The sequence below is a fragment of the Sedimentitalea sp. XS_ASV28 genome (assembly GCF_041224545.1).
GTDB lineage: Bacteria > Pseudomonadota > Alphaproteobacteria > Rhodobacterales > Rhodobacteraceae > Sedimentitalea.
The window spans coordinates 56,333-224,413 of sequence record NZ_JBGFGP010000150.1 but is presented as its reverse complement, the minus strand read 5'-3'; the positions used below and the strand labels follow the sequence as shown (position 1 = coordinate 224,413).

The following is a 168,081-nucleotide window of genomic DNA, read 5'->3' as shown; positions in this document are numbered from 1 at the left end:
CTGCATCGGGGTCACCTGTTCGAGACCACGGTGGCCCGCTGTATCGAAGAGGGCCTGGTCAGCGGGCAAAGGATGGCCATCGACGCCAGCCTGATCGAGGCCGATGCCAACAAACAGAACTCGACGCCGAAGGAAGAGTGGGATGCGAAGCAGATCGATCCTGCCGACGCGCCCCGAGCCGTTCGCGAGTATCTGGACACTTTGGACGAGGCAGCGTTAGGTGCAGCCGAAGTTCACGTCCCATTCCGACCCGGCCAGCCAGTGGACTGCTGCACGTAAAGGTCCGGCATTCTTCAGCTATTCCGACAACTATCTGATCGACACGGACCATGGCGTAATTGTGGATGTTGAAGCTACCAGATCGATCCGGCAGGCCGAGGTTGGCTCGACCAAGACCATGCTCAAGCGCGTGAAGGCCAGGTTCGACCTCCATCCCGAGCGCCTGATCGCAGACACGGCCTATGGCACGGCCCCGATGCTGGGCTGGTTGGTCGACCAACAGATTGCTCCCCACATCCCGGTCTTGGACAAGTCTGGGCGCAGCGACGGCACTTGGACCCGCGCCGACTTCGAATGGGATGCGAAAAAACCAGTACATCTGCCCTGAAGGGCATGAGCTGAAGCAATTCCGCAGGAACTGTTCTGATCCGAACCGTGGGCCAACCGGCAAGGGCGTCGCCAAATACCGGTGTCTGAAGCATACTTGTCAGTCCTGCCCATCAAAGGCGCGCTGCTGCCCGAACATGGACTTCCGATCCATCACCCGCGAGGAACATGAAGATGCCCGGCAGGTCGCCCGCGAGATCGCCAAAACCGAGCAATACGTCATCTCGATGAAGCTGCGGAAGAAGGTTGAGATGCTCTTCGCCCACCTCAAACGGATCCTTGGCCTGAACGGGCTCCGATTACGCGGCCCATGCGGGGCAAATGACGAATTCCTCCTCGCTGCAACCGCCCAGAACCTCCGCAAGCTGGCCAAGATCCTTCCTGCACCGCAGCAACCGTGAAAAGCCTGACAGGAAAAGCGCTCACGCCATGTTCAGCCGTCGATATTCTGCACTCGCGAACGGGTGTTTTTCCACGGAATCCGCGGGTATCGATAACCAGCGCATCTGCCATTTTGCTCCATGATCTGCCCTCCGGGTGCCGCCGCATCCTTGGCTCGATGTACCTGCCGCAAGAGCGCCCGGCTCAAAACCTGAGATGCGAGCGCTTCCCCCGGGTGATGGTTTGTGATTTTTACTGTTCGGGAAGATGGAATATATCCGCACCATTGCCAGAGGCGTTTCGGGTGCGATGGAGCCTTGTAATCCGCCGAACCGGAACCGTTCGTGCCGCATCGCAGCGCACCCCAGGAGGAAAGGCGAATTCTCCATGGATCCGCGCGATGCAACTGGCCTACGAGTACATCCCGACGCGATTGGCCGGTTCCCGCTCGAGTTTGGTTTGGTGTACCGATAACGGATGAAGATCAAGGAAGCCCCCCGGTGGGGCGCCTCCCTGACGCAGACCCGGCGCGATCGGGCCGTGCCTCGCAAACAGAGTGATGACTGGATCGAACACCGTCTGCCGGCGGTCTCGCCCCGACCAGATCGCATTGCCTTCATCGACAAAACTTCCGTCATAACCAGCTGATCTGATGTATGGACTGATCGAAATGAGGGGCACCATGGATGGCGGAGGGTCAACCGCTCAGGTCAAGCCGGTTCTGATACAGGAACTGGGGTCAAGGTAGGGTCATTCGTCGGAAAACGATTCGCTGAACGCTCGTCTTTCCCTCAAACTCCCGCCGTCTTTCAGCCCCGACCTGAACCCGATTGAGATCGCGGTTTCAAAACTCAAGGCGCACCTACGAGGGATCGGAGTTCGAACATTCACCGATATGTTCGGCGCTCTCATGGAGATCTGCGCCCCCCACACTCAGGATGATTGCTGGACCTACGTCAAGGCCGCCGCATATGTCTCGGTACAAAGATCGGATGCTTTGACCTTTCCACTTCATCTTTGGCAAAATACTCCGGGGGAGACGCCCGCAGGGCGGCGGGGGCAGCGCCCCCATCATAATGAAATCACGCGCCCCAATCTGCGGCCTGCATCTCGCGCAAGCGGCTGGCCGTGCGCTCGAACTCGAAGGTTCCTTCGCCTTCGACATAGAGCATTTCGGGCTGATCCGCAGCAGACGCAATCAGGCGCACCTTTGCCTCATAAAGTGCGTCTATCAGGGTTACGAACCGTTTCGCTTCATTGAAGTTCTGCCGCGACAGGCGGGGGATATCCTCGAGTATCAGGACGCGTGTCGCCTCTGCGAGCGCCAGGTAATCCGCCGGGCCAAGCGCTACGCCGCACAGATCGTAAAAACTTGCGCGGGCGATGCCGTTCCGGAAGGCCGGGATCACGACATCCCGTTTGTTGACGACCAGGGTCAGGGGATCCGCCGGTCCCCCGGCGAGGTCTTCCCAGACCGATTGGATATCAGCCCGCGCCTCTGGACCGATCGGGGTGAAATAGACCTGCGCTCCCTCCAACCGGTGTTGCCGGTAATCCGTCTCGCTGGCCAATTCATGGATGACAAGCTTGGATTTGATCAGATCGATGAACGGCAGGAACAACTGCCGGTTCAGGCCGTCCTTGTAAAGATCGTCGGGAATTCGATTGGACGTGGTGACGATCACGATACCAGCATCGAACAGCTTTTCGAACAAGCGCCCCACGATCATGGCATCGGTGATGTCGGTGATCTGCATTTCGTCAAAGGCCAGCACCCGAAGTGACTGGATGACATCGGCCGCGGCAGGTTCCAGGGCATCGCGCGCACCCGCTTTCCGCGCCTTGTGCATCGCGGTGTGGATTTCCTGCATGAAGGCATGAAAATGCACGCGGCGCACGGGTATGTCATCCAGCGCCTCGACAAAGAGGTCCATGAGCATCGACTTGCCGCGACCGACTCCTCCCCACAGGTAAAGCCCTTTGACAGGTTCGGGGGCCTTGCGAAAAAGACCGCGCCTGACAGGCGTCGCGAGGGCCTTGGCGATGCGTTCGAACTCGGGAAGGACGGCCTCTTGCACCGCGTCGCGCCGCAGGCTGCCATCCGCGACGCGCGCGGCATAGATGTCGGAAACACGGCTCATGGCATACGCATAACGCGCCGAACCGGTGTTGGAAAGCGGTGGGTTCGGCGCGATGCATCAACGATTTTGATGCGAGAGGCAAAATATCCTGAATTGCGAATACGGGCGTTTTCTCTAGTTTACAGAACCGCACTTCAGGAGCCCGACGATGTATCAGAAACCGCCATTGTTCACGCCCGTTCTTCTGGTCGGCTGTGCCATCATCCTCGTCAGCTTTGCGATTCGGGGCTCGTATGGCGTGTTCCAGATTCCCATCGCCGAGGAATTCGGCTGGCCCCGGGCCGAGTTTTCGATGGCGATCGCAATTCAGAATCTGGCGTGGGGTATTGGTCAGCCGATTTTCGGCGCCCTGGCGGAAAAGATCGGCGACCGCAAAGCGATCATTGCCGGCGCGTTGATTTATGCCCTCGGGCTGGTCCTGTCTGCACAATCGGTCACCCCGCTTGAACATCAAGCCTATTCATGGCTCGTGGGATTTGGCATTGCCGGTACCGGGTTCGGCGTCATCCTCGCAGTGGTGGCCCGCGCCGCGAGCGACGAAAACCGCTCGATGTCCCTCGCCATCGTGACCGCGGCAGGCAGCGGCGGTCAGATTGTCGGTCCGCCGCTTGTCGAGTGGCTGCTCGGATTTCTTCTCTGGCAGCAGGTTTTCGTGATCTTTGCAATCGCGATTGCCGCGACGATCCTGACCTTGCCGTTCATGCGTGCTCCGGCACGTCAGGACGGTATTGTCGCCGGCGAGGGCATGGGCCAGGTGGTGGGCCAGGCGCTGCGGGATCCCACGTTCCTGATGATCTTCATGGGTTTTTTCAGCTGCGGCTATCAGCTCGGCTTTATCACGGCGCACTTTCCGGCCTTTGTCACCGAACTCTGCGGCCCGATCCTGCCCGGTGGCGTTCTGCACGGCATCGGCATCACCACCACGTCCGCGCTCGGCGCGATCGCGATTTCGCTGATCGGGGTTGCGAATGTCGCGGGGACACTGATTGCCGGCTGGGCCGGCAACCGCTTTTCAAAGAAATACCTGCTCGCGGCGATCTATACGGCGCGAACCGTGATTGCCGCCGCGTTTATCCTGATGCCGATCACGCCGCTGTCCGTGGTCCTCTTTTCGGTCGGCATGGGCTCGCTCTGGCTGGCGACGGTGCCCCTGACCTCCGGTCTTGTCGGCCAGATTTACGGGCTACGCTACATGGGCACGCTCTATGGCATCATATTCTTCAGCCACCAGCTTGGCAGCTTTCTCGGCGTCTGGCTCGGTGGGCGCATGTACGATATCTATGGAGATTACACCCTGGTCTGGTGGATCGGCATCGCGGTCGGCGCCTTCAGCGCATTGGTCCATCTTCCGATACGCGAACGCCCGGTAACGCTTGCCGCAGCCTAGCTTCACTCTTGTACCTCACCGGGCGCACGGCTATGCCCGATCTCAGCTAGTTTTCCGGAGGCCCGCCATGCTCAAGAGAAAGTTTGACAAGACCAACCTGCCCAGTCGTCACGTGACCGAGGGTCCCGAGCGCGCGCCGCACCGATCCTACATGTATGCGATGGGCGTCAGCGACGAGGAAATCCATCAGCCGCTGATCGGCGTTGCGACCTGCTGGAACGAGGCAGCGCCCTGTAATATCTCGCTCAACCGGCAGGCACAGGCGGTCAAGCTGGGCGTCAAGGCCGCCTCCGGCACACCGCGCGAATTCACCACGATCACCGTGACCGATGGCATTGCCATGGGCCATGAAGGCATGCGCAGTTCGCTGGCCAGCCGCGAGGCGATTGCCGACACGGTCGAACTCACCATGCGCGGGCATTGTTATGATGCGCTTGTCGGGCTGGCGGGATGCGACAAATCCCTTCCCGGCATGATGATGGCGATGGTCCGGCTCAACACTCCGTCGGTGTTCATCTACGGCGGGTCGATCCTTCCGGGCAAGGCTCCGCAGGTCAACGAAATTCCGGAAGATTTCCGCACCCGCGACCTGACGGTTCAGGACATGTTCGAAGCGGTCGGCCGCCATCAGAACGGCACCATGTCCGATGCCGCGCTCGACATGCTCGAACGCGTTGCCTGCCCGTCTGCCGGTGCCTGCGGGGGCCAGTTCACCGCCAACACCATGGCCTGTGTCTCCGAGGCCATCGGTCTTGCCCTGATGAACAGTTCGGGGATGCCGGCACCTTACGAATCCCGCGATCAATACGCCGAGGCATCGGGACAGGCGGTGATGAACCTGCTTGAAAAGAACATCCGCGCCCGCGATGTGGTCACCCGGCAGTCTCTGGAAAACGCCGCACGCGTGGTGGCCTGCACCGGCGGTTCGACGAATGCGGGGCTGCACCTGCCCGCAATCGCGCACGAGGCCGGCATCGATTTCTTCCTGCAGGATGTCTGCGACATCTTCCGCGAGACGCCCTATTTTGTCGATCTCAAGCCTGGCGGACAATATGTCGCCAAGGATCTCTATGACGCCGGCGGCATTCCTGTCGTGATGAAAGAGTTGCGCAAGGCCGGGCTTATCCACGAAGACTGCATGACCGCCACCGGCAAAACGATCGGCGAGGAACTCGACAAGATCGACCGCGAGGCCGATGGCCGCGTGATCTATCCCATCGAGAATCCGCTGACCAAAACCGGCGGCGTTGTCGGTCTCAAAGGCAACCTCGCGCCCGAAGGCGCCATCGTCAAGGTTGCGGGCATCCCGTCAAACCATCAGCGCTTTGTCGGCCCGGCGCGTGTTTTTGAATGCGAAGAAGACGCGTTCGAAGCGGTCAAGGCCCGTGGCTATGAAGAGGGCGAAGTCATCGTGATCCGCAACGAAGGGCCTTCGGGCGGTCCCGGAATGCGTGAGATGCTGGCCACCACGGCGGCACTTTCGGGTCAGGGTATGGGCAAGAAAGTCGCGCTGATCACCGACGGGCGTTTCTCGGGCGCAACCCGCGGCTTCTGCGTGGGCCATGTCGGCCCCGAAGCCGCTCAGGGCGGCCCGATTGCCCTGATCCAGACCGGCGATATCATCACCATCGATGCGCCAAATGGCGAAATCAGCGTCGACCTGACCGACGAAGAGTTGCAGGCCCGCAAGGCTGACTGGAAAGGGCCGCGCGAAACCATCTACGCTTCGGGTGCGCTCTGGAAATACGCCCAGCTGGTCGGTGCGACCTACAAGGGCGCGGTCACGCATCCCGGCGGAGACCAGGAAAAGCACGTCTACATGGATCTTTGACCCGCTGGCCCGGACGGAACGGAACCGTCCGGGCCAGCCTTCGACCTTGATCGTGCAGAGCCGACGAATCAGATAGGATGCGCAAGTGTCAGGGACGGCACCGGGCGCTGCATCACGTCATCAGCACGAGAGCGACATGCGGCACCATTGCCGGTTTATCCCCTTGCAACGAATTCGTTAAATATGCGCCAAGGAGGCCGACTTGGCAAAAGAACGAGCGATGCGCAAAATGATGAACCGGCTGCATAACGCGCGCGTCCGTCGCCGCTGGCGGCGCATTGCGAATACTGCAGACAAAACCGAGCCTGCGGAATTGCGCCAGCAACGCGCCGAAGCACGCCGGCTGGCCGTCATTCTCGATCGCCTGATGCATGTGGCCGATGGACGGCTTGCCGTGCCAAAACTCGGGTCGTGCTCTTTCCCCCGGCCACACGGCACCGACTGGGCCTGGCGTCCGGAGGTCTGGTGCGGTCCTCTGCCCTATCCCGGCCTGAGCTCAGTGACCAGCGAAGCCGCGCTCGGTGGCGAGGTTCAGGTGTTTCACGATTGCTCGGCGTCGGAACTGACCCTGCGCCAGTTGCGCAACAAACGGGCTCAGGATCTGGCCCCGTTCGGTTTGCGGATGGACGTGTTCCGATTTGACGGCTCGTTTCTTTCGCTGGCGATCGACCTGCCGACGGCGGCAGCGGAAAACCTGCAGCGCGATCACATCCTGCGCATCGAGAGCATTCTCGAAATCGAGTCCCCGCTGGACATCTACGCCCGCCTCAATATCGAGCACGGTCCCAACACCGAACAGATCAGTCGCAAACTGCCCTCGCATAACACGACGGCGCGCGTCGACTTCGATCTCGCCCACACCCGGATCAACGAGAAGCGGATCAACAAGATCTGGCTTGACCTGATTTTTGAAACGCCCGAGATGAATCAGGTCATCCTGCGTGACCTGACCTTTGCGCGCCATCGCCGTGCCGCGCTGTAACTGGAAACTTCTGCAATGAGTGATCTGATCCTGACCAAGATCCGCCTATTGAACGGCCAATGGGAAGGGCGCGTCTCTGCCCCGGCCCGCAGAGCGAAACCAAGGATCGAAGTGCGTCACCTCGATCAGCTCTTGGAGGATGTGAAACTGACCAGGGGCGCGGGCACCGGGCAATGGGATCTCTTGGTCCCGCTACCCAAATGGGCGCTGAGCGATGGTGTCCAGACATTCATGGTCATGGATGCCGAAAGCAATGAAAAACTCGGGGAATTCACACTTGTCGCCGGGGACATCGCCGCCGACAATCTGCGGGCCGAGGTCGATCTTCTGCGCGCAGAACTCGACGTACTCAAACGCGCATTCCGTCGCCATTGCCGTGAAACCGACCACACCGACCGGGGGTGAGCGCCGCACAGGCAGGTAAAAGATGGCCGGACCTCTCCGTCAACGCGGCGCTGCAATTGCGCCGAATTCCCTGATGACGGGGCACTTGATTGATCAAATCGCAACGTAGTCCGGATTGTATTCAAGACCACCGCTGGATCGGCCCGTTTGCGGCGGTGTCACTGCTCCGGCGATCAGCGGGACCAGTCCGTAGGCCGGGACAAGATCGGAACCGCAGGGCAGCTTTTTCCATGCGGTCTCACTCGATGCGCGTTTTCATGGGGTCGCCAAAGTCCGACAGGACAAATGTGGCACCTCCCAACAGCGCGAAGCAGAGATTTCCGTTTTCTTGCCCGCGTCATTCCCCTAAGACGCCGCCATGACCGAGCCAACCAAACCTTCTTCAGCCAATCACCGGTCGCTGGGCCGCAAGACCATCCGCGCGTCGTCGCAGCCGCGTGAGCTGATCACTCCGACTCCTGATCTCAAGGGGGTCTGGAAAGCCAGGGTCATCACCCTGTTCCCCACCGCCTTCCCCGGCGTTCTGGGTGAAAGCCTGACCGGCAAGGCGTTGCAGGAAGGACTTTGGCAGCTGGAAACGATCGACCTGCGCGGCTTTGGCATCGGCAAGCACCGCAACGTCGATGACACCCCGGCAGGCGGTGGCGCGGGCATGGTGTTGCGCGCCGATGTAGTCGGCCCGGCAATCGAGGCCGCGCAGAGCCATGCGACCGGAAACTGTCCGCTGATCTACCTGTCACCACGCGGTCGCCCGATGACGCAGGAATTGATGAAATCGCTCGCATCCGCGGATGGGGTCACCTTGTTGTGCGGTCGCTTCGAGGGCGTCGATGAACGGGTTCTCGAGGAATATGGCGTGCAGGAAGTCAGCCTCGGTGACTTTGTGATGACCGGGGGCGAAATCGCGGCACAGGCGCTGATCGATGCGACGGTCCGGCTATTGCCGGGGGTGTTGGGCAACGATGCCTCGACCGAAGAAGAGAGCTTTTCCGAAGGCCTGCTCGAACACCCGCAATACACCCGCCCCGCGACCTGGAAAGACCGCACGATCCCGGCGGTCCTGACCGCAGGAGATCACGCCAAGACCGCGCGGTGGCGGCGCGACATGTCCGAACGGATCACGAAACAGCGACGCCCTGACCTGTGGGCACGCTATCGGCAAGACACCGGCTCGGAAAGCTGACGAAAACCGTTCAGCGCGGGGTTGGCGCGCGCTGCAATCAATCCAGCCTCGCGCCAGAAGACCCCCCTTGATCACCCCGGTCAAACCTCCTATACCGCGCGAATTCCCGGTGGCGAAAGCGACTCGGGGCCTTTTTGCTGTTCGTCCGCCTGTTTTCTTCGACCTGCGCGGGGCTGGCAACAAGAAAGTGACCAAGGAATGACGACCTGATCTCTGGCGGGCACTGCGGTGGACCCGGTGAAGACCAAGAGCTCTGAGGACGCGCAAATCTTCGTGGATAAACCGCGAGCAATTAGGAGAGATGCGATGGATCTTATCGCACAGCTTGAGGCGGAACAGATTGCCGCCCTGGGAAAGGACATTCCCGATTTTAAAGCCGGAGACACCATCCGTGTCGGCTATAAAGTGACCGAAGGGTCGCGCACCCGTGTGCAGAACTACGAAGGCGTCTGCATTTCGCGCAAGGGCGGTAACGGTATCGCCGGCGCGTTCACCGTGCGCAAGATTTCCTTTGGTGAAGGCGTGGAACGTGTTTTCCCGCTGCACTCGACCAATATCGAAAGCATCACCGTGGTGCGCCGTGGCCGTGTTCGCCGCGCCAAGCTTTACTACCTGCGCTCGCGTCGCGGCAAATCCGCCCGTATCGCGGAAGATTCGAACTACAAGCCCAAGTCGGGCGCTCAGGCCTGAGGAGCGGACACATGAAAAAAGATATCCATCCCGACTACCACCTCATCGACGTCAAACTGACCGATGGGACCGTGATCCAGATGAAATCGACCTGGGGCAAGGAAGGCGACTCGCTGGCACTTGATATTGATCCCAGTGTGCACCCCGCATGGACCGGTGGCGGCACCCGCCTGATGGACACCGGCGGTCGCGTGTCCAAGTTCAAGAAAAAATACGAAGGTCTCGGTTTCTGATCGAACCGATCGATCCTGTTCGATGCAACGCCGCGGCCCTCGCCGCGGCGTTTTGCGTTTGGTGTCGTCGGGTTTCGTCACGACGGTGACGATTTGGCAAGGCTTTGCTGCCACCCTGCAGTGAAATCTGATACAGCACCGGAAACGCCATGTCCGTTCAGCTCCATATGCACGCGGATCAACCCTCTCTGGATGTCCGCAAGATCCTGACCCGCGCGGAAGGTGCGAGGCGCGCGGGCGACATCACCGGAGCGGCACGCGATTATGGCACCGTCCTGTCGCGGTTTCCGGGCAACCTGCGCGCGCGCAAGGCGCTTGCGGCGATCGGTTCGTCCGCCGCGTCGCTCCTTGCCGAAAAGGCCCGGCATTGCCAGCACATGCGCCAGTTTCACGAGGCGGCACAGCACTGGACCGATGCGGTCGCGCTCCGCCCCGGTCATGCAGGATTGGGCCTGTCACTGTGCCGCTGCCTGCTCGACATGGGGCGCGGCAACGCGGCGCTGGAGGCGGTGAATGCAGTGTTGCGATATCATCCGGATGACCCCGTGGCGCTGGACACCAAGGGGTGCATTCTGCGCGAACTCGGGCGGCTGGATGCGGCGCAAGACTGCCACATCGCGGCGATGCAACAGGATGGTGACCGGGCCGGACCGCTCAACCACCTTGGACTCATCGCACTGGCCAATGGCGACATGAAGCAGGCCGCCGATTATTTCGCCCGGGCCATCGCCCTCAGCCCGGATATCGCTTCGCTTCACCAGAACCTCGCCGGGTGCAAGACCTTCACCTCGGGCGATCCACATATTCGCCAGATGCAAGAGCTGCTGACACGCCACCGCAAGGACGATCCCGACGTCGCAGCCTTGCATTTCGCCCTGTTCAAGGCGCTGGATGATACCGGTGACAAGGATACCGCCTTTGCTCACTTGCTGCACGGCAACCGATTGTGCAAGGCCGCATCCGGTTTCGACATCACACGCGAGGCGCAGCGGTTCGCGTGGTACAAATCCCTGTTGGCCGAACCGCCCGACGCCCTGCCCCCCGACTATACCGACGCGCCGCGCCCGATCTTTGTCGTCGGCCTGCCCCGCTCCGGCACCACGCTGGTTGAACGCATACTCGGGCAAACGGATGACGCACAACCCGCCGGGGAGTTGTCGGTCGTGTCAAACGCCATCGTGCCGCTGCTGCGCAGGTTACAGGACGAAAACCGCCCGGCCCCGAGCCGCGACGACCTGCTTGAACTGCGCGCGCGGATCATCGACGGGATGGGGCGGCACTCGGACGGGTCGGCGGTGCTGATCGACAAGATGCCACTGAACTTCCGCTGGGCCGGGCTGATCTGCGCCGCGCTGCCCGAGGCGCGGATCGTCTCTTTGACACGCGCGCCCATGCCCGTGGCGTGGTCGCTGTTCCGTCACCTGTTCGCGTCGCCGGGGAATGGCTTTGCCTATGACATGGCCGACATCGCCGCCTACACGCTGCTGCACCGTGACATGATGCGCTTCTGGTCCGAGCGGTTCACCAGCCAGGTTTTCGATCTGGCCTATGCCGACCTGATCAGCAACACGGAACACACGGTCCGAAATCTGTTGAACGCCTGCGACCTTGGCTGGACCGATGCCTGCCTTGAACCGCAAACCGCAAAGACGCCGGTCCTGACCGCCAGCACAGCGCAGGTACGGCAGGGAATTTACCGCGACAGCGATCAGGGATGGCGCCGATACGAAGCGCATCTGTCGCCACTGGTCACCGCATTCGAGGCTGCCGGACTCACCTGACGCAGCCGCGGTTCGCCGACCATCGAAACTGCTGCGACAGGACCGGAAAACTCGCCGTGGGCGCTTTCCATCGTCCCACCCGCAACATATAGAGTGCCCAGCAAATTCTAAGCCGCGCCAAGCGGCAGCGGAAGGATCGGGCATGGCACATATCATCGTTGTCGGGAACGAAAAGGGCGGAGCCGGCAAGTCGACGGTTTCGATGCATGTTGCAACCGCCCTCGCACGGCTGGGCCACCGGGTCAGCGCGCTTGACCTCGACCTCAGACAGCGTTCGATGGGCCGATACGTCGAAAATCGCCGCGACTTTACCACGAAATCCGGCCTCGATCTTCCCGGACCGTCCTGCCATGATCTGCCTCAGGTCGACGCCGACACTCTGGACCCCGGGGAAAACGTCTATGATCAGCGCCTGTCCGTGGCTGTTGCCGAGCTCGAAACCGACAGCGATTTCATTCTGATCGACTGCCCCGGCTCGCATACAAGGCTAAGCCAGGTCGCCCACTCGCTTGCCGACACGCTGATCACCCCGCTGAATGACAGCTTCGTGGATTTCGATCTGCTCGCACGGATCGATTCGGAGGGCGAAAAAATACTCGGCCCCTCGGTCTATTCGGAAATGGTGTGGAAGTCGCGACAACTGCGCGCCCAGGCTGGATTGCAGCCGATCGACTGGATCGTGATGCGCAACCGCGTCGGCACGCAGCGCATGGTCAACAAGGAAAAGATGGAGCGCGCGCTGCGCCTCCTCGCCGCGCGCATCGGATTTCGGATCGCACCCGGATTCAGCGAGCGTGTGGTCTTTCGCGAGTTGTTCCCGCGCGGGCTGACCCTGCTCGACCTCAAGGATATCGGGGTGAAACAGCTGAACATTTCCAATGTCGCGGCCCGGCAGGAGCTTCGTGACATGATGAAAGCGCTCAATCTGCCCGGCGTGACACCCGACATCTGAGCGCCATTCGCCTGCGGGAATGCATGATTGTAAAATTTTGCGTTGTTAGTTACAAAATCAACTATTACCCCTGCCTCTGACAAACGGAGGAACCGCGATGAATCGTCCGACCAAGACCCATTCCATGATCCAGGCCGCCACCCCCACGGCGACCAGCCCCGGCTACATGCCCGGCTTCGGCAACGACTTTGAAACCGAGGCATTGCCCGGCGCCCTGCCCGAAGGCCGCAACAGCCCGCAGAAATGCAATTACGGTCTGTACGGCGAACAGCTGAGCGGCACCGCCTTTACCGCGCCCAGCCACCAGAACGAGCGGACGTGGTGCTATCGCATTCGCCCGTCGGTCAAGCATTCGGCGCGCTATCAAAAGATCGACCTGCCTTACTGGCGCTCGGCCCCGGATATTGACCCGGATGTCATTTCCCTGGGTCAATATCGCTGGGATCCGGTGCCCCATTCCGATCAGGAACTGACCTGGCTCACCGGAATGCGGACCATGACCACCGCCGGCGATGTGAACACCCAGGTCGGCATGGCCAGCCATATCTACCTGGTCACCGCCTCGATGCAGGATGCCTATTTCTACTCCGCCGACAGCGAACTGCTGGTGGTGCCCCAGGAAGGCCGGCTTCGGTTTTGCACGGAACTGGGGATCATCGATCTCGAACCGCGTGAAATCGCGATCATTCCGCGCGGGCTGCTGTATCGCGTCGAACTGCTGGACGGCCCGGCGCGTGGCTTCGTCTGCGAGAATTACGGCCAGAAGTTCGAACTTCCGGGGCGCGGTCCGATCGGCGCCAACTGCATGGCGAACCGCCGCGATTTCAAGACCCCCGTCGCCGCCTTCGAAGACCGCGACGCCCCCAGTACAGTCACCATCAAATGGTGTGGTCAGTTTCACGAAACCCGCATCGGCCACAGCCCGCTCGACGTGGTGGCATGGCACGGCAATTACGCACCGGTCAAATACGACCTGAGCACATACTGCCCCATCGGTGCGATCCTGTTCGACCACCCGGATCCGTCGATTTTCACGGTGCTGACCGCTCCCAGCGGCGTACCCGGAACCGCGAATATCGATTTCGTGCTGTTCCGCGAACGCTGGATGACGATGGAAGATACCTTCCGTCCGCCGTGGTATCACAAGAACATCATGTCTGAGCTGATGGGAAATATCTACGGTCAGTACGACGCCAAACCCCAGGGGTTCGTGCCCGGCGGCATGAGCCTCCACAACATGATGCTGCCTCATGGCCCGGACAAGAATGCCTTTGAAGGCGCAAGCAACGCCGATCTCGGCCCGGAGAAGCTCGACAACACCATGTCGTTCATGTTCGAAACCCGCTTCCCGCAGCATCTCACGGCGTTTGCCGCCAAGGAAGCGCCGCTGCAGGACGATTATATCGATTGCTGGGACGACATCGAAAAGAAATTCGACGGAACCCCCGGAACCAAGTAAGCCGGAGTGGACAGATCCCACATCCGTGACACGACGACAAAGGAAGACACATGCCCCTGATCAAAAGCTGGGTAGAGAGCGCCAACGCAGCTGACCATCCGTTTCCCCTGAACAATCTGCCCTACGGTGTCTTTTCCACCGCCGACACCGACCCGCGATGTGGCGTCGCCATCGGAGACATGATCCTCGACATGCAGGCTGCCGAGGAAAGCGGCCTGATCACCCTTGCGGACGTGGCGCTCTTTGAGATGCCGTTCTGGAACGACCTGATGGAAGAAGGTCCGGCAGTATGGGCCGCTCTGCGCGACCGTCTGACCGCGTTGCTCTCGGATGGCGCCGCCGACCGCGACAGGGTTGAGCCGCTGCTCGTGCCGATAGATCAGGCCACGCTTCATCTTCCCTTCATGGTCAGCGAATACACCGACTTCTATGCCGGGCGGAATCACGCCTTCAACGTCGGAACCATGTTCCGCGGCCCAGAAAACGCCCTGCCGCCGAACTGGCTGCACATCCCGATCGGTTACAACGGGCGCGCGTCCTCCGTGGTGGTGTCCGGAACCGGTATCCGCCGCCCCTGGGGTCAGTTGAAATCGCCGGATCACGATCTTCCGGCCTTCCTGCCCTGTCGGCGCTTCGATCTCGAGCTGGAAATGGGCGCCATCGTCGGCGTCGCCAGCGACGGGCCGATCACCGTCAAGGAAGCGGACGACGCGATCTTTGGCTACGTGCTCCTGAACGACTGGTCCGCACGTGACATCCAGGCCTGGGAATACCAACCGCTCGGACCGTTCCAGGCCAAGGCAACCGCCACCTCGATCAGCCCGTGGATCGTGACCAAACCGGCGCTCGAACCCTTCCGCGCCGACACGCCCGCGCGCGAATTCGAGTTGCTGGACCACCTCAGGGATTGCGGCCCGATGCTCTATGACATCGATCTTACGGTGACGCTCGCCCCGGAAGGCAAACCCGCCTCCACCATCGCGCGCACCAACTACAAGGAAATGTACTACTCCTCGGCCCAGCAACTGGCGCATCATACCACATCCGGCTGTCCGATGAATGTCGGCGACCTGCTCGGCTCGGGCACCATTTCAGGCCCGACCAAATCCGAGCGCGGCAGCCTGCTGGAACTCAGCTGGGGCGGTAAGGAACCCTTGCAACTGGATACCGGCGACGAGCGCAGCTTCCTGCTCGACGGTGACACGCTCACCCTGTCGGGCCATGCGCAGGGCGACGGCTATCGCATCGGCTTTGGCGATTGCTCGGGCAAGGTTCTGCCGGCGCTCGAAGAACCTTACGCGCGCTGACATTTCATCTTTGTCGAAAATACTCCCGCCGGAGGCTTCCCACCCTGCCACCGGCACAGACCTCAAAAGGACATCATACATGGCCAAGGCATTCGCATCCCAGGGCGATATGAGCGAAAAGGAAATCAGCTTTACCGAAGTTGGTGAAGGTCTCTGGGCCTTCACCGCCGAGGGCGACCCCAATAGCGGCGTCATCATCGGCGATGACAGCGTGATGATCGTCGAGGCCCAGGCAACTCCGCGTCTGGCCAACAAGGTGATCGAGAAGGTGCGCAAGATTACCGACAAGCCCATCAGCCACGTGGCGCTGACCCATTATCACGCGGTTCGCGTGCTCGGTGCCTCGGCCTTCGGCGCCTCGCAGATCCTGATGTCGGACATCGCGCGCGCCATGGTTGTCGAACGCGGCCAGGAAGACTGGGACAGTGAGTTCCAGCGTTTCCCGCGCCTGTTCGAAGGCCACGAATCGATCCCGGGCCTGACCTGGCCGACCACCACCTTCAGCGACAGCATGACCGTGTATCTCGGCAACCGCCGGGTGGATCTCATGCATCTGGGCCGCGCGCATACCGCCGGTGATATCGTCATCCACGTGCCCGATCAGAATGTCATGTTCACCGGCGACATCGTCGAATATCACAGCGCCTGCTATTGCGGCGACGGTCATTTCTCCGATTGGGGCGACACGCTGGACGCCATCAAATGGTTCGATGTCGATGCCATCGCCCCAGGGCGCGGCGACGCGCTGATCGGTCCCGACATGGTGAATGCCGCGATCGAAATCACCCGTGATTTCGTGGAAAGCACCTATCGCCCCGCCGCCCGGGTCGCCGCGCGCGGCGGTTCCCTGAAAGAGGCATGGGACGCGGTGCGCGCGGAATGTGATCCGAAATTCGCCGATTACGCGATCTACGAACACTGCCTGCCCTTCAACGTCGCCCGCGCCTATGACGAAGCCCGCGGCATCGACACCCCCCGCATCTGGACCGCGCAGCGCGATCTGGAAATGTGGGATGCGCTGCAAGGCTGAACCGGAACCTGCGATGGTTTGCCGAACGGAGATCCGCGCCGGCGAACCGTCGTCCGTGACCAGGCCGGATGCCGCGATCACGGCACAGGCTGCCCACGGACGGCCCATCGGAATGGAGGATACTGATGGCTTATGATTATACCCCTTTCCCCTATGTCGCGCCTCCGGGGCTGACGGGGACCGAACCACGCCATGCGGTGGCGATTGTCGGCGCCGGCCCCATTGGTCTGGCGATGGCCGTCGATCTCGCCCAACGCGGGATCAGATCGGTGGTGCTGGATGACAACAATGTGGTGTCGATCGGCAGCCGTGCGATCTGCTGGTCCAAGCGCACGCTGGAAATTTTCGATCGCCTGGGCATCGGCCAGCGCATGCTGGAAAAAGGTGTCACCTGGAAGGTGGGCCGGCAGTTCTACGGCGACAGGGAGGTCTACAATTTCGACCTGCTGCCGGAAGACGGGCACAAATATCCGGCTTTCATCAATCTCCAGCAATATTACGTCGAAGAATATCTCGTGGATCGCGCGGGTGAGTTCCCCGAGTTGATAGACCTGCGTTTCAAGAACAAGGTCGTCGGCCATCAGGACAAGGGCGATTTCGTCGCCTTGCAGATCGAAACGCCCGACGGTGAATACCAGATCGAAGCCGACTATCTGATCGCCTGTGACGGGGCCGGTTCGGCAACCCGGCAACGGATGGGCCTTGAATTCAGCGGCCAGACCTTCGAAGAGCAGTTCCTGATCGCGGATATCGAAATGGAGCAAAGCCCCTTTGGTGATGAGGACGTACCCGAACGCTGGTTCTGGTTCGATCCCCCGTTCCATCCGGGCAAATCCGCGCTGCTGCACATGCAGCCCGACAACATCTATCGCATCGATCTGCAGCTGGACGCAGACGCCGACGGCAAGGCCGAAGCCGCCGAGGACAAGGTCGTCCCGCGGATCAAGGCAATCGTGGGCGACAAGCCGTTCAAGCTCGATTGGGTCAGCGTATACAAGTTCCGCTGCATCAAGCTCGATCAGATGGTGCATAACCGGGTGATCTTTGTCGGTGACAGCGCCCATGTGGTCAGCCCGTTTGGCGCGCGTGGCGGAAATGGCGGCATTCAGGATGTCGACAATCTTGGCTGGAAGCTGGCCGCCGTGCTGACCGACAATGCCCCGGCCTCGCTGATCCGCACCTACCACCAGGAGCGCAGCCACGGCGCGGCGGAGAACATCAAGAATTCGTCGCGGTCGACAAATTTCATGACGCCGAAAACCCCGATTGAGGCGTTGTTCCGGGCCGAAGCGCTGACATTGGCGCAGGATCAACCTTTTGCCCAGAAACTGCTCAACTCGGGGCGGCTCTCGGTCCCATGCTCGCTCGAAGGCATGGATCTGCAAACCCCCGGCACCGCTCAGGTCGCGCCGGGTCGGGCGTTGATTGACGCACCGCTGGAGAGCGAAACCGGAACCAGCTGGCTGCTGAACGAAGTTCAGGGGCAATTCACGCTCGTCGGTTTTGGCGATGTGGTTCTGCCCAACCTGCCATCGGTGCGCAGGATCGGCATCAACCAGAGGGCGGATTACCCCTGTTTCACGGCGACCAATGGTCATGCGATCCGGCGTTACGGGTCGGGCAAGGCCTATCTTTTCCGCCCGGACGGTCACGTTTGCGCGGTATTCGACCCGCCGACGGAGCAATCGGTTCTCGCCGCCCGCGCACGGGCCCTGGGTGCCGAACTCGAGGAGAGCGCAGCATGAGCATTGCACCCGACAGGCTGAGCCCGGATCAGGATGATTTCTACAATACCCTGATTCAGGCCCATGAGGGGCTGAGCGAGGCCCAGAGTCACGCGATGAACGCCCGCCTGATCCTGCTGATGGCAAACCGGATCGGAGATCTGGCGGTATTGACCGACCTCATCGAGACCGCAAGAAGCTATGCCGATGACTGACGTCGTCCTGTATGATTATTGGCGCTCATCGGCCAGCTACCGGGTACGGATTGCCCTGAACCTTGCCGGGATCGCGTTTGACAGCGTAACCGTCGATCTCGTGAAAGGCGAACAGCGGTCGGCCGAGCATCTCGCCCGCAATCCGCAGGGTCTTGTTCCGGCACTTGAAATCGATGGTCTGCTGCTGACCCAATCGCTCGCGATCATCGAATATCTTGACGAAACCCGCAGGCTGAACCTGCTGCCTGCGGATCCGGCCCTGCGCGCCCGTGTTCGCGCCCTGTCGCATGCTATTGCGATCGACATCCACCCGATCTGCAACCTGTCCGTGGCGAAACACGCGCGGGACATCTCGGGGCAGGACGATGCGATGGAGCGATGGATGCAGCATTTCATCCGCCCCGGCATGCAGGCCTTTGAAACCCTGTTGGGCGGGTTCGAGCAATCGCCCTATTGCTGCGGAGAAACCCCGGGACTGGCCGATCTCTGCCTGATGCCACAGGTCTACAACGCCCGCCGCTGGGGCGTCGGGATCGACGACCTGCCCCGCGTCACGGCTGTCGAGGCCGCATGCGCGGCACACCCCGCCTTTGCCGCGGCCTTTCCCGATGCGTGCAAACCCTCCTGAGATCGGTCAAGGCACACAATCATCGCATCACGTGAAAAAGGCCGCCCAAATCGGGCGGCCCGCCGAAAGGATAAAGAGCCAGCGGGAACACCGCCCCGCCAGCTTAGAGTTACTGCGCCATTCCGCTCAATTGCTTTTCCAGAGTGCTCTGGATCTGATCGACCGAGAAGCTCGCCGCTTTTTGTGACGGCGGATATTCCTCGAAGGTCGAGAAGAACCGCGCAACCTCGGCCTGTGCCGGCACCATCAGGTAAGAGTGGTCGATCAACCAATCGTAATAGGTGTTCGACGTCCGGTCTGCCCGTTCATAAGGGTCCGATTGCAGGTCGAACAGTTTCGGCACCCGCAGCTTCGTGAAGGGCTCGGCCCAGACGCTCATTGTGCCCTTGGCACGTTGCTCCTGAAACACGAACTTCCAGTTTTCATAGCGCAGCGCGACAAGGGCACTGTCGTCATTGAAATAAAAGAACTCCTTGCGCGCGGTGTCATCGGCCTCACCGGTCAGGTAGGGCAGTTGGTTGTACCCATCCAGATGAATCTTGTACTCCTTGCCGTCGATGGTGGTGCCGTCCAGCAGACGCTGCTTGATGTCCGTATCGCCTGCGGCGGCCATCAGTGTCGGGAACCAGTCGAGCCCCGAGAACATGCCGTTCCTGACCGTGCCCGCCTCGAACCTGGCGGGCCACCGGATCAGCGCGGGCACCCGGAACGCACCCTCCCAGTTGGTGTTCTTTTCGCTGCGGAACGGCGTCGTACCGGCATCCGGCCACGAGTTCTGGTGCGGGCCGTTATCGGTCGAATACATCACGATCGTGTTGTCTGCGATGCCCATCTCGTCCACCGCATCAAGGATTTGGCCGACGATACCGTCATGTTCGACCATGCCATCCGCATATTCGGTCAGTGCGGTCAGACCGGGATCGCTGCGGTTCTCCTGCTTGACATGCGTGCGGAAGTGCATGCGCGTGGTGTTCATCCAGACGAAGAACGGCTTGCCTTGCTCGACCTGCCGCCGCATGAAGTCGATGGCTGCGGCCGAGGTTTCCTCATCCACGGTTTCCATGCGCTTCTTGGTCAGCGGCCCGGTATCTTCTATGGCACCGTCAGCCGACGACTTGATCACACCGCGCGGTCCGAAATTCTTGCGAAACTCCGGGTCGGCCGGGTAATTGAAATTCTCCGGCTCTTCCTCGGCGTTCAGATGGTAGAGATTGCCGAAAAACTCGTCAAAACCATGCGCCGTCGGCAGGAACTCGTCCTTGTCGCCCAGGTGGTTCTTGCCGAACTGACCGGTCGCATAGCCCAGATCCTTGAGTGCGGATGCGAGCGTCACATCGTCGTCACGTATGCCGATATCGGCGCCGGGCAGTCCAACCTTGCTGAGACCGGTGCGCAAGGTCGACTGGCCGGTGATAAAGGTCGACCGCCCTGCGGTGCAGCTTTGCTCGGCGTAGTAGTCGGTGAACATGATGCCTTCGTCGGCGATCCGGTCGATATTGGGCGTCTCGTAGCCCATCAGCCCAAAGCTGTAGGCCGAAATATTGGTTTGCCCGATATCATCCCCCCAGATCACGAGGATGTTGGGCTTTTGCTCCTGCTCCTGCGCCCCTGCAGGCGCGCCAAGTGCAGCAGAAAGCGCGACGGTACAGGCAAGCGCGGCGACCCGCCCCAGCCGACCTGACCCGCATCGCGGAACAAACGTTTCTGATAACATGCGTGAATTCCCCCGTGGTTTCATTTCTTTGGTCAAAGCCCATGTCGGGGCTTCTTTTTCCTGAGAACGACGAAAGCGCATTTCTGGCAGTGTTGGCTGGCTGGATTCTTTCCACTCCGCATCGCGACTACGGGTGAACAGAGTGCAACCTGACGCTATTTTACCTTTCGCCAAGTCCCTTGAACGTTGTGACACGAACCACGGTTGCAGGAATTGATCATTTGATCCAATTCTGGCAAAAAATTTTTATGACAATTGACCTTGAAGCAGCGGATCACCTCTTCAAATGCCGGGGATGGTTGTCGGATTGCCCGGCTACCCTGCGGCGCAGGCTTCTGGCCTGCGGTGGGCTGCGGCGTTTCAAAACAGATGACACGCTCTATCGCTTCGGTGACATGTCAGACGGGATTTACGGCATCATCGAGGGTCGGATCACGGTTTCGATTCCGACGGACAGCGGAACCATTTACGATTGCTATGCAGGCGGCCCCGGCTTCTGGATCGGTGATCTGGCCTCATTCTCCAAGGCCAACCGTCTGGTAACGCTGACCGCCGATACAAATGTCGACTGCTGGTTCCTGCCTCAGGCCCGGATCAATGAACTGATCCGCACGAATCCGGAATTCATCAGCCTGTTCTACGCGCTCACGCATCGAAACATGGCCGTCCTGATGCGATTGATGGCGATCCTCACCATACCTGACAAATCGCGCCGGCTCGCCGCATGGTTGCTGTTTTCCAATGACAATCTGCCGACAGCAGGCGGGTGGATCAATGCGTCACAGGAAGAGATCGGCATGAAAAATGTCATGTCGCTGCCGACGGTGCGCCGCCTGCTGCGACGGCTTGAAGACAAGGACCTGATCGAACTGGGATATGGCAAGGTACGCGTGACAGACTGGAACGGGTTGCTTGCATTCAGTCGTTCGTGACCCGTCGGCGGCTTGTTTCGAAAGGCGAGATGCCGGATAAGCGAATTGAAGCCATGGCAGGGCCAATCATGCACATTACACCTTTGATCACGATTGCGGCCTTGTCGATTGCTGTCACCACCGATGCAGCCACGGCGCAGCAGGCCGACAAGTATCCTGCCTATATCGGCAGCGATACCTGCTCGGAATGTCACGAGAAAGAGGCCGACGCCTGGCAAGGGTCGCATCATCAACTGGCATGGACAAGACCAGACGGCGATCATCTGCTGGGCGCGTTTGATGGTGAAACGATCTCGTCCGCCGGGTTGCAGGCACGGTTCCTGAGCCTGCCCACCGGTCCCGCAATCGAGACCGCCGGCCCGGATGGAAAAATGACAACCTTTCCCGTCGCCGGGGTTGTGGGGATCGAGCCGCTGCAACAATATCTGCTCGAAACCGAACCCGGACGGCAACAATCCTTTGATCTCGTTTGGGATCGCGACCGCAAGCTCTGGTATCACCTTTACCCGGATCAGGACCTGCGCCCCGATGATGGGTTGCACTGGACCGGTCCTTACAAGAACTGGAACGCACGCTGCGCGGAATGCCATGCGACCGGTTTCGAAAAGAACTATGAGACCCGCACAAGAACCTATGCCAGCACCCAGTCCGAAATCGGCGTGGGCTGCGAAGCCTGCCACGGCCCCGGCGCGGCGCACCGCGACTGGGCCCTGGCGAATGGTCGCTATGATGCAACGCAATGGCCCCGGCTGTCCGAAACCGGACTGACCATGGATTTCAACGCCGGTGCGGAAGCACAGATTCAGCAATGCGCCGGCTGTCATTCCCGGCGCGAGGCCTTTGCCGCCGGCAGCCCGCTGCCAGGAACACCGTTTCACGACTCGTATCGCCTCTCGACACTCAGGCCCGGACAATATCATCCCGATGGCCAGATCCTCGACGAGGTGTATGTCTATGGCTCTTTCCTGCAATCGCGCATGTATGCCAAGGGCGTCGCCTGCACCGATTGCCACAATCCTCACACGGCCGGACGGGTCGCCGAGGGCAACGCCGTCTGCACGCAATGCCACTCGCCCGCAGGGAATGACCGGTTTCCATCGCTTCGCCGCGCGCAGTATGACGACCCCACCCACCATTTTCACGAAGCCGGCAGCGAAGGCGCGCAGTGCAAGACCTGCCACATGATCGAACGCGTCTACATGGGGATTGACGGGCGACGGGATCATTCGTTCCGCGTGCCGCGCCCGGATCTCAGCTCTGAAACCGGCGCGCCCAATGCCTGCACCGACTGCCACAGCGACAAGTCGGCGGAATGGGCCGCCGAGGCCGTCACGCGATGGTATCCGGACAGCACTCGGCGCGGTCCGCATTTCTCGCAGGTGATCGCTCCGGCCCGCCGAAACCCGGCCCGGCAGGTCGAGGGCCTGATCGGCATTGTCGAGCACGAGGAATTGCCGGGTATCGTGCGCGCAAGCGCACTGGATTTGCTGGCGCAGGCGTCCTCGCCTGAAATCGCGGCACGCATGGTGCCGGCCCTGTCCGACCCCGATCCGCTGGTACGTGCCGCCGCCGTTTCGGTACAACGCGGTGCGGAACAGACGGATATTCTGGCGCGGATTGTCGGCCTGCTCAGCGACCCGGCCAAAACCGTGCGTATAGCAGCCGCCAGAGAGTTTCTGTCCCTGCGCATCGCGCGCATGCCGGACAGTTACACAAAAGCCCTGAACGGCGCGATGACCGAGTGGCAGCGCGCGCTGCTGGCCAACGCCGATTTCCCCGAGGCCCAGATCGTCATGGCGGGGATCGGGTTGACAACGCGCAATATGTCAGCCGCGCTCGGCGCCTTTGGCGAGGCGGTGGACATGGACCCGCAGCTTGTCCAGGCCTGGACAATGATGGTGCGCATTCACGCCGCGCTCGGCGATCGCGAAGCGGCACTGGACACCGTGAATCGGGCGGTCGCCGCCAATCCCGGTGATGTGTCACTGGGCCTGATGCGCGCCGACCTTGGCGGCTAGGGCAATCGGCTCAACCTCGCCAGCGGCGTCAGCGCAAACCATCCTCGCCCCTGACGTCTTCGACGGCCAATCCGCCCATGCGGTGATGGATGCGCGGGCCCCGCGCCATGGCCAGCGCGAACAACAGTTCGGCGGCACGCGGTCCGTCCGGCACACCGACCTCCATTCCGTCGAAATGGCTGCGCACATACGCCGCGTTGATATGACCGAGCGGAATGTCGATCCGGGTGCCGACCCCGCCCATCTTCATCGACGAGGGCACGATTGCCCGCGCCTCGCCCAAACGCTCGCGCATCGCATAGCCGCCGGGCACGTGCCATAACGCCGTGTGCTCCAGCTCACCGCCCTCTCCCGCAAGCGACGCCTTGCCATAAGCGTCGATCCCCTCGATCCCGCCCATCGCCTCGATCAGCCGGTCGGTCATTTGCAGGCCCAGCGGTTTCAAATCCTCCATTGCCGATTGCAGGTCGGCCGCATATTCCCCCGCGAACGGGTTGCGGACCAGGGCAACGATGGCCGCACGCCGCCGCGGCAGCGCCGGCGCAGGCCCGCCATCATGATGGATATCCTCGACAAAAAGCATCGTCTTGCGCAGGGCAAAGTCAGGCATACAATCTATCCCTTTCCGGTTGTGTGAGATATTCCGTCGCGCCCACCACCCGTTCATGCGGTCCGAGTTGCAGATGGGCGGAAATGATATGACCCCGCAACAGGCAGTCTTCAGCCAGTCGGGCACCGGCAGTGAGCGCGGTCAACATGTCGTCATCCGACAGCGGGCCGACGTCCACGGTCACCAGCCGCTCTCCCAGATCGCTGTCAGGCGCAATATCGCAGGCCCGCACCCGCCGGATCGCCGCATGTGTGGGCAGGTCCACGGCATTGGCGATCAGGGTTGCGGCGACATCCGCCTGTGCAGCCGTTCCGGCGAGCACGGTGACGCTGTCCGCGATGCCCAGCGAATGACTGCGACCCCGCCAACCCGATGTGGCAACGCCGCGAACGTGGCTGTCGGCACAGAGCGTCAGCCGTGGTGCCGAAGCGGTGGCAATGACCGAGGTCAGGCATTCACCCGGCGCGAGGTAAAGCGCAACATCGCCCCCGTTATTGACATAGGCCCGGCGCAACGGACCGGCAGCGCATAGCGCAGCCAGCATCTCGTCGGCAACGGCTCCGGCAACGGCGGCCATGGGCGTGACAAATTCCGGCAGATGCACCGACACCGCGTCCTGCATCGCCCGTGCGATCCGGCCGCGCGCGACCTCGGCGTGACCAGCAGGGCGGCGCAGGATGTCGAGTTCGGATGCAAGTTCGGACAGAAGCGTATCGAACCGCCTGGCGGCCCCGTGCAGCGCCGCCTCGCGCGCCTGCCCCACCGCGTCGACGATGAGGTCGACCGGGCCATGATGGAAATGCCATCGGTGCCCATCCGTCAGTACCGATATCTGTGGTCCCTGCATTTCAGCTCCGTTTCCGCGCCACGGCCCGCGAATCCGCACCGTATGCGCCGCCGGTTTCCAGGACATCGTCAAGGGTCCGAACCGCCCCGTCATGCCCGCCCAACGCGCGATAATCGTCGCGCCGCAGGGTAAATTCCAGCGGGGCCACAATCGCGGGCGTCGGCACGTAGCCAAAGGCATCATCGGGCATCTGGGTCACATCCGCCATCAGGGTAATGCCGCCGCCGGGCCAGACATAGGCCCGGGCGCCACCAACCGTCACCCGTGTCTTGAGCGCCTGGACCGAACGGGTCAGCTGCACCGGGTTTTTCGTCACGCCCGAACGCAACGATCCGCCAGCCCCGCCCATGAACATCACCGTGCACATCGCGGGTTCGCAATTCTCGGCGATGAGATCGACCGAGGGTTTCAACGCGTCAGGCAGGTCGGCGGGCTGTGGCACGAGCGCGTCATCCAGCACGTAATACCCCCATTGCTCGCCCGTGGTCGACACCATCAGCAGCGTCAGACCGGGGCGTGCGCCCTTTCTCGGATTCCAGTCGCCCAGGATGGTCAGCGGATCGGTGATGTCGGTGCCGCCCCATCCCAGCCCCGGTTCGGCGACCTGGAAATAACGTCCGGGGGTCGAACGCCGTCCCTTGATCCGAATGCCCGTGTCCGGCCAGCCCAGAACCTTGCCCGCCTGATGTTCACTGACGACACCGGTGATGTGATCGTCGACAACAACGACCTCGTCGACCAGCCCCTGCCACTGGACGGCGAACATCCCGATCGTCGCCGACCCGCAGCCGACGCGCATCCGCTCTTCCCGGTGACCGTCGACAACCGGGGCCTGCCCGGCCTGCACGACGACCTTCGCGCCGCCATCGACCTCGAGCGTGACCGCTTCGCGATTGCACAGCCGCATCAGCGTATCGCAGGTCACGCGACCTTCGGGCTTGCTGCCACCGGTCAGGTGATCGACACCGCCCAGGCTCATCATCTGGCTGCCATATTCACTTGTGATCATCAGGCCAACCGCTTCGCCTTGCGCCCGCACCACTGCGCCCTCGCGACCGATATGCCGGTCGGTGTCGATCTTTACCTTGACACCGCAATAGGAAAAGATCGCTTCGGTCACCACGGTTACAAAGTCCACACCGTCGATTTCGCGGCTGACGATGAACGGCGCGGGCTTGTAGTCGGGATAGGTCGTGCCCGACCCCACCGCAGTCACAAAAAGATCGTCCCCGGCCACCAGCCCGCCATCCCAGTCGGATTTGAGAAACGGCCGGATTTCGCCGCCCTGTTCGATCCGCCGGTCCAGAACCGTCAGCGGATCACAGCGGATGATTCGCCCGTCCCGGTTGGCATAGCGGTCGCAGGCCCCGATCTTGCCCTCCGCGATATAACACATCACCGGGCAGGCATCGCAACGTATCTTGTCCGCCGGCGTGGTCCGTTGCCTATCCATCGGCCCGCCCCCCCTGCGCGGCCCGGATCGCCGCCAGAACCCGATGCGGCAGTGCCGGCAACCGGGTGATCCGCGCGCCGCTCGCGTCCCGGATCGCGTTCAGGATCGCCGGGGCGGTCGGGATCAGAACATGTTCTCCCAATCCCTTGGCCCCCATCGGTCCCTCCGGATCGGGTTTCTCGATCAGGATCGACCGTATTTCCGGCATATCGCCGGTTGTCGGGATCAGGTAATCATGCAGGTTCTCGGTGCGCCCCGGAAGGTACTCCTCCATCAGCGCCATGCCGAGCCCCTGTGCTATGCCGCCTTCGATCTGACCCTCGGCCAGCAGCGGGTTGATGACCTTGCCGAGATCATGCGCGGCCGTGATCCGCTGCACCCGGACGGTGCCGAGTGTCATGTCGACATCCAGTTCGACAAGCTGGGCCCCGTAGCCATAGACCGCATAGGGGCGCCCCTGCCCGTTTTCATCCAGCGACAGTGTCGGCGGGTCATAGCTCTGCTCGGCCATGATCACGTAGCCACGGGAATTCACCGAAAGGTCCGACAAGGCGATGCTGCGTCGCTCTTCGCCGTCTGTCACATGCAACATCGTGCCCTCAAGAACGATCCGCGCACCATCGCCCATGTTGCTGCGCGCCAGGATGTCCGCTCGCAGCGCCGCGCCGGCCAACATCGCCGCCTTGCCGGTAATAACCGTCTGGCGCGAGGCCGAGGTCTTGCCGCAATCCGGTGTCATCGCGGTATCCGGGCCGATCAGGTCGATCTGCGCCACCGGCAGACCGATGGCATCGGCGCAGATTTGGGCGATCACCGTATTCGACCCCTGCCCGATATCGGTTGCCCCCTGATGCAGGACGAGCCGACCGTCAGGCGTGAGCCCGACACGAATGGTCGAAGGGTTCGGCAGCGCGGTATTGCCACAGCCATACCAACAGGCGGCGACGCCGATTCCGCGTCTGACATGACCTTCGCGCGCATTCATCGCGGCTGCGACCCTCTGCGCCTCGCTCCACGGATCGCGCAGCGCGTCAAGACAGTCGACAATCCCGACCCCGTACAGTTCCTGCCCGCAGACCGACCGGTCCCCGTCCCGCAGGGCATTGAGCCGCCGGAACGCCAGCCGGTCCATTCCGAGATCGTTTGCCAGGTCGTCAAACAGCGTTTCCTGCACAATTGCGGCCTGCGGCACCCCAAAGCCGCGAAACGCACCGGCGACGGGACCATTGGTATGAACGGCGCGCGCTTCGCTGTGATAATGCGGAATGCGGTAAGGACCCGAGGCATGCACCGGCACGCGCACCGCGACCGTCGGCCCCCAGCTGGCATAGGCACCGGTATCGAAATCTCCGTCGAACTGCATCCCGGTGACGCGCCCTTGCCCGTCTGCCGCGATCCGCGCGGTCATTCGCGCCGGGTGACGTTTGGTGGTCGAGCGCATGCTTTCGCTGCGTGAATAGACCATGCGCGCCGCACGTCCGGTCTTGAGCGCGACAAGCCCGATCAAAGGTTGCAGCGACAGATCGAGCTTGGATCCGAACCCGCCACCGGTTGCCGACGGGATGATCCGCACCTGCTCGGGCGGGAGCCCGAGAACGCGCGCGGTATCGTCACGGTCCATGACCGGCGCCTGCGTACAGGCCCGGATGACCAGGCTCCCGTCATCCATCCAGGCGACACCGGCCTCGGGTTCGATATAGGCGTGTTCCACATGGGTGGTCCGGAATTCGGCCGTCGCAACATGCGCCGCCCCGGCAATCGCAGCCGCCGGATCCCCACACCGGACCTTGCCGGTGATCAGGATGTTGTCGCTTCGCTCGGGATGTATCGAACCCGCCCCCGCCTGCCGCGCCGTGTCCGGTGTGGCCAGGTCATTCTCCGGCTGCCATGTCACGGGAAAGCTGCCAAGGTCGAGCATTTCCATCTGGTCCGGCATGCCCGCGACGAGGGCCACGGCCTCGCCCCGCATCCGGACATGACGCTCCGCGAGGGCCGGTTGATCCGCAAAGCTCGGGATCACGCCAAACCGGTTTTCGCCGGGGATGTCAGCGGCGGTGAAAACCAGCAGGTCGCCAGCCTGAGCCGCGACCCATTCCGCGATGTCGCCAAAATGAAACCGCGCGGCGGCATGGGGCGAGCGGACCGCCCGCACCAGCAACGCATCTTCCGGACAATGATCGGCACCGAACATCTCGGATCCGGCGACTTTGGCGGCCCCGTCGAGCCGGGACATGCGGGCACCCACCGCGGCACCGACATCGGGCATATCGGGCAACGCCTGCGCGGCGGAGAGATCGACATCCATCACGGCGGCAATGATCTTGGAATAGCCGGTACACCGGCACAGCACCCCGCCAAGCGCCGCTTCGGCCTGGAGGCGGGTCGGCTTGGGCGTTTCGCGCAACAGCGCGGTCGCCGCCATCAGCATACCCGGCGTGCATATGCCGCACTGCGCCGCGCCGTGGCGCTGAAACGCCTGCTGCAAGCCGAGCAGTATTCCGTCGCGCGACAAGCCTTCGACAGTTTCGATACGCCGGCCCCGCGCCTGCGCCACCGGAGTGAGGCAGGCGCAGACAGCAGACCCGTCCAGAAGCACCGTGCAGGCACCGCAATCACCCGCGTCACAGCCAACCTTGGTGCCGGTCAGTCCAAGCTCACCACGCAAGGCCTCGGACAATCGTCGCCCCGGCGCACAGCCGAGCGTGACCGGCGTGCCGTTGACCGTCATCTGCGGGGCGACATGGTCTTTCATGGCGTCCCCACCGTCCCGGCCAGCGCACGATTGATGAGTTCGGCAGCCGCCCCGCTTCGATAGGATGCGTCCGCACGGATGTCGGAGATCGGGGACAGGCACGCCGCCACTTGCGCGGCGCTGACGCCATCGGCAAGTTCCTGCACCGGGCGTCCGATCAAATCACGTTCCAGATCGCGCAGACGAACGGCCACGGCACTGCAGGAGCCGACAGCAAGCGCGAGATCGCTGATCGTATCATCGGCCACCGCCACCCTGACGGCAACCATCGTGATCGAAATGACCAGGTATTTTCGCGCACCGAGTTTGAGAAACCTGCTGTTCCCGTGACCGGCCCGCGCGGGAACATGAACCGCCGTCAGCAATTCGTCCGGGCGGCGGCGGGTCTGCCGTACATCGACGAGAAACTCCGCAAGCGGCAGACGCCGCGTGCCCCCCGTGCCGATCAGTTCCACTTCGGCATCCAGCGCCAGCAATGGCGGCACACCATCCGCCGCAGGCGAAGCGTTGCAGAGATTTCCCGCCACCGTCCCGGCATTCTGGATCTGTCGCGAACCAACTTCGACTGCGGCCTGTTTCAGCATGTCAAAGGCGGTGGGTAGCGAAGCGACACGCAAATCCGACCATGTCGTTGTCGCGCCGATACGCCAGCCGTCATCTGTCTGCGCGATGCCGCGCAAACCATTTATCGCGGTAATGTCAAGGATCGGACCCGTCAATTCCGGATACTCGGTCGCCGGGAACAGGTCGGTGCAACCGGCCGCAACCACCGCGCCCGTCTCGGCCAGCACGCCGAGCGCATCGGTCAGTGTGTCGGGCCGATAATAGCTGGACACGAGAAATCCTTGGTGTTTGGGACCGTAATCTTGTTAGTGTACGAACAGATTTTGCGGTACGCCCCGTGACCTGTCAATAAAAACTCAAAAGCAAGCCAAGAGAGAACGCGGGAATGTCACAACAGCCAACCGATGACGCGGACTACGTGCTTGACCGACAAGTCGGCTTCATCATGCGGCAAGCCAATCAACGGCACCTCTCGATCTTTGCCCGTCATATCCCCGAGCTGACTCCGATGCAGTTCGCCGCCCTTGCACAGCTTTGTGCATTGGGCCCGGTGTCGCAGAATGCCCTCGGGCGGGCGACCGCGATGGATGCGGCGACGATCAAGGGCGTGATCGACCGGCTGCGTCTCAAGGGCTACATCGCCTCTGCCGCCGATCCCGACGACCTGCGGCGGGTCCTGCTGACGGCAACCGGCGAAGGCCGGGCGGCCTTTGACGCGCTGGTACCCCTGGCCCAGGGGATAACCGCCGAAACGCTGGACCCGCTGGACCCGGCCGAACGCGCCGAGTTCCTGCGCCTGCTGTCCAAGCTGCGCTGATCCTCAGACTCCGAGATGCCGCTCGAGTATCGCGTGATCCTGGCGCAGGGTCGCCGCGTCGAGCGTTTCGAGATTCTGGCCGTTCTCGATAAAGCACACCCGGTCGGCAACCGACAGGACCGCATCGACACGCTGCTCCACCAGCAGGACCGCGACACCGCGATCCCGCATCACCGTGATGACCTCGCGGATCGCCTCGATCATCGACGGCTGTAGGCCTTCGGTCGGCTCATCCAGCAAAAGCACCTTGGGTTGCAGGCACAGCGCGCGGGCGGTGGCGAGCATCTGCTGCTCGCCACCCGACAGGGTTTCGGCGCGCTGGTGCAGGCGTTCGCGCAAGCGCGGAAACAGCGTCAGCACATCCTCCAGCACCTCGGGTCCGGAGTCGCGCGCCATCAGGCCGATCTCGAGATTCTGCGCCACGCTCAATTCGGTGAACAGCCGCCGGCCCTGCGGGATATAGCCGATCCCGGCCCTGGGAACATGATGCGCCGGCAATGCACCGATGCTCTGCCCGTCAAGACGGATGTCCCCCGACAGCAACGGCAACAGGCCCATGATCGCCTTCATTGTCGTGGTCTTGCCAGCGCCATTACGCCCCAACAGGCACAGGATCTCGCCCGCGCGGACCGAGAAGCTCAGATCACGCAGGATTTGCGCCGCACCGTAGGCCACGTTGATTCCTGATACTTCGAGCATCAACCGGTCCCCAGATAGGCCGCCTGCACCGCCCGGTCGGCGCGGATTTCACCGGGCGTGCCTTCGGCAAGAACCTGACCGAAATTCAGCACCGTGATCTGGTCGGCCGTCTCCATCACCACCGCCATGTTGTGTTCGATCAACAGGATCGTGGACGTGGCCGAGAGATCGCGCACCAGCGTCTTGAACGCCTCGATCTCGCTGTCCGCAAGCCCCTGTGTCGGTTCATCCAGGATGAGCAGGCGGGGCTGCTGCACGACCCCCATGGCGATTTCAAGCAGCCTTTGATGCCCATAGGAGAGTTCGCTGGCATTCTGCCCGGGCGGTTCGTGAAGGCCGACACGTTCCAGTGCATCGGCCACCGCGATATCCACATCCGCGCCGCGCAGGCTCCGCCGGGCCGCCAGCGCCACATTCTCGGCAATCGTGAGATTGGCAAAGACCGAGGTGATCTGAAACGTGTAGGCGATGCCCAGGTTGATACGCTTGTGCGCGGGCAGGTCCGAAATATCGCGATCGTCGAAACGAACCGTGCCCGCGGTCGGTTCGACCCGGCCACAGAGCATGCCGACAAAGGTGGTCTTGCCGGCCCCGTTGGGTCCGATCAGCGCGCGAACCTGCCCCCGGGGCAAATCGAAATCCACGTTCTCGACCGCATGCAGGCCGGCGAATTGCTTGGTGAGCCCACGGGTCGCCAACAGGGTCATGGCAGGCCCCGCCAGAACCGTTTGCGAATTCCACCCACCAGCCCCTGCGGCGCAAACAGCGTCAGCGCCACCAGCACCACCCCGGCAATCAGCATATAAGCCGTGGTGACACCGCTTGAGAGGTCGATCAGGTAGAACATGAACAGTGTCCCGATGAATGGCCCCAACACGGTGCCCGCCCCGCCCAGAAGCACCCAGAGCAGCGGAAAGATCGAATATTGCACCGAGGCAAAGCTGGCCCCGACATATCCGAACAACAGGCCATACACCGCCCCCGCCATCGCCGAAAGCGTACCCGAAAGCACCACGGCCCCCAGTTTGTGCGCGAACACGTCATAGCCCAGCATCCGCGCCCGCTCTTCGTTCTCGCGGATCGCCACAAGCACCTTGCCGAACGGTGCCCGAACCAGCCACAGCGTCAGCAGCAGGCAAAGCGCAAAGAGCGCAAATGCGGCAAAATAGCGATTGGTCGGATCGGAGAGGTCCAGCCCCCAGAGGATACGCTCTGCCTGTTGAATGACGAAGCCTTCGTCGCCGCGCGTGTATTCCCCGAAATAGAGCAGCGTGAGATACCCTGCCTGCGCGAACATCAGGGTGACGATCATGAAACCGACCCCAACCGTGCGCAGGGCCAGCAGGCCCGCAATCGTGGAAATCGCCACCCCTGCCGCAAGACCGCAGAGCAGGGCCGGCGCCGGCGACAGGCCGAGATGGCGGATCGCAAGCCCCATGCCATACATCCCGGCAGCAAAGAACAGGGCGTGACCAAGGCTGAGCAGCCCGGTGTATCCAAAGAGAATGTTGAAGCCGATCGCATAGCTGGCCAACACCATGATCCGCGCCAGATTGCCGTGGTGATAGGCCGGGAGCAGGAATTGCAGCACGAAAAGCAGGACCAGCAATCCGGCATGCAGGATCAGCGTCTTGGTCCTGTCACTCATGCGCGGCGCACCCCGAACAGGCCCTGTGGCCGGAAAACCAGAACCAGAGCCACCAGCAGCGTCGCGAGAATTTTTGCAAGGGTTGGGGAGAAGAAGACCGAGATGATGCCGTCGGACAGGCCGATCAGGATCGCGGCGACCACGGTGCCCGGCAGGCTGCCCAGACCGCCGATGATGACCACGATGAACGACAGCAAGAGCGGATCGCCCCCCATCAGGTAATGCGCCTGCTGGATCGGCACGATCAGCACCGCCGCCAGCGCCGCCAGCCCGGCGCCGAGGCCGAAGACCAGCGCGTAGACCCGTTCGACCGGGATACCGAAGGCCAGCGCCATGTCGCGGTCAAGCTGTGTCGCGCGCATGATCAGTCCGATCCTGCTGCGCGCCATCAGCAGCCAGACCCCGATCAGGACCAGCGCCGCCGCAGCGATCACGCCGAGCTTGTAGGTGGTTGTCGACAGCCCCCAGGGCCAGTAGATCCGGGGCTTGCCCTCGACGAACTCGAACCACGGTATCGCCAGCCGCGTGTTGAACGGGGGTTCGACCGGACGGGCATCCGGGCCATAGGTCATCAAGGTAACCTGCTGGATTATGTAGAGTATCCCGATGGTTGCAACGATCGTGCGTTCCGGGTCATAGGAAATCCGCTTGAGGATCGTCATGTCTGCGAGCGCCGCCAAGCCGCCCACAAGCAAGGGCACGACGAGCAGCGCCACCGCGAACCCGAGCGAGGGGTGGCCCGCGACCTGGCTGCTGATCCACCAGGCCAGCACCGCGCCCAGCATAAAGAACTCGCCATGCGCAACGTTGACCACGCGCATGACGCCGAATACCAGCGAAAGCCCGACCGCCGTCAGGGCGAGCACTGCGGCTGTCACTGCGCCTTCCAGCGAAGCAAGCAAGAGATAGGGACCGATTTCCATTGCCGCGCACGATTGCCCAGGAACGCGGATTGGGCAAGGGCAAGCAGCGATCCGTTGTTGGAAAAACCCACATCCTGTTGTGTACTGGTCGCTGTCCGGGCATCAGACCGGTCGGGCCGTCACAGGGGAGGATTGTTCGCATGGCGAGGGTTTTGGGTTGGATCGCATTGCTGGTACTTGCCGGGCTGGCCCCCGCGTCGGCGCAATCGCCGGAAGAGATCGTGCGATGGATGTACACGTCGCTTTCTGCGCCCCCCGATGGCACGGCCAGGGGGCTGGCCTACCTGACCGCGCCCGAGCGGCGGCGCGACTACCTCTCGCGCGATCTCGTTCAACTCTACGACACCAACGATGTGAACAGCGATCACGGCAACAACCTTGCAACCGGCTGTTTCGAACCGGGGTTCGAGATTCCAGGCAACGATTATGACGCGGCCGAGATCGCGCGGAGCCTGAACGTCACCGCAGAGGGCGACACCACGCGCCAGCGGGTCACGGCGCAGTTCACGAGTTTTGGAAAGCCCGCCCTTATCTATTTCGATTTCGTCGTCGAAGACGGATTCTGGCGCATCGAAAACATGGGATATCCCGGTTGGGACATTTCGGATATCGATTGTGCCCCCCGATCGACGACCGGGGCCAGCGGCGCGGCGGGCGGAGGCGGAGCCAGCTATTGCTATCGCCGCGATGCAGATGATTTTCGCGTCTATGTCGATGCGGGCGGGGTCGCGGACTTTCGGCTCGAAAGCTGGCAAGCCAACGGTCATTCCTGCTTCGTTCAGGGCAAGGCCCAGCCGAACGCAAGCGGCTGGACCTACCGCGATCAGAGCGGCGGACAACCCTGCCAACTCGCGCTCGGCATCACGCCCGAGGGCGGCATCCGTCTGAGCGACGCCGACCACGCCTGCAAGATGACAAGTTGCGGACAGCGTGCTGTGCTGGACGGTCTGACATTCACGAGAGCGGAGCAGGTCGATTGCACGACCCTGCCACCGCCGGCGCAATACTGAGCGCGTTCAGAAGCTCTGCTGCGTGTAATCGACCTCGTCGGGATAGAGCGTATCCTCGATCGACGTGGTGTGTTGCAGCACCATTTTCCCGTCGATCACCTTGCTGATATACTGATGGCCGAACACCTGGTGGGTCTTGCCATTGAAGAGCTTGGCCCCCTGCGGATGCGCGTTTGACGCCGGAATTTCGGTCATCGCCTCCACCGCCTCGATCAGCTTGGCCCGATCCGCGGTCCCGGTATAACCGGCGGCTTCCATACCCGCCTTGACGGTATACAGCGTTTCCCAGCACCCGAACATGTGCGCATAGGTCGAGATGTCCTTTGGATCGCTGACCGATGCACCGTTTGCATCGACGCCCACGGCAGCACGGTAATGCTGGTCGAACTCGGTCTGCTCGGCCTGCGCATAGCGCGGCATGCCCTCCCAGAAATATGTGCCTTCAAGGAACTCAAGACCGGGGCTCGACAGGTCCACCGCCTCCAGCGAGTCGATAAAGCCGAACATTTCGGGGCGGCTCGGGCCAAAGAACTCGCCCATTTCCTTGACGAAGGTCAGAACGGCGGGTCCGACCATCACGTGATAAATCACTTCGGTCTCGCGGGGGATCTTCGGGAAATACTTGGTAAAGCTGGTTTCGGTGGGCGGGATCGCGATCTGCGCCACCACTTCGCCCCCCTGCGCCGCAAGCGCCTCGGTGAAATAGTCACGGTGGTCGTGGCCGAAGGCAAAATCCGGGTAGATCATGGTGACCTTCTTGCCGAGATTTGACGACACGAACGGCGCCATCGCCAGAACCTGGCTCTTTACATCGGTGATACCGGGCTGCACCGTCCAGCGGTTGAGCATCCCGCTCGCGACGTGGTGGCCTTCGGAGACCACGAAATAGGGCAGTTTCAACTCTCCCGCGCGCGGGGCCGACCCGATCACCACATGGGAAAACAGCGTCCCGAAGCCGATATCGCAATTGTGCTGGGTCGCGAATTTCTCGACCACTTCCGCGCCCCGCTTGGGATCGGTCCCGTCATCTTCGGCGACGATCTCGACCATGCGGCCATTGATTCCCCCTGCCTCGTTGATCAGCTTGACGGCGGCATTGGTGGTGCGGTCATACCAGCGCCCGTAGGCGGCGCCGATCCCGGTGCGGTGTACCTGGAAACCGATGCGGATCGGCTCGGATGTCTGTGCCTGCGCATAGCGCGCCCAGAGCGGCAGGCTGCCCGCCGCCGCCCCGGCAGCAAGCGTTTTCAGCGCGCCGCGGCGTGTCGTGCCGGTGGTTTTGGTGTCTTTGGTCATGGCAAATGTCCCCTGTAAAACGGTTTTGGCCTATTCCCGTCCTTGCAGTCTTCAATGTTTTCAGGGCGGCGGCAATGGTTATAGTCCGCGCGGCGCCGCAAGCAACCACAGGCCGAACAACGTATAGAGCACCATGAAGCCGGCCAGGGGCAATTGGCTCAGCATCGCCCGGCGGGCACTTCCGTGATGATTGAGCGCGATGAGATGCGCCATCAGGATGGCCAACACATGTCCGGCCACGACCGCCGCCGCCTGGCACAACCAGATCAGCCGCACGCTGTCCTGCGTGTTGAAAAAGCCGGTCGTGACATAAAATGTTGCCATGCCCAGCAGGCTGTCGCCCCGCGCCAGCGGATCGTTCAGCGCGGCAAGCGCGTATTGCCCGTTGACCAACAGGCTCGTGAGATAGTGACCGACATGATATCCGAGCGCAATCGGCAGGATGGACGGCGCATAAATGCAAAACGCTTGTCGCCAGGACATATCGGCGCCGGCGAGCGCGAGGCCCATCCGAACGGAAAGACCATAGGCGACGATCAGAGCAAGGTTGGCAACGATCAGACCAGCGGTGTTCTGAGCGACGACTGCGGTACGACCGGGAAATTCGAGCGGGTTGATCCCCATCAGGTCAAGCCACCAGAATGTCTCGTTCAGCCCGTCAAAGCTGCCACATCCCAGAATCACCAGCATGAATATCGCCGCGCCGAAACCTGGCGCGCGCCGGCGCATCGCCTGCCACCCGAACAGGCCGGTGGCAAACCAGCGTCCTCTGCGACCGAACAGCCCCACCGCCGCATAACAGCGCATCAGCATCGCGATGCCCTCGCCACGCAATGCCCAGCGCGGCCCGAAGAGCAGCAGCGCCACGTAGGTGAACAGCCAGTACCCCCCGACATAGCGGGCCAGCCGTGCCGGATCGGACGGCGCGGGATCGGCCAGCAACACGATCACGAAGCCGAGATAGGTCAGGATCGCACCGGAATACCCGAGTTGCACGGGCAAGCGCAGGGCCGGCCCGCGCCACAACGCCCACCGGCTCAGAGCAACCGGCCCGTGCCACGGATCGATCCAGCGCCAGAGGTCGCCGAACAGCCCCTGCACCGTGACCAGCGCAATCCACCACACCGTCCAGATCATCAGCGGCAACGGATTGGTCAACGGATCACGCGGGCCGCTCAATCCCAGCCAGACCAGCGCGCAAAGGATCAGGAAAGAGGCAGAGCTGGTCAACAGGCGCGCCGCCGGTGCCCGACGCCGGCGCCACAGGTCGAATGGCCTAAACAGCCCGCGCAGCACCGGGGCGGGCAGCACGGTCAACAACACGACGGTCATCACGACACAGGCCACGCCCGCAGAAATATAGATGTCTGTTGGAAGCAGCAGCACGAAACCCTGTTCGGCGGCATGTGCGCCGGCCTGCGTCGCGCAAAGCAGCGGCCAGAGGATCGCGTTTGCCAGTCGGGAACATCGACGTCTATATTGCAAAATGCTCATGTACTGCGATGATACCCGGAGGAGGTCTGGATGAAAGCTGCAAAACCCCTTGTTGCAATTGCCATTCTGATCGCTGTTGCCGGGGCTGCCTACGCGCTGATTTCACGGGCAGTGCAGACCGACATCCTGCTTTCCGATGTTATTGCCACCCCGATCGAAGAGGCGAAGGGCAGTGTTGCTGTATTCATGACCATCCGCAATTCCGGAGGGCCCGACCGGCTGGTATCGGCGCGCTCCATCGTGGCGCAGCGATCCCGGCTCGATCATGCGGTGGCGGATGCCGGATTGCCGATCCCGGCGGACAGCACCCCGTCGCTGGCACCGGATGGCGCGTTCATCCTGATGGACGGCATGGGCGGCGATCTGCAGGAAGGGCGCATGATTCCCGTTACCCTGCGTTTCGAAAATGCCGGGGAGTTTCGCACACAGGCCCGGTTGGCGCCGCCGCGAAGCCGGGGAGATGTCGGCGATTTCGGTCTTTACGGGATTGGCGACATCTGCCGGGTGGAAGAGGGCGAACCGCTCCCGCAGGTCGGGATCGCGGTTGAGCCGGATGGCGATGGCTGGCGCGTGCGCGTGCAGGCGGATGATTTCACCTTTGCACCCGATCTCGTGGACGAGGCGCATGTGCCGGGCACCGGTCATGGCCATCTTTATCTGGGCGGGCTGAAGCTCCAGCGACTTTATGAACCCGAAGCGCGGATCGGCGCCCTGCCCCCGGGCAAGCACCAGGTCCGCGTGACGCTGAGTACCAACGATCACCGCGCCTACGTGGTGGATGACCTGCCAGTATCCGCCACCGCCGAGATCATCGTGCGTTGACAACAAGGGCCGCTTGCGGACACCATTTGTACACAAACAATCTCGGGAGCCGAAAACCGGATGGCGGGCAAATCTTCGGGCGCGGTTGTGGGGGTGGATGTCGGCGGCACCTTCACCGATCTTGTGGAACTGGACCAGTCGAGCGGTCAGGTGCGGCTCGCCAAGGTCCCGAGCACGCTCGACAACCAGGCCTATGGCGTGCTTGCGGCACTGGACAAGGCCGGGTGTGAACTTGCCGCTCTCGACCTGATCGTGCACGGCACGACAACGACGACGAACGCGGTTCTGGAACGCAAGCTGGCCAGGACCGGTCTGATCACCACACGGGGGTTTCGCGACGTACTCGAACTGGGCCGGCGCACCCGCCCCAACGCCTATGGAATGACCGGCACCTTCACACCGCTGATTCCGCGCAACCTGCGGCTTGAGGTGCCCGAACGAATGGACGCGGCGGGCCAGGTCGTGACGCCGCTTGACGAAGAGGCTGTGGGCAACTCCGCAAGGGCGCTGATCGAGGCCGGATGCGAATCCGTGGTGATCCACTTTTTGCACGCCTACGCCAACCCCGCGCATGAACGCCGCGCCGCCGAGATTGTCGCGGAAATATGGCCCAACGACCACATCACCATGGGCCATGCCCTGTTGTCCGAAAGCCGCGAATTCGAGCGGGGCGTCACGGCCGCCGCCAATGCCGCCGTGCAGCCCTTGCTCGACCGCTATATCCGCCGGTTGGTCCGGGAATTGCAGGGGGGAGGGTATGCCGGCGATGTGCTGGTGATGAACGGCAATGGCGGCATGGTCAGCTCCGCGCAGGTGGCAAGAGAAGCTGCCAAGACCGTGATGTCCGGACCCGCGTCCGGCGTGATGGCCGCAGCCTATACCGGGCGCAAGGCCGGGATCGGCAACCTGATCACCTATGACATGGGCGGCACGTCGACCGACGTGGCCCTGATTCGCGATGCCGAGCCTTCGGTCAGCAACGAGATCGAAATCGAATACGCTATGCCCATCCACGTGCCGATGGTCGATGTGCGCACCGTCGGCGCGGGCGGCGGATCGATCGCACGGGTGAATGCTGCCGGTTTGCTCGAAGTCGGCCCCGACAGCGCCGGGGCGGAACCGGGGCCGATCTGCTACGGGCGCGGCGGCGCCGAGCCGACAATCTCGGATGCCAACCTGCTTCTGGGGCGGCTCGATCCTGCGGGGCTGAACGCGGTGACGGGTGCTGTGTCACTGGAACATGTGCGCGAGGTGTTCGCGGGCAAGCTGGGCGATCCGCTGGGGCTGAGCGCCGAGAACGCGGCAGCGGCAGTGATCGAGATCGCCAACATGAAAATGGCTGGCGCGATCCGCATGGTTTCGATCTCGCTCGGTGCAGACCCGCGCGATTTCGCCCTGTTTGCCTTTGGCGGTGCGGGTCCGCTGCACGCCACGGCGCTGGCGCGAGAGTTGCACATTCCCCGCGTGCTGGTGCCCAGCCGGCCGGGGATCACCAATGCCATCGGCTGCGTGGTGGCCGATCTGCGGCACGATTTCGTCAACACCGTCAATACGCCGCTCGATGCCCTGCAAGCAGGACAACTGGCCCGGGTTTTCGCCGACCAGAGCAGACAGGGAGAGGCGCTGATCGCACGGGAATCCGTCGAAATTCGGGATGTGCGGCATTTGTACAGCGTCGACATGCAATTTGTTGGCCAGACCCATTTGCTGCGCGTGCCGCTGGAACGACCGGACGTGACGCCCGGGGAATTGCAGGCATTGTTCGAAGCCGCCTATTTCCGCCGGTTCCGGGTCGAACTTGATGATATCCGGGCGAACCTGGTGAATGCCAACTGCTCGGTGATCGGCACGCGCGCGGAACTGGATCTCGGCTCTCTGATCGACCCGGCGGGTCGCAAGGCAACGCTGCAAGAGGCACGAACCGGGCAACGCCCGGTCCATGTGAACGGAGCATGGCATGACACCCCGATCTACTGGCGCGATCACCTGCCGCTGGATTTTACCCTGCCGGGCCCGGCCATCGTGCAGCAGATGGACACGACCCTGTTGATCGAACCCGGCGACACCGCCAGCGGCGATCGCGACGGCAATATCCTCGTGCAGATCGGAGCCTGTGCATGACCATTGATCCGATCACCCTGTCCGTCATTCAGGCAGGCCTGCAACAGGTCTGTGACGAGATGGACCTGACCTTTTCCCGCGCCGCGTTTTCGCCGGTGATCGCCGAAGCGAACGACCGAAGCGATGGCATCTATGCCGCCGATGACGGCGCGCTGATCGCGCAGGGGGCAGGCGGGTTGCCGGTGTTCGTGGGCACGATGCAGGAAAGCACGCGCATCCTGATCGAAATGATCCGGGATGGGCGGGCGGCAGAGCCCCGGCCCGATGACATCTATATCGTCAACGATCCCTATCTGGGCGGTACGCATCTGATGGACGTGCGTTTTGCCCGCCCCTTCTATCGCAAGGGCGAGATCTTCTGCTGGCTGTCCAACACCGGACATTGGCCCGACACCGGCGGCGCGGTCCCCGGCGGCTTTTCCGCCAGCGCAACCGCTGTCGAGCAGGAAGGGCTGCGGCTGCCGCCGGTCCGCCTGTTCAAGCAGGGAAAGCTCGATCCCGAAATCATGGCGATCATCGCCTCCAACATCCGGGTGGCCGATCAGCGGATCGGCGATGTCAAGGCGCAGGCGGCGGCGCTGCTGGTCGGAGAAGACCGGTTGAACGCGCTGCTGGATCGCTATGGCGACGACACGGTGGCCGAGGCCATCGCCGAACTGCGCGACCGGGCGTCGACCCAGATGCGCGCCTGTATCGATCAAATCCCGGCCGGAGCGTATCGGGCCACCGCATGGATCGACAGCGACGGCGTGGTCAACGAACCGCTGGCGATCCGGCTGAGCGTGATACGCGATGACGCCGGCCTGACCTTTGATTTCGCAGGCAGCAGCCCGCCTTGCGCCGGGCCGATGAACTCGGTTCGGGCCACCACGCTCAGCGCGGTCTATCTCGCCATGCGCCACATATTTCCCGAAGTCCCGATGAGCGCCGGCGCGTTTCAGCCGCTGCATGTCACTGGCATAGACGGCACGTTTCTCGATGCGCACTATCCGCGCCCGGTATCGGGCTGTGCCGCCGAGGTCAGCCAGCGCATCGCCGAGGCGGTGTTCACCGCTCTGGTCGAGGCGCTGCCCGAACGCGTCACCGCCGCGCCCGCTGGCACCAGCGGCAATTTCGCGCTCGGCGGACAGGATCCCGACAAGGGGCGCGGATTCGTAATGTACCAGATTTCCGGCGGCGGTTATGGCGGCAATGCGGATCATGACGGGCTGAGCAACGGGTGTTCGACGATCGGCATCTCCAAGGCGCCACCGATCGAGATCATGGAACAGGCGTTTCCGGTGCTCTATCACCACTATGCGCTGCACGAGGGGTCCGGTGGGGCCGGGCTGCATCGCGGCGGATTCGGGCTGGACTACATGGTCGAACTGCGGCGCGGCGTTGCCACGGCCAGCTTCGTGATGGACCACGGGCGTTTCGGCCCGCAGGGCGTGCGCGGCGGCGGCGATGGTGGTGTGAACAAGGTAACGGTCTGGCAATCCGGACAACCCTATTCGCCCGCGCACCTGTCCAAGGAACAGGACATTCCGATGTCTCCGGGCGACCGTGTGCATGTGCGCACGCCGGGGGGTGGCGGCTATGGCGACCCCTTTGCCCGCCCGCCCGAAGCCGTGCGGCTCGACGTGGAACTTGGGCGCTATACACCGGATCAGGCCCGCATGCTGTTCGGTGTCGTGCTCCACGGCTCTCCCCCAGAGGTCGACCCGGCCGCCACCGCCACCTGCCGCGCAAATCGGTAATCGGGCGTGAATCCGCTGGACAACCGGCACGCCACCTGCCGAAACTCGGACGGCAATCAACAGGGAGCCGAGGCCGACATGACACGTGAAATGCCGCTGACCGCGACCCATTGGGGCGTCTATCGCGCCGAGGTATCGAAGGGGCGCATCGTCGCCCTGCACGACTTTGAGCAGGACCCCGATCCATCTGACATCGGTCATGGCATCGTCGACACCCTGACCGCACCCAGTCGCATCACCGCCCCGATGGTGCGCGAAAGCTGGCTTGATCACGGGCCGGGTGCACGCACTGACCGGCGCGGCAAGGACGCGTTTGTTGAAGTCAGCTGGGACGAGGTCACACGGCTGGTTGCCGAGGAAATCGCCCGCGTGCGCGATACCCACGGCGCCCAGGCGATCTTTGCCGGGTCCTATGGCTGGGCCAGCGCCGGCCGCTTTCATCACGCGCAAAGCCAGATGAAGCGTTTCCTGAACTGTGCCGGTGGGTTTACGCGGTCGCTGTTCACCTATTCATTCGCAGCCGCAGAGGCGATGATACCGCATGTTCTGGGCAGCTATCGCGCATTCATGAACACCACGACCGGCTGGCGCTCGGTCGCCGATGCGGGAGAACTGGTGGTCGCGTTCGGCGGCATTCCGGTCAAGAACGCGCAGATCGACAGCGGCGGGCTGGGCGCCCACGTCCAGCGCGAGGGGCTGCGCGCGGCGATTGCGGCCGGTGTCGACTTTGTGAACATCAGCCCGCTGTCCACCGACATGATCCCCGAACTGAAGGCGCGGTGGATGGCCCCGCGTCCGAACAGCGACGTGGCGATCATGCTGGGACTGGCCCATACGCTCTATACCGAGAGCCTGCATGATCCGGATTTCATGGAGCGCTATTGCGTCGGCTTCGATCGCTTCCTGCCCTACCTGACCGGCCAGATCGATGGCCAACCCAAGAGTGCCGACTGGGCCGCAGAGATCAGCGAACTGGCGGCCGAAGACATCCGCGCCCTGGCCAGACGCATGGCGAAACAGCGTACGATGATCTCGGTCAGCTGGTCGCTGACCCGCGCCGATCACGGGGAACAGCCGTTCTGGATGGGTATCACCCTGGCCGCGATGCTGGGGCAGATCGGGCTGCCCGGCGGCGGCATCACTTTTGGCTATGCCGCCAGCAACAGCATCGGCGGAGACTATCGACAGATGCCCGGCGCGTCGGTGCCGCAGGGGCAGAACCCGGTGGACCGCTATATTCCCGTGGCCCGGATCAGCGACATGCTGGAAAACCCCGGCGGGCGGTTTCATTTCAATGGCCGCGCCCTGCGATATCCCGATATCCGGATGATCTGGTGGGCCGGCGGCAATCCCTATCACCACCATCAGGATCTGAACCGGCTGGCGCGGGCGTGGGAAAAACCCGAAACGGTGATCGTAAATGACTGGTGCTGGACCGCCACCGCGCGGCGTGCCGATATCGTCTTGCCCACCACGACGCATCTGGAGCGCAACGACCTGATGATGTCGCTGCGAGATCCTTATGTGATCGCCATGAAAAAAGCCGCAGCGCCGCCCGAGGGCGTGCGCAATGACCACGATATCTTTCGCGCCCTTGCCGCGCGCATGGGGTTTGAAGAGGAATTCTCCGGCGGCATGGACGAGGGCGAATGGCTGCGCTGGCTCTACGACAAGACGCGCCAGAACGCGGATGCGGATGGGCTTGGCCTGCCCGACTGGCAAGAGTTGCAGGACCGGGGCTGGCATCGCACCCCACCGCCTGAAACCGCCACCGTGATGCTGCAGGCGTTTCGCGAAGACCCCGAGGCGCACGCGCTGGACACGCCGTCCGGCAAGATCGAGGTGTTCTGCCGCACCGTGGCGGATTTCGGGTATTCCGATTGCCCCGGACATCCGGCGTGGATGGAACCCTATGAGTGGTTGGGCAAGCCGGGAAAGTATCCCCTACACCTCATTTCGAACCAGCCGTCGAAAAAACTGCACTCGCAACTGGATCAGGGATCGGTCAGCCGGGGTGGCAAGATCGATGGGCGCGAGCCGGTGCTGCTCAACCCCGCCGATGCAGCAGAGCGGGGCATTGACGAGGGCGATCTTCTGCGCCTGTTCAATGATCGTGGGGCCTGTCTGGGCGTGGCGCAAGTGTCCGACAGCATCCGCCCCGGTGTCGTGCAGATCAGCACCGGGGCCTGGTGGGATCCGGACGAAAACGGCACCTGTCGCCACGGCAATCCCAATGTGCTGACACGGGATATCGGCACCTCGGCCCTCGGCCAGGGACCGACCGCACATAGCTGCCTGATTGAGGTCGAACGCTTTGAAGGGACGCCACCGCCGGTTCGGGCGTTCGAACCGCCAGAAATCCGGTGGCGCGACGCTCGGAACCCTTCGGTGTAACCTGTATCGTCCTATAGCAACCTCGCGACCTCGTCCCATTGCGGCATCGACGCGGCCGCGCCGGCGCGCGTGACCGAAAGGCCAGCGGTTGCGCACCCGATCCGGACGGCCTGCACCGGTGTTTCGCCGCGCGACAGGGCAGCCGCGAAGCCGCCATTGAACGCATCCCCTGCCCCGGTGGTTTCCACCACCTTGCCCGCCCGCACCGCCGGAACCATGCCATAGCCGTGCAGATAGGCGCCCTGCTCGCCCATCGTGATGATCGGTGTCCCGACCCCCAGTTCACACAGGCGCATGGCCGCCCGCGCGGCATGCTCGGGCGCTGTGACTGCGATGCCGGTCAGAGCCTCGGTCTCGGTTTCATTCGGCGTCAGATAATCGCAAAGCGCCAGCATCCCGTCGGGCAGCGGCGCGGCGGGGGCCGGGTTCAGGATCGTGGTCACACCGGCCTCCCGCGCGATTTGCAAGCCCCGCACCGCCGCGTCCATCGGCTGTTCAAGCTGTGTGACAAAGACGCTTGCGCCCCGGATCAGATCGGCCTGCGCCTCCATGTCCGCCGCTGTGATCCGGGCACCCGCACCCGGTGTCACGATGATCGCATTGTCGCCCGTGTCCTCCTGCACGAAAATGAACGCTGCCCCCGTGTAACTGTCGGCGGATCGTTCGGCATGGGCGATCACACCGGCATCGTCCCACAACGCCTGCGCCATCTTGGCGAAATCATCCTGCCCCAGGCGGGTGACGAAATGTGTCTCTCCGCCCGCGCGGGCACAGGCGACCGCCTGGTTCGACCCCTTGCCGCCGGGGCCGAGCGCAAAGGAATTGCCCAGCAGGGTCTCTCCCATGCGCGGCATCCTGTCCGCCCGGAACCCGGCATCCGCGACGAAAACCCCCAAGATGACCACTTTTCCCATGTCCCGCCCCTCTTGCATCGATGGACCGCAGTTGGTCGGCCCTTCAGGGGCATGTCAAGCTGCGATAAACCTGTTGACTCTGCCCCGCTCGCGTCTATAAGCGCGGCTTCATTGGTGTTGGTGGCCCCTGCAAGGGGATGCCTGTCAGGAGCAATCCAGAGGACAACGCCCTTCATAGTGGCCCGCTCGGGCCTCGCTTTCGGAAGGAGATCAGCCGTGACCAAACGCACGTCTGCCAAGTACAAACTCGATCGCCGCATGGGCGAAAACATTTGGGGCCGCCCCAAATCCCCCGTCAACCGCCGTGAATACGGCCCCGGCCAGCACGGTCAGCGCCGCAAGGGCAAGCTGTCCGATTTCGGTATCCAGCTGCGCGCCAAGCAGAAGCTCAAGGGCTATTACGGCGACCTGACCGAGAAACAGTTCCGCCGCATCTATTCCGAAGCCGAGCGTGTCAAGGGCGACACTGGTGAAAACCTGATCGGCCTGCTGGAACGCCGCCTGGACGCGGTCGTGTATCGCGCCAAGTTCGTTCCGACCATCTTTGCCGCACGCCAGTTCGTGAACCACGGCCACGTCAAGGTGAACGGCCAGAAGGTCAACATCCCCTCCTACCGCGTCAAGGAAGGCGACGTGATCGAGGTTCGTGACCGTTCCAAGCAGATGACGACGCTGCTCGAAGCCGTCGGCCTGCCCGAACGTGACGTTCCCGACTATATCGATGCGGATCACTCGAAGATGACCGCCACTTTCGTGCGCACCCCGCAACTGGGCGATGTGCCGTATCCGGTCATGATGGAACCGAACCTGGTCGTCGAATTCTACGCCAAGAACTGACGCAGCCAGAATACCGAAACAAGGGGTTGTGCCGAATCGGCGCGGCCCCTTTCTTGTTCCCGCCACCGCCCGCAACAGATGGAACCCGTGATGAGCACCTCCCACCCAGTTTATGGCCGCATCGACGGCCCCATCGTCATCATCGGCTTCGGGTCGATCGGCAAAGGCACCCTGCCCCTGATCCAGCGGCATTTCGACTTTGACGCGGACAAGCTGGTTGTGATCGACCCCAATCCGGAAACGCACCTGTTCCTGTCCCAGCACAATGTCCGGCACGAGCAGATCGCCATCACCCCCGGCAACTACAAGGACGTGCTTGGCCGTCTGTTTCCCGATGGCACCGGCTTTTGCGTCAATCTCAGCGTCGATACCTCGTCACTGGATTTGATGAAATTCTGCCGCGAGCTTGGGGTTCTCTATATCGATACCGTGGTCGAACCCTGGGCGGGCTATTATTTCGAAACGCAGGACAATGCCGAGCGCACCAACTATGCGCTGCGCCAGAAGGTGCGCGATGAAAAAGCCGCCAATCCCGGCGGCACCACCGCGGTCAGCTGCTGCGGCGCGAATCCCGGCATGGTCAGCTGGTTCGTCAAGGACGCGTTGCTGACACTGGCAAGGGATACCGGCCGCGACGTCACCGTCCCCACTGACAAGCCCGGATGGGCCGCCCTGATGCAAGAGCTTGGCGTCAAGGGCGTCCATATCGCCGAACGTGACACCCAGGCGCGCCGCCAACCCCGCCCGCGCGGTACATTCGTCAACACCTGGTCGGTCGAAGGATTTATTGCCGAGGGGTTTCAGCCGGCCGAGCTTGGCTGGGGCACGCATGAAACCTGGTTTCCGGAAAACGCCCATCGCCCGACCACCGGCTGCATGGCAGGCATATGGCTCGACCGGCCCGGCGCGATCACCCGTGTGCACACCTGGTGCCCCACCCCCGGACCACAATTCGGGTTCCTTGTCACGCATAACGAGGCGATTTCGATCTCCGACTACTACACCGTCGGCGATCCCGCCGCGCCAGAGTATCGCCCGACCTGCCACTATGCCTATCATCCCTCCGATGACGCAGTTCTGTCGCTGCACGAAATGTTCGGTTCGGGCCGTCAGCAGACCCGGTTCGAGATCCTCGACGTCGACGAAATCGTCGAAGGCATCGACGAGCTTGGCGTATTGCTCTACGGCCACGAAAAGAATGCCTTGTGGTACGGCTCGCGCCTGTCGAACGCGGAAACCCGCAACCTGGCTCCGTTCCAGAATGCCACCGGCTTGCAGGTGACCAGCGCGGTGCTCGCCGGGATGGTCTGGGCGCTGGAGAATCCACAGGCCGGAATCGTCGAAACCGACGAGATGGACCACGCCCGGTGCCTGGAAGTGCAACGCCCCTATCTTGGCCCGGTCGAGGCACATTACACCGACTGGACACCGCTTCAGGATCGCTGGGAGCATTTCCCCGAGGATATCGACGACTCCGATCCTTGGCAGTTCCGCAACGTGCTTGCCACCTGAACGATCTCTGCAAGCCGCCCCTTCGCCGGGTCGTGTGGGGCGGCAAAAGACACTGTCAAAGCGGCAGCGGACGGTTCTCGGCGATGGCCTCCATCGCGAAATACGAGGTGACGCTGTCCAGCTCGACGCCCTCGATCAGCCGCTGATAGACCCGATCATAGCTGGCCATGTCCTCGGTGACGACCTTCAGCTGATAGTCGTAATCCCCGCCAATCCGGTGAAAATCCACAACCTCGGGAATGGTCAGCACGTGTCGCCGGAAGGCGCGCAGCCAATCGGTCGAATGATGCCGAGTACGCAGCATGACAAAGACCACGAGACTCAGCCCGAGCCTGCGTCGGTCGATACGCGCACTTGAGCCGCCCAGCACACCGCGATCCGTCAGCGCCCTGAGCCTCCGCCAACAGGCATTTTGTGAAATCCCCACCCGATCGGCCAGCTCACGCTGTGATAACGAGGCGTCCTTTTGAAGTTCGCGCAGGATGTTCCTGTCTATGTGATCTATATTTTCAGGCATATTGGATTATATGACCCAAAAACTCCGCAAAATCCAGATAGAATGGTAAGGATTATTGATCTCTGGCCCATCATGATGGTCTTGCAACAAGAGGCCTGTTTCATGTCACTGACCGACTTTCGAAAAACCATCCAATCCGCCACTCGCGATGACAGCCTGCGAAAGAGCGTGATTGGTGAAAACGTCCGCATCCCAGGATTGAACGGAGACGTGCCGCTGGTCTACGCGGATTACGTCGCCTCGGGGCGGGCGTTGCAGCAGGTCGAGACCTATATCGCGACCGAGGTTCTTCCCTACTACGCCAACAGCCATACCGAGGCCTCGTATTGCGGGGCGTTCATGACACGGCTGCGCGCGGATGCCCGCGCCGAAATCGCGCGGCAGGTCGGTGCCGGACCGGACGATGCTGTGATCTTTGCCGGGTCCGGAGCGACGGCGGGCCTCAATCGTCTGGTCGGCCTGCTTGGGCTTGAGCAGGCCAGCAATCCCGTGGTCTTCATCGGCCCGTATGAACATCACTCCAACATCCTGCCCTGGCGGGAGAGCAAGGCGGAGATCGTGGAAATCCCCGAATCGCCGGAGGGTGGCCCGGATCTGGACTATCTTGAGCAGGCGCTGACGCGCCACGCCGGCAGCGATTTGAAGATCGGCAGTTTTTCCGCGGCCTCGAACGTCACCGGCATCGTGACCGAAACCGGCCCGGTGACGCGAATGCTGAAGCAACACGGCGCCCTTGCGATCTGGGATTACGCCGGGGCCGGTCCCTACCTGCCGATCGACATGGCCGAGGACGACTCCTGCCGCAAGGATGCCATTGTGGTGTCGCCACACAAGTTTCCGGGCGGTCCCGGAGCCTCGGGTATTCTGGTGGTGAATACCGGCGCTGTGCGCCGCAAGACCCCGTGCTGGCCCGGCGGCGGCACGGTCAGTTTTGTTTCGCCCTGGCGGCACGATTACTCGACCAATCTCGCGGTGCGCGAAGAGGCGGGAACGCCGAACGTGATCGGCGACATTCGGGCGGCGCTGGCCTTCATCGTCAAGGACGCGGTCGGAGCAGCAACCATTGCCGAGCGCGAAGCGCGGTTCAACCAGATGGCACTGACCGCGTGGGGCGACAACCCGCACCTGACCCTGCTGGGAACCGACAAGGCGCATCGGCTGCCGATCTTTTCCTTCATGGTGCGCGATGCAAAAGGCGCGGCGGTGCATCAGCAGCTGTTCACCCGCATGCTGAGCGATGTCTATGGCATTCAGGCGCGCGGCGGCTGCGCCTGCGCCGGGCCTTATGCGCACCGCCTGCTGGGTATAGACGAGGCCGCGTCCCGTGCGCTGCACTCAGATCTGCGCGCCGGCAAGGAACTGCGCAAGCCGGGCTGGGTGCGCCTGAACTTCAGCTATCTGATGGATGACGCCACGGTGCGCTATATCATCGACAGCGTTTCCGAACTCAGTCGCACCACCGAAAAATACACGGATCACTACCGGGTGGATCCTGCAACTGCGCGGTTCCGGCACGACATGATCGCGGCCTGATCTTTGCGGGTTTTCTCTGCGCCGCTCTGACGCTATGAGGGGACAGTTTTCTGGGAGCCCCGACATGAGCCTGATCACGCCGCAACCCGGTATCTTGGACATCGCCTTGTACCAGGGCGGGGCCTCGCACGTGGCGGGCATCAGCAATGTCATCAAGCTGTCGAGCAACGAAAACCCGCTCGGACCCAGTCCGAAGGCAGTGGAAGCGGTGCAAAACAGCGCCGCACAAATTCACCGCTATCCCCCGACGGACCACGCCGCGTTGCGCCAGGCCATCGGTGAGGTGCATGATCTTGACCCGGATCAGATCATCTGCGGCGTTGGCAGCGACGAGATCATCACATTTCTCTGCCAGGCCTTTGCCGGTCCCGGCGACGAGGTCGTGCATACCGAGCACGGCTTTGCCATGTACCGGATCAGCGCCCTGGCGGCGGGGGCCACGCCGGTCGAGGTGCGCGAACGCGATCGTGTCACGGATGTCGACTCGATCCTCGCCGGGTGCACCGAGCGCACGCGACTGGTGTTCATCGCCAATCCGAACAACCCGACCGGCACGATGATCGGCGCCGCCGAGGTCGCGCGTCTGGCGGATGGATTGCCGCCGCAGGCCATCCTCGTGCTCGACGGTGCCTATGCCGAATTCGTGGACGGGTTCGACGGCGGCGCCGCGCTGGTTGCCGGGCGCGACAACGTGATGATGACCCGCACATTTTCCAAGCTCTACGGTCTCGGCGGTCTGCGCGTCGGTTGGGGCTATGGGCCGCAGGCCATCATCGACGTGCTCAACCGCGTGCGCGGGCCGTTCAACCTGTCGGGCACCGCGCTCGCCGCCGCAGAAGCCGCGATCCGTGATACCGCATATGTCGAACACTGCCGCGCCCAGAACGCCAGGTGGCGCGTCTGGCTGGCCGAAGCGCTGGCCGAGATCGGCGTTCCGTCCGACACCTCCTGCGCGAATTTCATCCTCGCCCGCTTTGCCGACCAGGCCGAGGCCGAGGCCTGTGACGCATATCTGCAATCGCAGGGCCTGATCGTGCGGCGCGTCGCCGGCTACAAGCTGCCGCAATGCCTGCGGATCACGGTCGGCGACGAGATCGCCTGCCGGCGTGTCGTGGCCGCTGTCGCCGAGTTCAAAGGCGGCGCGAGATGAACGGAATCGTTTACGAACGCGTGGCCCTCATCGGGTTGGGTCTTATTGCCTCTTCAATGTTCTGGGCCATCAAGCGTGCGGGCCTCGCAACCGAGGTGACCGGCTATGCCCGCACCCAGGAAACCCGCGACACCGCACGGCGGATCGGCCTGTGCGACCGGGTTTGCGATGACATTGCCGACGCGGTCAGGGATGCAGACCTGATCGTTCTGGCGGCTCCGGTCGGCGCGATGGGCGACATTGCCCGCCAGATCGCACCGCATCTGAAACCCGGTGCCACGGTAAGCGATGTCGGTTCGGTCAAGCGCGCGGTCATCGACGCTGTTGCGCCGCACCTTCCGGACAATGTGCATTTCGTTCCCGGTCACCCGCTGGCCGGGACCGAGCATTCGGGGCCGGAAAGCGGCTTTGCCGAGTTGTTCGACGATCGCTGGTGCCTGATCGTACCGGTGGACGGGTCAGACGAGGCGGCGATTGCACGGCTGCGCGATCTCTGGCTCGGTATCGGTGCCCATGTGGAAATCATGGAACCCGATCACCACGACCTCGTGCTGGCGGTAACCAGCCACGCGCCGCACCTGATCGCTTATACGATGGTGGGCGTCGCGGACGACCTGCGCCGCGTGACCGACAGCGAGGTCATCAAGTATTCCGCGGCGGGTTTTCGTGACTTTACCCGCATAGCGGCGAGCGATCCGACAATGTGGCGCGACGTGTTTCTGAACAACAAGGATGCAACGCTCGAAATCCTCGGGCGGTTCACCGAGGAACTGTTCGCGTTGCAACGTGCAATCCGCACCGGGGACGGCGATCACCTGTACGATTATTTCACCCATACCCGAGCCATCCGCCGGGGGATCATCGAGGCGGGGCAGGATACGGATGCTCCGGATTTCGGTCGAAAGAAGAAACCGAAATGATGTGGCCGCGCGCGATTGTGATCCTCGCCCTTGCGTTCTGGGCGGTCCCGCTCGCTGCTGTGGCCCCTGATTCATCTCTGCGCCCGCAACCTCGTCCGGACACCGGCACAGCCGCCGCCGCGACCACGCTTGTGACGGTGGCGCGGATGCGACCCAATGTGCGCCCGGTATCCGAACAAATCCTCGATGCCGCGGCACGGTCGGAGCAGCTTGCGCTCTTCTCTCCCGACATCTCGGCCCGCCCCTGGCCGCGCCCGCCGTCGATCGAGAACAAGGCAATGGCCAAGCGCAAGATGCGCCGCAAGGGCGCGGTCTGTGGCGATCTCAAGATTCAGGGCGAGACGGTCGGCCATGTTCCCGGCCGCATCAAGGCCTGCGGCATCAGGGACGCGGTGCGCGTAAACACGGTGGCGGGCGTGCGGCTGAACCCGCCCGCGCTGATGAACTGCAAGACCGCTTCGGCACTGCGCGAATGGACCGAACTGGGGTTGAAACCCGCGTTTCGCCAGCGCGGACCAGTCGTTGAAATGAAGGTGGCCGCCCACTATGCCTGCCGGACCCGCAACAACAAGCGCGGCGGGCGGGTCTCGGAACATGGCAAGGGCAACGCCATCGACCTGTCGGCCTTTACCATGATGGATGGCGAGGTGATCACAGTCCTCAAGGGGTGGGGCCAGGGAACAACCCTCAAACCCCTGCGCAAGGCGTATACGCGCGCCTGCGGCACCTTTGGCACGACACTCGGCCCGGCATCGGACAGCTATCACCGCGACCATTTCCATTTCGACACCGCCAGCTATCGCAGCGGACCCTACTGCCGCTAGCGCAGATAGAGATACGGGGCCGGGCCCAGAGGAAACGGCCCGAGCGTGACCATCCCGTCGCGCAGGCCCAGCGTGACATCCAGCGTGTCGGGATTGCCGCTCATGTTTGCGAGCATATTCAGAACACGCTCCGCCGGACCAATGGCATAGTCCGGAACCGCGCCCGAGCCCTCTACCGCCGCCAGCATGTCGCGCCAGTTCTCGGCCTTGACCGAGAGTTCACCGGTGGGCAGGCCAGTGGCGTCAACGGTGACCTGACCGGCGGCAAAGAGCGCCAGTGCCCCCCATTTCGCCTGCGCCAGCCTGAGGTCGATTTCTACCGGCTGCGGGCGGCGATTCTCAAGGGCACGACGATCCCACGGACGATCAAAGCGCACCGTCATGTCGAGTTCGAGGCTCTCGAAACTCTCGGGCAGCGTCGTGTTGGAACGCAGCATCCGACGCAGGGCCGCCCCGGGTACAAATTGCGGTGCGTCTATGTTGAACTGATAGGTCTCGGCCTGGTCCGTACCCTGCATCGCCAGCACCAGCCCGTCTGCGGCCATGGCCTCGCCGGTGGCGTCCTCGACGCGCCATGGCCCCGAGGTCAATGCCATCCGCTCGACAACAAGATCCCGCCCGGGCTTGAGATGTAGATCGGCGCTCATGCCATCCGCGCGCAAACTGATCGTCTGATCGAAATACGAGAGCAACTGCGCCGTTTCCGGAAAGATCAGCGTCTGCCGCCCCGGCCAGATCGCCGGGCTGTCCATGTTCAGCCAATCGGCCTGCCACGCCGCTCCGGTCGCGGGATCGGCCAGCGCCGGATTGACCAGCGTGGTGATGTGCCGCAAGGGATAGCCCGATGTATAGATCTCGGCGTAATCGGCCTGCCAGCCGCGCCCGGCCTGTTCAGAGAACCATGTGCTCACGCCCTGACGCAGCATATAGCCGGCCCCGTACCAGTAGGCGGACCAGACAAGGCCAAGAACCACCAGAATATTCAGCAACCTGCGCATGACCTGCCCCTTTTACCCGGCACCGCTTTGTTGTTTATAGAGCGAAATCGGCAAGGACCAGCAAGATGACGATGTGGGTATTCGGATATGGCTCATTGTTGTGGAACCCCGGCTTTCCGGTGGCCCGCAGCGTGATCGCGACTTTGGACGACTATGCCCGGTCGTTCTGCATGCGCTCGATCCACCATCGCGGAACCGAGGCCGACCCCGGTCTGGTGCTTGCGCTCGACGAAGTGCCCGGTGCCCATTGCCGGGGCATGGCGCTTGCCGTCGAACAGGGGCAAGAGGCGCACACCCTCGATTACCTGCGCGAGCGCGAACTGATCTCGTCGGCCTATATTGAAAAGGACCTTGCAATCACGCTGGCAGATGGACAGACCGTCACTGCCGTCACCTATGTGATTGACCCGCATCACGTTCAGTATTGCGGCGGTCTGCCGCTGGAAGACCAGGCCCGGATCATCGCGCGCGCCGTGGGCGGGCGAGGTCCGAATACGGAATACCTGTTCAACACCACCTCGCATCTGGCGGAAATCGGACTGCATGACCCCGATCTGGAATGGCTGGCACAGCGTGTACGTGCGCTTGCCGCATAAACGCTTGGCGCAGCCCCCAATTCTTCTATAGTCTCGCGGGGGAGCAGATAAGTGTCAGGACCGGGGCGTATGGCCGAACCAGACCGCAAACCCAGGCCGCAATTCAGCCAGCCTGTGCGACAGATTTTGATGATGCTGACCGCGCTCGGGCTGTCGGGGTTCGGCGTGTTCGTCGCCCTGCCACGCGTGTTGCCGGTATTTGAGGCCAATCCCTATCTGAACGGCTTTATCCTGATCGTGTTTGTCGTCGGCGTCGTCGCCACATTCTACCAGGTGCTGCAACTGATCGGTTCGGTGCGCTGGATCGAACGCTTTGCCTCGGGGCATATGGACACCGCCATCAGACCGCCGCAATTGCTGGCGCCGCTCGCGTCGCTTTTGCGGGCACGCGGCGCGCGGATGCAACTCAGCGCATCCTCCACCCGGTCGATCCTCGACTCGGTCGCCACCCGCATCGACGAAGAGCGGGACATCACCCGCTATATCGTCAACCTGCTGATCTTTCTCGGGCTGCTCGGCACCTTTTACGGGCTGGCCACCACGGTGCCCGCGGTGGTCGAAACCATCCGCAGCCTGGCCCCGCAAGAGGGCGAACAGGGGCTGGACGTGTTCAACCGGCTGATGACCGGGCTTGAAAAGCAGTTGGGCGGCATGGGGGTCGCCTTTGCCAGTTCGCTGCTTGGCCTCGCCGGATCCCTGATCGTCGGCCTGCTGGAACTCTTCGCCGGGCATGGGCAGAACCGGTTCTATCGCGAACTCGAAGAATGGCTGTCCTCAATCACCCGGGTCGGATTTTCGTCGGGCGACGACCCCGGCAGCGAGAGCGGTGCCGTTCCCGGGGTGCTGGGTCATATGGCCGAGCAGATGGACGGTCTGCATCAGCTCATGGAACGCGCCGAAGCGAGCCGCGCCGAGGTCGATCAGAAACTCGCCATGCTGCTTGAGAGCATGGTGCACCAGGAACGATCCGACCGCATGGCCACAGCACTTGATCGTCTGGTAGCCGGGCAGGAAGCCCTGCACGACACCCTGCGCGAGCAGGCCGCAGACGGGATCGACGCCGAAAGCCGGATGCGCCTGCGTTCGATCGACGTGCAGATGTTGCGTATCCTCGAAGAAATCTCGGCCGGCCGCCAGGAAAGCCTCGCCGCACTGCGCAAAGATATCGAACTGCTGGCCAAGGCGCTGGACCGTCCCCGCGGCGGCGGGCGCAAACCCAGATCGGACAGCGAAAGCGACGGGGTCTAGCCCATGGCCCTCTCGCGTCGCTCCTCCAACCGGTTCCAGGCCTCGATCTGGCCGGGATTCGTGGATGCGATGACCGGGCTGCTGCTGGTTCTGATGTTTCTTCTGACCATTTTCATGGTGGTGCAATATGTGCTGCGCGAAACCATTTCCGGTCAGGAAAGCGAACTCGATGTGCTGTCCGCGGAAGTCAGCGCACTTGCCGACGCCCTGGGGCTGGAAGAACGGCGTTCGGACGAGCTGACGGCACAGGTTGGCGCTCTGAGCGCCACCTTGACGCAAACCGAGGCGTTCCTCGCGCAAGCGCGGCAACAAATTGCCAACCAGACCTCGACCATCGCCACGCTGACGTCGCAGAGCGATCGTCAGGCCGCCGCTCTGGAACAGGCACAAACGCAGATCACCGAATTCGAGGCGCAGGTGGCAACCCTGCTCGCCGACCAGGCGCGGGCGCAACGGAAGATCTCGGACCTCGAAACCGTGCAAACCGACCTGTCATCCGAGCGCGACGCGCTGACCGTCGCGCTGGCCCAGAGCCGCAGCGAGATCGACGCCCAGTCGGAAGCCGCCCGGCTCGCAGCGGCGCGGCGCGAAGCTCTGGAAGCGATGATCGCCGATCTGAAACGGGACAAGGCGCAGGGGCGCGAGCAGATCGCGGCACTGCAGCAGCAATTGTCCGACGAAGAAGCCGCCCGTCTCGCCGATGCCGCCGCTGCCGAAGCGCTGCGCAAACGCCTGCAAAACGCCGATGCCGAACTCACCGCGATGACCCTGTCGCTCGAAACCCAGCGGCAGGAGGCCGAGAACACGCTGACGCTGCTGGCGGCCGCCGAAGCCGCACGCGACAGGTTGGATACAGAATTGACACAAGCGCTGGCCGCCATCGCCGCCGCACGGACAGAAGCGGGCAAACGTGATGAACTGGTGGACCGCCTGACCAACGTGCTGAACCAGATGGAAGTGAGCCAGGCCGAGAACAGCCGGTCGCTGGCCGCGCTCGAAAGCGATCTTGCCCGGGTACGCGGGGAAAGCGCAACGGTCGAAGCCGAATTGCGCGAGCAGCTCGCGTCGGCACAGGCCCTCGCCGCCAATACCCGCGATGCGCTTGAGACCGAACTCGCCCGGCAACGGGCACAATCGGTGCAGAGCCAGTCGGACTACGAAGCGGAACTGGCGCGGATTCAGCGGGAAAGCACCGAGGCGCGGCGCGGATTGGAAACCCGCCTCGCTGCTCTGCAAGAGGAACACGACAGGACGCAAGCCTTGTTGAGCGCGCAACTGACCGACGCCAAAGCCGCGCGTGACGATTTACAGGCCGAGCTTGACCGGACACGCGCCGAACTTGATGCCACGCGGCAATCCGCGTCCACGACCGCACAGGATCGTGCCGACGTCGAAGCGCGCCTGCTCAAGGCGCTGGAAGCGCTGGAACGGGCGCAGGTTGCCGCCACCGATCAGGAAGTCCTGCAGGCCCGGCTCGCCGCCGCGCTCGCCGCCCAGCAACAGGCGGAGACCACTGCCTCGGAACGCGACGGGCTTCTCGCGCAGGTGCAAAAAACCCTATCGGAAGAGCGCGAGATCTCAGCCCGCGCGCAGCGCCAGACTGCATTGCTCAACCAGCAGATTGCCGCGTTGCGAACACAGCTGGGCGGGCTCCAGGCCTTGCTGGATGATTACGAAGAGCGTGATGCCGCAGCCAAGGTGCAACTTGAAAACCTCGGAGCCGATCTGAATGCCGCGCTGGCCCGCGCGGCGTCGGAGGAACGCCGTCGTCGGCTGCTCGAAGAATCCGAACGCAAAAGGCTGGAAGAAGAAGCCCGCGCCTTGCAGGCCAAGAGCCGGGAGTTGGAAGCACAGGCGCAGGACCTGCAGCGGTATCGGTCGGAGTTTTTCGGTCGGCTGCGCGATCTGCTGGGCAACCAGGATGGGGTGCGCATTGCAGGCGACAGGTTCGTCTTTTCCTCGGAAGTGCTGTTTCCGCCCGGCGGTGCCGAGCTGTCGCTCGAAGGCCAGGCCGAGATTGCCAAGGTTGCGCGCATCCTGCGCAGCATCGCAACGGAAATTCCCCCCGAACTGGACTGGGTGATCCGTGTAGACGGCCATACGGACGATGTGCCGCTGATCGGCAACGGACGTTATCGCGACAATTGGGAACTCAGCCAGGCGCGCGCCCTGTCGGTGGTGCGATACATGGTCGATTTCCTCGGCATTGCACCAGACCGCCTGTCCGCGAACGGCTTTGGGCAGTACCAGCCGGTAAATCCCGAGAACACGCCCGACGCACGGGCGCAAAACCGGCGGATCGAGTTGAAACTGACCGAAAAGTGACCCGGTTCAGCTTGACGTCACGTCGATCCACTTCGGTATCGTCACGCGTTGGAATTGCCGTACCGGCACAAGTTCCGCCAGGTCAGAACGCAATGAAACAGCGGGGCCAGACGAAAATCGCCCACCACAACGGTGGCGGCGGGCGACAGCGATATAACGGACATGGCTGCCCGCATCAGTCGGCGGTCAGCAATGGTGGCTTGTCGCCCGGAAGGCGGGGCTTGTCCGGGCCGTCGATCCGCAGTTCAAGCTTACCGTCCTTCATGCCGACCTTGACAACACCGCCCTTGGCAAGCTTGCCGAACAGCAGCTCTTCTGCCAGTGGCTTCTTGATGTGCTCCTGAATGACACGCGCCAGCGGGCGTGCGCCCATCTTGTCATCATAGCCCTTGTCCGCCAGCCATTCCGCAGCTGGTCTGGTCAGTTCGATGGTCACGTTGCGGTCCATCAATTGCGCTTCCAGCTGCAGGACGAACTTCTCGACCACTTGCAGGATCACCGATTTCGGCAGCGGTGCAAACGAGATCACCGCGTCCAGACGGTTGCGGAATTCGGGTGTGAAGGTGCGCTCGATGGCGGCCGTATCCTCGCCTTCGCGACGGTCGCGACCGAAGCCGATGGCCGCCTGTGCCTGTTCTGCGGCACCTGCATTCGAGGTCATGATCAGCACCACGTTGCGGAAACTGACGGTGCGCCCGTTGTGGTCGGTCAGTTCACCGTGATCCATCACCTGCAACAGGATGTTGTAGACATCCGGATGGGCCTTTTCGATCTCGTCCAGCAGCAACACGCAATGCGGATGCTGATCCACCCCGTCGGTGAGCATACCGCCCTGATCGAAACCGACATAACCCGGAGGCGCACCGATCAGCCGGCTGACCGCGTGCTTCTCCATGTATTCCGACATGTCAAACCGCAGCAGTTCCACGCCAAGCGCATCCGCCAGTTGCTTTGCGACCTCGGTCTTGCCCACGCCGGTCGGCCCGGCAAAGAGATAGTTGCCGATCGGCTTCTCGGGCTCGCGCAAGCCGGCCCGGGCCAGCTTGATTGCGCTGGCCAGCGCCTCGATGGCGCTGTCCTGGCCAAACACCACCCGCTTGAGCGACGCCTCCAGATCCTTGAGTACCTCGGCGTCGTCCTTGCTGACGTTTTTCGGCGGAATGCGCGCGATCTTGGCGACCACCGCCTCGACATCCTTGGTTCCGATGGTCTTGCGCCGCTTGGCCGCAACCACCAGATGCTGCGCGGCACCGGCCTCGTCGATCACGTCGATGGCGCTGTCCGGCAGCTTGCGGTCGTTGATATAGCGCGCGGCCAGTTCCACTGCGGTCTTGATCGAGTCCGCAGTGTATTTCACCCCGTGATGCTCTTCGAAATACGGTTTCAATCCGCGCAGGATCTTGACCGAATCCTCGACCGAAGGCTCGTTCACGTCGATCTTCTGGAACCGGCGTGAGAGGGCGCGGTCCTTTTCGAAATGCTGACGGAATTCCTTGTAGGTCGTCGACCCCATGGTGCGCAGTTTGCCGCCCTGCAATGCAGGCTTGAGCAGGTTGGACGCGTCCATCGCGCCGCCTGACGTGGCCCCTGCACCGATCACGGTATGGATCTCGTCGATGAACAGCACCGCGTCCGGATGATCCTCGAGTTCGGTCACGACCGCCTTGAGCCGTTCTTCGAAATCGCCACGATAGCGGGTTCCGGCCAGCAGCGCCCCCATGTCGAGCGAATAGATGGTCGTCTCGGACAGCACTTCGGGCGTTTCGCCTGCCACGATCTTGCGTGCCAGACCCTCGGCAATCGCGGTCTTGCCGACACCCGGATCCCCGACGAGCAGCGGATTGTTCTTGCGCCGCCGGCACAGCACCTGGATACAGCGCTCAACCTCGTCATCGCGCCCGATCAGAGGATCGATATCGCCCTCGCGCGACTTGGCATTCAAATCGACACAATACTTGGCGAGCGCGCTTTCCTTCTTGTCGCCCTCGGTCACGCCCTGCGGTTCTTCCTCCGCCTCGGGCGCACCGCTCACCGGGCGGGATTCGCCGAAGGCCGGATCCTTGGCAACGCCATGAGCAATGAAATTGACGGCATCATAGCGCGTCATTTCCTGTTCCTGCAGGAAGTAGGCCGCATTGCTTTCGCGTTCGGCGAAAATCGCGACCAAAACGTTGGCGCCGGTCACCTCGGTGCGGCCCGACGATTGGACGTGGATCGCTGCACGCTGGATAACGCGCTGAAATGCGGCCGTCGGCACCGCCTCTGATCCATCGACGCTGGTGACAAGGTTCGACAGGTCTTCGTCGATGAACTCGACCAGCGTGCTGCGCAAATCCTCGAGATCAACGCTGCATGCCTGCATCACGCGGGTCGCATCGGGTTCGTCCAGCAGCGCCAGAAGCAGGTGTTCCAGCGTTGCAAATTCGTGCCGCCGTTCATTTGCCAGCGCAAGCGCGGCATGAATGGCCTGTTCTAATGTGCTCGAGAATGAAGGCACGCGCGCGCTCCTTTTATCTGGGTCGGACGGACAGCTGGCGATGCAGATCCGGTATCCAACCATGTCCTCATAGTGTTAGAGTTTGGTTGATCAGGCCCCGGCTTCAAGGCTTTTCTCACTTTTTTTACATAATTGCCCGGACAGCGTTTTCAAAGCGTGCACAATAGATGCATCAGAAACTGTCTTTTCGCCTGCGTATCTCTGCAAAAACCTCGACAGGGTCACCGCCCGGCATGCCGACGACCTGCTGCACCTTTGCGTCAGTCGCGCGAAGGAACGGGTTGGTCGCCAGTTCAAGCGACAACAACGATGGCACGGTCGGTTCGGACCGGGCACGGCTTTCGGCGATATCCCTGACCCGCGCGGCCAGGTCCGCATTGTCCGGGTCGACGGTCAGCGCAAAGGCGCCGTTGGCCTGTGTGTATTCGTGCCCCGAATAGACCACCGTGTCCGCAGGCAGCGCCGCGAGCTTGCCAAGCGACGCCCACATCTGCGCCGGGGTGCCCTCGAACAGCCTGCCGCATCCGAGCGCCATCAGGCTGTCGGCCGTGAACACGGCGCTGCTCTCGGGAAAGTGAAAGGCGATGTGACCGACGGTGTGGCCCGATACATCCAGAACCTGCCCGGTTTCGCTTCCGATCCGGACCTCATCCCCTTCGGCCAGCGCGACATCCAGTTTTGGCAAGCGATGCGCATCGGCCGCCGCGCCCAGGACCCTCGCGGGGTGGCTGGCCAGGATCTCGTCCAGTCCCTGCACGTGATCCGCATGATGATGCGTCAGGAAAACCTGGTCCAATGTCCAGCCCCGTTCGGCAAGGACCGCAAGCACAGGCGCGGCCTCGGGCACATCGACCAGCGCGGTTTCACCGCTGGCGGCATCATGGGCGACAAAGGCGTAATTGTCGGTCAGACAGGGGATCGTCAGTATCTCAAGAGGCATGGTCATTCGCCTTTTCATTGTTAGACTGAGCCCAGCTTGGCCCATCGGACGGACGCCCGCAATGCATCTTGATGTGCAGGATCTTCGCAACTTCTATTACCGCAGCACGCTGGGGCGTGCGGCGCAATCCTCGATCCGGGGACGCATGCTGAAACTGTGGCCGGAAGCCAAGGGGCAGACCGTTGCCGGATTCGGCTTTGCGGTGCCGTTGCTGCGGCCCTATCTCGCGGATGCGCGGCGCGTGATTGCGCTGATGCCCGCCCCGCAGGGCGCCATGCCGTGGCCCGCCGGAATGCCCAACGTGTCTGTACTGGCCGAGGAAACGCTGTGGCCGATCGAGACCGGGCATGTGGACAAGCTGGTCGTGATGCACGGGCTGGAAACCTCGGAACACCCGACGCGCCTTCTTGAGGAATGCTGGCGCGTTCTGGGCCCTGGCGGCAAGGCGCTTTTCATCGTCCCGAACCGCGCAGGTCTGTGGTCGCGCAGTGATCGTACCCCGTTCGGATTTGGCCGTCCCTACACGCTCAGCCAGTTGGAAACGCAACTCAAGCGTCACCATTTCCTGCCCGAAGGCTACGCGGCCGCGCTGTATCAACCTCCGTCCGCCAGACGTTTCTGGCTGAAATCGGCACCGCTGTTCGAGAAATACGGCAGCCATGTGCCCCGCGCCTTTCCCGGCGGAGCCTTCATGGTCGAAGCCACCAAACGTGTGCAACCCCCGACAGGCACCATTGTCCGCAATATTGCCAAGAGTCCGATCAAGGCGCTCGAAGGGCTGGCCAAACCCGCCAATGCAATGGTTTTGCCGAAACCCGATCCGCGATAGGTGTTAGCGCCGATCATTCAAGATCTCGCGCTCAGGAATCGCGCAAGCGGGCCAAATACCTGCATTTTTTACCCCCCTATTTCCGCGCAAACCGTCGCAGTCGGGCTAAAACCCTGCAATCACGCGATTTTTCGCAAGCGCTTGAATCGCTATAGTATGTTGCGGGCGAGAGTACGCTCTGCTACATCCTCGCTGATTTTGACGCCTTGCGGGCCGCAAGGTAGCTTCACGCCCCCGGAGATCGCGGAATTCTGCGGCAAACCGGGGCCAAATATCGGAAGGGTGGACGTGTCCGAACCAGCTTCGATTTCCGCAGGCATAGCCGCGCGCTATGCCACGGCGATCTTTGAGATCGCACAAGAGAACAAGAATCTCGACAGTCTCGAAACCAGTATCAACGATCTGGCAGCCGCTCTGGGTGAAAGCTCCGACCTGCGCGACCTGATCCACTCGCCTCTTGTGTCGCGCAGCGATCAGGAAGCAGCCATCACGGCAATTGCCGACAAGATGGGTCTGACCGAGGTGCTTGCCAAGTCGCTGGCGCTGATGGCTCAGAAACGGCGCCTGTTCGTCGTCCCGCAACTGATCCGCGCCCTGCGCGAACAGATCGCCGAAGAGCGGGGTGAAGTGACCGCAGACGTTATAAGTGCCAAGGCCCTCACCAAGGCACAATCCGAAAAGCTCGCCGCGACGCTCAAGGAGCGCGTCGGCAAGACCGTCACCATCAATTCCACCGTCGATGACTCGCTCATCGGCGGTCTTATCGTAAAAGTGGGTTCGAAGATGATCGACACGTCGATCCGCTCCAAGCTCAACTCCCTTCAGAATGCAATGAAAGAGGTCGGATAAATGGGTATCCAAGCAGCAGAGATTTCTGCGATCCTGAAAGACCAGATCAAGAATTTTGGTCAGGAAGCCGAGGTGGCCGAGGTCGGCCGCGTGCTGAGCGTCGGTGACGGGATCGCCCGTGTTTACGGCCTCGACAACGTGCAGGCCGGCGAAATGGTCGAGTTCCCCGGCGGCATTCAGGGCATGGCTCTGAACCTCGAGAACGACAACGTCGGCGTCGTGATCTTCGGGTCCGACCGCGACATCACCGAGGGCGATATCGTCAAGCGGACCAATTCGATCGTTGACGTTCCCATCGGTGACGAACTGCTGGGTCGTGTTGTTGACGGCCTCGGCAACCCGCTGGATGGCAAAGGTCCGATCAAGACCAGCCAGCGCGGCATCGCCGACGTCAAGGCGCCGGGCATCATCCCGCGCAAATCGGTGCACGAGCCGATGGCGACCGGTCTGAAATCGGTTGACGCGATGATCCCGATCGGCCGCGGCCAGCGCGAGCTGATCATCGGCGACCGCCAGACCGGCAAGACCGCCGTCGCACTTGACGCGATGCTCAACCAGAAGGTCTATAACGACGCGGCCGGCGATGACGAGAGCAAGAAGCTCTATTGTGTATATGTCGCTGTTGGCCAGAAGCGTTCGACCGTTGCCCAGCTGGTGAAAAAGCTGGAAGAGAACGGCGCAATGGACTACTCGATCGTGGTTGCCGCGACCGCGTCCGAGCCTGCTCCGCTGCAATTCCTCGCTCCCTATGCCGCGACCGCGATGGCCGAGCACTTCCGCGACAATGGCCGTCACGCCCTGATCATCTACGATGACCTTTCCAAACAGGCGGTGGCCTATCGTCAGATGTCGCTGCTGCTGCGTCGTCCGCCCGGACGCGAAGCCTATCCCGGCGACGTTTTCTATCTGCACTCCCGCCTGCTCGAGCGTTCGGCCAAGCTGAACGAAGACTTCGGCGCCGGTTCGCTGACCGCTCTGCCGGTGATCGAAACCCAGGGTGGCGACGTTTCGGCATTTATCCCGACAAACGTGATCTCGATCACCGACGGCCAGATCTTCCTGGAAACCGAACTGTTCTACCAGGGCATCCGCCCGGCGGTGAATACCGGCCTGTCGGTGTCGCGCGTCGGCTCGTCGGCCCAGACCAACGCGATGAAATCGGTCGCCGGCCCGGTGAAACTGGAACTGGCACAATATCGCGAGATGGCGGCCTTTGCACAGTTCGGCTCGGATCTCGATGCCGCGACCCAGCAGTTGCTGAACCGTGGTGCGCGCCTGACCGAACTGATGAAACAGCCGCAATATTCGCCGTTGACCAACGCGGAAATCGTTTGCGTGATCTATGCCGGCACCAAGGGCTATCTCGACAAGCACCCGGTTGCCGATGTTGGCCGCTTTGAGGCCGGTCTGCTGGCGCATCTGCGCAGCAAGCACGCGGATCTGCTGAAGTTCATCACCGAGGAAGATCCCAAGATCAAAGGGGACGCCGAAGAGAAAGTGAAGGCAGCTCTCGACGAATTCGCCGCCGATTTCGCGTAAGGGGGCTGTCAGATGCCAAGCCTCAAGGACTTAAAAAACAGGATCGAGAGTGTCAAAAGCACTCGCAAGATCACCAAGGCCATGCAAATGGTCGCCGCGGCGAAACTTCGCCGCGCGCAGGAGAGTGCCGAACAGGCACGTCCCTACACGGAACGCTTCAATGCGGTGATGGGACAGCTCGCAGCATCGGCGGGCGGATCTGATTCCGCCCCCAGGCTGCTCAGCGGTACGGGCAGCGATCAGGTTCACCTGCTGGTCGTGATGACGGCCGAACGCGGCTTGTGCGGCGGCTTCAACGGCAACATCGCCAAACGGGCCCGCGCCAGGGCACAGGAGCTTCTGCAGGCCGGCAAGACCGTCAAGATCCTGACCGTCGGAAAAAAGGGCCGGGATCAGCTGAAGCGTGATCTCGCGGACAAATTCGTCGGCCATGTCGACCTGAGCGACGTCAAGCGCGTCGCCTATTCCGATGCCCAGGGGATCGCCAAGGACATCCTGAGCCGGTTTGATGCCGGCGACTTCGATGTCGCGACGATCTTCTACTCCCAGTTCGTGAACGTGGTCAGCCAGGTTCCCACGGCACAGCAGATCATTCCTGCCGATTTCGACGCGCCCGAAGGCGACTCGGGCGGCACGCTCTATGACTACGAGCCGGACGAAGAGGCCATTCTGGCCGATCTTCTGCCGCGCGGCGTGGCCACGCAGATATTTGCTGCCCTGCTGGAAAACGGTGCCGGCGAACAAGGTGCGCGGATGTCTGCAATGGACAACGCAACGCGGAACGCGGGCGAGATGATCGACAAACTGACCATCCAGTTCAACCGGTCGCGTCAGGCGGTGATCACAAACGAGCTTATCGAAATCATTTCGGGCGCGGAAGCGCTCTAGAGAACCGGAGACAAACACATGGCAAACGCAAAAGGCAAAGTGACTCAGGTCATCGGCGCCGTGGTCGACGTTCAGTTCGACGACCAACTGCCCGAAATCCTGAACGCGCTTGAAACCGACAACAACGGCAACCGTCTGATCCTCGAAGTGGCTCAGCACCTTGGCGAGAACACCGTTCGCACCGTCGCGATGGACGCCACCGAAGGTCTGGTGCGCGGCGCCGAGGTCACCGACCTGGGCGAGCCGATCTCGGTGCCGGTGGGCAGCGCCACGCTGGGCCGTATCATGAACGTGATCGGTGACCCCGTCGATGAAAAGGGCCCGGTCAAGGCAAAAACCCGTCGCGCGATCCATCAGGAAGCGCCGGATTTCGCGGACCAGGCAACCGAATCCGAAGTTCTGACCACCGGCATCAAGGTCATCGACCTGCTTGCGCCATATGCAAAAGGCGGCAAGATCGGCCTGTTTGGCGGTGCCGGCGTGGGCAAGACGGTTCTGATCATGGAGCTGATCAACAACATCGCCAAGGTGCACTCGGGTGTGTCGGTGTTCGCCGGTGTGGGTGAACGGACCCGTGAGGGCAACGACCTCTACCACGAGATGATCGAATCCGGCGTTATCGTTCCGGACAATCTCGAAGAGAGCAAGATCGCCCTGGTCTACGGCCAGATGAACGAGCCTCCGGGAGCCCGTATGCGTGTCGCGCTTTCGGGCCTGACCCTTGCCGAGCAGTTCCGCGACGAAACCGGCACCGACGTTCTGTTCTTTGTCGACAACATCTTCCGCTTTACGCAGGCCGGTTCCGAAGTGTCCGCCCTCTTGGGCCGTATCCCCTCTGCCGTGGGCTATCAGCCGACACTGGCCACCGACATGGGCGCGATGCAGGAACGCATCACCTCGACCAAGGCCGGTTCGATCACCTCGGTACAGGCGGTTTACGTGCCTGCGGACGACCTGACCGACCCGGCGCCTGCAACCTCGTTCTCGCACCTTGATGCAACCACGGTTCTGGACCGCGCGATTTCCGAGCTGGGCATCTACCCGGCCGTGGATCCGCTGGCCTCGACCTCGCGTCTGCTCGACCCGGCGGTTGTCGGCGAAGAGCACTACAAGGTTGCGACGGACGTTCAGGAAACGCTCCAGCGCTACAAGTCGCTGCAGGACATCATCGCCATTCTCGGCATGGACGAACTCAGCGAAGAGGACAAGCTGACCGTGGCCCGTGCCCGGAAGATCCAGCGTTTCCTGTCGCAGCCGTTCGACGTGGCGCAGGTCTTTACCGGTTCGCCCGGTGTGCAGGTTCCGCTCGAAGACACCATTGCCTCGTTCAAGGCGGTTGTGGCCGGCGAGTATGACCACCTGCCCGAAGGTGCGTTCTACATGGTCGGCGGCATCGACGAAGTGATCGCCAAAGCCGAGCGCATGGCCGCTGACGCAGCCTGAGGAGCAGCCTGATGGCAGATACAATGCAATTTGACCTGGTCAGCCCCGAGCGGAGCCTTGCTTCGCTCGAGGTGAGCTCGGTCCAGATCCCGGGTGCGGACGGCGACATGACGGCGATGCCCGATCACTCACCGCTGATCACCACCCTGCGCCCCGGCGTATTGCGGATTGATGGCCCGTCCGGGCAGGCGGAGTATTTGGTTTCCGGTGGCTTTGCCGAGATCAATGCAACCAGCCTGTCGGTGCTTGCCGAAAGGGCGATGCCGCTCAACGAAGTGACCCGCGCCCATATCGACGAAATGATTGAAGAGGCCCGTGCCGGACACGAAGCGGCAAAGGAAACCTTCAAGAACGAACCGGGTCCGGTTGACGACGCAGCCAAGCTGCTCGCCGACATGGTGGCACTGGGCGATCACATCAACGTCTGATCGGTTCGCATCTCGTCACAATGAATGAGCCGGCCCCGATCAGGGCCGGCTTTTTCGTGGCGTAATGTCGTGATTTTGCGCATCAACCGCCTAGCAATGGCGCGCGTTCGAATATATCGAAGACAGATCACAAGCCGCGAATTCAAAAGACCCGAATGAAAAGACTTGAATCCCATCTTCTTGGCATCGATCAGGGCGACGTCGTGTTGTTTTCCGATTTCGAGAATGACGGGGAAATGTGGACCGGCAGCGGCCCACGCGAGTGCCGCAAACATATCGAGTTTGATCAGCGCTATCGCGAACCGCCGGTCGTGCAGGTTTCGATTTCACTTTGGGACGCCAAGGCGTCAACCGCCCTTCGTGCCGAACTCGTGACCCGCGATGTGACAACGCAAGGTTTTGATATTGTGTTCCGGACATGGGCCGATACCCGCTTTGCCCGTATCCGTGCCGCCTGGATTGCGATTGGCGCTTTGCCTCACTCGGACGATTGGGAGCTCTACTGAGCCACCCCCTGCCCGATCACGCCGCCGAATAGAGCGATTCGTAGATCGGGGTCAGCGTCGAATCCTCGAAGAGAGAAGACACCGACGTGCCGTTCCAGATGTTCAGGATCGCCTGAGCAAAGACCGGTGCCGTGGGCACGATCCGGATATTCTTGGCGGCGAGCACCGCTTCGCTGGGCTGGATCGTGTCGGTGATGACCAGAGATTTCATGACCGAATTGGTGACGCGTTCGACCGCCGGTCCGCTCATCACGCCATGGGTGATATAGGAATGCACCTCGCGCGCGCCGTTTTCCAACAGAACCTGTGCCGCCTTGCAGAGCGTTCCGGCGGTATCGCACATGTCGTCCACGATCAGGCAGATCTTGTCTTCGACATTGCCGATCACGGTCATCTCGGCAATTTCACCGGGCTTTTCACGGCGCTTGTCCACGATCGACAGCGGCGAATTGATGCGCTTGGCCAGCTCCCGAGCCCGTGCGACACCGCCCACATCGGGCGAGACGACCATCAGGTCGCTCATGTGCTCTTTGAAATGGGTCTTGATATCCAGCGCAAAGACCGGCGACGCATAAAGGTTATCCACCGGGATATCAAAGAAGCCCTGGATCTGGGCGGCATGCAGGTCCATTGTCAGAACCCGTTCGATCCCCGTGCCCACCATCATGTTGGCAACCAGCTTGGCGGAAATCGGGGTGCGCGCCTTGGTGCGCCGGTCCTGACGGGCATAGCCGAAATACGGCAGGATCGCCGTCACCCGTGACGCGCTGGACCGACGCAGCGCATCGGCCATGATCAGCAGTTCCATCAGGTTGTCATTTGCCGGGTTCGACGTCGATTGAATGATATACATATCTTCGCCGCGGACATTTTCGAAAACTTCGACAAAGATCTCGCCGTCGTTAAACCGTTCGACGCGGGCATCGACCAGGCCGGTGTGGATCCCGCGATGCATTGTCATCCGTTTGGCAATCGCGGTGGCCAGTGGGAGGTTGGAGTTTCCGGCGATCAGCTTGGGTTCGGTCGACTGAGGCATGGCAAGGGTTCCCGGCGCAATGGGCAATTGTGACAGATTCGTAATGTTGACACCGCTTAGCATGGCCTTACCGTCCCGCAAAGAAATAGCCGGAGAGAAATCAGCAGATGACCAACATTGATTACTTCTTTGCGACAATATCGCCATTCGCGTATCTTGCGGGTGACGGGCTGGAAAACATCGCCGCGAAACACGGCGCGTCGATCACCTACAAGCCGCTCGACATCATGGCCCTGTTCGGGCGAACAGGTGGCGTTGCCCCGAAGGATCGCCATCCGTCACGCATCGAATACCGCAATCAGGATCTCGTGCGGCGCGCAAAGCGACTGAACATGCCGCTAAACCTGAAGCCGGCGCATTTTCCCACCAATATGGCGCCGTCATCCTATGCCATCATCGCGGCGCAGGCGTCGGGTGGCGGAGATGTCGGTCGCCTTGTCCGTTCGTTCATGCGCGCCTGCTGGGTCGAAGACAAGGACATTGCCGACGACAACGTGATCCGCGCCTGCCTCTCCGGTGCGGGCTTTGATGCATCACTTGCCGATAGCGGCCTGCTGCAGGGCGCGGAAACCTATGCCGCCAACCTCGAAGAGGCCGTGGAAAGGGGCGTATTCGGGGCCCCTTTTTACATCACGCAAGACGGTGAGAGGTTCTGGGGACAGGATCGGCTGGAAGATCTCGACGCACATCTCGCGGCGCTGAAATCGTGACCGATCCCGCCAGCCTGTACAGCCGCAGTTTTGGACATGGCCCCCGGACTGTTCTGGCCCTGCATTGCACGATCGCCCATTCCGGCGCATGGCGCGGGGTGGCGACGGAGATGGAGGACGAGATCACCATGCTCGCGCCCGACATGTTCTCGCATGGGCGCAGCCCGGATTGGGATGAAACCGGCGATTTTTCCGATTTGATGAACAACGCCATCCTGCGCCTGATCGACCGGCCGATGGACGTGGTCGGTCATTCCTTCGGTGCGGTGCTTGCTCTGCGTCTGGCCGCCGAGCATCCGCAACTGGTGCGAACCCTGACGCTGATCGAACCGGTGTTCTTTGCCGTCGCCATGCAGGACACTCCCAATGACCTGGCCCGCGAACAGGAGGCCATGCGCCCGGTCAACGACGCGCTCGAGGCGGGCGACCGGGAGCTGGCCGCGCGTCTGTTCAATCGTGCCTGGGGCGATGGCCTGACCCGCTGGCCCGACCTGCGTGAAGAGACCCGGGCCGCGATGGCACGCGGTATTCACGTGCTTCCGGCGAGCAATTCGGTGCTGTACGAAGACCGGCCCGGTCTGCTTCGCCCCGAGCGTTTGCAGGCTTTGACCATGCCCGTGCTGCTGATGCGGGGCGGCAAGTCGGCGGAGATCATGACCACGGTGATTGACGGTCTGGCCCGCCGCATCCCGCAATCGGAAACGGGCGTGGTCGAAGGCGCCGGGCACATGTTGCCGATAACCCACCCGCAAGAGACCGTCAGCCATCTGCGGCACCAGTTCGCCAGGATCGCGGACTCTGCCGGGCCCGAGGACGTCGCCTGAAACGAGAGATTTCGTGGCATCAGGTGATGCCCGGTTTTTAGGTTAGGCGCGAAACGCGCTATAGCATTTCGCGCTAAACCTGAATCACCCAACGCTGCCTGAAATCAGAGATTTCAACGCGTTAGGTGATGCGAATGTTTCAAGTTAATCGCGAAACGCGCTAGGCTTGCAAGACGCTCAGGAACTGGTCGATCTGCGCATCGCTGATCGACCAGTCACACACAAAGCGCGCGGTCAGCATCTCGTGCGGATCGGCACCATCCAGTACCCCATCCCACAGATGATAGACCGCCCCGGCATTATGCAACCGGCGATGCACGGCGCGTGGCAGGCCGGCAAAGATCATGTTGGCATCCGGTGAATGGGCAAATTCCGCGCCCGCGCTGCGCAGCCCCCGGACCAGGCGCGTGCACGCGGCGTTTGCCGACCGCGCAGAGGTGAGCCAGAGATCGTCCGCAAGATATGCGTTCATCTGGGCGGCGAGATACCGTCCCTTGGAAAACAGGTGCCCGCCGCGCTTGCGACGCAATTCGAATTCCCACGCCTTCTCGGGATCAAAAAAGATCACCGCCTCGACGCCGAGCAACCCGTTCTTGGTGCCGCCAAAGGACAGCACATCGATCCCCGCACGCCATGACATGTCCGCTGGCGCGCAGTCCAGCCGCACGAGTGCGTTTGCAAAACGCGCACCGTCAAGATGGCAGGGCAGGTCATGGTCGCGGGCAACTGCCGTCAGGGCGCGCAGTTCCTCAAGTGTGTAGACCGATCCCCGCTCCGTGACCTGGGTGATCGACACCGGCCCCCGCTGCGGTCCATGCACGCCACGGGTGTTTTCCCGGGCAATCGTCGCCGCCAGCGCATCGGCGGTCATCTTGTCCCCGCCCGGCACCAATGTCAGCTTGGCTCCTCCGGTATAGAATTCGGGCGCGTTGCATTCGTCCTCGTGGATATGTGCCACGGGCGAGCAGAACACGGTCTGATATGGCTGGCACAGGGTTGCCAATGCCAGCGCATTCGCGGCCGTGCCCGTCGCAACCAGATATACCGCCGCCTCCGGCGCCGCGAAAATTTCGCGAATGCGATCCTGCACCTGTCTGGTCAGCGCGTCATCACCATAGCCCATCGCGTAACCGTCATTGGCCGCCCCCAAGGCGGACAGCACCTGCGGATGGACCGGCCCCGAATTGTCGGATGCAAAGAACATCAGATCGGCTCCTCGATGATATACTCTTCCCAGTCGTCTTCCGGGATTTCGAACTCGGGCACCGTCCACCCCTGTACGGAAACCCCTGCGTCATGCACCGATTGCGCGGTTCCCGAGATCAGCGGGTGCCAGTCAAACAGCGGCTTGCCCTCCCACAATAGCCGATAGGCGCAGGTCTGCGGCATCCAGTAGGCGTGGCTGTCGATATTGTCGGGTTTCAACACGATGCATTCGGGCACGAATTGATGCCGGATGTCGTATTGGGCGCAGCGACATGTGGCATCGTCCAGCAAACGGCACGCCACCCGCGTCAGGGCGACTTCTCCGCTGTCCTCGTCTTCGAGCTTGTTCAGGCAGCACTTGCCGCAACCATCGCACAGCGCCTCCCATTCCTGCCGGTTCAGTTTCCGCAACGGCTTGCGCTCCCAGAAACGAGGCGCAAGACCGGCCCGGTCGATCGGATCACTCATGTGGCGGCCAGGATATCGCGGGCGCGGGCGCTGTCGGCATGCATCTGCGCCACGAGGCCATCCACGTCATCGAATTTCTGTTCTGGACGAAGATAATCCACCAGCCCCACGGACAGAGTAGCGCCATACAGATCGCCGGTAAAATCGAACAGGTAGGTTTCGATATTCGGCCTGTTCCGACCGAACATCGGCCGCACGCCAAGCGATGCGACACCGTGATAGCTGCCCGCGTGCGGTCCGTCGACCACATCCACCAGCACCGCATAGACGCCGAAGGCCGGGGGATGGATCCCGCTGATCGACATGTTGGCGGTCGGAAAGCCCAGGACCCTGCCGCGCTGCTCGCCGCTGATCACCTTGCCTTCGATGCGATGCCAATGTCCGAGCATGGCCGCCGCATCGCGTGGACGCCCCTCGCCAAGCGCGGTGCGGATGGCGGTGGACGACACGGTGCGGTCACCGTTTTCAAGCAGCGGTGCGATGGTGACGCCAAACCCCATTTCCTTGCCGTGGCGCACCAGATCGGCGGCGGTTCCCGCCCGGCCCCGGCCAAAGCAGAAATCATGACCGACGACGACGTGTTTCAGACCGAACCCGTCGTGAATAACGCTGCGCGAGAATGCCTCGGGGCTGAGCGACGCGAGCGACGCGTTGAAGGCCAGTTCATAGAGAAGTTCGACGCCCAGCTTGGCCAGCCGACTCGTCCGGGCCTCGCGCCCCATGAGCCGAAACGGCGGCGCGTCGGGGGCAAAGAACTCTCGGGGATGCGGTTCGAATGTCAGCACACCCAAAGGCGCGTCGGGAGCCGCGCGCCGGGCAATGTCGATCACCGTCTGATGACCCAGATGGACACCATCGAAATTGCCAATCGCGACGCTCGCGCCGCGATCTGCTTCCTGAACAAACTGATAGTCCCGCACGATCCGCATTTGCGTTGCGTAGCGGGCAACGCGCCCGCGCGCAAGAGCGTCGGTGCGCTAGTCGAACTTGCGACTCGGGGCGAGCACCATCGCCTCGCCGATCAGGACCTTCTTGCCGTCCACCGAACAATGACAGTCGAGTTTGACCCGGCGCTTGCCCATGTCGATATCAACCACCTTGACTTCGGCATAGACCATGTCGCCCGGGCGCACCGGCGCAAGAAACTTCAATGTCTGTCCCATATACACGGTGCCGTGACCGGGCAATTGCTCGCCAATCACCGCCGAAATCAGGCCCGCAGTCAGCATGCCATGGGCGATGCGCCCTTCGAAAATGGTATCTTGAGCATAGTCGTCATCCAGATGCACCGGATTCCGGTCGGTCGAGACCTGCGCGAACATCTCGATATCCTCGTCCGTCACCACCTTGCGCAGATGGCGCGACATTCCCATTTCGATATCTTCGATACAGATCGTGCCACGGGGCAAATTGTCCAACATGGTATCCTCATTCGTCATCGGCGCAGTAATATATGATCTACATTCGATCTTGGCTTGCAACTTTATTACTTTGCAGTCGCAGAAAATCAAGTGATTCTGTGTCTTTTTTGCCCGACGGCCGCGTTCTATCCGCCGACAGCGGTCCCGACCTGCGTCCCTTCTCTCTCGTATTGCTCGCGCCAGAGCCTGCGCAGCACCGCCCCCTCGCCCGTGAAATCTGTGCCGGTAAGGGTACAGTCCCAAATCCGGTCTGTCCGAAAATGGCGGAAAGCAGACCGTGTTTCGCACCACGCCGCCAACATCACGCAGTTCAGGTGATAGATCAGGACCAGCGGCCTGACGACGCGACGGGTTTCGTTATTATTTTCATCACGATAAAGCAATTCGAGCTTGCTTTCCTCGCGGATGGCAGTGCGCAACATCGCCTTTGACACACAATCCGGCGCGCTGTCATCCGAGGGTGCCCCCCAGGGCACGATTTCGAGCCAATCCGCCGGGCCATGCAGCGCGTCGATCTTGCCACAGACCCGCTGCGCCGCCCGCTGCAATGCGCTGTCACCGGTCCGGGCCAGCATCGCCAAGGCGACGCGCAGGGCTTCGATCTCGTCGGTATCGAAATTCAGCGGCGGCAGATCATAGCCTTTCCGCATGAGATACCCCATGCCGGCTTCGCCCTCGATCGGCGTGCGCATCCCCTGCAAGGCCGCAATGTCGCGATATATCGTGCGAACGGATACTTCCAGTTGGTCGGCCAGGTCCGCCGCCGTGACGGGACCCTCGGCGACGCGCAGGATCTGGATGATTTCAAAAAGTCGGCTTGAGCGGGGCATGGTGTCCGCATTCCCTTGGAGTATCTGCTGCCACTATATCATCCCCACCTGACAGCATGTGTCAGGAGACATCGGCGATGATGACCCGACGCGATATTCAGCAAGGGCACATATCATGAACAGCTTTGATGAACTGACACTGATCCGGTTGCGACTGGGCCGCTGGGAGCCTTACGACAAGGTGCACCGCAGTGGCCGCGACAGACGACCTATCGCAGAAACCCGATCGCATAGCTCGGCGACATCTGCTGATCGCTCAGATATTTCTCCAAAGCGGTCGCGTCCGGCTGGTCACTGGTTCTGGTTTCTCGTGCCGCCAGCCCTCCGGTGATGAAGAGCGAGTCAATATCTTCTCCGGATGCGCCCAGAATATCGGTCTGGATGCCGTCACCGATGGCCAGGATCGAGGAATCCGGAACCAGGCGGTCGATCTCGGCCAACCGTCGGCGCGCCAGATCATAGATCGGGGGATGTGGTTTGCCGAAATAGAGGCTTTCGCCCCCCATCTCGGTATAGAGCCGCGCCAGCGCGCCCGCACACCATTCGCGCACCTCGCCCCGATCCACGACAATATCGGGATTCGCGCATAGCAGTTTCAGACCCTTCTGCTTGGCATAGAGAAACTGGGGCCGGTTCGCGTCCGGGTCGGCGAGCGGGTCGAAAGGACCGCAGCACACGATCCCCTCGGCCTCATCCAGCGGCACGCGAGTGATGCGAACCGGGTCCTGAACCACGCCGATCGGCGCGAAAAAGCCCGCGTCGCGCTCTTCTTCGCCCATGAACCAGACCTTTTCTCCGACGGTGCCGCGATACATCGCCGCTCGCGCGCTGTCGCCAGAGGACGCGATGCTGTCCCAGGCGTCATCGGGTACGCCGAATGTTGCCAGTTGCTCCTGGACACCCGCGCGCGGTTTGGGCGAATTGGTGACGAGCACGACGGTGCCCCCGGTCTCGCGATAGGCGCGCAGGGCCGCAATGGCGTCGGGATAGGCCCGTACCCCATCGTGAACACAGCCCCAAAGGTCTACGAACAGGGCTTCGTATCGGTCGGCAACGTCGCTGAGCGCGGAAATGATCTGGGTCATGGCATCCTCCTGGCTTTCACCCGAAGGTGTGACCCTCCGCCGCGCCGACCGCAAGCCGGAAACTGGCACGAAACGTCCGGCCTGCGGCTCTGCATCATGCCGCGCGCACGCCATCACCGCCGCGGGGATGATCAGACACCGACAAATCTGCCGGTCACCTCCGGAGTCAGCATCGCGATGCTACCGGTCCAGACCGTCCTTCCGCGCTCGAGGATCACCGCCCGGTCTGACACGTTTGCGATCTCGCGCACCAGTTTGTCGATCAACAGGATCGACATCCCGTGTTCGGTCTTGAGCCGCAGGATCGCCTGCCAGATCTGGTCGCGGATGAGCGGCGCAAGACCCTCTGTCGCCTCGTCGAGCACCAGCAGGCGCGGATTGGTCGTCAGGGCGCGGCCGATCGCCAGCATCTGCTGCTCGCCACCCGACAACGACGCCGCACGCTGCTGTCGCCGCTCTCCCAGTCTCGGGAACAATTGAAACACCTGATCCACATCCCACGGCCCGGGTCGCGCCGCAGCGACCAGGTTTTCAACAACCGTCAGATCGCGAAAACAGCGCCGCCCCTCGGGCACCAGCCCGATCCCCAGCCGCGCGGCCTTGTGGCTGGCCAAGCCGTGCAGATCGACGCCGTCAAACCGCAATTCGCCACCTGACGCCATCATCCGGCAAATCGCGCGCACCGTTGTCGTCTTGCCCACGCCGTTGCGCCCCATCAATGCAACGACTTCACCCTGACCGACGCTCAGATCGACTCCGAACAGGGCTTGCGCCGCACCATAGGACGCAGTCAGACCGGACACCTCAAGAAGACTCATGAGCCGGTCCCCAGATAGGCGTGGCGCACATCCGGATTGGCCCGGATGTCCTCGACAGGTCCCGAGGCGATGACCCGGCCATAGACCAGCACGCTGATCCGGTCGGCCAATGCAAACACCGCATCCATATCATGCTCAACCAGCAAGATCGGCGCTTCTTCACGCAAGCCGTCGAGAAAACCGGTCAGCGATTTCGAGCCCTCCGCGCCGAGGCCCGCCATGGGCTCATCCATGACGAAGGCCCTTGGTTCGAGTGTCAGCGCAACGGCGACTTCAAGTTGCCGGCGTTGTCCGTGGCTGAGGTCTGAAACGCGGGTGCCGCGCTGCGGCAGCAACCCGACGCGATCCAGCGCGGTCTCGGCACGCTCCCGCAAATCCGGATCGGCCAGCGCCGGACGCCAGAACCGCCAGGGCCGCCCGCCGGCTCCAAGCGCACCCAGCATAGCGTTCTGAAGCACCGTGTCTTCCATCACCAGGGCGCTGATCTGGAAGGTCCGCGCCAGTCCCAGACGCGCCCGCGCGGCAGTATCGAGCCGGGTCACGTCCTGACCCGCGATATGAACCGCACCGCTATCGGGCTTCAGTTCACCACAAATCTGGTTGATCAGGGTCGACTTGCCTGCACCGTTCGGCCCGATGATCGCGTGAATCTCGCCCGCGCGCAGGTCGAGCGAAACATCGTCACTCGCGACCATCGCACCAAAGCGCCGGGTCAGGCCGATGGTTTTCAGCACCGGCTCAGTCATGCGCCACCGCCCGACCGGAGACCATGCCGATGAGCCCGCCGCGCGCAAAGAGCACGATCAGCAAAAGGATGACTCCAAGCCAGACGTGCCAGAAATCCGTCAACCCGCCAAGCAGGTGCTCAAGCATGACGAACACGACGGCCCCGACAACCGGCCCGCAAAGCCGCGCGACACCGCCGAGGATGATCAGCACGATCAATTCCCCCGACATCTGCCAACTGAACATGGTTGGACTGACAAAACGGTACAAATCCGCGAACAGCGCCCCCGCCAGACCGGTAATCGCCCCCGACAGCACGAAGGCGACCAGTTTGAGCCGCGTCGGGTCCAGACCCACGGTCAGCACCCGGACCGGAGTTTGCCGCGCCGCGTTCAGCGCGAGGCCGAAGGGCGACCGGGCAAGCCGGGCATGCAGGTAGAGGACAAGGCACAGGATGACATAACAGATCCCGAAAAACTGGATCGGGACCAGCGTGTTCAGCCCCGTAAACCCGTTGCGGACATAGATCGATAGCCCGTCCTCACCGCCATAGGCGCTCCAGGAAATCGCGAAATAGTAAAACATCTGCCCGAAGGCGAGTGTGATCATGATGAAATAGACACCGCTCGTTCGCAGGCCGAGCAGGCCGATCACCAGCGCGGCGAGCCCCGAGACGCAGATGGCTGCCAGCCAGATCACCGGCATGGATTTCGTGCCGGCAATACTGAGCGGGCCCAGTTCAAGCGGCGTGTAGGTCTGGGCGTGATAGGCCAGCACACCCATGACATAACCGCCAAGCCCAAAGAACGCCGCATGTCCAAGACTGACCAATCCGCCGATGCCAAGCGCGATGTTCAACCCCGCCGCCGCGAGCGCCAGGATCACCGCGCGCGTGGCAAGGGTGATGGTAAAGGGCTGATCCGCCAGCATCGCCCAGAGCGCAACCGCCAGCAGCCCCGCCAGCAAACCGATGTTGAGATGGCGTTCCCTGATCATGCCGGCGCCCCGAACAGGCCGGTTGGCCGCCAGATCAGCACGAGGCTCATCAGAATGTAGATCGACATCGACGCCAGCGACGCCCCGGCCGATTGCGCGGTGGCCGGATCGGTGAACAGCTTGAAGAGTTCCGGCAGGAAAATGCCCCCGAGCGTATCCGTCAAACCGACAAGCAACGCGCCCATAAACGCCCCCTTGAGCGAGCCGATGCCACCAATGACGATGACGACAAAGGCAAGGATCAGCACAGGTTCGCCCATGCCCACCTGCACCGACTGGATCGCGCCGACCAGAGCCCCCGCCAGCCCGGCAAGGGCCGCGCCGAGCGCAAAGACCAGCGTGTAGAGCCGCGAGATATCGACCCCCAGAGCGGCGATCATCTCGCGATCATTTTCGCCCGCGCGGATACGGATACCCATTCGCGTGCGTTCGATCAGGAACCACAACAGCCCGCCCACGGCCAGCCCTGCAACGATCAGGGCCAGCCGGTATTTTGGATAGGCGATGCCGCCCGGCAGCGTCACCGGCCCGGCGAGATAGGGCGGGATTTCCAGGAACAGCGGAAAGGAGCCAAAGATCCAGCGCGTACCCTCGGAGATAATAAGGATCAGGGCGAATGTCGCCAGCACCTGATCAAGGTGGTCTGACGCATACAGTCGCCGTATCACGGTGATCTCGATGATCGCGCCCGCAGCCGCCGCAGCGGCCAGCGCCCCGATCAGCGCCAGAGCGAAAGACCCGGTAAATCCCGCCACCGCTGCCGCAGCAAAGGCTCCGATCATGTAAAGCGAGCCATGCGCGAGATTTATGAGTCCCATAACACCAAAGATCAGGGTCAGCCCCGCCGCCATCAGGAACAACATGACGCCGGATTGCAGGCCGTTCAGGACCTGCTCGATAATCAGGATCAGAGACACACGGCCCTCCGCCGGTATGGACCCGGACCATGTCGGTCCGGGCGACGGCCTTGCTTACATCTTGCACTCGGATGCATAGGCGTCGGCGTGATCTTTGAGCGCGGTGCCGATGATCTTGTTGGTATAGACGTCACCTTCCTTGATCACTTCACGGGCATAGATGGTCTGGATCGGGTGATGGTTCGGCCCGAACCGGAACGCGCCGCGCGTGCTGTCGAAATCGGCGGCCTCCAACGCTGCCTGGAACGCGGCCTTGTCCGAGGGGGCGGCCTTGTCGAGGGCAGAGAACAGCAGGTTCGCAGTGTCGAAACCCTGGCTGGCATAGAGCGACGGCAACCGTCCGTACTCGGCTTCAAAGCTCTCGACGAAGGCCGCGTTTGTCGGGTTGTCGATATCCTTGGACCATTGCGAGGTATTCACGACGCCCACCGCCGCTTCGCCCACCGCTTGCAGGATGCCCTGATCAAAGCTGAAGGCCGGCCCGACCACCGGCAAACCGACCCCTGAATCCGCATATTGCTTGAGGAACGATATTCCCATGCCGCCGGGGAGGAAAAAGAACACGCTGTCCGCGCCTGAAGCACGGATTTGCGCGATTTCCGCTGCATAGTCGGTTTGCCCGAGTTCAGTGTACAATTCGCCCGCGAGGTCGCCGCCGAAGGTCCGCTTGTATCCGGTCAGGGCGTCCTTGCCCGCAGGATAGTTCGGCGCGAGGATGAAACTGCTCTTGTAACCTGCCTCATTGGCGTAGGCGCCTGCCGCCTCGTGCAGGTTGTCGTTCTGCCAGGCGACGTTGAAATACAGCGGGCTGCATCCCGCGCCGGCCAACTGGGATGGCCCCGCATTCGGCGACAGATAGAACACACCCTGCGCCGTGGCCGAAGGCACCACCGCCATCGCGAGGTTGGACCAGATGATGCCGGTCATCACGTCCACCCGCTCGGACTGGATCATCTTGTCCGAGAGCTGGACCGCCACGTCGGGCTTGCGCTGGTCGTCCTCGATGATGAGTTCCACATCGTCACGGCCGGATTGCTTGAGCGCCAGCAGGAAGCCGTCGCGCACATCAATGCCAAGCCCAGCCCCGCCGCCCGACAGCGTGGTGATCATCCCGACCTTCACCTCGGCCATCGCCGTCGTTGCACCAAGCGCAATCGCAGCGGTCGCAAGCAACAGTTTCTTCATCCCGTTCCACTCCCTGTTTGTCTTGTTTGTGGCACAACACATCCTTCAAACCGGCAGGAGCGTCAATTCCCTCTGGTCCCTCTGGCTTCGTTGCGTCCTCCGGAGAGGATCGTTGAATCAGGGATTGGCGTGGATGTCCCGCACAGCCACGCTTGTACCGCCACCCCATCGCGAGACATGCCGGGCCTGCCTTTTGCAGCGGAAGAGTTCAGGTATCCGCCTCATAAGCTTCGATGATCGCGGCCACCAGAGGATGACGGACGACATCCTTGGAGGTGAAATAATTGAAGCTGATCCTGGGGATTGACTTGAGCAACCGCTCCGCATCGGCGAGGCCCGAGGGCACACCGCGCGGCAAATCCACCTGGCTGCGATCACCGGTGATGACCATGCGGCTGCCCTCGCCAAGCCGGGTCAGGAACATCTTCATCTGCATCGCAGTGGCGTTCTGCGCCTCGTCGAGCACCACGAAGGCGTTGGACAGCGTGCGGCCCCGCATGAAGGCCAGCGGCGCGATCTCGATGCGCTTGTCCTCGATCAGCTTGGCCAGTTGCTTGCCCGGCAGAAAATCGTTCAGCGCATCATAAAGCGGCTGCATGTAGGGATCGACCTTGTCCTTCATGTCACCGGGCAGATAGCCCAGCTTCTCGCCCGCCTCGACAGCCGGGCGGGACAGGATGATCCGATCGACCTGGCCACCGATGAACATCGAGACACCCACCGCAACCGCAAGATAGGTTTTTCCGGTGCCCGCCGGACCGATTCCAAACGCCAGCTCATTCTCGAACAGCGACAGCACGTAATCTTTCTGCGCCGCCGTGCGCGGTTCGACCAGTTTTTTGCGGGTCTTGATTTCGACCTTGCCGCCCCGGAACATCTCGAGCTGGTCACCGTCGCGGACTCCGGTTCCTTCATCGGAACCGCCCATGCGCAGTTCGCGGTCGATATCGCCGGTGTCCACATCGCGCCCGTTTTCGAGCCGATCATAAAGAGATTTCAAGACATCCGAAGCCTGCTGCTGGCTGTCCGCGTCGCCAAGGATCAGGAGCTGGTTGCCTCTCCGCACGATCTGCACACCGGTCTTGGCCTCGATATCGACAAGATTGCGGTCATGCTCTCCGCAGAGATCGATCAAGAGACGATTGTCCGGAAATTCGATCACCACCTCGGGAGGTGTCGCATCGGTTGATGGCGGGGTCAGGGCACTCGTGACCAATCAGTTCTCCTCGTTTGCCACGTTGGCAATTTCCCCTGAACGTGCCAAGTTCCGTGCGCCCATGCAAGCGATAGCAGGCGATTTTCATGTAATTGTAACATCGGGGCGAAGAAACGCGGACGAAGGCGCCGCTCATCTGCCGATCAGACCAGTTCACCGCTCAGCGAATTGCTGCCGGACGCGATGACCCGCACCTTGCGAATATCGCCAACCTTAATTCCGGCATCCTCGACATGAACCGCGTGCAGATACTCGGACTTGCCACCCATCTGCCCCTCTTGCCGGCCCGGTTTCTCAAAGAGCACGCTGACCTCCTTGCCAACCATGCTGTCCTGCGCCGCGCGCTGTTGGCGCGTGATCAGCGTCTGGAGCCGTTGCAGGCGTTCGGACTTTACATCTTCGTCGACCTGCGCACGCTCGGCGGCCGGTGTGCCCGGACGTGTCGAGTATTTGAACGAATAGGCATAGCCGTAATTGACCTCTTCAATCAGGTCCATCGTCGCCTGAAAGTCCGCCTCGGTCTCTTCGGGGAAGCCCACGATGAAATCGCCCGACATCAGAATATCGGGACGCGCGGCGCGAATGCGTTCGATCAGGCGCAGATAGCTCTCGGCCGTGTGACTGCGATTCATGCGCTTGAGTATCTTGTCGCTACCCGATTGCACCGGCAGATGCAGGTAGGGCATCAGCTTGGAACACGCGCCATGCGCCGCGATCAGATCGTCGCCCATGTCGTTCGGATGGCTGGTGGTAAAGCGGATACGCTCCAGCCCGTCGATCTTGTCCAGCGCCCAGATAAGCTGCGCCAGCGTCATGTCCCCGTCGGCCCCCGCCCCGTGATAGGCGTTGACGTTCTGCCCCAGCAGGGTGATTTCGCGCACGCCGCGCTCCACCAGATCGCGCGCCTCGGCCAGGATGCGATCCGCCGGCCGGCTGACCTCGGCACCACGGGTATACGGCACCACGCAAAAAGCGCAGAACTTGTCGCAGCCCTCCTGCACGGTCAGAAAGGCGGTGGGGCCGCGGCTGGCCTTGGGGCGCGTCTTCAGTTTCTCAAACTTGTCCTCTTCGGGGAAATCCGTGTCGAGCGCCTTTTCACCCGCGCGGGTCTTTGCCTCCATCTCGGGCAAACGGTGATAACTCTGCGGCCCCACCACCAGATCGACCAGCGGTTGGCGGCGCATGATCTCTTCGCCTTCGGCCTGGGCAACGCAGCCCGCCACGCCGATCTTGAGATCAGGATTTGCCGCTTTCAGCCCCTTGAACCGGCCCAGCTCCGAATAGACCTTTTCCGCCGCCTTTTCGCGGATATGACAGGTGTTGAGCAGGATCATGTCCGCATCGTCCGCCGATTTCGTCTCGACATAGCCCTGCCCGCCCAGGGCCTCGGCCATGCGCTCGCTGTCATAGACATTCATCTGGCAGCCATAGGTCTTGATGAACAGTTTCTTGGGGGCCGTCATGCGCATCGCCTTTCGGGTTCGATCAGCGGCCTGCATTAGACCGTTTGCCGCCGCCTTGCAATGCACCCGGAATTAACCGACTTTGCGGCAATCTTCCAGCCGCTCCACCGGGAAACGCGAACATGTCATACTCTTCTCTGGATGCGTTCATCTCCGGCCATCGCGATGTCCTGAGCAACGGGCCGGTCGCGCTGATCTTTGCCGAGGACGATACCGAACTTGTCAGCACCCTCAACCATCATCTTGACCAGGGCTTTCGCTCGGTCGTCGCGTTGATGCCGGACAGTTTCGAATTGCCAACCGATCTTGACGGTCGGGTGCGACGGGTCAGCCTTGACTGCAGCGCGGCGGACATCGTGTTTGACGCCATCAACAGGATGATCGCCGCCGCGGAACCGGGCACATGGTTCTATTATTGTTATAACGCCGAATATCTGTTCTATCCGTTCTGCGAAACGCGCAGCGTGGGCGAACTCCTCGCCTTTCATGCCGACGAGCGGCGGAACGCCATGCTGACCTATGTGGTCGATCTCTACGCCGAGGATCTCAGCCAGAATCCGGACGCGGTATCACTCGAACAGGTCAGCTTCGATCGGCTTGGCTACTATGCCATGGCGCGATATGACCCGGCGACGGGCGGGACGCTGGACCGGCAGATGGATTTTTATGGCGGGTTGCGCTGGCGTTTCGAGGAACATGTGAACTGGGACAGCCGCAGAATCGACCGGATTGCGCTGTTTCGCACGAAAAAAGGGTTGGAACTGCAATCCAATCACACGTTCAACGATGCCGAATACAACACCGTTTCCTGCCCCTGGCATCACAACCTGACGGCGACGCTCTGTTCGTTCCGCGCGGCCAAGGCGCTGAAGCGCAACCCCGGCTCGGCCTTTGCCATCGACAGCTTCAAATGGAGCAAATCAACGCGGTTTGAATGGCATTCGCGTCAGCTGCTGGATCTGGGGCTGATGGAGCCCGGCCAGTGGTTCTAGAGCCTTGATTTCAGACGCTGCCTGATTATTCGGGTTTGTCGCGAAACGCGACACGCGACCTCAGGTCATCCCCGTCGTTTCGATTTTCAGCGTTTCGCCGCAATGTTTGCAGTGAACCGCATCCGGCTCGTGTTTGAGCAGACCGCAGGTCGGACACTTGTAGCTGACCTTTGACGGCTGAATCAGCGCCTGCGCCAGACGCACGAACAGCGCCACACCGACCACCATGATGAATACCGCCAATAGCTTCTGGCCGACCGTGACCGGAAGGATGTCTCCATAGCCTGTGGTCGTGAGCGTGGTCACCGTGAAATAAAGCGCATCGACATAACCTTCGAACCCGGCATCCTCACCGCCGAACAGCGCATAGACCAGCGACGCGGTGAAAAAGACAAAGACCAGCAGGTTGATCAATGCGATGACCGAGTCCTCGTTGCGCCGGAAGAACGGGCTGACCCGCCGCAGATCATGCAGCAGGTGATAGGACTGGATGAAACGCAGCGCCCGCAGGATTCGCAGAAAGGCCAGATCTTCGTGCAGGAACGGGCCAAGCAGAAGGCTGGCGATGACAATGACATCCGCGATCGCATAGACCTTGCGCAGCATCTTGCGTCTGTCCGGTGCGATCCAGAGACGCGCGGCAAAATCCATGAGGATGACGACCCCGATCAGCGCACTGAACAGTTCCAGCTTCGGGGACAACGGCATCGGCGCGGTCACGAGGAAAAACAGGATCGTTACCGCGTCAAAGACGATCAGGGCATAGCGAAAGATCTCGGCGCGACGCGATCTGCCGGTATAGAGTTCTTTCACCGTCTGCTTCAGCCTGTCCACGCGCGCGACGTCCTCCCTGCCCGGCACCTGATCCGAACCGATTATCCCGCACCGTCCGCCCGTGTCCAGATCACCGGGAACCAGTCTTTGCGCAATTTCTGCCCCGGTGTCATGCCGTGCGCCGGAAAGCGCGGCGATGCCGGCCCGGGACGTTCGACATAGCGCGCATCGTCTCCTGTTCAGCTCCGGTGATTTCAGGCTGCCCGACGTCAGGTCGCGGGCGCAAGTCGGCCGCGCACGATCGCGGCATGCAAAGAGGCGCCATGCAGCAGACTGTCATCATTGAAATCATAGGCGGGGCTATGCAGCGGGGCCGTGTCCTCCCCCGCCCCGACAAGCAGGAAACACCCCGGCGCATGCGCGAGCAAACGGGCAAAATCCTCGGATGCGGTCATCGGTGCGGCCAGCTCCGACACGTCCTGCGACACCGCGCGGGCCGCTTCCATCGCAGCGCGCGTCAGGTCCGCATCGTTGAGCAGGGGCACGAATTCGCGCGAATAGTTGACGTCGCAAGCCAGCCCGTGCTGCGCCGCACGGCCCGCCGCGATCCGGCGCATTTCGGTCTCGATCGTCTCGGACACCGACGGTGCGAAACTGCGCACATCCCCGAGAATCCGCGCGGTGCCGGGCAATGCGTTGCGGGTGCCATCGGTAACGAGTTCGGTCACCGAGATCACCGCCATCTGCGCGGGGTCCAGCCGTCGCGCCACGATGGTTTGCAGGTCCTGCACCAGCGCGCAGGCCGGCAACATCACCTCGCGCAGAAGATGCGGTTGCGACGCGTGTCCGCCCCGTCCGGTCAACCGGATTTCAAAGATATCCTCGGCCGACATCAGCGCGCCCGCGCGCGTGCGCACCTGACCGACCGGAAGCCCCGGCATGTTGTGCAGCCCGTAAACCTCGTCAAACGGAAAGCGCTCGCAAAGACCGTCATCAAGCATCGCCTGCGCGCCGCGCCCCCATTCCTCGGCCGGCTGGAACAGGAAACGCACCGTTCCGTCAAACCCGCCATCTTCCGCCAGCATCTGCGCGGCGCCCAGCAGCATCGCGGTATGTCCGTCATGACCGCAGGCATGCATGAGGCCTTCGCTGCGCGAGGCCCATTCGCCCCCGGATGCCTCGGAAATGCGCAGGGCGTCCATATCCGCCCGCAGGGCAATCGCCCGGTTTGACCGACCGCGCCGCAGCGTGCCGACGACCCCGGTTCCGCCAATACCTTCGGCAACCTCCATTCCCAATTCGCGCAGGGTACGCGCCACGAACGCCGCCGTGCGCGTCTCTTCAAAGCCGAACTCCGGGTGTTGATGCAGGTCGCGCCGCCACGCGGTCATCCGCTTTTCCAGCCGCGAAAAATCCCTCATGCCTCCGCCCCCGGCACGTCTTGCGGGCGCCGCCCGGTCAATCGCTCGTACAGCGCCGGATCGGTTGCGCCTTCGGTATTGATACACAGAACCCGCGCCCCGGACCCAAGACCGACGACCTCTCGGATATCGGCCTGCCGCGCAGCAACAAACAGCCCGGCAAGCCCGGCACCTCCGCTCTCGCCGCAGACCACCGCCGGATCGCCCGCGACCGGATGGGCCATGCGCGTCATCACCTCTATCGCGTCATCTTCGTCAACCGTCATGAAACCGTCGGCGACCCGTTCCAGCACGCGAAAGGCCACGAGCGAAGGTTCGTAACATTCCAGCATCGCCATGACGGTGGCCTCCTCCTCCTCGACCTTGACGATGTGGCCCGCCTTCGCACTCTGGAACAGACAGGCGGCCCGCGCCGGATCGACCACCGTGACATGCGGGCGACGCTCTCCGAGAACCACCGCCAGATGACCCGCAATCGCCGCGGCGAACCCGCCAACCCCGGCCTGAAGGAATACGTGGGTGGGTGGTTCGTCAAGTTGCGACAGCGCCTCTTGCAAAATCGCGGTGTAGCCCTGCATCACAAGCGCGGGGATACGTTCATAGCCCGGCCATGACGTGTCCGACAAGACCGTCCACCCCTCGCGTTCTGAAACGCGCGACGCTTCGGCGACCGAGTCGTCGTAATTGCCGTCCACCCGGATGATCCGGGCACCGAACCCCGCAATCGCATCGACCCGCGCATCGCTGACCCCCGCATGCACAAAGATCACGGCATTGGCGCCGATCAGCTGCGCCCCCTGTGCAACCGAGCGTCCGTGATTGCCGTCCGTTGCGCAGGCAAAGGTCATGCCGGCGGCGATGGATCGGACATCCGGGGACATCAGCTCGCGCAGTGGAACCTCTCTCCCCCAATGCTGCGAGGCCTGCTCCTGCACCAGCCGCAGCAGCGCATAGGCCCCACCCAGAGCCTTGAAACTGCCAAGCCCCAACCGATATCCCTCGTCCTTGACGTGAAGTGATCCCAGCCCCAGTTCGCGGGCCAGACCCGGCAATGCGTGCATTGGTGTTGCCGCGTTGTTTTCGCGCAGCGCCAACACCCGCATGACATCAGCGGCACCCTCTGTGCCCAAAGTGCTGGCATCGCGCGGGTCAAGCGGCGCGCCATATGTCGGCATATCGTTCTTATGAAACATCGTTGTCATCCTCGCCATTTCGCGAAAACATAATGCATACGTTGCGAAAGAAGGGCTGGATTTTCGCCCCGTTCATGCAAGTTTGTTTCATCAATCGCGGTTTCTCCGCACTCCAGCACTGAATGGCCCCATGACCCCGCTCGATTCCTTTGACATCGCCATCCTGCGCCTTTTGCAGCATGACAACATGATGACACAGCGCGATATCGGCCAATCGGTCAACCTGTCGGCACCGTCGGTTCAGCGGCGGATACGGCGGATGCAGGCCGACGGGGTCATCGCCGCCAATGTCGCGCGCATCGATCCCGACGCCGTTGGCCTGACCCTGACGATATTCGTCGAAGTCGAACTGGTCAGCGAAACGCCCAAGGACATCGATGCGGCCAAATCACGGTTCCGCGACGCACCCGAGGTACAGCAATGCCACTATGTCACCGGAGACACCGATTTCATGCTGATCGTCGTGGTCGAAAGCATGGTGGCATACGAGGCCTTTACCCGGCGCATGTTCTTTCAGGATGGAAATGTGCGTAAATTCCGAACCTTCGTGTCGATGGACACGGTAAAGACCGGCGTCGCGCTGAACATCTAGGCGCTCAGCGCGTCACCGGTCCGTTGCGCTTGATCGTGCGCAACACCACGTTGGTCTGCGCGCTCGCCACTGCCGGCTGGCGGAACAGGAACTCTTCGAGAAACCGGTTGAACGCTTCGAGATCGCGGCATAACACCCGCAGGTGGTAATCGCTCTGTCCGGTCGTGGCATAACATTCCTGAACTTCACCCCGGCCTTGCACCGCCGAAATGAACGCCCTGGTGCCTTCGCGATCATGCCGGGCCAGGTGCACGTGCACGATGGCCTCGAACTCCAACCCCATGCGCGCGGGGTTCACGGTGGCCCCGTACCGCTCGATAATCCCCGCCTCTTCAAGGCTGCGCACCCGCCGCCAGAGGGCCGAGGCCGACATGCCGACGGCCTCGGCCAACTCCGCATTGGAGAGTCGGCAGTCTTGCTGTAAAAGCGTCAGAATGCGCTGATCCCGGTCATCAATCTGTGGCAATCCGGATAATCCTTTCGGTTTTTACCCAATATTCGAATAACCAAACCTGAAACACAACATTTCCCCGATCACTCTGGCAGGATTTTTCGGCATTGATGCGGTATCATGTGGGGCCAAAGACCGCAGGAGGCTGCCGTGACCCACCCAAACCCCAACCTCGCAACCTATCAGCTTGACGATCGCTATGCCCTGACGAAGGGGCGCGTGTTCCTGACGGGGACGCAGGCACTGGCGCGGATCATGCTCGACCAGGCACGCCGCGACAAGGCGGCAGGCCGGAACACCGCGGGGTTCATCTCCGGCTATCGCGGCTCGCCGCTTGGCGCGCTGGATCTTGAACTCTGGCGCGCCAAGGCGCGGATGGAGGAGGCCAGGATCACTTTCATGCCTGCGGTCAACGAGGATTTGGGCGCCACCGCCGTTCTGGGTGCGCAGCAGGCCAGCCTCGACCCCCATTGCGAGGTCGAGGGCGTGTTTTCCATGTGGTACGGCAAGGGACCGGGTGTCGACCGCTCGGGCGATGCCCTGAAGCACGGCAACGCCTATGGATCGGCCCCCAACGGCGGAGTGCTGGTTGTCGCAGGCGACGATCATGGATGTGTGTCCTCGTCGATGCCACACCAGTCGGACGTGGCCTTCATGGCGTGGTTCATGCCCACGCTGAACCCCGCATCGGTTGAGGAATATCTCGAATACGGCGAATACGGCATCGCCCTGTCGCGGTTCAGTGGCACATGGGTCGGGTTCAAGGCGGTATCGGAAACCGTCGAATCCGCGCGCTCGGTTGAACTACACCCCGACAGGGACTTTGTGCAGCCCGATTTCACCGGCCCGCCGGGCGGGCTGCATGTGCGCCGCGCCGACCTGCCCAGCCCCGAGATCGAGACCCGTATCGGCCACAAGCTGAAAGCGGTGGAGGCCTTTGTCGAAGCGAACCCGATCGACCGCGCGATCTATGGCATCCCTGACGCGACATTCGGCTTCGTCAGCACCGGCAAGGGGCATCTCGACCTGATGGAGGCGCTGCGCCTGCTGGGTCTCGACGAGAGCGCCTGCCGCCGTCTGGGCATCGACATCTACAAGGTGGGCATGGTCTGGCCCCTGGCGCATCGCGATGCGCTGAACTTCGTGTCGGGCAAGCGCGAGGTGCTGGTTGTCGAGGAAAAGCGCGGCATCATCGAGAGCCAGTTCAAGGAGCATTTCTACGATTGGCCCGGTGCCAAACCCGAACGCATGGTTGGCAAGTATGACAGCCAGATGAATCCGTTGATCCCCTGGACCGGTGAATTGTCTCCGCTGCTGCTCGCCCCCATTGTCGCAGCGCGGCTGGATCGGTTCTTTCCGGAAGAAAACCTGCCCGCCAAGGCCAGCGCGCTGACCGACACGCCGCCGGTCCTGCTGAATGTACCCGGCGCAACCCGCACGCCCTATTTCTGCTCGGGGTGCCCGCACAACACCAGCACCAAGGTGCCTGAAGGATCCACCGCCGCGAGCGGCATCGGCTGTCATGTCATGGCCAGCTGGATGGATCGTAACACGGTGGGTTACGCCCAGATGGGCGGTGAGGGCGTGCCCTGGACCGTCGCCAGCAAATTCAACGGCGGCAAACATATTTTCCAGAACCTCGGCGAAGGCACTTGGTATCATTCGGGCAGCCTTGCGATCCGCCAGGCCGTCGCCGCGAAAACCAACATAACCTACAAGATCCTCTATAACGACGCCGTTGCCATGACCGGTGGCCAGCCGGTGGACGGCCCGGTGTCTGTCACCGGCATTGCCCAGACCTGCCGTGCAGAAGGGGTGCAGCGGATCGCATTGGTCAGCGATGACATCGACAAGTTCGACCGCGGCGATTTTCCGGCGGGCACCAGTTTTCACGACCGCGCGGAGATGGACATCGTACAGCGGGAATTGCGCGAAGTGCCCGGCGTCAGCGCGATCATCTACGAACAGACCTGCGCCACCGAGAAACGCCGCCGCCGCAAGCGCGGCACGATGGACGATCCGCCGAAATTCGCCTGGATCAACGATCTGGTGTGCGAGGGCTGCGGCGATTGTTCGGTCGAGAGCAATTGCTTGTCGGTCGAGCCGCGCGAAACCCCGTTGGGACGCAAACGCAAGATCAATCTGAACTCCTGCAACAAGGATTTCTCGTGCCTGAACGGCTTCTGTCCCAGCTTTGTCACGGTGACCGGCGCCCGGCGCCGCAAGCCGCAGGCCGCAGATCTCGATATCGCCGCGCTGGCCAGCGACCTTCCCGCGCCGGACCTGCCGTCGCTGAAGGAGCCGTTCGACCTGCTGGTCACCGGGGTCGGCGGAACCGGCGTCGTCACGGTCGGCGCACTGATCACGATGGCCGCGCATCTGGAGGGACGCGGGTCCTCGGTGCTGGATTTCACCGGTTTCGCGCAGAAATTCGGCACGGTCCTCTCGTATATCCGCCTTGCCGAGCGACCGGACGCGGTGAACCAGGTGCGCATCGATGCGCGCGCAGCGGATGCGGTGATTGGCGGCGATATCGTCGTCAGTTCCGCGCCGAAGGCATCGCTGCACTATGGGTCCGGAACGCGCATGGTCCTGAACCGGGCCGAAATGCCCACCGGCGATCTGGTGTTGCATCGCGATGCCTCGCTGCGCATCGACGAGCGCGAAAGCCTGATCGCGCGGACCATCGGGGCCGGGAACCTGTTTGCCTTTGACGCCAACGAGGCCGCAGAACGGCTGCTCGGGGATGCGGTGTATGCCAACGTGATGTTGCTTGGCTACGCGTGGCAGGCCGGTCTTGTACCCGTCAGCGACGGCAGCCTGCACCAGGCGATCCTGCTCAACGGAGTCCAGATCGAACGCAATCAGGCCGCCTTTGCCCTCGGGCGCGTTCTGGCGGTTTCGCCGGAGAAGCTCGCACCGCACCTCGGGGACGAAGGCCCTGAAGAAGAGACGCTCGAAGCAATGATCGGGCGGCGCGCGGCCTTTCTCGCCGACTATCAGAACGATGCCTATGCGCAGCGTTATCGCGATCGATTGGACGCGCTGCGCACCACCCTGTCACCGACGGCACTGCGCGCGGTGGCGCGGTCGCTTTTCAAATTCATGGCCTACAAGGATGAATTCGAGGTCGCGCGCCTGCACACCGATCCGCGGTTCGAGGCAGAGCTGAAGCAGCATTTCGAGGGCGACTTCAGCATCAGCTACCATTTTGCGCCACCGATCCTGACCCGCGGGACAGACGCGCGCGGCCGACCGTCCAAACAGGCGTTCGGGGCATGGATGACGCCGGCGCTAAGGGTTCTGGCACGGATGAAGGGGCTGCGGGGCACCGTGCTCAACCCGTTCGGTTATCATGCCGAGGCGCGGATGCACCGCGATCTGCTTGGCTGGTACGAAGGGCTGCTCGACCGTGTCGCGGCAGCGTGGTCGCCAGACACCGAGAACGCCTGCATCGAGATCATTTCGGCCTGCGACGAGATTCGCGGCTATGGTCCGGTGCGCCAGCAGGCGGCAGACCGGGTCAGGCAGAAGGTGGATGACGTGATGACGACGCTGCTCTGAATTGTCTGGCGCCTGCTGCGACCGCGATGCCATCGCAAGGATTTGCGTCGCCTTCGGCGCCGCGACGGGCGAGGGGCGCTGCCCCTCGCGCTCCCCGGGATATTTTCAGCAGGAAAAAAGGCCGGGCCTCTGGCGATCGAATTGAAAGATCCGGGATCACCTGACGCGTGAAATATATCATTCTTCGATCAGTGTCGGATGCGTCGGCTCTGCCGTGAAACACTTTAGCGCGCGGCGCTTGGGCGCGCGGCGATGTTGTCGAACCAGGTCCGGCTTGCCGAGTTGCCCTCTGGTATGCGCATCCGGATGACACGGGCGAAATCGATGAAAACAAAGGCGGTGATATCGGCCAGGGTAAAATGGTCAGCGGCGAGAAACGGGCTTTCCCTGAGGCGCGCCTCGATCAGATCGAAGAACGTGGCGACCCGCGCCTTGCCCCGTTCCGCGAGTTCGGGGATCTGTTCGTAATTTTGCGGGCCCGGAATGGCGCGGCCTTTCATACGCGGGTTCGAATTGCGCAATGCCTCGGCGATCGGCTGTCCGCCCTGCTGCTCGGCGATCGCCGTCCACATCAGCACCAGCCCCTTTTCATCAGGCGTGCGCCCCATCAGGGGCGGCTCGGGATGCTGCGCTTCGAGATAGGCGGCAATACCGAGATTCTCGGTGAGCGCGATCCCGTCGTCGGTCACGAGAACCGGCAGGGTCGCGCGCGGATTGACCGCGCGGAACTCGGGCTCAAGTTGCTGTCCCCTGGCGATGCTGATGTCGCGGGTTTCCGGTTCCAGCCCTTTTTCGGCGATGAACATGCGCGCACGGCGCGGGTTTGGAGCGGTCGAGCAATCATAGAACAGCATGTGCTTCCTTTCGTTCAATCGGCAAGTGCCGCGGCGACAGCGCGCGCGATCACCCTTTCCTCGTCCGTCCTGATGACAAGGATACGGGCCGGACCTGTTCCGATGTCGACATGGCCGGCCGCGTTTGCGGCAGCGTCAAGCCGGAGCCCCAGAAAGTCCAGCCCTTCGATCACGCTGGCGCGGATCCGGGCCGCGTTTTCACCGATGCCGCCGGTGAGGACGACGCCATCAAGCCCCCCCAGCACCGCCGCCATCGCGCCGAGTTCGCGGCGAATGCGAAAGACATAATACTCGATCGCATCCGCGGCGCGCGGATCGTCGCTCTGCAACAGGCGGCGCATGTCATGGCTGATCCCGGACAGGCCCAGCAGCCCGCTTTCGGAATACAGCATGTGTTCGATCTGCGCATGCGTCATACCCTGCGCCATCAGGTATAGCAATACGCCGGGGTCAAGCTGTCCGCACCGTGTTCCCATCGGAAGACCATCCAGAGCCGAGAAGCCCATGGTCGAGCCGACACTCTGGCCATCTGCCACCGCGCACATCGACGCGCCGTTGCCCAGGTGGCAGATCACCACCCGCCCCCTGGCGAGGTCTGGCCAGTCACGTCTCAGCACACTGGAAATATAGTCATAAGACAGGCCGTGAAAGCCATAACGGCGCACGCCCTGATCATAGAAGCGCCGGGGCAGGGCGAAGGCGTCGTTGACAAAGGGATGCCCGCGGTGAAACGCGGTATCAAAACAACCGATCTGACGCGCGAGAGGGAACGCGGCGCGGGCCGCTGACACGGCCAGCAGGTTATGCGGTTGATGCAGCGGCGCCAGTGGAACCAGTGTCTCCAGTTGGGCGAGCACGTCATCGGTCAGTTCGACGGGCGCGTCGAACGCCTTGCCGCCATGCACGATCCTATGGCCGACACCAAGCACCTGCAGATCGCTGAGATCGTCGTCGAGCGCGGACAGGATGGTCTGAACCGCGACGCCGTGATCGGCGGGGCCGATTTCACGTGGCGCCCCGTCGCCCAGCACCAGCCGTGCAACAGGCCCGAGATTTTCGACCTGGCCCGAGATCAGCAACTCTGGATCATCCGCAAAGCGATACAGGCTGAATTTCAACGAGGAACTGCCGGCGTTGAAGGTCAGGATGGCGCTCATGCCACGCCCCCTGCCGCATTCAGCGCCGCAATCGCGCAGGACGCGAGGCGCGACTGTTCGTCATCCGAGCGGCTCGTCAGGATGATCGGGCACTTGGCCCCCATGACGACGCCTCCGGCACGGGCCTGTGCCAGAAAGGTCAGTTCCTTGGCGAGCATATTGCCCGTCTCCATGTTCGGAGCGACCAGGATGTCGGCCCGCCCCGCCACCAGCGAGGTGATACCCTTGGTCGCCGCGGCGCCAAGATCGACAGCGTTATCCATCGCCAGCGGTCCGTCGACCAGACCGCCGGAAATCTGGCCACGATCCGCCATCTTGGACAGGATTGCCGCATCGAGCGTCGACTGAATGGCCGGGTTCACGGTTTCAACGGCCGACAGGATTCCGGCCTTGGGTTGTTCGACCCCAAGCGTCAGGGCAAGGTCGATGGCATTCTGAACGATATCCGCCTTGGTGCGCAGGTCGGGTGCGATGTTGATCGCGGCATCGGTCACCATGAGCAAGTGATCGAGGCCCGGAACGTCCAGGACGAAAACATGGCTGATACGGCGGCCGCCCCGGCGCAACCCGCCTTCCCGCTTGATGACTTCGCCCAGCAGGATGTCGGTGTGAAGATGCCCCTTCATGATCGCCCCGGCCTGCTTGTCGAGCACCATGCGGACCGCCGCCTGTGCCGCCAGACGATGATCGCGGGCTTCGACGATGCGACATGAGCTGATGTCGATATCTTCGGCCTCGGCTGCTTCGGCAATCCTGTCCGGATGTCCGATGAGGATAGGGTCGATGAGCGTATGGCGCGCCGCAAGCATCGCTCCGCCAAGCGCGTCCGGCTTTTCCGGCGCCACGACGGCCGTTGGTATCGCCGGCAGCGGCTCGGCAAGTTCCAGCAGCCGGTCGAAATGACGGTGATATTGTACGGTCAGGCCCGGCACATCCGCCGCATCGAATCGAACCGGCCTCTGCGGTGCGATGACTTCGGCCTCCCCGTCGACGATCCGCGATCCGTCGGCGCGCTCGACCCAGGTCTCGAACGTGACTTTCCGATCGGCGCCTTTGGCAATAAGCCGAACCTTGACAGTCAGCATGTCACCGGCCTGTGCCCGTCCGACAAAGCGCAGAGATTGGCGGTGATAGAGCGTACCCGGGCCCGGCAGCTGGCATCCCAGCACGCCCGAGATCAGGGAGCCGACCCACATCGAAGGCGCGATGGATTCCGGCACGCCATCGCCATCCCCATCCGCCTTGGGCAAATGCATCGGATTGAGGTTGCCCGAGGCATTGGCGAAAACATAGAGATCATCCGCGCGGCACAGGCGGGTCGTTTCGGCCTCCATGCCGACGGTCAGATCGTCAAACGGAATATTCTGCATGGATCCCCCGCGAGAACGTTGTGTTTCACGCCTAGCGAGTTTCAGCGGCCAACGCCACCGCGATCAGCCCGCCCGTCTTCAGCAACAGAGCGGTGAAGCCGTGAAACGCCCTTCAGTGCCTTGGTTTCCGATAGACAAAACAGCGTTCGGGCACCGCCCCTTCGGGCAGCGGCATCTCTTCGAGCGCATCAAAATACATCCTGTCGCTGGACACCATGATGCCGCCCGACGCCAGCAGGGGTTCGATCAGGGGTGAAACCTTGCGCGCGAAGATGTCATTCTTGTCACGGTTGTGCCCCCCAAGATCCGCGTGGATCAGGCTGGCCACCGGCCCCATGCGCGCCAGGGTCCAGGGCAGCGTTTCGGTCACGTCGCCAAGTATTGTCAGCTCCTCGGGCGGTGTGCTGTCGGGATGCGAGGCCACCGCGCGTTCGAACACATGGATGTCGCGCCCGCTTATCCGGCTGCGCATGTGGTGATAGGTGCGCCCGTTGCCAAGCCCGAGTTCGAACACCGGCCCCGGCATATCTGCGGTTTGGGCGATCGCATAGTCAAGACAGGCACGTTGCGACACCATGCGGTCGATGAAGAGGTCAAGGCGGCTGGTCATTTCGGATCCTTCGTGATCGGTTCGACACTCATGACAAATACGTGTGCAAATGTGTAGCCCCGCTCACGATTTCCGGCGTCGGCAGCGCTCCGGGAAATTCATGTTTGACTACCGGCACACAGCCAAGCGAAGGTGCAACACAGCAAGGAGTGGGTACGCAAGCGCATGAAACGGCAAAGACACGGACAGACGGACGCGCCTGGATGACCCCACTCTTGTCGGTCGAAGATCTCCGCATCGGCTTTGGCAAGGGACCGGATGTCGTCAGGAATGTCGGCTTTGAGGTGATGCCCGGTCAGACCCTCGCGCTGGTCGGGGAATCCGGGTCTGGCAAGACGGTGACCTGTCGGGCTATTCTGCGCATCCTGCCGCGTATCGCGCAGATCCGCAGTGGCCGGATCACGCTGAACGGACGCAGCGGTGGCGTTGAACTGACCGGACTGAAAGAACGCCGGATGCGGGACATTCGCGGTGACGCGGTGTCGATGATTTTTCAGGAACCGATGCGCTCGCTGTCGCCGCTGCACAAGATCGGTAACCAGGTGAGCGAAGTCCTCTGGCTGCACAAGAACATGCGCGAACGCGATGCCAAACGCATCGTTCTTGAAAAATTTGAGCGGGTGGGCTTTCCCGACCCCGAGCGGGCGTATGAGTCCTACCCTTTCGAGATGTCGGGCGGCATGCGGCAACGCGCGATGATCGCCATGGCGATGGTCAGCCAGCCGGACCTGCTGATCGCGGACGAGCCGACCACGGCGCTGGACGTGACGACACAGGCACAGGTTCTGGGTCTGATGAAAGAGCTTCAGGCGGAAACCGGCATGGCGATGATCCTGGTCACCCATGATCTCGGGGTGGTGGCCAACATGGCAGAGCAGGTCGTCGTCATGAACCGCGGGCGGGTCATGGAAGCGGGCAGAGCCGAGGCCCTGCTAAGTGCGCCGGCCCACCCCTATACGCAGCAGTTGTTTGACGCGGCACCCGCAATCCCCGGCGAACCGGAACTGGCGCCGCCGCTGGAACAGGACGATCTGATCCTGCAACTGAACGCTGTGTCCAAGACCTATACGATGCGCAGCCAGTCCATGTGGAAGCCCGATCTTCTGATCCATGCCTGCCGGGGCGTCGACCTGAACCTGCCCCGTGGCAAGACGCTGGCGATTGTCGGCGAAAGCGGTTCGGGCAAGACCACCGCCGCCCGGATTGCACTGGGCGCCGAACCGCCGGATGCCGGTGGCGAGGTGCTTTTCCGCGCCCATCCCGACAGCGACCCCATCGCTGTTCACAAGATGGACAGGGCCGCGCGCATCGCGTTCCAGAAACAGGCCCAGATGGTGTTCCAGGATCCCTATTCCTCCCTCAGCCCCCGGATGCGCATCCTCGACGCGCTCACCGAGCCGCTGGACATTCACCGGATCGGAACGGCGGCGGAACGTCGCGATATGGCGGCGGAACGGCTGCGCGCGGTGGGGATGAACCCGGACATGCTGCAACGCTATCCCCATGCCTTTTCCGGCGGCCAGCGCCAGCGCCTGTCGATCGCGCGGGCCATGATGCTCGACCCCGCACTGATCGTCTGTGACGAACCGACCAGCGCGCTTGACGTGAGCGTGCAGGAACAGATCCTGACGCTGCTCGAAGACATTCGCGACAAGATGAACCTGTCGTACCTGTTCATCAGTCACGATCTGGCAGTCGTTGCCCGCATCGCCGACGAGGTCGCGGTGATGCGCCAGGGTCTGGTGGTGGAACAGGCGCCGCCGGAAACGCTGTTCTACAATCCGCAGCACCCGTACACCAAGGCGTTGATCGCGGCACAACCGGAGCCGGACATCGATCGGCCGATCAACCTCAAACTGGTGGCTCAGGGGGCCGGTTCTCCCGAGTCATGGCCCGAGGCCTTTCGTTTTTCAAACACCGTGATACCCTCGCTCACGCAACTGGAACCCGGTCACAAGGTGCGTTGTCATGTTTGAGTCCTCCCGTCGCGCCTTGCTCGGCGTCGTCGCTGTCCTATTGGCAACGCCACTGTTCGCCGCGCCGTCCATTCCCGAGCCGGTCGAAAGCACCTTCTGGTCGGCCGAGGTCCAACGCGGTGATCTTCCGCCGGTTGCGGAACGGCTGCCGCGGGCACCGCAGGTGGTTGACCTTGAAAGTCGCGGCAGAACGGCGGGCGTTCAGGGCGGCACGCTCAAGACGCTCGTCAGTCATAGCAAGGACATCCGCCAGATGGTGGTCTATGGCTATGCGCGGCTGGTCGGCTATGATGCGAATTACCAGCTGCAACCGGATATATTGCTGTCCTTCGAAAACGACGGCGACAAGGTCTTTACCCTGCGCCTGCGGCCCGGTCACAAATGGTCGGACGGCGCGCCCTTTACCTCGGCCGATTTCGAATACTGGTGGAAGGACGTTGCCAATAACGAACTTCTCAGCCCGTCCGGACCTCCGGATTTCCTGCGTGTCGAAGGCGCGTTGCCCAGGGTCAGCTTTCCCGACGAAACCACGGTCATCTATGAATGGGATCAACCGAACCCGAATTTCCTTGCCACGCTGGCGCTGGCCCGCCCGCCGTTCATCTATCGTCCGGCGCATTTCCTGAAACAGTATCACGGCGATTATGCCGATCCCGCCGCCCTCGCCGAAGCAATCGAGGATGTGCGCGCCCGAAGCTGGGCGTCGCTGCACAACAAGCTGGACAACATGTACCAGTTCGACAATCACGAGTTGCCGACGCTCCAGCCCTGGATGAATTCAAGTTCGGGCAAGAAAATCCGGCACCTCTTCGTGCGCAACCCCTACTTCCACCGGCTCGATCCCAACGGGATCCAGTTGCCCTATATCGACGTTGTCGAAATGGAGATCGTCAGCCCGGGCCTGATCGCAGCCAAGGCCAATGCCGGCGAAACCGACCTGCAGGCACGCGGTCTGGACTTCCGCGACATTTCGATCCTGCGCAAGGGAGAAGCCGACGGTGGCAACTACCGCACGCTGCTCTGGGGCAACGCCGTCGCTTCGCAGATCGCGATCTATCCCAACCTGAACTACAACGACCCGGCCTGGCGCGAGGTGTTGCGCGATGTGAGGGTGCGTCGCGCCCTGTCGCTTGCCATTGACCGCGATACGATCAACAAGGCACTCTATTTCAAACTGGCCAAGCCGGGGGCGATGGCCGTGCTGCCTGCCAGCCAGTTCTTTTCGCAGGAAAACCGCGATGCCTGGGCCCTGCACGACCCTGAAGCCGCCAATGCGCTGCTGGACGAGGCAGGCCTGACGCAGCGCGGAGCCGACGGAATCCGCCTGCTGCCCGACGGGCGACCGATGGAACTGGTGATCGAAACCGCCGGAGAACGCCAGGAGGTCGAGAACGCGCTTCAGATCATCACCGACGACTGGCGCGGGATCGGCGTAAAGCTCGTCATGCGCCCTCTTGATCGCGACATCCTGCGCAATCGCGTCTATTCCGGCGAAACCATGGCATCGGTCTGGTATGGCTGGGATAACGGTATCCCGCGCGCCTATACGTCGCCTGCCTACGTTGCGCCGACCGATCAGGTTTTCTTTGCCTGGCCGAAATGGGGACAATATTATCAGACCAACCACGAGGCCGGCGAAGCCCCTGACATGGCCCCTGCCATCCGCCTGATGGAGCTCCTGGCCGATTGGGAACACGCGACCGATGACGAAGGGCGCAGTGCCGCCTGGATCGAGATGCTGAAAATCCACGCGGATAACGTGTTTGCCATCGGCACCCTGGCCGAAGCCCCGCAGCCGGTCGTCGTCAACAAACGGCTGCGCAACGTTCCCGAAATCGCACTATGGGCATGGGATCCGGGCGCGCATTTCGGCATACATCGCCCGGACGAGTTCTATTTTGCCCCTGACGGGACCAATTGATGGCCATTCTGCGCTACGCGCTCTATCGCTTTGCCACGATGCTGCTGACGCTGCTGGTGGTGTCGGCGCTGGTGTTCATGATCATCAACCTGCCACCCGGAGACTACCTGTCGAACCAGATCGCGGAGTTGCGTGCCACCGGACAGTCCAGCGGGGTCGACAAGGCCGAATTCCTGCGCAAGGAATACGCGCTTGATCGTCCGCTGTACCAGCAATACCTGATCTGGATCGGTTTCATCCCCGGACCAAACGGATTTTCGGGCCTGATCCAGGGCGATTTCGGCTGGTCCTTCGAATTCGACCGCCCGGTTGCCGACATTGTCGGCGAAAGCCTGTGGCTGACGGTTCTGGTCAATCTCGCCGCTGTTCTCTTTGTCTATCTCATTGCCCTGCCGCTCGGCGTGCTTGCCGCGGCGCGCTCGAAAACATGGGTCGATTACACATCGGCCTTTGTCGGCTATCTCGGTCTGGCGACGCCGAACTTCCTGCTGGCGCTGATCATGTTCTACTACGGGCACAAGTATTTCGACCTGCCGATCGGCGGCCTGATGGACCCGATCTATGAAGGCCAGCCGATGACATGGGACAAGGTCAAATCGATCCTGATCCACCTGATCGTGCCAACCTTTGTGATCGGCACATCCGGGGCTGCGGCGATGATGCAGCGGCTGCGCGCAAACCTGCTGGACGAGCTTGGCAAGCCCTATGTGGAAACCGCCATCGCCAAGGGGATGAGCCCGCCGCGCATGCTCACCAAATATCCGCTGCGCATGGCGTTCAACCCGTTCGTCGCCGATATCGGCAACCTGCTGCCGTCGATGGTGTCGGGGTCGGTTCTGGTGTCGGTGGTGCTGGGGCTGCAAACCATCGGGCCGACCCTGCTGACCGCGCTCAAGACCCAGGACCAGTTCCTCGCCGGGTTCGTTCTGATGTTCGTCGCGTTGCTGACGTTGATCGGAACCATGATCTCGGACGTTCTGCTGGTTCTTCTCGATCCCCGTATCCGTTACGAGGGCCGCGAAGCATGACCCGACTGCCCGATGGCCGATATGTCGATGACGCGCCTTTCGACCCCGCCGCCAACATCCAGGAACTCGAGCGCAAGGATCTCGATGCTCCGGGCTGGCTGCTGGTATGGCGCAAGTTTCGTAAGCACAAGCTGGGCCTCGTTTCCGGGATTTTCCTGCTGATCTGCTATCTCTTGCTGCCGGTGGCAGGGTTCATTGCGCCCTACACCCCCAACGAGCGGAATTCGGATTTTCTCTATGCCCCGCCGCAATCCGTCAACCTGTTCCACGAGGGCGAATTTGTCGGCCCCTTTGTCTACCCGACCGTGGCCGAGGCGGATCTGGTCACATTTCAGTGGAAATTCGTGACCGACAAAACACGTGTACTGCCTCTCGAGTTCTTTTGCGAGGCGTCCGAATACAATCTGGCCGGGTTGATCCCCACCAGAACCCACCTGTTCTGCGCGCCCGAGGGGGCCACGGTGTTTCTCTGGGGATCGGACCGGTTGGGGCGCGACGTGTTTTCGCGCATCCTCTATGGCGGGCAACTGTCGCTCACGGTCGGGCTGATCGGGATATCCGTGTCGTTCCTCCTCGGCATCGGTTTCGGCAGCATCGCGGGTTATTTCGGCGGCAAGATCGACTGGACGATCAACCGGCTGATCGAAATTCTCCGCTCCCTGCCCGAACTGCCCCTGTGGCTGGCCCTGTCCGCTGCAGTTCCGTCGAACTGGGGGCCGGTGTCGGTGTTCTTCATCATCTCGATCATCCTTGGCATCCTCGATTGGCCCGGCCTCGCCCGTGCGGTGCGCGCCAAGTTCCTGTCCCTGCGGGAAGAGGAATATGTCCGCGCCGCAGAGATGATGGGCGCAAGCTCGGGCCGGGTGATCCGCAAACACCTGCTGCCCAACTTCACCTCGCATCTCATCGCCTCCGCCACATTGTCGATACCGGCGATGATCCTTGGGGAAACCGCGTTGTCCTTCCTGGGTCTTGGCCTGCGCGCGCCGGCGGTAAGCTGGGGGGTCATGCTGAACGATGCGCAGAACCTTGCAAGCATCGAGATCTACCCCTGGACAGCGATTCCCATGCTGCCGATCATCATCATCGTGCTGGCCTTCAATTTCCTGGGCGACGGGCTGAGGGATTCGCTCGATCCCTATGCGGACTGACCTTTTGCATCCGCTTTTCGTCGTTGCCCTGCTCTGGGGCTGGGCCGTCCCGGCCCTGTCACAACCCGCCGCGTCGGACGCGTGGACGCGGCGCAAATGCGATCTCTACGGCGCGGCGTGGCAGGCTGTCCTCGGAGGGTATGACATGACGGGGATCCGCACCGGGTTCGTGGAAAAACACCAGAGTTTCATCGACTTGGGCTGCCCGGAAGACATGCGGGTTTGCGCCGCCACACCCGAGGAAATACGGCTTGCCGATGTCATGACAATCCTGTCCATGAACGAGGGCATGGCCAGCACGTTTGTTCCGTTTGGCTGCCCGGATCGGGAACGCGATCGCCCCTGACTTCACGATCACGTAATATTGTTTCACGCAAACATCTAAAATTTGCCCAATTCTTATCCATGTAGTAACATGATCATGTTTTAGTTCAGTTTGTATCTTAACGATTGGAAGTAGTCATGAGTATTGTAATGAGTGAACGTTTCAACCGCCCGGACCGCCCCCTCCCCAATCTTTGGACGGAATTCAGCCGCGGACATGATGAAAGCGCGCTGGATTGCGAAACTGCGGTTTCGCTGGCCTGTCATCTCAGCCCGACCTTCAACAACGCAACCGACTGGAGCAGTCTGGTTCGTGAACTGGCCGCACAGGGCTTTGCCCTGATGTTCCAGGGCGAGCGTCTGATCCTCGTGAACGAGGAAACCGGGATCGATCTTTGCACCTGCGCGTTTCTGGGACACAGCTTTGCATCGCTGACCGAACGTATGGGCAAGCCCTGCGTCGAGGCGTCGACGGCCCGGATCATGCCGCGCCCCCACGCGTGACAGGCCCCCGCCGCTGACGCGGAGCCAGCAACAAATACGAAAGTGACGCATGCAGGTTGCCGCGCGAACTGTGGCGCGCAGAACCTTCGGTACCCCGAGGCCAACCTTTACACCTAACACAGGCGGGTGAACTCCCGACCGGCCCGCGGAACACGCTGGCAACGCAAGCACACGGCGCACGTGCCATGTTCAGCGGTCGTCGCCCTCCGGTCCGGCATCGTCCATGAAATCGTCGTCTATCACGCCACGCGCCGCACCGGCCACCGCCTCCTTCTGCGCCGGCGTCAGGTCGTTCGGATTGGCATCCGCGAGGCGCACAGTGACTTCACGATGGGCAAAGTGAATGCCTTCACGCGCAAACAGGGCGCGGATTTCTTCGTAGACCCGCTTGCGTACCAGCCATTGATCGCCGGGCTTGGTCATGAATTTGACCCGGATGATCATGGCGCTGTCCTGCATCTCGATCACACCCTGAGATTTCAGCGGCTGGATGAAATTGTCACCGATCACCGGATCCTCGAGCAATTCCTGACCCAGTTTCTTGATCAGCTTGCGCACCTTCTCGACATCGGTGTCATAGGTCACACGCAGCGGCAATTTCATGATGACCCAGTCGCGGGAATAGTTGGTGAGCACCTTGATCTCGCCAAACGGGATGGTGTTGAGCGCGCCCAGATGATGGCGTAGCTGAAAGGATCGCACCGAGATCTTCTCGACCGTGCCCTTCACGTCGCCAATGTCGATATACTCGCCCTTGCGAAACGCGTCGTCGATCAGAAAGAAAGCCCCGGAAAAGATGTCGCGCACCAGCGTCTGCGCGCCGAACCCGACCGCGAGGCCGACGACGCCGGCACCTGCAAAGAGCGGGCTGACATTGATGCCCAGTTCGAGCAACGCGATGAGCGCAATCGATACCAGCACGATTGCCAGGATTGCCCCCCGGAACAACGGCAACAACGTCGCCAGGCGGCTGGCACTGCCGGCACCGCCTTCGTCTCCCAGTTCGGCTTCTGTCTCGTCGACCGTCTCTTCTGCGATCTTGCTGTCGATCCAGATGCGGAAGAAATTGTAGACGATATAGCCGATGAACAGGATCGTCACGACATCCAGCAGTCGCTCGATCGCCGAATCCGGCAGCAGCCGGTTCTCCGGGTCCCAGACCCGCAGCAGCGCATAGGCACCGGCCACGAAGGCGAGAATACCCGCAACACGCCGCGCCAGAGCCTCGTAGGTCATGATGTGCTGCGTCGGCGCGAGCCCCGAGGTCGGCTCGGCATCGTCGGGTTGCTCGGCAGCGGCTTCTAGCGCTTCTGCGGCGGCGAGCTCGGAGTTGACATGCTCGACATGGCGGATGCGCTCGAACAACCGCTCGATCAAATAGTTGATACCCCCGTAGACGACGATGATCGACAGGAACACCGCATATGCGCCAGCGACGAGGGGAATGGACTCGTTGCGCTCCAGAACCAGGTCGAACGCCAGTTCGAACCAGCCAAAGATCACATACCCGATCAGCACCGGTGCCCATGCGACAGACAGGGTACGGATCAGCCACGACACCTCGTTCGCCTTGCGCCCGCCCCTGATCGCATTGGAAATCGCATTGCGATTGAACAGGATCATCGCGATATTCCCCAGCGCCGCAACGAGTTCGAGCGCGCCGGAAAGAATGGCGTAGACATTGTAGTTCAGTCCGAAATCCGCGATCCACGTGCTGAACATGATGGCCGCGATGCTATAGCTTCCGAGGATCACCGCCCATCGGTAAAGCCGCAGAGCCTCCTTGTCCGACAGAACCGGGATCCGGTATTGCGGCAGAAAAGGCGACAAAACCATCCGCCAGAGATCGGACAAGGTGCGCGCCAGAAAGATGGTCAGGAAGATCGCCGCGACCGTCAGCTGTATCGATTGATCCGGTTCCTCGCGAAAGAACAGCGTGCCTATCAGGAAAGCGACCAGCATTGCCAGCAACGTTCCCACCACGCCCATGACAAAGCGGAAGACCAGAAAAGGCATCTTGTCCCGATAGCCCTGCGGGTGTTCGAGAATTCTCGAAACCACGAATTTTCGCGCGATGTGCTTGCCATAAATCTCGCGTGTGACGAGCCAACCGACGATGAGCAGGCCAAGCGACATCATCAGAACGCGCAGATATGTCGAAATCTCGCCATCCGGGCTTGTGGCACGCAGGATGAACGTCACCTCGTTCACCGAATTGGGAAGCGCGGCAAGTCGGTTTGCAAGCGTCTCGCGAAACTGGTTCACTTCCGACTGCATCTGCATCAGCGGCGAGGCGTGGTCCATCGCCGTGCCCTTGGGCGATGCTGCCGTACCCGGCGTGTCGGAAGGAGCCGCGGCGGCAACCAGCTTGCCATTGCCGTCCAGGACGATGACATTGACACCGCTTTCCGCCGCCTGCCTGATCGCGGCACTCAGGTCGCTTTCAGAGCTTTCGCTCCCGGAACCTGAACCTCCGAATCCGGGCAACGTTTGCGCGTCGGAAACCGCCGCAAACCCGAACACTAGACTCAGAACAATCAGAAGGTGCGGCAGGATACGGCTCATTCGCGTGGGGCTTCCCGAGGATATTTTGACAATGAACGCTACAGGAGCCCCCCTGCCTGTGCAAACCGCTTTGGTCAAAGTGCGGCGTTCCCGGGAAATTTGTGGTTTGCAATCAACGACAGGTCTACTAGTAGGGGCGGTGTGGTCCTGACGCCCCCCGCCGGGTGATATCGGTGACCCGGAGATTCAGAACCAAGGTTGTGGCCGTCAGCAGTCGGCCACAAAGGCAGGCATGAGACACGATATGGTATCTGACCCGCATGCGCGCCGCCTGGTGCTCTCCTCGCCGAGCGGGGCAAGGTCTTGACACGCAGCGCTGCATCGACGGCCCCACGCCCCCCTCGCATCATGCTCTACAGCCATGACACGTTCGGTCTGGGCCATCTCAGGCGCTCGCGGGCACTGGCCGAGGCGATCACGCGAGCCATTCCCACCGCGTCGGCGCTCATACTTACGGGGTCTCCCGTTGCGGGGCGGTTCACCTTTCCCGCCCGCGTCGATCATGTGCGCCTGCCCGGTGTGACCAAACTGCGCGACGGCAGCTATGAATCCCAGACACTCGGCATGGACATCGAACAGACCACGGATCTGCGCGCCGGCCTGATCCGGGCCACCGCCGAACAGTACGATCCGGATATCGTGATCGTCGACAAGGAGCCGACCGGTTTTCGCGGTGAGCTGTTGCCGACGCTGGAAATGCTGGCCAACGAAGGGCGCACCCGGCTGGTGCTTGGCCTGCGCGACGTGCTTGACGAGCCTGCGGTGCTGGCGGCCGAATGGGATCGCAAGGGGGCCATCGCGGCCACCGAACGCTTTTACGACGAACTGTGGATCTACGGGCTGCGCTCGATCTACGATCCGACCGAGGGACTCGCACTCAGCGACAAGGTCAAGCGCCGAATGCATTGGACCGGTTATCTGCGCCGAACCCTGAGCACCGAAGCCGCGCCGATCACGGACCCCTATATCCTGGTGACACCCGGAGGCGGTGGCGATGGGCAATCGATGGTCAACCTTGTCCTGTCGGCCTATGAACGCGATCCCGCGCTCGGCCCCCGTGCGATGCTGGTCTATGGCCCCTTCCTCTCGGGCGATACCCGGGCCGACTTCGAAACCCGCGTTGCTAGGCTGAACGGGCGGGTCACCGCCGTGGGGTTCGACTCGCAGATCGAGGCCCTGTTTGCCGGGGCCGAAGGCGTGGTCTGCATGGGCGGGTACAACACGTTCTGCGAAGTGCTGTCATTCGACAAGCGGGCGGTCATCGTACCGCGCACGGTGCCGCGCCTGGAACAGTATATCCGCGCCAGCCGCGCCGAAGACCTCGGCCTCGTGCGGATGCTGTGCGACCGGGGCGACGGCATGACAACGCAATCCATGATCGAGGCGATCCGTGCCCTGCCCTGTCAATCGAAACCTTCGGACGCCGTTTCCGACGGATTGCTGGACGGGCTTGACTATGTCACCGATCGCGTCTCTGTCCTCCTGAGCAAAAGCGCGGACAAAGCAGCAGAATGACCAGAAAACTCGCGATTGTGGTCAAGGGATGGCCGCGTCTGTCCGAAACCTTCATCGCGCAGGAACTTGTGGCGCTGGAACAGGCGGGACATCAGTTCGACATCTGGTCGCTGCGCCATCCGACGGATACCAAGACCCATCCCCTGCATGACCGGCTTCAGGCGCAGGTGCGATACCTTCCGGAATATCTGCATCACGATCCGGCCCGTGTCTGGAGGGCCCGCGAAGTTGCCCGGACCCTGCCCGGCTATGCGGATGCCTATGCCGTCTGGCGCCGCGATCTTGCCCGCGATCTCGACAAAAACCGGATCCGCCGGTTCGGACAGGCCTGCGTGCTGGCCGCCGAACTGCCCGTGCAAACGCGCGGCCTGTATGCGCATTTCCTGCACACGCCCGCATCGGTTGCGCGCTATGCCGCGATCATGCGCGGATTGCCGTGGAGCTTCTCGGCCCATGCCAAGGATATCTGGACCTCGCCCGATTGGGAAATCGCCGAAAAACTGGCGGACGACGCGACGGGGGCCACTTTCGGGTCCACGTGCACGGCCTATGGCGCAGCGCAGTTGCGCCGGCTCGCGGCGGACCCTTCGCGGATCGACCTGATCTATCACGGGCTTGACCTCAGCCGCTTTCCCGAACCATCGGAACACCCGCCGCGCCGCACCGGCGATCCGTTGCGGCTCATATCCGTCGGGCGGCTGGTCGAGAAAAAGGGGTTTGACCGGTTGATCGCGGCGCTGGCGCAACTGCCTGACTCGCTGGATTGGCACTGGACGCATATCGGCGGTGGCCCGCTGTCCGAACCCCTGGCGCAAAAGGCAAGCGCCAGCGGCATCGCGGCGCGGATCACCTGGTGCGGCCCTTGCGATCAGCCACAGGTGATTGACCAGATGCGCAATGCCGACCTGTTTGTCCTGCCCAGCCGCATCGCGGCGGACGGCGATCGCGACGGGCTTCCCAACGTCCTGATGGAGGCCGCTAGCCAGCGTCTCGCAATCCTGACAACGGCTGTCTCGGCGATTCCCGAATTCATCGAGGACGGCGTGCACGGGACCCTCTCGGAGGACACGCCGGCCGCCCTTGCCACCGCGATCTCACGGGTTGCCGCCGACCCCGCCCATGCGCGGGCCATGGCCGACAACGCGCTGGCCCGGCTGCGCGCCGAGTTCGTGATGGAGCCGGGTATCGAGCGCCTGTCGCAGCGGTTGCACCGCCTGACCGAAAGCCGTTGAACCATGCCGCGCGTGGCCTTCTACGCCCCGATGAAACCGCCGACGCATCCCGTGCCCTCGGGCGATCGCGCCTTTGCCCGTGCCTTGATGGCAGCGATTGCCACGGACGATGCCGACGTGTCGCTGGTGTCCACCGTCCAGACTCATGAGAGCAAGGGTGATGCCACCCGGCAGGCAGCAATCCGCGACAATGCGCGTGCCGAGGCGGCCCGGATTTGCGCGCTCTATGCCGACGCCCCCCCCGACCTGTGGGTGACCTATCACAATTACTACAAGGCCCCGGATTTCATCGGGCACGCGGTCACGTCCGAACTGGGTATTCCCTATGTCCAGATCGAGGCAAGCCGCGCCAGGAAACGTCTGACCGGCCCCTGGGCAGAATTCGCAGCCGCAGCAGAATCCGCCATCGACGCGGCGGATGTGGTGTTTTACCTCACAGCGCATGATCTGATCACGCTGGAACGGCATCGCCCTGCGGGGCAGCGACTGGTCAATCTCAAGCCGTTTCTGCCACAGACGGATCTGCCCGCTGCCGCTGACCCGGCAGGTCATCTGCCCCGGATGTTGAGTGCCGGGATGATGCGGCATGGTGACAAGCTCGCATCCTACCGGATCATTGCCGACACGCTCGGCGAACTTGGCGATCGCGATTGGCGGCTTGATATTGCCGGCGAAGGCCCCGCGCGCCCCGAGGTCGAGCAGCTGATGTTCCCTTTCGGTGATCGCGTTCGTTTCCTCGGCCAGCTTGACGCCGCACAGATGAGCGCGGCCTATGGCAACACCGCTCTGTTTTTCTGGCCCGGTGTCCACGAGGGGTTCGGCATGGTCTATCTCGAAGCCCAGGCGGCGGGCGTGCCGGTGATCGCGCAGGATCGCCCCGGCGTCCGCGATGTTCTCGCGCCCGGCCTCTATCCGTCGCCCGAGGACGGGGCTGCGGCCCTGGCCGCACGGATCGTCGAAATGCTGGACGATGCCGCCCAATGTCGGGCACGTGGTCTGGCCGCGCGGCAGACCATTCAGCGCGACCACCTGTTGTCAAGCGCGCGTGATACGTTCTGGCGCGCTGTCGCGCCGTTGCTGGAGAGCCGGTCGTGATCCGTCTCGCGCTCTTGCGGCACGGCCACACTGCCTGGAACCGCGAGGGCCGCATACAGGGCAGCAGCGATATACCGCTTGACGACGACGCCCGCGCGGAATTGTGCCAGTTCCGCCTGCCGGCCCCGTGGGACAAGGCCGACCTCTGGTCCAGCCCGCTGGACCGCGCACGGGAAACCGCCCAAATCGTTGCCGCACGCGCACCGCGTGTTGACGCGGCACTGTCCGAAATGAGTTGGGGCGATTGGGAGGGGCTGCGGGGCAAAGACCTGCTGGAACAACCCGGATCGGGATTTCGACATATCGAGGACTGGGGCTGGGACTATCGCGCGCCAAATGGTGAAAGCCCGCGAGAGCTTGACCGCCGCTTGCGTCCCTGGCTCGACGGGGTGAAGCGGGATGCGGTTGTGGTCTGCCATATCGGGGTGATGCGGGTGCTGCTCGCCCGCGCGCATAGCTGGAATTTCGACGGGCCGGCCCCCTTTAGGATCAAGCGCAACCGGTTGTTCGTGCTGACCCTTTCGGACCAGAAGCTGATCCCCGAACGCGAGCCGGTACGATTGGAGAAGCGGCCATGAAGGTGATGATCGTCGTCACTCACCTGCTGGGTTCCGGCCACTTGCGCCGGGCGCTCGTGCTCGCCGATGCCTTTGCGACGGCAGGAAACCGGGTGGTTCTGGTCAGCGGCGGCATGCCGCTGGACATCGCCGTTCCGACAGGTGTCCGGATACTGCAACTGCCTCCGCTCCGGTCGGATGGCGTGAATTTTTCGCGCCTGCTGACCGAAACCGGCGAACCCGCCGATGAAACACTGATGACGGCGCGCGCCGCGCTGCTGTGCAACACGGTCGGCGATTTCAAACCCGACGTCCTGATGACCGAGTTGTTTCCATTTGGCCGCCGGGTTCTGAGCGCGGAATTCCTCGCGCTCCTTCAGACCGCAGATACGCTGCAGGCGCGCCCGGTGATCCTGTCGTCGGTGCGGGACATCCTTGCGCCCCCGTCCAAACCGTCCAAGGCAGAGCGGACGGCCCATGTGATCGCCGACCATTACGACGCCGTTCTTGTGCATTCCGATCCCGGGATTACGCCGCTTGAGCAAAGCTGGCCGGTGGGCGATGCGATACGTGCCAGACTGCAATATACCGGTTACGTGACCCAGCCCGCGCCACAGCCGCACCCGGATGGGGTCGGCACCGGTGAAATCCTGGTGAGTGCCGGGGGCGGCGAGGTGGGCACCAGCATTTTTGAAACCGCGCTCGCCGCCGCGCGACAGATGCCCGGAATGCGCTGGCGTCTGCTGGTTGCCGGCCCGGCAGAGCGTGTGGCCTCTTTGCGCAGGCAAGCAATCGGCGGGCACGTCATCGTCGAGCCGCTGCGCCCGGATTTTCGCAACCTCCTTGCCAATGCCACCGCCTCGGTCAGCATGTGCGGCTACAACACCGCAATGGACGTTCTGCAAACCGGCATACCGGCCGTGTTCATTCCCTTTGACGCTGGCAACGAGGTCGAACAGGCGCTGCGCGCCAACAGCTTGTCGGGCCTGCCGGGCATCGCGACGGTACGCGAGCGCGATCTGACTGCCGAGACGCTCTGTGCCGCGATCTGCGAGGTGACGGGCGCTCCGCATCGCGCGCAGGGCGGTCTGGAATTTGACGGCGCGGCCCGGTCCGTGGCAATCGCCACCGAGATGCTAGAGGCACGTGGATGACCCCGGACTGGACGCCCCTTGATGCAGAACTCGACCGCTGGAAGGCCGAAGGCCTGACCCTGCCCCTCTGGTGGCGCGATGATGACGCCGTTGCCGCAACACCACAGCTGCAACGGTTGCACGACCTCGCCCGGCGTCTGGACATACCCGTGCATCTCGCCGTGATCCCGGCGCATGCCCAGGACTCGCTGGCCGATTTCACCGGGTCGCACATGATTCCGGTGCTTCACGGCTGGTCGCATGTCAACCATGCCCCGCCCGCGGTGAAGAAGGCAGAGTTCGGTGCGCATCGCGATCTGGACATCATGCGAAGGGAAATCGAACAGGGGCTGACCCGTTTGCACGCGCTCTTCGGCGAGGCATTCGTCCCGATGTTCGTGCCGCCCTGGAACCGCATTTCCCCCGACCTGCCCGCCCACTTGCCCGGGCTGGGGGTGCGCATGCTCTCGACCTTCACGCCGCGCGCCGATGCGCGGGCGGCACCGGGATTGTGCCGGATCAACACCCATCTTGATCCGATCAACTGGCGTGCGGACAAGACCCTGCACGATTCGGATACCCTGATCCGGCAGGTCGCAACCCAATTGGCGGACCGGCGGGAAGCCCGCGCCGATCGCAAAGAACCCTATGGCATCCTGACCCATCATCTGGTTCATGACACCGCAATCTGGGACCATACCGAGGCGCTTCTGGCGCGCCTGCTGGACGGCCCCACGCAAATCTGGACCGCACATTCCGGGGAGACCACCGATGAGCCGACTTGATTCGATGCTGCGCCGCTTTACCGCGCAACGCGACGGGTTGAACTGGGCGGCGGAAGAGATCGCCGACCAGCCCGGCGACGTGCTTGATCTCGGGCTTGGCAACGGTCGCACCTATGACCACCTGCGCGAGTTGTTCCCCACCCGGCGCATTCTGGTGATCGACCGGGTGCTGCAATGCCATCCCTCCTGCACCCCGCCCGCCGAGGATTTTCTGGAGGGCGAGGCGGAACCGATGCTGCGCCGTCTGCAAAAGATGGGTGCACGCATCGCCCTGGCCCATTACGATTTCGGCACCGGCATCAAGGACGACGACGTGGCCGAGGCGGCGCGGCTCAGCCCCCTGCTCGCCCCGGTGATGTGCTCGGGCGGGTTGATCGTGTCGGGCCAGCCGCTCGTCGGTTTCCGACAGGTGCGCGGGCCGGATACCATCGCCCCCGACCGCTACCTGTTCTATCGCAGCTGACCCTTCCTCATGTGCTTCTGCGTCGCTATATCGTGAGCAATCCAGCCCAAAGGTGCCCCAATGACTTTCGACCGCAAGATCAAGATCGCTCCGTCCATCCTCGCCGCCGATTTCGCCAATTTCGGAGCCGAGTGCGCGGCCATCGAAGCGCAGGGCGCGGACTGGGTACATGTCGACGTGATGGATGGGCATTTCGTCCCCAACATCACCTTTGGCCCGGCCACCTGCGCCGCGATCCGACCGCATATCAAGGGCGTGATGGACGTGCATCTGATGATCGCGCCGGTTGACCCCTATATCGATGCCTTTGCCGCCGTCGGGGCGGATGTGATCACGGCCCATATCGAGGCCGGACCGCATATTCACCGCACCCTGCAGGCGATCCGCGCCGCCGGTGCCAGGGCCGGTGTCGCAGTGAACCCCGGCACACCGGCGAGTGCGGTCGAGCCCTTGCTCGACATGATCGACCTGGTCTGCGTGATGACGGTCAATCCCGGATTTGGCGGGCAGAAGTTCATCGACATGACCGACAAGATCCGCGCGCTGCGCCGCATGATCGGGGATCGCCCGATACATATCGAAATCGACGGTGGCGTTGATCCCGACACCGCGCCGCTGGTGGCGCGTGCCGGAGCGGATGTGCTGGTGGCCGGATCGGCGGTGTTTAAGGGCGGATCGGTCAGCAACCCGGCCCCCTATGGCGACAATATCCGCGCCATTCGTGCCGCCGCGGAAGGTGTCTATGCCTGACCAGCCGGCAGGTTCGCCGCACTGACCCCGGGAGGTTTATACCCATGTCCCGCCTTTTACCCGCACTTCTGTCCCTCATGCTGGCGGCCAGCGGCGCGCTGGCACAGGGCTATGGCTATGACAGCAGCAGCAAGACCGGGCTGAATGATCGCACGACCGATCGTGTGGTTCGGCTGCTGGAGCAGGGATTGCGCCAATGTCAGGCGCTGGACCCGGTCTATCGCTACGACTGCTATCGTCAGAATTATCGCGCAGCCGGGCAACAGTTGGACCGAAATCCCGCCTACGCACCGGCGCGGCAGGCGCTGCGCGACGTGGAAAGCACATTGTCGGATGTTCTGAAAACAAGCGCGGATCCCGCCGCCAAACCCGAACGCCGTCAAGGCAAGCGCTTTGCGGCGATTACCACGGCGGCCATCCCCGGTTCCAGGGCAGCCTTTACCTCGGCGCTGGATCAGGCCGCGACCCAGCTTCTCAGGTCAACAGGATCAAGCCGCGATCACTTTGCCCGGATCGCGTCGGCGCTGAATTCCAACAAGGTCTTTCTGCGCCCATAGCTTCTGGACCATGCTCTCGGGCCGGGATCTCAGCGCACTACATGCACCGCGCAGTTCGCATGCCGTACCACCTGCGCCGCCGTCGACCCCAGAAGCAGGTCCTGCATGCCGGGACGATGCGATGCGATGATGATCAGATCAGGTGAATTCTGTTCGGCCCAGTCCAGAATAGAACGGCCAGAATGCCCCTCTATCACGATCCCCTGGGCATTGGGCAGGGTTGCGGCCATCTCGCTCAACTGCTCCTGAATGGCCTCGCGCGCCGCCTTCAGGTAGTCATCGGGCATGTATGAGATCGCATAGCCCGGAATGTGCTCGACCACATGCAACAGCGTGACCTGTGCATCCGGGGTCGCAAGCAACTGGGCCAGCTTGAGCGGACCGGACGTATCCCGGTCGGCATCAAAAGAGATTGGTACGAGGATATTCCGGTACATTGAAATGTCTCCTGTTTTCAGGGATAGCCTGCATCTTGCACGCAGGCATATCCTTGATCCAAATCATGAAGCCAGGCAATATGCCTCTTCAGCCGAATGTCGCGGCGACTTCGTACATCACCGGCTCGAAGGATCGGCAAAGTTCGTTTATCTTGCGATTCCGCGCACGCATTTCCTCGCTGCGCAGCATGGCCTGAAAATCCTCGCGCCGGTTCCATTGCGAATAGTTGGCGATCCGTGTCTGGGCATCGTTGACATGCAGGCTGGCGGCAATAAAGCCCGGTTGCTTGCTGATGAATGCCTCGTAGGCCTCGGTCAGCGCATCGAGTAAATCGTGGCAGGTGCCCGGCGACATTTCGAAAGTGGTAATGACGGTCTGGTGGCCGCTGTCTTTGATGATGGTTTGCATGGCTTTTCCTTCGCTACGGGGTCAGCCTATCACACCCGCGCCAACCGTGACGAAATTTCCTGAACCAGAACCTGCATTTCCGCATGTGCCGGTCCCTTCGGCGCTTCGAGCACCGCGCGCCCCTGCCCCAGCGTTTCTGCATAGACGACGCGATTGTTCATGGGCGCGTCCACGATCTCGGCTGCCAGTTCCGCTGCCTTCTCCCCGACATCCACCGAAAGCCGTGTTCCCGCCCTGGCGCGCGTCATGACCATGACGGCGGGCTTGTCGGCGCGCTCCGCAAGCTCGAGCACCGCTTCCACCGCCCAGAGATCCACATGCGATGTCGCGACCGGTACCAGCACAAGGTCGGCGGCCCTCAGCGCGGGGCGAAGATCGCTGTCTGCCTTGGGAGGTGTGTCGATGATCACGATGTCATGACTCTCCGCCAGCTTCCGGCATTCGTAGGAAATGCCCCAGGCCGAGGCCGTCGCGAATTCGATACCCGGATCCTCCATCGCCTCCAGCCGCATCATGAACCAGCGTCCCGCGCTGCCTTGCGGATCGGTGTCGATCAACGCCACCGATTTGCCCTCGCGCGCAAACCCTACTGCGAGGTTCACGGCGAGCGTCGTCTTGCCAGAGCCGCCCTTTTGCTGCGCAATTGCAATGACGTGCCCCATGTATGCTCCTCCGGAATGCTGCGACGCAGATTAACCGCTTGCTGCAATGGCGCAATGGGCAATCCGCCCGCCGGCCGGCAATGAGTCCGGGGATGTTCATGCACATCCAGAAAAAGGGGATTGAGCTTGGCGCGCTGCCCGGACGAAGGTGGCGCGAGCACAATGAAATCGGAGAGTAGTCAAAAATGCCGGAAAAAGTCGCACTCGTCACGGGCGCAGCGCGGGGAATTGGCCTTGCAACGACGCAATTGTTCCTCGAGCAAGGCTGGCGCGTGGCCATGGTCGACCGGGACGGCGACGCGCTCGCCGATGCCGCCGCCGGTCTGAACCAAGCCAGCCCGTTTGAACATGACGTCTCGGTCCCGGAACAGGTCGATGCTATGGTCGCCGATGTCCGCAAGACCTTTGGCCGGATCGACGCGGTGGTGAACAATGCCGGCGTCGCCGATTTCGGCCCCATCGAGGAAACCGATTTCGCCCGCTGGCGCACGGTCATGGCGACCAATCTGGACGGTGTGTTTCTGGTATCGCAGGCCTGCATTTCCGCCCTTCGCGAGACCCGCGGCGCTCTGGTGAATATCGCATCGATTTCCGGATTGCGCGCCTCTACCCTGAGAGTGGCCTATGGCACGTCAAAGGCCGCCGTGATCCAGCTGACCAAGCAACAGGCCGCAGAACTGGGCGAATACGGCATCCGCGCCAATTGCGTCTGTCCCGGCCCGGTGCGCACCAAACTCGCCATCGCCGTGCACTCTCCCGAGATCATCGCGAGCTATCACGATGCGATCCCGCTCAACCGGTATGGATCGGAACGCGAAATCGCCGAAGTCATCACGTTTCTCTGCTCTGAGCGGGCCAGCTATGTCACCGGCCAGATCATTGCAGCAGATGGTGGTTTCGAAAGCACGGGTGTCGGCCTGCCCGCCCTGCGCACTTGAGGCGCTTTTATTCCAATCTCTCAATATCAGAACGCCGACCGTCGTGCGGTTTTCAACCCGGCTTTTATCCAGTCAGAAACGGAAACCGGCGGCGATGAACGGGCCGGACAGTGTGATCTCGTTGGGCCGCCCGCCAATATCATGCTGCAGGTTCATGCTGCGATAGCCGAAAGCGGCAGACCACCTGTCGTTGAACTGATAGCGGACGCTGGCCAGAGCCTGCCATGTCTCGTCATCCGAGCCCATTCCCCCGAAATCGACCAAGGCGGTTGCAGACCATGCATCATTGAAGGGCACGGTCACACGCGCCGCCAGCACCGGATCAACCCAGCTGTCACCAATGGAGTTGGTCCGCGAAACACCCAGCGACCCGGGCGAGAAGGTCGTGCCCATTTCGACATCGAACCAGCGAAGCCCGGCACCCGCATCAAGCTGCACCCCCGGCGTCGAATGAAACCGATAGAGCGCGAGGCCGGTCACCTGCGTCAGCCGCGTGTCCACAACTGCCTGCGAAAACGCCCCGCCAAACGGCGCGTCCCGCGTCGCCGAAAGCTTGCTGTAGACCCCGTCCAGAACAAAGCCCCAGCGTCCGCGCCGCGCTTCGAACGCCGCCATCAGCGAACCGTCGAGTTTCTCCAGCACATCCTTGCTGCTGCGTTCGCTATTCAACGTGCCCAGTTCGGTCTCAACGGAGGTATCCAGCCCCGCAAACCAGCCATACAGGGTTGCAGAATAGCTCCAGTCTGGCGTCTCGGCACGGACCGCCCCCGTCAAAAGCAACAACGCGCCGATTATCGAAGCTGTCCGCAACATGTCCAAACCCTGTGATCCGGACATCCCCATGTATCCGATTCGCCCCATTATTAGAGAGAGTCGGGCCGAAAGTGGACAACATTTTCAACGGCCTGCCAGATCGGCATGGGTTTGCGCGAGCATGTAAGAAAACGCAATCGCGGCCCGCCACCGGACCGCGATATGTCTTTGTATACCGCGCCGTCCACCGATGGGCCCGACGCCCACCGATGGATCGCGAAATGCCCTAGGCGTCCTGTTCGCCCAATGTGCCAACCGTGACTTCGCGGGTGATGATCTCGCCTTTGCGCAGGATTTCCACGTCGGCGGATTCGTCAGGCGCGGTGTCGGCAACGGCTCGGGTCAGATCACGCAGCTCCTCGATCCGGGTCCCGTTGAAGGACAGGATGATGTCACCCTTCTGAAGGCCGCCTTTCCTGGCCGGACTGTCGGCGCTGACCGCTTCGATCACCGCCCCCTTGGGTCCATCATATCCCAGCACCGATGCCACCTCGTCCGACATCGGACGTATCTGGACGCCAAGCCAGCCGCGCGTGATCGTGCCGTCGTCCTGCAGATCGGCCACCACTGTCTGCACCAGATCCGAAGGCACCGCGAAACCGATCCCCACGGACCCACCATCAGGCGAGAAGATCGCGGTATTCACACCGATGACCTCGCCGTCATTGTTGAAAAGCGGACCGCCGGAATTGCCCCGGTTGATCGCCGCGTCGGTCTGGATGAAGTCGTCATATGGCCCGGAATGGATATCGCGCGACATTGCCGAGATGATACCCGATGTGACGGTGCCGCCCAGACCGAAAGGATTGCCCACGGCAACCACCTCGTCACCGGCGCGCATGCTGTCGGAATCGCCAAATTTGACAACGGGCAGTTTTTCATCGGTCTCAAGCTGCAACAGCGCGACATCCGTCAACGGGTCGCTGCCGATCACGTCGGCGCGGAAACTGCGCCCGTCCGCGAGCTTTACCGTCACGCTGTCGGCACCATCCACCACGTGATGATTTGTGACGATCTGCCCGTCCTCGGAAATGATGAAGCCCGAGCCGACCCCTTTTTGCGGAACGCCCCCGCCATTTTGGGGGATCATCTTTTCAAAGCGCTTGCGGAACTCTTCCGGCATACCCTGTGGCAACCCGCCCGCTGGCGCCATGCCGGCATCCTTGCTGGTCACTTCGATGAAGACGACACTGGGCGAAACCGCCTCGACCAGATCGCCATATCCGCCCGGCGGAACCGCCAATGCGGTGCCGGGCGCGAGAGCAAGCAGGCTGGTCGAGGCAAGCGCGGCAACCAGCGTGACGCTGGCAAGGCGAGTGTTGGTGGGCGTCGTGGTCATGGAATAGCTCCGTTGATTGAATTGACCAGGCACAGATGGCGCGCTCCCCTTACAAGGCCCTTTGGGTTTCTATACAAAATTGTCATCCGGCGGCATGGCGGTTGGCCGTCCGTTCCGTATCGCCTAACTATTCATCGTCAAACGCTTGTTTTGCGAGGGTGCATGAAAATTCTGGCAGTCGAGGACGATGCCACCACAGGGGCGTTCATTTCGCGCGGTCTGCGCGAAGAGGGCCATTCGGTCGATCTCGTCACGAACGGGCGCGAGGCGTTGATCCAGGCGACCGGCGGCAGTTACGACGTTATGATCGTGGATCGGATGCTGCCCGAGATCGACGGGCTGACCCTGGTCAAGACATTGCGGGGCGCGGGCAATCAGACGCCGGTGCTGTTCCTGACATCGTTGGGCAGCGTTGACGACCGGATCGGCGGGCTGAACGCGGGGGGCGATGACTATCTCGTCAAGCCCTTTGCATTCGGCGAACTGTCTGCGCGGGTCAGCGCGCTGGCCCGACGCCCGCCTGCGGTGGAACAGGAAGCGGTGCTGCGCGCCGGGCCACTGGAGATGGACCTGATCGCCCGCAAGGTCACGCGTGAGGGCGTTGAAATTGACCTGCTGCCGCGCGAATTCGCGATACTCGAACACCTGATACGCCGAAAGGGCCGGGTCCAGACGCGAACGATGCTGCTCGAGTCGATCTGGGATATCAATTTCGATCCGATGACCAACGTCGTTGAAACCCATATCAGTCGCCTGCGCGCCAAGGTCGACAAGCCGTTTGACAGCGAATTGATCAAGACCGTGCGCGGCGCCGGCTATCGGATCGACGCGTGAACGCGCGTATCGCCGGTCTTTGGCGGTCGATGCCGCTGCGGCTTGCCCTGGGGCTGGTCGTGCTGTTTTCTGTGGTCAGTCTCGTCGGGCTGGCGGCGAGCTATGTTCTGACCCAACGGTCCTTTGAACAGGCGATCCGCGCGGACCTGAGCCAGCGCATCGCCGGGTTTCGTGCCGCGCCGTCGGCCGCGGCGCTCGCTACTCTGGTCGAAACCGAAGCGCGCGAAACCGACCCCGAACGCCTCGCGCTCAGCTATCTCGCCCCGAACCAGCGGAGATATGGCAACGCGGTGATTGCCCGCGATGACGAGGGCTACCACGTTCTTTCGCTGTCGCAGGAAAGCCCGACCCTGAGCGGCGATTACCTGGCGCTGACCACCAAGATGCAGGGCGGCCAGCTGACCATCGCCCGCAGTCTGTCGGAGATCGACGCACTCCGCACCGTGTTCCTGAACATCCTTGTTCTGAGCCTGCTTCCGACGATCCTGATCGCGCTGTCAGGGGCCGTATATCTGGCGCTGCGCAGCGCGCGCAACGTCGCCACCGTCGGCAAAACGCTCGACCGATTGACCTCGGGCGATCTTCAGGCGCGGGTACGCCCCGGCGCCGACTGGTCCGGGGACCTTGCGGAGATCGGCACCAAGATCGACGAAATGGCGCAGGCGCAGGAAAGCTCGGTCGCGGCCATCCGGCAGGTGTCATCCGATATTGCCCATGACCTCAAGACACCGATCCAGCGGGTCGCCGTGCATCTCGCAGATCTCGCCGACCGCGAGGAATTGCCGCCGCAGGCGCGTGACCTGGTGGATCGGGCGCGCGGGGAACTGGACGGCGTGGTATCGGTGTTCCGGTCGCTGCTGCAAATCGCCCAGATCGAATCCGGCACGCCGCGGTCCGGTTTCGTGCCACTGTCGCTGACCGAACTCGTCAGCACCTGTGCCGAACTCTACGAACCCGCCGCCAGCGACAGCGGTCATCACCTGGATACCCGCATCGCCCCCGACATCCCCGATGTCATGGGGGATCGGAACCTTTTGCTGCAACTTCTGGCGAACCTGATCGAAAACGCCCTGCGCCATACCCCGGCCGGCAGCCGGATCATCATTGAACTCGACCGCCGCCCCCAGGGCATCGTGCTGAGCGTCGCGGATACCGGACCGGGCATTCCCGCGGAAGAAACCGACAATGTACTGCAACGGCTTTATCGTCTGGACCGAAGCCGCATGACCCCCGGCAGCGGTCTCGGCCTGAATTTCGTATCGGTGGTCGCGCGGCTGCATGGCGCCGATCTCGTCCTGCGCGACAACGATCCGGGATTGCGGGTCGAAGTCGCCTTTGAGCCGGTCGCCGCCGCATCAATCCCTGACCCGCAACCCTGAGCCCTCGGGACAACGCCGACGCCGTGCTGCACAACCCCGCGCCGCACCCGCCTCGTACGAATCGACCGTACCTTGCATTCAGGATTCGACCGACGGCGACTTTTGTGTAAAGTTTTGCGTATGCTGGGAGTTAATACATTTTTGTAAGGGGCGAATTGGACATGCGGCGTGTCAGGATTTTCTTGTGTGGGGCGGTGATTTTCGGGCTGGCGTATTTCGAGCCGGATACGACAGTCGCCCAAGATGCCGCAGCGGACACGGCGGAACTGTCCCAGAAGGCAGAGTCGTTTCGCCGGATCATAGGATTGCTGGAAGAAGACATCGGTGCACTGGAAGCCGATATTGCCCAGATCAGCGAAGAGCGCGACGCCGAGGCGGCAAGGCTGGAAGAGGTCAGGGCGGAACTGGCGCAGGCGCAGGCGGCGCTCGACGATGTGGGGCAATCCACCACGGACAAGCAATCAGAGTTGGATGCGGCAGCGGCAAAAGCGACAGAAGAACGCGATGCGGCAATCGCGGCTCGTGACGCGGCACAAGCCGCGCTGAGCGAACTTGAGACGCAGCGAAGCACCCTCGCGACAGAAATCGAAAATGCCAACGCCGATCTCGATCGCCTGAACAACGAACTCGCCACGGCGAAGGAATCAGCCGAAGCCGCGCAAACCGCACAGGCCGAATCGAACGACGCCGCGTTGTCAGAAGCACAAGCGGCCCTGGCTGACGCACAAGCGGCGCAAGCCGAGGCCGAAACCCGGCGTGACGCGGCGCAGGCAGAGCTTGCCGATGTCACCGGCACGCTCGAAGCGGCACAGGCGGAACTGGCAGAGGTGACGGCTGCGGTCGAGGCGGAGAATGCCGCGCTTCAACAGGCTCAGGCGAAGACAGAGGAACTGGCCAACGCCCAAGCACAGGCAGAGGCAGCCCTCGAAGCCCTGCAAGCGGAATTGACCGAAGCGCAGGATCGCAAGACCGCGCTCGACGACGAAATTGCGACCTCGGAAGCGACGGCCGAAACCACGCGCGCCCGGAACGCGGACCTCGTTGCGCAGACAGAGGCATTGCAATCGGCGCTGTCCGACGCCAGCGCGCGCGAGACGGAGTTGACCAGCAAACTGGACAATCTGGGCACCGACATCGCGGCGAAGGAAGCCGAACTGGCGGATGTCACATCGCAGGTCGACGCGGTATCGGAAACACTTGCGGCCAGGACCGCCGAACTCGACGCTACGGTGGCCGATGCGGACAAGACTCTGGCAGAGCAAACCGAAGCGGCGCGCAGCCGGCTGAGCGATCTCGAAACCCGGATTGGCGAAGCAGAAGCCCGCAAGGCAGCCCTCGAAGAGCGTATCGAGGCGCGCACCGCCCTCGCGGAAGCACAACAAGCCGCCGAAGCCGAACATACCCGCCTGGAGGCACGCGTCGCGGAGTTGGGCAAGGCGGCGAAGGAACAGGAAGCCAAGTTGGCTGAGGCCAAAAAGGCGATTGAAGGTGAAACCGCGCGCCTTGAGGCGAGCCTGGCCAATCTCGCAAGCGAGCAAGAGGCGCAGCAGACCGCTCTGGCACAGAAACAGTCAGAGGCCGAGACCCTGCGCGCGCAAATCGAAGATGATCGTTCGGTTGCTGCCGATCTGCTGAGCCAGCGCCAGAAGATGCAAGCCGAACTGGACGCGCTCGACCAGGCACGGGCCGAACGGCAGTCCGAACTGTCGGCCCTGCAGCAACAGATCGCCGAAGCCCGCACCGCAACCGCAGCCGCCCAGAACGCCGCGCCTGCGGCCGAGGCAACGGCTCCCGCTGCCGCCGCGCCGAAACCGGCGGCGGCGCGGCAGGGAAGTCCACGCAATTCCGGCGCGGTGAACGCCGCGCTCCGCACCGCACCCGGTCTGCCCTCCCACCGGACTCCGCAGGTCAGCCAACTTCATGACCTGCTGGTTCAGGGCACCTGTGCAACCGATGCATTGCAGCAGGCGTTCGGAACGATCAACCGCCAGACGCTGGTGTATCTGGTCAAGACCCTGGGCGGATGTTGACGCGTATTTTCGTTTGAATTGGAGAGCATGATATGAAGACAAGAAAAAAGTCCATTCTGGCGCGGATCGTCGCCCTCGCGGCCCTGCTGACCGGGCTGTCGCTGCCCGCTCAGACACAGGAGTTTGAAAAGAACATTCTGACCGGCGGCCCGAGCGGCACCTACATCCAGTTTGGACGCAATATCAGCGAAGTCGCGGCAAAATGCGGCGTAAATCTGCAAGTGCAGGAGAGCGCCGGTTCGCTGGAGAATTTCCTGGGCGTTCGCAAGCGCCGGTTTACCCAGTTCGGCATCGTGCAGTCCGATGTCCTGGAATACCTCAAGACCTTTGCCGCCGACGACCCCGGCGTGGCGCGGGCAATCCTTGGGGTACGTATTGCCTTTCCGCTCTATAACGAAGAGGTCCATGTTCTGGGCACCAAGGATATCAATTCGCTCGCCGATCTCAACGGCAAGCGCATCGCCGTCGGCGTCGAAGACAGCGGCACCTTCCTGACCGCATCGCTGGTTCTGGATCTCGCACAGGTCAATCCGGCCGAGCGCCTGACCATCAACGCAGATGACTCTCTTGCGGCGTTGATGAGCGGACAGATCGACGCCTTCTTTTATGTTGCCGGCGCGCCGACCAAGATCTTCCAGTCTCAGCAGATCGATGGCGACAAGTTCCACCTCGTGCCGATCAGCGATCCGACCCTCCAGGCGGTTTATGTTCCGGCGACGATTCCGGCGGGTGCCTATCCGTTCCAGAGCGACGCGGTCGATGTGGTCGCCGTCAAGGCGGTGCTGATGACCTATGAATACGATCCGAACCGCAATGCCTACCACCGCGAAAGCTGCAAGGCGGTTTCCGATATTTCACACCTGATCAGCAGCCGTTTTTCCGAGCTTCAGGAAACAGGGCATCCCAAGTGGAAACAGGTTGATCCAACCGCCCTACCACCGGGCTGGAATATCGGTTCCTGTGTGAATGTCGGGCTCGATCCGAACTATCCGCTGGCCTGCGAAGGTGATCTGCCGACGACAGGTGCAGGTCATGGCGCGACCGAAAGCGAGGCCAACTCGGCCTATCGCCGCCAGATTTGCGCGACGATTGGCTGCTGAGACGTGACGCGGAAACCCGCCCTGCGCGACACGCGATGTCTCGCGTATTCTGCAAGGCGATCTGAACACCCCTGCGGCGGCAAACGCGATATTGCCGCCGCAGGGAACAGGACGTCTGTCATCCGGACGTGCGTTCCGCTTGACCGTCTTTCGCGACATATCTGAATCCTCCTGACACTACCTGAAATCAAATATTTCAACGCATCAGGTGATATCAGACGTTTCAAATCAATCGCGAAACGCTTCAGTCGAGCAGCACCATGATCTGCCCCGGCAGGATCAGCGTGTCGTCAGACGAGCGCGCCGGTATCTCGGCAAGCGCGATGTCGCCCGATAACAACGCGGCAACCTGTTCTGCCGCCGCACGATCCGCTTCGTATGCATAGCTGACTGTCCCACCCTGCACTGACGACGGCACCTTGGCACCCAGGACGATCGGGAATCCCGCATCACCGAGCAGCGCCGCAGCGGCTTCAAGCAGGTCACCCGCGACGCCTTCGACGGACGAGAGCGACACGCTCGGGCGCGCCGGCGCGGTTTCGTTTGTCACCGGGCCAGCCTCAGGGCCCATCGTGAACCAGTTTGATGCGCGGTAATCGGACGATGCGGGACGGATTGCCAGCACCCGCCAAACCCGTTCCCCGTCGTAATCCGGCGTTGCCGCTGCGGTCAGCCGTGTCTGGCCAAGCCGGACCACGGGCGCATCCGGTGCCGCCGCCATTTCGACCAGGAAATATTCCGGCGCGGCCCCGACCCCTCCGGACCAGACAAATTCAGCCGATCCATCCGGCAGCGGTCCGCCCAGCAACGGCATCGGGGCCGCAAGCACGCCGACGCTCTCGGGAACGTCGAGATTGGCGAGCCGCCGTTTGGCACTGCGCACGTCCGGTTCCGCGCGCTGATACCAGGCGCGGGCGACGGCGGCATCCCGTGGCACGTCGAGACCGGTCTCGAACATCTGACCAAGGTAATAGGCCGCCTGCCCCTCCCCGCGCAGCGCAGCGCGGGAATAGTCGATGACTGCCGAGAAGGGGTCGGTATAGCTCGCCGAGATTGCCGTTTCCAAAAGCGCGTCTCCAGTAGGATCGTCCAGCGGCGCGACCCCGTCGGACGCGGGCGCGCGCGCTTCCTCGACTGGATCCGGCGTTTCCTCGGGCTGCACTGCTGTTACCGTTTCGAGCGGTGCGTTCCCTACCTGCTCGGCGGGCGCATCGGTGGGCGCGTCCGTCATCGTCGCAACCCCCGCAGTGTCCTGCACCGCGCGCGCATCCCTTGCCGCATCGCGCATATACCATGCGCCCGCCCCGAACACCGCCGCAATGACCAGCACGACGAGCGCGACATTGAAGCCATCGTCCAGTATGCGCACCCCCAAGCCAAGCAGGCGGAACGGCTCGTGTTGCCGTGGTGCCGGTGGTTCCCGCATCGCAGCCGCGACACCCGCGCCGACATCCTCCTGGCTTTCCGGTTCCGTCTCGGGCTGCGGCACCGTGTCTTGCACCCGGGCCTCGCGGCCTCGCGTATCCTGCGGTTCGGCAATCTGCAGCGGTTCGGGCGATGCAAGGCCAAGGGCCTCTTCGTCGTTCGCCCCGGTGGGCCGTGCCGTAGCCGGTTCCGGCCCGGGCTGGTCCGCGTCCGGAAGCGGATCATGGACCGGCGGCTGCACGTGTCGCGCGGCGGGCAGGTCGGTATCCGCTTCGGGGGCCTCTACTGTCTCTTTCGTGTCCCAGGGGTCGGAGACCAGGCGGATGCTCGGTTTGCCACTGCCCAGTGATGCCGATTGGCGAAAACCGGATGATCCTGCGGGGCCGCCCGGACGTTTGACCGTCTGGGCCGCCATGCCGCCGCCCGTCGGCTGAACGGGCGTCGTGGGCAGATGCGCGATCAATCCGGTCTCTGCCGCCTCGGACAGGAATTCCTCCATGAAATCCCCGTCGATATGCTCGACCCCATCACCGAACGCCGTCACCAGTGCCAGTTCACACACCACGTTGATCAGTCGCGGAACGCCGCCGGTCACACCGTAGATGCGATCGATCGCGGCGTCATCGAACAGTTCGCGGGTGCCGCCAGCCACCGATATGCGGTGACGGATGTAATGCCCGGTATCTTCCTCGGATAACGGGCCGAGGTGAAAGGCCGCGCCGACCCGCTGCGCGATCTGGCGGTTGTTGGGCTGCTTCAGCCGGTCACGCAACTCGGGCTGCCCCACCAGAAACAGCATGACGAGACAATCCTTGCGGGCGTTGATATTGGTCAACATCCGCAATTGTTCGAGATCCTCATCAGAAATATTCTGCGCTTCATCCACGATCAGCACACAACGCCGACCGGCAGCATATTCCGCAATCGCGAAATCCTCAAAGGCGCGGTATTGCTGAACCGTGCTGCCTTCGGCCTTGATGTCGAATGCGTTCAGGATCCATTGGTACAGCCCCCCCATGCCACTCCAGAAATTGGAGAGCATGCCGACCGTCGTCTCGCGCGGGGCCTCTTCGAGGAAATTCTGCAGAAGCGTGGTCTTGCCGGTTCCGACATCGCCCGTAATCACGGTGATCGGGACAAGCTGTTCTATCCCGAAGGCGAGTACACTCGCGGCACGCTTATGCGCAACGTCCCAGTAGATGAAGGCCGGGTCCGGCGTGATCTTGAACGGTAAAGTTTTCAGATCAAAAAAGGTTTCATACATCGCGCAACCAAATCAACCAGAGCAGGACACTTCAATTCAGACACGCAAGAGGCGAGTCGATCGGCAGGACCGGACCACTAGATCGCCAGGGTGTGCCCAGTGGATCCTAACACGTAACAGGAGTCCATTGTGCCTTTTCAGGGTGGTTTTTCAAGCAAAGCGCCCTTTTGGCCACGAGCGCGGTGCCGTCAGGCGTGAAATGCGCTCAGGTATTGAACAGGAAGTGCAGCACATCGCCATCCTTGACGATATACCCCTTGCCCTCGGAGCGCATTTTGCCAGCTTCTTTCGCAGCCTGCTCGCCCCCGAGGGTGACAAAATCATCATACGCGATGGTTTCCGCGCGGATAAAGCCCTTTTCGAAATCACCATGGATGACCCCAGCAGCGCGCGGCGCCGATGTCCCGGTGCGAATGGTCCAGGCGCGCGCCTCTTTCGGGCCGACGGTGAAATAGGTCTCGAGATGCAGCAGGTCATAGCCCGCGCGAATCAGCCGGTCGAGCCCGGCCTCCTGCAGACCCATCTCTTCAAGGAACATCTGCGCCTCGTCATCATCAAGCTGGCTGATCTCTTCTTCGATCTGGGCGCTGATGATCACATGGGCATTGCCCTGCGCGGCGGCCATCTCGGCAACGCGCGCTGAATGTTCATTCCCCTCTGCCGCCTCGGCTTCGCCGACGTTGCAGACATAGAGCACCGGCTTGGTCGTCAGCAATTGCAGCGTTTTCCACGCGCGCCGATCTTCTTCTGCGACTTCGACCAGACGCGCAGGGCTGCCGCTTTCCAGCACCTCCTGAGCCGCGGCAAGCAGGCGGTCCTGCTGTTGCGCCTCCTTGTCCGACCCCTTGAGTTTGCGCACGAGATTCGCACGACGCTTCTCGATCGACTCGAGATCCGCCAGCATCAACTCGGTCTCGATGGTGTCGGCATCGGCCACCGGATCAACGCGACCTTCCACATGGGTGACATCGCCGTCTTCGAAACAGCGCAACACATGGGCGATTGCGTCGACCTCGCGGATATTGGCCAGAAACTGGTTGCCCAGGCCCTCGCCCTTGCTGGCCCCTTTGACCAGGCCCGCGATATCGACAAAGGTCATACGGGTGGGAATGATCTGTTTGGAGCCAGCGATTGCTGCCAGCTTGTCAAGACGCGCGTCGGGCACCGCAACCTCACCCACGTTGGGCTCGATCGTGCAGAAGGGAAAATTCGCCGCCTGTGCGGCAGCGGTGCGGGTCAACGCATTGAACAAGGTAGACTTCCCGACATTGGGCAGCCCCACGATTCCCATCTTAAAGCCCATGCTGGCCTCCGCTCTGAATTCGGCCCGCTTCTAGAGGCCCTGATCCTGCGGCGCAAGCACCTGTCTGATCGGGCGCAAGATTGCCGGTCACTCTCGCTATGGGATCAGGTGGTGTCCGTCATGTTCCAGTCTCGCAACACGATACTCGCCGGGCTGTCACCGGCGACATCGAACTGCATGTTGCTGAACCTCCAGCGGTCTTTCCCGCGCCGGAGAACGACAAAGCTGACATAGGGATCTTCGCTCAACATCTGTCCATCCCGCACGAAACGGGTCTCGTATGTGGCTGTCACGGTATCTTCATCGTGAAAACTCGCTTCCAGACAACGCCGAACGATATGGGTGACCCGCTTGCCCGTGACCTGCTCCACAAACGCTTCGGCAATAGAGCGCAGCATGGTTTTATCGGTGACATTCACACGCTGCCCCGGGCTTTCCAGCGTGCAGGGAAAATCGCACCAGCGCACTATCTCTTCGAGATCACCCGAGAGCGCGGCTGCGCCCTGCCGATCCAGAAAATCCTGTACAATTTCCCGCGCTTCATGCTCTGAAAACTCATTACTCATATCGCGCCCAACAAAGCAGTAAACCAAATTCCTATACAATGCCCGCTGACACAAATCGGGTCAACATTGTCCGGATCAGGGCGACGTTGGGTAAACTGCGACGGTTCACGCCGGAGTCCGGCCAGAGACGGCGGCAGGTTGCGCATTGATTTCCGCCCGTGCATTTGGCATGGGCAGGACAAGCCACAAGGAATACACCCCATGACCCGCATCGACGCCAAATTCGCAGAGCTGTCCGAAAAAAAGAAAAAGGCATTCGTCGCCTACGTCATGGCGGGCGATCCGGATTACGACACCTCGCTTGAGGTGGTAAAAGGATTGCCCGGAGCCGGCGTCGACATCATCGAGCTGGGCCTGCCCTTTACCGATCCGATGGCCGACGGCCCGACCATCCAGCGCGCCGGACAGCGGGCGCTGGAAGGCGGCATGACGCTGGCGCGGACGCTGCAACTGGCGACCGAGTTCCGCAAGCAAGACGATACCACGCCGATTGTGATGATGGGCTATTACAATCCGATCTACAGCCGCGGGGTCGAAACCTTTCTGAAGGACGCCAAAGCCGCCGGGATCGACGGGCTCATCGTCGTTGACCTGCCCCCTGAAGAGGATGAGGAATTGTGTATCCCGGCACAAAAGGCCGGACTGAATTTCATCCGGCTGGCGACACCGACAACCGATGACAAGCGATTGCCGAGGGTCCTGCAGAACACGTCGGGCTTTGTCTATTATGTTTCGATCACCGGGATCACCGGCGCCGCAGAAGCCGAAGCCGTCGATGTCGGCCCCGAAGTGGCCCGGATCAAGTCGCAGACGGACCTGCCGGTCATCGTCGGCTTTGGCATCAAGACCCCCGAAAGCTCGCGCGCGATCGCAGAGGTTGCCGATGGCGCGGTGGTGGGATCCGCGATTGTTGCCAAGATCGGTGATGGCAAACCCGTTGCCGATGTGCTCGCCTTTGTGAAATCGCTGGCGGACGGCGCGCATAGCGCCTGACGGCGCCTGCTGCATTGAGTTTCCCCCTTCCCCCCGCTATCGGTATCCGGAACCAGGGAAAGGATGGCTGCGCAATGCCGGTGATCACCAATATCGACGACCTCAAACGCATCTATGAACGGCGCGTGCCGCGCATGTTCTACGACTATACCGAGAGCGGCAGCTGGACCGAGCAGACCTTTCGCGAGAACACCAGCGATTTCGCCGATATTCGCCTTCGCCAGCGGGTCGCGATCGACATGACAGGACGCAAGACCGCGAGCCGGATGATCGGTCAGGATGTCACGATGCCCGTGGCGCTGGCCCCGGTGGGTCTGACCGGGATGCAATGCGCAGATGGCGAGATCAAGGCGGCGCGCGCCGCAGAGCTTTTCGGTGTGCCCTACACGCTGTCCACGATGTCGATCTGCTCTATCGAAGACGTCGCAGAGCATACGACCAAGCCATTCTGGCTTCAGGTCTACACGCTCAGGGACGACGATTTCATGCAGCGATTGTTCGATCGCGCAAAGGCGGCCAAATGTTCCGCGGCGGTCATCACGGTTGACCTGCAATTGCTTGGACAGCGGCACAAGGATCTCAAGAACGGTCTGTCCGCTCCGCCCAAGCTGACGATCAGGTCGATCAGCAACATGATGACCAAGGTTCAGTGGGGCCTGGGCATGATGGGCACCAAACGCCGCTTCTTTGGCAATATCGTGGGTCACGCCAAAGGTGTGAAGGATCCGTCCTCTCTCGGCACCTGGACAAACGAAGCGTTCGATCAGGCGCTCGACTGGGATCGCATTCGCGAATTCCGCAAGATGTGGGATGGCCCGCTGATCATCAAGGGAATTCTCGATGCGCGCGACGCGCGCGAGGCGCTGAATGTAGGAGCCGATGCCATCATCGTCTCTAATCACGGTGGTCGACAACTGGATGGCGCGCTCAGCTCGATCCGGGCGCTCGAAGACATCGTCGAGGCCGTTGGTGACAAGATCGAGGTGCACCTCGACAGCGGCATCCGGTCGGGCCAGGACGTGCTCAAGGCGCTCGCGATGGGGGCCAAGGGAACCTATATCGGCCGCGCCTATATCTACGGTCTCGGCGCGATGGGGCAGGATGGCGTGACCAAGGCGCTCGAAGTGATCCGCAACGAGCTTGATCTGTCCATGGGCTTGTGCGGCGTCACCGACGTTACCAAACTCAACCGGGATCACCTGCTGATCCCGCGTGATTTTGCCGGCAACTGGGCCTGACCGGACGCAGATTTCCCGCAGCGGTCTGCGAGGCAACCGGAGCGGCGCGCGACAGGTGGCAACAAACTCAGTGGTCTTAACGATGCGTTAGCCATCGCGGCATAGCGTGAGTCGGGTCTGCTGAAAGGAAACCACCATGGACGATTTTGACCCGTTCGCCGCACCCCCGCGTGTGCCGACCGCCAACCGGCCGCTGTTGGGCCTGACCATTCTTGTTGTCGAAGACAGCCGCTTTGCCTGCGAGGCCATGCGCCTGCTATGCCTGCGCAGCGGTGCCCGCATTCGCCGGGCCGATTGCCTGCGATCCGCGCGCAGACATTTGCAGGTTTATCGCCCGTCGGTGGTGGTTGCCGACCTAGGACTGCCCGATGGGTCGGGGGTCGATCTCATCGGGGAACTGGCAGATGCCGTGCCGCGTGTTCCGGTCATCCTTGGGACCTCGGGCGATGATCACGGCGAGGATGCGGCCCTCGCCGCGGGTGCCGATGGTTTCCTGGCCAAGCCGGTTACGTCGCTCGCCACGTTTCAGCAAGCGGTCTTGTCCCGCCTGCCCGCCGATCAGCAACCGCATGGCCCGCGCCCGCTGCGCGATGAAGTAATCGAGCCGGACCAGATGGCGTTTCACGACGATATGGCGCATGTCGCCGATGTGCTGAACGCGATGGCTGGCGACAAGGTGCTGGATTATCTCGCGCAATTTGTCGGCGGCGTCGCCCGCAGCGCGCAGGACGCAACGCTCGCCAAAGCGGCGGCATCGCTCGCCGCATCGCGCAAATGCGGCGGCCCGGTCGCAACCGACATGGCCCGCATCGCCGGGCTGGTGCAAGAGCGTCTGGAACAGAAGCGGGCGATCTGAGCGCGCAACGCGCCCATCCTTGTCGCTCTATACTAACGCAATAGCCCCGGATCACCGGCCATATCCAGCCCGGGAAACACCACATTTTCCAAGGCGCCGCGATCCAGACCGGCCAGCCCGCGCATCAGCCACGCGACAGGTGCCCTGACATCCCCTGTCGGCATCAGGTCACGCCGGTCATAGAGATCCGCCTCGTCAAGCCCGGGCCAGTCGCCGAAAACCCGTCCACCCCGGATTGCACCTCCGGCAAGCAGCATCGCGCCACCCGTGCCGTGATCGGTGCCCCCGGTCCCGTTGAGCCGCACGGTCCTGCCGAATTCGGTCATCGCCACGATCGCTGTTTTGCTCCAGATGTCCGGGCCGACCCCCGACTGCAATGTCAGGATCGTTTCAGAAAGCCGCTCAAGTGCCCGCCTGATATTGCGGCTTTGCTGGCGATGCGTGTCCCAGCCGTTGATCGAGAACGAGGCGACTCTTGTGTCGCCGCGCAGCTGCTCTGCCGCGAACTCGGCCACCTTGACATGCGGCTTGCCACGTTCCCCACCTGCACCGGAGCCGGACAGCATCATCGCCTCGCCAAGCGCGGCGTGAAATGCCGGATCCTCCTGCATCACCAATTCGGCAAGCTGCATCGCCTGCGGACTGATGACGAGGTCCGCGTCCGGTGCCCAATCCGCCACCGGGACCGGCCCGTCGAGCAGTTTCATTTCGCCATATCCGATCGCAAAGGCAGTGCGCGGCTCGACCCCCGGCAATTGCCCGAGCATCCGGTTCAACCAGCCATCCCGCGCACCGGCCAGAGACGATGTTCCCGCTTCGAGCAGATCCTGGCCGTCGAAATGGCTCCTTTTGTCGCGATAAGGGGTGGACACCGCGTGGACAAACCCCAGTTCCTCTCGTTGCCAGAGCGGCATCAGAGGGGCGAGCGCGGGATTGAGCGCGAAGAAGCCATCAAGATCCAGCGGCTCGGCCGCGTCCGCTCCGTCCTGCCCGCCGCGCAGCCCCGCGAATTCGGGCGCACCATATGGGCGAACCACGTCCAGACCGTCCATCCCTCCGCGCAGCACGATCACGACCAGCCGGGTGTCCCACGGCGCCGCCGCAAAACTGACCGGGGTGAGCAACGGGCTGGCCGCAAGCGAGCAGCCGATCAGTGCGGATTGGCCCAGGAACCTGCGGCGGGTCAACTTCGGTTCGGGTGACATCGACACTCTCCTATCGGCGCTGAAACGCGGGGGAACTCAGAATCAGACCGATCGCATCCGACCGGCTCTCGGCCGCGCGCGCGGCAAAACGGACCGGTTCGGTGGCAAACGGGCCCAGCGCCGTTTCCACGAACGCGCCCGGCTCTGGCAGTGCCGGGCGCAGGAACGCGGGCGCGGACACCGCCCAGCGCAGGCGTGCGGACAACCCCTGGGGCGTAATCCACGCCTCATCCTCTTCGGCCCAGCCGTCCGGCCCGCTGGGTTTCAGCAAAGGCTGTCCCATATCGGCCAGCGGGTTTAACAGCGTCCGGCGCAGCTGGCGCGGCGTCAGCTTTTTCATGTCCTGCGACGTCACCGCGAGCGCCCGACAGCTCGAAGCGATGAGATCGAAGGGAGGTTTGACATTGCCGGTCTGTTCCCCCCAGCTCGCCGGGTGCTCCAGCAGCGCGGTATAGACCTGTTCGAGATCGCCGCCGCTGCTTTCAAAGCGCGCCGCAACGTGATCCACAAGCGCCGGGTCCGGGGTATCCGACACGAAATGCACAGCGAGTTTCCAGGCAATGTGCCGCGCGGTCGCCGGATGCGCCGCAATGTCATTCAGCGCGTCGATCACCGGCCCGATGCCGCGCTCGCCCGCGCCATAGCGCACGCCCAGAACGGTTTCGGCACCTGGTTCGGCAAAGCCGTTGCGAAAGATAAATGTGCCGTCAATCTTGTAACTCAGCCCGGTGAACAGTTCGGCCAACTGGCGCACATCATTCTGATCATAGGGTCCGTCCACACCCAGCGTGTGCAGTTCCAGGACCTCGCGCGCCAGGTTTTCGTTCAGCCCACCCAACCGCTCGGCCCGTTTGGCGGCGACGCTGTCGGGCCCGACCGAATAGGATTGGTCCAGAAAATGCAGCATCAGCGGATGCGTGACCGCCGCAATCAGCAAATCACCAAAACGCCCGTTCACATTCGGCCGGATCGCCTCCTCGATATAGGGGAACGTCGCCGCCGCCATGATGGGGTTCTTGCCCCTGGCGGTAAAATGGTCGGCCCAGAACATTGTCAGCCGCTCGCGCAGCGGAACCTGGGTCTGGCTCCACCGCAACAGCGTCTTGACATACCATTCCCGGTTCTGACCGCCGAGCGTTTTTCGCATCGTCCTGAGTTCGTCGCGCGCGGCAACGGCGCGTTTGGTCTTGCCCTGTTTCCTGGCCGTTTTGATCTCGCGCCGCAGGCGCGCCGCCGCCTCGAGGTTGCGCCCGTAGATGGAAAAGAGCTCAATCGGGAAACGCTTCGCGATCTCGTCTGGCTCTCGCAGGCCCGTCAGCAACTGGTCAGGACCCAGAGCCGGCAGGTCCGGCGACAACCCGCACCCGAAACGCATGGAAGCCTGTTCAGTGGATACAGTCACGGAAGGACACCTGTGTTGGGTCAATTGCGTCGCAAGTTACACCAAAGACATGACGTTTTTCATCACGGTTTCTTGTTGTACGCAACTTCCCCCCGCTTCCGTCGCGATTTGCGCGAAAAGGCGCCTTTCGGGGCCGGGAAGGCTGGATGTTCAACATTTGTGAAACCCCTCGTGTTCCCATATTGTTCTAGTGACAATCGCGCGGAGATCCAGCAATATGTGGGATATGACTGATAGCCCCTCACAAGATCTGTCAAATTTCCTGGGATCGGATCGTTTCGCGACGGTGATGGCCGATCCGCCGTGGCGTTTCACCAATCGCACCGGCAAGGTTGCCCCCGAGCACAAGCGACTTGCGCGCTATCCGACGATGACGCTTGACGATATCTGCGCTCTGCCGGTGACCGATCATCTCGAAGAGCGGGCGCATTGCTATCTCTGGGTGCCGAACGCGCTCTTGCCCGAGGGGTTGCAGGTGCTCAGCGCATGGGGCTTTGATTACAAGTCAAACATCATCTGGCACAAGATCCGCAAGGATGGCGGCAGCGACGGGCGCGGCGTCGGATTCTATTTTCGCAACGTGACCGAGATCCTGCTGTTCGGGACGCGTGGCAAGAATGCACGCACGCTCGACCCCGGTCGGCGGCAGGTCAACATGATGCAAACCCGCAAGCGCGAGCATTCGCGTAAACCGGATGAACAATACGAACTGATCGAAAGCTGTTCCTGGGGGCCGTATCTCGAACTGTTCGGTCGCGGCGTGCGCGAAGGCTGGACCGTCTGGGGCAATCAGGCTGACGCGGATTACAAGCCGGGTTGGAAAACCTATGCCTACAACTCCGGGGTCGCCGCCGAATAGCACACTATGGGTTCGGAAGGTCTCTGCCGAACAGGTCGGGCATCCGGACGGTCTCTGGCGCGACATCCTCGGCCGCATCCACCAGAACGCGGTCCGGCAACCCCACCAGAAGCAGCGGGCACGGATTGCCGACGCCGCGCGTCACCCGCTCCTCAAGTTTGGCCCAATGGGTTGACGCCTGTCCGAATTTGCTGGCGACAAAATTCTTGGCGAACGCGTCGGCAAAGGGCACACCGCGTTCGACCTGCCGGGCAACGGCATCACGTTGCGCCCGCGTACGCTCGGTGATGCCAAGCCGCTCCAGATGCTCCTCGCTGTCCAGCCCCTGTGCCCTGAGCCAGCCGGTGATACGGTGCAGGAAGGTCTCTTGCATCGATGCGCCGCGCGTGACGATGATGCCGACCGAAATCGCCGAGAGGCCATGCAGCCGCTGGAAGTTTTCCAGATCACGGTCAAAGAACGGATCCTTGTTGTTCCACTCGATCTCGAGCGCAAGGGTGCCATTTCCCGCGAACCGCACGTGGTCCACCTCGTGGCTCACCCCGGCGCGGGTGTGGCCGTCAACGATGGTTTCGACGGAAAAGTGATGTTTGCGCCAGCCGCCGGCGTCCAGCGCGCGCCGCAGCCGCTGCGTCTGGCCGCTTTCGCCACCGCCGCCGCCGATCAATTCCTTGATGTGAATGCGAAAATCGGCCAGCCGGGCAACGAGATCAGCCAGATCATCGGCAAAATCGAACGACAGGATGGCGTCCGCATGGTTGCGCGTCGCGATGTCAAATCCCAGATCGCGCAACCGGTCCAGCATCAGTTCTCCTGCGGGATCACCCGAAGGCCCAGTTCCATCAACTGATCGCTGGTCGGATCGCTGGGGGCGTTCATCATCAGGTCTTCGGCCCGCTGGTTCATCGGGAACATGATGACCTCGCGGATGTTTGCCGTATCGGCGAGCAGCATCACGATGCGGTCGATTCCGGCGGCACAGCCCCCGTGCGGTGGGGCGCCATACTGAAACGCATTGACCATGCCGCCAAAGCGTTTCTCGACTTCATCCCGACCATATCCGGCAATTTCAAACGCCTTGAACATGATCTCGGGCTTGTGGTTCCGGATCGCGCCACTGACCAGCTCGTAGCCGTTGCAGGACAGGTCATACTGATAGCCCAGTACCTTGAGCGGATCGCCCTCCAGCGCCTCCATCCCGCCCTGCGGCATCGAGAACGGGTTGTGCTCAAAGTCGATCTTGCCGGTTTCCTCGTCCTGTTCGTAGATCGGGAAATCGACGATCCAGGCAAAGGCAAAGCGGTTTTTCTCGGTCAGGCCCAGCTCCTCGCCGATCACATCCCGCGCCTTGCCCGCGACCTTTTCGAACGTCTTGGGCTTGCCGCCAAGAAAGAACGCCGCATCGCCAACGCCCAGACCCAGTTGCTGACGGATCGCTTCGGTCCGTTCCGGGCCGATATTCTTGGCCAGCGGGCCGGCGGCCTCCATCCCGTTCCCCTGATCGCGCCAGAAGATATACCCCATGCCCGGCAGGCCCTCTTTCTGGGCAAATGCGTTCATCCGGTCGCAGAACTTGCGCGACCCGCCCGTGGGCGCGGGAATGGCGCGGATCTCTGTGCCCTCCTGTTCCAGCAGCTTGGCAAAGATCGCGAAACCGGAACCTGCGAAATGTTCGGAGACCACCTGCATCTTTATCGGGTTGCGCAGGTCGGGCTTGTCGGTGCCATACCACAACGCCGCGTCGCGATAGGAAATCTGCGGCCATTCGGTATCGACGCTGGCCCCTTTTCCGAATTCCTCGAACACGCCCTGCAACACCGGCTGGATCGTGTCGAACACGTCCTGCTGGGTGACAAAGGACATCTCGAGGTCGAGCTGATAGAAATCCGTCGGCGACCGGTCGGCGCGCGGGTCTTCGTCGCGGAAACAGGGCGCGATCTGGAAATACTTGTCGAACCCGCTGACCATGATCAGCTGCTTGAACTGCTGCGGCGCCTGAGGCAGTGCATAGAACTTGCCCGGATGCAGGCGGCTTGGCACCAGGAAATCGCGGGCGCCCTCGGGGCTGGATGCCGTGATGATCGGGGTCTGATATTCGCGAAACCCCTTGTCCCACATGCGGCGGCGCATGCTGGCCACGACGTCGGAGCGCAGCGTCATGTTCGACTGCATCACGTCGCGGCGCAGATCGAGATAGCGATAACGCAGGCGGGTTTCCTCCGGGTATTCCTGATCCCCGAACACCATCAGCGGCAGTTCCGCCGCCGCACCGAGCACTTGGAGCTCGCGCACGTAAACTTCGATTTCACCGGTCGGCAGCTTGGGATTGACCAGATCGGCAGCACGCGCCTTGACCGCGCCGTCGATGCGGATGCACCACTCGCTGCGCACCTTTTCCAGTTCGGCAAAGGCCGGGCTGTCGCCGTCGCAGAGGATTTGCGTCACGCCATAATGATCGCGCAGATCGATGAACAGAACCCCGCCATGATCCCGGACCCGATGGACCCAGCCGGACAGGCGGACGGAATCGCCGACATTGGCGGCAGTCAGATCGGCGCAGGTATGGCTGCGATAGGCGTGCATGGGATATGCCTCGTTTTGGCTGGTTTGTGGCGTCGCGCCGGTACACAAGGCTGCGCCACAAAAGTCAAGCCGTGTTGGCCCCGTCCGTGACCTGAAACCGCGCCGGTATCAGCCCGCGCAGCGCATTTCCGACCCAGATCGCCTCTGCCCGGTGCAGATCGGACATGCGCAGCACCTGTTCCCGCCACGCGCCGCCGGCCAGCAATCGCCCCCGCAACACGCCCGGCAAAAGACCGCAGGATTGCGGAGGCGTGACCTGCCGCCCACCGTCAAGGCGCACGAAGAGATTGGTGATTGTCCCTTCGCAGAGTTCGCCGCGCCGGTTCAGAAAGATCAACTCTTGCACACCGTCGGGCAGCGCCGCGCGGGCGCGATCGTAGAGATTCCTGTTTGTGCTCTTGTGCCGCAGCCACGGGTCTTCCGGGTCGAGCCGTTCCGATGCCAGGGCGAGTGTCCAGAGCGGCGCATGCGCAGAAATGTCAGTGTGGGTCACGTCAAATCCGCCATCCAGCCCCAGCGTCAGCCGGCACCGCTGTGGCCGATCCCCCGCCACCGTCGCCAGACGCCGCATCGCCCTGCCCCGGACAAACGGAATATCCAGCGCCCGTGCCGACCGCGCCATCCGGTCCAAATGTGCGTCCGCATCAGCGTATCCCGCCTCGGGACACCATGCGAGCGTTTCGATCAGACGCGTATCGGCTGGGATATGGCTGAAAACCGGGCTTTCCATAGCGCCTCTTCGTATTCGCTGTCGGCGTCGCTGTCATAGACGACGCCACCGCCGACATTCAGCCGCGCCTGACCCTTCTCAAGCAGGATGGTGCGGATCGCGACATTGAAACTGCTGCGCCCATCCGGTGCGATCCAGCCGATACCGCCACAATATATGTCGCGCGGGGCGGTTTCGAGATCCCGGATCACCTCCATCGCGCGGATTTTGGGTGCGCCGGTGATCGAGCCGCAGGGGAACAAGGCCCGCAACACTGCACTGGCGCCAAGCCCTGGCTGCATCCGCGCCTGCACCTGTGACACCATCTGGTGCACGGTCCGGTAGGTTTGCACATGAAATAGCCGGGGCACCTGGACCGAACCCGGTCGGCTGACGCGGGACAGATCGTTGCGCAGCAGATCGACGATCATCAGGTTCTCGGCGCGGTTCTTGACGTCGTTCGCGAGAAACGCGCGCCTGCGCGCATCGTCTTCGGCGTCGCCGCCGCGTGGCTGCGTGCCTTTCATCGGCAGGGTTTCGATCAGGCCATCGGCATCGGTGCGAAAGAACAATTCCGGCGAGCGGCACAGCAGGTCGGGCAGTCCATCCTGCTCAACCAGCGCGCCATATCCCACCGGCTGCCGTTCCATCAGCGCCGCGTAAAGTTCCTGCGCCCCGCCATGGGCCACGGCCCGCATCGGGAAGGTCAGGTTGGCCTGATAGATATCCCCGGCGCGAATCAACGCATGAACACGGTCGAACGCCTGACGATAGCGTTCGCGGTCCCACGACGGGCGAAAGGTATCAAATCCGGCGGGTCCGCGTTTCAACGCGCCCTGCCCCGGCGCGCCGTAAACGCCGATGGCAAGAAGCGGCAGCCGCCTGTCCCGGGGCATCAGCGCCGCTAGTCTTGGCTCGAGCGCATAGCCCAGCTCGTAACTGCAGTAACCCGCGAGCCAATGCCCCTGCGCCTGCGCCGCATCCAGGTCCGACAGCGCGGCATCAACCTCGCCCGGCCGGTCCGCGCGGATCAGGCGCACCGGATCGCGGAACCAGTCACCCGGCCCCTGTGGCCCTTGATCAAAGCGAATATCCAACTGTGTCTCACGTCCCCGACAATCGCGCCCTCATAGCGGCAACACAGATACCCGGCAACCGATGTGCGCATCCGGTGCGAAATTCTTGCGCTTTCGGGCCTTGCACATGCGCGACCCATCCCTATAACGCAGGACAATTTGGGCACATTGGGGGTGCCCGGGATTCACCAGCCAGAGGGACCGCACCATGCCGAAGAGAACCGACATCCAGTCGATCATGATCATCGGAGCAGGACCCATCGTGATCGGGCAGGCCTGCGAGTTTGACTATTCCGGAGCCCAGGCCTGCAAGGCGCTGCGCGAGGAAGGATACCGCGTTATCCTGGTCAATTCGAACCCGGCGACGATCATGACCGACCCGGAACTCGCCGACGCAACCTATATCGAGCCGATCACCCCCGAGATCGTCGCCAAGATCATTGAAAAGGAACGTCCCGACGCGTTGCTCCCCACGATGGGTGGTCAGACCGGGTTGAACACCAGCCTTGCCCTTGAGGAAATGGGCGTTCTGACGAAATTCGGTGTCGAAATGATCGGTGCAAAACGCGAAGCCATCGAGATGGCCGAGGACCGCAAGCTGTTCCGCGAAGCGATGGACCGGCTGGGCATCGAGAACCCGCGTGCCACCATCGTAACCGCGCCCATGGGCGTGAACGGCAAGAAGGATCTGAACGAGGGCGTGCGCCTGGCGCTGGACGCGCTGGAAGAGGTCGGCCTGCCCGCCATCATCCGCCCTGCCTTTACCATGGGCGGCACCGGTGGCGGTGTCGCCTATAACCGGGACGATTACGAACATATCTGCCGGACCGGCATGGACGCCAGCCCGATGGGCCAGATCCTGATCGACGAATCGCTGCTCGGCTGGAAGGAATACGAGATGGAGGTGGTGCGCGATACCGCCGACAACGCCATCATCGTCTGTTCTATCGAAAACGTCGATCCGATGGGCGTGCACACGGGTGACTCGATCACCGTGGCCCCGGCGCTGACCCTGACCGACAAGGAATACCAGATCATGCGCAACGGCAGCATCGCGGTGCTGCGCGAGATCGGCGTGGAAACCGGCGGTTCCAACGTGCAATGGGCGGTGAACCCCGCGGACGGGCGCATGGTGGTGATCGAAATGAACCCGCGCGTGTCGCGGTCCTCGGCACTGGCGTCAAAGGCGACCGGCTTCCCGATCGCCAAGATCGCCGCGAAACTGGCGGTCGGCTATACGCTGGACGAACTGGACAACGACATCACCAAGGTGACACCGGCAAGCTTTGAGCCGACCATCGACTATGTCGTGACCAAGATACCGAAATTCGCCTTCGAGAAATTCCCCGGCTCCAAACCCGACCTGACCACGGCGATGAAATCCGTGGGCGAGGCCATGGCCATCGGCCGCAGCATCCACGAATCGCTGCAAAAGGCGCTGGCGAGCATGGAATCGGGTCTGACCGGGTTTGACGAGATCGAGATTCCCGGCGTCACCGTCGGCCCCTGGGATCCCGTCGAGGACAAGGCCGTCATCATCAAGGCGATCAGCCAGCAGACCCCGGACCGGATGCGCACCATCGCGCAGGCCATGCGGCACGGCATGAGCGACGAGGATATTCACGCGGTCACGATGTTCGATCCGTGGTTCCTTGCCCGGATACGCGAGATCATCGAGACCGAGGCGAAGCTGCGCAAGTCGGGCCTGCCCACCAATGCCGAGGAACTGCGCGCGCTTAAGATGATGGGCTTTACCGATGCCCGGCTGGGCGCACTCACCGGGCGCGACGAGGCAAATGTACGCCGGGCACGGCACAATCTCGATGTGACCGCGGTGTTCAAGCGCATCGACACCTGCGCCGCCGAGTTCGAGGCGCAGACGCCTTATATGTATTCGACCTATGAAACGCCGATGATGGGCGAGGTCGAATGCGAAGCACGCCCGACCAACCGCAAGAAGGTGGTGATTCTCGGCGGCGGCCCGAACCGGATCGGTCAGGGTATCGAGTTTGATTATTGTTGCTGTCACGCCTGTTTCGCGCTGACCGATGTCGGCTACGAGACCATCATGATCAACTGCAACCCGGAAACGGTGTCGACCGACTATGACACCTCTGACCGGCTGTATTTCGAACCTCTGACGCTGGAACACGTGCTCGAAATCCTGCGGGTCGAACAGCAGAACGGCAGCCTGCACGGCGTGATCGTCCAGTTTGGCGGACAGACCCCGCTGAAACTCGCGAACGCGCTTCACGACGAAGGCATCCCGATCCTCGGCACGACACCCGACGCCATCGATCTGGCCGAAGATCGCGAACGGTTCCAGAAACTCGTTCAGGACCTCGGGCTGAAGCAACCCAATAACGGTATCGCCAGCACAGATGCACAGGCGCTGGAAATCGCAAAGCAGATCGGTTTCCCGCTGGTGATCCGGCCGTCCTATGTTCTGGGTGGCCGCGCCATGGAAATCGTGCGCGATCAGGCCCAGCTCGAGCGTTACATTTCGGACGCCGTGGTGGTTTCCGGCGACAGCCCGGTGCTGCTGGACAGTTACCTGTCCGGCGCGGTGGAACTGGACGTCGATGCGATCTGTGATGGCACCGACGTGCATGTTGCGGGGATCATGCAGCATATCGAAGAGGCGGGCGTGCATTCCGGCGACAGTGCCTGTTCGCTGCCGCCCTATTCGCTTGACCCCGCGATCATCGAAGAGGTCAAGGCCCAGACCACGGCGCTCGCGCGGGCGCTCAATGTCGTCGGGCTGATGAACATCCAGTTCGCAATCAAGGATGGCGAAATATACCTGATCGAGGTCAACCCCCGCGCCAGCCGCACGGTGCCCTTTGTCGCAAAGGCCACGGATTCCGCGATCGCATCGATTGCGGCCCGTGTCATGGCCGGCGAACCGCTGTCGAATTTCCCGATGCGCGCGCCTTACGACGAGCAGGCCGACTATGACACGGTGTTGCCGCTTGCGGATCCGATGACGCTGGCCGATCCGAACATGCCCTGGTTCTCGGTCAAGGAGGCGGTGCTGCCCTTTGCCCGTTTCCCCGGCGTTGATACGATTCTTGGCCCGGAAATGCGCTCGACCGGCGAAGTCATGGGCTGGGATCGCGATTTTCCGCGTGCCTTCCTCAAGGCGCAGATGGGTGCGGGCATGGTTCTGCCCACATCGGGATGTGCGTTCTTGTCGATCAAGGACGACGACAAGACGCCGCAGATCCTCGAAGCCGCAAAGATTCTCACCGATCTCGGGTTCACGCTTGTCGCGACGCGCGGCACGCAAAGCTGGCTCGCCGGACAGGGGATCGACTGCGACCTCGTGAACAAGGTGTACGAGGGGCGCCCCGACATCACCGACATGATGAAAGATGGCGGTGTGCAGCTTGTGATGAACTCGACCGAGGGCTCACAAGCGGTCGAGGATTCCAAATCGATCCGCACCATCGCCCTTTATGACAAGATCCCCTATTTCACCACGGCCGCGGGCAGCCATGCTGCCGCGCTGGCGATCAAGGCGCAGGCCGAAGGGGGCGTCGGCGTGAAAAGTCTGCAGGCCTGAACGGAACCACGATATCGGGCGCATAACAGACTCGCGCCCTCTATTCTCGCCAAGGATTGTGAAGAAAATCGGGCACGCTCGCGGCCATTCGGTGGCCCAGCCTTAAAATTAAAATTCTGTTAAGCGTCTGGAACATATGGTTGATTTTCTCGAAAGGTTAATATAAATACAGTTTACTCCGTTTGGTTTGGAGGATGGCCGAGTCCGTTTGTTCCCGCGTTTTGGCGGTGCTCGCCTTTGTTTTGTGTAAAAAGTTCGCGGGGTGAAAAGAAGTTGTCATGAATTTTTGTAAAAGCAGTATTCTGGCGATCCTGTCGTCAGCAGCGGCTTTGATGATCGGCGCGACAACCGTACAGGCCGCGCCAATTCAAAGCATCACCTATAACAGCGGCGCAATCGAACAACTGTATTACGGTCAGAGCGTTACCATCGGTTCGCGTTATGACTGGAATACGATTTCCTTCGCGTTCGACATGCAGGGCGGCGCCGGGTTCGAAGCCTATTCGGCGGGTGATCTGTATATTCTGACCGAGGATTTCCTGGGCACCGCTGACGATCTCAGCACGTCCACATCGGGTTTTCTGGCGGTCAGCACCGGCTATGAAGACGGCTTCTGGACCTTTGACAGAGACGTGACCCTGCTGGCGGATCATACCTACTACTTTGCGATGGGGGCACGGGAAGACGCGACGGCAACCACCCTGTTCGGCGGTGCCCTTCCCGGGGTTGCCCCCTTCGGCAATGGCGGTGCCCTCAACAGCCTGTTTACGGGCAATAGCCTTGATTTCGCGCTGAACGGCGAAATTGTTGTCCCGACACCCGTACCGCTTCCGGCAACCGCGCTGATGCTCATGGCCGGAATCGGCAGCCTCGGTGCGTTTGCGGCACGCCGTCGCCGCAACGGCTGATACAATTCCATGTCCCCGGGGCAGAGTATCTCTTGCCTCGGGGAGGATGAAACGGGTTTTCGAGCTTCTCTGACCACTCTCCCGCCTGTTTCCAGGCGCCGGTGTCAGTAGCTGTAATCCGCGTATATCCTGTTCAGATCACCATTCCAGTCGCCCTCGTAGCGTCCAAGAAGCTCGTCGGCGGGCACCTGGCCGCTGTCCAGACTTTCCTTGAGCGCGTTCAGGAAATGGGTCTCGTCGGGCACCATTCCTCCCGCACCGGGACGTGCCCGCGCCCTTAGACCGGCATCGGCGATCGCGACGACTTCGCGGGCCAATTCGCGCATTTGTAGATCGCCCACACGCGCCTGAAGCCCCTGCTCACTCGCCGCAACACGCAGCGCCTCGCGGGTCTCTGCATCCCAGCCCCTGGCAAGATCCCATGCCGCATCCAGCGCGGTCTGATCATACATCAGCCCGACCCAGAACGCCGGCAAGGCGCAAAGCCGCCGCCAGGGTCCACCATCCGCGCCGCGCATCTCGATGAATTTCTTGATTCGCGCCTCGGGAAACAAGGTGGTCAGATGATCCGCCCAGTCCGACATCTGCGGCTTTTCACCCGGCAGCGCCGGCAATTCACCGCGCAGAAAGTCCCGGAACGACTGCCCCAGCGCATCGATGTATTCACCATCGCGATAGACGAAGTACATCGGCACATCGAGCGCATATTCAACCCAGCGTTCAAACCCGAATCCCTCGTCGAACACGAACGGCACCATGCCGGTGCGATCCGCATCGAGATCGCGCCACACCCGCGAGCGCCAGGATTTGTGACCGTTCGGCTTGCCGTCAATGAAGGGTGAATTGGCAAACAGTGCCGTGGCGACCGGTTGAAGGGCAATGGCCACGCGCAGCTTTTGCACCATGTCCGCCTCGCTGGCGAAATCCAGGTTGACCTGAACCGTGCAGGTGCGACGCATCATTGTGCGGCCCATCGTGCCCACCTTTTGCATGTAGGCATCCATGAGCTTGTAACGCCCCTTGGGCATCAGCGGCATCTGTTCATGCGTCCAGACCGGCGCGGCACCCAGCCCGATGAAGCCGACGCCAACCTTGTCGGCCACGTCCTTCACCTCGCGCAGGTGCTCGTTCACCTCGTCGCAGGTTTCGTGAATGGTTTCCAGCGGAGCACCGGACAGCTCAAGCTGACCGCCGGGTTCGAGCGACACATTGGCGCCGTCCTTTTCCAGTCCGATCAGGTTGCCGCCCTCCTCGACAGGCGACCAGCCATGCGCGTCGCGCAGCCCCTCGAGCACCGCCCGGACCGAGCGTTCGCCTTCGTAGGGGATAGGCTTCAGCGTATCCTTGCAGTAACCGAACTTTTCATGCTCGGTTCCGATGCGCCAGTCCGCCTTTGGTTTGCAACCGTCCGCCATGAATTCCGCAAGCTGTTCGTGACGTTCGATCTGTCCGCCGCCGGACTGTGGAATTGACATGGGTACGCTCCGAACCGTTTTCGAGATTTTGGCGCAAAGGAGTGCGGTGAATCCGCCGGGCTGTCAATGCAGCCTTTGGTGTTCCTGACGCAACGATTGGCGTGACCAGATCACAACCGGGTGTTCCGGTCCGGTTTGCAACTCGGCCAGCATCCGCTCGGTTCTGATGCCGGGCAGAGCCGCGAACACATCGAACAAAGCTTCCGAACCCTCCGCGTTGACCGGTATCTGCACATCCGGCCTGCCCGCTTGTGACAGCACCCAATGCGCCGGTTTTCCGTCCGGTATCAATGCGATGCTCGTCAGGTCGGCCACCGCAACCGCACCGCCGCTCAGCGGTCCGAAATAGGTGATCTGGCCTTCGTCGACCTGCACGACGCCCTGACCGCCTCCGTCCGAGCTGAACCGCGCCTTTTGCAGACCGACAAACCCTTGCGCCGCGCCCGCGAGCGTCAGCGCGCCCCCGACCCAGCCCAGCAAGCCTCCCGGTCCGAGCAACCACCAGAGCCCGAGCAGGATCATGGCAAGCCCGGCCACGGCCTCGCGATAGCGCCACAAGGCATCGCGAAGTTCCGGGCGTATGAAACTCATCTCCAGTCTCCAAGCGCCTGCTGCCAAAGGGTCATCGCAGCCACGGCCGCGGTATCCGCGCGCAGGATACGCGGTCCGAGGCTGACAACATGCGACATCGGCATCGCCACAAGGCGCTTGCGTTCACCATCGGAAAACCCGCCCTCGGGACCGATGAGAATCGCCCAGGGGCCGGCATCCGCCGCCGCGGGCGGGCCAAGGTTGTCGCCGGCCCGACCCTCGTCGCAGAACATCAGCCGGCGCTCGGCCGGCCAGTCGCGCAATACCCGGTCCAGCTTTTGCAACGGGGCAACCTCGGGCACGAAAGTGCCACCGCATTGTTCCGCCGCTTCGACCGCATGCGCCTGCAGGCGATCCTGGCGAATGCGTTCCGCATTGGTAAAATCGGTCTGCACCGGGACGATACGTGCGGCCCCCATCTCGGCCGCCTTTTCGACGATAAAATCGGTGCGGGCCTTCTTGATCGGTGCGAAGAGCAGCCAGAGGTCGGGCGGCATCATCAGATCGCGTGTCTGTTCCTCGCAGCGCAGGACACCGCCGCGCTTGCCCGCTTCGTCAACCACGGCCCGCCACTCGCCATCGCGGCCATTGAAGAGCGACACGGCGGCACCGGTGCCCTGACGCATCACCCCAAAGAGGTAATGCGCCTGCTCGCGCGTCAAAGGGACCGATTGCCCCGGCCCCAAGGCGTGCTCTACAAACAGTCTGATCTTTGCGTTCATGAAAGACTACATATGCAAACCAAAGCGCCAGTGCCAGATGGTCAGGTCGCGGATGCACCCGCCGACAACTGGGTGGATCGGTATGCGCCCGCCGCCACGCGCCCCTACCTGCGGCTGAGCCGGGCGGATCGTCCGATCGGCACCTGGCTGTTGCTGATCCCCTGCTGGTGGGGACTCGCCCTTGCCATGCTGTCGGATCAGTCACCGAGATGGGAGGATGCCTGGATCGCGCTTGGCTGCGGGCTTGGCGCGTGGCTGATGCGCGGCGCCGGATGCACGTGGAACGACATCACCGACCGCAAGTTCGACGCCCAGGTTGCCCGCACCCGCTCGCGACCGATCCCGTCCGGGCAGGTGACGGTGCGCGGGGCCGTGATCTGGATGTGCCTTCAGGCGCTGATCGCCTTCTGCATATTGCTGACCTTCAACCGGATGGCAATATCGCTCGGATTCCTGTCCCTGCTGCCGGTGGCCATCTATCCCTTTGCCAAACGTTTCACGTGGTGGCCACAGGTGTTTCTTGGCCTCGCGTTCAACTGGGGCGCGCTGCTTGCCTGGGCCGCGCATACCGGCAAGATCGAACTGCCTGCGCTCCTGCTCTATCTCGCGGGTATCTGCTGGACGCTGTTCTACGACACGATCTATGCGCACCAGGACGTCGAAGATGACGCAATGATCGGGATCAAGTCGACCGCGCGGCTTTTCGGTGACAAGACCGCCCATTGGCTGAAGTATTTCCTGGTGGGCACGGTCGCACTGATGGGCGCTGCCGTGATCGACGCAGCGGTGCCCAACGCTTCGCTGATCGCGCTGATCCTCGCCCTGACCGGTCCTTGGGCAATGGGCTGGCACATGGCGTGGCAATTGCGCGGTTTCAATCCCGACGACGACCGGCGGATGCTTTATCTGTTTCGGCTCAACCGGGACACCGGCCTGATTCCGCTCATCTTCTTCTGCGCTGCCCTGTTCGCTTGATTGAACCTCGGGGCCCGGAGGTCTATGACACCCCGGTATCAAGGGAAAGCGACACCACCCATGCGCCAGTCTCCGTTTCTAGTTGCCTTGCTGTCTTTTGCCATTGGCGGCGTGCTGTGTCTGGTGGCCGCCGGCTTCGCGGTAACGGCGGTCGAGGACGGCTCGGAAATCGGCGTGCGCAAAGTGCTTGATCGGGCGGAATATGACTGGGCCGAAGTGCAGGCCGACGGGCTGGAGGTCATCCTGACCGGCACCTCACCGACCGAGGCCAAGCGCTTTGACGCAATCAGCAGGGCTGGCACGGTGGTCGACGCCTCGCGGGTCATCAACCGGATGGATGTGCGCCCCACCGCCGCGCTGCAGGCACCGCAATTCTCGGCTGAGATCCTGCGCAATGACAGTGGCGTGTCGATCATCGGCCTGATTCCTGCCGAAACCGACCGGGCCGATCTGATCGAACGGCTGCGAAAGATCGCTGGCGACGCGCCGGTGACCGACCTTCTGGAAACCGCCAGCTATCCCGTGCCGCGCGGTTGGGATGATGCGCTGAACTATGCCGCACAGGCCCTGCAGCGCCTGCCCCGCTCCAAACTGTCCGTCGAGGCGGGGCTGGTTCGGATCACGGCGATCTCCGACAGCGCCGAGGCGCGCCAGCGCCTGGAAAAGGAACTCACCCGCGCCGCACCGGCGGGGCTGCGCATGTCGATAGACATTGCCGCCCCTCGTCCCGTCATCACCCCATTTACCCTGCGCTTCCTGATCGACGAAGACGGTGCACGGTTTGACGCCTGCTCTGCCGAGAGCGAAAAATCGCGCAGCCGCATCCTGAACGCTGCCTTCAGGGCGGGTCTGTCAGGCGATGACCGCTGCACCATCGGGATGGGTGTTCCCTCGCCACAATGGCCCCGCGCGGCGGAACTGGCGATTGCCGCGCTGGCGGAACTGGGCATGGGTTCGGTCACGATGGCGGATGCGGACATCACGCTGGTCGCCGTCGAAGGCACAAATCCTGCCGTGTTCGATCGAGTCGTGGGCGAGCTTGAGACCGAGCTCCCCGAGGTCTTTGCCCTGCACGCCGTCCTGCCCGACCCGCCGGGCAGCAAACCATCCGGCCCGCCGGAATTTGTCGCGACACTCAGCCCGGAAGGGCTGGTTCAACTGCGCGGACGGCTGAGCGACGAAACCCTGCGCAACGCGGTCGACAGCTATGCCAGAGCGCGGTTTGGCTCGGACGGGGTCTATACCGCGACGCGGCTGGTCAAGGACCTGCCACAAGACTGGCCGATCCGTGTACTCTCGGGCCTCGAGGCGCTGTCGCTGCTCAGCAATGGCGCCGTCATCGTCACGCCGGACAATGTCGAGCTGCGCGGCGTCAGCACCCGCGAAGATGCCAGCGCGACAATTTCCGGCCTGTTGTCGGAGAAGCTGGGCGAAGCCGAAAGCTATGACATCGAAGTCACCTACCGGCCACCGCCGCCGCCGGTCGACCTGCCACCCGACCCGGAACTCTGCGAGGCCGAGCTGGCCGAAATCCAGGCGGTCAACAAGATTCAGTTCGAACCGGGCTCTGCGACCATCGCCGCCGAGTCGCTGGACACGATGAACGACATTGCCGACGTGCTGAAAACCTGCGGAGAGATCAGGCTGGAGATCCAGGGGCATACCGACAGCCAGGGCCGCGAGAGCATGAACGAACAGCTCAGCCAGTCGCGCGCCCAGTCGGTGCTGAACGAACTGCGCGCGCGGCGGGTGTTGACCTCGACCTACACCGCGGTTGGTTATGGAGAAACCCGGCCGATTGCCGACAACGGCACCGAGGCCGGCCGGGAAGCGAACCGGCGCATCGACTTTCAACTTATCCGGCCCGAGCCGATCAAGGAACGGCAGACGACGCTCGAAGCGGTCGCCGAACAGGCCGCAGCAGAAAACGCCGACGAGGACGCAGACACGGACACGGAAGAGGCAGACCCTGCCAGCGAGGACGAACAAGGATCAGAAAATGAACAGAACTGAGTTCATCATAGCCACGGCCATCATCCTGTTTGTCGCCTTTGCGGCAGGCTGGTTCGCGAACTGGCTGGTGCATCGCTTTACCCGCGTGAAACAGAGCGACGTCGCCGATCTCGACCGGATGAGCCAGGAGTTGCACGAGGCCGAGGAAACCCGCGATCAGGCGATCACCTATCTGCAGCAACGGGAATCGGAATTGACCAATCAGCTATCCCAGACCGAAGCAGAGCTGAATGCCGCGATGGAGGGCCTGCGCGATGCCCGCCGCGAGGCAGAAGAGCTGCGTGCGCGGATTGGTTAAAGCGTTTCGCGATTGACTTGAAACATCTCGTATCACCTAACGCGTTGAAATCCTTGATTTCAGGCAGCGTCAGGTGATTCAGGTTTATCGCGAAATGCTTTAAAGCGAGTTTGGGTCAGTCCTGATTGCGTTAGCGCGCCGTTACCAACGCCCCAATGCGGCTTCGTCCTCGTCGCGGGCGGCAACCCAATCGGCGCTGTCCCGGGTGATTTCCTTTTTCCAGAACGGCGCGCGGGATTTCAGGTAATCCATCAGGTATTCCGCCGCTTCGAAAGCATCCTTGCGGTGGCGCGACGCGGTCGCAACCATCATGATCTGCTCGCCCGGTGCAAGGCGCCCGTGTCGGTGGATCACCAGCACATCGCCCAATGACCAACGCTCGCTCGCCTCGGTTGCAATCCGGACCAGCGCCGACTGCGTCATGCCCGGGTAATGTTCGATATCCATCGCGACCAGATCACCCCGGTCATTGTTGCGCACCACGCCGGTAAAGGTCACGATCGCGCCCATGCCGTCGCCTCCAAATCCCGTCATTTCGGCCGCGAGATCAAATGGGGAGTCCTGCACCAGCACGCGCATCGATTATCCCCCTGTCATCGGCGGAAAGAAAGCCACCTCGCGCGCCCCGGAAATCGGTGCGTCGAAATCTGTCAACTCCTGATCGATCGCCACGCGCAGGGCCGAGAGGTCCGCGAACGCGACTTCGTACCGCTCTTCCCGGCGGCGCAGTTCCGCCACAAGCTCGGCCACCGTGGTCGCATCGGTTTCGACCTTTTCCCGCGGCAGCCCGATCCGCTCGCGCACCCATGCAAAATACAGGACATCCATCAACGTACCTCCTTGAGGAAGGGCAGCGCCTTGCGCAGATAATCCATCCCCGTCACCAATGTCAGTGCGGCCGCAAACCACAACAGCCACAATCCGGCACGTTCGGCCCATTCCATCGCCGCCGCCTTCCAGCGCAGCCCGTTCGGATCCGCACCATCGCCGGCGAGGGTCTCGGCAACGACCTGCGGGTCAAGCCCCACCAGCGACAGCCCCAGATAATGCTCGAAAATGCCCTGCAGGAACAATACCGCGATGGCGATCATCTGCATCGTCGTCTTCCACTTGGCAAGGTTCGTCACCTTGAGGGTGCCGGCCGTATCGCCAAGATATTCACGCAACCCGGACACGAACACTTCGCGAAACAGGATCACGGTCGCCGGCAGAACCAGCCAGGGCGACATCGACGAAAATCCGACAATGACCATCAGCGCGATGATCACCATCGCCTTGTCCGCGATCGGGTCAAGCATGGCACCAATCTTGGTTTCCTGCTTCCACGCCCGTGCAAGATAACCGTCGACCCAGTCGGTGAGCGATGCGCTGACAAACAGCAGCAGCGCGAACCAATCCGCATAGGGCCGCTGGAAATACAGGAACATGACCGCAAGCCCCGGTGCCGCAAGCAGCCGCAGGATGGTCAGGATATTTGGCAGGTTCCACGTCATGAGCGAACCCTACATCGCGGGTTTGGAACATAAAAGCGCATGTTCATTCCATTTGACAGTCCGGCGGAAATTGCCCCCGAGCGCAATCCGCGCGGCTCACCCCTTGTCATGAAAAAAATCATAGATCGTTTCGGCTAGATGACCGGATATCCCGTCAACCGCCTTGAGGTCGTTCAGGTTGGCGCGACTGACCGCCTTGGCGCTGCCGAAATGCGCCAGCAATGCGCGTTTACGGGTGGCGCCCACACCCGGCACCTCGTCCAGCGGCGTGGCGCCGACCGCCTTGGCGCGCTTGGCCCTGTGGGTGCCGATGGCAAAGCGGTGTGCCTCGTCGCGCAACCGCTGCACGAAATAAAGCACCGGATCGTTATGGCGCAACGCAAAGGGACGCGCGCCCACACGATGAAATTCTTCCTTGCCATGATCGCGATCGACGCCCTTGGCCACGCCGACCATCGGTATGTCCTCGACGCCGTGACTGCGCATGATCTCGGCCACCGCGCTCACCTGTCCCGCGCCGCCGTCGATCAGCAACAGGTCGGGCCACTGCCCCTTCTGACGCTCGGGATCCTCTTTCAGCAGCCGGGCAAAGCGCCGGTTCAACACTTCTTTCATCATGCCGAAGTCATCGCCGGGCGTCAGGTCATCGCCCCGGATATTGAACTTGCGATAACTGTTCTTCATGAACCCGTCCGGCCCCGCCACGATCATCGCACCGACCGCGTTGGTGCCCTGGATGTGGCTGTTGTCGTAAACCTCGATCCTCTGGGGCGGTGCATCGAGGTCAAACGCCTCTGCCAGCCCGCGCAACAGCTTGCCCTGTGTCGCGCTCTCGGACATGCGGCGGGCCAGTGACTCGCGGGCATTGCGCAGCGCTCCGGCGGTCAGCTCCGCCTTTTCCCCGCGTTGTGGCACGAGAATTTCAACCTTGCGCCCGGCTTTTTCCGACAACGCCTCGCACATGAGATCGGCGTTTTCGATCGCGTCGGACAGGATCAGCTGCCGGGGCGGTTCCTTGTTGTCGTAGAACTGACCGACAAAGGCTTCCATGACCTCGGCCGCCGACACATCCGCTCCGATACGCGGATAGAAATCCTTGTTGCCCCAGTTCTGATTGGCGCGAATAAAAAACACCTGAACACAGGCCTGGCCGCCATCCATGTGCAGCGCGATCACATCCGCCTCGGCCACCCCGCGCGGATTGATACCCTGGGTCGACTGGACCTGCGTCAAAGCGCGGATGCGGTCACGCAGCGCCGCCGCGCGTTCGAACTCCATCGCATCCGAAGCGGCCGTCATCTGCTCCGCCAATTCTTCCTGCACCCGTGTCGACCGGCCCGACAGGAACTGTTCGGCATCGCGAACGCTCGCGGCATAATCCGCCTCGGAGATCAAGCCGACGCACGGCCCCGAACATCGCTTGATCTGATAGAGCAGGCAGGGCCGCGTCCGACCATCGAACGTCGCATCCGAACAATTGCGCAGCAGGAACGCCTTTTGCAATTGGTTGAGCGTGCGATTGACCGCACCCGCATTGGCAAAGGGCCCGAAATAGGCACCCTTTTCCTTCTTTGCTCCCCGATGCTTCTTGATCTGCGGAAAGGCATGATCGCGCGCGACCAGGATATTCGGAAAGCTTTTGTCGTCGCGCAGCAGGACATTGTATTTCGGCTTGAGCTGCTTGATCAGGTTCTGCTCGAGCAGCAGCGCCTCGGTTTCCGTTCGGGTTGTCAGGAACATCATGCTGGCGGTTTCGCGGATCATCCGGTCGATCCGCCCGCTATGCCCCGCACTCGGCCGGGAATAGCTCGACACCCTCGCCTTGAGATTGCGCGCCTTGCCGACGTACAGCACCCGGCTTTCGGAATCCAGCATCCGGTAGACACCCGGCGACGTATCCAGCGTCTTGAGATACGCTTGAATGCGCACATGCCCGGTTGGCGTCGGGGTGTCGGAGTGTTCGCTCTGATCAGTCATTGGCTATAACTATGATTCTCTGCATCTGGCTGCAATCTTGACCGGGCCAGATCAACCCAGAACAAATCCACGGTTTGTGTGGATAAGTCTGAAGATATGTTTGGGGTACTGGGAAATTTCCCTTAGTTTCGGCTGCTTTCGCCGAAATGACTAATATTTAGGCACATCGACAAGCCATTGTAATCAAAAGAAACTTTTTGGCATGCGACGCAAGTTAATGAAATATAACACAAAATTGTAACAGTTCAGTAACGTCAGGGTGACCGGTGCAAAACTTGCATCGGCGATGACAGTTATTCCACGCCAAGCACATCCGGGGTCCGCCAGCCCAGGTGCTGCCCGCCATCGACACAGAGCAGTTGCCCGGTCACCGCAGGGGCATCCAGAAAGTAGCCGAGCGCCGCTGTGATGTCGTTCGGATTGGCCCCGCGTTCGAGGATTGTCGCTGCCCTCTGGGCTGTAAAATGGGCTTCGGACTGGCGCTCGCCCTGCAAGGTGGGGCCGGGACCGATCGCATTCACGCGGATGGCCGGGGCCAGGGCGCGGGACGCGGTCTGCGTCAATGCCCAAAGCCCCATCTTGGCAAGCGTGTAGGTCATGAATTCCGGTGTCAGCTTGCGCACCCGCTCGTCGATCATGTTGACGACCAGTCCGGTCGCCACAGGCTCTCCGGCCTCGTCGGTGGCCACCCCGAGTCCCTGCGCCGCCATCGCCTGGATAAGAACAAAGGGCGCGCGCAGGTTGCTGTTCATGTGCCGGTCCCAGCCCTCGCGCGTCGCCGTGCGGATGTTGTCGTACTCAAAGATGGACGCGTTGTTGACAAGGCAGGTCACCGCCCCGCCCAGTGCCTCTGCCGCAGCGGGCAACAACGCCTGTGCCTGATCTTCTTGCAGCAGGTCGGCACCGAGCGCCACAGCATTGCGACCTTTGGCCCGGATCTCGGCAACCACCGCGTCGGCGGCATCCGCAGAACGCGCGTAATGCACCGCAACATCATGACCGCGGTCGGCGAGATAGAGCGCCATCGTTCGCCCAAGCCTCTTTCCGGCGCCGGTGACAAGACTGCGTGGCATTGGTGTCCTCTCGCGTGAAAAAGGGTGTCAGTTCAGGATGGCAAAGACATACACGGCATACAGCGCGGTCAACACGATGCCCCAGAGACGCGTGATGTTCACCTTGAAGAATACGAAGGGGAACATCAGAAGTGACGCACCCAGCATGACCCAGAGATCGAAATTCAGAAATTCGGGAGCAACCTTGATATCCCCGAAGAATGTGGCGATGCCGACAATGCCCAGGAGGTTGAACATGTTCGACCCGATCACGTTGCCAAGCGCCACATCCGCCTGACGCCGCAGCGCCGCCATCACGGTGGTCGCCAGTTCCGGCAGGGACGTTCCCACAGCCACAAGGGTCAGACCGATGACCGTATCGCTGACCCCATAGGCCTGCGCGATCAGCGACGCGTTGGTGACCAGCAGGTGCGCCCCCAACGGCAATCCGACAAGACCGAGGACAAGGTAAAGGCCAACCCGCCAATACGGCATGTCGGGATCGGCCTCGTCGATTTCCTCGAGTTCATCGGATGCGCCGTTGACGCGATGCGCGCGGGCGTCGCGCATCATGTCCATCAGCACGACACCCAGCATCGCCAGCAGGATCAGACCCGTACCAATGGTAAAGGTTCCAAGGAAAGCGAGACCGATAAAGAGCACCGACGCCAGGATCATCAGAACATAGTTCTTCCGGCTGTCGCATTCGCTCGTGTGCAAGGTCGTGATAAGCGCCGGAATACCAAGCACCAACAGGATATTGGCCGTATTCGATCCGACCACGTTGCCAAGCGCGATACCCGGCGCATTGTCCCTGACCGCGCTGATCGCGATCAGCAGTTCGGGTGCCGAGGTTCCGAAGGCAACGATCGTCAGGCTGACGATCAGCGCCGGAACGCCCAATCTCAGGCTGAGATTGACTGCGCCTCGCACCAGCGCATCCCCTGCCAGCAGCAGGATGACCAGACCCAGAATTGACAGAAGCCACAGGGTCATCGGCGCTCTCCCGATTTGCAATTACAGGGTCCCTTGCCGATGCGGTATCGCCCGCACGAAGGGCATTTTGCCGAAGCGATACGCCCGGCACCGGGCAGGCGCAGCTTGCCGAACATGGCAAGAACCCCCATCCCAATCAGAAAAAGGAAAACGATCTTGAGGATCAAATCAAAGACCAAAACGCGCAAAGGCGGCGCGCTCCTCGATGCCGGCAACCGCGTCATCCACCACCTGCGCCCCGAAACGGGCAAGGAAAGGCCGCCGCATTTGGTGTCGGCGGAATTTGACCTTGTCGCCAAAGCGGGCCTTCATCTTGGGCTTGAGATGGCCGATGCCATCGATCAGGCCGAGATCGGTAGCGCGGCGCGCCAACCAGATTTCACCCGTGAAAAGCTCTTTGGTGGTGTCGAGCTTCTGACCCCGCCGCGCTTTGACATGGGCGATGAAATTGTCGTGGATGTCACCAAGGATAACCTGCAAACGCGCGACGTCTTCCTCGTTTTCCGCGCGGAACGGGTCAAGCATCGACTTGGACTTTCCGGCGGTATAGACGCGCCGCTCGATGCCCTGCCGGGCGAGGAAGACCTGCGCGCCGAAACCCGCCGAGATCACACCGATCGACCCCACGACCGAGCTTTCGTCCGCCCAGATTTCATCTGCTGCCGCCGCCAGCCAATAGCCGCCGGATGCAGCAACATCCTCGACAAAGGCCACGACGGGCACCTTGGTTTCCTCCGAAAGCTGCCGGATGCGCGCACCGATCAGCGATGATTGCACCGGCGAGCCGCCGGGCGAGTTGATCTCGAGCGCCACCATGTCGGGTTTGCCACGGCGAAACGCCCTCTCCAGGACCGGCGCCAGCGCATGATCATTGAGCGACCGGCGCCCGGCCATGCCGATCGCCCCGTGCAAACGGACAACCGAGACGAGGGGCGGCTTTTTCAGAAAGGGGATGCGAAGGTTCATGCAGCCGATGTAGAACGCCACCCGCCGACAAACAAGATGCCGACCCGAACAGAAACCGGTGACACCCCCCAAATCACGCAACGCCGGGCAATTATGCCACGTCATTCCGGCATCACAACCGCCTGGGTTGAGCGGCTAGCTCCTGATGCGCCAGCCGGTCTTGAAGATCCACCAGATCAGCCCCAGGCACAACAGCGTGAACCCGGCAATTGCCAGCAGGCTCAGCGCCACAGGAACATCGGCGGTTCCGAAGAACGACCAGCGGAAGCCCGAGATCAGGTAAACCACCGGATTGAACAGCGTGATCGTCTGCCAGACCGGCGGCAACATCGAAATCGAATAGAATGATCCGCCGAGAAAAATCAGCGGCGTCACGATCAGCAGCGGCACCAGCTGCAATTGCTCGAAGTTTCCCGCCCAGATCCCCACGATGAATCCCAGCAATGCAAAGCTGAGGCAGGTCAGCAGCAGGAACAGCACCATCGCCACCGGATGCTGGATCGAGAGGTCGACAAAGAACGACGCCGTCAACAGGATCACCACCCCGATGAACAAGGCCTTGGTCGCCGCCGCACCGACGAACCCCATCACGATCTCAAGAAAATTGACCGGCGCCGAGAGCAATTCATAGATGGTGCCGGTGAATTTGGGGAAATAGATACCAAAGGCGGCGTTCGAGATAGCCTGGGTGATAACCGACAGCATCACCAGCCCCGGCACGATGAACGCACCATAGCTGACGCCTTCGACCTCCTCGATGCGGCTGCCGATGGCGGCACCGAACACCACGAAATAAAGCGACGTGGAGAGCACCGGTGACAGGAAGCTCTGCATCAGCGTGCGAAAGAAACGCATCATCTCAAATCGGTAGATCGCCCCGACGGCCGACAGGTTCATGATGCGTCTCCCTTGACCAGGTCCACGAAAATCTCTTCAAGGCTGCTTTGCCGTGTCTGCAGGTCGCGCAGGGTCAGCCCCGCCTCGGCGATCCCGTTGAGCAAACCGGTGATGCCGGTGCGTGGCGCGTGAATGTCGTAGCTGTAAACCAGCGCATCCCCGGTCTCGGCCAGTTCCAGATCAAGATGCGCAAGCCCGGCGGGAATGCTGTCCAGCCTTTCATTCAACTGCACCTCAAGCTGCTTGCGGCCCATCCGCGCCATCAGCGCCCTCTTTTCCTCGACCAGCAACAGTTCGCCGCGCGTGATGACACCCACCCGATCGGCAATGGCCTCGGCTTCTTCGATGTAATGCGTGGTCAGGATGATCGTGACCCCGTCCGCCTTGAGATCGGCAACGGTGTCCCACATATCCTTGCGCAAATCCACATCCACGCCGGCGGTCGGTTCATCCAGGAACAGCACACGCGGTTCGTGACTCAGCGCCTTGGCGATCAGGACACGTCGTTTCATACCGCCGGACAGCGTGGTTATCTGATTGTCCTTCTTGTCCCAGAGACTCAGGGTGCGCAGGACCTTTTCAACATGGGCATCATCGCGTGGCCTGCCGAACAACCCACGCGAAAATCGTACCGTGTTCAGGACCGTTTCGAACGGTTGCAGATTGACCTCCTGCGGCACCAACCCGATCAGCGATCGCGCACCACGGAACTCGGTGATGATATCATAACCGCCCACGGTCACCGAGCCGCCGCTTGGCGTCGTGATCCCACAGACCGTCGAAATCAACGTTGTCTTGCCCGCCCCGTTTGGGCCAAGCAACGCGAGGATCTCGCCCTGCTCGATATCGAGACTGACCCCCTTGAGCGCCTGAAACCCGCCGGCATAGGTCTTGTGCAGGTCTCGAATGGACAGAATTGCAGACATGGTCCCCCTGCTTGCTTGCATCTTGAACGGCACGACACTAACCGCCGGGTGGGCTTGGCACCATAGCCGGAATGCACATCGCCTTGCGCGCCTGTGCAGGGCAACGCATGCAGGAAAAACTTATCTGTCCCGCCGGCGGACATGCGACGGTTCGCCCTGTTCAGAAAACGGCGAAGCGCTCGTAAAACCGCCGCGACTGCAACACTCTCACGATGGGGATTGTTCCCGGGGACAGCCGCTCCACCAAACCGCGCACGCAATTTTGAGTTGCAGACCTCACACGATATTATACCTTCGAACAATATTAAGTACGGTTAGAGCGATTTAACGATGAGCATCTTTCATGAGCGCGTTGCCCGCGCCATCGAGACATCAAAAAAATACGGTGGAAATCGCGCGAAATTGTCACGCGCGCTGAACCTGAGCCCCAATTATGTTTCGACCATGCTCAGCACCAAGGCCTCGCCAAGCTGGGACATCTCGGTCAGGCTGGCCCGTGAGTTGGAAGTTTCGCTTGCCTATCTCGCGGGCAGCACGTCGCAGCCGTTCGATGTAACCGATCTTGGCACGGACGGTCCGATAACCGATCAGGCGATGAAGTTTTTCGACCAGATTGCGGGAAGCCTGCGCGAAGCGGCCGCCATGCGTGGTCAGGAGCCAACGGTCGATGACATGATGCTGCGCTGGTTCAAATATGGCCGGCGGCTAAGCGGTTTTGACAAGATCATTGAGTGGTTCGATCTCTACAAGGCACCGGGCGAACGCTCGAACCGGATCGAAGTCCTGCGCATGGGGTCCAACAGCCTCTCGGCCCGCACCCTGGGTGTCGCGGACAAGAAATCGTTGCAATATGCGCTGGACGAAGTGCGCGACAGCGACCTGCAAAAGCGCCTGTTGCGCGCCTATCGCACCGCCGCCGAAGGCCAGCCGGTCCTCACCGAAGAGGCGTTGAACGTGCTGGCCCCCGGCCATGCGGAGCAAATCCGCCTCGACTATCTCCGGCTGCTGCTGCCGGTGACCTCGGACACCCACGGCGATGTGATCATCAGCTATTCAAAGCCGCTCCGGTGATCGTATGAACGCCTGGGCCATATAGGCCAGGTCCCGCCGGTTGGTCATGACGCAATACTCGGTATTCTCACGCGGTGACGGGGGATCGACCCAGAACTGTGCATCGGGAATATAGCGGTTGAAGCCATAGTGATACCCGCCCCCCCTGCGCACGTCGTCCTCGCGCAGAAAGGCATAGGTCCAGTCCGGGTTCCACTTCAGCGCCGTGATCATGTGCCCGATCAGGACAAAGCGGCGGACCGTCTTGAGCGACCGCCCGGCCGCGCGCGAAAAATGCAGATCACCGAAATAGGCCAGCCGCCCCTTGAGTTCGCGTTCGAGCGGCGATGCGACCTGCGTGACCATCTCGACCTCGCCGTTTCCATATTGCCGGCGCATCGTGCGCCGCCAGTATTCCGTTATGCTTCCATCGCCCAGATCATCCAGCCGTGCACCGGCAAGCGCCACGGTTTCACCGTCCTTTTCAAGCCGGAGCCAGAAGCAGTTCTCGGCGGTGAAATCATTGAAAAACGGCGACATCTTTGGAGTGAGATAGGGTTTGCCTATCGCCTCGATAATCTCGGGTACCCTGTCAAAGTCTTGCTCGACATGAACAGCCAAGCCATCGCGCAGCAGCTTTTCACGGCAGATCGCGATCAACTCCGCCTTTTCGTATTCTCCCATTTACCCCTCGTCTCGTCGGATCGGTCCTTGTGATTTTAGGGCGCATTTATCTGCGGCCCACACTGGCAGTCGGGCCGACTTCGGACTTCCCCGCGAAAATCCCTTTGGGTCAGTTGCGTGTGCCCTCGGGATCGTCGGTTCCGGCGATCCGATTTCCGGCCCTGCGCGACACTTTGCCTTGCGTTATGCCATACACAACCAAAGGGGCAACAAGACAACCGGGTTCGACTGTTCTGATTCCGGTCAAAGCAGCAGATATGCCACGTCAGTTCCGAACCTCCGCGTCGCACGCGGGCAGCCCGGTCGGCGGCACGGCCGGAATTTCACCGCACCGTGGGACACGTGAGCCGCTTCAGGACAGGCGGTCTTGCATCCGCTTGTCCAGCATGCGCACCAGCTCGTCCTCGGTGATGCCGCTGTCGATGGCCAGCCTGCGCAGACCGAAATGCACATGCGCAATCTGCTGATAATAGTCGGAATAGAAATAGTTGGTTGTCGCCCCGGCGACCGCCCCCAGAACCGGTATGGTTTGCGCCGCCAGTTTCTGGCCAAGAACCGTCGCCAGCTTGGGCGCCACCGTGGCGATCAGCTTGTGCATCGCACCGCCCGTCAGCGAAAGGCGCAGGGAGAAGAAGCCAAGATCGGACCCGTCATCCGACGCGAGCGGTCCGGCGGCGGCAAAGACGCGGATACAGTCGAATTGCACATTCTCTGCGGACGGGTCGAAACCGTGCTCCGCTGCCACGCCTTGAATCGCGCGCAGCAGTACCGTTGTGGTTGCAGGCAATTCGACGAGCGCCGTGGGCAGTCCGCCAAAGCCACCCGCGGCACCCATCGCAGTTGTCATCGCGGTGTTGACCCACGCTTTCTGGTCGGGCACCGCCGTGCGAGACGTCTGCGCCGCCTGCATCGCCAGCGTCAACGCGCGCTGCGTCGCTGCGCCGAGGTTATTGCGCACCGCAGAGGGCAGGCGATCCAGCAGCGACTCGGCCTTGCCGCCCAACAGATTGAGAATCCGCACGCCAATCCCGTTGGCGGCGCGGTATGTCTCGGCCAGCCGGTCCAGTTCGGCCTCAACGTCCACGGGCTCGACGATTTCGATATCTGCCATCTTCACTCCTCTGCGGGCGTGTTCACAAGATCGGCATTTCCCCGGCGGATTTCAATGTCAGCCCTCTGTCCAGCGCGTGACGTCACCCCGGATTCCATCCCACGCACCGTCCCGGAGTGCCTGCCCCAGGACCCGGTCCGGGTTGGTCGGGGGTGGCATGACGACACCGGTCAGCGGTTCGAAACCAAAGCGAGAGTAATAGGGGTAGTCTCCTACCAGAAGCACACGATGCCAGCCATCGGCCGATGCGGCGGCCAGCGAATCGCGGATCAGGACACCACCCAGCCCCTCGCCCTGATGGGTCGGGTGCACTGCCACCGGACCCAGCAGCAGAGCCGCAGCGCCGCCGACCCGCACCGGCCAATAGCGGATCGCGCCGGCGACATTTCTTTCCTCGTCGCGGGCAACCAGCGACAGGCCAGCGACAGGGGGAATGTTATCGCGCAGTCGGTAGGAGGACAGTGCCTCGCGCCCGGGTGCAAAGCAGAGATCGTACAGCGCCTCGACTTCCCACCAATCCTGCCCGGTTTCAGGTCTCAGCTCAATCACGCGATCATCCCAACGGCGGTATGTGGTGGCAATCGCCCTAACACGCCGCTAGGTCTTGGGCAAACACTCGGAGTTTGCTCATGTTCTATCGCCCAGAAGACGGTCACGGCCTGCCTCACAATCCGTTCAATGCCATCGTGACGCCACGCCCGATCGGCTGGATTTCCAGCCGCGCGCCGGACGGAACCAACAATCTCGCGCCGTATTCGTTTTTCAACGCGGTGGCCTATGTCCCGCCGCAGGTGATGTTCGCATCCACAGGGAGCAAGCCGGATCAGGACGGCACCAAGGACAGCGTGGCCAATATCGCGGCAACCGGCGTGTTCTGTGTCAACATCGTCGAATACACCATGCGCGACGCCATGAACGTCACATCCGGCGGCACCGCGAAAGAGGTGGATGAATTCGACGCTGCCGGCCTCTCCCCCGTGGAATGCGAAACCATCGCCTGCGCCCGCGTTCAGGGCGCGCCCGCATCGCTGGAATGCCGCCTGACCCGCATCATCGACCTGCCAGGCAAGGCGAACCGGCTTGTTCTGGGTGAGGTTGTCGGCGTCCACATGCGCGACGATTGCATCCGCGACGGCCGCTTCGATGTCACGGCGTTCAACCCGCTGACACGGCTGGGATACCGCGACTACAGCCATATCACCGACATTTTCGAAATGGTGCGACCGGATGACTGAACCGGGCGGGCCGCAGGCAAAACCGGCCATCACAGTCACCGCTCCCAAGGAACGGTGACTGCTCAACCGTGGCAACAGGCGCTGTCCCATCGCATCGTCAGATCAGTGCCCGCCCAGCACCCCGGTACGCACCGAGTAATCGACCGCGAGTTCGTAATCCGGGTCATCGTCGCTATCGACAATGAGATGCCCCGCCTTGTTGAGGAGCCTGTGGCAGTCCCGGCTCAGGTGACGCAATTTGATCGCCTTGCCGGACGCCTCGTATTTCGCGGCGATGCTCTCGATCGCCTGCAGCGCTGACTGATCAACCACCCGACTATCGGCAAAATCGATGATCACGTTTTCCGGATCATCCTCGACAGTGAACAATTCGATAAAGCCGTCCGACGATCCGAAGAACAGCGGCCCCTTTATCTCGTAAACCTTGGCCCCCTTTTCGGTAACGGACTCCCGTGTCACCGCATGAATGCGGCGCGCGTTGTTCCAGGCATAGGCCAGCGCGCTGACAATGACACCGACGACAACCGCCACGGCGAGGTCTTCCATCACCGTCACGACCGTGACCAGCAAGATCACGAATGCGTCCATCAACGGCACCTTGCGCAGGATCGTCAGGCTGTTCCAGGCAAAGGTTCCGATCACCACCATGAACATCACGCCGACCAGCGCGGCAAGCGGGATCAGCTCGATCACGGGGGCGGCGAACAGGATGAAGACGAGCAGGAACAACGCCGCCGCAATACCTGCAATCCGCGTGCGACCGCCAGATTTGACGTTGATCATCGACTGACCGATCATCGCACAGCCGCCCATGCCGCCGAAAAAACCGGTGACCGTGTTGGCGACGCCCTGGGCGATACATTCCTGCGACGCCCCGCCCCGCTTGCCGGTGATCTCTCCGACAAGGTTCAGGGTCAGCAGGCTTTCGATCAGGCCGATCGCGGCAAGGATGACCGCATAGGGCAGGATGATTTCCAGCGTCTCGAGGTTCAGCGGCATCATCGGAATATGGAACGGCGGCAATCCCCCCTGGATAGACGCCAGGTCGCCGACGCGCGGCACATCAAGGCCCAACGCGATCACCAGCGCCGCGACGATTCCGATGCCCGCCAGCGGAGCGGGCACGACCCGCGTGATACGCGGCACGATCCAGATGATCACCATGGTCAGCGCCACGAGACCCAGCATCAGGTAGAGCGGCATGCCGCTCAGCCACTCGCCCCCCGAAATCCCGTGGCCGGTGTTTTCCATGCTGCCCGGCACCTTGAACTGACCCAGCTGCGCCAGAAAGATCACGATGGCCAGCCCGTTCACAAAGCCGAGCATCACCGGGTGCGGCACCAGGCGGATGAACTTGCCCCATTGCATGAGACCCGCAAAAACCTGCAACAGCCCCATGAGGACGACGGTCGCAAACAGGTATTCCACCCCATGTTTCGCGACCAGCGACACCATGACAACCGCGAGCGCCCCCGTCGCGCCCGAGATCATGCCCGGACGCCCCCCGATCAGCGCCGTGATCAGACCAACCAGAAATGCCGCGTAAAGTCCCACCAGCGGGTGAACCCCGGCAACAAAGGCAAAGGCCACCGCCTCGGGCACAAGCGCCAGCGCCACGGTCAACCCGGACAGCAGCTCGATACGCAGGCGCGCGGGGGTCAGCCGTTCGTCCGGCACCCATCTGAGATCGGGCATGGCAAGTCGGCTGGCGAATGCCGCCAAGGGCGCTTTTCGGGTCATCGGGGGTCCTGTCTCTGTCGGGTCGTCAAGGCGTCTCAGGCTGTGTCGAAACGCCCCAAATTCGGTCTGCGTCCGGATGGATTACATGCCGCCGCGAGGGCGCATCCAGCATCTTTCCGAACGGCCCCGCAGCAGAGAGCACGCCTCTTACACGCATCCTGCGGAAAAGGCCATGCCGTGACCGGGTTGTCTGCCATGCAGATCGAACATGCCTGTTTGCCGCTGTGCTCAACCCGCGAGCCGGTCCCGCAGAACCCGGCGCAGGATCTTGCCCGACGCGGATTTCGGTATTTCGTCCACGATTTCCATCCGCCGTACCTGCTTGTAATGTGACAAGCGCCCTTCGAGAAACGACTGCACGGTTTCCAGCGTCACATCCCCGGCGGGCACCACAAATGCCATCGGCACCTCGCCCGCCTCGTCGTCCGGCGCACCGATCACGGCGACATCGGCAATGTCGGGATGGGTCAGCAGCTCGGCCTCAAGCTCGGCCGGTGCGACCTGGAACCCCTTGAACTTGATCAGCTCTTTCAGGCGGTCCGTGATAAACAGATAACCATCCTCGTCGAAATAGCCGATATCCCCGGTGTGCAGCCAACCGTCGCTGTCAAGCGCCTCGGCCGTTGCCTCGGGGTTGTTCAGATAGCCTTTCATGACCTGTGGTCCGCGCACCCAAAGCTCTCCCGCTTCGCCACGGTTCATATCCTCACCGGTTTCGGTGCTGACAATCCGGCATTCCGTGTTCGGTGCCGTCAGTCCCGAGGCGCCCGTGCGCGCCTTCCCCGGAGGCGTGAGATGGCTGACCGGGCTAAGCTCGGTCATGCCGTAACCCTGCGTCGCGACACAATTCAGCCGCCTGCCCACCAACGCCGCCACATCGCCGCCAAGCGGGGCCGCACCCGAGTTGACATGCTCGACCGCGGACAGGTCGTACTTGTCGACAATCGGGTGCTTTGCGAGGGCAATGGCAATCGGCGGAACGATCCACATGCGCCGCGTGCGGTATTTCGCACACAGGTCAAGGAATTGTTCCAGATCGAAGCGGGGCATCGTCACCAGCCCTGCGCCGGCCGCAAGATGCATGTTTATGAGCACCTGCATCCCGTAGATGTGAAAGAACGGCAGGAATGCAACCGAGAATTCGCCCTCTTCGATATCCGACACATGCAGGGTCTGATCGACATTCATGACCATCGAGCGATGGGTCAGCATCACGCCCTTGGGCAACCCCGTGGTTCCCGACGAATACGGCAGCGCCAGGATGTGCCCGTCCAGATCGACAGGCGTCTGGCTGTCCTGCGGCGCGCCCATCAACTCTGTCAGCGGGCGGGCGCCCGGAGCCTCTCCGATCACGTAGATTTCGCTGACTCCAGTGTCCCGGATCGCCTCGCGCGCGGTATCCAGAAAAGGCGCGATCGTGATCAGGATCGACGCATTTGCATTCGTCAACTGGTGCCGCACTTCATGAGCGGTATAGGTGGGGTTGATCGTGGTGATGGTGCCTCCTGCCCAGGCAACCCCATGAAATACCACGCAATACTCTGGAAGGTTCGGCGCCATGAGAGCGACACAGGCGCCCGTGCCCAGCCCCCTGGCGTTCAACCCGCCTGCCAGTGACTTGATGCCGCCGACAAACTGGCCAACCGTCATCTCGCGGCCGGTCGGCCCATCGATCAGGATCACCCGGTCGGGAGTGTCACCCAGCCCTTCGAACACCCGTTGCGTGATGGTCAGGTCCCGGACCTCGACATCCGAAAAGCTGCTCTTGATGATGGCCATGCGTGTCTCTCCTCCCAGAAAGCCAGATGCCCGGTTTGCCGGGATCTGGCGATCACGTTAGCGGCGGCGGGCGCGCGAAGGCAAGACGTCTGTTTCCCGTCGATCAACCGCGCGCGTCCGGCAACACGGCGGTCACTTCGATCTCGATGCGGTATTTCGGATCGATCAGACCGCATTCGATCATGGTCGCTGCCGGCGGATGCGGACCAAATGTCTCTGACAGGATCGGCCAGCATGGCTCGAACTCTGCGCGATCCGGAAGATAGTAGGTGACGCGAACCACATCGGCCAGAGTCGCTCCCGCTTCGCGCAACGCATTGGTGATGATTTCGAGGGCCGACCGGCACTGGCTGACGACATCGTCGCCCTGACCTACCGTGCCTGCGACATGCACGAAGCCACCCGCCACGACGGCCCGGCAATACCCCACCCGGCGCTCGAATTCGCCGCCGGACGGGATACGCCGAATGGCCAAACTTCTAGCCTGCGGTCGCGGCCGGCTCTTTCTCGGCATCCGCATGGATCATCAGCGGAGCCGCTTCGGAGCGTGCGGCTTCTTCGTTCACGACAACCTTGGTCACGCTGTCGAGGCCCGGCAATTCGAACATCGTGTCCAGCAGGATGTCTTCGAGGATCGAACGCAACCCACGCGCACCGGTCTTGCGTTCGATCGCACGCTTGGCGATTGCAAGCAGGGCATCGTCGGTGAACTGAAGCTCGGTATCCTCGAGTTCGAACAGCCGCTGATACTGTTTCACCAGCGCGTTCTTGGGTTTGGTCAGGATCGTCACGAGCGCATCCTGATCGAGGTCTTCCAGTGTCGCCAGAACCGGTAGACGACCGACGAATTCCGGAATGAGGCCAAACTTCAACAGGTCTTCCGGCTCGAGATCGGTAAAGATCTCGCCGACGCCACGCTCGTCCTCGTCGCGCACATCCGCGCCAAAGCCCATCGCGCTGCCCTTGCCACGCTGTGCGATGATCTTGTCGAGACCTGCAAAGGCACCGCCACAGATGAACAGGATATTCGTCGTGTCCACCTGCAGGAACTCCTGCTGCGGATGTTTGCGCCCGCCCTGCGGCGGAACGCTGGCCACCGTACCTTCCATGAGCTTAAGCAGCGCCTGCTGCACGCCCTCGCCCGACACGTCACGGGTGATCGACGGATTTTCGGATTTGCGGGTGATCTTGTCGACCTCGTCGATATAGACGATGCCGCGCTGCGCGCGTTCGACATTGTATTCGCTGGACTGCAGGAGTTTGAGAATGATGTTCTCCACGTCCTCGCCCACGTAACCGGCTTCGGTCAGGGTGGTGGCATCGGCCATGGTGAACGGCACATCGAGAATGCGCGCCAGCGTCTGCGCCAGCAACGTCTTGCCGCAGCCGGTCGGCCCGATCAGCAGGATGTTGGATTTGGCCAGCTCGATATCGTTACCGGCCTTTTGCGCATGGTTCAGACGCTTGTAGTGATTGTGCACCGCAACGGACAACACACGTTTGGCCGTCGCCTGACCGATCACGTAGTCGTCGAGCACTTCGCAGATGTCCTTGGGTGTCGGCACCCCGTCCGTCGCCTTGAGCCCGGACGCCTTGGTCTCTTCGCGGATGATGTCCATGCACAGTTCGACGCATTCATCACAGATGAAGACGGTCGGGCCCGCGATCAGCTTACGCACCTCATGCTGGCTCTTGCCGCAAAAGCTGCAATAAAGCGTATTCTTGCTGTCGCCATTTGAGTTCGTTGCCATGATCAACCTTTCCGGCTTCGATTTTCAACGCTGTCCCGTCCTTGACAGGACAGATTCACCCACCTCGCGGCAGCTTAGGACAGCGCAAAGGGCATCACAATCGCAAATCGTGCCCTTTTCGCACCACCGGTGCGGCGCTGTCCTCGTGCCAAAAGATCAGGCCTCCTTGTCTTCGCTCTTGTCCCGGCTGGCCACGATCTCGTCGATATGGCCCCATTCCTTCGCTTCTTCCGGCGACATGAAATTGTCGCGATCAAGCGCTTTTTCTACGGCTTTCTTGGTCTGGCCGGTGTGCTTGACATAGATGTCATACAGCCGGTCCTTGAGTTTCTGGGTCTCTGCCGCGTGAATCATGATATCGCTGGCCTGACCCTGATAGCCGCCGCTGGGCTGGTGTACCATGATCCGGCTGTTGGGCAGGCTGAACCGCATTCCCGGCTCGCCCCCGGCCAGCAGCACCGAACCCATCGACGCGGCCTGCCCGATGCAGAGTGTGCTGACCTTGGGTTTGATATACTGCATCGTATCATAGATCGACAGCCCCGACGTCACGACTCCGCCCGGCGAGTTGATATACAGGCTGATTTCCTTGGAGGGGTTTTCGGCCTCGAGATGTAGCAACTGGGCCACGACAAGGTGGCTCATGCCGTCATGGATCGGCCCGTTGATGAAAATGATCCGCTCCTTGAGCAGGCGCGAAAAGATGTCATAGGCCCGCTCCCCGCGGCTCGTCTGCTCCACGACCATCGGGACCAGGGTATTCATGTAGGTTTCTGTGGGATCAAACATCTGTGCCTGCCTGCTGCGTTGGATGTCGGGAGGATACCCGATAATGTGTTTGCAGAGTCTTAGTATCGCCATCCGGGCGCTGCAAGGGCAGCGATCCAAATTGCAGCCGTTCTTGCTGTGCGGTCAGGCGGCGCTGTGGGGCAGGATGAACA

The 168,081-nt window shown here is 62.2% G+C and carries 151 protein-coding genes and 2 pseudogenes (1 of these 153 running past the window's edge); 76 read left to right on the top strand and 77 right to left on the bottom strand.

Features of this window, described 5'->3' with window-relative positions:
* Nucleotides 1–1,007: pseudogene (locus AB9K34_RS16345) on the top strand (transposase); the annotation flags it as partial.
* Between the two features lie 1,062 nt (nt 1,008–2,069).
* Here the strand turns inward: AB9K34_RS16345 and zapE are convergent.
* Complete coding sequence (zapE, locus tag AB9K34_RS16340; protein WP_369955497.1) at nt 2,070–3,128, bottom strand: cell division protein ZapE; 1,059 nt, start codon at nt 3,126–3,128, stop codon at nt 2,070–2,072.
* Nucleotides 3,129–3,276: 148 nt separating this feature from the next.
* On the opposite strand from zapE, the gene AB9K34_RS16335 reads away from it, so the two are divergent.
* From AB9K34_RS16335 to maiA, 15 genes are all read left to right on the top strand, one after another.
* Nucleotides 3,277–4,515 carry an MFS transporter gene (locus AB9K34_RS16335; protein ID WP_369955496.1) on the top strand — a complete coding sequence of 413 codons (1,239 nt, stop codon included), beginning with the start codon at nt 3,277–3,279 and terminating at the stop codon, nt 4,513–4,515.
* A gap of 67 nt (nt 4,516–4,582) precedes the next feature.
* Complete coding sequence (ilvD, locus tag AB9K34_RS16330) at nt 4,583–6,346, top strand: dihydroxy-acid dehydratase (protein ID WP_369955495.1); 1,764 nt, start codon at nt 4,583–4,585, stop codon at nt 6,344–6,346.
* Between the two features lie 220 nt (nt 6,347–6,566).
* Nucleotides 6,567–7,328: a DUF6478 family protein gene (locus AB9K34_RS16325; protein WP_369955500.1), complete on the top strand. Its 762-nt coding sequence runs from the start codon at nt 6,567–6,569 to the stop codon at nt 7,326–7,328.
* Between the two features lie 15 nt (nt 7,329–7,343).
* Nucleotides 7,344–7,733 carry a hypothetical protein gene (locus AB9K34_RS16320; RefSeq protein ID WP_369955494.1) on the top strand — a complete coding sequence of 130 codons (390 nt, stop codon included), beginning with the start codon at nt 7,344–7,346 and terminating at the stop codon, nt 7,731–7,733.
* A gap of 358 nt (nt 7,734–8,091) precedes the next feature.
* Nucleotides 8,092–8,916 (top strand): tRNA (guanosine(37)-N1)-methyltransferase TrmD, encoded by an 825-nt coding sequence (trmD, locus tag AB9K34_RS16315; RefSeq protein WP_369955493.1) that lies wholly within the window; start codon nt 8,092–8,094, stop codon nt 8,914–8,916.
* A 306-nt stretch (nt 8,917–9,222) separates the two neighbouring features.
* A complete protein-coding gene (gene rplS, locus AB9K34_RS16310) occupies nt 9,223–9,606 on the top strand; it encodes a 50S ribosomal protein L19 (protein WP_369955492.1) in 384 nt (127 codons plus the stop codon).
* Nucleotides 9,607–9,617: 11 nt separating this feature from the next.
* Entirely contained in the window at nt 9,618–9,839 is a 222-nt protein-coding gene (rpmE, locus tag AB9K34_RS16305) for a 50S ribosomal protein L31 (protein WP_369955491.1), read from the top strand.
* 149 nt (nt 9,840–9,988) lie between these two features.
* Nucleotides 9,989–11,620, top strand: a complete 1,632-nt coding sequence (locus tag AB9K34_RS16300; RefSeq protein ID WP_369955490.1) for a sulfotransferase — start codon at nt 9,989–9,991, stop codon at nt 11,618–11,620.
* A 142-nt stretch (nt 11,621–11,762) separates the two neighbouring features.
* A complete protein-coding gene (locus AB9K34_RS16295; RefSeq protein ID WP_369955489.1) occupies nt 11,763–12,572 on the top strand; it encodes a division plane positioning ATPase MipZ in 810 nt (269 codons plus the stop codon).
* 97 nt (nt 12,573–12,669) lie between these two features.
* On the top strand, nt 12,670–14,031 hold the full coding sequence (gene hmgA / locus AB9K34_RS16290; protein WP_369955488.1) for a homogentisate 1,2-dioxygenase: 1,362 nt from the start codon (nt 12,670–12,672) through the stop codon (nt 14,029–14,031).
* A 50-nt stretch (nt 14,032–14,081) separates the two neighbouring features.
* Nucleotides 14,082–15,338 carry a fumarylacetoacetase gene (gene fahA / locus AB9K34_RS16285; protein ID WP_369955487.1) on the top strand — a complete coding sequence of 419 codons (1,257 nt, stop codon included), beginning with the start codon at nt 14,082–14,084 and terminating at the stop codon, nt 15,336–15,338.
* 79 nt (nt 15,339–15,417) lie between these two features.
* Nucleotides 15,418–16,368: an MBL fold metallo-hydrolase gene (locus AB9K34_RS16280; protein WP_369955486.1), complete on the top strand. Its 951-nt coding sequence runs from the start codon at nt 15,418–15,420 to the stop codon at nt 16,366–16,368.
* A 125-nt stretch (nt 16,369–16,493) separates the two neighbouring features.
* Nucleotides 16,494–18,113, top strand: a complete 1,620-nt coding sequence (locus tag AB9K34_RS16275) for an FAD-dependent oxidoreductase (protein WP_369955485.1) — start codon at nt 16,494–16,496, stop codon at nt 18,111–18,113.
* Complete coding sequence (locus AB9K34_RS16270) at nt 18,110–18,307, top strand: DUF2783 domain-containing protein (protein WP_369955484.1); 198 nt, start codon at nt 18,110–18,112, stop codon at nt 18,305–18,307. The genes AB9K34_RS16275 and AB9K34_RS16270 overlap by 4 nt, the downstream gene beginning before the upstream one ends.
* A complete protein-coding gene (gene maiA / locus AB9K34_RS16265) occupies nt 18,300–18,935 on the top strand; it encodes a maleylacetoacetate isomerase (RefSeq protein WP_369955483.1) in 636 nt (211 codons plus the stop codon). Before AB9K34_RS16270 ends, maiA begins: the two co-directional genes overlap by 8 nt.
* Nucleotides 18,936–19,044: 109 nt before the next feature.
* Here the strand turns inward: maiA and AB9K34_RS16260 are convergent, their stop codons facing one another.
* Nucleotides 19,045–20,649, bottom strand: a complete 1,605-nt coding sequence (locus AB9K34_RS16260; RefSeq protein ID WP_369955482.1) for an arylsulfatase — start codon at nt 20,647–20,649, stop codon at nt 19,045–19,047.
* Between the two features lie 248 nt (nt 20,650–20,897).
* On the opposite strand from AB9K34_RS16260, the gene AB9K34_RS16255 reads away from it, so the two are divergent.
* Complete coding sequence (locus AB9K34_RS16255; protein ID WP_369955481.1) at nt 20,898–21,581, top strand: Crp/Fnr family transcriptional regulator; 684 nt, start codon at nt 20,898–20,900, stop codon at nt 21,579–21,581.
* A 68-nt stretch (nt 21,582–21,649) separates the two neighbouring features.
* Complete coding sequence (locus tag AB9K34_RS16250) at nt 21,650–23,599, top strand: multiheme c-type cytochrome (protein ID WP_369955480.1); 1,950 nt, start codon at nt 21,650–21,652, stop codon at nt 23,597–23,599.
* A gap of 28 nt (nt 23,600–23,627) precedes the next feature.
* Here the strand turns inward: AB9K34_RS16250 and AB9K34_RS16245 are convergent, their stop codons facing one another.
* From AB9K34_RS16245 to AB9K34_RS16225, 5 genes are read right to left on the bottom strand one after another with little or no spacing between them, the layout of a single operon-like run.
* A complete protein-coding gene (locus AB9K34_RS16245; protein WP_369955479.1) occupies nt 23,628–24,209 on the bottom strand; it encodes an amino acid synthesis family protein in 582 nt (193 codons plus the stop codon).
* On the bottom strand, nt 24,202–25,056 hold the full coding sequence (locus tag AB9K34_RS16240; protein WP_369955478.1) for a UPF0280 family protein: 855 nt from the start codon (nt 25,054–25,056) through the stop codon (nt 24,202–24,204). The genes AB9K34_RS16245 and AB9K34_RS16240 overlap by 8 nt, the downstream gene beginning before the upstream one ends.
* Before the next feature lies 1 nt (nt 25,057).
* The gene (locus tag AB9K34_RS16235; protein WP_369955477.1) at nt 25,058–26,509 is read right to left on the bottom strand and encodes a 6-hydroxynicotinate reductase; all 1,452 of its coding nucleotides are present in this window, start codon (nt 26,507–26,509) and stop codon (nt 25,058–25,060) included.
* A complete protein-coding gene (locus tag AB9K34_RS16230; protein ID WP_369955476.1) occupies nt 26,502–29,261 on the bottom strand; it encodes a molybdopterin-dependent oxidoreductase in 2,760 nt (919 codons plus the stop codon). The genes AB9K34_RS16235 and AB9K34_RS16230 overlap by 8 nt, the downstream gene beginning before the upstream one ends.
* Nucleotides 29,258–30,097, bottom strand: coding sequence for a xanthine dehydrogenase family protein subunit M (locus tag AB9K34_RS16225; protein ID WP_369955475.1), 840 nt, complete (start codon nt 30,095–30,097; stop codon nt 29,258–29,260). Before AB9K34_RS16225 ends, AB9K34_RS16230 begins: the two co-directional genes overlap by 4 nt.
* 113 nt (nt 30,098–30,210) lie before the next feature.
* On the opposite strand from AB9K34_RS16225, the gene AB9K34_RS16220 reads away from it, so the two are divergent.
* Complete coding sequence (locus tag AB9K34_RS16220) at nt 30,211–30,642, top strand: MarR family winged helix-turn-helix transcriptional regulator (RefSeq protein ID WP_369955474.1); 432 nt, start codon at nt 30,211–30,213, stop codon at nt 30,640–30,642.
* Nucleotides 30,643–30,645: 3 nt separating this feature from the next.
* Here AB9K34_RS16220 and AB9K34_RS16215 read toward each other — a convergent pair whose 3' ends face one another.
* The 4 genes from AB9K34_RS16215 to AB9K34_RS16200 are packed head-to-tail and all read right to left on the bottom strand — an operon-like array spanning nt 30,646 to nt 33,912.
* Nucleotides 30,646–31,341 (bottom strand): ABC transporter ATP-binding protein, encoded by a 696-nt coding sequence (locus AB9K34_RS16215; RefSeq protein WP_369955473.1) that lies wholly within the window; start codon nt 31,339–31,341, stop codon nt 30,646–30,648.
* A complete protein-coding gene (locus tag AB9K34_RS16210) occupies nt 31,341–32,048 on the bottom strand; it encodes an ABC transporter ATP-binding protein (RefSeq protein ID WP_369955472.1) in 708 nt (235 codons plus the stop codon). Before AB9K34_RS16210 ends, AB9K34_RS16215 begins: the two co-directional genes overlap by 1 nt.
* Entirely contained in the window at nt 32,045–32,989 is a 945-nt protein-coding gene (locus AB9K34_RS16205; RefSeq protein ID WP_369955471.1) for a branched-chain amino acid ABC transporter permease, read from the bottom strand. Before AB9K34_RS16205 ends, AB9K34_RS16210 begins: the two co-directional genes overlap by 4 nt.
* Entirely contained in the window at nt 32,986–33,912 is a 927-nt protein-coding gene (locus AB9K34_RS16200) for a branched-chain amino acid ABC transporter permease (protein WP_369955470.1), read from the bottom strand. Before AB9K34_RS16200 ends, AB9K34_RS16205 begins: the two co-directional genes overlap by 4 nt.
* 140 nt (nt 33,913–34,052) lie before the next feature.
* Between AB9K34_RS16200 and AB9K34_RS16195 the strand changes: the two genes are divergently transcribed.
* Nucleotides 34,053–34,922, top strand: coding sequence for a hypothetical protein (locus AB9K34_RS16195; RefSeq protein ID WP_369955469.1), 870 nt, complete (start codon nt 34,053–34,055; stop codon nt 34,920–34,922).
* Nucleotides 34,923–34,928: 6 nt separating this feature from the next.
* On the opposite strand, the gene AB9K34_RS16190 is transcribed toward AB9K34_RS16195, so the two are convergent.
* Both AB9K34_RS16190 and AB9K34_RS16185 read right to left on the bottom strand, forming a co-directional pair.
* Entirely contained in the window at nt 34,929–36,218 is a 1,290-nt protein-coding gene (locus AB9K34_RS16190) for an ABC transporter substrate-binding protein (RefSeq protein ID WP_369955468.1), read from the bottom strand.
* Between the two features lie 78 nt (nt 36,219–36,296).
* Nucleotides 36,297–37,712: a hypothetical protein gene (locus tag AB9K34_RS16185; protein WP_369955467.1), complete on the bottom strand. Its 1,416-nt coding sequence runs from the start codon at nt 37,710–37,712 to the stop codon at nt 36,297–36,299.
* 30 nt (nt 37,713–37,742) lie between these two features.
* On the opposite strand from AB9K34_RS16185, the gene AB9K34_RS16180 reads away from it, so the two are divergent.
* The 4 genes from AB9K34_RS16180 to AB9K34_RS16165 all read left to right on the top strand — a co-directional run bounded on the left by AB9K34_RS16180 (nt 37,743) and on the right by AB9K34_RS16165 (nt 44,788).
* The gene (locus AB9K34_RS16180; RefSeq protein WP_369955466.1) at nt 37,743–38,534 is read left to right on the top strand and encodes a copper chaperone PCu(A)C; all 792 of its coding nucleotides are present in this window, start codon (nt 37,743–37,745) and stop codon (nt 38,532–38,534) included.
* Between the two features lie 60 nt (nt 38,535–38,594).
* Nucleotides 38,595–40,655, top strand: a complete 2,061-nt coding sequence (locus AB9K34_RS16175) for a hydantoinase/oxoprolinase family protein (RefSeq protein WP_369955465.1) — start codon at nt 38,595–38,597, stop codon at nt 40,653–40,655.
* The gene (locus AB9K34_RS16170; RefSeq protein WP_369955464.1) at nt 40,652–42,394 is read left to right on the top strand and encodes a hydantoinase B/oxoprolinase family protein; all 1,743 of its coding nucleotides are present in this window, start codon (nt 40,652–40,654) and stop codon (nt 42,392–42,394) included. The genes AB9K34_RS16175 and AB9K34_RS16170 overlap by 4 nt, the downstream gene beginning before the upstream one ends.
* Before the next feature lie 78 nt (nt 42,395–42,472).
* Nucleotides 42,473–44,788, top strand: coding sequence for a molybdopterin-dependent oxidoreductase (locus tag AB9K34_RS16165; RefSeq protein WP_369955463.1), 2,316 nt, complete (start codon nt 42,473–42,475; stop codon nt 44,786–44,788).
* Nucleotides 44,789–44,799: 11 nt separating this feature from the next.
* Here AB9K34_RS16165 and AB9K34_RS16160 read toward each other — a convergent pair whose 3' ends face one another.
* The gene (locus AB9K34_RS16160; RefSeq protein WP_369955462.1) at nt 44,800–45,702 is read right to left on the bottom strand and encodes a ribokinase; all 903 of its coding nucleotides are present in this window, start codon (nt 45,700–45,702) and stop codon (nt 44,800–44,802) included.
* Nucleotides 45,703–45,918: 216 nt separating this feature from the next.
* Between AB9K34_RS16160 and rpsD the strand changes: the two genes are divergently transcribed.
* Nucleotides 45,919–46,539, top strand: coding sequence for a 30S ribosomal protein S4 (rpsD, locus tag AB9K34_RS16155; protein ID WP_369955461.1), 621 nt, complete (start codon nt 45,919–45,921; stop codon nt 46,537–46,539).
* Nucleotides 46,540–46,629: 90 nt separating this feature from the next.
* Nucleotides 46,630–48,051: a homospermidine synthase gene (locus tag AB9K34_RS16150; RefSeq protein ID WP_369955460.1), complete on the top strand. Its 1,422-nt coding sequence runs from the start codon at nt 46,630–46,632 to the stop codon at nt 48,049–48,051.
* Nucleotides 48,052–48,106: 55 nt separating this feature from the next.
* Here the strand turns inward: AB9K34_RS16150 and AB9K34_RS16145 are convergent, their stop codons facing one another.
* On the bottom strand, nt 48,107–48,568 hold the full coding sequence (locus AB9K34_RS16145; RefSeq protein WP_369955459.1) for an Lrp/AsnC family transcriptional regulator: 462 nt from the start codon (nt 48,566–48,568) through the stop codon (nt 48,107–48,109).
* A 102-nt stretch (nt 48,569–48,670) separates the two neighbouring features.
* Between AB9K34_RS16145 and AB9K34_RS16140 the strand changes: the two genes are divergently transcribed.
* The 4 genes from AB9K34_RS16140 (at nt 48,671) to AB9K34_RS16125 (ending at nt 52,995) form a co-directional block, all read left to right on the top strand.
* Entirely contained in the window at nt 48,671–50,101 is a 1,431-nt protein-coding gene (locus AB9K34_RS16140) for an aminotransferase class V-fold PLP-dependent enzyme (RefSeq protein WP_369955458.1), read from the top strand.
* Between the two features lie 64 nt (nt 50,102–50,165).
* The gene (gene hisC, locus AB9K34_RS16135) at nt 50,166–51,251 is read left to right on the top strand and encodes a histidinol-phosphate transaminase (protein WP_369955457.1); all 1,086 of its coding nucleotides are present in this window, start codon (nt 50,166–50,168) and stop codon (nt 51,249–51,251) included.
* Entirely contained in the window at nt 51,248–52,171 is a 924-nt protein-coding gene (locus tag AB9K34_RS16130; protein ID WP_369955456.1) for a prephenate/arogenate dehydrogenase family protein, read from the top strand. Before hisC ends, AB9K34_RS16130 begins: the two co-directional genes overlap by 4 nt.
* Nucleotides 52,168–52,995 carry an extensin family protein gene (locus AB9K34_RS16125; protein WP_369955455.1) on the top strand — a complete coding sequence of 276 codons (828 nt, stop codon included), beginning with the start codon at nt 52,168–52,170 and terminating at the stop codon, nt 52,993–52,995. The genes AB9K34_RS16130 and AB9K34_RS16125 overlap by 4 nt, the downstream gene beginning before the upstream one ends.
* Here the strand turns inward: AB9K34_RS16125 and AB9K34_RS16120 are convergent.
* Nucleotides 52,992–53,993, bottom strand: coding sequence for a DUF2125 domain-containing protein (locus tag AB9K34_RS16120; protein ID WP_369955454.1), 1,002 nt, complete (start codon nt 53,991–53,993; stop codon nt 52,992–52,994). The two genes, AB9K34_RS16125 and AB9K34_RS16120, sit on opposite strands and share 4 nt — an antisense overlap.
* 65 nt (nt 53,994–54,058) lie before the next feature.
* On the opposite strand from AB9K34_RS16120, the gene AB9K34_RS16115 reads away from it, so the two are divergent.
* The 3 genes from AB9K34_RS16115 to AB9K34_RS16105 all read left to right on the top strand — a co-directional run bounded on the left by AB9K34_RS16115 (nt 54,059) and on the right by AB9K34_RS16105 (nt 58,162).
* Nucleotides 54,059–54,589, top strand: coding sequence for a gamma-glutamylcyclotransferase (locus tag AB9K34_RS16115; protein WP_369955453.1), 531 nt, complete (start codon nt 54,059–54,061; stop codon nt 54,587–54,589).
* Nucleotides 54,590–54,658: 69 nt separating this feature from the next.
* The gene (locus AB9K34_RS16110; RefSeq protein ID WP_369955452.1) at nt 54,659–55,837 is read left to right on the top strand and encodes a biopolymer transporter ExbB; all 1,179 of its coding nucleotides are present in this window, start codon (nt 54,659–54,661) and stop codon (nt 55,835–55,837) included.
* A gap of 3 nt (nt 55,838–55,840) precedes the next feature.
* On the top strand, nt 55,841–58,162 hold the full coding sequence (locus AB9K34_RS16105; RefSeq protein ID WP_369955451.1) for a peptidoglycan -binding protein: 2,322 nt from the start codon (nt 55,841–55,843) through the stop codon (nt 58,160–58,162).
* 175 nt (nt 58,163–58,337) lie between these two features.
* Here the strand turns inward: AB9K34_RS16105 and clpA are convergent, their stop codons facing one another.
* Nucleotides 58,338–60,659, bottom strand: coding sequence for an ATP-dependent Clp protease ATP-binding subunit ClpA (clpA, locus tag AB9K34_RS16100; RefSeq protein WP_369955450.1), 2,322 nt, complete (start codon nt 60,657–60,659; stop codon nt 58,338–58,340).
* 172 nt (nt 60,660–60,831) lie between these two features.
* The gene (gene gloB / locus AB9K34_RS16095) at nt 60,832–61,599 is read right to left on the bottom strand and encodes a hydroxyacylglutathione hydrolase (RefSeq protein ID WP_369955499.1); all 768 of its coding nucleotides are present in this window, start codon (nt 61,597–61,599) and stop codon (nt 60,832–60,834) included.
* Nucleotides 61,600–61,660: 61 nt separating this feature from the next.
* Between gloB and AB9K34_RS16090 the strand changes: the two genes are divergently transcribed.
* The 7 genes from AB9K34_RS16090 to AB9K34_RS16060 all read left to right on the top strand — a co-directional run bounded on the left by AB9K34_RS16090 (nt 61,661) and on the right by AB9K34_RS16060 (nt 68,081).
* Entirely contained in the window at nt 61,661–62,428 is a 768-nt protein-coding gene (locus tag AB9K34_RS16090) for a class I SAM-dependent methyltransferase (protein WP_369955449.1), read from the top strand.
* Between the two features lie 288 nt (nt 62,429–62,716).
* Entirely contained in the window at nt 62,717–63,277 is a 561-nt protein-coding gene (locus AB9K34_RS16085; RefSeq protein ID WP_369955448.1) for a F0F1 ATP synthase subunit delta, read from the top strand.
* Nucleotides 63,278–64,816, top strand: a complete 1,539-nt coding sequence (gene atpA, locus AB9K34_RS16080; RefSeq protein WP_369955447.1) for a F0F1 ATP synthase subunit alpha — start codon at nt 63,278–63,280, stop codon at nt 64,814–64,816.
* Nucleotides 64,817–64,828: 12 nt separating this feature from the next.
* The gene (locus tag AB9K34_RS16075; RefSeq protein ID WP_369955446.1) at nt 64,829–65,704 is read left to right on the top strand and encodes a F0F1 ATP synthase subunit gamma; all 876 of its coding nucleotides are present in this window, start codon (nt 64,829–64,831) and stop codon (nt 65,702–65,704) included.
* A gap of 18 nt (nt 65,705–65,722) precedes the next feature.
* Nucleotides 65,723–67,147 carry a F0F1 ATP synthase subunit beta gene (gene atpD / locus AB9K34_RS16070; protein ID WP_369955445.1) on the top strand — a complete coding sequence of 475 codons (1,425 nt, stop codon included), beginning with the start codon at nt 65,723–65,725 and terminating at the stop codon, nt 67,145–67,147.
* Between the two features lie 11 nt (nt 67,148–67,158).
* Nucleotides 67,159–67,575 (top strand): F0F1 ATP synthase subunit epsilon, encoded by a 417-nt coding sequence (locus tag AB9K34_RS16065; protein WP_369955444.1) that lies wholly within the window; start codon nt 67,159–67,161, stop codon nt 67,573–67,575.
* 155 nt (nt 67,576–67,730) lie between these two features.
* Nucleotides 67,731–68,081, top strand: a complete 351-nt coding sequence (locus AB9K34_RS16060) for an H-type lectin domain-containing protein (RefSeq protein ID WP_369955443.1) — start codon at nt 67,731–67,733, stop codon at nt 68,079–68,081.
* A 16-nt stretch (nt 68,082–68,097) separates the two neighbouring features.
* Here the strand turns inward: AB9K34_RS16060 and AB9K34_RS16055 are convergent, their stop codons facing one another.
* Complete coding sequence (locus AB9K34_RS16055; RefSeq protein ID WP_369955442.1) at nt 68,098–69,117, bottom strand: ribose-phosphate pyrophosphokinase; 1,020 nt, start codon at nt 69,115–69,117, stop codon at nt 68,098–68,100.
* Between the two features lie 107 nt (nt 69,118–69,224).
* Between AB9K34_RS16055 and AB9K34_RS16050 the strand changes: the two genes are divergently transcribed.
* Nucleotides 69,225–69,827 (top strand): 2-hydroxychromene-2-carboxylate isomerase, encoded by a 603-nt coding sequence (locus AB9K34_RS16050; protein ID WP_369955441.1) that lies wholly within the window; start codon nt 69,225–69,227, stop codon nt 69,825–69,827.
* A complete protein-coding gene (locus AB9K34_RS16045; RefSeq protein ID WP_369955440.1) occupies nt 69,824–70,651 on the top strand; it encodes an alpha/beta fold hydrolase in 828 nt (275 codons plus the stop codon). Before AB9K34_RS16050 ends, AB9K34_RS16045 begins: the two co-directional genes overlap by 4 nt.
* A gap of 160 nt (nt 70,652–70,811) precedes the next feature.
* On the opposite strand, the gene AB9K34_RS16040 is transcribed toward AB9K34_RS16045, so the two are convergent.
* From AB9K34_RS16040 to miaB, 13 genes are all read right to left on the bottom strand, one after another.
* Entirely contained in the window at nt 70,812–71,855 is a 1,044-nt protein-coding gene (locus tag AB9K34_RS16040) for a low specificity L-threonine aldolase (RefSeq protein WP_369955439.1), read from the bottom strand.
* Nucleotides 71,855–72,325: a YcgN family cysteine cluster protein gene (locus AB9K34_RS16035; RefSeq protein WP_369955438.1), complete on the bottom strand. Its 471-nt coding sequence runs from the start codon at nt 72,323–72,325 to the stop codon at nt 71,855–71,857. Before AB9K34_RS16035 ends, AB9K34_RS16040 begins: the two co-directional genes overlap by 1 nt.
* The gene (locus AB9K34_RS16030; protein ID WP_369955437.1) at nt 72,322–73,254 is read right to left on the bottom strand and encodes a bifunctional riboflavin kinase/FAD synthetase; all 933 of its coding nucleotides are present in this window, start codon (nt 73,252–73,254) and stop codon (nt 72,322–72,324) included. The genes AB9K34_RS16035 and AB9K34_RS16030 overlap by 4 nt, the downstream gene beginning before the upstream one ends.
* Nucleotides 73,255–73,302: 48 nt before the next feature.
* A complete protein-coding gene (locus AB9K34_RS16025) occupies nt 73,303–73,746 on the bottom strand; it encodes a MaoC family dehydratase (protein ID WP_369955436.1) in 444 nt (147 codons plus the stop codon).
* A 125-nt stretch (nt 73,747–73,871) separates the two neighbouring features.
* Nucleotides 73,872–74,576, bottom strand: coding sequence for a helix-turn-helix transcriptional regulator (locus AB9K34_RS16020; protein ID WP_369955435.1), 705 nt, complete (start codon nt 74,574–74,576; stop codon nt 73,872–73,874).
* Between the two features lie 209 nt (nt 74,577–74,785).
* The gene (locus AB9K34_RS16015) at nt 74,786–75,661 is read right to left on the bottom strand and encodes a TIGR01459 family HAD-type hydrolase (protein WP_369955434.1); all 876 of its coding nucleotides are present in this window, start codon (nt 75,659–75,661) and stop codon (nt 74,786–74,788) included.
* A 131-nt stretch (nt 75,662–75,792) separates the two neighbouring features.
* Nucleotides 75,793–76,479 (bottom strand): ABC transporter ATP-binding protein, encoded by a 687-nt coding sequence (locus AB9K34_RS16010; protein ID WP_369955433.1) that lies wholly within the window; start codon nt 76,477–76,479, stop codon nt 75,793–75,795.
* The gene (locus tag AB9K34_RS16005) at nt 76,476–77,225 is read right to left on the bottom strand and encodes an ABC transporter ATP-binding protein (RefSeq protein WP_369955432.1); all 750 of its coding nucleotides are present in this window, start codon (nt 77,223–77,225) and stop codon (nt 76,476–76,478) included. The genes AB9K34_RS16010 and AB9K34_RS16005 overlap by 4 nt, the downstream gene beginning before the upstream one ends.
* The gene (locus tag AB9K34_RS16000; protein ID WP_369955431.1) at nt 77,218–78,201 is read right to left on the bottom strand and encodes a branched-chain amino acid ABC transporter permease; all 984 of its coding nucleotides are present in this window, start codon (nt 78,199–78,201) and stop codon (nt 77,218–77,220) included. Before AB9K34_RS16000 ends, AB9K34_RS16005 begins: the two co-directional genes overlap by 8 nt.
* Nucleotides 78,198–79,118: a branched-chain amino acid ABC transporter permease gene (locus tag AB9K34_RS15995; RefSeq protein WP_369955430.1), complete on the bottom strand. Its 921-nt coding sequence runs from the start codon at nt 79,116–79,118 to the stop codon at nt 78,198–78,200. The genes AB9K34_RS16000 and AB9K34_RS15995 overlap by 4 nt, the downstream gene beginning before the upstream one ends.
* Nucleotides 79,119–79,172: 54 nt before the next feature.
* A complete protein-coding gene (locus tag AB9K34_RS15990; RefSeq protein ID WP_369955429.1) occupies nt 79,173–80,303 on the bottom strand; it encodes an ABC transporter substrate-binding protein in 1,131 nt (376 codons plus the stop codon).
* Nucleotides 80,304–80,511: 208 nt separating this feature from the next.
* Nucleotides 80,512–81,519 carry a PhoH family protein gene (locus tag AB9K34_RS15985; RefSeq protein ID WP_369955428.1) on the bottom strand — a complete coding sequence of 336 codons (1,008 nt, stop codon included), beginning with the start codon at nt 81,517–81,519 and terminating at the stop codon, nt 80,512–80,514.
* Between the two features lie 143 nt (nt 81,520–81,662).
* The gene (gene miaB / locus AB9K34_RS15980; protein ID WP_369955427.1) at nt 81,663–82,982 is read right to left on the bottom strand and encodes a tRNA (N6-isopentenyl adenosine(37)-C2)-methylthiotransferase MiaB; all 1,320 of its coding nucleotides are present in this window, start codon (nt 82,980–82,982) and stop codon (nt 81,663–81,665) included.
* Nucleotides 82,983–83,104: 122 nt separating this feature from the next.
* Between miaB and AB9K34_RS15975 the strand changes: the two genes are divergently transcribed.
* Complete coding sequence (locus AB9K34_RS15975) at nt 83,105–83,974, top strand: glycosyltransferase family 2 protein (protein ID WP_369955426.1); 870 nt, start codon at nt 83,105–83,107, stop codon at nt 83,972–83,974.
* 60 nt (nt 83,975–84,034) lie between these two features.
* Here AB9K34_RS15975 and AB9K34_RS15970 read toward each other — a convergent pair whose 3' ends face one another.
* The 4 genes and pseudogenes from AB9K34_RS15970 to AB9K34_RS15955 all read right to left on the bottom strand — a co-directional run bounded on the left by AB9K34_RS15970 (nt 84,035) and on the right by AB9K34_RS15955 (nt 87,362).
* On the bottom strand, nt 84,035–84,808 hold the full coding sequence (locus AB9K34_RS15970) for a potassium channel family protein (RefSeq protein ID WP_369955425.1): 774 nt from the start codon (nt 84,806–84,808) through the stop codon (nt 84,035–84,037).
* A 41-nt stretch (nt 84,809–84,849) separates the two neighbouring features.
* A pseudogene (locus AB9K34_RS15965) lies at nt 84,850–84,984 on the bottom strand (phytanoyl-CoA dioxygenase); the annotation flags it as partial.
* Between the two features lie 33 nt (nt 84,985–85,017).
* Nucleotides 85,018–86,169, bottom strand: a complete 1,152-nt coding sequence (locus tag AB9K34_RS15960; protein WP_369955424.1) for an amidohydrolase — start codon at nt 86,167–86,169, stop codon at nt 85,018–85,020.
* Nucleotides 86,166–87,362: a diaminopropionate ammonia-lyase gene (locus AB9K34_RS15955; RefSeq protein WP_369955423.1), complete on the bottom strand. Its 1,197-nt coding sequence runs from the start codon at nt 87,360–87,362 to the stop codon at nt 86,166–86,168. The genes AB9K34_RS15960 and AB9K34_RS15955 overlap by 4 nt, the downstream gene beginning before the upstream one ends.
* 130 nt (nt 87,363–87,492) lie before the next feature.
* On the opposite strand from AB9K34_RS15955, the gene AB9K34_RS15950 reads away from it, so the two are divergent.
* On the top strand, nt 87,493–87,954 hold the full coding sequence (locus tag AB9K34_RS15950) for an Lrp/AsnC family transcriptional regulator (protein WP_369955422.1): 462 nt from the start codon (nt 87,493–87,495) through the stop codon (nt 87,952–87,954).
* Between the two features lie 4 nt (nt 87,955–87,958).
* Here AB9K34_RS15950 and AB9K34_RS15945 read toward each other — a convergent pair whose 3' ends face one another.
* Complete coding sequence (locus AB9K34_RS15945) at nt 87,959–88,420, bottom strand: Lrp/AsnC family transcriptional regulator (protein WP_369955421.1); 462 nt, start codon at nt 88,418–88,420, stop codon at nt 87,959–87,961.
* Nucleotides 88,421–88,555: 135 nt separating this feature from the next.
* On the opposite strand from AB9K34_RS15945, the gene AB9K34_RS15940 reads away from it, so the two are divergent.
* Nucleotides 88,556–91,969, top strand: a complete 3,414-nt coding sequence (locus AB9K34_RS15940; protein WP_369955420.1) for an indolepyruvate ferredoxin oxidoreductase family protein — start codon at nt 88,556–88,558, stop codon at nt 91,967–91,969.
* Nucleotides 91,970–92,193: 224 nt separating this feature from the next.
* Here AB9K34_RS15940 and AB9K34_RS15935 read toward each other — a convergent pair whose 3' ends face one another.
* The 4 genes from AB9K34_RS15935 to AB9K34_RS15920 form a co-directional block, all read right to left on the bottom strand.
* The gene (locus AB9K34_RS15935; RefSeq protein WP_369955419.1) at nt 92,194–92,823 is read right to left on the bottom strand and encodes a glutathione S-transferase family protein; all 630 of its coding nucleotides are present in this window, start codon (nt 92,821–92,823) and stop codon (nt 92,194–92,196) included.
* Between the two features lie 14 nt (nt 92,824–92,837).
* Complete coding sequence (locus tag AB9K34_RS15930; protein WP_369955418.1) at nt 92,838–93,980, bottom strand: acetate/propionate family kinase; 1,143 nt, start codon at nt 93,978–93,980, stop codon at nt 92,838–92,840.
* The gene (locus AB9K34_RS15925) at nt 93,977–95,350 is read right to left on the bottom strand and encodes a bifunctional enoyl-CoA hydratase/phosphate acetyltransferase (RefSeq protein ID WP_369955417.1); all 1,374 of its coding nucleotides are present in this window, start codon (nt 95,348–95,350) and stop codon (nt 93,977–93,979) included. Before AB9K34_RS15925 ends, AB9K34_RS15930 begins: the two co-directional genes overlap by 4 nt.
* A gap of 112 nt (nt 95,351–95,462) precedes the next feature.
* Nucleotides 95,463–95,960: a class I SAM-dependent methyltransferase gene (locus AB9K34_RS15920; protein WP_369955416.1), complete on the bottom strand. Its 498-nt coding sequence runs from the start codon at nt 95,958–95,960 to the stop codon at nt 95,463–95,465.
* A gap of 203 nt (nt 95,961–96,163) precedes the next feature.
* Here AB9K34_RS15920 and AB9K34_RS15915 point away from each other — a divergent pair, with 203 nt between their 5' ends.
* The 6 genes from AB9K34_RS15915 (at nt 96,164) to AB9K34_RS15890 (ending at nt 102,864) form a co-directional block, all read left to right on the top strand.
* The gene (locus AB9K34_RS15915; protein WP_369955415.1) at nt 96,164–97,936 is read left to right on the top strand and encodes a dipeptide ABC transporter ATP-binding protein; all 1,773 of its coding nucleotides are present in this window, start codon (nt 96,164–96,166) and stop codon (nt 97,934–97,936) included.
* Nucleotides 97,929–99,857 carry an ABC transporter substrate-binding protein gene (locus AB9K34_RS15910; RefSeq protein WP_369955414.1) on the top strand — a complete coding sequence of 643 codons (1,929 nt, stop codon included), beginning with the start codon at nt 97,929–97,931 and terminating at the stop codon, nt 99,855–99,857. The genes AB9K34_RS15915 and AB9K34_RS15910 overlap by 8 nt, the downstream gene beginning before the upstream one ends.
* Nucleotides 99,857–100,885: an ABC transporter permease gene (locus tag AB9K34_RS15905; RefSeq protein ID WP_369955413.1), complete on the top strand. Its 1,029-nt coding sequence runs from the start codon at nt 99,857–99,859 to the stop codon at nt 100,883–100,885. The genes AB9K34_RS15910 and AB9K34_RS15905 overlap by 1 nt, the downstream gene beginning before the upstream one ends.
* Entirely contained in the window at nt 100,882–102,036 is a 1,155-nt protein-coding gene (locus AB9K34_RS15900) for an ABC transporter permease (RefSeq protein WP_369955412.1), read from the top strand. Before AB9K34_RS15905 ends, AB9K34_RS15900 begins: the two co-directional genes overlap by 4 nt.
* Complete coding sequence (locus AB9K34_RS15895) at nt 102,026–102,382, top strand: hypothetical protein (RefSeq protein WP_369955411.1); 357 nt, start codon at nt 102,026–102,028, stop codon at nt 102,380–102,382. The genes AB9K34_RS15900 and AB9K34_RS15895 overlap by 11 nt, the downstream gene beginning before the upstream one ends.
* Nucleotides 102,383–102,510: 128 nt before the next feature.
* On the top strand, nt 102,511–102,864 hold the full coding sequence (locus tag AB9K34_RS15890; RefSeq protein ID WP_369955410.1) for a hypothetical protein: 354 nt from the start codon (nt 102,511–102,513) through the stop codon (nt 102,862–102,864).
* 189 nt (nt 102,865–103,053) lie between these two features.
* Here AB9K34_RS15890 and AB9K34_RS15885 read toward each other — a convergent pair whose 3' ends face one another.
* Nucleotides 103,054–105,429 carry a mechanosensitive ion channel family protein gene (locus AB9K34_RS15885; protein ID WP_369955409.1) on the bottom strand — a complete coding sequence of 792 codons (2,376 nt, stop codon included), beginning with the start codon at nt 105,427–105,429 and terminating at the stop codon, nt 103,054–103,056.
* Between the two features lie 348 nt (nt 105,430–105,777).
* Between AB9K34_RS15885 and AB9K34_RS15880 the strand changes: the two genes are divergently transcribed.
* The 9 genes from AB9K34_RS15880 to AB9K34_RS15840 are packed head-to-tail and all read left to right on the top strand — an operon-like array spanning nt 105,778 to nt 113,516.
* The gene (locus AB9K34_RS15880; RefSeq protein WP_369955498.1) at nt 105,778–106,944 is read left to right on the top strand and encodes a glycosyltransferase family protein; all 1,167 of its coding nucleotides are present in this window, start codon (nt 105,778–105,780) and stop codon (nt 106,942–106,944) included.
* On the top strand, nt 106,941–108,176 hold the full coding sequence (locus AB9K34_RS15875) for a glycosyltransferase family 4 protein (RefSeq protein ID WP_369955408.1): 1,236 nt from the start codon (nt 106,941–106,943) through the stop codon (nt 108,174–108,176). Before AB9K34_RS15880 ends, AB9K34_RS15875 begins: the two co-directional genes overlap by 4 nt.
* 3 nt (nt 108,177–108,179) lie before the next feature.
* Entirely contained in the window at nt 108,180–109,271 is a 1,092-nt protein-coding gene (locus AB9K34_RS15870) for a glycosyltransferase family 4 protein (protein ID WP_369955407.1), read from the top strand.
* Nucleotides 109,268–109,849 (top strand): histidine phosphatase family protein, encoded by a 582-nt coding sequence (locus tag AB9K34_RS15865; protein WP_369955406.1) that lies wholly within the window; start codon nt 109,268–109,270, stop codon nt 109,847–109,849. Before AB9K34_RS15870 ends, AB9K34_RS15865 begins: the two co-directional genes overlap by 4 nt.
* Nucleotides 109,846–110,982, top strand: a complete 1,137-nt coding sequence (locus AB9K34_RS15860) for a glycosyltransferase family protein (RefSeq protein WP_369955405.1) — start codon at nt 109,846–109,848, stop codon at nt 110,980–110,982. The genes AB9K34_RS15865 and AB9K34_RS15860 overlap by 4 nt, the downstream gene beginning before the upstream one ends.
* A complete protein-coding gene (locus AB9K34_RS15855; RefSeq protein ID WP_369955404.1) occupies nt 110,979–111,746 on the top strand; it encodes a polysaccharide deacetylase family protein in 768 nt (255 codons plus the stop codon). Before AB9K34_RS15860 ends, AB9K34_RS15855 begins: the two co-directional genes overlap by 4 nt.
* Complete coding sequence (locus tag AB9K34_RS15850) at nt 111,733–112,209, top strand: class I SAM-dependent methyltransferase (protein ID WP_369955403.1); 477 nt, start codon at nt 111,733–111,735, stop codon at nt 112,207–112,209. The genes AB9K34_RS15855 and AB9K34_RS15850 overlap by 14 nt, the downstream gene beginning before the upstream one ends.
* Nucleotides 112,210–112,269: 60 nt before the next feature.
* The gene (gene rpe, locus AB9K34_RS15845; RefSeq protein ID WP_369955402.1) at nt 112,270–112,959 is read left to right on the top strand and encodes a ribulose-phosphate 3-epimerase; all 690 of its coding nucleotides are present in this window, start codon (nt 112,270–112,272) and stop codon (nt 112,957–112,959) included.
* 44 nt (nt 112,960–113,003) lie between these two features.
* On the top strand, nt 113,004–113,516 hold the full coding sequence (locus AB9K34_RS15840) for a hypothetical protein (RefSeq protein ID WP_369955401.1): 513 nt from the start codon (nt 113,004–113,006) through the stop codon (nt 113,514–113,516).
* A 29-nt stretch (nt 113,517–113,545) separates the two neighbouring features.
* Here the strand turns inward: AB9K34_RS15840 and AB9K34_RS15835 are convergent, their stop codons facing one another.
* The 3 genes from AB9K34_RS15835 to parA form a co-directional block, all read right to left on the bottom strand.
* Nucleotides 113,546–113,953 (bottom strand): universal stress protein, encoded by a 408-nt coding sequence (locus AB9K34_RS15835; RefSeq protein WP_369955400.1) that lies wholly within the window; start codon nt 113,951–113,953, stop codon nt 113,546–113,548.
* 88 nt (nt 113,954–114,041) lie between these two features.
* The gene (locus AB9K34_RS15830; protein ID WP_369955399.1) at nt 114,042–114,362 is read right to left on the bottom strand and encodes an antibiotic biosynthesis monooxygenase; all 321 of its coding nucleotides are present in this window, start codon (nt 114,360–114,362) and stop codon (nt 114,042–114,044) included.
* Nucleotides 114,363–114,391: 29 nt separating this feature from the next.
* Complete coding sequence (gene parA / locus AB9K34_RS15825) at nt 114,392–115,024, bottom strand: ParA family partition ATPase (RefSeq protein ID WP_369955398.1); 633 nt, start codon at nt 115,022–115,024, stop codon at nt 114,392–114,394.
* A 185-nt stretch (nt 115,025–115,209) separates the two neighbouring features.
* Here parA and AB9K34_RS15820 point away from each other — a divergent pair, with 185 nt between their 5' ends.
* Nucleotides 115,210–115,962: an SDR family NAD(P)-dependent oxidoreductase gene (locus tag AB9K34_RS15820; protein WP_369955397.1), complete on the top strand. Its 753-nt coding sequence runs from the start codon at nt 115,210–115,212 to the stop codon at nt 115,960–115,962.
* Nucleotides 115,963–116,034: 72 nt separating this feature from the next.
* Here the strand turns inward: AB9K34_RS15820 and AB9K34_RS15815 are convergent, their stop codons facing one another.
* Nucleotides 116,035–116,775, bottom strand: coding sequence for a hypothetical protein (locus tag AB9K34_RS15815; protein WP_369955396.1), 741 nt, complete (start codon nt 116,773–116,775; stop codon nt 116,035–116,037).
* 226 nt (nt 116,776–117,001) lie between these two features.
* Nucleotides 117,002–118,114, bottom strand: a complete 1,113-nt coding sequence (locus AB9K34_RS15810) for a Do family serine endopeptidase (RefSeq protein WP_369955395.1) — start codon at nt 118,112–118,114, stop codon at nt 117,002–117,004.
* A gap of 162 nt (nt 118,115–118,276) precedes the next feature.
* Between AB9K34_RS15810 and AB9K34_RS15805 the strand changes: the two genes are divergently transcribed.
* From AB9K34_RS15805 to AB9K34_RS15790, 4 genes are all read left to right on the top strand, one after another.
* The gene (locus tag AB9K34_RS15805; protein ID WP_369955394.1) at nt 118,277–118,948 is read left to right on the top strand and encodes a winged helix-turn-helix domain-containing protein; all 672 of its coding nucleotides are present in this window, start codon (nt 118,277–118,279) and stop codon (nt 118,946–118,948) included.
* Complete coding sequence (locus AB9K34_RS15800; RefSeq protein ID WP_369955393.1) at nt 118,945–120,327, top strand: sensor histidine kinase; 1,383 nt, start codon at nt 118,945–118,947, stop codon at nt 120,325–120,327. The genes AB9K34_RS15805 and AB9K34_RS15800 overlap by 4 nt, the downstream gene beginning before the upstream one ends.
* A 161-nt stretch (nt 120,328–120,488) precedes the next feature.
* Nucleotides 120,489–122,357, top strand: coding sequence for a hypothetical protein (locus AB9K34_RS15795; protein ID WP_369955392.1), 1,869 nt, complete (start codon nt 120,489–120,491; stop codon nt 122,355–122,357).
* A 32-nt stretch (nt 122,358–122,389) separates the two neighbouring features.
* Nucleotides 122,390–123,457: a TAXI family TRAP transporter solute-binding subunit gene (locus AB9K34_RS15790; RefSeq protein ID WP_369955391.1), complete on the top strand. Its 1,068-nt coding sequence runs from the start codon at nt 122,390–122,392 to the stop codon at nt 123,455–123,457.
* 244 nt (nt 123,458–123,701) lie between these two features.
* Here the strand turns inward: AB9K34_RS15790 and AB9K34_RS15785 are convergent, their stop codons facing one another.
* From AB9K34_RS15785 to AB9K34_RS15775, 3 genes are all read right to left on the bottom strand, one after another.
* A complete protein-coding gene (locus AB9K34_RS15785) occupies nt 123,702–126,146 on the bottom strand; it encodes an AAA family ATPase (RefSeq protein ID WP_369955390.1) in 2,445 nt (814 codons plus the stop codon).
* 205 nt (nt 126,147–126,351) lie between these two features.
* Complete coding sequence (gene ychF, locus AB9K34_RS15780; RefSeq protein WP_369955389.1) at nt 126,352–127,449, bottom strand: redox-regulated ATPase YchF; 1,098 nt, start codon at nt 127,447–127,449, stop codon at nt 126,352–126,354.
* 104 nt (nt 127,450–127,553) lie between these two features.
* Nucleotides 127,554–128,015, bottom strand: a complete 462-nt coding sequence (locus AB9K34_RS15775; RefSeq protein ID WP_369955388.1) for a hypothetical protein — start codon at nt 128,013–128,015, stop codon at nt 127,554–127,556.
* Between the two features lie 201 nt (nt 128,016–128,216).
* Between AB9K34_RS15775 and trpA the strand changes: the two genes are divergently transcribed.
* From trpA to AB9K34_RS15760, 3 genes are all read left to right on the top strand, one after another.
* Nucleotides 128,217–129,008 carry a tryptophan synthase subunit alpha gene (gene trpA / locus AB9K34_RS15770; protein WP_369955387.1) on the top strand — a complete coding sequence of 264 codons (792 nt, stop codon included), beginning with the start codon at nt 128,217–128,219 and terminating at the stop codon, nt 129,006–129,008.
* A 74-nt stretch (nt 129,009–129,082) separates the two neighbouring features.
* A complete protein-coding gene (locus tag AB9K34_RS15765) occupies nt 129,083–130,246 on the top strand; it encodes an L-lactate dehydrogenase (protein WP_369955386.1) in 1,164 nt (387 codons plus the stop codon).
* Nucleotides 130,247–130,382: 136 nt separating this feature from the next.
* A complete protein-coding gene (locus AB9K34_RS15760) occupies nt 130,383–131,102 on the top strand; it encodes a response regulator (protein ID WP_369955385.1) in 720 nt (239 codons plus the stop codon).
* Between the two features lie 32 nt (nt 131,103–131,134).
* Here AB9K34_RS15760 and AB9K34_RS15755 read toward each other — a convergent pair whose 3' ends face one another.
* Nucleotides 131,135–132,307, bottom strand: a complete 1,173-nt coding sequence (locus AB9K34_RS15755) for a DUF1501 domain-containing protein (protein ID WP_369955384.1) — start codon at nt 132,305–132,307, stop codon at nt 131,135–131,137.
* Nucleotides 132,308–132,317: 10 nt separating this feature from the next.
* Entirely contained in the window at nt 132,318–133,709 is a 1,392-nt protein-coding gene (locus tag AB9K34_RS15750) for a DUF1800 family protein (RefSeq protein WP_369955383.1), read from the bottom strand.
* A 226-nt stretch (nt 133,710–133,935) separates the two neighbouring features.
* On the opposite strand from AB9K34_RS15750, the gene AB9K34_RS15745 reads away from it, so the two are divergent.
* Nucleotides 133,936–134,568: an MT-A70 family methyltransferase gene (locus AB9K34_RS15745; protein WP_369955382.1), complete on the top strand. Its 633-nt coding sequence runs from the start codon at nt 133,936–133,938 to the stop codon at nt 134,566–134,568.
* A gap of 4 nt (nt 134,569–134,572) precedes the next feature.
* On the opposite strand, the gene AB9K34_RS15740 is transcribed toward AB9K34_RS15745, so the two are convergent.
* The 4 genes from AB9K34_RS15740 to AB9K34_RS15725 form a co-directional block, all read right to left on the bottom strand.
* Nucleotides 134,573–135,373 (bottom strand): BglII/BstYI family type II restriction endonuclease, encoded by an 801-nt coding sequence (locus tag AB9K34_RS15740; RefSeq protein WP_369955381.1) that lies wholly within the window; start codon nt 135,371–135,373, stop codon nt 134,573–134,575.
* Nucleotides 135,373–137,151 carry an aspartate--tRNA ligase gene (gene aspS, locus AB9K34_RS15735; RefSeq protein ID WP_369955380.1) on the bottom strand — a complete coding sequence of 593 codons (1,779 nt, stop codon included), beginning with the start codon at nt 137,149–137,151 and terminating at the stop codon, nt 135,373–135,375. Before aspS ends, AB9K34_RS15740 begins: the two co-directional genes overlap by 1 nt.
* Nucleotides 137,152–137,215: 64 nt before the next feature.
* Nucleotides 137,216–137,881: an aminotransferase class IV family protein gene (locus AB9K34_RS15730; protein ID WP_369955379.1), complete on the bottom strand. Its 666-nt coding sequence runs from the start codon at nt 137,879–137,881 to the stop codon at nt 137,216–137,218.
* Nucleotides 137,836–138,957, bottom strand: coding sequence for an aminodeoxychorismate synthase component I (locus AB9K34_RS15725; protein WP_369955378.1), 1,122 nt, complete (start codon nt 138,955–138,957; stop codon nt 137,836–137,838). Before AB9K34_RS15725 ends, AB9K34_RS15730 begins: the two co-directional genes overlap by 46 nt.
* 187 nt (nt 138,958–139,144) lie before the next feature.
* Between AB9K34_RS15725 and carB the strand changes: the two genes are divergently transcribed.
* The gene (gene carB, locus AB9K34_RS15720; RefSeq protein WP_369955377.1) at nt 139,145–142,501 is read left to right on the top strand and encodes a carbamoyl-phosphate synthase large subunit; all 3,357 of its coding nucleotides are present in this window, start codon (nt 139,145–139,147) and stop codon (nt 142,499–142,501) included.
* Between the two features lie 278 nt (nt 142,502–142,779).
* Complete coding sequence (locus AB9K34_RS15715; RefSeq protein ID WP_369955376.1) at nt 142,780–143,409, top strand: VPLPA-CTERM sorting domain-containing protein; 630 nt, start codon at nt 142,780–142,782, stop codon at nt 143,407–143,409.
* Between the two features lie 104 nt (nt 143,410–143,513).
* On the opposite strand, the gene AB9K34_RS15710 is transcribed toward AB9K34_RS15715, so the two are convergent.
* From AB9K34_RS15710 to AB9K34_RS15700, 3 genes are all read right to left on the bottom strand, one after another.
* Complete coding sequence (locus tag AB9K34_RS15710) at nt 143,514–144,884, bottom strand: glutamate--cysteine ligase (protein ID WP_369955375.1); 1,371 nt, start codon at nt 144,882–144,884, stop codon at nt 143,514–143,516.
* Between the two features lie 63 nt (nt 144,885–144,947).
* Nucleotides 144,948–145,475, bottom strand: coding sequence for a hypothetical protein (locus AB9K34_RS15705; protein ID WP_369955374.1), 528 nt, complete (start codon nt 145,473–145,475; stop codon nt 144,948–144,950).
* Nucleotides 145,472–146,197 carry a 16S rRNA (uracil(1498)-N(3))-methyltransferase gene (locus tag AB9K34_RS15700; RefSeq protein WP_369955373.1) on the bottom strand — a complete coding sequence of 242 codons (726 nt, stop codon included), beginning with the start codon at nt 146,195–146,197 and terminating at the stop codon, nt 145,472–145,474. Before AB9K34_RS15700 ends, AB9K34_RS15705 begins: the two co-directional genes overlap by 4 nt.
* A gap of 12 nt (nt 146,198–146,209) precedes the next feature.
* Here AB9K34_RS15700 and ubiA point away from each other — a divergent pair, with 12 nt between their 5' ends.
* Genes ubiA through AB9K34_RS15685 form a run of 3 tightly spaced genes read left to right on the top strand, consistent with a single transcriptional unit; the run spans nt 146,210 to nt 149,483 of the window.
* Nucleotides 146,210–147,172, top strand: coding sequence for a 4-hydroxybenzoate octaprenyltransferase (gene ubiA / locus AB9K34_RS15695; protein WP_369955372.1), 963 nt, complete (start codon nt 146,210–146,212; stop codon nt 147,170–147,172).
* 60 nt (nt 147,173–147,232) lie between these two features.
* Nucleotides 147,233–149,185, top strand: coding sequence for an OmpA family protein (locus AB9K34_RS15690; protein ID WP_369955371.1), 1,953 nt, complete (start codon nt 147,233–147,235; stop codon nt 149,183–149,185).
* Nucleotides 149,172–149,483, top strand: coding sequence for a hypothetical protein (locus AB9K34_RS15685; RefSeq protein ID WP_369955370.1), 312 nt, complete (start codon nt 149,172–149,174; stop codon nt 149,481–149,483). The genes AB9K34_RS15690 and AB9K34_RS15685 overlap by 14 nt, the downstream gene beginning before the upstream one ends.
* A 141-nt stretch (nt 149,484–149,624) precedes the next feature.
* On the opposite strand, the gene AB9K34_RS15680 is transcribed toward AB9K34_RS15685, so the two are convergent.
* From AB9K34_RS15680 to AB9K34_RS15640, 9 genes are all read right to left on the bottom strand, one after another.
* Nucleotides 149,625–150,062, bottom strand: a complete 438-nt coding sequence (locus tag AB9K34_RS15680; protein ID WP_369955369.1) for a molybdenum cofactor biosynthesis protein MoaE — start codon at nt 150,060–150,062, stop codon at nt 149,625–149,627.
* A 3-nt stretch (nt 150,063–150,065) separates the two neighbouring features.
* A complete protein-coding gene (gene moaD, locus AB9K34_RS15675; protein WP_369955368.1) occupies nt 150,066–150,311 on the bottom strand; it encodes a molybdopterin converting factor subunit 1 in 246 nt (81 codons plus the stop codon).
* Nucleotides 150,311–150,976, bottom strand: a complete 666-nt coding sequence (gene pgsA, locus AB9K34_RS15670; protein ID WP_369955367.1) for a CDP-diacylglycerol--glycerol-3-phosphate 3-phosphatidyltransferase — start codon at nt 150,974–150,976, stop codon at nt 150,311–150,313. The genes moaD and pgsA overlap by 1 nt, the downstream gene beginning before the upstream one ends.
* Before the next feature lie 96 nt (nt 150,977–151,072).
* A complete protein-coding gene (gene uvrC, locus AB9K34_RS15665; RefSeq protein WP_369955366.1) occupies nt 151,073–152,953 on the bottom strand; it encodes an excinuclease ABC subunit UvrC in 1,881 nt (626 codons plus the stop codon).
* A gap of 293 nt (nt 152,954–153,246) precedes the next feature.
* Complete coding sequence (locus AB9K34_RS15660; RefSeq protein ID WP_369955365.1) at nt 153,247–154,026, bottom strand: SDR family oxidoreductase; 780 nt, start codon at nt 154,024–154,026, stop codon at nt 153,247–153,249.
* A gap of 27 nt (nt 154,027–154,053) precedes the next feature.
* On the bottom strand, nt 154,054–155,001 hold the full coding sequence (locus AB9K34_RS15655) for a calcium/sodium antiporter (RefSeq protein WP_369955364.1): 948 nt from the start codon (nt 154,999–155,001) through the stop codon (nt 154,054–154,056).
* Between the two features lie 168 nt (nt 155,002–155,169).
* Nucleotides 155,170–155,967: a S49 family peptidase gene (locus tag AB9K34_RS15650; protein WP_369955363.1), complete on the bottom strand. Its 798-nt coding sequence runs from the start codon at nt 155,965–155,967 to the stop codon at nt 155,170–155,172.
* A gap of 135 nt (nt 155,968–156,102) precedes the next feature.
* Complete coding sequence (locus AB9K34_RS15645) at nt 156,103–156,864, bottom strand: ABC transporter permease (RefSeq protein WP_369955362.1); 762 nt, start codon at nt 156,862–156,864, stop codon at nt 156,103–156,105.
* The gene (locus AB9K34_RS15640) at nt 156,861–157,790 is read right to left on the bottom strand and encodes an ABC transporter ATP-binding protein (RefSeq protein ID WP_369955361.1); all 930 of its coding nucleotides are present in this window, start codon (nt 157,788–157,790) and stop codon (nt 156,861–156,863) included. The genes AB9K34_RS15645 and AB9K34_RS15640 overlap by 4 nt, the downstream gene beginning before the upstream one ends.
* 330 nt (nt 157,791–158,120) lie before the next feature.
* Between AB9K34_RS15640 and AB9K34_RS15635 the strand changes: the two genes are divergently transcribed.
* Nucleotides 158,121–158,861, top strand: a complete 741-nt coding sequence (locus AB9K34_RS15635; protein ID WP_369955360.1) for a helix-turn-helix domain-containing protein — start codon at nt 158,121–158,123, stop codon at nt 158,859–158,861.
* On the opposite strand, the gene AB9K34_RS15630 is transcribed toward AB9K34_RS15635, so the two are convergent.
* From AB9K34_RS15630 to AB9K34_RS15620, 3 genes are all read right to left on the bottom strand, one after another.
* Entirely contained in the window at nt 158,844–159,524 is a 681-nt protein-coding gene (locus AB9K34_RS15630) for a hypothetical protein (protein ID WP_369955359.1), read from the bottom strand. The genes AB9K34_RS15635 and AB9K34_RS15630 overlap by 18 nt on opposite strands.
* A 352-nt stretch (nt 159,525–159,876) precedes the next feature.
* Entirely contained in the window at nt 159,877–160,635 is a 759-nt protein-coding gene (locus AB9K34_RS15625; RefSeq protein WP_369955358.1) for an EcsC family protein, read from the bottom strand.
* Nucleotides 160,636–160,692: 57 nt separating this feature from the next.
* A complete protein-coding gene (locus tag AB9K34_RS15620) occupies nt 160,693–161,184 on the bottom strand; it encodes a GNAT family N-acetyltransferase (protein WP_369955357.1) in 492 nt (163 codons plus the stop codon).
* An 80-nt stretch (nt 161,185–161,264) separates the two neighbouring features.
* Between AB9K34_RS15620 and AB9K34_RS15615 the strand changes: the two genes are divergently transcribed.
* Nucleotides 161,265–161,870 carry a flavin reductase family protein gene (locus AB9K34_RS15615; protein ID WP_369955356.1) on the top strand — a complete coding sequence of 202 codons (606 nt, stop codon included), beginning with the start codon at nt 161,265–161,267 and terminating at the stop codon, nt 161,868–161,870.
* 102 nt (nt 161,871–161,972) lie between these two features.
* Here the strand turns inward: AB9K34_RS15615 and AB9K34_RS15610 are convergent, their stop codons facing one another.
* The 6 genes from AB9K34_RS15610 to AB9K34_RS15585 form a co-directional block, all read right to left on the bottom strand.
* On the bottom strand, nt 161,973–163,610 hold the full coding sequence (locus tag AB9K34_RS15610; RefSeq protein WP_369955355.1) for a SulP family inorganic anion transporter: 1,638 nt from the start codon (nt 163,608–163,610) through the stop codon (nt 161,973–161,975).
* Nucleotides 163,611–163,838: 228 nt separating this feature from the next.
* Nucleotides 163,839–165,389, bottom strand: a complete 1,551-nt coding sequence (locus AB9K34_RS15605) for an AMP-binding protein (protein WP_369955354.1) — start codon at nt 165,387–165,389, stop codon at nt 163,839–163,841.
* Nucleotides 165,390–165,492: 103 nt separating this feature from the next.
* Nucleotides 165,493–165,903 (bottom strand): RidA family protein, encoded by a 411-nt coding sequence (locus AB9K34_RS15600; RefSeq protein WP_369955353.1) that lies wholly within the window; start codon nt 165,901–165,903, stop codon nt 165,493–165,495.
* Nucleotides 165,869–167,140 carry an ATP-dependent Clp protease ATP-binding subunit ClpX gene (gene clpX, locus AB9K34_RS15595; protein WP_369955352.1) on the bottom strand — a complete coding sequence of 424 codons (1,272 nt, stop codon included), beginning with the start codon at nt 167,138–167,140 and terminating at the stop codon, nt 165,869–165,871. The genes AB9K34_RS15600 and clpX overlap by 35 nt, the downstream gene beginning before the upstream one ends.
* 156 nt (nt 167,141–167,296) lie before the next feature.
* The gene (locus AB9K34_RS15590) at nt 167,297–167,929 is read right to left on the bottom strand and encodes an ATP-dependent Clp protease proteolytic subunit (RefSeq protein WP_369955351.1); all 633 of its coding nucleotides are present in this window, start codon (nt 167,927–167,929) and stop codon (nt 167,297–167,299) included.
* 123 nt (nt 167,930–168,052) lie between these two features.
* Nucleotides 168,053–168,081 carry the 3' portion of a heme ABC transporter ATP-binding protein gene (locus AB9K34_RS15585; protein WP_369955350.1) on the bottom strand. The gene runs 748 nt beyond the window's last position, so the window shows 29 of its 777 coding nt (coding positions 749–777); its start codon lies beyond the right edge, outside the window; its stop codon occupies nt 168,053–168,055.

What these genes read in the sequence shown, in the direction of transcription:
- zapE (WP_369955497.1), bottom strand. Translation starts at nt 3,128, where the DNA reads ATGAGCCGTGTTTCCGACATCTATGCCGCGCGCGTCGCGGATGGCAGC.
- AB9K34_RS16335 (WP_369955496.1), top strand. Translation starts at nt 3,277, where the DNA reads ATGTATCAGAAACCGCCATTGTTCACGCCCGTTCTTCTGGTCGGCTGT.
- ilvD (WP_369955495.1), top strand. Translation starts at nt 4,583, where the DNA reads ATGCTCAAGAGAAAGTTTGACAAGACCAACCTGCCCAGTCGTCACGTG.
- AB9K34_RS16325 (WP_369955500.1), top strand. Translation starts at nt 6,567, where the DNA reads ATGCGCAAAATGATGAACCGGCTGCATAACGCGCGCGTCCGTCGCCGC.
- AB9K34_RS16320 (WP_369955494.1), top strand. Translation starts at nt 7,344, where the DNA reads ATGAGTGATCTGATCCTGACCAAGATCCGCCTATTGAACGGCCAATGG.
- trmD (WP_369955493.1), top strand. Translation starts at nt 8,092, where the DNA reads ATGACCGAGCCAACCAAACCTTCTTCAGCCAATCACCGGTCGCTGGGC.
- rplS (WP_369955492.1), top strand. Translation starts at nt 9,223, where the DNA reads ATGGATCTTATCGCACAGCTTGAGGCGGAACAGATTGCCGCCCTGGGA.
- rpmE (WP_369955491.1), top strand. Translation starts at nt 9,618, where the DNA reads ATGAAAAAAGATATCCATCCCGACTACCACCTCATCGACGTCAAACTG.
- AB9K34_RS16300 (WP_369955490.1), top strand. Translation starts at nt 9,989, where the DNA reads ATGTCCGTTCAGCTCCATATGCACGCGGATCAACCCTCTCTGGATGTC.
- AB9K34_RS16295 (WP_369955489.1), top strand. Translation starts at nt 11,763, where the DNA reads ATGGCACATATCATCGTTGTCGGGAACGAAAAGGGCGGAGCCGGCAAG.
- hmgA (WP_369955488.1), top strand. Translation starts at nt 12,670, where the DNA reads ATGAATCGTCCGACCAAGACCCATTCCATGATCCAGGCCGCCACCCCC.
- fahA (WP_369955487.1), top strand. Translation starts at nt 14,082, where the DNA reads ATGCCCCTGATCAAAAGCTGGGTAGAGAGCGCCAACGCAGCTGACCAT.
- AB9K34_RS16280 (WP_369955486.1), top strand. Translation starts at nt 15,418, where the DNA reads ATGGCCAAGGCATTCGCATCCCAGGGCGATATGAGCGAAAAGGAAATC.
- AB9K34_RS16275 (WP_369955485.1), top strand. Translation starts at nt 16,494, where the DNA reads ATGGCTTATGATTATACCCCTTTCCCCTATGTCGCGCCTCCGGGGCTG.
- AB9K34_RS16270 (WP_369955484.1), top strand. Translation starts at nt 18,110, where the DNA reads ATGAGCATTGCACCCGACAGGCTGAGCCCGGATCAGGATGATTTCTAC.
- maiA (WP_369955483.1), top strand. Translation starts at nt 18,300, where the DNA reads ATGACTGACGTCGTCCTGTATGATTATTGGCGCTCATCGGCCAGCTAC.
- AB9K34_RS16260 (WP_369955482.1), bottom strand. Translation starts at nt 20,649, where the DNA reads ATGTTATCAGAAACGTTTGTTCCGCGATGCGGGTCAGGTCGGCTGGGG.
- AB9K34_RS16255 (WP_369955481.1), top strand. Translation starts at nt 20,898, where the DNA reads ATGACAATTGACCTTGAAGCAGCGGATCACCTCTTCAAATGCCGGGGA.
- AB9K34_RS16250 (WP_369955480.1), top strand. Translation starts at nt 21,650, where the DNA reads ATGCACATTACACCTTTGATCACGATTGCGGCCTTGTCGATTGCTGTC.
- AB9K34_RS16245 (WP_369955479.1), bottom strand. Translation starts at nt 24,209, where the DNA reads ATGCCTGACTTTGCCCTGCGCAAGACGATGCTTTTTGTCGAGGATATC.
- AB9K34_RS16240 (WP_369955478.1), bottom strand. Translation starts at nt 25,056, where the DNA reads ATGCAGGGACCACAGATATCGGTACTGACGGATGGGCACCGATGGCAT.
- AB9K34_RS16235 (WP_369955477.1), bottom strand. Translation starts at nt 26,509, where the DNA reads ATGGATAGGCAACGGACCACGCCGGCGGACAAGATACGTTGCGATGCC.
- AB9K34_RS16230 (WP_369955476.1), bottom strand. Translation starts at nt 29,261, where the DNA reads ATGAAAGACCATGTCGCCCCGCAGATGACGGTCAACGGCACGCCGGTC.
- AB9K34_RS16220 (WP_369955474.1), top strand. Translation starts at nt 30,211, where the DNA reads ATGTCACAACAGCCAACCGATGACGCGGACTACGTGCTTGACCGACAA.
- AB9K34_RS16215 (WP_369955473.1), bottom strand. Translation starts at nt 31,341, where the DNA reads ATGCTCGAAGTATCAGGAATCAACGTGGCCTACGGTGCGGCGCAAATC.
- AB9K34_RS16210 (WP_369955472.1), bottom strand. Translation starts at nt 32,048, where the DNA reads ATGACCCTGTTGGCGACCCGTGGGCTCACCAAGCAATTCGCCGGCCTG.
- AB9K34_RS16205 (WP_369955471.1), bottom strand. Translation starts at nt 32,989, where the DNA reads ATGAGTGACAGGACCAAGACGCTGATCCTGCATGCCGGATTGCTGGTC.
- AB9K34_RS16200 (WP_369955470.1), bottom strand. Translation starts at nt 33,912, where the DNA reads ATGGAAATCGGTCCCTATCTCTTGCTTGCTTCGCTGGAAGGCGCAGTG.
- AB9K34_RS16195 (WP_369955469.1), top strand. Translation starts at nt 34,053, where the DNA reads ATGGCGAGGGTTTTGGGTTGGATCGCATTGCTGGTACTTGCCGGGCTG.
- AB9K34_RS16190 (WP_369955468.1), bottom strand. Translation starts at nt 36,218, where the DNA reads ATGACCAAAGACACCAAAACCACCGGCACGACACGCCGCGGCGCGCTG.
- AB9K34_RS16185 (WP_369955467.1), bottom strand. Translation starts at nt 37,712, where the DNA reads ATGAGCATTTTGCAATATAGACGTCGATGTTCCCGACTGGCAAACGCG.
- AB9K34_RS16180 (WP_369955466.1), top strand. Translation starts at nt 37,743, where the DNA reads ATGAAAGCTGCAAAACCCCTTGTTGCAATTGCCATTCTGATCGCTGTT.
- AB9K34_RS16175 (WP_369955465.1), top strand. Translation starts at nt 38,595, where the DNA reads ATGGCGGGCAAATCTTCGGGCGCGGTTGTGGGGGTGGATGTCGGCGGC.
- AB9K34_RS16170 (WP_369955464.1), top strand. Translation starts at nt 40,652, where the DNA reads ATGACCATTGATCCGATCACCCTGTCCGTCATTCAGGCAGGCCTGCAA.
- AB9K34_RS16165 (WP_369955463.1), top strand. Translation starts at nt 42,473, where the DNA reads ATGACACGTGAAATGCCGCTGACCGCGACCCATTGGGGCGTCTATCGC.
- AB9K34_RS16160 (WP_369955462.1), bottom strand. Translation starts at nt 45,702, where the DNA reads ATGGGAAAAGTGGTCATCTTGGGGGTTTTCGTCGCGGATGCCGGGTTC.
- AB9K34_RS16150 (WP_369955460.1), top strand. Translation starts at nt 46,630, where the DNA reads ATGAGCACCTCCCACCCAGTTTATGGCCGCATCGACGGCCCCATCGTC.
- AB9K34_RS16145 (WP_369955459.1), bottom strand. Translation starts at nt 48,568, where the DNA reads ATGCCTGAAAATATAGATCACATAGACAGGAACATCCTGCGCGAACTT.
- AB9K34_RS16140 (WP_369955458.1), top strand. Translation starts at nt 48,671, where the DNA reads ATGTCACTGACCGACTTTCGAAAAACCATCCAATCCGCCACTCGCGAT.
- hisC (WP_369955457.1), top strand. Translation starts at nt 50,166, where the DNA reads ATGAGCCTGATCACGCCGCAACCCGGTATCTTGGACATCGCCTTGTAC.
- AB9K34_RS16130 (WP_369955456.1), top strand. Translation starts at nt 51,248, where the DNA reads ATGAACGGAATCGTTTACGAACGCGTGGCCCTCATCGGGTTGGGTCTT.
- AB9K34_RS16125 (WP_369955455.1), top strand. Translation starts at nt 52,168, where the DNA reads ATGATGTGGCCGCGCGCGATTGTGATCCTCGCCCTTGCGTTCTGGGCG.
- AB9K34_RS16120 (WP_369955454.1), bottom strand. Translation starts at nt 53,993, where the DNA reads ATGCGCAGGTTGCTGAATATTCTGGTGGTTCTTGGCCTTGTCTGGTCC.
- AB9K34_RS16115 (WP_369955453.1), top strand. Translation starts at nt 54,059, where the DNA reads ATGACGATGTGGGTATTCGGATATGGCTCATTGTTGTGGAACCCCGGC.
- AB9K34_RS16110 (WP_369955452.1), top strand. Translation starts at nt 54,659, where the DNA reads ATGGCCGAACCAGACCGCAAACCCAGGCCGCAATTCAGCCAGCCTGTG.
- AB9K34_RS16105 (WP_369955451.1), top strand. Translation starts at nt 55,841, where the DNA reads ATGGCCCTCTCGCGTCGCTCCTCCAACCGGTTCCAGGCCTCGATCTGG.
- gloB (WP_369955499.1), bottom strand. Translation starts at nt 61,599, where the DNA reads ATGCCTCTTGAGATACTGACGATCCCCTGTCTGACCGACAATTACGCC.
- AB9K34_RS16090 (WP_369955449.1), top strand. Translation starts at nt 61,661, where the DNA reads ATGCATCTTGATGTGCAGGATCTTCGCAACTTCTATTACCGCAGCACG.
- atpA (WP_369955447.1), top strand. Translation starts at nt 63,278, where the DNA reads ATGGGTATCCAAGCAGCAGAGATTTCTGCGATCCTGAAAGACCAGATC.
- AB9K34_RS16075 (WP_369955446.1), top strand. Translation starts at nt 64,829, where the DNA reads ATGCCAAGCCTCAAGGACTTAAAAAACAGGATCGAGAGTGTCAAAAGC.
- atpD (WP_369955445.1), top strand. Translation starts at nt 65,723, where the DNA reads ATGGCAAACGCAAAAGGCAAAGTGACTCAGGTCATCGGCGCCGTGGTC.
- AB9K34_RS16065 (WP_369955444.1), top strand. Translation starts at nt 67,159, where the DNA reads ATGGCAGATACAATGCAATTTGACCTGGTCAGCCCCGAGCGGAGCCTT.
- AB9K34_RS16060 (WP_369955443.1), top strand. Translation starts at nt 67,731, where the DNA reads ATGAAAAGACTTGAATCCCATCTTCTTGGCATCGATCAGGGCGACGTC.
- AB9K34_RS16055 (WP_369955442.1), bottom strand. Translation starts at nt 69,117, where the DNA reads ATGCCTCAGTCGACCGAACCCAAGCTGATCGCCGGAAACTCCAACCTC.
- AB9K34_RS16050 (WP_369955441.1), top strand. Translation starts at nt 69,225, where the DNA reads ATGACCAACATTGATTACTTCTTTGCGACAATATCGCCATTCGCGTAT.
- AB9K34_RS16040 (WP_369955439.1), bottom strand. Translation starts at nt 71,855, where the DNA reads ATGTTCTTTGCATCCGACAATTCGGGGCCGGTCCATCCGCAGGTGCTG.
- AB9K34_RS16035 (WP_369955438.1), bottom strand. Translation starts at nt 72,325, where the DNA reads ATGAGTGATCCGATCGACCGGGCCGGTCTTGCGCCTCGTTTCTGGGAG.
- AB9K34_RS16030 (WP_369955437.1), bottom strand. Translation starts at nt 73,254, where the DNA reads ATGCGGATCGTGCGGGACTATCAGTTTGTTCAGGAAGCAGATCGCGGC.
- AB9K34_RS16025 (WP_369955436.1), bottom strand. Translation starts at nt 73,746, where the DNA reads ATGTTGGACAATTTGCCCCGTGGCACGATCTGTATCGAAGATATCGAA.
- AB9K34_RS16020 (WP_369955435.1), bottom strand. Translation starts at nt 74,576, where the DNA reads ATGCCCCGCTCAAGCCGACTTTTTGAAATCATCCAGATCCTGCGCGTC.
- AB9K34_RS16015 (WP_369955434.1), bottom strand. Translation starts at nt 75,661, where the DNA reads ATGACCCAGATCATTTCCGCGCTCAGCGACGTTGCCGACCGATACGAA.
- AB9K34_RS16010 (WP_369955433.1), bottom strand. Translation starts at nt 76,479, where the DNA reads ATGAGTCTTCTTGAGGTGTCCGGTCTGACTGCGTCCTATGGTGCGGCG.
- AB9K34_RS16005 (WP_369955432.1), bottom strand. Translation starts at nt 77,225, where the DNA reads ATGACTGAGCCGGTGCTGAAAACCATCGGCCTGACCCGGCGCTTTGGT.
- AB9K34_RS16000 (WP_369955431.1), bottom strand. Translation starts at nt 78,201, where the DNA reads ATGATCAGGGAACGCCATCTCAACATCGGTTTGCTGGCGGGGCTGCTG.
- AB9K34_RS15990 (WP_369955429.1), bottom strand. Translation starts at nt 80,303, where the DNA reads ATGAAGAAACTGTTGCTTGCGACCGCTGCGATTGCGCTTGGTGCAACG.
- miaB (WP_369955427.1), bottom strand. Translation starts at nt 82,982, where the DNA reads ATGACGGCCCCCAAGAAACTGTTCATCAAGACCTATGGCTGCCAGATG.
- AB9K34_RS15975 (WP_369955426.1), top strand. Translation starts at nt 83,105, where the DNA reads ATGTCATACTCTTCTCTGGATGCGTTCATCTCCGGCCATCGCGATGTC.
- AB9K34_RS15960 (WP_369955424.1), bottom strand. Translation starts at nt 86,169, where the DNA reads ATGAGGGATTTTTCGCGGCTGGAAAAGCGGATGACCGCGTGGCGGCGC.
- AB9K34_RS15955 (WP_369955423.1), bottom strand. Translation starts at nt 87,362, where the DNA reads ATGTTTCATAAGAACGATATGCCGACATATGGCGCGCCGCTTGACCCG.
- AB9K34_RS15950 (WP_369955422.1), top strand. Translation starts at nt 87,493, where the DNA reads ATGACCCCGCTCGATTCCTTTGACATCGCCATCCTGCGCCTTTTGCAG.
- AB9K34_RS15935 (WP_369955419.1), bottom strand. Translation starts at nt 92,823, where the DNA reads ATGCTGTTCTATGATTGCTCGACCGCTCCAAACCCGCGCCGTGCGCGC.
- AB9K34_RS15930 (WP_369955418.1), bottom strand. Translation starts at nt 93,980, where the DNA reads ATGAGCGCCATCCTGACCTTCAACGCCGGCAGTTCCTCGTTGAAATTC.
- AB9K34_RS15925 (WP_369955417.1), bottom strand. Translation starts at nt 95,350, where the DNA reads ATGCAGAATATTCCGTTTGACGATCTGACCGTCGGCATGGAGGCCGAA.
- AB9K34_RS15920 (WP_369955416.1), bottom strand. Translation starts at nt 95,960, where the DNA reads ATGACCAGCCGCCTTGACCTCTTCATCGACCGCATGGTGTCGCAACGT.
- AB9K34_RS15915 (WP_369955415.1), top strand. Translation starts at nt 96,164, where the DNA reads ATGACCCCACTCTTGTCGGTCGAAGATCTCCGCATCGGCTTTGGCAAG.
- AB9K34_RS15910 (WP_369955414.1), top strand. Translation starts at nt 97,929, where the DNA reads ATGTTTGAGTCCTCCCGTCGCGCCTTGCTCGGCGTCGTCGCTGTCCTA.
- AB9K34_RS15905 (WP_369955413.1), top strand. Translation starts at nt 99,857, where the DNA reads ATGGCCATTCTGCGCTACGCGCTCTATCGCTTTGCCACGATGCTGCTG.
- AB9K34_RS15900 (WP_369955412.1), top strand. Translation starts at nt 100,882, where the DNA reads ATGACCCGACTGCCCGATGGCCGATATGTCGATGACGCGCCTTTCGAC.
- AB9K34_RS15895 (WP_369955411.1), top strand. Translation starts at nt 102,026, where the DNA reads ATGCGGACTGACCTTTTGCATCCGCTTTTCGTCGTTGCCCTGCTCTGG.
- AB9K34_RS15890 (WP_369955410.1), top strand. Translation starts at nt 102,511, where the DNA reads ATGAGTGAACGTTTCAACCGCCCGGACCGCCCCCTCCCCAATCTTTGG.
- AB9K34_RS15885 (WP_369955409.1), bottom strand. Translation starts at nt 105,429, where the DNA reads ATGAGCCGTATCCTGCCGCACCTTCTGATTGTTCTGAGTCTAGTGTTC.
- AB9K34_RS15880 (WP_369955498.1), top strand. Translation starts at nt 105,778, where the DNA reads ATGCTCTACAGCCATGACACGTTCGGTCTGGGCCATCTCAGGCGCTCG.
- AB9K34_RS15875 (WP_369955408.1), top strand. Translation starts at nt 106,941, where the DNA reads ATGACCAGAAAACTCGCGATTGTGGTCAAGGGATGGCCGCGTCTGTCC.
- AB9K34_RS15870 (WP_369955407.1), top strand. Translation starts at nt 108,180, where the DNA reads ATGCCGCGCGTGGCCTTCTACGCCCCGATGAAACCGCCGACGCATCCC.
- AB9K34_RS15860 (WP_369955405.1), top strand. Translation starts at nt 109,846, where the DNA reads ATGAAGGTGATGATCGTCGTCACTCACCTGCTGGGTTCCGGCCACTTG.
- AB9K34_RS15855 (WP_369955404.1), top strand. Translation starts at nt 110,979, where the DNA reads ATGACCCCGGACTGGACGCCCCTTGATGCAGAACTCGACCGCTGGAAG.
- AB9K34_RS15850 (WP_369955403.1), top strand. Translation starts at nt 111,733, where the DNA reads ATGAGCCGACTTGATTCGATGCTGCGCCGCTTTACCGCGCAACGCGAC.
- rpe (WP_369955402.1), top strand. Translation starts at nt 112,270, where the DNA reads ATGACTTTCGACCGCAAGATCAAGATCGCTCCGTCCATCCTCGCCGCC.
- AB9K34_RS15840 (WP_369955401.1), top strand. Translation starts at nt 113,004, where the DNA reads ATGTCCCGCCTTTTACCCGCACTTCTGTCCCTCATGCTGGCGGCCAGC.
- AB9K34_RS15835 (WP_369955400.1), bottom strand. Translation starts at nt 113,953, where the DNA reads ATGTACCGGAATATCCTCGTACCAATCTCTTTTGATGCCGACCGGGAT.
- AB9K34_RS15830 (WP_369955399.1), bottom strand. Translation starts at nt 114,362, where the DNA reads ATGCAAACCATCATCAAAGACAGCGGCCACCAGACCGTCATTACCACT.
- parA (WP_369955398.1), bottom strand. Translation starts at nt 115,024, where the DNA reads ATGGGGCACGTCATTGCAATTGCGCAGCAAAAGGGCGGCTCTGGCAAG.
- AB9K34_RS15820 (WP_369955397.1), top strand. Translation starts at nt 115,210, where the DNA reads ATGCCGGAAAAAGTCGCACTCGTCACGGGCGCAGCGCGGGGAATTGGC.
- AB9K34_RS15815 (WP_369955396.1), bottom strand. Translation starts at nt 116,775, where the DNA reads ATGTTGCGGACAGCTTCGATAATCGGCGCGTTGTTGCTTTTGACGGGG.
- AB9K34_RS15810 (WP_369955395.1), bottom strand. Translation starts at nt 118,114, where the DNA reads ATGACCACGACGCCCACCAACACTCGCCTTGCCAGCGTCACGCTGGTT.
- AB9K34_RS15805 (WP_369955394.1), top strand. Translation starts at nt 118,277, where the DNA reads ATGAAAATTCTGGCAGTCGAGGACGATGCCACCACAGGGGCGTTCATT.
- AB9K34_RS15795 (WP_369955392.1), top strand. Translation starts at nt 120,489, where the DNA reads ATGCGGCGTGTCAGGATTTTCTTGTGTGGGGCGGTGATTTTCGGGCTG.
- AB9K34_RS15790 (WP_369955391.1), top strand. Translation starts at nt 122,390, where the DNA reads ATGAAGACAAGAAAAAAGTCCATTCTGGCGCGGATCGTCGCCCTCGCG.
- AB9K34_RS15785 (WP_369955390.1), bottom strand. Translation starts at nt 126,146, where the DNA reads ATGTATGAAACCTTTTTTGATCTGAAAACTTTACCGTTCAAGATCACG.
- ychF (WP_369955389.1), bottom strand. Translation starts at nt 127,449, where the DNA reads ATGGGCTTTAAGATGGGAATCGTGGGGCTGCCCAATGTCGGGAAGTCT.
- AB9K34_RS15775 (WP_369955388.1), bottom strand. Translation starts at nt 128,015, where the DNA reads ATGAGTAATGAGTTTTCAGAGCATGAAGCGCGGGAAATTGTACAGGAT.
- trpA (WP_369955387.1), top strand. Translation starts at nt 128,217, where the DNA reads ATGACCCGCATCGACGCCAAATTCGCAGAGCTGTCCGAAAAAAAGAAA.
- AB9K34_RS15765 (WP_369955386.1), top strand. Translation starts at nt 129,083, where the DNA reads ATGCCGGTGATCACCAATATCGACGACCTCAAACGCATCTATGAACGG.
- AB9K34_RS15760 (WP_369955385.1), top strand. Translation starts at nt 130,383, where the DNA reads ATGGACGATTTTGACCCGTTCGCCGCACCCCCGCGTGTGCCGACCGCC.
- AB9K34_RS15755 (WP_369955384.1), bottom strand. Translation starts at nt 132,307, where the DNA reads ATGTCACCCGAACCGAAGTTGACCCGCCGCAGGTTCCTGGGCCAATCC.
- AB9K34_RS15745 (WP_369955382.1), top strand. Translation starts at nt 133,936, where the DNA reads ATGACTGATAGCCCCTCACAAGATCTGTCAAATTTCCTGGGATCGGAT.
- AB9K34_RS15740 (WP_369955381.1), bottom strand. Translation starts at nt 135,373, where the DNA reads ATGCTGGACCGGTTGCGCGATCTGGGATTTGACATCGCGACGCGCAAC.
- aspS (WP_369955380.1), bottom strand. Translation starts at nt 137,151, where the DNA reads ATGCACGCCTATCGCAGCCATACCTGCGCCGATCTGACTGCCGCCAAT.
- AB9K34_RS15730 (WP_369955379.1), bottom strand. Translation starts at nt 137,881, where the DNA reads ATGGAAAGCCCGGTTTTCAGCCATATCCCAGCCGATACGCGTCTGATC.
- carB (WP_369955377.1), top strand. Translation starts at nt 139,145, where the DNA reads ATGCCGAAGAGAACCGACATCCAGTCGATCATGATCATCGGAGCAGGA.
- AB9K34_RS15715 (WP_369955376.1), top strand. Translation starts at nt 142,780, where the DNA reads ATGAATTTTTGTAAAAGCAGTATTCTGGCGATCCTGTCGTCAGCAGCG.
- AB9K34_RS15710 (WP_369955375.1), bottom strand. Translation starts at nt 144,884, where the DNA reads ATGTCAATTCCACAGTCCGGCGGCGGACAGATCGAACGTCACGAACAG.
- AB9K34_RS15705 (WP_369955374.1), bottom strand. Translation starts at nt 145,475, where the DNA reads ATGAGTTTCATACGCCCGGAACTTCGCGATGCCTTGTGGCGCTATCGC.
- AB9K34_RS15700 (WP_369955373.1), bottom strand. Translation starts at nt 146,197, where the DNA reads ATGAACGCAAAGATCAGACTGTTTGTAGAGCACGCCTTGGGGCCGGGG.
- ubiA (WP_369955372.1), top strand. Translation starts at nt 146,210, where the DNA reads ATGCAAACCAAAGCGCCAGTGCCAGATGGTCAGGTCGCGGATGCACCC.
- AB9K34_RS15690 (WP_369955371.1), top strand. Translation starts at nt 147,233, where the DNA reads ATGCGCCAGTCTCCGTTTCTAGTTGCCTTGCTGTCTTTTGCCATTGGC.
- AB9K34_RS15685 (WP_369955370.1), top strand. Translation starts at nt 149,172, where the DNA reads ATGAACAGAACTGAGTTCATCATAGCCACGGCCATCATCCTGTTTGTC.
- AB9K34_RS15680 (WP_369955369.1), bottom strand. Translation starts at nt 150,062, where the DNA reads ATGCGCGTGCTGGTGCAGGACTCCCCATTTGATCTCGCGGCCGAAATG.
- moaD (WP_369955368.1), bottom strand. Translation starts at nt 150,311, where the DNA reads ATGGATGTCCTGTATTTTGCATGGGTGCGCGAGCGGATCGGGCTGCCG.
- pgsA (WP_369955367.1), bottom strand. Translation starts at nt 150,976, where the DNA reads ATGACGTGGAACCTGCCAAATATCCTGACCATCCTGCGGCTGCTTGCG.
- uvrC (WP_369955366.1), bottom strand. Translation starts at nt 152,953, where the DNA reads ATGACTGATCAGAGCGAACACTCCGACACCCCGACGCCAACCGGGCAT.
- AB9K34_RS15660 (WP_369955365.1), bottom strand. Translation starts at nt 154,026, where the DNA reads ATGCCACGCAGTCTTGTCACCGGCGCCGGAAAGAGGCTTGGGCGAACG.
- AB9K34_RS15655 (WP_369955364.1), bottom strand. Translation starts at nt 155,001, where the DNA reads ATGACCCTGTGGCTTCTGTCAATTCTGGGTCTGGTCATCCTGCTGCTG.
- AB9K34_RS15650 (WP_369955363.1), bottom strand. Translation starts at nt 155,967, where the DNA reads ATGAACCTTCGCATCCCCTTTCTGAAAAAGCCGCCCCTCGTCTCGGTT.
- AB9K34_RS15645 (WP_369955362.1), bottom strand. Translation starts at nt 156,864, where the DNA reads ATGAACCTGTCGGCCGTCGGGGCGATCTACCGATTTGAGATGATGCGT.
- AB9K34_RS15640 (WP_369955361.1), bottom strand. Translation starts at nt 157,790, where the DNA reads ATGTCTGCAATTCTGTCCATTCGAGACCTGCACAAGACCTATGCCGGC.
- AB9K34_RS15635 (WP_369955360.1), top strand. Translation starts at nt 158,121, where the DNA reads ATGAGCATCTTTCATGAGCGCGTTGCCCGCGCCATCGAGACATCAAAA.
- AB9K34_RS15630 (WP_369955359.1), bottom strand. Translation starts at nt 159,524, where the DNA reads ATGGGAGAATACGAAAAGGCGGAGTTGATCGCGATCTGCCGTGAAAAG.
- AB9K34_RS15625 (WP_369955358.1), bottom strand. Translation starts at nt 160,635, where the DNA reads ATGGCAGATATCGAAATCGTCGAGCCCGTGGACGTTGAGGCCGAACTG.
- AB9K34_RS15615 (WP_369955356.1), top strand. Translation starts at nt 161,265, where the DNA reads ATGTTCTATCGCCCAGAAGACGGTCACGGCCTGCCTCACAATCCGTTC.
- AB9K34_RS15610 (WP_369955355.1), bottom strand. Translation starts at nt 163,610, where the DNA reads ATGACCCGAAAAGCGCCCTTGGCGGCATTCGCCAGCCGACTTGCCATG.
- AB9K34_RS15605 (WP_369955354.1), bottom strand. Translation starts at nt 165,389, where the DNA reads ATGGCCATCATCAAGAGCAGCTTTTCGGATGTCGAGGTCCGGGACCTG.
- AB9K34_RS15600 (WP_369955353.1), bottom strand. Translation starts at nt 165,903, where the DNA reads ATGCCGAGAAAGAGCCGGCCGCGACCGCAGGCTAGAAGTTTGGCCATT.
- clpX (WP_369955352.1), bottom strand. Translation starts at nt 167,140, where the DNA reads ATGGCAACGAACTCAAATGGCGACAGCAAGAATACGCTTTATTGCAGC.
- AB9K34_RS15590 (WP_369955351.1), bottom strand. Translation starts at nt 167,929, where the DNA reads ATGTTTGATCCCACAGAAACCTACATGAATACCCTGGTCCCGATGGTC.